Annotated in this window: 208 protein-coding genes, 2 tRNA genes, 2 pseudogenes and 1 CRISPR repeat array (1 of these 213 cut by a window edge); of the genes and pseudogenes, 81 read left to right on the forward strand and 131 right to left on the reverse strand. The window is 44.1% G+C overall.

The window, feature by feature from the left end; genetic code table 11:
* On the reverse strand, positions 1 to 791 hold the 5' portion of the coding sequence (locus H9W84_RS08335) for an ABC transporter ATP-binding protein (protein WP_186303395.1). It extends 4 nt beyond the left edge of the window; the window shows 791 of its 795 coding nt (coding positions 1-791); it begins with the start codon at positions 789 to 791; its stop codon lies off the left edge, out of view.
* Positions 792 to 1,022: 231 nt separating this feature from the next.
* Between H9W84_RS08335 and H9W84_RS08340 the strand changes: the two genes are divergently transcribed.
* Positions 1,023 to 2,318, forward strand: a complete 1,296-nt coding sequence (locus H9W84_RS08340; protein ID WP_420846655.1) for a glutamate-5-semialdehyde dehydrogenase — start codon at positions 1,023 to 1,025, stop codon at positions 2,316 to 2,318.
* 77 nt (positions 2,319 to 2,395) lie between these two features.
* Here the strand turns inward: H9W84_RS08340 and H9W84_RS08345 are convergent, their stop codons facing one another.
* The 3 genes from H9W84_RS08345 to H9W84_RS08355 all read right to left on the reverse strand — a co-directional run bounded on the left by H9W84_RS08345 (position 2,396) and on the right by H9W84_RS08355 (position 4,865).
* A complete protein-coding gene (locus H9W84_RS08345) occupies positions 2,396 to 3,499 on the reverse strand; it encodes an RNA-guided endonuclease InsQ/TnpB family protein (RefSeq protein WP_050324743.1) in 1,104 nt (367 codons plus the stop codon).
* Positions 3,500 to 3,615: 116 nt separating this feature from the next.
* Positions 3,616 to 4,140 (reverse strand): META domain-containing protein, encoded by a 525-nt coding sequence (locus tag H9W84_RS08350; protein ID WP_239742982.1) that lies wholly within the window; start codon positions 4,138 to 4,140, stop codon positions 3,616 to 3,618.
* A gap of 98 nt (positions 4,141 to 4,238) precedes the next feature.
* Positions 4,239 to 4,865, reverse strand: a complete 627-nt coding sequence (locus tag H9W84_RS08355; protein ID WP_239742983.1) for a GNAT family N-acetyltransferase — start codon at positions 4,863 to 4,865, stop codon at positions 4,239 to 4,241.
* Positions 4,866 to 5,202: 337 nt separating this feature from the next.
* On the opposite strand from H9W84_RS08355, the gene truD reads away from it, so the two are divergent.
* The gene (truD, locus tag H9W84_RS08360) at positions 5,203 to 6,291 is read left to right on the forward strand and encodes a tRNA pseudouridine(13) synthase TruD (protein ID WP_239742986.1); all 1,089 of its coding nucleotides are present in this window, start codon (positions 5,203 to 5,205) and stop codon (positions 6,289 to 6,291) included.
* 36 nt (positions 6,292 to 6,327) lie between these two features.
* Here the strand turns inward: truD and H9W84_RS08365 are convergent, their stop codons facing one another.
* The 3 genes from H9W84_RS08365 to H9W84_RS08375 all read right to left on the reverse strand — a co-directional run bounded on the left by H9W84_RS08365 (position 6,328) and on the right by H9W84_RS08375 (position 9,704).
* Complete coding sequence (locus H9W84_RS08365) at positions 6,328 to 7,677, reverse strand: GGDEF domain-containing protein (RefSeq protein WP_239742988.1); 1,350 nt, start codon at positions 7,675 to 7,677, stop codon at positions 6,328 to 6,330.
* A gap of 351 nt (positions 7,678 to 8,028) precedes the next feature.
* The gene (locus tag H9W84_RS08370; RefSeq protein WP_007117192.1) at positions 8,029 to 8,553 is read right to left on the reverse strand and encodes a C40 family peptidase; all 525 of its coding nucleotides are present in this window, start codon (positions 8,551 to 8,553) and stop codon (positions 8,029 to 8,031) included.
* A 425-nt stretch (positions 8,554 to 8,978) separates the two neighbouring features.
* Positions 8,979 to 9,704 carry a YggS family pyridoxal phosphate-dependent enzyme gene (locus H9W84_RS08375; RefSeq protein ID WP_239742989.1) on the reverse strand — a complete coding sequence of 242 codons (726 nt, stop codon included), beginning with the start codon at positions 9,702 to 9,704 and terminating at the stop codon, positions 8,979 to 8,981.
* Positions 9,705 to 9,957: 253 nt separating this feature from the next.
* Here H9W84_RS08375 and H9W84_RS08380 point away from each other — a divergent pair, with 253 nt between their 5' ends.
* Positions 9,958 to 11,007 (forward strand): type IV pilus twitching motility protein PilT, encoded by a 1,050-nt coding sequence (locus H9W84_RS08380; RefSeq protein ID WP_007117194.1) that lies wholly within the window; start codon positions 9,958 to 9,960, stop codon positions 11,005 to 11,007.
* 49 nt (positions 11,008 to 11,056) lie between these two features.
* The gene (locus H9W84_RS08385) at positions 11,057 to 12,208 is read left to right on the forward strand and encodes a PilT/PilU family type 4a pilus ATPase (protein ID WP_239742992.1); all 1,152 of its coding nucleotides are present in this window, start codon (positions 11,057 to 11,059) and stop codon (positions 12,206 to 12,208) included.
* Positions 12,209 to 12,278: 70 nt separating this feature from the next.
* Here H9W84_RS08385 and H9W84_RS08390 read toward each other — a convergent pair whose 3' ends face one another.
* Entirely contained in the window at positions 12,279 to 12,803 is a 525-nt protein-coding gene (locus tag H9W84_RS08390) for a GNAT family N-acetyltransferase (protein WP_239742993.1), read from the reverse strand.
* A 125-nt stretch (positions 12,804 to 12,928) separates the two neighbouring features.
* Here H9W84_RS08390 and ribF point away from each other — a divergent pair, with 125 nt between their 5' ends.
* From ribF to fkpB, 4 genes are all read left to right on the forward strand, one after another.
* Positions 12,929 to 13,942: a riboflavin biosynthesis protein RibF gene (ribF, locus tag H9W84_RS08395; protein WP_239742995.1), complete on the forward strand. Its 1,014-nt coding sequence runs from the start codon at positions 12,929 to 12,931 to the stop codon at positions 13,940 to 13,942.
* 438 nt (positions 13,943 to 14,380) lie between these two features.
* Positions 14,381 to 17,710 carry an isoleucine--tRNA ligase, N-acetyltransferase domain-containing gene (gene ileS / locus H9W84_RS08400; RefSeq protein ID WP_338106479.1) on the forward strand — a complete coding sequence of 1,110 codons (3,330 nt, stop codon included), beginning with the start codon at positions 14,381 to 14,383 and terminating at the stop codon, positions 17,708 to 17,710.
* Positions 17,703 to 18,251, forward strand: a complete 549-nt coding sequence (lspA, locus tag H9W84_RS08405; RefSeq protein WP_007117199.1) for a signal peptidase II — start codon at positions 17,703 to 17,705, stop codon at positions 18,249 to 18,251. The genes ileS and lspA overlap by 8 nt, the downstream gene beginning before the upstream one ends.
* A 23-nt stretch (positions 18,252 to 18,274) precedes the next feature.
* A complete protein-coding gene (fkpB, locus tag H9W84_RS08410) occupies positions 18,275 to 18,769 on the forward strand; it encodes an FKBP-type peptidyl-prolyl cis-trans isomerase (protein WP_065253310.1) in 495 nt (164 codons plus the stop codon).
* Positions 18,770 to 18,863: 94 nt separating this feature from the next.
* On the opposite strand, the gene H9W84_RS08415 is transcribed toward fkpB, so the two are convergent.
* The 7 genes from H9W84_RS08415 to H9W84_RS08445 all read right to left on the reverse strand — a co-directional run bounded on the left by H9W84_RS08415 (position 18,864) and on the right by H9W84_RS08445 (position 24,682).
* The gene (locus tag H9W84_RS08415) at positions 18,864 to 19,541 is read right to left on the reverse strand and encodes a hypothetical protein (RefSeq protein ID WP_239743000.1); all 678 of its coding nucleotides are present in this window, start codon (positions 19,539 to 19,541) and stop codon (positions 18,864 to 18,866) included.
* A gap of 95 nt (positions 19,542 to 19,636) precedes the next feature.
* On the reverse strand, positions 19,637 to 20,269 hold the full coding sequence (locus H9W84_RS08420) for a hypothetical protein (RefSeq protein WP_188874772.1): 633 nt from the start codon (positions 20,267 to 20,269) through the stop codon (positions 19,637 to 19,639).
* 206 nt (positions 20,270 to 20,475) lie between these two features.
* Positions 20,476 to 21,222: a phosphate/phosphite/phosphonate ABC transporter substrate-binding protein gene (locus H9W84_RS08425; RefSeq protein ID WP_239743002.1), complete on the reverse strand. Its 747-nt coding sequence runs from the start codon at positions 21,220 to 21,222 to the stop codon at positions 20,476 to 20,478.
* Complete coding sequence (locus H9W84_RS08430; protein ID WP_076776317.1) at positions 21,222 to 21,716, reverse strand: PAS domain-containing protein; 495 nt, start codon at positions 21,714 to 21,716, stop codon at positions 21,222 to 21,224. The genes H9W84_RS08425 and H9W84_RS08430 overlap by 1 nt, the downstream gene beginning before the upstream one ends.
* Before the next feature lie 96 nt (positions 21,717 to 21,812).
* Positions 21,813 to 22,175, reverse strand: a complete 363-nt coding sequence (locus H9W84_RS08435) for a roadblock/LC7 domain-containing protein (RefSeq protein ID WP_007117205.1) — start codon at positions 22,173 to 22,175, stop codon at positions 21,813 to 21,815.
* Between the two features lie 427 nt (positions 22,176 to 22,602).
* Positions 22,603 to 23,481, reverse strand: a complete 879-nt coding sequence (locus H9W84_RS08440) for a lysophospholipid acyltransferase family protein (RefSeq protein WP_239743004.1) — start codon at positions 23,479 to 23,481, stop codon at positions 22,603 to 22,605.
* A gap of 202 nt (positions 23,482 to 23,683) precedes the next feature.
* Entirely contained in the window at positions 23,684 to 24,682 is a 999-nt protein-coding gene (locus H9W84_RS08445) for a GNAT family N-acetyltransferase (RefSeq protein ID WP_239743007.1), read from the reverse strand.
* Positions 24,683 to 25,090: 408 nt separating this feature from the next.
* On the opposite strand from H9W84_RS08445, the gene hflX reads away from it, so the two are divergent.
* The 3 genes from hflX to htpX all read left to right on the forward strand — a co-directional run bounded on the left by hflX (position 25,091) and on the right by htpX (position 29,054).
* A complete protein-coding gene (gene hflX, locus H9W84_RS08450) occupies positions 25,091 to 26,461 on the forward strand; it encodes a ribosome rescue GTPase HflX (RefSeq protein WP_239743009.1) in 1,371 nt (456 codons plus the stop codon).
* Positions 26,462 to 27,220: 759 nt separating this feature from the next.
* Entirely contained in the window at positions 27,221 to 27,979 is a 759-nt protein-coding gene (locus H9W84_RS08455) for a lytic transglycosylase domain-containing protein (RefSeq protein ID WP_420846669.1), read from the forward strand.
* A gap of 184 nt (positions 27,980 to 28,163) precedes the next feature.
* Positions 28,164 to 29,054 carry a protease HtpX gene (htpX, locus tag H9W84_RS08460; protein WP_239743013.1) on the forward strand — a complete coding sequence of 297 codons (891 nt, stop codon included), beginning with the start codon at positions 28,164 to 28,166 and terminating at the stop codon, positions 29,052 to 29,054.
* A 91-nt stretch (positions 29,055 to 29,145) separates the two neighbouring features.
* Here the strand turns inward: htpX and H9W84_RS08465 are convergent, their stop codons facing one another.
* The 4 genes from H9W84_RS08465 to H9W84_RS08480 form a co-directional block, all read right to left on the reverse strand.
* On the reverse strand, positions 29,146 to 29,409 hold the full coding sequence (locus tag H9W84_RS08465; protein WP_239743015.1) for a DUF2789 family protein: 264 nt from the start codon (positions 29,407 to 29,409) through the stop codon (positions 29,146 to 29,148).
* A gap of 231 nt (positions 29,410 to 29,640) precedes the next feature.
* A complete protein-coding gene (locus H9W84_RS08470) occupies positions 29,641 to 30,627 on the reverse strand; it encodes a malate dehydrogenase (RefSeq protein ID WP_007116966.1) in 987 nt (328 codons plus the stop codon).
* Between the two features lie 227 nt (positions 30,628 to 30,854).
* The gene (locus tag H9W84_RS08475) at positions 30,855 to 31,631 is read right to left on the reverse strand and encodes a T2 family ribonuclease (protein ID WP_239743017.1); all 777 of its coding nucleotides are present in this window, start codon (positions 31,629 to 31,631) and stop codon (positions 30,855 to 30,857) included.
* A gap of 304 nt (positions 31,632 to 31,935) precedes the next feature.
* Entirely contained in the window at positions 31,936 to 33,921 is a 1,986-nt protein-coding gene (locus tag H9W84_RS08480; protein ID WP_239743019.1) for a lytic transglycosylase domain-containing protein, read from the reverse strand.
* 270 nt (positions 33,922 to 34,191) lie between these two features.
* Between H9W84_RS08480 and H9W84_RS08485 the strand changes: the two genes are divergently transcribed.
* From H9W84_RS08485 to H9W84_RS08495, 3 genes are all read left to right on the forward strand, one after another.
* Positions 34,192 to 34,953 carry a class I SAM-dependent methyltransferase gene (locus H9W84_RS08485; protein ID WP_239743021.1) on the forward strand — a complete coding sequence of 254 codons (762 nt, stop codon included), beginning with the start codon at positions 34,192 to 34,194 and terminating at the stop codon, positions 34,951 to 34,953.
* 73 nt (positions 34,954 to 35,026) lie between these two features.
* Positions 35,027 to 36,493: a tRNA (N6-isopentenyl adenosine(37)-C2)-methylthiotransferase MiaB gene (miaB, locus tag H9W84_RS08490; RefSeq protein WP_239743023.1), complete on the forward strand. Its 1,467-nt coding sequence runs from the start codon at positions 35,027 to 35,029 to the stop codon at positions 36,491 to 36,493.
* Between the two features lie 4 nt (positions 36,494 to 36,497).
* The gene (locus H9W84_RS08495; protein WP_219333418.1) at positions 36,498 to 36,812 is read left to right on the forward strand and encodes a hypothetical protein; all 315 of its coding nucleotides are present in this window, start codon (positions 36,498 to 36,500) and stop codon (positions 36,810 to 36,812) included.
* 10 nt (positions 36,813 to 36,822) lie between these two features.
* Here the strand turns inward: H9W84_RS08495 and H9W84_RS08500 are convergent, their stop codons facing one another.
* From H9W84_RS08500 to gspE, 3 genes are read right to left on the reverse strand one after another with little or no spacing between them, the layout of a single operon-like run.
* A complete protein-coding gene (locus H9W84_RS08500) occupies positions 36,823 to 37,023 on the reverse strand; it encodes a hypothetical protein (RefSeq protein ID WP_050324717.1) in 201 nt (66 codons plus the stop codon).
* On the reverse strand, positions 37,013 to 37,279 hold the full coding sequence (locus H9W84_RS08505; RefSeq protein ID WP_050324716.1) for a BrnT family toxin: 267 nt from the start codon (positions 37,277 to 37,279) through the stop codon (positions 37,013 to 37,015). The genes H9W84_RS08500 and H9W84_RS08505 overlap by 11 nt, the downstream gene beginning before the upstream one ends.
* Positions 37,280 to 37,324: 45 nt before the next feature.
* Entirely contained in the window at positions 37,325 to 38,830 is a 1,506-nt protein-coding gene (gene gspE / locus H9W84_RS08510) for a type II secretion system ATPase GspE (protein WP_239743025.1), read from the reverse strand.
* A gap of 173 nt (positions 38,831 to 39,003) precedes the next feature.
* On the opposite strand from gspE, the gene H9W84_RS08515 reads away from it, so the two are divergent.
* On the forward strand, positions 39,004 to 39,855 hold the full coding sequence (locus tag H9W84_RS08515; RefSeq protein ID WP_239743027.1) for a thiazole synthase: 852 nt from the start codon (positions 39,004 to 39,006) through the stop codon (positions 39,853 to 39,855).
* Between the two features lie 28 nt (positions 39,856 to 39,883).
* Positions 39,884 to 41,242 carry a WS/DGAT/MGAT family O-acyltransferase gene (locus tag H9W84_RS08520; RefSeq protein WP_239743029.1) on the forward strand — a complete coding sequence of 453 codons (1,359 nt, stop codon included), beginning with the start codon at positions 39,884 to 39,886 and terminating at the stop codon, positions 41,240 to 41,242.
* A gap of 72 nt (positions 41,243 to 41,314) precedes the next feature.
* On the opposite strand, the gene H9W84_RS08525 is transcribed toward H9W84_RS08520, so the two are convergent.
* The 4 genes from H9W84_RS08525 to H9W84_RS08540 all read right to left on the reverse strand — a co-directional run bounded on the left by H9W84_RS08525 (position 41,315) and on the right by H9W84_RS08540 (position 44,789).
* Positions 41,315 to 42,043, reverse strand: a complete 729-nt coding sequence (locus tag H9W84_RS08525) for an amino acid ABC transporter ATP-binding protein (protein ID WP_138019449.1) — start codon at positions 42,041 to 42,043, stop codon at positions 41,315 to 41,317.
* 115 nt (positions 42,044 to 42,158) lie between these two features.
* Complete coding sequence (locus tag H9W84_RS08530; protein ID WP_050324714.1) at positions 42,159 to 42,830, reverse strand: ABC transporter permease subunit; 672 nt, start codon at positions 42,828 to 42,830, stop codon at positions 42,159 to 42,161.
* Positions 42,827 to 43,573, reverse strand: a complete 747-nt coding sequence (locus tag H9W84_RS08535; protein ID WP_040404072.1) for an amino acid ABC transporter permease — start codon at positions 43,571 to 43,573, stop codon at positions 42,827 to 42,829. Before H9W84_RS08535 ends, H9W84_RS08530 begins: the two co-directional genes overlap by 4 nt.
* A 136-nt stretch (positions 43,574 to 43,709) precedes the next feature.
* Positions 43,710 to 44,789 carry a glutamate/aspartate ABC transporter substrate-binding protein gene (locus H9W84_RS08540; RefSeq protein ID WP_128680003.1) on the reverse strand — a complete coding sequence of 360 codons (1,080 nt, stop codon included), beginning with the start codon at positions 44,787 to 44,789 and terminating at the stop codon, positions 43,710 to 43,712.
* A gap of 368 nt (positions 44,790 to 45,157) precedes the next feature.
* Here H9W84_RS08540 and hslO point away from each other — a divergent pair, with 368 nt between their 5' ends.
* Entirely contained in the window at positions 45,158 to 46,093 is a 936-nt protein-coding gene (gene hslO, locus H9W84_RS08545; protein ID WP_007116981.1) for an Hsp33 family molecular chaperone HslO, read from the forward strand.
* Between the two features lie 322 nt (positions 46,094 to 46,415).
* On the opposite strand, the pseudogene H9W84_RS08550 reads toward hslO, so the two are convergent.
* From H9W84_RS08550 to H9W84_RS08565, 4 genes and pseudogenes are all read right to left on the reverse strand, one after another.
* Positions 46,416 to 47,225 (reverse strand): annotated as a pseudogene (locus H9W84_RS08550) (NYN domain-containing protein); the annotation flags it as partial.
* Positions 47,210 to 49,978: a type I DNA topoisomerase gene (topA, locus tag H9W84_RS08555; RefSeq protein ID WP_239743031.1), complete on the reverse strand. Its 2,769-nt coding sequence runs from the start codon at positions 49,976 to 49,978 to the stop codon at positions 47,210 to 47,212. The pseudogene H9W84_RS08550 and the gene topA, both read right to left, overlap by 16 nt.
* Positions 49,979 to 50,025: 47 nt before the next feature.
* Positions 50,026 to 50,526: a hypothetical protein gene (locus tag H9W84_RS08560; RefSeq protein ID WP_095355881.1), complete on the reverse strand. Its 501-nt coding sequence runs from the start codon at positions 50,524 to 50,526 to the stop codon at positions 50,026 to 50,028.
* An 8-nt stretch (positions 50,527 to 50,534) separates the two neighbouring features.
* Positions 50,535 to 51,290 (reverse strand): ParA family protein, encoded by a 756-nt coding sequence (locus H9W84_RS08565; RefSeq protein ID WP_239743033.1) that lies wholly within the window; start codon positions 51,288 to 51,290, stop codon positions 50,535 to 50,537.
* Positions 51,291 to 51,531: 241 nt separating this feature from the next.
* Here H9W84_RS08565 and H9W84_RS08570 point away from each other — a divergent pair, with 241 nt between their 5' ends.
* A complete protein-coding gene (locus H9W84_RS08570) occupies positions 51,532 to 52,170 on the forward strand; it encodes a DUF2799 domain-containing protein (RefSeq protein ID WP_239743035.1) in 639 nt (212 codons plus the stop codon).
* Between the two features lie 255 nt (positions 52,171 to 52,425).
* On the opposite strand, the gene ttcA is transcribed toward H9W84_RS08570, so the two are convergent.
* Together ttcA and H9W84_RS08580 are read right to left on the reverse strand one after the other, a co-directional pair.
* Positions 52,426 to 53,622: a tRNA 2-thiocytidine(32) synthetase TtcA gene (ttcA, locus tag H9W84_RS08575; protein ID WP_239743739.1), complete on the reverse strand. Its 1,197-nt coding sequence runs from the start codon at positions 53,620 to 53,622 to the stop codon at positions 52,426 to 52,428.
* A gap of 286 nt (positions 53,623 to 53,908) precedes the next feature.
* Positions 53,909 to 55,135: an AI-2E family transporter gene (locus tag H9W84_RS08580; RefSeq protein ID WP_239743038.1), complete on the reverse strand. Its 1,227-nt coding sequence runs from the start codon at positions 55,133 to 55,135 to the stop codon at positions 53,909 to 53,911.
* A gap of 315 nt (positions 55,136 to 55,450) precedes the next feature.
* Between H9W84_RS08580 and purM the strand changes: the two genes are divergently transcribed.
* Positions 55,451 to 56,497 (forward strand): phosphoribosylformylglycinamidine cyclo-ligase, encoded by a 1,047-nt coding sequence (purM, locus tag H9W84_RS08585; protein WP_099808423.1) that lies wholly within the window; start codon positions 55,451 to 55,453, stop codon positions 56,495 to 56,497.
* 170 nt (positions 56,498 to 56,667) lie between these two features.
* Positions 56,668 to 57,360 (forward strand): phosphoribosylglycinamide formyltransferase, encoded by a 693-nt coding sequence (gene purN / locus H9W84_RS08590; RefSeq protein WP_099808424.1) that lies wholly within the window; start codon positions 56,668 to 56,670, stop codon positions 57,358 to 57,360.
* Positions 57,361 to 57,429: 69 nt separating this feature from the next.
* Here purN and ubiA read toward each other — a convergent pair whose 3' ends face one another.
* The 3 genes from ubiA to H9W84_RS08605 all read right to left on the reverse strand — a co-directional run bounded on the left by ubiA (position 57,430) and on the right by H9W84_RS08605 (position 60,084).
* Positions 57,430 to 58,341 carry a 4-hydroxybenzoate octaprenyltransferase gene (gene ubiA / locus H9W84_RS08595; protein ID WP_239743040.1) on the reverse strand — a complete coding sequence of 304 codons (912 nt, stop codon included), beginning with the start codon at positions 58,339 to 58,341 and terminating at the stop codon, positions 57,430 to 57,432.
* A 92-nt stretch (positions 58,342 to 58,433) separates the two neighbouring features.
* Positions 58,434 to 59,252, reverse strand: coding sequence for a methyltransferase domain-containing protein (locus H9W84_RS08600; protein WP_239743042.1), 819 nt, complete (start codon positions 59,250 to 59,252; stop codon positions 58,434 to 58,436).
* A gap of 16 nt (positions 59,253 to 59,268) precedes the next feature.
* Positions 59,269 to 60,084, reverse strand: a complete 816-nt coding sequence (locus tag H9W84_RS08605) for an oxygen-binding di-iron domain-containing protein (RefSeq protein WP_159676627.1) — start codon at positions 60,082 to 60,084, stop codon at positions 59,269 to 59,271.
* 345 nt (positions 60,085 to 60,429) lie between these two features.
* Between H9W84_RS08605 and tsaB the strand changes: the two genes are divergently transcribed.
* The 3 genes from tsaB to H9W84_RS08620 all read left to right on the forward strand — a co-directional run bounded on the left by tsaB (position 60,430) and on the right by H9W84_RS08620 (position 62,858).
* The gene (tsaB, locus tag H9W84_RS08610; protein ID WP_239743044.1) at positions 60,430 to 61,101 is read left to right on the forward strand and encodes a tRNA (adenosine(37)-N6)-threonylcarbamoyltransferase complex dimerization subunit type 1 TsaB; all 672 of its coding nucleotides are present in this window, start codon (positions 60,430 to 60,432) and stop codon (positions 61,099 to 61,101) included.
* A gap of 113 nt (positions 61,102 to 61,214) precedes the next feature.
* Positions 61,215 to 62,051, forward strand: a complete 837-nt coding sequence (locus H9W84_RS08615; RefSeq protein WP_239743045.1) for an undecaprenyl-diphosphate phosphatase — start codon at positions 61,215 to 61,217, stop codon at positions 62,049 to 62,051.
* A 6-nt stretch (positions 62,052 to 62,057) separates the two neighbouring features.
* Positions 62,058 to 62,858 (forward strand): class I SAM-dependent methyltransferase, encoded by an 801-nt coding sequence (locus H9W84_RS08620; protein WP_239743047.1) that lies wholly within the window; start codon positions 62,058 to 62,060, stop codon positions 62,856 to 62,858.
* Between the two features lie 69 nt (positions 62,859 to 62,927).
* Here H9W84_RS08620 and H9W84_RS08625 read toward each other — a convergent pair whose 3' ends face one another.
* Complete coding sequence (locus H9W84_RS08625; protein ID WP_239743049.1) at positions 62,928 to 63,350, reverse strand: hypothetical protein; 423 nt, start codon at positions 63,348 to 63,350, stop codon at positions 62,928 to 62,930.
* A 115-nt stretch (positions 63,351 to 63,465) separates the two neighbouring features.
* A complete protein-coding gene (gene secA, locus H9W84_RS08630) occupies positions 63,466 to 66,276 on the reverse strand; it encodes a preprotein translocase subunit SecA (RefSeq protein WP_239743052.1) in 2,811 nt (936 codons plus the stop codon).
* A 454-nt stretch (positions 66,277 to 66,730) separates the two neighbouring features.
* Here secA and H9W84_RS08635 point away from each other — a divergent pair, with 454 nt between their 5' ends.
* From H9W84_RS08635 to fdxA, 3 genes are all read left to right on the forward strand, one after another.
* A complete protein-coding gene (locus H9W84_RS08635; protein ID WP_420846656.1) occupies positions 66,731 to 67,741 on the forward strand; it encodes an adenosine deaminase in 1,011 nt (336 codons plus the stop codon).
* Between the two features lie 149 nt (positions 67,742 to 67,890).
* Complete coding sequence (gene mutS, locus H9W84_RS08640; protein ID WP_239743054.1) at positions 67,891 to 70,806, forward strand: DNA mismatch repair protein MutS; 2,916 nt, start codon at positions 67,891 to 67,893, stop codon at positions 70,804 to 70,806.
* A 72-nt stretch (positions 70,807 to 70,878) separates the two neighbouring features.
* Positions 70,879 to 71,202 (forward strand): ferredoxin FdxA, encoded by a 324-nt coding sequence (gene fdxA / locus H9W84_RS08645; RefSeq protein WP_007115596.1) that lies wholly within the window; start codon positions 70,879 to 70,881, stop codon positions 71,200 to 71,202.
* Between the two features lie 266 nt (positions 71,203 to 71,468).
* On the opposite strand, the gene H9W84_RS08650 is transcribed toward fdxA, so the two are convergent.
* Positions 71,469 to 72,302, reverse strand: coding sequence for an inositol monophosphatase family protein (locus H9W84_RS08650; RefSeq protein ID WP_239743056.1), 834 nt, complete (start codon positions 72,300 to 72,302; stop codon positions 71,469 to 71,471).
* A 35-nt stretch (positions 72,303 to 72,337) separates the two neighbouring features.
* Positions 72,338 to 74,479, reverse strand: a complete 2,142-nt coding sequence (locus tag H9W84_RS08655) for a 1-deoxy-D-xylulose-5-phosphate synthase (RefSeq protein ID WP_239743058.1) — start codon at positions 74,477 to 74,479, stop codon at positions 72,338 to 72,340.
* A gap of 521 nt (positions 74,480 to 75,000) precedes the next feature.
* Between H9W84_RS08655 and ribA the strand changes: the two genes are divergently transcribed.
* The gene (gene ribA / locus H9W84_RS08660; protein WP_239743060.1) at positions 75,001 to 75,642 is read left to right on the forward strand and encodes a GTP cyclohydrolase II; all 642 of its coding nucleotides are present in this window, start codon (positions 75,001 to 75,003) and stop codon (positions 75,640 to 75,642) included.
* Positions 75,643 to 75,683: 41 nt separating this feature from the next.
* On the opposite strand, the gene H9W84_RS08665 is transcribed toward ribA, so the two are convergent.
* Positions 75,684 to 76,496: a sulfite exporter TauE/SafE family protein gene (locus tag H9W84_RS08665; protein WP_007115592.1), complete on the reverse strand. Its 813-nt coding sequence runs from the start codon at positions 76,494 to 76,496 to the stop codon at positions 75,684 to 75,686.
* Between the two features lie 109 nt (positions 76,497 to 76,605).
* Here H9W84_RS08665 and H9W84_RS08670 point away from each other — a divergent pair, with 109 nt between their 5' ends.
* The 3 genes from H9W84_RS08670 (at position 76,606) to H9W84_RS08680 (ending at position 78,843) form a co-directional block, all read left to right on the forward strand.
* The gene (locus tag H9W84_RS08670) at positions 76,606 to 77,517 is read left to right on the forward strand and encodes a biotin--[acetyl-CoA-carboxylase] ligase (protein ID WP_239743062.1); all 912 of its coding nucleotides are present in this window, start codon (positions 76,606 to 76,608) and stop codon (positions 77,515 to 77,517) included.
* 44 nt (positions 77,518 to 77,561) lie between these two features.
* Complete coding sequence (locus H9W84_RS08675; protein WP_219299085.1) at positions 77,562 to 78,290, forward strand: pantothenate kinase; 729 nt, start codon at positions 77,562 to 77,564, stop codon at positions 78,288 to 78,290.
* A gap of 79 nt (positions 78,291 to 78,369) precedes the next feature.
* Positions 78,370 to 78,843 (forward strand): hypothetical protein, encoded by a 474-nt coding sequence (locus tag H9W84_RS08680; protein WP_239743064.1) that lies wholly within the window; start codon positions 78,370 to 78,372, stop codon positions 78,841 to 78,843.
* A gap of 70 nt (positions 78,844 to 78,913) precedes the next feature.
* Here the strand turns inward: H9W84_RS08680 and H9W84_RS08685 are convergent, their stop codons facing one another.
* Entirely contained in the window at positions 78,914 to 80,482 is a 1,569-nt protein-coding gene (locus H9W84_RS08685; RefSeq protein WP_239743066.1) for a TerC family protein, read from the reverse strand.
* Between the two features lie 315 nt (positions 80,483 to 80,797).
* Here H9W84_RS08685 and H9W84_RS08690 point away from each other — a divergent pair, with 315 nt between their 5' ends.
* Together H9W84_RS08690 and H9W84_RS08695 are read left to right on the forward strand one after the other, a co-directional pair.
* A complete protein-coding gene (locus H9W84_RS08690) occupies positions 80,798 to 81,847 on the forward strand; it encodes an esterase/lipase family protein (RefSeq protein ID WP_239743068.1) in 1,050 nt (349 codons plus the stop codon).
* Between the two features lie 10 nt (positions 81,848 to 81,857).
* Positions 81,858 to 82,958, forward strand: coding sequence for a lipase secretion chaperone (locus tag H9W84_RS08695; protein WP_239743070.1), 1,101 nt, complete (start codon positions 81,858 to 81,860; stop codon positions 82,956 to 82,958).
* A gap of 83 nt (positions 82,959 to 83,041) precedes the next feature.
* Here H9W84_RS08695 and hisD read toward each other — a convergent pair whose 3' ends face one another.
* From hisD to H9W84_RS08730, 7 genes are all read right to left on the reverse strand, one after another.
* On the reverse strand, positions 83,042 to 84,337 hold the full coding sequence (hisD, locus tag H9W84_RS08700; protein ID WP_239743071.1) for a histidinol dehydrogenase: 1,296 nt from the start codon (positions 84,335 to 84,337) through the stop codon (positions 83,042 to 83,044).
* Positions 84,338 to 84,607: 270 nt separating this feature from the next.
* Entirely contained in the window at positions 84,608 to 84,955 is a 348-nt protein-coding gene (locus H9W84_RS08705; RefSeq protein ID WP_338106463.1) for a gamma-glutamylcyclotransferase family protein, read from the reverse strand.
* A 16-nt stretch (positions 84,956 to 84,971) separates the two neighbouring features.
* Positions 84,972 to 85,634, reverse strand: coding sequence for an ATP phosphoribosyltransferase (hisG, locus tag H9W84_RS08710; RefSeq protein ID WP_007115580.1), 663 nt, complete (start codon positions 85,632 to 85,634; stop codon positions 84,972 to 84,974).
* Positions 85,635 to 85,647: 13 nt separating this feature from the next.
* Positions 85,648 to 86,913, reverse strand: a complete 1,266-nt coding sequence (gene murA, locus H9W84_RS08715; protein ID WP_239743073.1) for a UDP-N-acetylglucosamine 1-carboxyvinyltransferase — start codon at positions 86,911 to 86,913, stop codon at positions 85,648 to 85,650.
* Between the two features lie 20 nt (positions 86,914 to 86,933).
* Complete coding sequence (locus H9W84_RS08720; protein WP_036594190.1) at positions 86,934 to 87,191, reverse strand: BolA/IbaG family iron-sulfur metabolism protein; 258 nt, start codon at positions 87,189 to 87,191, stop codon at positions 86,934 to 86,936.
* 92 nt (positions 87,192 to 87,283) lie between these two features.
* Positions 87,284 to 87,688 (reverse strand): YraN family protein, encoded by a 405-nt coding sequence (locus H9W84_RS08725; RefSeq protein ID WP_239743075.1) that lies wholly within the window; start codon positions 87,686 to 87,688, stop codon positions 87,284 to 87,286.
* 7 nt (positions 87,689 to 87,695) lie between these two features.
* A complete protein-coding gene (locus tag H9W84_RS08730; RefSeq protein WP_239743076.1) occupies positions 87,696 to 88,253 on the reverse strand; it encodes a hypothetical protein in 558 nt (185 codons plus the stop codon).
* Positions 88,254 to 88,319: 66 nt separating this feature from the next.
* Here H9W84_RS08730 and rsmI point away from each other — a divergent pair, with 66 nt between their 5' ends.
* A complete protein-coding gene (gene rsmI, locus H9W84_RS08735) occupies positions 88,320 to 89,165 on the forward strand; it encodes a 16S rRNA (cytidine(1402)-2'-O)-methyltransferase (protein WP_239743077.1) in 846 nt (281 codons plus the stop codon).
* 182 nt (positions 89,166 to 89,347) lie between these two features.
* On the opposite strand, the gene coaBC is transcribed toward rsmI, so the two are convergent.
* Positions 89,348 to 90,670 carry a bifunctional phosphopantothenoylcysteine decarboxylase/phosphopantothenate--cysteine ligase CoaBC gene (gene coaBC / locus H9W84_RS08740; protein WP_239743079.1) on the reverse strand — a complete coding sequence of 441 codons (1,323 nt, stop codon included), beginning with the start codon at positions 90,668 to 90,670 and terminating at the stop codon, positions 89,348 to 89,350.
* Positions 90,671 to 90,757: 87 nt separating this feature from the next.
* Between coaBC and radC the strand changes: the two genes are divergently transcribed.
* Positions 90,758 to 91,435 carry a RadC family protein gene (gene radC, locus H9W84_RS08745; protein ID WP_007115573.1) on the forward strand — a complete coding sequence of 226 codons (678 nt, stop codon included), beginning with the start codon at positions 90,758 to 90,760 and terminating at the stop codon, positions 91,433 to 91,435.
* Here radC and H9W84_RS08750 read toward each other — a convergent pair.
* From H9W84_RS08750 to H9W84_RS08920, 35 genes are all read right to left on the reverse strand, one after another.
* Positions 91,432 to 92,001: a DUF4126 domain-containing protein gene (locus tag H9W84_RS08750; RefSeq protein WP_050324676.1), complete on the reverse strand. Its 570-nt coding sequence runs from the start codon at positions 91,999 to 92,001 to the stop codon at positions 91,432 to 91,434. The two genes, radC and H9W84_RS08750, sit on opposite strands and share 4 nt — an antisense overlap.
* A 53-nt stretch (positions 92,002 to 92,054) precedes the next feature.
* Entirely contained in the window at positions 92,055 to 92,807 is a 753-nt protein-coding gene (locus H9W84_RS08755; RefSeq protein WP_201666358.1) for a TSUP family transporter, read from the reverse strand.
* An 89-nt stretch (positions 92,808 to 92,896) separates the two neighbouring features.
* A complete protein-coding gene (gene rplQ, locus H9W84_RS08760; RefSeq protein ID WP_036593417.1) occupies positions 92,897 to 93,256 on the reverse strand; it encodes a 50S ribosomal protein L17 in 360 nt (119 codons plus the stop codon).
* A 20-nt stretch (positions 93,257 to 93,276) separates the two neighbouring features.
* Positions 93,277 to 94,284: a DNA-directed RNA polymerase subunit alpha gene (locus tag H9W84_RS08765; RefSeq protein ID WP_007115569.1), complete on the reverse strand. Its 1,008-nt coding sequence runs from the start codon at positions 94,282 to 94,284 to the stop codon at positions 93,277 to 93,279.
* 29 nt (positions 94,285 to 94,313) lie between these two features.
* Positions 94,314 to 94,955, reverse strand: coding sequence for a 30S ribosomal protein S4 (rpsD, locus tag H9W84_RS08770; RefSeq protein WP_099808446.1), 642 nt, complete (start codon positions 94,953 to 94,955; stop codon positions 94,314 to 94,316).
* A gap of 10 nt (positions 94,956 to 94,965) precedes the next feature.
* A complete protein-coding gene (rpsK, locus tag H9W84_RS08775; protein ID WP_007115567.1) occupies positions 94,966 to 95,355 on the reverse strand; it encodes a 30S ribosomal protein S11 in 390 nt (129 codons plus the stop codon).
* Positions 95,356 to 95,375: 20 nt separating this feature from the next.
* Complete coding sequence (rpsM, locus tag H9W84_RS08780) at positions 95,376 to 95,732, reverse strand: 30S ribosomal protein S13 (RefSeq protein ID WP_007115566.1); 357 nt, start codon at positions 95,730 to 95,732, stop codon at positions 95,376 to 95,378.
* Positions 95,733 to 95,887: 155 nt separating this feature from the next.
* Entirely contained in the window at positions 95,888 to 96,004 is a 117-nt protein-coding gene (gene rpmJ / locus H9W84_RS08785; RefSeq protein WP_040403280.1) for a 50S ribosomal protein L36, read from the reverse strand.
* Between the two features lie 19 nt (positions 96,005 to 96,023).
* Positions 96,024 to 97,361 (reverse strand): preprotein translocase subunit SecY, encoded by a 1,338-nt coding sequence (gene secY / locus H9W84_RS08790; RefSeq protein WP_007115565.1) that lies wholly within the window; start codon positions 97,359 to 97,361, stop codon positions 96,024 to 96,026.
* 6 nt (positions 97,362 to 97,367) lie between these two features.
* Complete coding sequence (gene rplO, locus H9W84_RS08795) at positions 97,368 to 97,808, reverse strand: 50S ribosomal protein L15 (protein WP_007115564.1); 441 nt, start codon at positions 97,806 to 97,808, stop codon at positions 97,368 to 97,370.
* The gene (gene rpmD, locus H9W84_RS08800; protein ID WP_007115563.1) at positions 97,808 to 97,987 is read right to left on the reverse strand and encodes a 50S ribosomal protein L30; all 180 of its coding nucleotides are present in this window, start codon (positions 97,985 to 97,987) and stop codon (positions 97,808 to 97,810) included. Before rpmD ends, rplO begins: the two co-directional genes overlap by 1 nt.
* A gap of 16 nt (positions 97,988 to 98,003) precedes the next feature.
* Positions 98,004 to 98,501, reverse strand: coding sequence for a 30S ribosomal protein S5 (rpsE, locus tag H9W84_RS08805; RefSeq protein ID WP_007115562.1), 498 nt, complete (start codon positions 98,499 to 98,501; stop codon positions 98,004 to 98,006).
* A 2-nt stretch (positions 98,502 to 98,503) separates the two neighbouring features.
* The gene (gene rplR / locus H9W84_RS08810; RefSeq protein ID WP_007115561.1) at positions 98,504 to 98,854 is read right to left on the reverse strand and encodes a 50S ribosomal protein L18; all 351 of its coding nucleotides are present in this window, start codon (positions 98,852 to 98,854) and stop codon (positions 98,504 to 98,506) included.
* A gap of 11 nt (positions 98,855 to 98,865) precedes the next feature.
* Positions 98,866 to 99,399 carry a 50S ribosomal protein L6 gene (gene rplF, locus H9W84_RS08815; protein WP_007115560.1) on the reverse strand — a complete coding sequence of 178 codons (534 nt, stop codon included), beginning with the start codon at positions 99,397 to 99,399 and terminating at the stop codon, positions 98,866 to 98,868.
* 73 nt (positions 99,400 to 99,472) lie between these two features.
* A complete protein-coding gene (gene rpsH / locus H9W84_RS08820) occupies positions 99,473 to 99,871 on the reverse strand; it encodes a 30S ribosomal protein S8 (RefSeq protein WP_239743081.1) in 399 nt (132 codons plus the stop codon).
* Positions 99,872 to 99,882: 11 nt separating this feature from the next.
* On the reverse strand, positions 99,883 to 100,188 hold the full coding sequence (gene rpsN / locus H9W84_RS08825) for a 30S ribosomal protein S14 (protein ID WP_036593424.1): 306 nt from the start codon (positions 100,186 to 100,188) through the stop codon (positions 99,883 to 99,885).
* 18 nt (positions 100,189 to 100,206) lie between these two features.
* Positions 100,207 to 100,746, reverse strand: coding sequence for a 50S ribosomal protein L5 (gene rplE / locus H9W84_RS08830; RefSeq protein ID WP_007115557.1), 540 nt, complete (start codon positions 100,744 to 100,746; stop codon positions 100,207 to 100,209).
* Between the two features lie 19 nt (positions 100,747 to 100,765).
* Positions 100,766 to 101,083, reverse strand: coding sequence for a 50S ribosomal protein L24 (rplX, locus tag H9W84_RS08835; protein WP_036593426.1), 318 nt, complete (start codon positions 101,081 to 101,083; stop codon positions 100,766 to 100,768).
* A gap of 7 nt (positions 101,084 to 101,090) precedes the next feature.
* Entirely contained in the window at positions 101,091 to 101,459 is a 369-nt protein-coding gene (gene rplN, locus H9W84_RS08840; protein WP_007115555.1) for a 50S ribosomal protein L14, read from the reverse strand.
* Positions 101,460 to 101,575: 116 nt separating this feature from the next.
* Entirely contained in the window at positions 101,576 to 101,860 is a 285-nt protein-coding gene (rpsQ, locus tag H9W84_RS08845; protein ID WP_007115554.1) for a 30S ribosomal protein S17, read from the reverse strand.
* A gap of 2 nt (positions 101,861 to 101,862) precedes the next feature.
* Positions 101,863 to 102,069 carry a 50S ribosomal protein L29 gene (gene rpmC, locus H9W84_RS08850; protein ID WP_007115553.1) on the reverse strand — a complete coding sequence of 69 codons (207 nt, stop codon included), beginning with the start codon at positions 102,067 to 102,069 and terminating at the stop codon, positions 101,863 to 101,865.
* Entirely contained in the window at positions 102,069 to 102,482 is a 414-nt protein-coding gene (gene rplP, locus H9W84_RS08855; protein ID WP_007115552.1) for a 50S ribosomal protein L16, read from the reverse strand. The genes rpmC and rplP overlap by 1 nt, the downstream gene beginning before the upstream one ends.
* 5 nt (positions 102,483 to 102,487) lie before the next feature.
* Positions 102,488 to 103,240, reverse strand: coding sequence for a 30S ribosomal protein S3 (gene rpsC / locus H9W84_RS08860; protein WP_007115551.1), 753 nt, complete (start codon positions 103,238 to 103,240; stop codon positions 102,488 to 102,490).
* 1 nt (position 103,241) lies between these two features.
* A complete protein-coding gene (rplV, locus tag H9W84_RS08865) occupies positions 103,242 to 103,571 on the reverse strand; it encodes a 50S ribosomal protein L22 (RefSeq protein ID WP_007115550.1) in 330 nt (109 codons plus the stop codon).
* A gap of 10 nt (positions 103,572 to 103,581) precedes the next feature.
* Complete coding sequence (gene rpsS, locus H9W84_RS08870) at positions 103,582 to 103,857, reverse strand: 30S ribosomal protein S19 (protein WP_007115549.1); 276 nt, start codon at positions 103,855 to 103,857, stop codon at positions 103,582 to 103,584.
* A gap of 11 nt (positions 103,858 to 103,868) precedes the next feature.
* Positions 103,869 to 104,699, reverse strand: coding sequence for a 50S ribosomal protein L2 (rplB, locus tag H9W84_RS08875; RefSeq protein ID WP_007115548.1), 831 nt, complete (start codon positions 104,697 to 104,699; stop codon positions 103,869 to 103,871).
* 10 nt (positions 104,700 to 104,709) lie between these two features.
* Positions 104,710 to 105,033, reverse strand: coding sequence for a 50S ribosomal protein L23 (gene rplW, locus H9W84_RS08880; RefSeq protein WP_007115547.1), 324 nt, complete (start codon positions 105,031 to 105,033; stop codon positions 104,710 to 104,712).
* Positions 105,030 to 105,632: a 50S ribosomal protein L4 gene (gene rplD / locus H9W84_RS08885; RefSeq protein ID WP_007115546.1), complete on the reverse strand. Its 603-nt coding sequence runs from the start codon at positions 105,630 to 105,632 to the stop codon at positions 105,030 to 105,032. Before rplD ends, rplW begins: the two co-directional genes overlap by 4 nt.
* 14 nt (positions 105,633 to 105,646) lie before the next feature.
* Positions 105,647 to 106,285: a 50S ribosomal protein L3 gene (gene rplC, locus H9W84_RS08890; protein WP_239743083.1), complete on the reverse strand. Its 639-nt coding sequence runs from the start codon at positions 106,283 to 106,285 to the stop codon at positions 105,647 to 105,649.
* A 54-nt stretch (positions 106,286 to 106,339) separates the two neighbouring features.
* Positions 106,340 to 106,651 (reverse strand): 30S ribosomal protein S10, encoded by a 312-nt coding sequence (rpsJ, locus tag H9W84_RS08895; protein ID WP_007115544.1) that lies wholly within the window; start codon positions 106,649 to 106,651, stop codon positions 106,340 to 106,342.
* Between the two features lie 334 nt (positions 106,652 to 106,985).
* The gene (locus H9W84_RS08900) at positions 106,986 to 108,551 is read right to left on the reverse strand and encodes an Rne/Rng family ribonuclease (RefSeq protein WP_050324672.1); all 1,566 of its coding nucleotides are present in this window, start codon (positions 108,549 to 108,551) and stop codon (positions 106,986 to 106,988) included.
* 87 nt (positions 108,552 to 108,638) lie between these two features.
* The gene (locus tag H9W84_RS08905; RefSeq protein ID WP_095355843.1) at positions 108,639 to 109,016 is read right to left on the reverse strand and encodes a DUF5376 family protein; all 378 of its coding nucleotides are present in this window, start codon (positions 109,014 to 109,016) and stop codon (positions 108,639 to 108,641) included.
* Positions 109,016 to 109,663 (reverse strand): HAD family hydrolase, encoded by a 648-nt coding sequence (locus H9W84_RS08910; protein WP_239743086.1) that lies wholly within the window; start codon positions 109,661 to 109,663, stop codon positions 109,016 to 109,018. Before H9W84_RS08910 ends, H9W84_RS08905 begins: the two co-directional genes overlap by 1 nt.
* The gene (locus tag H9W84_RS08915) at positions 109,660 to 110,211 is read right to left on the reverse strand and encodes a hypothetical protein (RefSeq protein ID WP_239743088.1); all 552 of its coding nucleotides are present in this window, start codon (positions 110,209 to 110,211) and stop codon (positions 109,660 to 109,662) included. The genes H9W84_RS08910 and H9W84_RS08915 overlap by 4 nt, the downstream gene beginning before the upstream one ends.
* A gap of 6 nt (positions 110,212 to 110,217) precedes the next feature.
* A complete protein-coding gene (locus tag H9W84_RS08920) occupies positions 110,218 to 111,288 on the reverse strand; it encodes an RluA family pseudouridine synthase (protein ID WP_239743090.1) in 1,071 nt (356 codons plus the stop codon).
* An 847-nt stretch (positions 111,289 to 112,135) separates the two neighbouring features.
* Here H9W84_RS08920 and H9W84_RS08925 point away from each other — a divergent pair.
* A complete protein-coding gene (locus H9W84_RS08925; RefSeq protein ID WP_239743092.1) occupies positions 112,136 to 115,939 on the forward strand; it encodes an Rne/Rng family ribonuclease in 3,804 nt (1,267 codons plus the stop codon).
* Between the two features lie 105 nt (positions 115,940 to 116,044).
* Here H9W84_RS08925 and H9W84_RS08930 read toward each other — a convergent pair whose 3' ends face one another.
* Positions 116,045 to 116,962 carry a DUF808 domain-containing protein gene (locus H9W84_RS08930; protein WP_239743095.1) on the reverse strand — a complete coding sequence of 306 codons (918 nt, stop codon included), beginning with the start codon at positions 116,960 to 116,962 and terminating at the stop codon, positions 116,045 to 116,047.
* Positions 116,963 to 117,364: 402 nt separating this feature from the next.
* Here H9W84_RS08930 and H9W84_RS08935 point away from each other — a divergent pair, with 402 nt between their 5' ends.
* From H9W84_RS08935 to H9W84_RS08945, 3 genes are all read left to right on the forward strand, one after another.
* Positions 117,365 to 118,207, forward strand: a complete 843-nt coding sequence (locus H9W84_RS08935) for a DsbC family protein (RefSeq protein ID WP_239743097.1) — start codon at positions 117,365 to 117,367, stop codon at positions 118,205 to 118,207.
* A 173-nt stretch (positions 118,208 to 118,380) separates the two neighbouring features.
* Entirely contained in the window at positions 118,381 to 119,718 is a 1,338-nt protein-coding gene (locus H9W84_RS08940; RefSeq protein ID WP_239743099.1) for a homoserine dehydrogenase, read from the forward strand.
* Between the two features lie 214 nt (positions 119,719 to 119,932).
* Positions 119,933 to 121,111 carry a thiolase family protein gene (locus H9W84_RS08945; protein ID WP_050324664.1) on the forward strand — a complete coding sequence of 393 codons (1,179 nt, stop codon included), beginning with the start codon at positions 119,933 to 119,935 and terminating at the stop codon, positions 121,109 to 121,111.
* 68 nt (positions 121,112 to 121,179) lie between these two features.
* Here H9W84_RS08945 and H9W84_RS08950 read toward each other — a convergent pair whose 3' ends face one another.
* Complete coding sequence (locus H9W84_RS08950; protein ID WP_239743101.1) at positions 121,180 to 121,821, reverse strand: DUF1294 domain-containing protein; 642 nt, start codon at positions 121,819 to 121,821, stop codon at positions 121,180 to 121,182.
* 497 nt (positions 121,822 to 122,318) lie between these two features.
* Between H9W84_RS08950 and H9W84_RS08955 the strand changes: the two genes are divergently transcribed.
* Positions 122,319 to 123,152, forward strand: coding sequence for a DUF2382 domain-containing protein (locus H9W84_RS08955; RefSeq protein WP_007115532.1), 834 nt, complete (start codon positions 122,319 to 122,321; stop codon positions 123,150 to 123,152).
* Positions 123,153 to 123,324: 172 nt separating this feature from the next.
* A complete protein-coding gene (locus H9W84_RS08960; protein ID WP_239743104.1) occupies positions 123,325 to 123,888 on the forward strand; it encodes a DUF2382 domain-containing protein in 564 nt (187 codons plus the stop codon).
* A gap of 147 nt (positions 123,889 to 124,035) precedes the next feature.
* Here H9W84_RS08960 and H9W84_RS08965 read toward each other — a convergent pair whose 3' ends face one another.
* From H9W84_RS08965 to H9W84_RS08995, 7 genes are all read right to left on the reverse strand, one after another.
* On the reverse strand, positions 124,036 to 124,953 hold the full coding sequence (locus H9W84_RS08965; RefSeq protein WP_007115530.1) for a LysR family transcriptional regulator: 918 nt from the start codon (positions 124,951 to 124,953) through the stop codon (positions 124,036 to 124,038).
* Between the two features lie 136 nt (positions 124,954 to 125,089).
* Positions 125,090 to 126,412 carry a polyamine export protein PaeA gene (paeA, locus tag H9W84_RS08970; protein WP_239743106.1) on the reverse strand — a complete coding sequence of 441 codons (1,323 nt, stop codon included), beginning with the start codon at positions 126,410 to 126,412 and terminating at the stop codon, positions 125,090 to 125,092.
* 166 nt (positions 126,413 to 126,578) lie between these two features.
* Positions 126,579 to 127,751 (reverse strand): acetyl-CoA C-acyltransferase FadA, encoded by a 1,173-nt coding sequence (fadA, locus tag H9W84_RS08975; RefSeq protein WP_007115528.1) that lies wholly within the window; start codon positions 127,749 to 127,751, stop codon positions 126,579 to 126,581.
* A 30-nt stretch (positions 127,752 to 127,781) separates the two neighbouring features.
* On the reverse strand, positions 127,782 to 129,938 hold the full coding sequence (gene fadB / locus H9W84_RS08980) for a fatty acid oxidation complex subunit alpha FadB (RefSeq protein WP_239743108.1): 2,157 nt from the start codon (positions 129,936 to 129,938) through the stop codon (positions 127,782 to 127,784).
* A gap of 319 nt (positions 129,939 to 130,257) precedes the next feature.
* Complete coding sequence (locus tag H9W84_RS08985; RefSeq protein WP_239743110.1) at positions 130,258 to 130,638, reverse strand: 5-carboxymethyl-2-hydroxymuconate Delta-isomerase; 381 nt, start codon at positions 130,636 to 130,638, stop codon at positions 130,258 to 130,260.
* 11 nt (positions 130,639 to 130,649) lie between these two features.
* Positions 130,650 to 131,120 carry a Cys-tRNA(Pro) deacylase gene (ybaK, locus tag H9W84_RS08990; protein WP_239743112.1) on the reverse strand — a complete coding sequence of 157 codons (471 nt, stop codon included), beginning with the start codon at positions 131,118 to 131,120 and terminating at the stop codon, positions 130,650 to 130,652.
* A gap of 207 nt (positions 131,121 to 131,327) precedes the next feature.
* On the reverse strand, positions 131,328 to 131,828 hold the full coding sequence (locus tag H9W84_RS08995) for a c-type cytochrome (protein ID WP_239743114.1): 501 nt from the start codon (positions 131,826 to 131,828) through the stop codon (positions 131,328 to 131,330).
* A gap of 538 nt (positions 131,829 to 132,366) precedes the next feature.
* Between H9W84_RS08995 and rpsU the strand changes: the two genes are divergently transcribed.
* Positions 132,367 to 132,582, forward strand: a complete 216-nt coding sequence (gene rpsU, locus H9W84_RS09000; RefSeq protein ID WP_007115522.1) for a 30S ribosomal protein S21 — start codon at positions 132,367 to 132,369, stop codon at positions 132,580 to 132,582.
* Between the two features lie 131 nt (positions 132,583 to 132,713).
* Positions 132,714 to 133,160, forward strand: coding sequence for a GatB/YqeY domain-containing protein (locus H9W84_RS09005; RefSeq protein WP_239743116.1), 447 nt, complete (start codon positions 132,714 to 132,716; stop codon positions 133,158 to 133,160).
* Positions 133,161 to 133,225: 65 nt separating this feature from the next.
* Here H9W84_RS09005 and H9W84_RS09010 read toward each other — a convergent pair whose 3' ends face one another.
* The 4 genes from H9W84_RS09010 to H9W84_RS09025 form a co-directional block, all read right to left on the reverse strand.
* On the reverse strand, positions 133,226 to 133,852 hold the full coding sequence (locus tag H9W84_RS09010) for a Maf family protein (RefSeq protein WP_239743118.1): 627 nt from the start codon (positions 133,850 to 133,852) through the stop codon (positions 133,226 to 133,228).
* 18 nt (positions 133,853 to 133,870) lie between these two features.
* Positions 133,871 to 134,356 carry a rod shape-determining protein MreD gene (gene mreD / locus H9W84_RS09015; protein WP_239743120.1) on the reverse strand — a complete coding sequence of 162 codons (486 nt, stop codon included), beginning with the start codon at positions 134,354 to 134,356 and terminating at the stop codon, positions 133,871 to 133,873.
* A gap of 11 nt (positions 134,357 to 134,367) precedes the next feature.
* On the reverse strand, positions 134,368 to 135,195 hold the full coding sequence (mreC, locus tag H9W84_RS09020; RefSeq protein WP_239743122.1) for a rod shape-determining protein MreC: 828 nt from the start codon (positions 135,193 to 135,195) through the stop codon (positions 134,368 to 134,370).
* A 164-nt stretch (positions 135,196 to 135,359) separates the two neighbouring features.
* Positions 135,360 to 136,391: a rod shape-determining protein gene (locus H9W84_RS09025; protein WP_239743124.1), complete on the reverse strand. Its 1,032-nt coding sequence runs from the start codon at positions 136,389 to 136,391 to the stop codon at positions 135,360 to 135,362.
* A gap of 617 nt (positions 136,392 to 137,008) precedes the next feature.
* Here H9W84_RS09025 and gatC point away from each other — a divergent pair.
* From gatC to H9W84_RS09060, 7 genes are all read left to right on the forward strand, one after another.
* A complete protein-coding gene (gatC, locus tag H9W84_RS09030) occupies positions 137,009 to 137,311 on the forward strand; it encodes an Asp-tRNA(Asn)/Glu-tRNA(Gln) amidotransferase subunit GatC (protein WP_036598404.1) in 303 nt (100 codons plus the stop codon).
* Between the two features lie 57 nt (positions 137,312 to 137,368).
* Complete coding sequence (gatA, locus tag H9W84_RS09035) at positions 137,369 to 138,865, forward strand: Asp-tRNA(Asn)/Glu-tRNA(Gln) amidotransferase subunit GatA (RefSeq protein WP_239743126.1); 1,497 nt, start codon at positions 137,369 to 137,371, stop codon at positions 138,863 to 138,865.
* 11 nt (positions 138,866 to 138,876) lie between these two features.
* On the forward strand, positions 138,877 to 140,373 hold the full coding sequence (gatB, locus tag H9W84_RS09040; RefSeq protein WP_239743128.1) for an Asp-tRNA(Asn)/Glu-tRNA(Gln) amidotransferase subunit GatB: 1,497 nt from the start codon (positions 138,877 to 138,879) through the stop codon (positions 140,371 to 140,373).
* 46 nt (positions 140,374 to 140,419) lie between these two features.
* Positions 140,420 to 140,496, forward strand: a tRNA-Pro gene (locus H9W84_RS09045).
* Between the two features lie 173 nt (positions 140,497 to 140,669).
* On the forward strand, positions 140,670 to 140,945 hold the full coding sequence (locus tag H9W84_RS09050) for a hypothetical protein (RefSeq protein WP_076775191.1): 276 nt from the start codon (positions 140,670 to 140,672) through the stop codon (positions 140,943 to 140,945).
* Positions 140,946 to 141,043: 98 nt separating this feature from the next.
* On the forward strand, positions 141,044 to 141,541 hold the full coding sequence (locus tag H9W84_RS09055) for a L,D-transpeptidase (protein WP_050324647.1): 498 nt from the start codon (positions 141,044 to 141,046) through the stop codon (positions 141,539 to 141,541).
* A 189-nt stretch (positions 141,542 to 141,730) separates the two neighbouring features.
* Positions 141,731 to 142,339 carry a nitroreductase family protein gene (locus H9W84_RS09060; protein WP_050324646.1) on the forward strand — a complete coding sequence of 203 codons (609 nt, stop codon included), beginning with the start codon at positions 141,731 to 141,733 and terminating at the stop codon, positions 142,337 to 142,339.
* Positions 142,340 to 142,628: 289 nt separating this feature from the next.
* Here the strand turns inward: H9W84_RS09060 and H9W84_RS09065 are convergent, their stop codons facing one another.
* Positions 142,629 to 144,176 (reverse strand): CYTH and CHAD domain-containing protein, encoded by a 1,548-nt coding sequence (locus H9W84_RS09065; RefSeq protein WP_239743130.1) that lies wholly within the window; start codon positions 144,174 to 144,176, stop codon positions 142,629 to 142,631.
* 297 nt (positions 144,177 to 144,473) lie between these two features.
* On the opposite strand from H9W84_RS09065, the gene rlmD reads away from it, so the two are divergent.
* Positions 144,474 to 145,985 (forward strand): 23S rRNA (uracil(1939)-C(5))-methyltransferase RlmD, encoded by a 1,512-nt coding sequence (gene rlmD, locus H9W84_RS09070; RefSeq protein ID WP_239743132.1) that lies wholly within the window; start codon positions 144,474 to 144,476, stop codon positions 145,983 to 145,985.
* Here the strand turns inward: rlmD and H9W84_RS09075 are convergent.
* Positions 145,982 to 147,166: a DUF1615 family protein gene (locus tag H9W84_RS09075; protein ID WP_239743745.1), complete on the reverse strand. Its 1,185-nt coding sequence runs from the start codon at positions 147,164 to 147,166 to the stop codon at positions 145,982 to 145,984. The genes rlmD and H9W84_RS09075 overlap by 4 nt on opposite strands.
* Positions 147,167 to 147,717: 551 nt before the next feature.
* Between H9W84_RS09075 and H9W84_RS09080 the strand changes: the two genes are divergently transcribed.
* The 4 genes from H9W84_RS09080 (at position 147,718) to H9W84_RS09095 (ending at position 152,828) form a co-directional block, all read left to right on the forward strand.
* The gene (locus tag H9W84_RS09080) at positions 147,718 to 150,132 is read left to right on the forward strand and encodes a RelA/SpoT family protein (protein WP_239743134.1); all 2,415 of its coding nucleotides are present in this window, start codon (positions 147,718 to 147,720) and stop codon (positions 150,130 to 150,132) included.
* A 26-nt stretch (positions 150,133 to 150,158) separates the two neighbouring features.
* Entirely contained in the window at positions 150,159 to 151,061 is a 903-nt protein-coding gene (gene mutM, locus H9W84_RS09085; RefSeq protein WP_239743136.1) for a bifunctional DNA-formamidopyrimidine glycosylase/DNA-(apurinic or apyrimidinic site) lyase, read from the forward strand.
* 239 nt (positions 151,062 to 151,300) lie between these two features.
* Positions 151,301 to 151,711, forward strand: a complete 411-nt coding sequence (locus H9W84_RS09090; RefSeq protein WP_239743138.1) for a hypothetical protein — start codon at positions 151,301 to 151,303, stop codon at positions 151,709 to 151,711.
* A gap of 217 nt (positions 151,712 to 151,928) precedes the next feature.
* A complete protein-coding gene (locus tag H9W84_RS09095; RefSeq protein ID WP_239743140.1) occupies positions 151,929 to 152,828 on the forward strand; it encodes an alpha/beta hydrolase family protein in 900 nt (299 codons plus the stop codon).
* 110 nt (positions 152,829 to 152,938) lie between these two features.
* On the opposite strand, the gene H9W84_RS09100 is transcribed toward H9W84_RS09095, so the two are convergent.
* A complete protein-coding gene (locus H9W84_RS09100) occupies positions 152,939 to 153,655 on the reverse strand; it encodes an RluA family pseudouridine synthase (RefSeq protein WP_239743143.1) in 717 nt (238 codons plus the stop codon).
* Positions 153,656 to 153,724: 69 nt separating this feature from the next.
* Here H9W84_RS09100 and H9W84_RS09105 point away from each other — a divergent pair, with 69 nt between their 5' ends.
* Positions 153,725 to 153,907 (forward strand): hypothetical protein, encoded by a 183-nt coding sequence (locus H9W84_RS09105; RefSeq protein ID WP_096489333.1) that lies wholly within the window; start codon positions 153,725 to 153,727, stop codon positions 153,905 to 153,907.
* Positions 153,908 to 153,964: 57 nt separating this feature from the next.
* On the opposite strand, the gene hemL is transcribed toward H9W84_RS09105, so the two are convergent.
* From hemL to H9W84_RS09120, 3 genes are all read right to left on the reverse strand, one after another.
* Positions 153,965 to 155,293: a glutamate-1-semialdehyde 2,1-aminomutase gene (gene hemL / locus H9W84_RS09110; RefSeq protein ID WP_239743147.1), complete on the reverse strand. Its 1,329-nt coding sequence runs from the start codon at positions 155,291 to 155,293 to the stop codon at positions 153,965 to 153,967.
* A 290-nt stretch (positions 155,294 to 155,583) separates the two neighbouring features.
* Complete coding sequence (gene ppk2, locus H9W84_RS09115; RefSeq protein WP_409519524.1) at positions 155,584 to 156,510, reverse strand: polyphosphate kinase 2; 927 nt, start codon at positions 156,508 to 156,510, stop codon at positions 155,584 to 155,586.
* Between the two features lie 567 nt (positions 156,511 to 157,077).
* Entirely contained in the window at positions 157,078 to 157,389 is a 312-nt protein-coding gene (locus H9W84_RS09120) for a YqfO family protein (protein WP_095355941.1), read from the reverse strand.
* A 197-nt stretch (positions 157,390 to 157,586) separates the two neighbouring features.
* Between H9W84_RS09120 and H9W84_RS09125 the strand changes: the two genes are divergently transcribed.
* Positions 157,587 to 158,021 (forward strand): YeeE/YedE family protein, encoded by a 435-nt coding sequence (locus H9W84_RS09125; protein ID WP_239743149.1) that lies wholly within the window; start codon positions 157,587 to 157,589, stop codon positions 158,019 to 158,021.
* Positions 158,022 to 158,044: 23 nt separating this feature from the next.
* A complete protein-coding gene (locus H9W84_RS09130) occupies positions 158,045 to 158,473 on the forward strand; it encodes a DUF6691 family protein (protein ID WP_239743151.1) in 429 nt (142 codons plus the stop codon).
* 6 nt (positions 158,474 to 158,479) lie between these two features.
* On the opposite strand, the gene H9W84_RS09135 is transcribed toward H9W84_RS09130, so the two are convergent.
* Complete coding sequence (locus H9W84_RS09135) at positions 158,480 to 159,142, reverse strand: TetR/AcrR family transcriptional regulator (RefSeq protein WP_239743153.1); 663 nt, start codon at positions 159,140 to 159,142, stop codon at positions 158,480 to 158,482.
* A gap of 262 nt (positions 159,143 to 159,404) precedes the next feature.
* Between H9W84_RS09135 and H9W84_RS09140 the strand changes: the two genes are divergently transcribed.
* Both H9W84_RS09140 and H9W84_RS09145 read left to right on the forward strand, forming a co-directional pair.
* The gene (locus H9W84_RS09140; protein ID WP_239743155.1) at positions 159,405 to 161,132 is read left to right on the forward strand and encodes a GMC oxidoreductase; all 1,728 of its coding nucleotides are present in this window, start codon (positions 159,405 to 159,407) and stop codon (positions 161,130 to 161,132) included.
* 44 nt (positions 161,133 to 161,176) lie between these two features.
* On the forward strand, positions 161,177 to 162,619 hold the full coding sequence (locus H9W84_RS09145) for a coniferyl aldehyde dehydrogenase (RefSeq protein ID WP_239743158.1): 1,443 nt from the start codon (positions 161,177 to 161,179) through the stop codon (positions 162,617 to 162,619).
* A gap of 111 nt (positions 162,620 to 162,730) precedes the next feature.
* On the opposite strand, the gene H9W84_RS09150 is transcribed toward H9W84_RS09145, so the two are convergent.
* The gene (locus tag H9W84_RS09150) at positions 162,731 to 163,975 is read right to left on the reverse strand and encodes an oxygenase MpaB family protein (protein WP_239743160.1); all 1,245 of its coding nucleotides are present in this window, start codon (positions 163,973 to 163,975) and stop codon (positions 162,731 to 162,733) included.
* A gap of 355 nt (positions 163,976 to 164,330) precedes the next feature.
* Between H9W84_RS09150 and H9W84_RS09155 the strand changes: the two genes are divergently transcribed.
* Together H9W84_RS09155 and H9W84_RS09160 are read left to right on the forward strand one after the other, a co-directional pair.
* Positions 164,331 to 165,983 carry an MFS transporter gene (locus H9W84_RS09155; RefSeq protein WP_239743162.1) on the forward strand — a complete coding sequence of 551 codons (1,653 nt, stop codon included), beginning with the start codon at positions 164,331 to 164,333 and terminating at the stop codon, positions 165,981 to 165,983.
* Positions 165,984 to 166,128: 145 nt separating this feature from the next.
* Positions 166,129 to 167,241, forward strand: a complete 1,113-nt coding sequence (locus H9W84_RS09160) for an HlyD family secretion protein (protein WP_239743163.1) — start codon at positions 166,129 to 166,131, stop codon at positions 167,239 to 167,241.
* A gap of 39 nt (positions 167,242 to 167,280) precedes the next feature.
* Here the strand turns inward: H9W84_RS09160 and H9W84_RS09165 are convergent, their stop codons facing one another.
* The 20 genes from H9W84_RS09165 to H9W84_RS09260 form a co-directional block, all read right to left on the reverse strand.
* Entirely contained in the window at positions 167,281 to 169,116 is a 1,836-nt protein-coding gene (locus tag H9W84_RS09165) for a 3-hydroxyacyl-CoA dehydrogenase (protein WP_239743165.1), read from the reverse strand.
* Positions 169,117 to 169,367: 251 nt separating this feature from the next.
* Positions 169,368 to 170,522 (reverse strand): catalase family protein, encoded by a 1,155-nt coding sequence (locus tag H9W84_RS09170; RefSeq protein ID WP_239743167.1) that lies wholly within the window; start codon positions 170,520 to 170,522, stop codon positions 169,368 to 169,370.
* Positions 170,523 to 170,596: 74 nt separating this feature from the next.
* On the reverse strand, positions 170,597 to 172,186 hold the full coding sequence (locus H9W84_RS09175; RefSeq protein ID WP_239743169.1) for a Dyp-type peroxidase: 1,590 nt from the start codon (positions 172,184 to 172,186) through the stop codon (positions 170,597 to 170,599).
* Between the two features lie 213 nt (positions 172,187 to 172,399).
* A complete protein-coding gene (locus H9W84_RS09180; protein ID WP_239743171.1) occupies positions 172,400 to 172,969 on the reverse strand; it encodes a hypothetical protein in 570 nt (189 codons plus the stop codon).
* Positions 172,970 to 173,548: 579 nt separating this feature from the next.
* Entirely contained in the window at positions 173,549 to 174,757 is a 1,209-nt protein-coding gene (ssuD, locus tag H9W84_RS09185; RefSeq protein WP_239743173.1) for an FMNH2-dependent alkanesulfonate monooxygenase, read from the reverse strand.
* 376 nt (positions 174,758 to 175,133) lie between these two features.
* Complete coding sequence (locus H9W84_RS09190; RefSeq protein ID WP_239743175.1) at positions 175,134 to 176,060, reverse strand: CysB family HTH-type transcriptional regulator; 927 nt, start codon at positions 176,058 to 176,060, stop codon at positions 175,134 to 175,136.
* Between the two features lie 217 nt (positions 176,061 to 176,277).
* A complete protein-coding gene (gene msuE, locus H9W84_RS09195) occupies positions 176,278 to 177,048 on the reverse strand; it encodes an FMN reductase (protein ID WP_076775241.1) in 771 nt (256 codons plus the stop codon).
* A 144-nt stretch (positions 177,049 to 177,192) separates the two neighbouring features.
* Positions 177,193 to 177,840, reverse strand: a complete 648-nt coding sequence (locus tag H9W84_RS09200) for a methionine ABC transporter permease (protein WP_065253422.1) — start codon at positions 177,838 to 177,840, stop codon at positions 177,193 to 177,195.
* Complete coding sequence (locus H9W84_RS09205; RefSeq protein WP_239743177.1) at positions 177,833 to 178,906, reverse strand: methionine ABC transporter ATP-binding protein; 1,074 nt, start codon at positions 178,904 to 178,906, stop codon at positions 177,833 to 177,835. Before H9W84_RS09205 ends, H9W84_RS09200 begins: the two co-directional genes overlap by 8 nt.
* A 44-nt stretch (positions 178,907 to 178,950) precedes the next feature.
* On the reverse strand, positions 178,951 to 179,817 hold the full coding sequence (locus H9W84_RS09210) for a MetQ/NlpA family ABC transporter substrate-binding protein (RefSeq protein ID WP_239743179.1): 867 nt from the start codon (positions 179,815 to 179,817) through the stop codon (positions 178,951 to 178,953).
* Between the two features lie 101 nt (positions 179,818 to 179,918).
* Positions 179,919 to 181,298, reverse strand: coding sequence for an LLM class flavin-dependent oxidoreductase (locus H9W84_RS09215; protein WP_239743181.1), 1,380 nt, complete (start codon positions 181,296 to 181,298; stop codon positions 179,919 to 179,921).
* A complete protein-coding gene (locus H9W84_RS09220) occupies positions 181,298 to 182,536 on the reverse strand; it encodes an SfnB family sulfur acquisition oxidoreductase (RefSeq protein WP_239743183.1) in 1,239 nt (412 codons plus the stop codon). The genes H9W84_RS09215 and H9W84_RS09220 overlap by 1 nt, the downstream gene beginning before the upstream one ends.
* A gap of 17 nt (positions 182,537 to 182,553) precedes the next feature.
* Positions 182,554 to 183,771, reverse strand: a complete 1,218-nt coding sequence (locus H9W84_RS09225; protein WP_239743185.1) for an SfnB family sulfur acquisition oxidoreductase — start codon at positions 183,769 to 183,771, stop codon at positions 182,554 to 182,556.
* 256 nt (positions 183,772 to 184,027) lie between these two features.
* Positions 184,028 to 184,225 (reverse strand): hypothetical protein, encoded by a 198-nt coding sequence (locus tag H9W84_RS09230; RefSeq protein WP_239743187.1) that lies wholly within the window; start codon positions 184,223 to 184,225, stop codon positions 184,028 to 184,030.
* A complete protein-coding gene (locus tag H9W84_RS09235) occupies positions 184,222 to 184,533 on the reverse strand; it encodes a putative sulfate exporter family transporter (protein WP_239743189.1) in 312 nt (103 codons plus the stop codon). Before H9W84_RS09235 ends, H9W84_RS09230 begins: the two co-directional genes overlap by 4 nt.
* Positions 184,508 to 185,161, reverse strand: coding sequence for a putative sulfate exporter family transporter (locus H9W84_RS09240; protein ID WP_239743191.1), 654 nt, complete (start codon positions 185,159 to 185,161; stop codon positions 184,508 to 184,510). Before H9W84_RS09240 ends, H9W84_RS09235 begins: the two co-directional genes overlap by 26 nt.
* 356 nt (positions 185,162 to 185,517) lie before the next feature.
* Positions 185,518 to 186,309 (reverse strand): ATP-binding cassette domain-containing protein, encoded by a 792-nt coding sequence (locus H9W84_RS09245; RefSeq protein WP_338106466.1) that lies wholly within the window; start codon positions 186,307 to 186,309, stop codon positions 185,518 to 185,520.
* The gene (locus tag H9W84_RS09250; RefSeq protein ID WP_239743193.1) at positions 186,309 to 187,205 is read right to left on the reverse strand and encodes an ABC transporter permease subunit; all 897 of its coding nucleotides are present in this window, start codon (positions 187,203 to 187,205) and stop codon (positions 186,309 to 186,311) included. Before H9W84_RS09250 ends, H9W84_RS09245 begins: the two co-directional genes overlap by 1 nt.
* Before the next feature lie 152 nt (positions 187,206 to 187,357).
* The gene (locus H9W84_RS09255) at positions 187,358 to 188,374 is read right to left on the reverse strand and encodes an aliphatic sulfonate ABC transporter substrate-binding protein (RefSeq protein WP_239743195.1); all 1,017 of its coding nucleotides are present in this window, start codon (positions 188,372 to 188,374) and stop codon (positions 187,358 to 187,360) included.
* Between the two features lie 359 nt (positions 188,375 to 188,733).
* Complete coding sequence (locus H9W84_RS09260; protein WP_227715569.1) at positions 188,734 to 189,396, reverse strand: TetR/AcrR family transcriptional regulator; 663 nt, start codon at positions 189,394 to 189,396, stop codon at positions 188,734 to 188,736.
* 282 nt (positions 189,397 to 189,678) lie between these two features.
* On the opposite strand from H9W84_RS09260, the gene H9W84_RS09265 reads away from it, so the two are divergent.
* The 5 genes from H9W84_RS09265 (at position 189,679) to H9W84_RS09285 (ending at position 197,254) form a co-directional block, all read left to right on the forward strand.
* The gene (locus H9W84_RS09265) at positions 189,679 to 190,827 is read left to right on the forward strand and encodes an acyl-CoA dehydrogenase family protein (protein WP_050324617.1); all 1,149 of its coding nucleotides are present in this window, start codon (positions 189,679 to 189,681) and stop codon (positions 190,825 to 190,827) included.
* A gap of 112 nt (positions 190,828 to 190,939) precedes the next feature.
* Positions 190,940 to 192,148, forward strand: coding sequence for an acetyl-CoA C-acetyltransferase (locus tag H9W84_RS09270; RefSeq protein WP_239743197.1), 1,209 nt, complete (start codon positions 190,940 to 190,942; stop codon positions 192,146 to 192,148).
* A gap of 48 nt (positions 192,149 to 192,196) precedes the next feature.
* Entirely contained in the window at positions 192,197 to 194,365 is a 2,169-nt protein-coding gene (locus H9W84_RS09275; RefSeq protein WP_239743199.1) for a 3-hydroxyacyl-CoA dehydrogenase NAD-binding domain-containing protein, read from the forward strand.
* Entirely contained in the window at positions 194,358 to 195,419 is a 1,062-nt protein-coding gene (locus H9W84_RS09280; RefSeq protein ID WP_239743201.1) for a CaiB/BaiF CoA transferase family protein, read from the forward strand. Before H9W84_RS09275 ends, H9W84_RS09280 begins: the two co-directional genes overlap by 8 nt.
* Positions 195,420 to 195,568: 149 nt before the next feature.
* Entirely contained in the window at positions 195,569 to 197,254 is a 1,686-nt protein-coding gene (locus H9W84_RS09285) for an AMP-binding protein (RefSeq protein ID WP_239743203.1), read from the forward strand.
* Positions 197,255 to 197,605: 351 nt separating this feature from the next.
* Here H9W84_RS09285 and arsC read toward each other — a convergent pair whose 3' ends face one another.
* Entirely contained in the window at positions 197,606 to 198,016 is a 411-nt protein-coding gene (gene arsC, locus H9W84_RS09290; RefSeq protein WP_239743205.1) for an arsenate reductase (glutaredoxin), read from the reverse strand.
* A gap of 25 nt (positions 198,017 to 198,041) precedes the next feature.
* Complete coding sequence (locus tag H9W84_RS09295) at positions 198,042 to 199,334, reverse strand: arsenic transporter (protein ID WP_239743207.1); 1,293 nt, start codon at positions 199,332 to 199,334, stop codon at positions 198,042 to 198,044.
* Between the two features lie 67 nt (positions 199,335 to 199,401).
* On the opposite strand from H9W84_RS09295, the gene H9W84_RS09300 reads away from it, so the two are divergent.
* Entirely contained in the window at positions 199,402 to 199,668 is a 267-nt protein-coding gene (locus H9W84_RS09300) for an ArsR/SmtB family transcription factor (RefSeq protein WP_065253432.1), read from the forward strand.
* On the opposite strand, the pseudogene H9W84_RS09305 reads toward H9W84_RS09300, so the two are convergent.
* A pseudogene (locus H9W84_RS09305) lies at positions 199,669 to 199,962 on the reverse strand (integrase core domain-containing protein); the annotation flags it as partial.
* 275 nt (positions 199,963 to 200,237) lie between these two features.
* On the opposite strand from H9W84_RS09305, the gene cas1f reads away from it, so the two are divergent.
* From cas1f to cas6f, 5 genes are all read left to right on the forward strand, one after another.
* The gene (gene cas1f, locus H9W84_RS09310) at positions 200,238 to 201,212 is read left to right on the forward strand and encodes a type I-F CRISPR-associated endonuclease Cas1f (RefSeq protein WP_065253433.1); all 975 of its coding nucleotides are present in this window, start codon (positions 200,238 to 200,240) and stop codon (positions 201,210 to 201,212) included.
* A gap of 44 nt (positions 201,213 to 201,256) precedes the next feature.
* Positions 201,257 to 204,343 carry a CRISPR-associated endonuclease Cas3'' gene (locus tag H9W84_RS09315; protein WP_239743209.1) on the forward strand — a complete coding sequence of 1,029 codons (3,087 nt, stop codon included), beginning with the start codon at positions 201,257 to 201,259 and terminating at the stop codon, positions 204,341 to 204,343.
* A 71-nt stretch (positions 204,344 to 204,414) separates the two neighbouring features.
* The gene (gene cas7fv / locus H9W84_RS09320; protein WP_096489357.1) at positions 204,415 to 205,368 is read left to right on the forward strand and encodes a type I-Fv CRISPR-associated protein Cas7fv; all 954 of its coding nucleotides are present in this window, start codon (positions 204,415 to 204,417) and stop codon (positions 205,366 to 205,368) included.
* A 9-nt stretch (positions 205,369 to 205,377) separates the two neighbouring features.
* Complete coding sequence (gene cas5fv, locus H9W84_RS09325) at positions 205,378 to 206,400, forward strand: type I-Fv CRISPR-associated protein Cas5fv (RefSeq protein WP_239743211.1); 1,023 nt, start codon at positions 205,378 to 205,380, stop codon at positions 206,398 to 206,400.
* A gap of 9 nt (positions 206,401 to 206,409) precedes the next feature.
* A complete protein-coding gene (cas6f, locus tag H9W84_RS09330; protein WP_239743213.1) occupies positions 206,410 to 207,006 on the forward strand; it encodes a type I-F CRISPR-associated endoribonuclease Cas6/Csy4 in 597 nt (198 codons plus the stop codon).
* A 164-nt stretch (positions 207,007 to 207,170) separates the two neighbouring features.
* Positions 207,171 to 213,262: a CRISPR direct-repeat array (repeat unit 28 nt; unit sequence ATTCACCGCCACACAGGCGGCTTAGAAA).
* A 311-nt stretch (positions 213,263 to 213,573) separates the two neighbouring features.
* Here the strand turns inward: cas6f and H9W84_RS09335 are convergent.
* A tRNA-Val gene (locus tag H9W84_RS09335) sits at positions 213,574 to 213,650 on the reverse strand.
* Positions 213,651 to 213,873: 223 nt separating this feature from the next.
* On the opposite strand from H9W84_RS09335, the gene H9W84_RS09340 reads away from it, so the two are divergent.
* The 4 genes from H9W84_RS09340 to H9W84_RS09355 all read left to right on the forward strand — a co-directional run bounded on the left by H9W84_RS09340 (position 213,874) and on the right by H9W84_RS09355 (position 216,999).
* Complete coding sequence (locus H9W84_RS09340; RefSeq protein ID WP_050324602.1) at positions 213,874 to 214,149, forward strand: PepSY domain-containing protein; 276 nt, start codon at positions 213,874 to 213,876, stop codon at positions 214,147 to 214,149.
* Positions 214,150 to 214,261: 112 nt separating this feature from the next.
* Positions 214,262 to 214,801, forward strand: a complete 540-nt coding sequence (locus H9W84_RS09345) for a cytochrome b/b6 domain-containing protein (RefSeq protein ID WP_239743215.1) — start codon at positions 214,262 to 214,264, stop codon at positions 214,799 to 214,801.
* A 43-nt stretch (positions 214,802 to 214,844) separates the two neighbouring features.
* Positions 214,845 to 215,522, forward strand: a complete 678-nt coding sequence (locus tag H9W84_RS09350; RefSeq protein WP_007117116.1) for a response regulator — start codon at positions 214,845 to 214,847, stop codon at positions 215,520 to 215,522.
* Positions 215,523 to 215,556: 34 nt separating this feature from the next.
* Positions 215,557 to 216,999, forward strand: coding sequence for an ATP-binding protein (locus H9W84_RS09355; protein ID WP_239743217.1), 1,443 nt, complete (start codon positions 215,557 to 215,559; stop codon positions 216,997 to 216,999).
* A 91-nt stretch (positions 217,000 to 217,090) separates the two neighbouring features.
* Here the strand turns inward: H9W84_RS09355 and ppk2 (H9W84_RS09360) are convergent, their stop codons facing one another.
* Positions 217,091 to 218,104: a polyphosphate kinase 2 gene (gene ppk2, locus H9W84_RS09360; protein WP_420846657.1), complete on the reverse strand. Its 1,014-nt coding sequence runs from the start codon at positions 218,102 to 218,104 to the stop codon at positions 217,091 to 217,093.
* A gap of 220 nt (positions 218,105 to 218,324) precedes the next feature.
* Between ppk2 (H9W84_RS09360) and H9W84_RS09365 the strand changes: the two genes are divergently transcribed.
* The 5 genes from H9W84_RS09365 to H9W84_RS09385 all read left to right on the forward strand — a co-directional run bounded on the left by H9W84_RS09365 (position 218,325) and on the right by H9W84_RS09385 (position 229,665).
* Entirely contained in the window at positions 218,325 to 220,247 is a 1,923-nt protein-coding gene (locus H9W84_RS09365; protein ID WP_239743219.1) for a hypothetical protein, read from the forward strand.
* A gap of 579 nt (positions 220,248 to 220,826) precedes the next feature.
* The gene (locus H9W84_RS09370) at positions 220,827 to 221,300 is read left to right on the forward strand and encodes a hypothetical protein (protein ID WP_239743221.1); all 474 of its coding nucleotides are present in this window, start codon (positions 220,827 to 220,829) and stop codon (positions 221,298 to 221,300) included.
* A gap of 103 nt (positions 221,301 to 221,403) precedes the next feature.
* Entirely contained in the window at positions 221,404 to 223,410 is a 2,007-nt protein-coding gene (locus H9W84_RS09375; protein ID WP_239743223.1) for a beta strand repeat-containing protein, read from the forward strand.
* Positions 223,411 to 223,513: 103 nt separating this feature from the next.
* Positions 223,514 to 228,793 (forward strand): hypothetical protein, encoded by a 5,280-nt coding sequence (locus H9W84_RS09380; protein WP_239743225.1) that lies wholly within the window; start codon positions 223,514 to 223,516, stop codon positions 228,791 to 228,793.
* Positions 228,790 to 229,665 (forward strand): hypothetical protein, encoded by an 876-nt coding sequence (locus tag H9W84_RS09385; RefSeq protein ID WP_239743227.1) that lies wholly within the window; start codon positions 228,790 to 228,792, stop codon positions 229,663 to 229,665. Before H9W84_RS09380 ends, H9W84_RS09385 begins: the two co-directional genes overlap by 4 nt.
* A 180-nt stretch (positions 229,666 to 229,845) precedes the next feature.
* On the opposite strand, the gene H9W84_RS09390 is transcribed toward H9W84_RS09385, so the two are convergent.
* Positions 229,846 to 230,532 (reverse strand): hypothetical protein, encoded by a 687-nt coding sequence (locus tag H9W84_RS09390; RefSeq protein ID WP_239743229.1) that lies wholly within the window; start codon positions 230,530 to 230,532, stop codon positions 229,846 to 229,848.
* Positions 230,533 to 230,686: the final 154 nt, after the last annotated feature.

Below are 230,686 nucleotides of genomic sequence, written 5' to 3' on the forward strand. Positions count from 1 at the left end.
TTTTGATGGCTTGCCATAAAGTCTTTTACCCGCGCTGATTGCGGGTTGTCAAATACCTGCTCGGGTGTGCCTATTTCTTCGATACGTCCCTCATGCAAGAACACCACTTGGCTTGATACATCGCGCGCAAAACGCATTTCATGGGTGACAATCAGCATGGTGCGACCTTCTTCAGCAAGCGATTTCATCACCGCTAATACTTCATTGACCAATTCTGGGTCGAGCGCAGAGGTTGGCTCATCAAATAGCAATACTTGGGGCTTCATCGCTAACGCACGAGCGATGGCGATACGCTGGCGTTGCCCACCCGATAAGTTTTCTGGGTAAGCGTCTTTTTTGTCCAGTAGTCCTACGCGTTTTAGTAGCACTTCGGCTTCACTGATGGCTTGGTCTTTGGCGATTTTTAGGACTTGGGTCGGCCCCTCAATGATGTTTTGCAAAATAGTCCGATGAGGCCATAGGTTAAAGTTTTGGAACACAAAGCCCATTTTTGAGCGAAACTGCTCAAGCTGACGTTGATTAGCGGCAACCAAATCCCCTGATTTATTCGGTTTTAATACCAATGCTTCACTGCCCAAGAAAACCTCCCCTTGTGAGGGGTTTTCAAGCAAATTTATACAGCGTAGCAAGGTGGATTTGCCCGAACCGCTGGAGCCCAGAATTGAGATGACATCGCCATCATAAGCGGTCAACGATACACCTTTTAATACTTCAAGCGATCCAAAGTTTTTGTGGATATTGTTAAGTTGCAAGGCTACAGGACGCTGTAAGTTTGGCATAGCATCTGACATGATATTCAATCCAAAATTTGACGATAGGTGGAAAAAAACTGTCTATTTTCGCTTAAAACGCTACTAAAACGCAACTTTTTCTCTCATTTAACTTTATTTTATGGCGCCGGTCTTTAGCGCTTGTTTTTAGATTGAGTCATAACCATTAATTTTTGTCTGTCAAAACTTTCTAAATTCCATTTTTGGATTGAAGTTGTTATGATGAAGCGATGATTATATTAGGGACTGACTATGCAAACCATGACTGATACCAAACATTATATGCAAACCGTGGGACGGCAAGCGCGCGCTGCTTCAGCAATTTTGGCAAAAGCAGACACCGCGCTCAAAAATAGCGCCCTACTCGCTATCTATGACGCCCTGCAACAAGCCAAATCACAGGTGTTGGCGGCCAATGCCACCGATATTCAAAACGGTCAACAAAAAGGACTGGATGACGCACTACTTGACCGATTGGCGCTCACCGATGCGCGTTTTGAAGGCATGTTACAAGGGCTAAAAGATGTCGCCATGTTACCTGACCCAATTGGCGAGGTCACGGATATGACCTTTCGTCCATCGGGTATTCAGCTAGGTAAAATGCGCGTGCCGCTGGGTGTGGTCGGGATGATTTATGAATCTCGCCCCAATGTGACCATTGAAGCTGCGTCTTTGGCATTAAAATCTGGCAATGCGATTATCCTACGTGGGGGGTCAGAAGCGTTTTATTCTAACCAAGCATTGGCTGCGTGTGTCAAACAAGGTTTACAAGCAGTTGGTTTGCCAGAGGCCGCAGTGCAAGTGGTCGAAACCACCGACCGCGCGGCAGTGGGGGAACTCATTACCATGAATCGCTATGTCGATGTGATTGTGCCGCGAGGTGGTAAAAGCCTAATTGAGCGTATCAGTAATGAAGCGCGCGTCCCTGTCATCAAGCATCTAGATGGTAACTGCCATACCTTTGTCGATCGCGATGCAAACTTGAGTATGGCAACCGATATTTGCGTCAATGCCAAAACTCACCGCTACGGCACTTGTAATACTATGGAAACGCTGCTGATTGATAGCCAAATCGCTGCGCAAGCCTTGCCGCCAATCGCCAGCGCCATTGTCGCTGCAGACAGTGCCATGCAATTACGCGGCTGTCCAAAAACCTTAGCCATCTTGAGCGATACCGCTGAATTAACCGCTCATCTGTCAGCGGCGAGTGAAGCAGATTGGGATACCGAATATTTGGCACCGATTTTGGCGATTAAAGTAGTCGCCGATATCGACGAAGCCATTGCCCATATCAATACCCATGGCTCACACCATACCGATGCGATTATCACCGAAAACTACTCAAAATCGTTAACATTCATGCGTGAAGTTGATTCTAGTAGCGTGATGGTCAATGCATCAACCCGCTTTGCCGATGGATTTGAATATGGTTTGGGTGCAGAGATTGGTATCTCTACCGATAAAATCCATGCGCGCGGCCCTGTGGGTCTTGAAGGTTTAACATCGCAAAAATGGATTGTGTTTGGGCATGGGGAAATCAGACAGTGACAGCTAAAACTTTTGGTAATCAAATGAATTGTTTTCACAAACCCACTTTAATTATTGGTATTGACTTCCTCCCCTCCCTAAAGTGAGGGGATTCCTGCTCCCAGACGGTCAAGCCCGACCGCAAGAATGTTCTTACTGGCATTAATATCTCTATCATGCCGTGTGTCACACTTTACACAAGTCCATTCTCTTATTCGCAAACCTGCTCTACCGCTCAAGCTACTGGACATATCGCCACAGCACGAGCAAGTTTGGGTAGTGTATCGTTCATTCACGATTTCAAAACGGCAACCTGCGTTCTCGCATTTATAGGTCAGTTGCCTTTTGAGTTCAAACCAACCTGCATCGTAAACCGACTTGGCTAGTTTGCCTTTTTTACTGTTAAACTGGGTGGTTTTAACGTCACCAACCACGATTAGGGCATTGTCCTTGACTAATTGGGTGGTGAATTTATGTATCAGGTCTTGGCGTGTGTTTTTGATTTTGGCATGGATTGCCTTTACATGCTGTTTGTTTTTGGCACGTTGGGCGGTGGCTAAATCTTTGGCATATTTTAACGTTTGCTTAATGGTGAGTTTGTCACCGCTTGAGGTAGTGGCACTGTCTTTTAAACCTAAATCTATGCCTACACTACCAGTTCCACAAGTGGTTTTAGGGTAGTCTTTAACGGTGATACACGCATACCAACGGTTACGGCTGTCTTGCACAATCTCGCAGGTGTTGATTTGGTAAAGCGATAGGTTGTAGCTGTCCCATAGGTCGATGATGAGTTTCTGCCCTTTGGCTAGACTTAGTTGCAGGGTTGATTTTAAGCCCTTTTTGCCTGTTTGGTGAGTGGCAATATGCTTAATAGCCGATTGTTTAAACGGTAGCCAGCCAAGCGATTTACGCTTGGCATTGGGGTTATTGGTTCGCCAGTTGAGTTTAGCCTTTTTGAATTGCTTACGGCTTTTAGCATGGGTTTCATTGATGGCTTGAATGGTTTGAGAGTGCAAGCCCAGTAATTCACCGCTACCTTTGGTGTATTCGTTCAAATCATAAGCTGAAAAGAATTTGCCTGTTTTTTGTAGATGTTTGTAACTCAAGTCATTGACGTAGTTCCATACGAAATTGACTGAACCGCTTAACTTATTAAGCTTTGCTGTATGTTTATCTCGTATGCGTAGCTTGAGTGTTTTCATGGGGTTATTTTAGCAAAATTTATGCAAGTATTATAGCGTGTAAGCATAGTTGCTTAAGTTGCCTTATATCCATTGCCTGAGGTCGGTGGTTTTACGGCAACGGAGGATAAAAACCATTATTTGGCAATCGCTTTATTGGCAATCGCTTTAAATAGACTGATTTGGCTCTTATCCGTCACCGTCAACATCAGTTCGCCTTTGCTATCTTGGGTCAGTTTAAATTGCCCTTGTAGTGTGGATGGCGCAGCGGCATCAAATGCCATGCGCGATTCTGGCAGACACATCATGCGCGTGGAAACGATATTTTTTATCAATACATTGTCATGGGTCAGGCTATAATTGCCCCACATGCGATTACAGGTATTGTCAAAGCTGACACGACCTTTATCAAAGCTGACCAATAGCGGCTTGGCTTGGTTAAATAATTCAAGTTTAGTGGGTTTACCCGACAAATCAGTCACCGAGACCAATTGCCAGCGATAATTTTGCAACGTGGCATCGGCTAACGGTAAGGTGACCGCTTGGGTCGGGTTCACGATCCCTAACTTACTATCCGCTATGGTTTGACAGCCTGTCATTGCCAGCGTTCCTGCTATCAAGCAACCTAGCGCTAGTGAATAGGTTTTGGCACATTTTTTCATCATAATTTCCTTTTTGTTTAAAATTATTGTGTAAAAAATTATTGCAACCATTATATAAAATGCCCTTAAGACTTTATTGCTAAGCATGACGATTATTGTTATTCAATTGTATTACTAGATTTGACGGACGCTTCATTTGCTTGAATGGGTTTTTGCAAAAACTCTAAAAATACATCATCGCGCTTGGGGTCGCCATTGTTGCCGTCTCTTGGAAATGCCATCTTCTCCCCTGTCAGTAGATAACCCCGGCGCTGATAATAACTTAACAGCTCTGGTCTATGGCTTAAAATCGACATGGACAAATGGGTTAAAGGTAAATAGGTTAAGTTTTTGGCGTGAGCGTGTCTGATAGCAAACGTTTCTACCGCAGACAACATCGTGTCACCAATGCCTCTACCTTGCACAGCAGGATGAACCGCAAAAGTGCCAATATACGCCGCTGGCTGATGGTTAATGGGTGAGAAATCCACAGAAATACACCCGAGCAAATCATCGCTATCGTGCGGATTTTCAAACACAAACAGATAAATGTTCGGGTTTTCTATCAGGGCTGTCATTTCCTCAGTCGTGGTACGAATCCCACCAATTAAAGCAGCTTCATTGGTCCAACCTTCATCTGAGCGGTAACAGCGATTGAGCAAAGTTACCAAATTTTCGACGTCTTGTTGCGTGGCAACGCGTAATTGCACGGCGTTTTTATCGATATCGCTATCAGGGTTTTTCATGTTTTTTCTCTTTTTATGCTCACATTGGCTAAACATAGGATGCGTTAAACATTTTGCCAAGTCAGCTGACCGATTTTGCCACCCAATGCACCCAACCCACCTAAAATAAGCACTGTTACTTTATTGAAGATCACTTGATTGAATGTTACTTTATTGGCAATTGCTTTGGCATTCAAGCCGTATTTGACGTCATTGTTGTTGCCGTCATATTTTTAACCTATTAGCTTAAGACAATAAAGCATGGTTATAATAAAGCGCTGCTGTAATCGAATCTGTAATCGAGATGGTTTATCAATCATCCGTTTGTTAAAATAAACCTTTTACAAGTAATACTAGCATGCCAAAACTGCCTTCACCCTATACCCCTACGATTCAATCGGCGATTTATAAACAACAACCCACTGATTTTATTGTCCATGAAAAACTTGGCATTGAATGCAGACATACAGGCGAACATCTTTGGCTTCATATTCAAAAAACCCGTATGAATACCAATTTTGTGGCAAAGTTGCTGTCACAATGGGCAGGCATCCCACTCAAGGATGTGGGATACTCGGGGCTCAAAGATCGTCATGCGCTGACGACGCAGTGGTTTAGTCTTCGCTTGCCAAAAAAAATTGCCCCTGAACAAAACTTTGAGCAATTTGTCCAGACCAAATCAGCTAGCGATGAAACGCTAGAAATACTGGCACAGCATTGGCATCATAAAAAACTGGGTCGCGGTACTCATGAGGCCAATCAGTTTATCATCACCTTACGCAATGTGGTAGGTGAGAAAGCCGCCATCGAGCAACAACTTGCGACTATCAAAACACAAGGTGTTCCCAATTATTTTGGCGAGCAGCGCTTTGGGCAAGATGCCAATAATATTGACGCCGCTATCGAACTATTTACCCATCATACAATTAGGGGTAAAAAAATTCATCGCAAATTTGACCAAGATAAAATCAGTCTGTATCTGTCGGCAGCGCGTAGTGAATTATTCAATGCCATCTTGGCAAAACGTATCGCATTGGGCATCTGGAACCAACCGCTTGATGGTGATGTGATGAATTTGGCGGGTTCGAACAGTATTTTTGTGGCACAGCATATAGATGATACCATGCTATCAAGGCTACAAAGTGGCGATATTAATTTGACTGCACCGATGTGGGGCGCAGGTGAGCTAAAAAGTAGTGGTAAGGTTAACGCATTAGAACTATCAGTCATCACTGACAATCCCATTTATCAGCAGCTAAGTCAAGGTCTGATTGAGTTTGGTTTAAAGCAGCAGCGCCGCTCCCTGCGTATGCTGCCCAGTAACTTACAATGGGTTTGGCAAGACGGTGAGACATTGGTGTTAGATTTTGAATTACCGGCAGGCAGTTTTGCAACGACCATTATTGACACGCTTGTTGCAAGCTCGGTACTCACCACTGAATTATGAAGGCTGGGTTATAGAAGCTAAATTATAAAGGCTAAGTTATGAAGGCTGATTGCTTTGCGTCATCAATAAATAACATTGACCTTTGACCACACAGTTGCGACCATTGGCTTTGGCTTGCTGCATTGCCAAATCGGAGAATTTGATAATGCGCTCAAGGGCGGGCGGCAGTGCAGGCATGGTTGGTAAACTATGCATATACTCGCGCATATATTCGATAAAACCGCGATTATCAATCGCACGCTCGCTATCTCCCCTATGATTTTGATAAAGGCTGGCAATACCTAGGCTTGCGGTAAATTGAATTTCTGTATCAAAGATGCCATATCTCACCACTTGCTTTTCAAAAGCCTGGCGCAGCTGCTCTGCCATATCGTAGGCTTGCTCAATCCCCATATTTGGCAAGATGATGCAAAATTCTTCCCCACCCACGCGTCCAAACATCGTCCCTGTCGGTAAGAAGTTTTTTAAGGTATTCGCGGTACAAATCAACGTCGCATCACCCGCATCATGACCATATTTGTCATTGATATGTTTAAATTTGTCCAAATCAATATAAATCACACTAAGCGTATGCCAATCGCTTTTACGTTGCCATAAATAACTCAAAAAACTATAAATGGTACGCCGATTGGCAATATTGGTGAGCGCATCAGCTTCTAGCAAATCATAAATCTTGCGGCGCTGAAAGTTCATGACTTTCATGCCCTGCAAAATACAATACAGCGTGACTGTTGCCTTGGCGGTTACCAAAAAGCTAAAAGACAATCCCCAAAGCCAATGACTACGCGCTGCTAAACTTGGATACAACCTAGGCAGCAATTGCCACCAATTCATGCTATTACTCATATTAAAAATAAATAACGCAACAATACAACTGACAAATGACACCCAGACCAGTCGCCATCTTAATAGCACCATCCCAAGACCGGTGGCACTAATCAGCATTACACCTTCAAGCGCACTGTTGTTGCCAATCCAGACGATAAAAAGATTTTCATAAATCAAATAGATGATTACAAAAAAGATTTGGTACTCTCGCCAAAGTCTTGACTGTTCAGGAATGCGGGTAATGACCCATAGTGAATACCCGCAAAACAACACCATCGCCAGTCCCAAATAGGTGATATTTATCATCAAGCTGCGATTAAAAATTTGATTGAACGTCTGAGCAAAAGGAAAGATATCTATGGGCAATGTGATGACAAGAACTGTCGCATACCAAATTAAATGAAAAAATGTCTCAACCAACGCCAATATAATAAACAGCATGAATTTATTGGTATCGTTGACTCTTGGCGAATTGATATATAGCGAAGGTTTAAAGCTAAAAAATTTTAGCGTTTGCTGCAATTGTTCTTTAAAGCTTGGCAAGGCGGTTTGGGTCATAGGATTATTGCAAAATCAATAAATCTATTAAAAAAGGGCGTCACGCATTAAACAAATCAACAGCGATGTCAGTCATTGTCGTTCATTGATTAGTTTTAGTCGTTTGCAGTTAACTTACCCTAAAGATTATATAAGGTATTGTTGCTTCATTCTAATACTTTATTAATAACCAAAGGGTAAATGTTTAATTTTTTTTAATGAGTCTTGACTTATCTATTTTTATCAAAATTTCCTCGACCAAATAAAAAAGGTAAGCCTAAGCTTACCTTAATCTACAGTTTACAGCATTTTAACTTGATTGGTTGATTTAACCTGATTGTTTAACATTCATCGTGACGTTGTCAATTGAACTTAAGCGTCCAAGACACGACGTGCTGTCACGAATTTGTTTGCCCAATAGCCAGAATCTAAACTTGTAATAGAAATGCTTTTGCCGGTTGATGGGGAATGAATAAAACGACCTTCACCGATATACATGCCCACATGAGAGATACGACCACCACCCTGAGAGAAAAACACCATATCGCCTGGCTTTAACTCATTACGGCTAATACGTTCACCCACTTGCGCCATGCTGCTTGAGGTACGTGGCAGATTGATGTTAGCGGTTTGTTTATAAACATATTGCATAAAGCCGCTACAGTCAAAACCACTCGTTGGGCTGGTACCACCAAAACGATATGGCAAGCCGATAAAGTTTTTGGCTTTTGCAATGAGACTATCTACTTTTGAGCCACCCTCTGGGTTTTCAGAAACGCTTGAGTTAAAGCTACCAAAATATTCTGTGATACCATTGTCGGCATTGGCAGCGGTTGGGGCTACGCTTAACAAGACACAAGGTAGAGCGGTTAATAAAGTTTTTTGAAGAAAGTTCATAGGGCTTTAATCCGTTCAGAACTTTTATCCGTATATGGGCTATATCACAATTGATTGCTAGAAGCTAAAAAGTTGATATACGGATAAAAATTACATAACTATTGTACTGGTTACATTCTGTAAAACAACGCCATCATACCAATAAAGTTTTTTGAATGTAGATATCTTTTTTCCATAAAATGTTAAAAAATATTACAATGTAAGCTAATTTGCTTACAGAAAGCCTATAGAAAGTATACAGCAATAATTGTGTAAGAAAATCGTTGATTTAACACACCATTGGGTTAAATCAACGCCTATTACTCTGTATTTATTTTGGTGTCATGTAAAAAAAGCAGGGTCAATATGTAACTGACCCTGCTTCATTGTTGAGTAAAAAATGATAAAAATCGTTAAATTGCTGTCTTTTTACCCCATCATTCGCACTAATCTCTCGCCCCAAAAATGGCGGTGCCAATACGAACGATGGTGGCGCCCGCGGCAATGGCTTGTTCAATATCGCCGCTCATGCCCATTGACAAAGTATCCCACTGCTCAGGATGTGCATGATATCGCTTGTTTTGCTCAAATAATTGCTGGATTTTGACAAAGGCAGCGGCTGAATTTTTGGCAGGGATAATCATCAGTCCGCGTAATTGCAAGTTGGGCAGTTGACTAATATGTGTCACCAATTCGGGTAACTGGTCTGGCTGGCAGCCTGATTTACTGGCTTCATCGTCAATATTGACTTCGATACAGATATTGAGTGGCGGAAGGTGTTCACCCCTTTGCCCATTGAGACGCTGGGCAATAATTAAGCGATCGACCCCATGCACCCAATCAAAATGCGCTGCCAACTCTTTGGTCTTGTTACGCTGGATATGACCGATATAATGCCACACCAATGGCTGCTCGTTGGCAGTAACGTCTTTGAGTGCGGCAATTTTTGCCACCGCTTCTTGCACATAGTTTTCACCAAAATCTTGCTGACCTTGCTGCGCTAAGGTGCGAATCATCCAGCTGGGTTTGGTTTTGGATACCGCAAGCAGTTTGACAGTTGGATTGAGTCTAGCAACGTCAGTTTTCACCTGTTGCCAACGCGCTATCAAGGCTTGGTTTTCAGCATCTGTTGCGATTGTCGCCGATGGCTGCTGTGCGTCGAATGTTTGCATGGTTAACTTTTCCTGTTGATAGTGGACTGGCTTGATGGCTACCGGGTTAAGGTAACGTTTTTTTTGCACTTGTGTGCCCAATTTTCCAATTGAGTTTAACATAAGCTAAAATCAACAAAAAACTATGACCCCTAGTCAGTTTTTTCTGTTTTTTTTGTGGACGTATGATTATAGTATAGCTATCTTTTTTTCCCGCGGCTTTTTTCTATTGCTGCTTTTGTATTTTCATTACCCACCTGTAGGATTCGCTATCATGGCAAAGGAATTATCGATTGACGATTTGTTGCGTTTTGCATTCAAAAATAAAGCCTCTGACTTACACATTTCAGCAGGCTTACCGCCGATGATTCGGGTAGATGGTGAAATCACCAAAATCAATATGCCACCGCTTGATCACCAAAAAGTGCATAGTTTGATTTATGACATCATGAACGACAAACAACGTGCCGATTATGAAGAGTTTTTTGAAACCGATTTTTCGTTTGAAATCCCCAATGTGGCGCGCTTTCGTGTCAATGCCTTTAACCAAAACCGGGGCGCAGGTGCGGTATTTCGTACCATTCCATCTGAGGTATTGACGATGGAACAGCTTGGTATGGGACCGATTTTTGAGAAAATCTCTAACTACAAACGCGGCGTGGTACTGGTCACAGGTCCAACGGGTTCGGGTAAGTCAACAACCCTTGCGGCGATGATTAACTATATCAATGAAACCCGTAAAGAACATATCTTAACCATCGAAGACCCGATTGAATTTGTGCATCAATCAAAAAAATCCCTCATCAACCAACGTGAAGTCCACCGTGATACCTTAAGCTTTGATGCTGCGCTGCGCTCTGCCCTACGTGAAGACCCTGATGTTATTCTTGTCGGTGAGATGCGTGACCTTGAGACCATCCGCTTGGCATTGACGGCTGCTGAAACAGGACACTTGGTATTTGGGACATTGCATACCTCATCTGCTGCCAAAACCATTGACCGTGTGGTCGACGTGTTCCCCGCCGCCGAAAAAGACATGATTCGAGCGATGTTATCTGAGTCGCTGCAAGCGGTTATCTCGCAGTCGCTACTCAAACGCCAAGCGGGTGGTCGTGTCGCCGCGCATGAAATTATGATTGGTACGCCTGCGATTCGTAACTTGATTCGTGAAAACAAAGTCGCCCAAATGTACTCTGCCATCCAAACCAGTGCAGGCGATGGTATGACCACACTCGATCAAAGCCTTCGCGAGTTGGTCAATAAGGGCGTGATTAGCAAAGAATCGGCGCGCCAATATGCCAAACAACCTGAAAATTTTATGTGATAACTGTTTGATAGAAACAATCTTATAAAACCAATGCGAGAGACGCGTTATGGATCTTGATAAATTACTGCAGCTAATGATACAAAAAAACGGCTCCGACCTTTTTATCACCGCCGATGCGCCCATATCAATGAAAGTCAATGGTACTATCGCGCCAGTCACCAAGTCAGCGCTGACCCCAGAGCAGTCGATGACGTTGGTCAAAAGCGTGATGACGCCTGCTCAAAGCAAAGAGTTTGACGACACCCTAGAATGCCAGTTTGCCATTGTTGACAAAAACCAAACCGCACGCTTTCGTGTTTCTGCCTTTGTCCAAAAAGACTGTGCGGGCATGGTGCTACGTAAAATTGAAACCAAAATCCCAACGGTAGAACAACTCAATCTACCACCGATTTTGAATGAAATTGCCATGAAAAAACGCGGTATCGTGCTACTAGTCGGCGCGACAGGTACAGGTAAATCTACCACACTGGCAGCTATGATGGGGTATCGCAACGAGAATTCGCGCGGTCATATCATTACTATCGAAGACCCGATTGAATACCTGCATGAACATAAAGGCTGTATCATCACCCAACGCGAAGTTGGCATTGATACCAAGTCATTTGAAGCAGGATTAAAAAACGCCCTACGTCAAGCACCTGATGTGATTTTGATTGGCGAGATTCGTACCCGCGAAACCATGGATTATGCCATTCAATATGCTGAAACAGGACACTTGGTGTTTGCCACCCTACACGCCACCAATGCCAACCAAGCGCTTGAGCGTATTATTCACTTCTTTGAAGCAAAACATCACGAGCAGATTTTGATGGATTTGTCATTGAACCTTCGAGCCATTGTGGCGCAGCAACTGATTACTACCCCTGATGGCAAAAGTCGCCGCCCTGCGATTGAAATTTTGCTCAATTCGCAACTGATTGGTGATTACATCCGTAAAGGGGAAATCCACGAAATTAAGCCTGTCATGAAACGTTCCCGTGAAATTGGGATGCAAACCTTTGACCAAGCGTTGTTTGATTTGTATGAAAATGGCGACATCACTTACCGCGATGCCATCCAACACGCTGATTCACCCAACGATTTACGCCTACTTATTAAGCTAGAGAGTAAATCGGCCAATAAAACTGAGGAAAGTGAGCTGGAGCTCTCACTGCAATCTGATGATAATAGCGCAGCCAATGACAACGCAATATCCTAATAATATGTAATCGTCTGCTAGTAACAATAATTTTGTAACACAAACAAGGCTCAACATGCGCCTTGTTTATCTAAGCTACACTTTTCCCCAAAATCACCACATCAGCAATAAATCCGTTCATATCACAAACTTGCTTAAACTTGCCCCATGGCTCAAATCCTAGCTTACCAAACATCGTAAGGCTCGGTGTATTATGCGCAAAAATCAGCGCAACAACTTGCTGCACCCCACAACTTGGCGCAACTTCGATTAGATAATTGACCAACGCCTTGCCCACGCCTTGCCCCTTGGCTTCCTCTGCCACATAGATACTGATTTCAGTACTGATATGATAGGCAGGACGCGCGTATAAATCAGATAAACTGCCCCAACCGATGATTTCACCTAAACTAGTTTGGGAGCTAGTTTGGGCAACCGCCAACGGACGATTACCCGTATGAGCGTCAAACCACGCTTGCCTATCTGCCACGCTCACAGGCTGTAAATCTGCCGTGGCTTGCTTACTTGCGATACTTTGGTTATAAATTTCAACGATGCGCGGTAAATCATCAATCGCAGCTAGGCGAATACTAAGGTTGTGATGCGCTGCAGACATGGGCACTCCAAAATTGAACTAAAAAATGCGGCTAAAATTTGCCGAAAAATCTTATTAGCGCGTATGTTAACAACATTTTTACTTTATAATAAGCGATTTCATAAAATTGATAGTTTGCGATGCTCATGAACGTGATTGACTTATCTGACTGGCTAAAAAGTCCAACCCTATTACCTGATTCGGTACTGACGATTGGTAATTTTGATGGGGTACATTTGGGTCACCAAGCGATGCTGGATAAAGCCAAATCTTTGGCAAAATCTCAGCAACTTGCCAGTATGGTGATGATATTTGAACCACAGCCGCGTGAGTTTTTTAGCCCGCAAACCGCCCCCGCAAGACTCACCAATTTGGCAGAAAAAACCCAATTGATTGCTGAACATCGTATTGATAGCTTGATTGTGGCAAATTTTGATAATGACTTTCGGAATTTATCGGCACACGATTTTGCCAAAATGTTGGTCGAATTAAACGTAAAGCATTTGGTATTGGGCGATGATTTTCGCTTTGGGCATGACCGTACTGGCGATAGTGAGTTTTTGCGTGCGTTTGGCTTGCCTGTACAAATTTTACATACCGTGACCGACCATGCGCATCAAGATGAGCGTGTCAGCTCAACCCGCATTCGAGACTGTTTGCAACAAGGGGACTTGGCAACCGCAAAGCATCTGCTAGGGCGAGATTATGCGATTACTGGCATGGTGGAACATGGCGATAAAATCGGTCGCACACTTGATTTTCCCACCGCCAATATTGCCCTAAACCGCATCAAGCCTGCCCTGCATGGGATTTTTGCGGTATCGGTGACCGCTACCGATGGCACGGATTTATCAACACTGGGGAAAAATAGTCAGACAGGCGTGCAAGGACTCACCCCAGGCAGTTTGTTTGGCGCTTGCAATGTGGGTACTCGCCCTGCACTAAAAAATAAGTATGGGGTAGAATGGCGACTGGAAGTCAATTTTCCAAAGTTTGACGGGGATTTGTACGGCAGAGAACTGACGGTAACGTTTTTGCATTTTTTACATGGGGAAAAAAATTATGCTGGGCTTGACGCATTAAAACAAGGCATTGCCCAAGACGTGGTGGATTTACTTGACTGGCGCGAGCAGCAAGCTTTTGCGAAATCAATCCCTTAATGACTTTGGCGTGTCAGTCTCCACCATGCTGCCGCCAAGCAACATATTAGGCTTACCCGAGCTAGCCAAATTCACTGAGTCGGTAGGGTTAAAAATAACTTACATACACTTCCTTATACCCTGCGCTGCCATTTGCCATTAACAGTAGGTAGGGCAACCCTTGCAGGCTGGCGGAAAATTGTATTCTTCAGCAACTATCTTTAGCGTTTATAGCTACTTGGTGAGTGAGATTTTTTTATGACAAACTTACCAAAATCAAGCATGAGATAAGCCAAACCACGCTTTGTCAATCTGCCAATTTTAACATATAATACCCTGTTATCAATTTTTTACCTTTTGCACTTTTTATAGAATACCGAGAGTTACATGACCGACAACACTGACAATCAGTCAATCGACTATAAAGACACCCTAAACCTTGCCGATACCGTATTTCCCATGCGTGGCGACCTTGCCAAACGCGAACCTAAATGGCTAGAACAATGGTTTGCCGACGATGTGTATGCCCAAATTCGTAGCGCTCGCCAAGGTCGTGAAAAGTATGTATTGCATGATGGCCCACCCTATGCCAACGGTCAGATTCACTTGGGTCACGTGGTGAATAAAGTGCTTAAAGACATGATTGTCAAATACAAGACGCTTGACGGTTATGATGCGCCGTATGTACCGGGTTGGGATTGTCATGGATTGCCGATTGAGCAAAAGGTAGAAGGCATTATCGGTAAAGTGGGTCAACCCCATAAAGACAAAAGTAAAAACGGTGCCATCGTGACGTCAACCGAGTTTCGCGGCGCTTGCCGTGATTATGCCAAAAGCCAAATTGACCTGCAAATGGTTGACTTTAAACGCTTGGGCGTACTGGGTGACTGGGAAAATCCTTATCTGACCATGAACTTCAAGCAAGAAGCTGATACCGTCCGCGCATTGGCAGAAATCTACAAAAAAGGGCATATCACTCGTGGTATGAAGCCGGTGAATTGGTGTTTGGATTGTGGTTCGGCGCTCGCAGAAGCAGAAGTGGAATATGAAGATAAAAAATCCGATGCGATTTATGTCGGTTTTGATGTCGTCAACCGTGAGGCGTTAGCGGCGACTAAAGCGGTTGATGGCGCTTTGCAGGCGGTGATTTGGACCACCACGCCTTGGACATTGCCTGCCAATCAGGCGATTACCGCAAGCGCTGAGCTAGAATACTCCGTGGTAAAAGTGACGTTTAACAAACAAGCCTTTGCTATTCCTACCACCCTAGACACGCCTAATTATTTACTTCGCCGTTTAACCAAAGACGATAAAACCGCTTTACAGGCAAGTGCATCTGACCCTTTGATTTGGGAAGCGTTACCGGAAAAACGCCATGAACCTGCCGTATTTGAGCCGTATTTCAAAAAAGCCCTTGAACAAAAAGCCTTTGCGATTGTCGATAAAAAAACCAATAACATTATTGGCACAACCCGTTTTTATGATGATAATGTTGAAGAAAATTCGATTGCAATTGGCTATACCTTTTTGACCCGTGAGTATTGGGGATCAGGGGCCAATGCTGAAATTAAATCGGCTATGCTAAGTCATGCCCAACCGCAGCGAGAAACGATTTGGTTTCATGTTGCCCCCGATAATCAGCGTTCTGCCAAAGCGTTAGAAAAAATTGGCGCAACTTATCAAAAAACCGCTGACAACGGTTTAGGCGAGCGCTTGTTTTATCAAATGGCAGGCGAAAAACCACAGCCGAAAATCAGCCATTTGATTGTCGCTTATAATTTAGTTGCGCATTTAATGAGTGTGTTTAACGCCAAAGAATACAGCGTTGTTGCCACTGTGAAAGGCGATGCATTAACTGTACTTAAAGCCCAGCATCCACTGATTGCCGAGCGCCAAGTGCCAATCATTACAGGCGACCACGTGACGGCAGATAGCGGTACGGGTTTGGTACACACTGCGCCCGCGCACGGCGTCGATGACTATATGGTCGGGCAAAAATTTCACTTGCCTACCGAAAACCCAGTCGCAGGTAATGGCGTGTATTTGCCTGAAGCCAAAGTTTTTGTCGGCGAGCATATTTATAAAGCGCAACCAAAAATTATCGAAACGCTCAAAACCAGTGGGCATTTGCTCAAGCATGACGTGATTACTCACAGCTATCCGCATTGCTGGCGACACAAAACGCCGATTATTTTCCGTTCAACGCCACAATGGTTTATCAACATGGAAAGCCAAGGTCTGCGTGAACAGGCGTTGACCGATATTCCAAAAGTGGTATGGACACCCAGTTGGGGACAAAATCGTATCGAATCGATGATGCATGGTCGCCCAGATTGGTGTATCAGCCGCCAACGTACTTGGGGTGTGCCGATTGCCTTTTTCATTCATAAAGACACGGGCAATTTGCACCCAAATACGGCTGAGCTGATGGAAAAAGTCGCGCAAGTGATTGAGCAAGGTGGTGTAGAAGCGTGGTTTGATGCCGCGGCTGAAGACTTTATCGGAGATGATGCTAAAGAGTACCAAAAATCGACCGATACGCTAGACGTGTGGTTTGACTCAGGGTCAACCAATTTTGCCGTGCTCGCCAATCGTCCTGACTTAGCCAATCCTGCGGATTTATACCTTGAAGGCTCTGACCAACATCGGGGTTGGTTTCAGTCGTCGCTTTTGGTGAGTGAAGCGATTTATGGTCGTCCACCGTACAAGCAAGTGTTGACGCACGGATTTACCGTAGATGCCAAGGGCTATAAACTATCAAAATCCAAAGGCAATACCAAAGGCTTTGAGCCGCAAGAACTTGCCAATAAATATGGTATTGATATCGTGCGTCTATGGGTCGGTTCAAGTGACTACCGTTACGAGATGGCGGTATCGACTGAAGGCTTTGCGCGCACCACTGATATGTATCGCCGTATTCGTAACACCATTCGTTTTTTACTGGCGAATACAGACGACTTTGACCCAGCCACCGACATGGTGGATGCTAGTAATATGGTCAGCCTTGACAAGTACATTTTAAAACGCGCTGAAGCGGTACAAGCTGACATTCGTCAATCTTATACCAACATGGATTTTCACCAAGTGTGTCAAGCGGTAGTGGGTTTTTGTTCACAAGATTTGGGCGGTTTTTATTTAGACATCATCAAAGACCGTCAATACACTACCAAAGCCAATGGTGAAGCGCGCCGCTCAGCACAAACCGCGATTTATCATATTGCCCATGCGTTACTGCGCTGGATTGCACCGATTTTGTCGTTTACCGCACAAGAAGCCTGGGAAATCTTAAAAGGGACGCATACAAGCCATGGCAATGGTTACATCTTTACCGAAGAGTGGTATGAATTCCCACCAGTGGTATTGGATGACGTGAGCGAATCGGATTGGCAAGCGATTTTGAATGTCAAAGAAACCGTTAACAAAGCCTATGAAATTGCACGCACCGATAAAGTGATTAACGCCAATTTATCGGCCAATGTCACCGTGTATGCACCAGATACTACCATGGCGTCACTCAATCGATTAGGCGATGAACTCAAATTTGTGTTTATCTCAAGTCAAGCAAGCGTAAAACCATTCGCTGAAAAACCAAGCGATGTGACCTTTACCGATGAAGCCACTGATTCGAATAACCAAGTTGCGGTAGTGGTCAAGCCTGCCACGGGTGAAAAATGTATCCGCTGTTGGCACATTCGCGAGGATATCGGCATCAATCCTGCCCATCCAGAAATCTGTGGTCGCTGCGTCGAGAATGTCGAAGGTCAAGGCGAGGTGCGTCATTATGCCTAATACACAGGCAACGACTACTGCCACTCATTCATCCACTACCCTACCCATCAACGGCAACAAAGCTATGATGTGGTATGCTATTGCGGTTTTGGCAATGATTATTGATCAACTGACCAAGTTGTACTTTGAGCACAACTACCAGCTATATCAAACCACGCCGATTATTGAGCCGATTTTTAACTTTACCCTTGCTCACAACTATGGCGCGGCGTTTAGTTTTTTGGCAGATAAAGGCGGCTGGCAAAAATGGCTATTTAGCGGACTGGCACTGGCTGTTTCCCTTGGCATCATGGCGTATCTACGCAAAATACCCCAACAAGCCAAATTATTGGCTTTGGGCTTGTCATTGGTGATGGCGGGCGCTTTGGGCAATTTGATTGATCGGGTACGTTTGGGCTATGTGATTGACTTCTTGCATGTGCACTATGGCAATGCGTGGCATTTCCCGATTTTTAATATAGCTGATGTGGCGATTAATATTGGCGTTGTGTTGATTTTAATCGATGCGTTTTTATTAGAATCCAAACGTAAAACCCTTTAATTTTTAGATGGATGAACAACCGCATGAATCATGACATTATTACGCCAAACGAACAAACCCGCATCACTCAAGACTCAACTGTTGATTTGCATTTTGAGGTCAGCTTAGAAAATGGCACCGTCATCGACTCAACCTTTGAGCGTGGCGAACCTGTTCGCTTGGTGGTGGGTGATGGTAGTCTGCTTGAAGGGTTTGAGAAGGTACTTATCAACTTGACAGCCGGTGACACGCGCACCGCATCGCTGTCGCCTGACGAAGCCTTTGGTGAGTGGAACCCTGATAACGTACAGACTTTTAGTCATGCGCAGTTTGCAGTGACGGGCAATTTGCCTGAAGTCGGTACCATGATGGAATTTGAAGACAAAGGCAAAACCACGCTCGTGGGTGTGGTCAGTGACGTCACTGAAGACGCCATCAAAGTGGATTTTAACCATCCATTGGCAGGTCAAAATATACTATTTAAAGTGCAGATTTTTAGAGTGACGCCAAAAGACAGTAAAGGTATCACACTAAGCTGACATTCATCTGGCATTCAGCTGAATGGAAGCTTTCAATAAGAATCACTGACAATAAAAAACCGCTGATTAACTCTCAGCGGTTTTTTACAGTCTATCAGTTAACCGTTTGGGTGTCATCGTCTGCCGCATCACCTTCTTTAGCGTCTGATTGTTCTGCCAGTCTTGCACGTTGCTCAAACCGTTCGCCCGTCGCTTTAATACCCCACACCAATTCCACAAAAGCGCGGTTATTGATGAGCGGCTCATCTTCAATAATCAAGAAATAGCCCGTTTTGTTGATCCATAAAAACACAATACTGGTATTGGGCATCAACATATCAATACTGGTAAAAAATGACACCCCATAGCCATGTACCGCCCAACCGCGCTGCTGTTGGCGTTCTAAAAAGCCATAAAAATCGGCAGCGGCTACCGACAGCGTCTCTGCTTCTTGCTGAGTAAAGCCCATTTTTGCTAGACAAAAACCTTCATCGGATGCAATTACGACTCGGCGACTACCTGACAGACTTGCTGCTACATATTTTAAGAAATTATCCAGCTGCACGTGCGGAGCGATCACCCGTTTTTCAAGGGTCTCAATCCAACCTTCTTCGATAAACATATCTAGCCAAGTGTCACTATAACGCTCACCCCATTCCCGTGCCGTCATACTTTCTTCAGGTGCGAGCACCGCTTGTAAGGCTAGTTGCTGCTCTGAGGGATTGGCGCTTGAAAAACTATGCAATACCCCGGCAGGCGTTAAAATCACATAGGTGTCGTTTTGTTCTGGCATGGTGTTTTCCTTAAATTTTGATAGACGGCAAAGGTCATGTTGTCAATCACTGTGATAGGCTTGGTAAATTCAAAAGCTAATTCATTCGGCTATAATTAAGCGGCTTGCTTGGCAAAATATTCTTTGGTTTCAAGCCATTTGTCATTAAAATCCCATTTGTTTTTTGACATTTCCCACCAAACCATACTAAATGCCAATCGGTCATGACAAACAAGGCAATGGTTAAAGAATTCTTCTTCGATTTCGGCAATTTGCTCAGCTTGGTCTTCTGGATCGTCTTCTTCTTCCATGATATCTAATAGCGAAGCAATCGTCATTTGTGCCACTACTTTTGAGTCATCAGTGGACACACGTAGTTGGTGTTGATAAGTGTTCATTGAAGGCGATACCAATACGCTCCAGCGTGTGGCAAGATGGCTTACTTTAAACACATACTCACCATGATTGATGCATTGATCAAACCCTTGTAGCAGTGTTGGCGTTAGTTTTTCTCTGACTTGGTTGAGGATACGGTCACCAAAATAGGGCACGTCAAACCAACAACCATAAAACATATCGGCTAACGCACCTTGCAACGGCTCTTTTTCATCAAGCTCCATCGCTGCCATGATGCGGCTGGTATGGATATCCATATTCATCGGTTGGTCAATCACTTGGCGACTATAGAGACGAAAATTAAGCCAATGTTTTTGAAATTTTCTACGATTACGATTCGACAATGAATACATGCTGATTCCTCAAAAAATTAGCCTAATTATATAAAAAGTTATGTGACAAGGGTGAGGTATTAGTGACTGACGCTGTGAAAAATCCACGCATTTATCCCCTACTATACTATTAAACCCGATTGCAATCAAAACGCTTCAGCATAAAAAAAGCGCAACTTCATCTAAACATGAATTGCGCTATTGGGCAAGATGACAAGCTTGACCGATTAATCCAATAAGGTATCCATCAAATCAATCATAAACTCGCCGTCTTCTTGGGTCATCGGCTCAAAACCGTCGCTCATCCCCAGTTCTTGTAATACTTGTTCGCCCTCTGCGGTGTCTTTTAAGCTTAATAAGGCATCGATAAATGGCTCACTGTCGGCAAAACTCTCTTTAACCAGCAACACATGGCTGATATCGCTCAAATCACTTTCAACCAATACCTGCATTTGCGATAAGGTCAAGCGTGACAAGCTATGATAGACATCTGATAAAAAGAATGCCGCATCGGCTTCGCCTTTAATCAAATTACGCGCAGCGGCTTGGTAAGTTTCGGTAACTTTCCAAGTAATGTCAGCTTCTAACAAATCCACGGCTTCTAGCAAACGAAGCCCAATCAATTTGACATCACGGTTGTCTGCCATGACAATGGTGCAGCCTGCTTTTAAATCCTCAAGTGCTGCAATGCCACTGCCGGCTTTTGCAGCAATCACCATTTCATCAGATTTGCCCAGCGGACGAGCCACGGCGCGATAACCCTGCTCCCGAATCATGGTCGCTGCGTCAAAGGGATTGGCATAGATAATATCCACGTTTTGCGCTTGGATTAAGTCGTTTTGTTCATGCGCAGACGCGGGTGTCAGTAAGTGAATGTGAATGCCGGATTTTTTTTGTAGCAGTGTATTGAGCATATGCCACCCTGCAAAACGCTCAGGTGCGAAGTCAGGCGCAATGAGTAAATTAATTGTCATTAGGCTTGCTCCTCTAGCATTTTGCGATACAGTGCTTCAGCTTGCGCGATTTTGCTGCGTGATGGTTTGCGTCGTACCGAGGTATAGCCAACCGTTTCGCCATGGCGGATATTGGGCACAGCTGTCGCATACACCCAGTAGTAGCTACCATCTTTGCACAAGTTTTTGACATAGCCATGCCATTTTTTGCCCGCCTCGACTGTTTGCCACAGGTCTTTGAAGGCGGCTTTTGGCATTTGTGGATGTCGCAAAATATGATGCGGCGCACCAATTAATTCATCACGGCTATAGCCACTGATATCTACAAAGGCGTCATTGGCGTGGGTGATAATGCCATCTAAATCCACGCGTGACACGATAAGTTTGCCATCGGGATAAGGTAGCTCGTTTTCGGTGGTATAAACGATACGACTTGAGCCATCTGAGTAAGTCAGACGATGCGCTGTAGCATCGCTAGCAGGTTGGTCCATATCGGGTAATTGTACAGATTTCATTACCTCTCCTTATAAATTTTTGATGGATAAATTTTTGATTGAGTCACGGTTGCGAATATTAGTGAAAGGCTGACAAAGTTAAACTATTTGTAAGTTTTAGATAAGTTTTGATAAGGCTTCAGCCGCACGCTTCATATCCAAGAACACCAGACCCAATTTGGCATTTGGTTTGGTCAAAATGGTCAATACCGCTTCTGTACCCGATGCCGACATAATCACATAGCCTTTTTCGCCTTGTACCATGACGCGCTCGATACTGCCACGCGCTAGTTCTCGACCTGCACGGTCACCGAGTGATAGTAGCGCCGCTGACATCGCACCGACACGGTCTTCATCAATGCCCGCTGGCAATGCTGACGCAATCATCAAACCATCGGTCGAAATCAACGCCGAGGCTTCTACATCCGCTGAAGAGCTGTTTAGGTCGTTTAAGATTTGTTGAAACATATCGGTACGCATATCAAGAACCTTTTTAGTAAACAAAATTAGGGGTTAGTGGGCAAATTTAGTGGGCAAAATAAAAATAAACTTGCACCCATGCAATCCGTATTAAAATCATTCTTAATTATGGCTGGCATCGTGCAAAAATAATAGGGCAAAAATAGAAGGGAAATGTTGTTAAGTGAGGGGCTGATTAAGCGGCGCTCATCGGTGGTTTATGGAGGTTAACGGTTCAACCCCCGTATCCAATCTATAATCGCAACTGAGTGTCACATAACGTTTTGCTGGGTAGTATGATAACATAATTTAATAAAATTTTTACATTTTATTACAATACAAAGAGACTGAAAAATTTTAGTGAGCGTCTGTGCTATTCATAGGATAAAAAAAGCCAAGACAGTAAGCGCTTGGCTTTTAATAATTAACTATAAGAAAACCGTAACTATTAAGGCTGTTTAGCGTGAACCACTTGTTGGTGCAAACGCGCCAATCCATCCACCATGCGCTGCTGCAAGATAGCGGTAATTTCATTTCGGGTTTTACCCGCAGGGTCAATGGCTTGTAGAGGCAACACATACGCTTTGGTAGGACGATTATCAAGGATACGTTTGACGCTATCTATCAACCCAATATCGCCATAATACGGAATGTTTTGGTCAAGCTCGCCATCTTGGTTGACATAGCAAATCACAATCGGTTGAATGAGCACTTGGCTGTCCATCGCAGACTGCAATAAGTTACCATATATACGTTTAATCGCTGTGCCGTCTGTGGTCGTCGCTTCTGGGAAGAAAACCACGGGTGAGCCTTGCGATAAAAACTCACTCATTTGCTCACTGATTTTACTGGTATCGCCCGAACCGCGCTTGATAAATAAGGTATTGGCGGTGGACGCCATCCATCCAATCACTGGCCAATGCGCAATTTCGGCTTTGGACAAAAAGAAAGTCGGTATAATACTACCCACCACGGGGATATCGAGCCAAGAGATATGGTTGCTCGCCCATAGCGCGTGATGTGTCGGTATTGGCTCAAGTGCAGTCACCTCAATGCCTAACGATTTGAGCGATTTTTTACAGAATTTTTGAATCAATTGGATGATTTGCTGATTATCGGGATTTGGTGTGCGGCTAATTTGCCAAGCATAGCCGATACCTGTTTGAATCGCTGCCATTAAGCTCACAACACGCTTGCTGCGTTGCCACTGGGTCGCCAAATTCTTTTTACTGTAGGTAGCAGGTTGTCGCAGTTGTTTTGCTGTTTCGCTAAGTAGGCTAGTAATCGTCAGCACAGATGGGGCGAGGTTAGAGTCAGATTTTTGCATAAGGTAAATATGTGAGTGAAAAATTGTGGATGTAGTATAGCAAATTATTGGGCACACGGCTTACTAGGTCTGTTTGAGTTTTAGCAATAACCCAATAGCAATCCCTAAGTAACAATTATTAAGTATCAATCACTCAATAACAGTAACCAAACCCGGTTTATATTGGTCAAGATTAGCATCTTTGCCTCTATCAATAAACAAGTTAGTGCAAATAGTGCTGATAGCGCGGTTTGACCTGTTCAAATGGCAACCAAACAAACACATCGGCACAATCAAACTCAGAGTCATAACAAGCCGTTGCGCCAAGACTACAGCCCATTTTGACATACATTTTCAATAGCGCTGGCAAAGCGAAATTTTGCGGATTTGCCAAGTCCACATCAGCCACTTGCGCCAAATCGATAGCGGATAGTTTGTGCTCTGGCAATTTACGGGTCACTTTGACATCTAGCTTGGTGCTATCAAGCTGATGATCTAACCAGTTTTGCACATTGCCCTCTTCCATCGGAACTGAGGCACAGCCCATAAATGCATTGACATTGTAAGCTTTGGCAACTGCCGCGATGGATTCCCACAAATGATTAATCGTGGTAATACCGCGATAATCCGGGTGCACACAAGTGCGACCGATTTCTAGTACATTATACGGGTAATCATCGAGCAAGCGACCTAATCTAAACTCATGCTCGCTATAAAATTGCCCAGCTTTTATCGCGCCGTTTTTATCCAATAATCGGGTGGTTGCCACCGCGAGTGGTTGCCCAAAGCTATCTTGTTTGGTTTCGTCATACACCACCACATGGGTGCAATAATTATCAAAATCATCCCGATCTAGCGGCTGCTCCGAGCTTGGATGAAACCCCGCAAAACTTACAGAAAACGCTTGGGTAAAGGTCAAAGTACGTAGGCGCTGGGCATTGAGTAAATGCTGCTGGGTTTGTAGCGAAAACTTATCCTCACTCACGTTAATAATCACTGACTTAAATAACGGGCGTTGGCGGGTACTTGGGCGGCTAATCGTTGGATTCACCAGCGGGGCTAGGGTCTCTACCACTGCCATATCAGCAAAATTATGTGCCAGCAACTGCGCAACAAACTGGGTATTAAAAAGACTATCAACAGGATAAGTGGCAATATCTTCGTATAATTTGGCGCCGTTATTTTGTTCTACAAAATTAGTTTGTTCTACAAAATCAGTCATCTTACTGTTACCTATGGTGATTTTTGCTATGGCATTGGCCAGCTGCTGAGCGAAAAATGCCTTAGCTTGTCATTGACTCATTGTCAAAGCTACAAAGCCCCCATCATCTAATTGGATGGTTAGTCAGTCTGGATGAATTCAGTATGCGTGACACCAGTGTCGTTTCAATGACGTTTTCATGGCAAAACCATGACCAAACCTGCACCTTTACCCCCGTTTTAAGTTACTAATTGTAAATTTGACTAAAAGTTCTGCAAAAAAACCTTATATTGATATACATAATCCATCTATCGTGTCTAGCGCTTTTCTAACGCGGCTATCGACTATTTAAGCGAATGTTTAACATAGACTTAGATAATACATTTGGATATCGACACATTTTTACACTCACAACGAAAGGATAAATCATTGGAGTATTTTGAGCGTTATGAAGGTGGTGAAAAAGCCATCTTAGTCCATTTAAATATTACCCATCTCAATGACCCAGACGATTTGGAAGAATTTGAATTGCTGGTGGATTCGGCAGGGGCGCAAAAACAAGCCTTGGTCACAGGTACGCGGTCTAAGCCTGACGCCAAATACTTTGTGGGTACGGGTAAAGCTGAAGAAATCGGGGAACTTGTCAAGCAATACGAGGCAGATATTGTCATTTTTAACCATAGTTTGACCCCATCGCAGGAACGCAATATTGAGCGCTTGGTACAGTGCCGTGTGCTTGATAGAACGGGGCTTATCTTGGATATTTTTGCCCAGCGGGCGCGAACCTACGAAGGTAAACTGCAAGTTGAGCTTGCCCAGCTTAATCACTTAGCGACTCGCTTGGTACGCGGCTGGACGCACTTGGAGCGCCAAAAAGGCGGTATTGGTCTGCGCGGTCCAGGTGAAACCCAGCTTGAAACCGATAGACGCTTGTTACAAGTGCGTGTCGGGCAGCTCAAAGCCAAGCTTGATAAGGTCAAACAAACCCGCGCACAAGGTCGTGCCAAACGCCAAAAATCCTCGGTGCCGACAATTTCACTGGTCGGTTATACCAATGCGGGTAAGTCTACCTTGTTTAATACCCTGACCCATGAAAACATCTATGCCGCCAATCAGCTATTTGCGACGCTTGACCCGACGCTACGGAGTGTGTCATGGTCGGGCGTGGGTAAGGTGGTACTTGTCGACACGGTCGGTTTTGTCCGCCATTTGCCGCATGAGCTAGTGGAAGCCTTTCATGCCACGCTAGAAGAAACCTTAGAGGCAGATTTGTTGCTGCATGTCATTGATAGTCACCGTGAAGACATGCATGAGCAAATCGCTGCAGTACAATCTGTGTTAGCGGAAATTGACAATCAAGTGCCTGTGCTAAATGTGTTTAATAAAATTGACCTCACAGGTGAGCCGCCGCACATCGGTTATAGTGATAAAGCCAAGCCCAATCGGGTGTATGTCTCTGCCCATGAGGGGTTAGGTATCGAGCAACTCACCCTTGCCGTGCAGCAGTTATTGGTAGGTCAATTACAGCGGTTTGAATTAACCTTACCGGCCAATTTTGGACAATTGCAACACGAATTGCATAAGTTAGAAGTGATTGAAGACCTCAGCTACGATGAAACAGGTCAAACTAAACTGACTACCATGATGTCGGTGGATAAGCTTAAGCAGTTGTTGGGTGAATTTGGTATCGCACCTGAGGAAGTATTGTCGCAAGCACAAGCCAAATTGCTTGCGCCAGTGCTTGAGCCATTTGAACAACTATTACAGCAGCAATCATTGGATACCGCCGACGAGACATAATTTTATAGCCATTGGCACCATTAGACCTGCATCAATCTTAAGTCGGTGCAGGTTTTTTTGGTTTAATAAACGACCTTACGACTCGATAAAATAAGCTGACGGGCTATGCGTTAATTAAATCTTAAAAATATATTCAACACTTTGTCATTTTTTTGTCATGTAGCAAATGGGCTGTGAGATTTTTTTCGGTTTTATTGGTGTTTATTTTGTTTTATTTGTTATAAATATCAACTATTTAGGTCATTTTCCCCAATTTATGTGGATAACCATGTGGATAACTTATGACTTGACAACAATAAACCGCATATCACTACAGGCTATCTCTAAATTGGTTATTTTTTAACCAATTATTTTAGTTATATAAATCATATAGTTATAGTTTTTTGCAAAGTGCAAGCAAAAAATTTTACTTTTTTTTTTAGATTTTGGCCTTGCAAATTTGATAGTTAATTTGGCTAAAAATTCCAACCCATATATTGTTGAGTCCATGGCATGAAACCCAACAGGCTGACAAGTTTTTTGGCCATTTTTCCTCTTTTTCCCCCTTATCTGATTTTTTGTAAACTTTAACCAGTTTTTGATAGATTTATGGTATATTTCATGCCAATTCTTTTATAATATTGTTATCAAATGTCATTGAAACATAACGAATTTTATCTTCTTATGTCCGTTTAAAGCCTCACGCTAACTTCAAATTTTATAGTCATGGGCTTCACCGTGACGTATTGTCAAAAATTTTACATAGGTATATTTATGGGATTGTTTGCAAAAAAACCTCGCCTAGCCTATTTGCTATCGGCTTCCCTATTGTCATTGGGTTGCTTGGCAAGTATGGATGCAGCGAACGCTGGCAATATGTATGTGTTTAAAGACAGCAATGGTCAGGTGCTATTGACCAATGTAGTCAGCAACAACCGCCCTGCAGGGAATAACTTCCAAAATTTTACCAAAAAAGTCAAAGTGACTTATTACGCGGATACCAATGTGCATAGTTATAGCAATTGGGGCGCCAATGAAGCTGCAGTACCTGCCAGTGCACGTGGCAACAAAAATAGCTACGATAGCATGATTTTGGCTTCGGCGCTGCGTCATGGGGTCGATCCTGCATTGATGAAAGCCATGATGCATACTGAATCAGGTTTTAATCCCAATGCGCGCTCACCTGTTGGGGCACAGGGGTTAATGCAATTAATGCCTGCGACAGCTAGACGGTTTGGTGTGTATAACGCTTGGAACCCTGCCGAGAACATCGAAGGCGCGGCAAAGTATTTGAAATTTTTACAAAACCGTTTTGGTAATGTTCAGCATGTGATAGCGAGCTATAATGCGGGTGAAGGCAACGTCAGTAAATACGGCGGTATTCCCCCCTTTCGTGAAACCCGTGACTACGTACAACGTGTGTTAAGCCGCTACAACAACTTATATCGCAATGACCCCAATCTGCGCTCTAGTACTAGCAGCAATGGCTTTCAAAATGTTAGCTATAATTCATCAAATCCTTATACGATTATCCGCTAACAACCATGTCTATAAGCCCAAAACCAGAAGCCTAAAGCCAGTTTAATACTGGCTTTTTTTATGTTACAAATTTATGCTACTTTTCCCTTTAATTTGTTGCATTAAACGCTATTATACTAAATATCATAGTCAACTTATTGTTGATAAGTATATTTAATCGTTTGATTGTCTTTAGGAAACCGTCATGTTACGAATTGGCTTATTTCTTTTAACTAACCTAGCAGTGATGGTGGTGTTTGGTATCGTCATGAACTTCATCGCCCCAATGCTAGGGTTCAATTTGGGCGGCACAGGCACGACTAGCCTGCTGGTGATGTGTTTCATCTATGGTATGATAGGGTCTTTTGTATCGCTGTTGATGTCAAAATGGCTCGCCAAACGCTCCACAGGTACGCAAGTCATTGAACAGCCTGCTACTCAGTTGGAAGTTTGGCTGGTCGAAACGGTTCGCCGTTTAGCGCAAAACGTCAATATTGATATGCCAGAAGTGGGTATCTTTGATAATCCATCGCCCAATGCGTTTGCGACAGGTTGGAACAAAAACAAAGCTCTGGTTGCGGTATCGACTGGACTACTACAATCGATGAACCAAGAAGAAGTCGAAGCGGTACTTGCTCACGAGATTGGTCACGTTGCCAATGGTGATATGGTGACCTTAGCGCTTGTGCAAGGAGTGGTTAACAGCTTTGTGATGTTCTTTGCGCGCATTGTGGGTTTATTTGTAGATCAGGCGGTATTTAAAAATGACAGCAATTCACCTGGCATGGGCTATTACATTACCAGTATGGTGTTAGATATTGTGTTTGGTATTGCCGCACAAGCAGTGGTTATGTGGTTCTCTCGTTACCGTGAATACCGTGCGGATGAAGCAGGCGCACGTTTGGCGGGTAAATACAACATGATTGCTGCCTTAGAAGCGTTAAAACCTGCCAGCCAGCATCCTGACTATATGCCGCAAGGCATGAAAGCCTTTGCCATTAATGAAGGTAAAGGGGGATTTAGTTTTGCCCAGTTATTTGCTAGCCACCCCTCCCTTGATGACCGTATTGCCCATTTACAAAAATTGGCTAACTAAACATTTGAGTATTTGAGCACTAAAAAACCCAATCAAATGATTGGGTTTTTTAGTGCTGATCTTGTATCAAAAAATTAACTGACTAAGTCAATTATTTGGTTAGATTCGTCGCATCCATGGCATCTTTATGCAGACGGGTATTTAATTCATCGATAATCTCAATCCAACCTGCATCTGCATGATATTCTTCTTTTAAAAATTTGCGTTGGTTATCAGTCCAAACCGTCGCATCACTAAGCTTTACTGACTGTGGCAGTTGGTTATTTTGGATAAAAGCTTCAATGGATGCATCATCGCTGTCCATGCCCATTTGCTCAAACAACATATTAATGTTTCTTTCGCCATCTATCATCATTGTGGTTCTCCTAGTACTCTTAAAAGTATCAATGGTTATTGCAATATCATTATTTTTGAGCACTCGTTTTATTTAAAAATAATCAAAAAAGTGCCATGGGTTATTGTTACCGTTAGCATTGTAGCCAAAATTGGGTAAAAAAAATGTGATTTGATTGTATAGAGTGGTTATTTCATGTAAAAAGACCAGCCTTATGAGGCTGGTTTTTTTGGTTAAAACATTCTAACCTAATTAGTTAGGTAATAAGTGGCTTACCGCATCACGCTCTTCAGCGAGCTCAGTTTCGGTGGCTTTCATTTTTTCTTGTGAGAAAGCCGATGAAACATCTAGCCCTTCAACAATTTTCCAATCGCCATTTTGGCAAGTACATGGGAATGAATAGATAAGACCTTTTTGGATACCGTATTCACCATTTGAGTAAACACCCATAGATACCCAATCATTCTCGTCAGTGCCTAGTGCCCATGAACGAATGTGCGCAATCGCAGCATTTGCAGCAGATGCCGCTGATGAGGCACCACGTGCTTTAATGATGGCAGCACCACGCTGTTGTACGTTAGGGATATAAGTACCTTCGTACCAATCACGTTGTACTTGCTCTAGGGCAGGTTGACCTTTTACCGTAGTGAAAGTCAAATCTGGGTACTGGGTTGAAGAGTGGTTACCCCAAATGATCATTTTTTTGATGTCATTCACGGTGGTTTCAGTTTCTTCAGCCAGTTGCGCCATACCACGGTTGTGGTCAAGACGTGTCATCGCTGTAAAGTTACGTGGGTCTAGGTCTGGGGCATTGCGCTGTGCGATTAAGGCATTGGTGTTAGCTGGATTGCCCACAACCAATACTTTGACATTACGGCTAGCGTTGTCATTTAACGCTTTACCTTGTGCAGAGAAGATGGCGGCGTTAGCTTCGAGCAAATCTTTACGCTCCATGCCAGGACCACGAGGACGGGCACCCACAAGTAGTGCATAGTCCGCATCTTTGAACGCAACATTAGCGTCGTCAGTTTGTACGACGCCCGCTAGCAATGGGAATGCACAATCTTCAAGTTCCATTACCACACCTTTTAAAGCTTCTAAGGCCGGCGTGATTTCTAATAATTGTAAAATGACAGGTTGGTCTTTACCTAACATATCACCAGATGCGATACGAAATAATAATGAATAACTGATTTGACCAGCAGCACCAGTCACCGCAACACGAACAGGCTGTTTCATTGAAAGCTCCTATTATGATAAGTACAAGATCCTTTGCAAAAGCAAGGCAGTGAAAAAAGCAGAAAAAGTTGTCTAAAAAAGCTTGCCTAGTTTATCACTTGTCACCATCAAAGACCATAAATTTATGGGGTCAATTGTCGGGTGAGCTTGACAATTATGGGTTGAAGTGAGGCAAAGAACAAAATAAAAAATGCTTAAACCTAAGCAAAAATTGATACTACTATCCTTCAATAATTGCCATCAATCAGAAACTGACTGGCACAGGCGTAAGAGCGGGTGGCACATTGGGCAAAACGTCCATTGTTGTCATAGCACACGTTGATATAGGTCAATACAGATTGACCTGCACTATTTTTTTGACAGAAAAAATTAAACGAGTTTGGCTTCATGCCGGGGTTTAAAGATAACAATTGGCGGCTAAAACCACTGGACGCGAATCGATAACTGCGACCGCTACTGAGTTCTTTTGGGAGTTTTAATTGACTGGCAAGCGAGTTAATGGTACGAAAATAATTAGGGGTACTTAGGCCACTACAGCGGCCATACTGCTGCCAGATATTTTTGCGAATATTACCATCTGGAATGACTTTTGAGGTGATCTTTTCTTGCAGTGGCGACATGCTGTAGCGGCTATTGCTACAAGACTGGTTCGCCACCCGATAAAAATTCACCGTCATCGGGTTGCCTTCGATACATTGGCGAAGATTACCCATGTATGGGTTGAGCTTGCAGACAGCAGGGGATAATTCCACCCCTAAAACACTGTCGGCATGGGCAGCTGGGGTCGCTATAGTACCCATCACCGCCAAGCAGCTGAGTGACAAGTAACCGCTAAACTTTGCCCTTTTTTGATGACTTGAGTTGATAACTAAACTAGCTAAATTTGCCGCCGCCTTATCATCTTTAAACTGTAATGGAAACTGTAACGATGCCCATTTGACGGCGTGTGATGCCGCGTGCAAGTTGGTAAAATCGAGTAACGTTTTTAGACAAGATGACAGCATAACAATTAAACCAAATAGTTGGTGATTAAAAACAAGCAGGTTGTTTTAACGTTTACAGTGAGCTTTTAAAATAGAAGTGACAGCAGGGGTTGTTGACCTATCAATTTTTTGCTTGAAAAAACTTAATTTTTTCCCATTGCAACTAACCTTAATGAGTCATGTCAATTTTTTGAAATCATACTGATTAGGTCAGAATTTGTAAACCCTGTATATACTAAAAAACAACAGTAATTTATTGACTGTTATCAATCAATTAGCTGTTGTTTTTTAGCGGATTTAGCAGGTTTATTTAATTCAGATTAATTTAATATTTAGCAGCAATGGTACCCATACGCTGACTAATCGGTTGGTTGCTGCCGCCAAGGAGCACATCATAATTGGTCGCATTTTCCATCACGGCTTTGACATAATTGCGCGTTTCTGCATAAGGAATAGTCTCAACATACTGATCGGCCGCTAGGCTACCGTTCTCAGGTTGCCAAGTTTTGGCCTTACCTGGTCCTGCATTGTAGCCTGCGGTGGCTAGTACAGGCTGACCGCCCAATTTATTTAAAATATCGCCCATATAATACGTACCATAGCGGATATTGGTATCGCCCCCTGCGACGCGAGATGGCTCATACGGTTCGCCCAATTTACGTGCGATATAGCGCGCGGTGTCTGGCATGATTTGCATCAACCCACCTGCCCCGACACCCGAACGCGCGCCGATATTAAAACGGCTTTCTTGACGCATGATGCCATACGCCCACGCAGGATCGATTCCTGCTTGGCGGCTGTATTGCACGACACTAGACTGATGGGGCATCGGGAATGCCAGTGCCGAATTTGGAATTGTTTTGGTGGATTCCAACGCATAGATAGCACGGTCGTACCATCCCATGTCCGATGCGGTTTGCGCTGCTGCCAAAATCATCGTCTCATCACCACGGTCACGTGCTTTTTTTACTGCCCAGTTCCATTCACGGTTGGTATAGCTGGGATTGGCGGCAAGTTTATAGAGGGTAAATGCGCGATTAAAGAAACTATCGTTTGCGAGGCGTGAGTAATCACTATTACTCACCGGTGGATTGGTCGGTAAGCGGTCAAAACGCTGCCCCAGTTGGTCTTTGGAGAGCAGTCCATAATAGTCATTGGTTTGCGCCAATTGACTAAATAGCTGATTGGCTTGTTGACGCTGCTGGTTAGTGCCACCCAATTTGTAGGCTTTGGCAAGCCAATATTGCCATATCGGTTGCTGCTGATTTTTATAGTCCATTGCGCCAATGGCTTGTGCCAAATCTGACCATCGACTGTAGCGTATCGCTGCTTGGGCATAGTTTTCGGCTTCTTCATTGTTAAATGGTACGCCTAAACTTTTTTGCATCCAATCCACCGCGTCACTACTAAACCCTTGATCGGTATTGACGCCCATCCTTGCCACACCCAAGGTACGGTAGGCATATTGACGGGTTTTGGCATCAAAAAACTGCGGGTTTCGCCCCAAATCATAGTTAAGCTGCATCGCCGCTTCACTGACAGATTTTTTGGCAAGTTGCCCTAAACCGTATAGATATAAATATCGATTGCTGGCGGTTGCTGGCATACTACCGAGTTGTGAGAAAAATGCATTGGGACTGCTACTGATGCTCATGAGCTGATTGTAGCTCATCTGCACGCCCAATCGGCTGGCAAGCTGCACGATATCACCATTGTTGCCCGTACGTAGCATACGATACAGTCGCTGCTCACGGTCATCATTGCTAACCATGCGATTGCCATTGAGCTCTGTCGCCAACTGTTGGCAAAGCTGTGGCAGTTTTTTATCCGTGCTGAGCCAAACATTACCTTTTTCGGTATAAGCGCGCATGCTATCGCCACCGTGATTGAAACCTAACGCAATGGCACAAGCTTCACTGGCATCAGGATTGGTTACATAGCTTGCCACTTGTCTAACCGCATCATAATCACCCATCCGCGCTTTGGTTTCCGCATAATCTGCCGCCAATTTTTCTGCCATCGCAGTTTGTGGATAACGGTTAGCAAAACTCACAATCGCTGATGCAGGCTGAGCGTCTAAGTCTTTATTAAGCTGCCAATACTCTGGATACATGGCTAGACTGCCACCCGCCATCATTTGCTGATAGTTGCCCATTTGCGATAAGTTGCCGCGGCTAGCTTCACGTTCGGCTTGGTTAAAATAACTATCCGCCGTGCTAGGCGTCCCTACAGAATAGCTACTTGCGCAAGCAGATTCTGCAAAAACAGCAATCACACCGCATGAAATCATCGAAAGCTTGAGATTTTTCATAATAATTGGTAAGACCTTTAACTAGGATAAATAAATAGGATAAATAGGCAAAAAATGACAAAAGTAATGTAAAAATGGTTAACCTTGCTGAAGCGATTATAACGATTGTCGACTAAAAAAAATTTACCCAAATATCAACTAATTGTATAAAAATGTTGCAGCTTATTTTATATAAATAATAGTTTTTAATCTTTAAATTTAATTAACTATAAATTATCAATTATTTGGATTATGATAAGTCTATTATTAGCCAACTAAATGCGATAAGCCATGACCCATACCCAGCACGCCCTAAATATTCAGCAATACCAAGACAAATCCCACAACTACCTTAATAGCGCTGTCCATGCGCAAGGCGCTGAGTTCGACAAAATAAAGCAGTTGATAGAGGCGCACAAGCTTGCGCATATATTGGATTTGGGCTGTGGCGGTGGGCACGTCAGTTATCAAGTGGCACCTGTGGCCACATCAGTGATTGCTTATGATATTACCCCTACGATGATTGAAGTTGTCGCCAGCCAAGCCAAAACACGCGGCCTAACCAATATTACCACGCAAATCGGTACAGCAGAAAAATTACCCTTTGCCGACCACCAATTTGATGCCATTATCACGCGCTATTCTGCGCACCATTGGCAGAATGTACCACAAGCGCTGTTTGAAATGCATCGCGCCCTAGCTCACGATGGCAAAGTGGTGATTGTCGATGTGTTGGGCAATAGCAACCCTGTGCTCAATAATTTTTTACAAACCATTGAAACCATCCGCGATCCCAGTCATGTCAAAGATTATAGTCTTGCCGAGTGGTTGTATTTTGCAGAAATCACCGGCTTTTGCGTGACGACTGTCGAGATGCAAAAACTGGCATTAAATTTTGACAGTTGGGTCGCCCGTATGCATACAGCTGATACCAGCATACAAGTGATTCGAGCCTTACAAAAAAATTGTGCCGCGCCTGTTAGACAATATTTTGAGATAGATGAGGCTGGCAATTTTAGCACCGATGTCATTTATTTAGTGCTGTCAAAATAATCACTACCGCATCTTACCAAAAAAATCTGTTATAATTGAGGGTTTATTTTAGGCGAAACATTTAGGTGTAGTCATGACAGTTGCTACTTTTGACCCAAAAGCACAGATTTCCAAAACTCAAAATTTGGTAACGCCAACGCTAGCGGTGAGTGTTGAACCCACCATGCCACCAGCGGATACTCGTGTCAAACGCGTGTTTATCGAGACCCAAGGCTGTCAGATGAATGTGTATGACTCTGAAAAAATGGCAGATGTGCTAGGCGACTCCCATGGCATGGTACTGACGGACAATCCTGAAGAAGCCGATGTGCTGCTGATGAATACCTGCTCGATTCGTGAAAAAGCGCAAGAAAAAGTATTTTCTGAGCTCGGACGCTGGAAAAAGCTTAAAGAGAAAAACCCGAATCTGGTCATCGGTGTGGGTGGCTGCGTGGCGTCACAAGAAGGCGATAAAATCCAAAGCCGTGCCCCGCATGTCGATATGGTGTTTGGACCGCAAACCCTGCATCGCCTGCCAGAACTTTATGACCAATCTACCAAACAACTGAATGTCAAACCCAAAAACCGCATCGGCGTCGTCGATGTGTCTTTCCCTAGCATTGAAAAATTTGACTTTTTACCCGAGCCCAAAGTAGAAGGGTTTAAGGCGTTTGTATCTATCATGGAAGGCTGCTCAAAATACTGCTCATTTTGCGTGGTGCCCTACACCCGCGGGGAAGAAATCTCGCGCCCACTCGATGATGTACTTGCCGAGATTGACAGCCTTGCCAGCCAAGGGGTACGTGAAGTAACACTATTGGGGCAAAACGTCAATGGCTATCGGGGCGAAAAACACGATGGTACGATTTGCCGTTTTAGTGAGTTATTGCATTACGTGGCACACGTTGACGGCATTGAGCGCATTCGCTATACCACCAGCCATCCACTGGAATTTAGCGATGATATCATTGAAGCGTATGCCAAAATACCAAAACTGGTATCCCACCTGCACCTACCTGTGCAAAGTGGCTCCAACGCTATCCTAGCTGCCATGAAGCGTAACCACACCATTGATATCTACATTGAGCAAATCCGCAAACTGCGCGCGGTGCGCCCTGATATGTATTTATCAAGCGATTTTATTATTGGTTTTCCCAATGAAACCGACAAAGATTTCCAAGATACGCTCAATCTTGCCAAAGATTTGGATTTTGACCATTCGTATAGCTTTATTTACTCCAAGCGCCCAGGCACCCCTGCGTCAGACTTGCCCGACAATATCGACATAGCAACCAAAAAAGCCCGTTTGGCTGAGTTTCAAAAGGTAATTGTCGATTCGACTTGGGCAAAAACCCAAGGCATGGTGGGTCAAACCGTGCGTGTGCTAGTGGAGCAACATGGCGACCGCAATCCTGAATTTTTGATGGGAACGGCAGATAATACGCGAACGGTATTGTTCAAAGGCGATGATGCGTTGATTGGTAAACTGGTGATGGTGAAAGTCACGCGTGCCATGAGTCCGCATTTGGTGGAAGGTGAGTTGGTGGAGGTTTTAGGTTAAGATAATGGCATTTGACATGTGGTTTGATTGTGACAATGAGAAAATTAATTGTCAAATTTCGCATGAGGACGAACGTATTTTACGTTTAGCCGAAGGTAACACTAACTTTTCAACGCTTACTTGGCTACTAGATAACTTCTATAATGACCCAGTGATTTATCCGAATGTTGCTAAATCACTGGTCGTTGAATTAAATAATTTGGCAGACTATTTTGCGAAAAATAACCATAAGCAATCTATCACTCACTGTCAGAAAATCGAAAACTTTATCCGTTTGTCAATTGAAAAAATGCAAGTTATTCATTGCATCAGTGACTAAAACACATAATTTAAACAGTAGATTGTGTGTGAATTTTCATCGCCATTACTTGGCGAATCATTTCACTGATATGTTTTTTAGTATCATCATCTTGGGTTACAAGCCAATCACTCACATCTTTATCCAGCAAATGCTGTTGTTCTCGCAACCGATTAAGATGGGAAATTTGTGTCGCTCTTTGAGCATTTGAGAAATCGTATTCAGTTTGCATATTGTTTTTCCTCGTTTTTGGTTGCTTTTCGTGCAGATATTAACCGAATCATATCATCATTATCCACATAGCAATAGACAACAACTAATAAGCGATTTGCCATTCCTAATAATACAAATCTTGGTTCATCTTGGTCAAAATCTTCACGTACTAGCGCATTCGGGTCAAGTAATGCAATTTTTGCTTCATCAAAACTTACACCATGTTTGATTTTATTACTCTCAGCTTTATTTTGGTCAAAAGTTATTTGTATCAATTTAGCGACCTATATTCATTTTTTCATTAACACTAGAAAAATATATCACATCTCTTTTTCTTTCGTCACCCTTAACACTTCTTCCAGCGTGGTTTTCCCTGCCAATACTTTTTTGAGTCCATCGGCACGAATTGACGGTGTTTTGCTGCGCGCATAGGCTTCTAACTCAAACTCGGCTGTTTGGCTATGAATCAGTTGTCGCAGTTTGTCATCGACAGGCACCACTTCATAAATCGCAGTACGTCCCCGAAACCCTGATTGATTGCACTTCTCGCAGCCCACAGGTTTTGGCAGTTTAATCTCTCCGACTTCGTCTATTTCAGTAAAAATCTGCGTTTGATAGGCATCGGCAAGTGCCCATGTATGGCAATGCGGACACAAGGTACGCACTAGTCGCTGTGCCACCACGCCAATGAGGCTCGATGACAACAAAAACGGCTCAACCCCCATATCTTGTAGTCGCGTCACCGCACCAATCGCGGTGTTGGTATGCAGGGTCGAGAGTACCAAGTGACCTGTGAGTGACGCTTGCACTGCAATTTCTGCGGTCTCTAAATCGCGAATCTCCCCCACCATCACCACATCAGGGTCTTGGCGTAGCATGGCTCGCAAACTACGCGCAAAGGTCATATCCACTTTATTATTGACTTGGGTTTGCCCAATACCATCTAGCTGAAATTCAATCGGGTCTTCAGCGGTCAAAATATTACGGGTGTTATCGTTCAAATCCGTTAAAGCCGCGTATAGCGTCGTGGTTTTGCCCGAACCTGTCGGACCTGTGACAAGAATAATGCCATGCGGGCGATGGATTAAGCGTTTAAGCTCGCTATAATCATTGTCTGACAAACCCAAATAGGTCATATTTAATCGACCCGCCTGTTTATCCAAAAGCCGCATCACCACACGCTCACCAAAATTTGATGGCAAGGTCGATACCCGCACATCCACTTCTCGCCCAGCCAGACGTAGTGAGATTCGTCCATCTTGCGGTACCCGTTTTTCAGCGATATCGAGTTTTGCCATCACCTTGATACGCGACACCAGTAGCGGTGACAGTTCCCGTTTTGGACTGACGATTTCTTTAAGCACCCCATCCACCCGAAAGCGCACCGATAGGCGTTTTTCAAAGGTTTCGATGTGAATATCTGAGGCGTTTAGGCGGATGGCTTCAGACAGTAGCGCATTGATTAGTCGAATAATCGGTGCGTCATCTTCTTGGTCCATCAAGTCTTCCGTCTCAGGGACACTGTCAGCAAGACTCATCAAATCAGGATGGTCTTCAAGCCCAGCGGCAATATGCTGAGATTCCCCTGTGTTACCTGCATAGACAGCGGCTAACTGCTTTTCAAAATCGTCACTTTGCGCCATGGCAAAATTCAATGGCAGCGGCACCCCTGCTTGACTGGCAAAACGGTTAGCTTCGTTGATGGCTTCCATAGGGGTATCAGCCGTCATCAACAACGTCGGCGGGGCAGTCAAATCTTGCGAGTATTGCAACAGCAGTTGATGACGTTTGGCAAAACTATAGGGCAAGGCAATCGGATTTAGCATAGGGATTATCAAATGAAATAAGCCAAGAAAAGATGCGTTCCATTGTAGCTTATCAACAGGACAAATCCTACCAAGGCGCACAAAAAGACCCTGAGACAAGCTATATTTTGTTATACTAAAGCATTTTTTACTGATTGATAACCATGACAATCAAAATCTAAAAAGGGATGACAATGACCCAAACCACTTCAACTCAAAATCCTGAAACCCAAAATTCTTCAAGCCAAAATACGCTGACCGCCCCAAATGACCGCCTACACATTGGTTCGCGCACGTTTAACTCTCGTTTGCTCGTCGGTACTGGCAAATATACAGATTTGGCACAAACAGGCGAAGCCATCGCTGCCAGCGGCGCGCAAATCGTCACTGTCGCCATTCGGCGCGTAAATATCGGGCAGAAGAAAGATGAACCCAATCTACTCGATGTGATTTCTCCCGAAAAATACACCATTTTACCTAACACCGCGGGCTGTTTTGACGCGGCTAGCGCCGTTCGTACCTGTCAGTTAGCGCGTGAATTGTTGGATGGGCACAACCTTGTCAAACTTGAAGTATTGGGCGATGAAAAAAATCTGTATCCCAACGTCATCGAAACCGTCAAAGCCGCTAAAACGTTGATTGATGATGGCTTTGATGTGATGGTGTACACCTCAGATGACCCGATTGTTGCTAAAGAACTTGAGAGCATGGGCTGTGTGGCGATTATGCCATTGGGCAGTTTGATTGGCTCAGGTCTAGGATTGCTCAATCGCCATACTTTAAGTCTCATCATTGAGCAAACCCAAGTGCCGGTCTTGGTGGATGCAGGCGTGGGTACCGCCAGTGATGCTGCCATTGCGTTGGAATTAGGCTGTGATGGTGTGCTGATGAACACCGCGATTGCCCATGCGCAAAACCCTGTGTTGATGGCGTCTGCCATGAAACATGCGGTGATGGCTGGACGTGAAGCCTTCTTGGCGGGTCGTATGCCAGCACGTTATATGGCACAAGCTAGCTCGCCACAGACTGGCTATTTTTTCCGCTAATTTATTATTTCATACTTAAGGACATCGCATGCGTCTGCTCACCGCCATTGACCAGTTATTTATCTTACTTGAAAATCGCAATCAGCCGATGCACATTGGTGGGCTGTTCTTGTTTGAGATTCCCGATGGCGCAAGCGATACCTTTGTCAGTGATTTGGTGCAGCAGATGGTCACGCAAAAGACGCCGCCGAGTTTTCCGTTTAACCAAGTGTTGTATCACCTAGCATGGTGGAAAACCGATGAAAACTTTGAAGTCGACCATCATTTTCGCCATATCGCCCTGCCCAAACCGGCACGCATCCGTGAGCTATTGACCTATGTATCTCAAGAGCACAGCAAATTACTCAACCGTGCCAAACCGATGTGGGAATGTCACATCATCGAGGGGATTGAAGGCAATCGTTTTGCGTTGTATTTTAAGATTCATCATTCTATGGTCGATGGGATAGCGGCGATTCGTTTGGTGAAAAAATCGCTATCAGAATCGCCAACCGAGCGTATTAGCCTGCCAATTTGGTCGCTAATGACCCGTCATCGTCACCAACTTGATGCTTTGATACCAGAAGATAAATCCCTTCTGCGTGTCGTCAAAGAGCAAGCGCTGGCTATCCCACCCGCCATCAAAGCCTTAGGTAAAAATGTGGTAGAGCGATTTCACAAAGACTACATTACCACTACCCAAGCGCCAGATAGCCCCCTCAACCAACCAGTATCAAGCTCACGGCGTATCTCTGCGCAATCTTATGAGCTTATTCGGTTTCAAACCATCGCCAAACATTACGCTGTGACCGTCAATGATGTGATTTTGGCGATTTGTTCGGGCGCGTTACGCCGTTATTTGCTCGATATCAATGGCTTACCCAAAAAACCCTTGATTGCTTTTGTACCCTTATCCCTGCGCGGTGACAACGATAGCGCAAGCCAACACGTTGGCAATCAAATTACCTTTATTTTAGCCAATCTTGCCACCCACCTTGCCGACCCTGTTGCCCGGTTAAAGACGATTAATGGCAGCACCAAAAATAGTAAAAAACGCTTTTCACGGATGAAGCAAGCGTCGTCGATTATTTATAGTGGGGTTGCTTATAGCCGTTCAGGATTGCAGGTACTTACCGGTCTGTTTCCCGATTATCGCGGTTTTAACTTGATTATCTCAAATGTACCAGGTTCTCATCAGCCATTGTATTGGCAAGGGGCAAAACTGCAGGCGCTGTATCCTGCCTCGATCGTGCTCAATGACCAAGCGATGAATATCACCTTGTGTACTTACGTGGATAAAATCGAGTTTTGTATCGTCACCTGTAGCCAAATATTGCCCCATAGCCAACGATTACTCACCTATATGGAAGAGGAACTCAAAGAATTTGAATCACTCATGAGCAATTAGGCTAATGCAAACTTTGACAATAAAAAACGGCAGTGACTGCCGTTTTTTAATGAAATAAACTTTATCTTATATTTAGTGATTTAAGATTTTTGACAAAAAATCTTTCGCACGCTCGCTACGCGCACCGGCAAAGAATTCTTCACGGCTACAGTTTTCAACGATATGACCTTGATCCATAAAGATGATACGGCTGGCGACTTGGCGCGCAAAGCCCATTTCGTGGGTCACACACATCATAGTCATGCCCTCATTAGCAAGCTCAATCATCACCTCAAGTACCTCTTGAATCATCTCAGGGTCAAGCGCGGAAGTTGGCTCATCAAACAGCATTGCAATCGGGTCCATACTAAGCGCGCGTGCAATTGCTACCCGTTGCTGCTGACCGCCTGACAACTCGGCAGGGTATTTTTTGGCATGCGCTGACAAGCCCACGCGGTCAAGATAACCTAAGCCTTTTTTCTGCGCTTCAGACTGACTACGACCCAATACTTTGATTTGTGCCAAGGTCAAATTTTCTAAGATGGATAAATGCGGAAACAGTTCAAAATGCTGAAATACCATCCCTACCCGGCTACGTAGTTTTGGCAAGTCGGTTGCTTTGGCGCCGACCGACATGCCATCAATCAAGATTTCACCTTGTTGAAAGGCTTCAAGCCCATTGACGGTTTTGATTAAAGTTGATTTACCACTACCTGATGGACCACAGATGACGGTCACATCGCCTTTATGCACATGCGCGGTACAGTCGGTCAATACTTGAAAGTCGCCATACCATTTACTGATTTTGTTGACATTAATCATGATATCGGGACTGGCGTGTCCACTGTTTGATACCAAGCCACCAAATTCGTTGAGCCAGGTGGTTTCATCAATTTTAGTAACTACTGACATGTTATTTTCCTTTATTCAATATTGATTAAGCCATGCGAAAGCGTTTGCGTAGGTGGTTGACAGCGGTCGATGCGGTTAGACTGACCACAAAATAAAACGCCCCTGCCAGCAAGATATAGGGGGTCAATAACCCCATCAAGTCACCGCGCACGTATGAGGCTCGGAAGAAATCCACCAAGCCAATCGCAAACACCAACGTCGTATCTTGGAACAAAATAATCGACTGTTGTAGAAGTAGCGGAAACATCTTGCGAAACGCTTGTGGCAAAATAATAAAGCGCATGGTCTGACCATACGTCATACCCAAGGCTTTAGCAGCATTGACCTGTCCTTTGCCAATTGACTGGATACCCGCACGTACAATTTCAGAAAAATATGCGGCTTCAAACACCATAAATGCCACCACGCACGAAGTAAACGCGGTATCCAACGTCAAATACGTGCCCGTCACCAAGTTGTACACCATCGGTACAGCAAAATAAAACCAAAGCAATACCAACAGCAGCGGCACTGAACGGAAAAAGTTGACATACAGCTTGGCAGGCACGGCTAAAATTTTTATCCCTGATAACCGCATCAAGGCTAGAATCGTACCCAGCGCTAAACCGCCAATGATAGCTAAAAATAACACTTTGAAAGTGATCCATAAGCCACCCATCAACCCGGGCATTGCGGCTTGTAATTCCATCATATTCATGCGCCACCCCCATCGATTTGACCTTTGATGCGTAATTTTTTCTCAAGCCAAGTCATAAAATAAATCAACACCAAATTAAACAATAAATAAATAATCGTGGTAAAGGTATACACTTCGATATTGTTCTGGGTATATTCACTGATAGTTTTGGTTTGACTAATCAGCTCAGTAACCCCGACCAATGAAGCGACCGAGGCATTCTTAAAACAGTTGGTAAGCTCAGAGCTCATCGGTGGTAAAATCACCCGAAACGCCTGTGGCAAGACGATATGGCGATACGTCTGGGGCAAGGTGAACCCAAGCGCATAGGCAGCATTGGTCTGCCCTTTTGGCAATGATTCAATGCCCGTACGCACTTGCTCAACGATACGCGCCGCAGTAAATAACCCAAGACCAATACTTGCCGAAATCACCGCCGAGGTATTTGGGTCTAACTCCTGAAACCACCATTTTTGTAAGGCAGGTGTCAGCCAAGTAGGTGCCACATAAAACCAGAAGAATAACTGTATTAATAGCGGAATGTTACGAAAAAAACTCACATAAGCCGTACCAATCGCTCTAGCAGTTTTATTTGGTAAAGTACGCATAATACCTAAAATCGTACCGATAATTAAGGCAATCAGCCAGCCACTCCCACCAATGACCAACAGCCATTTAAAGCCTGTTAATAGCCACTGCCAGTAGACTTCGTTGCCTACGCCTGTTGGTTGCAGCAACACGCCCCAATTCCAACTATAATTCATTGCCACCCCCAAAATCCTGTCTAGCAAATTGATTTACCCAAAAACTAAAACTGACGTAACCACAATTGATAGGTGATGACGTCAGTTTTATGTTGGATAGCAACCTTCCTAACCTAGTTTGTTGTTATCCCATCAACTAAGGTTTTGTTGCACTTGCAATTGCATTGCTTGCAGATGCCACAGCGGTTGCCACATTACTAGCGCCCGTTGCTACTGCATTGACTGTAGCAGATGCGGCTGCATTAGCGACGTCTTTTGGTTGCGCGCCGTCATGTGGGTTTGCTAACAAGGCTTTTAAGTTGTCAGACATTTGGAAGTTCATATTGATGTTTTTTGGTGGAATCGGTGACATGAACCATTTTTTGTAGATGTCGTTGATTTCACCTGATGAATAAGTCGCAACCAACGCATCATCGACTACTTTTTTAAATTCACTATCGTCTTTACGCATCATACAGCCGTAAATTTCATACGATTGTGGGGTACCAACAATGACCCATTTGTTTGGATCTTTGGCTTTGGCTTTTTCACCCGCAAGCAGTACGTCATCCATCATAAAGGCTGCCGCACGACCGCTTTCTAACATCAAGAAAGATTCGCCGTGGTCTTTGGCAGAAACGATGTTAATGCCCATTTTTTTGTCATCGTTGAGTTTTTTGATAAAACGCTCAGAGGTGGTACCTGCGGTAGTCACTAAGGTTTTGCCTTTTAAATCCGCAAAATCTTTGATGCCTGAATCTTTAGCCGTTAATAAGCGAGTACCAATCTCAAAGAAACCGTTTGAGAAAGCCACTTGTTTTTGGCGTTCTTCATTGTTGGTGGTTGAACCACACTCTAAGTCAACCGTACCATTTTGTACCAATGGGATACGAGTTTGTGAGGTTACTAGGTTGTAACGCACTTTAAGGTCTGGCATATTCAATTGTTTTTTGACTGCGTCAACAATTTTTAATTGGAGGTCATGGGCATAACCCACAGGTTGGTTTGGCGTACCTGCGATATAAGAAAATGGAATTGAGGAGTCACGGTAACCCAGTACGATTTCCCCTGATTTTTTAATTTTATCGAGCGTTTTTTCACCAGTAGCCGCTGCCGCTGGTTGGCTACCTTCAGTCCCTGCCGCTTTGTTGTCGCTGGCTTTGTTACAACCTGCAAGACCTAATGCCATAATAGCAACGGTTGCTAAGGCTATTGGCTTTTTAGAGATTAAAATCATCCTATGATCCTTGTCGTATGATACGTTCTTAGTTAATCTTTTCGCTGTGTGGCTGTCAATGCCAAATCTAGTGAAAAGACTCCCCCCATCTCTTTATGCTTATCCTTCCCTGTCCTTCATCATCCCTCATTGCACCCATTAAAATCTGGCAAAACCTTGCACAATGACTGATAAAAAATAGTTAAGGATATTCAAAAGATTTCAAATGTGAGTTTATAGTAATTTACTTTTCTGTGTTGTGACAATAGATTTACAAAAAATATTTTTTTCATCATCGACAATTTTTTTACCATTTTTTTGCTATTTTGTATTTTATCCCCATTTATAGCTCAATAAATTGATTAAAACTCACTTAACATAGGTTATTTATGACAACAGCGACTCAAGCACTTCACGATTTTGATATGCGCCAACGTTTTTATTTTGAGCAAAGCCCTGTACGCGGTGACGTGGTACGAATCAACGACAGCCTACAGACGATATTGCAGCAAAAAGATTACCCAGTTGCCCTGCAAAAACTACTTGGGGAAATGTTGGTCGCGGCAAGCTTGCTGATTGGCACCTTAAAAATTGAAGGTCGTCTATCCATTCAATTGCAAAATTCAGGCGCAGCCACTGACCCTGAACAGGACAGCTTAACTTGGGCGATGGCAGAGTGCGACCACCAAGGTCACATTCGCGGTCTTGCAGAGTGGACAGGCGAATGGCAATCCGCACAAACGGCAAATGATGCCTTTGCCAAACTTGGTAAAGTCGGTGAAGGGGTGTTATTTATTAATATCCAACCTGATGCCACGTATGGCACACAAGCAGAAGGTTATCAAGGCATTGTTGAGCGTGTGGCAGATAACTTGGCGGATTGTTTGGCACATTACCAACAGCAATCCGTGCAGATTCCTACCTTAATCAACTTGGCTTGTGATGGTGAGCAAGCGGGCGGTATCGTGCTACAGTTGCTACCACGTACCACAGAAGAAGAGCATGAGACGGTGGATAATGACTTGTTCCCGCGCTTAAAAATCTTAACCAAAACGCTAAAAGCTGAAGAATTAACCACCTTACCAGCCGATGAGATTTTATATCGATTGTATCATGAAGAAGACGTGGTGACGGCTGAGCCTATGCCGTTGACCTTTGCTTGTACTTGCTCACAGCAGAAAAGTGAATCGGCAATTTTTCAGTTGGGCAAACCAGCTGCATTAGAAATTGCTAATGAGCATGGGGATGAATTGGCGCTAGATTGTGGTTTCTGCGGACATGTTTACCGTTTTGATCACAAAGATATTGAGATGATTTTTGCTTAAAAATTAATAATAGCTCAACCATAGCCACGCTAATAACTCTACTAAAAAAGCCCGAATTTGGGCTTTTTTAGTAGAGATTTTATGAGTTTTTTGATTGTAATAGCTGAAGTTTTCTTTTATCGTCCGAAAACTCAAAATATTTACTTTCAATCTTCAATAAGGCTTGATAAATACTTTTACAGTCGTATTCAGAAACATCCAAATTTGGATAAGATTTATTAATTTCTATCGCTAAGGGATTCAAATAAACCCATTGATTGATACCGTATTTAGCTATAATCGTGTCTTGCACGGCTTTCAAAAATTTTGAAAAACTGGCTTTTTTTCTCACAAAAATCTGTGAGCCTCTTCTTTGGAAAGTAAATAATCCTAATTTTTCGAGTAATTCAGAAAGCTTATTACAGCCAAACGTTCTCACATCGAAGTCAGGTTTCAACATGACTAAATATTTGCCTAAATTCCCTAAATATGCCCAACCATCATCATCAGCCGTATCTTTAATTGCTTTATAAATTAATTGTAGTGTTGCACTATCAATGGTAAGTTGCGTTGAGACACTATCTAGTTGTAGCTTTTCAAAGTTTTTCACTTCTGTAACCTGAGTAGGATTTACCACTTGGTTATTGTCATTATTCGTTGAAGTAATTAGTTGAATAGAGGTATCTGTTTTATTAATATCTTCCAAGTTTTCAATATAAATAAACTTATCACAGGCATTAATAAAGGCTTCAGGTGTTTTTGACTTTTCACCAAAACCATAAACGACTAACCCACTTTCTCGTATCCGAGAAGCAAGTGGGGTAAAATCACTGTCGCTAGAAACGATACAAAATCCATCTAACGCTTTGCTATAAAGTAAGTCCATTGCATTGATGATTAACATCATATCGGTAGCGTCTTTACCGCTCGTATAGGCAAACTGTTGTACAGGTGTAATCGCATGAGGCAAAAGTACGTCACGCCAATTTTTTAGATTTTCACTACTCCAATCACCATATACTCTTTTAACGCTAGCAACACCATATTTTGCCACTTCCTGCAAAATCAACGGAATTTTTTTGGCAGAAGAATTATCGGCATCAATTAAAACCGCTAATTTTGCTGAATTATCTTTCGTCACTCTTCCACCCATTTACCTTTACGATAAACCAAGGCAAATTTAGTCGCTTTGCCGTCTTTTTCTGAGCCGATATATTGCTCTGCATTTTTACGACTCCAACGCAAAATTGTTGGATTGCCCTCATTGTCGGTATCTGGCGCGGTAAATAAATACTGGAATTTATCTTCCAACTGATCTTGTATCTCGCGTAACTCTGACAGTTTTGGTGGGCGCGTCTCGCGCACTTTAGGAAATTTTGACGCTGCCAAGAATAACCCTGCTGCCCCTTCACGCAAAATATAATGGTCATCAAATTTTTGTGATTTGAGTTCTGGCATAGGGATTGCGGTCATGCGTGGCGGCGCTGCATCGCCATTTTTGAGCACTTTACGGGTGTTATTGCACTGCTGACAGGCAAAATAGGCACCAAAACGCCCAGTTTTAAGCACCATTTGCCCATCGCATTTATCACAAGGTATGGTAGGCACATCGTCATTGCCTGCGGTTTCAAAGACGCCTTTTTCTAATAGATAGCCATCACAGTCAGGATTGTTACCACAGACATGGAGTTTTAACCCGCCATCGACGATATACCCATCCATCGCGGTATGGCATTTCGGGCAGCGTTTTTTCTCAAGTAGCGCTTGTATCTCGTCGTTGTTGTCCGCGTCGTCCTCACCGAGATTTTGGCTCTCTTTACTGGTTTGGCTATGAAAGGCTTCCACAGGCATCAAATTTTTGGTGCCTTTACAACGCTCTTTGGGGGGTAAATTATAGCCGGTACAACCCAAAAACACCCCTGTAGAGCCTGTACGGATCTGCATTGGGCGCTGACATAAGTCACAATGAATATCTGGGACATCGGTTGGGTCATTAGGCTTCATGCCGTCTTCGTCTTTGGCACGCTCTAACTTGCCTTTAAAATCGCCATAAAAATCATCCAGCACTTTTTTCCAGTTTTGCTGACCTTCAGCGACTTCATCTAGGTTTTCTTCAAGCCCAGCGGTAAAAGTATAGTCCATCAAATGCGGAAAGCTGTTAACCAATCTGTCAGTGACAATATCACCCATTTTTTCGGCGAATAAACGTTTGTTTTCTACCTTGACATAACCACGTTCTTGAATGGTTGAGATGATAGCGGCATACGTGGACGGACGACCAATCCCACGTTTTTCCAGTTCTTTGACTAGGCTTGCTTCAGTATAGCGTGCCGGTGGCTTGGTAAAATGTTGGGTAGGCTCGATACTATCGACCACCAATTTTTCCCCAATTTTTACATCAGGTAATAGATTGTCTTCATTTTTGGCCGGGGGCTGTACTTTGGTATACCCATCAAAGGTCATCACCCGACCTTTGGCTCTAAGCTCAACCTCACCAGCATTGACAATCAACGTCATGGATTGGTACTGCGCAGGTGGCATCTGACACGCCACAAACTGGCGCCAAATCAGCTCATATAAACGCTGGGCATCGCGCTCCATGTCTTTTAGCGAGGCAGATTGTACAAGTACGTCTGAGGGGCGAATCGCTTCGTGCGCTTCTTGGGCGTTTTGCTTGTTGCCATACACATTGGGCGATTTTGGGACATATTTTGTGCCGTATTGTTTGTCGATAAAGCCGCGCACACTGGTGAGTGCATCCGCTGACAAAAAAGTACTGTCGGTTCGCATATAGGTGATATGACCTGCTTCATACAGGCGCTGAGCTAGCATCATGGTTTTTTTGACAGGGAAACCAAGGCGGGTACTGGCGGCTTGTTGCAGTGTCGAGGTGATAAAGGGTGCAGCGGGTTTTGACTGGGTGGGTTTTTCTTCCCGATCTGCTACGATAAAATCGGATGTTTCAAGCAATGCGACAACGGCATGGGTCTGTGCTTCGTTTTCTAGCGACAGGGGTTTACCCGATTTTTTTACCGCTTCTAGGCGAATGGTCTCTTGTTTGGCTTGCTGGCTGTGGGTATTGCTGTGGATTTCCCAATATTCCACTGGGGTAAAAGCGCGAATTTCACGTTCACGCTCGACCACTAGACGCGTGGCGACAGATTGTACTCGCCCTGCCGACAGTCCGCGCGCTACTTTTTGCCATAGCAATGGCGATACCATGAAACCAACGACACGGTCTAAAAATCGTCTGGCTTGCTGCGCGTTGACACGGTCATAGTTTAGCTTGGTGGGGCTTTTAAAGGCATTTTGAATCGCGTTTTTGGTGATTTCGTTAAATACCACGCGGCTGTATTTGTCATCACTGCCACCGATAACTTCTTTGAGATGCCAAGCAATCGCTTCCCCTTCTCTATCCAAGTCGGTTGCAAGATAAATTTCTTTGGCGTCTTTGGCAAGGGATTTTAATTCTTTAATGACTTTAACTTTGCTGGGTAGAATTTCATAATGTGCCACCCAGTCGTGCTCGGGGTCAATGCCCATACGCCGTACCAAGGCTTGCTGCGCTTTTTGCTCTTTGGTGAGCTTGGTATCCGACTTCTCATCGGTTTTTGCTGCGCCAGAACCCGACACAGGTAAATCACGCACGTGCCCCACACTAGAGCGGACGATAAAATCATCTCCCAGATACTTATTGATGGTTTTGGCTTTGGCAGGGGATTCAACAATCACCAAGGCTTTGCCTTGCCCCGACGTTTTAGGCGTTGTTTTTGATGCTTTTGATACGGCTGTTGATTTGGGCGCGGCGGCTTTGGTTGCGGCTTTTTGGGCGGCTTTCGTGTCTGCTTTTGTATCAGCCGTATCCGTGGTTTTGGTTGATTTTCTCGCTGTCGGTGTTTTACTCATGTTGGGTTCACAAAATCATTAAAAAGGGTAAGTTAAAATACGAAAAGTTAGTTATTCTGCACCAATTTGGCATAATCATGCAATTTACTTTTTAACATGATTAGGTCTTTTTCGGTGGTTTCAAGTTCTGATTTCATGCCCAGTTGGCTATTTTCTTGCCAATAAATACACACAAAATTGGCTTTACAGCTTAAACCTTTAACAGTTGTTGCGATGGATGCCGGTAAATCCACCTCCCGATTATCAAGCGCAAAATTAGCGGGATAATGCCCGGTAAAGGGTCGCCATTTGCCCTCAATCACCTGATAATCACAGGGGCGCATCTTCGCGTCCTCAATCACCACGCCGTACTGCGCCATCATGCCTTTACCGCGTTCGCCTGTATCGCCGATAATCCAATCGGGGCATGCGACCAGTTTTGGCTGCACGCCTACGCGTCTGGCTGCCATGCGTAGATTATCACGCATGGTCTCGCGAGCAGAGGGTTTTAACCCCATGATACTACCGACAATAAACACCCCGATGGCGATGGCTATCCATATTCCCATTGATTATATTACTCGTACCAGCTACTATTTTTGGATTTTTTAGATGATGTTTTTGCTTCAGTTTTGGTGTCAGCTTTGTTTTCGGCTTTGGCGTCAACTTTGTCAGTCGGCTGCGGCTCGGAAGCTAACATATCCATAATTGGCTGCCACTGGGCTTGAATGTCGCGGTACGGTTTTTGGCTTTTATCAAAAATCGTCAAGCCGCGCTCTGCCAAGGCTTGATAAATACTACGCTCAGATAGCCAAGCCAGTGGCTGCTGCCCAATATCAGCAAAATACGTCATCAGTTTTTCGGTCGGTTCATTGTCCTGCATCAATTGACTACGCACGCGATTGGCAACCAGATAAATATCGACTTTGCCTTTGCGAATACGTTTGATGTCTTCTAGGCTTTTTAAAAAGCGTTTGGTACTGTCAATATCAAAAAAAGCGGGTAAAACAGGAATTAAAATCGCCTTGCATTCGGCAATCAGCTGCTCGGCTTTAGTGCCTGATAACGCACCTGGGGCATCAATAATCAGCCAGTCGTTTTTACCCAAGCTTTTTGGGATATCACCGATATCATTGCTATCGCGCCAGTCAATACCGATAATAGCAGGTACGTCCGTTGGGCGCATTTTTAGCCACTGTAGGCTTGATTTTTGGGGGTCTGCATCTGCCAATGCCACTGTTTTGCCTTGGTTTGCCAATGCCGCCGCTAGACTCACCGCAATCGAGGTTTTACCACAGCCCCCTTTTTGATTGGCGATTAAAATTTTTTGCATGACCCTCACCCTGTTGATAAAAAATTAATGCATTATCACCACATTAACTCAAAAATTTGACCCTGTTAATTTGACGCTATTCATTTGGTTGTATTAAGTAGCCTAACAAAATTTTAACCATTGATAAATGCTTTTATATAAATAATCTGCTAAATTAAAAAATATCAATTCATTAACGGTTTGATCGGTTTAGCCAGTTTTTGACTGGCTAATAGCGACTTTAAACTTCAAAGGTACCACCATGACGATGCTTTCATTCATAGAGACCTATCACCCAGCAACCACCTCAAAAAAAATGCTTGGACTGTTTGCTGTCACTGCCTCGATGACAGGTTGTGCTACCTTGGGCGGCGGATTAACACCCACTCAGTGCCAACAAAGCAATTGGCAAACCATTGGTTATCAAGATGGTTTACTGGGTCGCAGTCAAGATTATATTCAAAAGCATATCAAGCAATGCGCTAAAGCCAATGCTGTACCCAACCAGCAACAGTGGCGACAAGGTCGTGAAGAAGGATTAAAACGTTATTGCACACCGCTACGCGCTTACCAGTTGGGACGTGAGGGCTATGACTACAATGATGTATGCCCACAATCGATGACGCTTGATTTGTTAAAAGCGCATGACGAAGGTTATCTCAACTACCAACGTGAGCAAAGGCTAAATCAACTGTGGTACAACACCGACCCATTTTGGGGCTCACCATTTTATGGAAGGCTCGGCGGTTTTGGCGGCTGGTCACGTCCGTATTATCCTCGCATCACACCTAACAACCGCCACCCAAAATACATTAATACCCATCAGCCTAAATCAAGCCAACCTGTAGCGCCTCGCCCCGTTACCCCTAGCAATGATGCAACCATAGGGTCAAAAAAATAATCGCGGCTAAGATAAAAATAACGCGACAATTCGTTGTGAAATTTTGTTTTGAAATCTCGTTGCGCAATCTCGTTTAGCGATACGGCTCGTTGCGTGATGGCAACAATTTACAAATTAAAACTAAAAAAGAAGTTCGGGTTTATTTAATCGAACTTTCTTATTAAACCAGTAGCTTATCGAATCAACCGCTTATCACCTCAATAGCTTAACCCATTACAGTAACCAAAATAGTCGTGTGCTTGACCCGCTTGGTTATCAAATCAAAGGATTGATTGTCGGTATTTTTTGGCTCTCAGCGTTTTGGCTGGCGTTGGATTTTTGAGGCGCTTTGGTTTTTTGATATTTGGTAGGGTCAAAGGTTTGCACATCAGGTGCAGTTGGTACCCCTTTTTGCTGAAGCTGCTCATCAATCTGCCCCGCTTGGATGTTTTCCCCTTCAAATACACGGATATGCTCATCACGCTTTAACTGCAAATTTTCAAAGTCAAACAACTCACGGTCAGCGAGCTGTGACGGTGCGACATTTTGCATCGCGCCGAATATCGAATCCAAGCGATTCGGGTATTGTTGATCCCATGCGCGCAGCATGTCATTAATCATTGCCCGTTGCAGGTTTTCTTGGCTGCCGCACAGGTTACAAGGAATAATCGGAAACTGCTTGTAATTGGCATATTTGATAATGTCTTTTTCTTCCACATACGCAAGCGGACGAATCAAAATATTTTGCCCATCATCCGATAGCAGTTTTGGTGGCATGGCTTTGAGACTACCGCCGTGAAATAAATTTAAGAAAAACGTCGCCATGATATCATCACGGTGATGACCGAGTGCCACTTTGGTTGCGCCGATTTGTTTGGCAAAACCATATAACGACCCACGGCGCAGACGTGAACACGCCGAACAGTAAGTTTTACCTTCTGGTACGATTTGCTTGACCACGCTATAGGTGTCTTTTTCTAAAATATAATACGGAATGCCATGCTCGGTCAGATAGTTGGGCAAAATATCTTCAGGATAGTCAGGTTGCTTTTGGTCAAGATTAACGGCAATCACATCAAACTGAATCGGCGCTATTTTCTTTAAGAACAACAAAATATCCAGTAAGGTAAAACTGTCTTTACCGCCTGAAATACACACCATGACCACATCACCGTCTTCAATCATGTTGTAGTCACGAATCGCCCAAGAGACCAGCTTACGTAATTTTTTTTGTAGCTTGCGAAAACGCGCGGATTTGATGTCATCGCCTTGGCTGTCACCTTTAGCATCGCCCAAGGATTGCTGCGCTTCATTGTTTAACGCTTCGTTTAACGCTTCATTGTCTAAAGCATCACTGTCTGACGCCTCACCACCCCAATCATTATCATCAAGCCCATCTATGTCACTATCTAAGTCTACGTCACTCTCTAATAGTTGGGCTGATAATTGGGGATTTAATTCAACAGCAGGCATGGTTGCTGCTGGGCTTACAGAATTGTTTGATTGCATAAGATACCTAACTGATGATAAACCGATAAATAAACCTATGATGACGCTATCGCCTATCAACGACGCGTCATTTATTGGAAAAATTGCAAATAAAAAAAAGCATTTAACGCAAGGCTGACCAATCCCTCACAACAAATGCTTGATTGAGCGTATCTATAGCCGCCTATCAGATAGAAAACGCCTATCACATAGTCGGCTATTATACGGCAAAATTACGCGCTTGTAGTCATTTGAATGACATCTTGCTGTTTTAGAAGATATTTTTTATCCGCGTCATCCAACTGGTATTTTCTTTCTTCATTTGCGCCTCGATTTGTTTTTGTTGCTGCTCAAGCTTGATATCCATCAGATTTTTTTCTTTAAATAGACTATATTGGGCATCGCCTTTATAAAACTCAGTTTCACGGTAACTGTCATACGCATGTTTGAATAGCACATTGAGCACAGCGGCGAGCGGCAAAGCAATCAGCATACCGGCAATGCCTGCCAGTGCCGCCCCGGCAAGTACCGCAAATATCACCCACAATGGTGATAAACCAATTTTATCACCCAACAATAACGGCTGCAAAACATAACCTTCCACCGCCTGCCCTACCATAAAGGCACCGACAATTAGCACTAAATGTACCCAGTCCACGCCAAATTGAAACAGCCCTGCAATAATCGCCGCAATAAAGCCAAGGGTAAAGCCAAGATACGGCACAAAACTTGCGATACCCGCCATCATACCGATGATAAGACCGACTTTAAGTCCAATGAGTTGTAATTGCACCGCGTACACCATACCGAGCAACACCATCACCAGTAGCTGACCTTTGATAAATGACATTAACGCTTCATCACTTTCTTTGGCGATACGATAGACCGATGGAATATAACGGTTGGGAATCATATGACGCATTTTTACCAAGCGCTCATCCCAATTATATAGAAAATAAAACATCAAAATCGGCACCAGCACCACAATGCCCGCCACGTTGATTACATTCATGCCTGATAACATTAAATTGGTAAAAAATGAGCGCGCATCGGTGATATTGTAGTTTTCTTTGAGATAATCCACCAAGCCTTTGGACATATCACGCACTTGCATGGCAGGCAAGCGTATGGGGGTGTGAGAACGCACCCAGCCTCGAAGCGTATTGTTATAATAGTCAATTGCCGTTGGTACATACTTCCATGCCGATTGTAACTGCTCCCACACCAGCGGAATGAGCCACCAAAGTATCAATCCAATCATCAGCCCAGTGGACAAATATACCAGCAAAATCGCCACCCAGCGGCGAATGTGTGCCTTGTCCTGTAATTTTTGTACGAGCGGATTAATCGCATACGACAAAATAAATGCTACCAAAAATGGTAAAATTACCGATTGTAATTGATAAATGATATAGCCTATTGCAACCAAAAATAGCGATATAAATACCCGTTTGAAAAACACATCTTTCGTAAATCGATAAGGGAATGGGTTGTACATAGGTTCCTCAAAAAAGCCAAATACGCCAAAAATATAAGGGTAATGTCAAATAAAAGACGGTCACTGCCATCGTTGTATTTTCGACTAATTTTAGGTAATTTGACAAAAATAGATAGCGCAAACTGCACAACTCATACAAATATTCAAAGCTATGTTATAAAGCCATATCACATTTATGGTATTAGAAGGCGTTATGAACGATAAACAGCCTAATATCAGCCAAGTAGCAAAGCGATGGATTATTTTTCTTTTTGATGGGAATTTGGGTATAATGCGCGTATTACTTTTCCCAATGATTCTGGCGATAGGAAGACCATGACTACACAACCCACTTCGTTAAGTTATAAAGATGCTGGCGTCGATATCGATGCTGGCGAAGCGTTAGTTCAGCGCATTAAATCAGTTGCCAAAGCAACTAGCCGCTCTGAAGTAGTCGGTGGTTTGGGTGGATTTGGCGCCTTGTGCCGTATTCCGCAAGGCTATAAATCCCCTTTATTGGTCTCAGGGACTGATGGTGTCGGTACCAAACTCAAACTGGCTTTACAACTGCAGCAGCACGACACCATTGGTCAAGACTTGGTCGCGATGTGTGTCAATGACCTGCTAGTCTGTGGCGCCGAGCCGTTATTTTTCTTGGATTATTATGCCACAGGAAAACTGGACGTCGATACCGCAGCAACGGTTATCACCGGTATCGGTGACGGCTGTAAATTGGCAAATTGTGCGCTCATCGGTGGCGAGACGGCTGAAATGCCGGGTATGTATCAAGATGACGACTATGATTTGGCAGGTTTTTGTGTGGGCGTCGTCGAAGAGTCGGAAGTTATCACGGGTAAAAACGTTGCCAACAGTGATGTGTTAATCGGTATCGCCTCTAGCGGCGTGCATTCAAATGGTTATTCATTGGTGCGTAAAGTCATTGAAGTCAGCGGTGCCGATGTTGCCACTGAACAATTAGACGGCAAAGCATTAAAAGACGTGTTGATGGCACCGACAAAAATCTATGTCAAAGCCATTGGACAACTGCAAAAAACCTTGGGCAACGCAAGCTTGCATGCGATGGCACATATCACCGGCGGCGGCTTGACGGAGAACCTACCACGCGTATTGCCCGACCATTTGGCGGCGCAAATTGATGTGAAATCTTGGACATTCCCGCCTGTATTTGCTTGGTTGCAAGAAAAAGGCAATATTGCGCAAATGGAAATGTACCGCACTTTTAACTGCGGTGTGGGTTTTGTCGTCGTGGTACCGGCAGATAAAGCAGACCAAGCCATTGAATTACTCAATGAACAAGGCGAAACCGCATGGAAATTGGGTGAAATCGTTGAAAGAACAGGCGATGCGGTAACCTATCGCTAATGTTATCCGCGACTCAATCGGTTACTTTACTATTGGGCTATTTTACCCTTAATTTACCCTTAAGCTAATTTATCCTTGAGCTAGTTTATCCTTGAGTTAATTTAAAAGGTGCGTTTTTACGCACCTTAGTTTTTCCAACCTATTGCTTTGCTATCCTTATGAAGTTGAACATGACAAACCCTACCCCGTTAAAAATTGCCGTCCTCGTCTCTGGCAGTGGCAGTAACCTGCAAGTATTAATTGATAAGCAGCTGCAGCAATTATTAAACATTCAAATCGTGGGCGTGATTAGTAATAAAGCCGATGCCTATGCACTTGAGCGCATCCGCCTTGCCAATGAGCAGCAAGCTAATATTGCAACCGCAGTGATTGCGCGTGACGATAATGGCAAAAAATATACCCGTGTCGGTTTTGAACAACGGGCACTGCAAGAATTGCGCGCGTGGCAACCTGATTTGGTGGTGTTGGCAGGATTTATGCGGATTTTAACGCCGCTGTTTATTGATGGTGTCACCAGCAAGGATGGATTAAACGTGCCCATGATAAATCTGCACCCGTCACTGCTACCCAATTATAAAGGCTTAGATACCCATACCCGTGTGCTACAATCTGGCGAGCGCTATCATGGTTGCAGCGTGCATTTGGTAACGAGCGAACTCGATGCGGGGGAAGTCATCGCCCAAGCGGTGACCTGCGTCAACGCGGCTGAAAATGCTAGCCAATTACAGCAGCGCGTTCATGCGATGGAACACCAACTGCTGCCTATGGTGGTGGGGTTATTTGCTGAGCGGATTGTTTCGCTTAACAATAACCAACTCACCAACCGCCTTGGACTCAATTTGCCTATCAAGTTATGGTTATAGTTAAATTATGGCTATTATCAAAAAAAACGCCTACAATCAAATTTAGGCGTTTTTTATGTTTATCACAGTTTATCCTCGAAGTGCCGATACACTCAGTATCACGATTAGCAAAAATACATAGCGCCCTACCCACACGTTGTCTAAAAATGCGTTAAAGCAAAGCTTACGATCGTAGGTCAGACATTGTTTATTTTGTCGGTAAAACATGGCAACGATAGGTAGCAGCGCCAATACTGAAAGCGCGCCAAAATAATGCCAAAACACGCCCGCCAAACTGAGCAAAAATATCCCTTGCAGTAGGCTAATTATCAGCACATCATATTTACCAAATAAAATCGCGGTGGATTTGACCCCAATTTTTAAATCATCCTCACGATCTGCCATCGCATATTGGGTATCATACGCCACCGTCCAGCACATATAGCCGACAAACAGCAGCCAACACCAAATATCAACCTCTGTCTGCCCCGTTAATACTTGCGATACCGCAACATACGCCATCGGAATCGCCCAGCCAAAAGCCGCTGCCAAAAACAGTTGCGGCAAATGGGTAAAGCGTTTCATAAACGGATAGATAAACGCCAGCGCCACCGCACCAAATGACCAAATAAAAACCTGCACGGGCAAAAATACTAATAGCGCTGCACTCACCCAAGATAAAATTAAAAACGTCCAAACCGCTTCTTTACCCGTCAAGCGACCATCCGCCAGCGGCCTACCTTTGGTTCGCGACACATGGCCATCGACTTTTCTATCAGCAAAGTCATTGATGGCACAGCCTGCCGCTCGCATCAACACCGCACCCACCGCAAAGATTGCCACCACATGCCAAGGGGGGAGTTGCTCAAATCCTTTTGCCGCCAAAAACACCGCCCATAAAGTCGACCAAAACACCAGTTCAATGCCCACAGGCTTATCAAAGCGGGTCAAGTGAATATAGGCTTGTAGCTTATCTTTAAAAGATAGAGTGTGTGTAGTCATAGAGTTGTTAATTAAAATAATCAAAAAGAGGTATAAAGTTGATGCTAGTGTAACGCTAAATGTTAGCCAAATCGTCGATAAATTTGTTACCCTTACAGCTGTAAGCCAATCATCAGCAGCTCATAATCCAGACCAATCGGCGATTGGTCTTGCAGATAGCGTCTAAATGTCGCCGTATCGATGCGGTCTTTGCCAGAGACGGCGCCGCCCATTTGCTTGAGATTTTTTAACAGACTTTTTAAATTGTCATAAGAAAAAGCAAACGATTGCTCGGTGTGATACATTAGCGTGCCTTGACGCTGTTGCCGCAAGGTCTCTATCGCCGCTAGCCAAGCTTGACTGGATAAAAAATCAAAAACAGGTAACTTGGGAAAGCGCTGACTGACTTGATGAAAAGAGCCTGCCACCGGAATTGCCAGATGCAGTTGACCTTTGGTTTTGACAATACGCCCAAGCTCTGCGATAACGCTTGGCGATGTCCAATGAAGGGCAAAACTACTCATCACCAAATCGGCTGATTGATTCGCCAATGCCATATCTGCCATATTGGCGCAAAGCGCTTGGCTGTGCAGCGTCATTGGAGAAGTTGGTGAGGATGAGGTAGATGACAGCGGCATCGACAAAAGATGCGCGACTCGCTGTTGCCAAATTGCAAGCATACTGGCAGCAGTATCGACGCCATATAACTGAGCGGAAGCTAACGCTGCATTTTGTAAAAACTTTGACATCACCGCCTGCGTCAATTTTCCTGTGCCACAGCCCACATCAACCACGCACATATCGGTTACGCCGGTATGGTAACGCACAATGAGCTGCGCCAAATGCTCTGCCACCTGCGATTGAATCGGCGTGGCGGCATCGTATGAGTTGGCAAATTGTTCAAAAACAGGGGTAACAGTACAAGACATCATCGACTAAAACAACAAATCAGTCAACTTTAACACTATTAATCAGCCTTGCATAGTCATAATCGTCTTGTGTGAGCAAATCAACCCCACAAGGCAAATTGCCTATCCAATCCAAAAAGCGATTAATCATGGCTTTGCCAACAAAAGATTTGCCATGCTGCGGCACAATCATCTCGACATCTAACTGCCGAACCGCATCTGCCCAAAAACGGGTGACTTTATTACTGACCATGTAGCGCTGATGAAACCCTCGCATGGTCGGAATATGCGCGTCAAAATCTTCCACTGGCACATTCGCATCACCGAGCAACGAAGCCCCCATATCGCCTGAAAATAAAATTTTGCTGATGGGGTCATAAAACTGAAAATTACCTTCTGAATGCAGAAAGTGCGCAGGCAAAGCAAATAACTGGCTTTTCCCCAAAGGCAACACCGCGCCTTCATCTGGCAGCGCAATCAAGCGCTTAAGATACCCTTCTTGCAGACGGTCAGTGGTAAACGCGGAGTTAAGATGCGGTAAAAAACGCTCCCACAATCTTGAGATGACGATATTGGCTTGGGTATGCAATAACCAACGCGGCAATGACGCAATGATATCGGGGTCTTGATGTGAGCCAATCACATAGCGGATATGCCTTATATCCGTATGTTTGAGTAGTGCTAGGGTTAGCGGCGTATAGGTCAAATCCCCACCTGGGTCAATAACCGCGCCGACAGTTTCTTCATCTGAGTGCAAAATTAAAAATTGATTGGACTGAATACCGTCACCTTTTACCAAATCACTAAACATAATGCACTGATGCTTGCCATTATCAAAAATTATTTTACCGCTCATAACCTATCTACCCATTTAACCGACAAATAAAACTTAGACCACTAATAAAACATGCTATAACATACGCTATAAAATTGCGCAGCAAAGTGACTTTGAATAACTCTGAGTGACTTTGCAAACCATTGTTAACCGTTAGCTATCAACTTTAATACATTGGCTTTAAATCCCTAAAAATAGTAAGGATTATAGCATTTTATTGACGGGATTGAGGGCATTTTTGCTTAAATCCATGTTAACTAAATTATGCTCAAATTTGTTTTTAGTGGTATTATACCAAGCAATTTTTTAGGCAAAATTTGTGTGCTTTAAGCGCATGATTGCTGCTAACGGTAAAGGCAATTTGTTATGATTTTGGCACTTGAAAGTGTGTTTGACCAATGCTCAGTGGCATTCGTGGATTTAGCAGGTAATGTCATCGCTGAACAGACCCTGACGGGAAATCGTCTGCAAACCCAGCAAATTTTGCCGATGATACACGCGCTGATGACAGCATCATCGATTGATTGGTCACAACTGACTGCGATTGCTTTTAATCGAGGTCCCGGGGCTTTTAGTGGCATACGCATTAATACGGCGGTAGCGCAAGCCATCGCTTTTGCCCATGATTTGCCTTGTTTGCCGGTATCAAGCCTGCAAGCTATCGCCCAATCGGCATTTGAACGACACCAAAGCCCCCACGTATTGGCGCTGACAGATGCGCGCATGAACCAAGTATACGTCGGTGAATACGCCGTGAGCGATGGTATCATGCAGCTTGTGGCAGGCGCTACTGAGCATTTGCTTGATTATGACAGTGTGATAGACAAAGACTTAGCCTTAGTAGGCAATGGCGCAACCTTGGTCAATGCGCAGCTAGGTCAAGCCATCTTTGCCGATATTCGCCCCTCAGCGATTATCATTGCCAAACTTGGGCTAACCTTGTACCAGCAGCACCAATCCGTCCCTGCTGAGCTGGCACTGCCGGTTTATTTAAGAAATAATGCGTGGAAAACCCTAGCCGAACAACAAAAGGCTTAATTTATCGGCTGATTACTCATGTTGTGTTAAGTTTGACTCGCTACCCTTTACCTTGTTATAAGCGCAAAAATTGTTAGCTTTGACTGTTAATAACTAACATAGTTGGATACGTTATGGATCTTATTTTGATTTTTAAAGCCATCATCATGGGCATGGTTGAGGGCATTACCGAATTTTTACCGATTTCAAGTACCGGGCATTTAATTCTTGCCGACTCCCTGTTAAATTTTTGGACCAAAGATAAAGCCGACTTGTTTATCGTCGTCATTCAGCTGGGTGCGATTTCAGCGGTAATTTATTTGTACTGGGGGCGGCTATGGCGCGCCTTGATGGGACTTATTACGGGTAAAGACCCTAAACGTAACAACCCGCGTCAATTGGGTATCTCGCTGATTATTTCCACCATTCCGATTATGCTGATAGGTTTGCTGTTTGATAAAGCGTTAAAAGCGGCGTTATTTAACCCAACCGTAGTGGCGATCTCATTGATTGTCGGTGGTTTGATTATCTTTTGGGCAGAGCGCCAACAACACAAACATACGGTCAAATATGCCGAAGCAGAAGATATTGATATTAAAACGGCGATTATCATTGGCTTGATTCAATGTCTTGCCTTGATTCCTGGTACTTCTCGCTCAGGGTCTACCATTATCGGCTCGCTATTTTTGGGGGTATCACGTAAGGCGTCTGCGGAGTATTCTTTCTTTTTAGGGATTCCTGTATTGGTGGGTGCTGGGCTACTAGATCTGACCAAAAACCATCATATTTTAACCACCACTGAAGACTGGACCATCATGGCAGTGGGTGTGGTGGTATCATTTATTTTTGCCATGATTTTCATCAAATGGTTGGTTAACTGGGTCAGTACCCGCGATTTTACGATTTTTGCTTGGTGGCGCATCGTGGTAGGCGTACTGGTACTCATCGCTGGTATGCTGGGCTATATTTAAATCCCTATGCTATCTCATCAATCAATCCAACTGTATTATGTTGACACTTTGCCAAGCGAACAGCGTTTGGCAAACGTTGAAACCATACTCGCCCCTTTATCCGTCAATTTACAACCACAAAAGATTACTAGCAAAGTAACTCAAAAATGGCTGAAATCCGTCGATGATAGCAGTGTGCTGATTGATGAGATAGGCGATGTTTTTGTCATCGCAGCGGGCATGAAAGTCAGCCCAAATTGGCAAAGCCTACAACAGCGTGTGGTCAAAGCGGGCAAAAAAACTGAACTACTACTCAAAGCCATGCAGCTACAAGCTAACATGACTGTCATTGATGCAACCGCAGGATTTGGGCATGATAGCCTAATCTTGGCAAGTACCGGTGCCAGTGTGACGTTGCTTGAACAGCAGCCAATCATGTTTTTGCTACTGCAACTGGAACAGCAAAAAATGGCGCAGCAGCGCAACTGGCAAAAATTAATGAGTCGATTAACGATTTATCATGGCGATGCAATAGCGTTGCTGGCTAAGTTGCCAAAAGTCGACCGTGTCTATCTAGATCCGATGTTTCCTGCTGATAGCTACAAATCAGCGGTTAATAAACATATGCAGATGTTGCATACTGTGACGACCCCGCCGTCGATTGCGCAAGCCCAACAAATATTGTCGGCAGCGTTGGCGCAAATAACCCCACAGGGTATGGTGGTAGTCAAACGACCTAAATCAGCGCCTTTTCTTGCGGACCAATCGCCCAACCTAAGCCTATCAAATGATATCGTGCGTTTTGATAATTATTTGAACCGCATTTAGTTTGAACAACGTTTAGATGAAGTGTTAAAAAAGCTGATGGGTATCAGCTTTTTTTTGTGAGTGCAGTTGTTATTGACCAACCTTTTGGTTACCGACTGCAGGCGCTGCATCATCGCTGGCTTTTGGTGCGTTGGGCGAGGCAGGCGCATTGTCAATGACGGTATCATTTTCCGTAATCTTATCCATGGCTGAATTATCCGCGCCGCCGTCATCTGCAGCGTCTGCCTCGGTACTCGCTGGCATCGCATCTACAGTGGTCGCCGCGCCACTGGCGTTGGTAGCGTCAGGACCGGCATCTACGGTGGCATTGGCTTCGGTCACAGCGGCGCTATTTTTTTCATCGGCAGGCGCAGCGGACATTGGTACGGCTTGTGATTCTGCCGCTGACGCTGCGGCGGCGTTGTCTGTGCTGTCAGTCTTTTTATCACAAGCTGTCAACGTAAGCGCCGATACTAAACTCAGCATGGTGATTTTTGCTAGTGTGTTTTGCATGGGTATTCCTCTACTATCAATAAATCGCTCAACCCGACAACGTAATTGATAGCCTATATAGTAAAAATTGCTCAATCAACGAGTTTGCTAATTCAAAGATGATAATGATATCACCTTAAATTTTACCATGGCATTGCTTGTATTTTAAACCCGAACCACATGGACAAGGGGCATTTCGGCTAATCGCTAAGTTGGCATACGGATTGTCACCATTTTCTGCCATCTCTGGACTCGCGGTTGCTGCTGCTGAGCCACTTAGACCAAATGAATACGTGGCTCGCGTGCGTTGCTGGCTGTTACGCGCAATCATGTCTTCATCGTCACTCAGCTCACCGGTCACGCCATTCATTTCTTGGTGCTCAAAATGCAGACGCATCATCTCGGCTTGTTCACGTTGCTGGCGCTCAAGCTCAGCGATTTCTTCTGGCGTTGGGATATGAACACGCGCTAAATCTTGCACGGTTTCAGACTTGATAGCACCAAGCATACTTTGGAACAATGAGAAAGACTCAGATTTATATTCTTGCTCAGGATTTTTTTGCGCATAGCCTCGTAGATGGATACCTTTACGCAGTTGATCCATTTGGTTTAGATGTTCTTTCCAATGCTTATCTAGGCTAGATAGCATAAAGTGACGCTCAAGCTGGGCGGCATTTTCCTCGCCCATTTGCTCACGGCGAGCGCGGTAGTTGAGTAGCGCAGCCTCAATGATTTTTTGGCGTAAACCTTCTTCATCCAAACGACGATCGGCATCTAGCCAGTCATTGATTGGCATATAAATACGAAACTCATTTTCAAGCTCGTCTTCAAGCCCATCAATGTCCCATTGGTCATCAATCGAGCCTGGTGGCACGAACTGGTCAATCAAGGCATTGTACACATCGTAGTGCATCGCTTCGATAGCTGCTTGTAGATTACTTTCGGCAAGCAGTTCATCGCGCTGTTTATAGATAACCTTACGTTGTTCGTTGGCAACGTCATCGTATTTGAGTAGACTCTTACGGGCATCAAAGTCGCGGTTTTCCACTTTCCTTTGGGCGTTTTCAATCGAGCGTGATACCATTTTGTGCTCAATGGCTTCGTCTTCTTTTAGCCCCATGGCGCGCATCATATTCACCACGCGATCGCCAGCGAAAATCCGCATCAAGTCATCTTCAAGCGACAAGAAAAACCGTGACTCCCCCGGGTCACCTTGACGACCCGCACGGCCGCGCAATTGGTTATCAATACGGCGCGATTCGTGACGCTCAGAACCGATGATATGTAAACCACCCGCCTCTAGCACTTGTTGGTTTCGCACTTGCCATTCGGCATGGGCTTGCTCTTTCATTTCAGGGGTAACGTTGTCGATTTTGGCGAGCTCGGCTTGCCAGTTACCCCCCAAGATAATATCGGTACCGCGACCTGCCATGTTGGTGGCAATAGTGACCGCATTGGGGCTACCTGCTTGCGCGATAATATCGGCTTCACGCTCATGCTGTTTGGCATTGAGGACGTTATGTTGAATACCTTCTTGCGTCAATAACTCTGAAAGCACTTCACTGGCTTCAATGGTTGCCGTCCCCACCAAAATCGGTGCTTGTTTTTCTTGAATACGTTTGATTTCGCGGATGATGCCTTGATACTTGCCCATTTTACTTAGGAAAATTTGGTCATCAAGGTCAATACGCTGAATCGGTTTGTGGGTTGGGATAATCACCACATCTAGATCGTAAGTTTGTTTAAACTCCGCGGCTTCGGTATCGGCTGTACCGGTCATGCCTGAGAGTTTGTCATACAGACGGAAATAATTTTGGAATGTCGTGGTGGCGAGCGTTTGGTTTTCGGCTTGGATTTCGACCTGTTCTTTGGCTTCAACCGCTTGGTGCAAACCTTCCGACCAGCGGCGACCGGGCATGGTACGCCCTGTGTTTTCATCGACAATGATGACTTCGCCTTCATGCACGATATAGTGAATGTTTTTAACAAATAAATGGTGCGCACGAATCGCAGCTTGAACGTGGGCTAATAGTGGCAAGCGCGTTGGGCTATATAGACTCTCGTTTTCGCCAAGCTCGCCTTTTTCCACCAAGAATTTTTCGATTTTCTCGTAGCCTTTTTCGCTGATTTCGATTTGACGATTTTTTTCATCAATCCAAAAATCCTGCTCACGGTTTTCGCGGTTGCCTTCTTCGGTTTCTGAGCGTTTAAGGCGCGGGATGATGGTGTCAATCAGCCTGTACATAGCCGATGAGTCTTCGGCTTGACCCGAAATAATAAGCGGCGTACGCGCTTCATCAATCAAAATCGAGTCAATCTCATCGATAATACAATAGTTGAGTCCGCGCTGTTTTTTCTCATCTAGGCGAAACACCATATTGTCGCGCAGGTAGTCAAAGCCGTATTCATTGTTGGTACCATAGGTAATATCTGCGGCATAGGCCTCAAATTTTTCCATCGGGTCTTGCTGTGAGTAAATCACGCCGACAGTCAAACCCAAAAAGTCAAACAACGGGCGGTTTAGTTCGGCATCGCGGCTTGCCAAGTAATCATTGACGGTAACCACATGCACGCCTTTACCGCTAATCGCGTTGAGATATATCGCAAGCGTTGCCATCAAGGTTTTACCTTCACCCGTGCGCATCTCGGCGATTTTACCTTCGTGCAGGGTGATACCCCCGATGAGCTGTACATCGTAGTGACGCATGCCAAGGACACGGCTTGAGGCTTCACGACAGACCGCAAAGGCTTCAGGTAAAATCGTATCTAGGCTAGTACCCTGCTCAAACTGGGTTTTAAATTCCGCAGTTTTCTGTTTTAATGCTTCGTCAGAGAGGGGCTGGATTTTGGGTTCTAAGGCGTTGATTTTGTCGACCAACTTACGCATTCGCTTAAGCTCACGGTCGTTTTTGGTGCCGATAACCTTGCCTATCATTTTGCCTAACATACGAGGGTTTTCCTAAAGTGCTCAAATCAATAAGTGCGATGACTTTTAATACGATGACGGTTAATAAAGGTGTTCAAAATAAATTTTGCTATTATATATGGGTTTGCTTTTTTTAGATACAAGGTTATGAGAGCCTGTAAGTTTGAACCGCTCGCCTCATGCGCCTGTTAACTCTTAGGCGATTAATTTCCAATCATTAATTTACGCGCAATACCATCAAGCTTTAGAACGAGACCTGTTAAATAATAAGTTCAATAACCAATTAAATAGGAATCATTGTAAAATGATACGATAAAGCGACTGGATGTTTGCACCTTTTTTGCAGCCTGATTTTTATTACCTTTATCTTTATGAATCCATCCCCATAATTGAGCTTTATTTTCGAGATTTTCATTGTTGAAATTTTCTTGGAAGATTTTAACGTCATCTTTGCCATTATGCTATCGAGTTTGCTATGACTGCCACATTGACGCCACAACAACTGATTCATCAATTACCCAAAGCCGAACTACACGTGCATATCGAAGGCACGTTTGAGCCGGAGCTGATGTTTGCCATCGCTAAACGCAACCAAATTGATATACCCTACCAAACCATTGAAGATGTCAAAAATGCCTACAATTTCCATAATTTACAATCGTTTTTGGATATTTACTATGCCGGCGCAAACGTTTTAGTCAAACAGCAGGATTTTTATGATTTAGCGTGGGCGTATTTTGAAAAATGCCAGGCTGATAATGTGGTGCATACGGAGATTTTCTTTGACCCGCAGACCCATACTGAGCGGGGGGTGGATTTTGCCACCTGTTTTCAAGGGCTTTATCAAGCCAGCTTAGATGCCAAAGCAAAAATGGGTATCACCTCGCATTGGATTTTGTGTTTTTTGCGTCATTTGAGCGAAGACAGCGCGTTTGCCACCCTTGAGCAGGCCTTGCCATTTAAGGATACTATCATTGGCGTGGGGCTTGACTCTAGCGAAGTGGGCAATCCACCCGCCAAGTTTGAACGGGTATTTGCCAAGGCGCGAGCGCTTGGGTTTTTGACGGTTGCGCATGCGGGCGAAGAAGGCGATCCCGCGTATGTTTGGCAAGCATTGGATTTGTTAAAGGTCAATCGTATCGATCACGGTGTGCGCTCGGCAGAAGATGATAAACTCATGCAACGCTTGATAGCGGAGCAAATGCCGTTGACGGTGTGTCCGTTAAGTAATCTTAAACTAAAAGTGGTGCAAGACATGGGTGAGCACAATATCAAAACCATGCTGCACCAAGGCGTGTGCGTGACGGTGAACTCAGATGACCCAGCGTATTTTGGTGGCTATATGAATGACAACTTTGTCGCCATTGAGCAAGCGCTAGCGCTATCAAATGACGATATCAAACAATTAGCCATCAACAGCTTTAAGGCGTCTTTTATAGGGGATGCTGAAAAACAGCATTGGATCTCCAAAATCGCATCGCTTTAAGCTTTTAAATAAGTTTGTAAATAAGCTCGAAAAAATAGGCTTGAAGAAATAAGCTACAAGTAACGTGCATGCCAGCCTTAACCAACCTCACACACCCAACATGGTGCGACAAACGCACCTGTTGCTTAATTTCATAACGTTTAACTATTATGCCCCAGACCATGCCTCACAATCTTGACCATCACACCCCCATGATGCAGCAATATCTTACGCTAAAAGCGGATTATCCGCATGCCTTGGTGCTGTACCGGATGGGCGATTTCTATGAGCTGTTTTTCGATGATGCCAAGCTTGCTGCCGATATTTTGGGCATCACCTTGACCCGACGTGGCAAAGATAAACAGGGCAATATCATCCCGATGGCAGGTGTGCCATTTCATTCGGCAGACGGCTATATTGCTCGGCTGATTAATGCCGGGCAAACCGTGGTGGTCTGTGAACAAGTCGAAGAAGAAAAGCCAGAAGACGGCTCAGAAGACAATCTAGAACACAATCTTGAAGACAACATTGTAGCAAAAGACACTGCAGCCAAAAGCATAGCAAAAAAAACCAGCAAAACAAAAGCCAATGCCGCTAAGATTATGGAACGTAAAGTCGTCCGTACCTTAACCGCAGGAACGCTGACTGATGATAACCTCATCACCCAAGGGCAGACGCCAACCGTCGTCGCGATTAGCTTTGCCAAACAGCAAATGTCGGTGGGATTGGCACAGCTGGATTTGGCACAAGGGCAAATTCGCGTCACTGAGCTTAACTGCGACAGTCATGCCCAGCTACAAAGCGAGCTTGCTAACGCGCTCACCCGCTTTGATCCTAGTGAAGTGCTGATAGATGAGCAGCTGTCTGAGGCGTGGCAACATTTTTTGCAGGACTGTTTGAGGGCAAATAGCCCAACAGCTACCCTGCCGCCGATTTTGTCACAGCCGCACAGCTATTTTCTGCCCAATAACGCGCTTGAACATCTGACCCAGCATCTAAGCGTCACCACGCTGGCAGGATTTGGCATTGAGCAAAAACCGCTTGCCATCTCATCGGCATCGGTTGTGCTGCATTACGGCAAACAGACCCAGCAAGCTGACTTACGCCATATTCGCAGCCTGCAGCTCGAGCATAACGGCGATTTTTTGCAGCTTGATACCATCAGTCAGCAAAATTTGGAAATTTTTAAACCCGTGTTGGCATCGGGTATTTCGCTGTTATCGGTGATTGATCATTGCCAAACGCCGATGGGCAAACGCGCTTTAGTGCATCATTTGCGCCGACCGCTACGCAATGTCACCCTGATTAACCGCAGGCTTGATGCGGTTGAACAACTGATGGCATTACCGATAGCAGCGTTTGAATTGCTTAAACAAACCTTAAGCGAAATCAGCGATATCGAACGGATTGGGGGACGCATTGGCTTGGGTTCAGCAAAACCGACCGATTTGCTCAAATTGCGTCTAAGTCTGGCACAAGCGTTAGCGTTGTCAAAGCAGTTGCAGCAACATTTTGATTTTGCCACCATAACGACGCTAACTGCTGAGACGCCTTTGCTTGCCATGCTTAGCAAACAACTACCTGACTTAGCCTTAACTGATAGCTTTGCCAATATCCATGCCTTACTAGAGCAAGCGATTGTCGATGAGCCACCCGCCCACATCCGTGATGGCGGCATGATAAAAAAGGGCTATGACCCACAGCTTGATGAATTACAAAATCTGCATGGCAATATCGAGCAAACTTTGGAAGCATTGGCGGCGCAAGAGCGGCAAAAAAACAACCTGCCCATGCTTAAAGTGGGCTTTAATAAAGTGAGCGGATTTTATTTTGAACTTAGCGCCCTACAAGCCAAGAACGCGCCTGAGTATTTTACTCGCCGTCAAACGCTCAAAAATGCCGAACGCTTTATCACGCCAGCGCTCAAAACCATTGAAGAATCCTATTTATCAGCTCAAGGGCAAGCGTTGACCCTTGAGAAGCGTATCTATGAAAACCTGCTGGGTCAGCTTAAGTCTCAGCTTGGCGAGGTGCAGCGCCTTGCCAAAGCGATTGGGTACTTGGACGTACTCGCCAACTGGGTCAGCCTAACGCGTTTGCAGAATCGTTCTCATCATAGTAAAAACTGGTGCCGCCCGTTGTTTAATACCACTGATGATAGCGCAAGCCTCAATATCCAAGGCGGACGCCATATCGTGGTTGAAGCAGGTCAACAGCGCCAAGCTCACCATCAGACGGCATCGCTTTACCCATTTGTCGCCAATGACTGTGTCATGGGAACAGCCACCCAACTTGAACGCTTAATGCTCATCACAGGCCCCAATATGGGCGGTAAATCGACCTACATGCGTCAAACCGCGCTTATCGTACTACTTGCTTGTTGTGGCGCGTATGTCCCTGCGCAGTCGGTGACACTCGGTCGTATTGAGCGGATTTTTACCCGCATTGGCTCAGCAGATGACTTGGCAAGTGGTAAATCAACCTTTATGGTCGAGATGATTGAAACCGCCAATATCATGAACCAAGCCAATGCCAACTCATTGGTACTCATGGATGAAGTCGGTCGTGGCACCAGTACCCAAGATGGTCTAGCAATTGCGCATGCGTGCGTGAATTATTTAGCAGAACAAATCGGCTGTTTGACCCTATTTGCCACCCATTATTTTGAGCTCACTGAATTGGCTGAGCGCCACCCCAAAATGTTTAATCAGCACCTTGTCACCCAAGAAATCAACGGGCAGTTACTACTACTGCATAAAATCGCACCCGGGGCAACGCATCGCAGTTTTGGATTGCATGTCGCCAAAATGGCAGGTTTGCCGCAAGCCTTATTAGCCCAAGCGCAATATTATTTAGATAACCAAAGTGAACAAAAAAGCTTGCCAAACAATCCTTTACCCTATCCACCAAAAGATGAGCAGCAAATGGGGCTAGATTTGCAAAGTGCCGCGGCTGACTATCAAACGTTGAAAACTGATGAATATAAACTTACTCAGCAACTAACAGCCCTAAACCCTGACGAGCTGACGCCGAAACAGGCGTTAGAATTTATTTATTCATTAAAGGAATTGTTAAAAAAAGCGTAACGCGCTAAAATAATACGATTGTATTTTTTATGCTTTTAACATTTGTGCAACTAAAAAAAGGTAGCCACCGCCATGACTTTCGTCGTTACTGATAACTGTGTTCGTTGTAAATATACTGACTGCGTTGAAGTCTGTCCTGTGGACTGTTTCTATGAAGGTCCGAATTTTTTGGTCATCCATCCTGATGAGTGTATTGACTGTGCGCTGTGTGAGCCAGAATGCCCTGCCAATGCGATTTTTTCTGAAGATGAAGTGCCAAAAGGTCAAGAAATATACATCGAACTGAATGCAGAACTCGCTGAAAAATGGCCAAACATCTCAGCCATGCACGACCCACTACCCGATGCCAAAGAATGGGATGGCGTACCTAATAAATTACAGTATATTGAAAGATAGCCTTTCTAACATACGCCATTTAGGTGATTTTTAGCAAGATGCTATAAACAAGATTCCATAAAACAGCATATAGAACGAGGACGGCAATCAGTGAATATTGATTGCCGTTTTTATATTGTCATTTCTTATTATGCCAGCCTTGGTATTATGCCAACGTTGTTTTCTATCTGCTTAACTTAACCTCTTTAACTTAGCCTATTTTTTTGCAAATTGATTATGAAAAAAAACGCGCTATGGATTAGCGCGTTTTTAGTGTCACAACAACATCAGCCTTTTACGGCACTGCCCCAAACTGGCACCACAGTTTGCATCAATGGTTTTAACAGTTTGATATTTGCCGCAAAGATAGAACCTGTTTGCATCGCATTGTGTGCGCCTGTATGGTCAACCACAGTACCGCGCGCTTCAGTGACAATCAATTCACCGGCACAGATATCCCAAGGTTTGATAGACATTTCAAAATAACCATCAAACCGTCCCGCTGCTACATATGCCAAATCTAACGCGGCTGAACCAACACGGCGCACTTGACCGCCTTGTTCGCAGATTTTTTGTAAGCTTTCAAAATGCTCTTTGGCATACGATACTTTACCTTCCGCGCGGTTACGCTCAAGCGGATGACCTGTGGTAAAAAAGCCGCCATCAATGGTTTTATGCTCACTGACGCTGATACGGCGTTGGTTGAGGCGCGCGCCTTTACCACGACTGGCTGAGAACATCTCATCACGCACTGGGTCATAGATGATGCCATGTTCGGTGACGCCATTTTTTTGCACCCCGATTGAGACACAAAAATGCGGTAAGCCATGAATAAAGTTGTGGGTACCATCTAATGGATCAATGACCCAGCACCAGTCTTTATCATTGCCCTTGCCTTCTTGTAGCCCAAACTCTTCACCCAAAAATGAGTGGGTTGGGTAGCTTTCTTTGAGCATCGCGATCAATAATTCTTCGCTGTAACGGTCGATTTCGGTCACCAAACCATCTAAGCCTTTGCTTTCAATCGTGAAATCTAGCTTGTGGCGATTGTTGTGTGCATTTAAAATCTCTTGACCTACTTTTTGTGCAGCGCGGGCTGCCATGACGACCATCGGTTCCATAATTGACCTTTTGTTGAAGGATAAAAATCTAAAATTTATGACAAAATCGTTTGCATCTGTTTGACCACACCCGCGACATCTAGCCCACAATCGGCTAATTGCTGCTCAGGGCTGCCATGCGCGATATATTTATCGGGGATACCGATATTAAGTAGCGTTGGCAAGGTTTGGCTTGTTTTTGCTGCTTGGGCAACGAGGTATTCATTGATCGCACTACCGGCACCGCCCATGATTTGGTGTTCTTCAAGGGTAACAATGGAGCAGTTTTGCGCCAATAGAGTATCCAGTAATTCGCTGTCTAACGGTTTAACGAACCGCATATTATAAACAAAAAACATCGTTGTTGGGTAAGTTTCGGCTAAGTTTTGACACGCCGTGACCGCCGTCTTTACCATGGTACCAAAAGCAAGCACTGCAACTTTTTTCGTCACGTTGCTCGTACCTGCTGCAGTGGCATCAATAGTCTGCTCTAGCTCTGCCTTACCGATTGGGTACATCGCTTGGTTTTTATCAATCTCTGCCCCAATGCCATTACCGCGTGGATAACGCACCGCAGAGGGTCCCATATGCTTATAACAGGTATTAAGTAAGTTATAGCACTCATTTTCATCTTTTGGACAAGCAATCACCATATTAGGCACAGTTCGCATAAAGGCGATATCAAACACCCCCGCATGAGTCGCACCGTCTTCACCGACCAAGCCTGCACGGTCAATGGCGAACATCACGTTGAGATTTTGCAAAGCCACATCGTGAATCAGTTGGTCATAGCCACGTTGTAAAAATGTGGAATAAATCGCGACAATCGGCTTGACGCCTTGGGTTGCCATACCACCCGCTAGGGTCACTGCATGTTGCTCGGCAATCGCCACATCAAAGAATTGACTTGAAAAGCGCTTGGCAAATTCGGTCATGCCTGAGCCTTCAGCCATCGCAGGGGTGATTGCCATCAGTTGTTTGTCAGTGGCGGCTTTATCGCAGATAAACTCACCAAACACTTGCGAGTATTTTTTGGCGGGAGTAGCTACGGGCTTTTGGCTGTCAACTGGCACAGATTTTTCTTGCGCTGGGTTGATTTTTTTGAGTTTGGTAATGGCATGATAAGTAATCGGGTCGCATTCTGCCGGTAAAAAGCCTTTACCTTTGACCGTATGCACATGAACGAGTACCGCACCTTGTAACTGCTTCACCCGTTCAAATACCTGCGTCAATTTGGCAACATCATGCCCATCAAACGGTCCAAAATACTGAAAACCGATGGCTTTAAATAAGTTTTCAGGGAACACTTCATCAATGAGTTTATTGGCGATTTTCTCAGGTAATGTCTCTAACTGAGAGGGTTTAGGAATACCTTTTTCTGCCAATTTTTCGACAATTTTATTGGGCAGGCGCGAGGTCCAATCATCTAAGGCTTCATTTGCCATGTGCAAATAATGACGAATACGGCGGTCTTCACTGGAGATGACGCGCTTGGTAAAAATCGCATCACCGTTTTTATCGATATCGACTGCCAAACCACGCTGCCAGAGGGTGGCTAAATGTTTAGAAAATCCGCCCGTTGCCTGTGAGATTGACATGTCATTATCGTTGAGCACCACAATCAAATCGGCATTTTGCTGCACCGCGTCATTCATCGCTTCAAACGCCATGCCGCCTGTCATAGCACCATCACCGACGATGCTAACCACTTTGTCATGTTTGCCTAAATAGCGCATAGCAAGCGACATGCCTAGCCCTGCAGAAATCGCCGTCGATGAATGCCCAACGCCAAAAGTATCATACTCAGACTCATGACGCTCAGGGAAAGCAGTCAGCCCATGTTGGCTACGAATGGTGGTGAGCTTGTCACGGCGACCTGTTAAAATTTTGTGGGGATAGGCTTGGTGCCCTACGTCCCAGACAATTTGGTCTTTGGGTGAGTTAAAGACATAATGTAGTGCAATGGTCAGCTCAACGACGCCAAGGTTAGAACCAAAATGCCCGCCACTGACGCCCGTTGTATACAACAAAAACTCGCGCAGCTCATTGGCTAATTGCTGTAATTGCGCGATACTCATTTTTTTTAGGTCATCAGGACTGTCCACCCCATCGAGCAGCGGCGTATGCGGCTTTAGCATAGGAATGGTATCAAAGGTTTTTAATGGGTATTTTTGGTTAGCTATTTTAGTTTTTGACATATCTTGGCTGACACTTTTCATTGCTTACAGGCACTCGATGAGCCCTGTTGACACAGGTGAAAAAAATAAATGGTAAAACGCACAATGACTATTAACACCTTATTGTTGGCACAAAATTGGCACAAGATACGGGCACAAAGTTGACAGACTGCCAAAGCGTTGGGCGCTTGAAAATCGAGGTGACTAAGCTAGCATTACCAGCTTTGAATTGCCAATGTGGCGCATGAATGTGGCATAATAGCATTTTTTTGTTGATTAAACATCAAACCTCGCTATTTTAGATTGTATCTTATAGCTTCTATAAAGTTTAGCTTAGCGCCTTGAATTTTTGATAAATTTTGACAAAAAAGTTACCTCAGATAGGATGCGAGCCTAGCTTGCGGCTTATTGATAAGATGCGTAATGACGCTATCCTTCTTGATATTTTAATCAATGCCTTCATGTAAAGGGCACTTTTATTTTTGGGTTTACCGACTTGGTTCAGTTGTTTGGGTCAGTGGGTCATTTTTTTGGAGTAGTGGGTGTCGTATCAATTTATCACGCAAGCAACCTTACCAACAGCGCATGGGCTATTTGATATTCATGTGTTTGAAGATACGGACGACACGGCACGCGATGCGTTTGGCAATCGCAAGCATGAACACGTCATGCTGACGGCAGGCTTACCCATGGCCGATAAATCCAAAATCCCATTGGTACGCATTCATAGCGAATGTTTGACAGGGGATGCCTTTAGTTCGCTTAAATGCGACTGTGGCCCCCAGCTCAATGCCACCATGCAGATGATTCAAGCTTATGCTAAAGATGGCGGCTGCGGGGCGATTTTATATTTGCGCCAAGAAGGACGCGGGATTGGACTGACCAACAAAATCCGAGCTTACGCATTGCAAGACCAAGGACATGATACGCTTGATGCCAATTTGCTGCTCGATTTACCTGCCGATGCTCGCACCTATGAAATGTGCAAGCCGATGCTTGAGCATGTCGGTGTGGACAAGGTAAAGCTGATAACCAACAACCCCAACAAAATTGACTATCTCAATGATATTGGTATTGAAGTGGTAGCGCGCGTACCGCTGTTGGTGGGTGTTAACCCCCACAATGAAGCCTACCTCAATACCAAAAAAGCGCGCATGGGGCATATGATTGAGAATGGATTATAGAATTCACTCTCATGACATAACATAAAACCCATTGTTTATTTTTACCATAAATTAATCCCTAGCGCGCCCAGCATCATTTTTGCTCCCACAATCAGCAGCAGACCACCAAACATGCGCTTTAAGGTATTAGCAGGCAATTGGTGCGCCAATTTTGCCCCCACTTTGGCAAATAGATAACTCATCACTGAAATACACAAAAACGCGGTGATGTGTACAAAGCCAATCGCCTCAGCGGGCAATCCTTGTACATCTTTACCAAAGAACATAAACCCGAGCGCCCCTGCAATGGCAATCGGTAAGCCACAGGCTGCAGACGTACCCACCGCTTGTTGCATGGTTAAACCAAACCGGCTCAAAAACGGCACGGTAAAACTGCCACCGCCAATACCAAAAATCGCCGATGCTGCGCCAATCAAGCCCCCGACCCCTGTTTGCACAGGCGCAGATGGCAAGTGAGTGGTCGCGACAACTTCCGATTTTTTAGCCAAAAGCATTTTTAGCCCCATAAATAGCGCCATGCCAGCAATCAAAAACGCCAAGACCTTACCATGCAATAAATCTGCGATATAAGCACCAACAAAACTACCAACCACCAAGCCAATTGACATGTTGCGCCATACATCCCAGCGCACGCCACCGCGCTTATTGTGCGATTGCATGGAGCTTATCGATGTCACCACAATCGTGGCAAGCGATGTCCCTACCGCCAAATGGGTAATGACATCGCTTGGATAGCCATACGCTTTAAAAATCGCCATCAGCACAGGTACGATAATCAATCCGCCACCGACACCAAACAGACCCGCACAAGTGCCAGCAAATGCCCCCGCCAGCAAAAACCACAGATACATCATTTTTTGCATTTCCTTTGATTAAAAATAGCGTTAGTATAGCAAACTTATCTTTTTGTCGTTTGTAACATTGTGCCTAAGCTTATGAACCCAACCCTATGTAACCATCCCCATGAGAATTGATTCGCTTTGCCATACCCATTTAGCCAGCACCCACTCAACCAACAGCCAGCTGATTGAGTGGATGGTGCTAAGCTATCAAGCGCAGTCGCCCACCGACCATAACCGACCGCATTTTAGCCGACCCCATTTGTTGACTGCCGATACCCAATCAGGCGGACGTGGTCAACATGGCAGAACATGGCAATCACCGCTAGGCAATGTTTATTTATCGCTGTATGTGCCGACACAAGCCTATGCTTGGCAGCAAAATCTTTGCTTATCTTATCGATTAGATGGTCGCTTGTCACTGTGCGTGGGTTATCAGCTCAGTCAAATCCCTATCATAGAACACATCAACCAAACAAGACTGGCAAAGCATTTGCCCACCATTGGCGTCAAATGGGTGAACGATGTGGGTTTTTATCAACCACAAGACAACCTACCTGACCAATTTCAAAAACTCTCGGGTATTTTGATAGAGCCTGTCAATGTCGCAGGTCACATGCTAGGGGTCGTCATCGGTGTGGGGGTCAATATTGCCCATGCCCCTGTGCTGACCGAGCAAACCCAAGAAGGCTTAAACTACCAAGCGATAAGCCTGCAAGATTTGACAGCGCAGCGCTTACAGCCCCGTGAATTTTATCAGCCCATTACCGATGCCATAGCTAATGCGATTGGGCAATTTAATCAGCTGCAAGCGACTGAAGCAAGTCAACAATTTATCCATGATTTTGCCCAAAAAGACGTATTAAAAAACAAGCATTTGCAAATTCATAACGCCTTATCTGAGCAATCAATAACAGGCATTGCAACAGGTATCGATGCGCAAGGCTGTCTACTGATTGAGCAAGCAGATGGCAGCACACAAACGATTTGGACAGGCACCATTCAAGTTTTGGATTCAGCCGTTTCATCATTGTAAATAAATAAACACAAATAAAGCATCCCATTCAAAGGTTCTCACTTATGACAAAACTTTGGCTAGACTTGGGTAATACCCGCTTAAAATATTGGCTCACGGACGATAGCGGTCAAGTGCTGGATCATGCGGCTGAGCAGCATTTGCAAGCCCCTGCCGAATTGCTCAAGGGGTTGACCTTTCGGCTTGAACGACTCAATCCTGACTTTATCGGGGTATCATCCGTGCTTGGACAAGCCGTCAATAATCACGTCGCAGAAAGCCTAGAGCGATTGCAAAAACCGTTTGAATTTGCCCAAGTCCATGCCAAGCATGCGCTGATGTCGAGCGATTATAACCCTGCCCAACTTGGCGTTGACCGCTGGCTACAAATGCTCGGTATCATCGAGCCTAGCAAAAAACAATGCGTGATTGGCTGCGGCACTGCCGTTACCATTGATTTGGTCGATCAGGGTCATCACTTGGGGGGCTATATTTTTCCCAGTATCTATTTGCAGCGCGAGTCGCTATTCTCAGGAACGCGCCAGATTAGTATTATTGATGGCACTTTTGATAGTATAGATTCAGGCACCAATACCCAAGACGCAGTGCATCATGGTATTATGTTATCTATTGTCGGGGCCATTAATGAAACAATTCATCGCTACCCTCAATTTGAAATCACCATGACAGGCGGTGATGCCCATACTTTTGAGCCGCACCTATCAGCCAGCGTGGAAATTCGGCAAGACTTGGTATTGGCGGGACTACAGCGTTTTTTTGCCGCTAAAAAATAACACTAAAAATCAAAACTAAAAACTAAAAACTAAAAATCAGAAATAAAATTAACCGTTAAGAAAAAAAAGGAAATCACCGATGAAAAAAATCATTCAAACCACAAGCATCGCCTTACTCACTACGAGCCTATTGACCGCCTGTATGACTGCGCCCACCTTGCCCGCCAAACCAACGCCTTCAACAGTCAACCAGCCCGCCAATGCCACTCGCACGGTCACGCTTGCGCTGGGTCAAAACATCTTTGTTAAAGAACACCAGCTAAATCTGACTTTTGATAAAGTGCTCAATGATAGCCGCTGTGCCACAGGCGTACAGTGTATTTGGGCAGGCAATGCTACAGTAGCGGTTACGGCTATGACAACCACCTCTCGCCCACAAACCCTCAACCTATCGATTGGGGATTTGCGCGGTGACTTGCGTCAAACACAGCGTTTTGCCAATATGGATATTACCTTGACTGCGCTATCATCCACGCCTGTGTCCAGTCAATCTGCTGCCACGTCAATGAGCAATCTGCCTACTATCACCTTGACGATTAAGCAAATTCCTTAATTGTTATATCCCTAAAAAAGTCATAAAAAAAAGGGGTTAATTGCCCCTTTTTTTATACCCAATCAGTGATTTAAACCGTTGCCACCATCGGGGCTTCACGTTCAACTTTTAATTTCAAAATGCGCGATGTTGAAGTTTCCAGAATGGTAAACTTATAGGCACCGATATCAATGGTTTGATTGACTTCTGGGACATCGGTCAACTGCGAAATCAAATACCCGCCAATGGTGAACTGATCGGCATCGAGTAGCAAATCCGGATCGTCAAGCTCCAAACGTAGTTGGTGCAAACTTGCTGTGCCATTCACAATCCAATAATCGTCATAAGGGATAATTTCTAAGGTTTCATCTTCATCAGGGAACTCACCTGCAATCGCCTCTAGCACATCAAGCGGTGTCACTAATCCTGCGACTTGACCGTATTCATCAATCACCATTGCCAAATTACCTTTGGCTTTTTTGAGCATATTGAGCAGTTTTAGATTGTCAATGCTCTCTGACACAAACACAGGCTGCTGCTTGTTAAGTAAGGGTTTAATGGCGGTTTCAATATCTGCGACATTGTTATCGAGCAAATCCAAAAAGTCTTTGGCGCGTACTACCCCAAGCACTTTATCAATGGTATCTCGGCACACAGGGAACAAACTATGCGGCGTATCAAGCAATTGCGCGCGCATTTCTTCGCGGCTACCGTTGATATTGACCCAAGAGATATCATTGCGCGGCGTCATGATGGTATGTACATCGCGCTCATTGAGCGCTAATACGCCACTAATCATATAACGCTCTTCTTGCGCAAAGGGCATACTATCAAAATCAAAATGCTCTGAATTATTCTCTGGGGTAACCGCTTCTTCGGTTTTACCACCCATTAAACGTAAAATCGCATCCGCGGTACGGTCACGAATCGGAATTTGATTTTCATATTTGGTTTTATTGCGTTTGGCTACTTGGTTAAACGCTTCAATCAAAATTGAGAACGCAATCGCCGCGTACAAGTAACCTTTTGGCATATGAAAGCCCAGTCCTTCGACAATCAAGCTAAAGCCAATCATCAGTAGGAAACTTAAGCATAAAATCACCACGGTCGGGTGACGACCGACAAACTCCGTCAAGGCTTTGGAAGCAGCCACCATCAATATCATGGCAATGATCACTGCCGCCATCATAATTTCAAGGTGTTTTGCCATACCTACGGCAGTAATCACCGCGTCAAACGAGAACACCGCATCTAAAATCACAATCTGTGCAACAACCGCCATAAACCCAGCTTGCACTTTGCTTTGGTTGGTATGTTCAGGTTTTCCTTCTAGCCGCTCATGCAGCTCTGTCGTTGCCTTAAACAGCAAGAACACCCCGCCTACCAATAAAATAATATCGCGAACCGATAAATCAAAACTTCCCAAGGTGAGCACAGGATCGGTTAAGGTAATGAGCCATGAAATCATGGATAAGAGCACCAATCGCATGAGTAATGCTAGACCTAGACCTAAATTTCGGGCTTTAGCGCGCTGATGCGGCGGGAGTTTATTGGCTAAGATGGCAATAAAGACAAGATTATCAATACCTAAAACAATCTCAAGAATGACAAGCGTCGCAAGGCTTAGCCACGCTGACGGGTCAGATAGTAGTTCTAACATAGTGGGTCAGTTATTCTCTTGTTATGAGGGTCAAAAAATCAACAAACAGCAAAAACGAAAAATCAGCCGTTACCTTAGCAAATCATAGCAAAAAATCAATGACAATTTGTGTCTGCTTTTGTAGATGGCACGCCAATTGTGCCAATACATCACTTGATATTTAACCTTACCCAAACCCTACATAGCTACTGCATCAACTGACTTTGCCAAAAAATATACTGATAAGTCATTTTATTTGATTCACAAATTGTTGATTTAGGTTAAATTAATCCATAGGACAGCGAAACTTCATTATGACTTTACAAGGATCAGTATATGTCAAATCATCGCTTTATGCGCCGTGCCGCCAAAGGATTGCTTTTTTCTTCCATCGCATTTTCTGCATCTTCTTATGCCTCAAGCTATTACAACTGTGCCAATGCCACTGGCTGTGTCGCAGTCACTACCCTCACCGCCACCTCAGATTATGCAAAAACCAAATACCCTATCGTACTTGCTCACGGGCTTGGTGGCTGGAGCAAAATGTTTGGTTTGGTCGATTATTTTAATGGCATCCCTCAAGATCTCACCAAAAATGGCGCAAGTGTGTATGTGACCAAGACATCAAGTGTCAATGACACCGAAGTGCGCGGTGAGCAGCTACTCCAACAAGTCAAAACCATCATTGCCATCACCGGCAGCCCAAAGGTTAACTTAATCGGTCATAGCCAAGGTGGGATTGATATTCGCTATGTCGCGGGTGTGGCGCCATCGCTAGTCTCGTCTGTGACAGCGATTTCCAGCCCTGAGCAAGGCTCAAAAATGGCGGATTGGACAGTCAAGATGGTGACTGAAGGCAGTGCGGCTGATGGCTTACCCGCTGGCGAATTTAATACCGCCTCTTTAATGGCAATCAAGTTTTTTGAATTGGTGGGCGGTGCGATGGATATCGGATCTGGCGTGCCACTCAATCAACTGCAGCAGCAAGATGGCTGGGCAGCCGTCAATGCACTCACCACCAATTATGCGGCCAAATTTAACCAAAAATTCCCTGCAGCCATGCCGACCAGTTATTGTGGATACCCAAAAGACACGGTGGTCAATAATGTACGTTATTACTCATTTAGTGGCGACCAAACTATGACCATGCTTGTCGATCCCTCTGATACGGTGTTGGGGTTAACGGGTTTGTCATTCAATGGCGAAGCCAATGATGGTCTTGTCTCACCCTGTTCAAGTCGTCTGGGTGCAGTGATTCGTGATAACTATAAAATGAATCATATGGATTCAGTCAATCAGGTATTTGGCATTGTCAGTTTGCTAGAAACCAATCCATTGACTGTCTATCGCAACCAAGTCAATCGCTTAAAACGTCAATCGTTGTAAGCTTATGCCTATGGTTCCTTCAAACAACCCTGACACAAACCAACGAACGATAAACTGGCTAATAATCGTATTAGCCAGTAGCATCATCGCATTATTGATAGCCTGCATCCTGTGGTTAAAACCTAAGGACGCTGTCAAAACAGCCAATCCTTTGCAGCATGATGCCGCTAGTACGATGCCATCTGGTGGATTGCCGTCCCATCAAACCGTAACGCTCGCCAACGCATCCTCCGTCACCGCGAACACTGCCCCCTTGCCCACATCGCTGCCCAAATCGCTACAAGGCACCCAAGTCGATGGCGAAATTATCATCGATGAAAATAAGCAATTGGTGGTGACCGCGGGTTTGCGCCGACTGTTTGATTATTTTTTGTCCGCACAAGGGGAAGAGCCGTTAACCCAGATTGAACAACGGGTGATTGCCTATATTCGTGAACATACGCCTGAGCCTGCCGCAAGCCAAGCGGTTAACATTTTTCAAAATTATCTCACCTATTTGACTGCGGTCAGCCAGCTAGATAAGCCTAAAGCACAGTCCAATCCCAACGTCAGCGCATTAGATTTATCTGCGATTAAGAACCAACTACGCGCAGTACAACAGCTGCAAGCCCGCTATTTTGACGCCAAAACCCGTGAAGCCTTTTTTGGCGATGAACAAGCCCTCAATGACTACAACATGACGGTCGTCGAAGCCAACCAAAACGCGCAACTGAGCAATGACCAGCGCCAAGCCATCATTGATAAGGCACAAACTGCCTATATCGCCAGTGTTAAAGACCCAAATCTACAGACAAAGCTAACCGAGCAGCGCAATATTGACAAGTTATTGGCGCAAACGCAGCAAATGCAGCAGCAAGGGGCAACGCAAAGCCAAATCAATGCCTTGCGTAGTCAATACGTCTCGCCTGAAGCGGTCAAACGGCTTGAGCAGCTTGACCAGTCCGAAGCGCAATTTGCGCAGCGTGTGGCAACTTATCAGACACAGTCTAACCAAATACTGAGCAAATTGGGTAATGTGCCGCAAGCACAGCAACAAATTGTGGCGTTACAGCAGACGATGTTTACGCCTGAAGAACGGCTACGCCTAGATGTATTGACAAAGCAGCGTTAACTTCCCCGTTAAAATGAGTTAAAGGAGTTAAATGCCCTGTTGAATTGCCATAAGCTGTTGAATTACCACAGGCGCGTTTGAGCCTATTTTACCCGGTAGCGGGCTGAACGTGCGTGGGCATCCAAATTTTCTTCCACCGCCAATATATCGGCGGTTTTTGCCAGCATTTGGCTACCTTGCTCGCTACAATAAATAATCGAAGATTTCTTTTGAAAATCATACACGCCAAGCGGTGAACTAAAGCGTGCGGTACCTGACGTTGGCAACACGTGATTAGGGCCAGCGCAATAATCGCCAATCGCTTCAGGGGTATAGCGCCCCATAAAGATAGCACCCGCATGACGGACATCTTTGAGCATTGCCTCTGGGTCATCTACCGATAATTCCAAATGCTCAGGCGCAATGCGGTTAATCACCTCAATACCCTCTGCGCGGTCTTTCACCAAAATCAGCGCGCCACGGTTGGCAATCGCTGCTTTAGCGATGTCAGCTTTTGGCAAATCTACTAAGGCTTTTTCGATTTCCTGCGCAACTTTTTTAAGTAACGGCTCAGATGGGGTGACAAAAATCGCTTGCGCGACAGTATCATGCTCAGCTTGCGACAATAAATCCATGGCTAACCAGTCGGCTTTATCATTTGCCACACCTTCGGCATATACCAGTACTTCCGAGGGGCCTGCAATCATGTCAATGCCCACTTGCCCAAACACGGCGCGTTTGGCGGCTGCCACGTATTTGTTGCCAGGTCCTGTGATTTTATCGACTTGTGGGATGGTGTTAGTACCATAAGCCAACGCTGCCACCGCTTGCGCGCCCCCAATGGTAAAGACTTTATCCACACCCGCCAAATAAGCGGCCGCCAATACCAAGGGATTTAGTTCACCATGCGGGGCAGGCACCACCATGATAATTTGTCCGACCCCTGCCACTTTGGCGGGTAACGCATTCATCAAGACGCTAGATGGATAACTTGCCAGCCCACCTGGCACATAAATACCCACTTTATCGAGTGGCGTAACTTGTTGTCCAAGCGTATTACCTAGCGCATCTTGATACGTCCAGCTTTCTTGCCGTTGGCGCTCGTGAAAAGATGTGACGCGCTGTGCCGCCAGTTCAAGCGCTTGCTTGATTGTAGGATTTAACCCATCAAATGCTTGTTTGAGCTTTTCTTGTGAAATCTCTAGCTCAGCAAAGGTTTTGGCAGGATGGTTGTCAAATTGTTGGGTCAACTTTAACACCACCTTATCCCCACCCTGACGCACTTGCGCGATAATATCATCGACCGTAGCCAGTAGCGCTGGATCATTTACCGTTTCAAAAGCAAGCAGCTCTGTCAATTCCTGCTCAAAACTGGCTTGTTGGCTATTTAACAATCGCATGGTATTCCCCTAAGAATAAAAAATGACTAACCCATAGCATAACAAATTTTTCATGGATGAAAGCGGCTTTTTAGCCTGCACAGCTTCGTCAACCCATCAAAATTCGCGCATCAAAATCGACGCATCAAAATCAGCTAAACTGAGCCAACCCGTCACCGCTTTTAGTTTTCGCCCAGTTAAAAAAGACGTCTTAATAACGTCTTTTTTTAATCTTCAATGTTTTAATTTTCAATGTTTTCATCTTCCATGTTTTAATCGGCATAGCCAGCTTCAATAATGCTGTAGATTGTCGAGTGCATACACAAAGGTTTGGATTTTTGCACCATTATCAAGCGTGGCGGTTACTTCGATGCGCTGATAGGCTTCACCTTCAAACTCATCTAGCCGCGCCCAATGATTGACCAAATCATCCGACGAAAACACCCATCCCGCTACCATGTCGCCTTGTTCATCTGGGATGACTGCAGGAAAACCGAGCGCCGAGCCCCAACCGCCATCTGGCATCAACTGCCCACGAATAGTCGCGGGCTGCCAACTGCCGTTGTTGATGGGTGTCATGATACTGTGGTTGTCGCGATTGGGCGCTAGCGTGCCATACACAAAAAGATGCTGCATCATGGTGATTTTTGAACCGTTACTGGGTGTTATCAGCGATGCTTTGCTTGAAACTTTCAATGATTGGCTCAAGCAGGGCAAATTTGCGTTTATAACTGACTTGATTGACAATCAAACGCGAAGAGACTTGGCAAATCTCTTGGCGCGGCTCTAGACCATTGGCTCTTAAGGTATTACCGGTATCGACCACATCCACAATCAAATCACCCAAGCCCACCAATGGCGCAAGTTCCATGGAACCATAGAGTTTAATCACATCCACTTGTTCACCACGACTGGCAAAAAACGCGCGCGTCACATTGACATATTTGGTAGCAATTCGAAGACGACGACTGGGTAATTGTAGCCCCACTTTACCTGCCGTCATCAAACGGCATTTGGCAATTTGTAGGTCGAGCAATTCATATAAATTGCTTGAGCCATGCTCCATCAGCACGTCTTTACCCGCTACACCAAAATCTGCCGCCCCATGCTCCACATAGGTTGGCACGTCACTGGCGCGTAAAATCAAGATTCGCACGTCAGCATGCGTGGTCGGAAAAATAAGTTTACGTGATTCTTCTGGGTCTTCAAGTAGTTCGATACCTGCCTTTTTTAGTAGGGGTAAGGTATCTTTTAAGATTCGCCCTTTGGATAACGCTAAGGTAAGACCGTTATAATTGGCATCATTTGCTTGTGTCATTGTCTTATACCTGTTATTCGCCTTTTACCCGCTCAATGGTGATGCCCAAGCCGCGCAGTTTATCTTCCACATACTCATAACCACGGTCAATGTGGTAAATGCGCTCGATACAGGTCTCGCCTTGGGCTGCCACCGCTGCCATTACCAGTGACATAGAGGCGCGTAAATCGGTTGCAATGACAGGCGCGGCATTGAGCTTATCGACGCCTTGAACAACGGCAGTATGGCCATCGACTTTGATATTTGCCCCCATACGTTGCAGCTCAGGCACATGCATGTAACGATTTTCAAAAATATTTTCAATAATGGTACTGGTGCCTTCTGCAATACAGCAAACTGTCATGAGCTGCGCTTGCATATCAGTTGGAAACGCCGGGTGTGGTAATGTGCGGATATCAACCGCTTTTGGACGACCTGCCATTTTGACATTAATCCAGTCGCTGCCAACAGTGACTTGGGCGCCCATTTCTTCAAATTTTTTAAGCACCGATTGCATCAAGCTTGCTTCGGTTTTTTTGGCAGTCACTTCCCCGCCTGTCATCATGGCAAGCGCAAGATATGAGCCGGTTTCGATACGGTCTGGTACGACTGAGTACTCACAGCCATTTAATTTGTCAACGCCTTCAATGGTCATATAAGCGGTGCCAATGCCTTCAATTTTTGCGCCCATTTTGACAAGCATATTAGCCAGATCAACCACTTCTGGTTCACGCGCACAGTTTTCTAAGTGCGTGGTTCCTTCTGCCAATGCCGCTGCCATGATGGTGTTTTCAGTACCGCCAACCGTGACCACATCAAAGGTAAAATGACAACCTTTTAGCCGACCGCTAGCGGGTGCTTTGGCTTTGACATAGCCATTTTCAACGGTAATGGTCGCTCCCATCGCTTCCAAGGCTTTTAGATGTTGGTCGACAGGGCGTGAGCCAATTGCGCAGCCACCGGGCAGCGACACTTCAGCCTGCCCAAAGCGCGCAAGCAGCGGTCCCAATACCAAAATCGATGCACGCATGGTTTTGACTAGCTCATACGGGGCATAGTAGCTATTGATGGTACTGGTATCGCAGGTCACCGTATCGCCGTTCTTTTCAATGGTAATACCCGTGCCCGCAATCAATTTGACCAAGGTATTGACGTCTTTGAGTGTCGGTACATTGTGCAGGGTGACTGGGGTTTCTGCCAAAATCATTGCCGCAAGCAAGGGCAATGCCGCATTTTTTGCGCCAGAGATGACCACTTCCCCTTTGACTTGAGTGCCACCCGTGATTAAAAATTTATCCATGTGTTTCTCCTAAAAATGGCTTATTGCGCAGCTTGTTTGGCTTGCATCTCATGCCACTGGGCATAGGTCAACGCTTGGATATTGAGTGCATGGATTTCACCTGACGCAAATTTATCCGAGACCAACCCCAACACGGCTTGTTGACGTGCGACAGCACGTTTACCCTCAAAGCTGTCATCCACCACGCGCACATCAAATTTGTTGCCTTGATTGGCGGCTTCGATTTTGCCACTCGGAAAATGGGGTTGTAGTAAAGTAATTAAATCTTGTGCGTTCATGGGAAATACCTAATAAAAGAGGGGTAAAATTATACTATTTTGCTGCGTAGCATAGCATAATTTTTGCTAAGTTTATACGTTATACAAAATGCTTAATTTACGCTAAAAGCGTCCTTAATCCATGTAGGCATGGGCATAACAGCCTGCCCTGCAACTTGAACGCCTTCATAACTTACCACATCAAAGCGAATATCAAAGTTATCAAATTGTGGATGCGCTTGTAAAAAAGCTGCGGTAGTTTTAATGATTTTACGTTGTTTGGCGGGGGTGATACTGTCTAAACTTGTGCCAAATTGGCTGGCTTTTCGTTGACGCACTTCGACAATGACTAAGCAAGGGATTTTTTGCGTCGGCTCAAGCATCACCAAATCAAGCTCGCCCAAGTTTTTGTAGTGCCAGTTTTTGGCAAAAAACGTTAAACCTTGCGCTTCAAGGTAGCCTTTAGCGAGGGTTTCATAATAGTCGCCTTGGCGCTGTTTTGGGGCGGTGAGTTTCATTGCTGCGTTATTTTACTGTTGCAAAGGCTTTTTCTAAAGCGGCACAAGTTAGGTATTTTTGCTGTAATTTTGCCAAATAATACGCTTGATTATTATCGATAAAGCCATCCAAAATCCCTGAGTAATTTTGACCAATCCCACATCGTTTCTGTTGTCGATTCCAACTGACCGGTATTACCAACGGTTTTTTTAAAATCAGCTTGTTGTTTTGACAAGTCAGCTTTGCCACACTATCAATGCGATAATTATGCGGTTTACCCCCATCATAATTACTGGCTAATGCCACAACGATATCGTTGGGTTTTAGTGAGCTAATGGCAAAAACACCTTCAAAACGCTGCGCCGATGGCAAAATAAGCCGTTGTCGCCACGTACGAAATGCCCAGTGATAATCAGTGAATTTTAAGCCAAAACCTTGCTTTGCTTGGCTTTCACGTTGCAATTCACCGCCTTTTTCGATACTGGCAATTCTTCCGACCAACACATCAGCCGGGGATAAAGGTAAACAAGCCTTTGCGGTTGAAATTAAACTTACACTTAAAATAGCAAAGCAAATTGTTTTCATCACAAATCCTTTTTTCCGCAGAAAACCTTATAATATCACCAATATTTAGCAAAATTTGAGAAAATCATGCAACAAAATGGCACACTGTACATCGTCGCCACCCCAATTGGTAATTTATCCGATATCACCGCCCACGCCATCGACTGCCTAAAAAGTGTGGCTATCATCGCCTGTGAGGACACCCGCACCTCGGGCAAACTGCTCAATCACTTTAACATCCCTACCAAAACTTGGGCTTATCACGACCACAATGCCGAAGTACAGACCCCTAAACTGATTGAGATATTACAGTCAGGGCAAAGTATCGCGCTTATCAGTGATGCCGGTACCCCACTCATTAGCGACCCTGGTTTTCGACTGGTGCGCGCCTGTCACCAAGCCGGTATCAAAGTCTCGCCGGTTGTCGGCGCCAGTGCTGCCATAGCCGCCTTATCGGTCGCAGGATTACCTTCAGACAAGTTTTATTTTTATGGCTTTTTGCCTGCCAAAACCGCAGGACGCCAAAGCGAACTTGCCAAAATCAAGGATGTAACCGCCACGCTGATTTTTTATGAAGCGCCGCATCGTATTGTTGAGTGTATTGATGACATGATTACGGTGCTTGGCGACAATCGACAAGTGACGTTTTGCCGTGAGATAACCAAAACGTTTGAAACCATTTATCCATCAACGCTTGGTGAACTAAAGCAGTTTGTTGCAAGCGATGCCAATCAGCAAAAAGGGGAAATGGTACTGGTGGTCGCTGGGGCAAGTGAATTACAGAATCATGATAATCAGCACGATGAATTGCTAAAACGACTATTGCAAGATTTGTCAGTGAAAAAAGCCGCACAGCTCGCGAGCGATATCACAGGGACGAAAAAAAATGCCTTATATGACAGAGCTTTACGACTACAACGGATAGTAGAATAAACGCTGATACTTTTCATCAGCGCTACCCCGTCAAGTGATGAAATATATTAACCATCGCTAAAATCGCAACTATCACTAATCATTAACACCAAACTAATTAGCGGCTAAAAGCTAAAACAACCTAAGACACACTTTAGTTAATGCAAAAAAGTTGGGTGCAATCACGCAGCTTTTTTGGGTGGTTAATGCAAATTTTCCCCAATTAAAGCAACCAATTGTTCCGCGATTTTATCTTTACTGGCTTTTTCTAGTGTCACCCCTGCTGCTTTATCCCTAAAAAACACCGTCATGGCATTGTCATCACTGCCAAAACCAATATCGTTGCGTGACACATCGTTACAAGCAATCATATCGAGATTTTTCGCTTCGAGTTTGCCACGAGCATATTTTTCGATATCTTGGGTTTCTGCCGCAAATCCTACCACAAAAACCTCAGGGAATTCTTCGGCAATGGTCGCCAAAATATCAGGATTTTTCACCAAATCCAGTGCCATCTGATCTTGCGTTTTTTTAATCTTTTGCGGCACGACATCACGCGTGCGGTAATCAGCAACCGCAGCCGTGGCAATAAAAATATCGGTCGCTGTGCAGCTAGGTTCGACTTCAATATCATTGCCGAATTCATCATGGTCATGATGGTGGTGATGATCATGGTCATGATGAGGGTGGTCATGGTCGTGATGGTCATGGCATTCACATATATCGTCACTGGCGCATTGGCGAGCGGTCATTAGCATTTCTTCAGCCGATAACACATCGATACGATTGACCAGTAGTGGCGTTGGCAGCGGTACTTTACCCCCAACGATCAAGGTCACCCTCGCGCCTGCATTACGGCACGCTTTTGCCAGCGCAAAACCCATTTTGCCCGTGGAATGATTGGATAGATAGCGCACAGGGTCTATGGCTTCAATCGTCGGACCTGCGGTGATTGTCACATTTTTACCCACCAATACTTGGGGGGTGATTTGTCTTGCAATGAAATATTGCACGTATTCAAGCAACTGCTCTGGCTCTGGCAATCTTCCCTCACCGATATCACCACAGGCTTGCTCACCGCTGGCTGGTTGGATGATTTCATAATCATAATCGGTTAACGTCTGCAAATTAAGTTTGACCGATGGATGTTGCCACATTTGCTGATTCATAGCAGGTGCCACCAAAATCGGTGCCGTGGTGGCAAGACAAACGGTAGTGAGTAAATCATCCGCTATTCCCATGGCTAGTTTAGCAATCGTATTCGCGGTAGCAGGCGCGATAATCAGTAAATCTGCCCATTTTGCCAGTTCAATATGCCCCATTCCCAGCTCAGCGCTCTCATCCAATAAGTCGATATGCACTGGGTTACCCGTTAAGGCCTGCAGCGTTAACGGTGTGATAAAGGCTTGCGCGCTTGCCGTCATAATAACACGGACGTCATAGCCACTTTTAATCAATAGTCGGGCAAACGAGGCAGATTTATAGGCAGCAATACCGCCTGTGATACCAAGAAGGATATTTTTCATAAGATAAAAGCACTAAAAAATTTCGCCTATAGTAACAATTTTCTGCCATTTTAGGTATGATTAATCATCATTTATTAGGAAATGCCTATGGCAATCAAAGACTGGCACCAAGACGAGCGCCCCAGAGAAAAGCTACTGCAAAAAGGCGCTGAGAGTCTATCCGATAGCGAGATTTTGGCAATATTCTTACGCACAGGCACCAAAGACCAATCCGCTATCGAACTGGCTCGTGGCTTGATTGAAAAATTTGGTAGTCTAGCTCAGTTACTAGCTGCGCCGAGTGAAGCAGTCATGGCATGTCATGGTATCGGCATGGCAAAATACGCGCAGATTTTGGCAAGCCTTGAGATGGGCAAACGCTACCTTGCCAGCCAAGTCAAACAAGCCCCTACCCTTAACGCCAGCCAATTGGTCAAAGACTATCTGACTACGCAGCTGCGACCGCTCAATCGCGAGGTGTTTGCGGTGCTGTTTTTGACCAATCAGCTCACCTTAATCCAGTATGAGGTGTTGTTCACAGGTGGTATTTCATCGTGCTCGGTGTGTGTACGGGAAGTGTTGCGCTGTGCGTTAAAATACGGGGCAAGTCAGCTTATTATCGCCCACAATCACCCAAGCACCTCTGCCACAGCGTCACAAGCAGATCTAGAAATTACCCGCAGTTTGGCAAAAGCGTGTCAGCTTGTCGATATGACTTTGATTGACCATATTATCGTGGGTCAAGATGGCACGCTTTCTTTACAAGAAACAGGCAAGATGCCTTAGCGTTTGACGCGGTTTTTAACCATTATTACCACCCAAATCATCATCAATAAACCAATGATTAACGCAATCATTGCAAAAATGGGTGAAAAAATCGACAAAGCCGACAGCCCTATCGCTGTCCCGGTTTCTGCCACTGAAACAGCGGGATTTGCCAAACCGCCCGTCGTCGCAGTTGAAGCCACGCGCGTGGTGGCAGCTGTACCTTTTATCGTAGCCGCAGCGCCGCCGCCAGCAATGATCGCTAGCGCCCAAGTCATGGCAGGACTCATATCGGTCAATGTCGAAGCCATGACCAATGTTCCTGCAATCCCTGCGAGCGGTACAGCAACCGTATCTAACAGATGATCAACCAACGGGATTAAATAACTGATCGACTCTGCAATACTGGCTACACCCAAAATAATTAACGCAGGCGTAGAAGCCACCCACTGCCAGCTATCATTAAGGGGAATAATATGAAAATATGCGGCACAACTGAGCGCAAACAGCGGTACAAACACACGAAACCCGCTACTTGCCGCCAAGCCAATCCCAAGAAAAATACTTAAAATCATTTCAGTTGTCATATGTTCTATAGTCTAAGTATGAATAATTTTACCGCTATCATAAATAAAAATTATTAAGAAAAAAACACATATTTAATTAGCATCGCAAAACACATCACCACAATGACCGGTCGAATAAACTTGGTACCGCCTTTGACTGCCATCCTTGCACCCAATGAAGCACCAATAAACTGCCCCACCATCATAGCAACTCCCACTGACCAAAGCACTTTTCCACCCAACACAAAGAACATCAATGATGCGGCATTGCTGGTAAAGTTGAGTAATTTGGCATTGGCAGTCGCGGTAATCATATCCAAGCCCCGCATGGTGATACCGCCTAGCGCAAAAAACATCCCTGTACCAGGGCCCAAATAGCCATCATAAAAACCAATTAAGGGTGACATCCCATATTGCCATTTATTTTTGCTGATTCGTGGTGCAGATTTGACCTCACCGATAGTGGGTGCAAACAGATAATAAATACCAATAAGTGCGATTAAAAAAGGAATGCCTTTGGCTAATAGCACTGGCGGAGAAAGCTGCACAGCCATGGCGCCTAGCACAGCGCCCACAAAACAGGCGATAAGCGAACGCCAAATTTGCTTGGGGTGAATTTTGCCTTTGCGTATCATGGTAATAGAAGCAGAAAGCGAACCTGCCGTCGCTTGCAGCTTATTGGTGCCCAAGGTATAAAGCGTAGGAACATTTGCCATTAACAGAGCAGGAATGGTCAATAAGCCGCCACCCCCTGCCATGGCATCTAAAAATCCTGCAATCCCCGCGACCAACGTTAACATCACTAGCATATCAAAACTCAGCTGCATCATATTTCCAAAGGTTAATTGAGGAGTTATCACTATAAACAAAAAAACCCCATAAGCGCGAACCTATGGGGTTTTTTTAATCAGGATGATTAGTCACGGTCTACTAATTCGACGTATGCCATCGGCGCAGCATCGCCATCGCGATAACCACATTTGATGATACGTAAATAACCACCTGGACGCGCTTTGTAGCGTGGGCCTAGTGTCGTGAATAATTTACCTACAGTCGCTTTATTACGTAAGCGGTTAAACGCTAGACGACGGTTAGCAACTGAATCTTCTTTTGCCAAAGTAATTAGCGGCTCTGCCACACGGCGAAGCTCTTTAGCTTTAGGAAGAGTAGTTTTGATGAGTTCATGTTCAAATAGTGAGTTGGTCATATTTTGGAACATGGCCTTACGATGGCTGCTGGTACGACCCAACTTAACTCCACTGTTACGATGTCGCATGGTCAAACTTCCTTTAAATTTTAACGGCTACGGTAAGAGAAGCGGTCATCAACACGTAAATCAGCAGGTGGCCAATTTTCAAGGCGCATACCAAGTTCTAAGTCTTTAGAAGCAAGGACGTCTTTGATTTCAGTTAATGATTTCTTACCGAGATTTGGGGTTTTTAACAACTCAGTTTCGGTGCGTTGTACCAAATCGCCAATGTAATAGATATTTTCCGCCTTCAAGCAATTTGCTGAGCGAACCGTTAATTCTAAGTCATCCACTGGGCGAAGTAGCACAGGGTCAACTTCTTCTTTTTCCTTAACAGGTTCTGGGGTAGCTTCCGCTTCAAGGTCAACAAATACGGCAATTTGCTGCTGCAAAATCGTTGCTGCTTTGCGAATCGCTTCTTCTGGATCGATAGTACCATTGGTTTCAAGTTCGATAACCAAACGGTCTAAGTCAGTACGTTGTTCAACACGGGCATTTTCAACTTGGTATGCCACGCGTAAGATTGGGCTATAGCTAGCGTCCAATTTTAAACGACCAATAACTTTGTTATCACCAGAATCTTTACGTACATTGGCAGGCTCATAACCACGACCTACTGCTACACGCAAACGCATTTTTAAATGACCACGATCACTTAATGTACCTAAAACTAAATCAGGATTGATAATCTCTACATTGTGAGGTAACTCAATATCTGATGCTAGTACAGTGCCAGGACCTTGTTTGTCAAGGGTCAAGAATACTTCATTTTGATCATGCAATTGGATCGCTAAACCTTTTAAATTTAATAATAGATCTAGCACATCTTCTTGCAACCCTTCAAGGGTTGAATACTCATGATCAACGCCTTCGATTTCAGCTTCGATTACAGCTGCACCAGGCAATGAAGATAATAGAATACGACGTAGGGCATTACCTAAGGTATGCCCAAAACCTCGTTCTAACGGTTCGAGCGTGACTTTGGCGTGTGTTTCATTGACCGTGTCCACATGAATGGCATTCGGTGTAAGAAACTCAGTAGCATTTAGCATCATTTGTCACCTCGACTTTATAGTAAAATTAATTATTTAGAGTACAACTCAACGATTAAGCTTTCGTTGATTTCGCTTGGTAAATCAGCACGCTCTGGCGCTTGTTTAAAAGTACCTTGCAATTTGCTGTGATCAACTTCCAACCATACAGGTGTGCCACGTTGACCCGCCAATTCAATTGCGTTTTTGATACGTAATTGTTCTTTGGCTTTTTCGTGTACGGCAATCACATCACCATCTTGTAATTGGATTGAAGGAATGTTCACACGAACAAACTCATCACGACCCGCTTTTTTTACTAGAATAGCACGATGGCTAACTAATTGGCGAGCTTCTGCGCGAGTTGCACCAAAACCCATACGATAAACAACGTTATCGAGGCGACGTTCTAACATTTGAAGCAAGTTTTCGCCAGTTGCGCCTTTCATACGCGCAGCTTCTTTATAGTAGTTTGAGAATTGACGCTCTAACACACCATAAATGCGTTTTACTTTTTGTTTTTCACGAAGCTGTGCAGAATACTCTGACGTTTTGCTACGTGGATTACCATGTTGACCAGGGGCACGGTCAGCTTTTTTGGTTTTTTCTTCGTACGCTTTTACGCCTGATTTTAATTGTAAATCAGTACCTTCACGACGAGAAAGTTTTAATTTTGGACCTAGATAACGGGCCATGAAAGTCTCCTTATACGCGACGTTTTTTCGGTGGACGAGTTCCGTTATGAGGAATCGGGGTTATATCGCTAATGCTGTTTATTTTATAACCCAATGCACCTAAGGCTCTTACCGCAGACTCACGACCAGGTCCTGGACCTTTAACCAAGACATCAACATTCTTGACACCATATTCTTGTGCTGCTTTACCAGCAACTTCAGCCGCAACCTGTGCAGCAAATGGTGTAGATTTACGTGAACCACGGAAGCCTTGTCCACCAGCGGTGGCCCAAGCCAAAGCATTACCTTGACGATCGGTAATCGTTACAATGGTGTTATTAAAAGACGCATGGATGTGCGCTACGCCCTCAGCTACCGAGCGGCGAGTCACTTTTTTGCGACTACGAGTGTCTTTTGCCATCTTTTAGCTTCCTAAGTTAATTATTTTCTGATTGCTTTACGTGGACCCTTACGAGTACGCGCATTTGTTTTTGTGCGTTGACCATTTACTGGTAAACCGCGACGATGACGCAAGCCACGATAGCAACCTAAGTCTACTAAACGTTTAATATTCATCGAGATTTCACGACGCAAGTCACCTTCAGTCGCATACTCTGCAACTTGGGTACGGACAGCATCAAGCTGAGTATCATTTAGTTCACTGATTTTAGTAGTTGGTGCAATGTTTACCGCTTCTAAAATTTTAGCAGCAGTGGTACGACCAATACCAAAAATATAAGTGAGTGAAATGATAGCGTGCTTGTTGTCCGGAATGTTTACACCGGCAATACGAGCCATTGACATTTCTCCAATTATAAGGAAAAGATGAGTTAATCATCTACTGATGTAGCATTTTGAAACACTTGGTTATCTACAAATGTGTCAAAATAACGACAAGTAGCGGATAATACAGTATCCGCTACCTGATTTCAAGTCCAATCTAACAATTTAGATTAACCTTGACGTTGTTTATGACGCGGTTCTGCACTACAAATAACGCGAACAACGCCTTTGCGGCGTACAATTTTGCAGCTACCGCAGATTCTTTTTACAGATGCTTGAACTTTCATTTTCAGCTCCTAGTAGTAGTTATGAATGCTTGACTTCCATGGTTTGCATCAGCGAATAATCATGGTATTGGTGAGTCATTAAGTGCGCTTTAACTTGGGCAATAAAGTCCATAATCACGACCACACTAATCAGTACTGAGGTACCGCCTAAATGAAACGGAATACCAAACGCAGATTGCAATATCATCGGCATCAAACAAATAATTGTCATATAAATCGCACCAATAAAGGTTAAGCGATTTAATACATGATCTAAATAACGTTGAGTTTGTAAACCTGGACGAATACCTGGAATATACGCCCCACTTCGTTTCAAATTCTCTGATACTTCTTTTGGACTAAACACCAACGCGGTATAAAAATAACAAAAGAAAATAATCAAGGCTGCAAAAATTACCAAATACAGCGGCTGACCCGGTGATAACACTAATGCCATATTCTGCAAGAAGCTTTGAAAAATATTGGGATTGGGTGATTGACCTACCCACTGTCCCAAACTCGCTGGGAATAATAACAATGAACTGGCAAAAATCGCTGGAATAACCCCTGCCATATTAATTTTTAATGGCAAATGCGATTGCTGCTGTGCATATATTTTTCGTTCTTGCGATTGCTTTTGGGCATAGTTGACGGGGATACGGCGCTGTGCACGCTCAATAAACACAATCCCTGCCACCACCGCTAACGCCAATAAACTAAATATCAACAAGGCAATCATATTCATTTGACCTTGCTGAACAGAGTTAATTGACTGTGTGACCACCTGTGGAAAAGTCGCTACGATACCCGCTAAAATTAGCATTGAAATACCGTTACCAATACCACGTTCAGTAATCTGTTCACCTAACCACATCAAAAACATTGACCCTGCAACCAACGAGGTTACTGCAGGAATATAAAAACCAAGACCACTGGTCAATGTTAAATTCTGACTAATCAAACCTGTGCACATACCAATTGATTGAACCAAAGCTAAGGCAAGGGTTAATTGGCGTGTATACTTGTTGATTTGGCGTTGACCGGCTTGGCCTTCTTTTTTTAATGCATCCAATGATGGTATAACCGCCGTCATCATCTGGACAATGATTGAAGCAGAAATATAAGGCATAATCCCGAGTGCCATGACTGACATCCGCTCTAATGCCCCACCAGAAAACATATTAAACAAACCTAAAATAGTATTTTCATTGGTTTGAAAAAATTTCGATAAGCTTTCTGGATCCATACCAGGAATAGGTACGTGTGAACCGAAACGATAGACGACTAAAGCACCCAACAAAAATAGTAAACGATTAAATAATTCATCGTACTTACGAATAAATGCTAGAGGATTCATCGATGTTGAATGCTTAGTCATGTAGGATTACTCCTCAACAGTACCACCAGCTGCTTCAATAGCCGCTTTAGCACCTTTAGTCACTTTAACACCTTTAAAAGTATATGCTTTGGTTACGTCACCTGAAAGGATGATACGAACACGTTGCATATCGTGGCGAATGATATTCGCTGCTTTTAAAGACTCAACGCTTACCACGTCACCATCAACTTGGTTCAATTCTGATAAACGCACTTCTGCCGTTACCATTGCAAGTTTACTGGTGAAACCAAATTTTGGCAAACGACGGTATAAAGGCATCTGACCGCCTTCAAAACCTGAGCGAATACCAGAACCTGTACGTGAGGTTTGACCTTTGACACCACGACCACCGGTTTTACCGATACCAGAACCGATACCACGACCACGGCGAAGTTTATTTTTTCTTGAACCTTCAGCTGGGCTCAATTCATTTAAACGTAGACCCATTATACTTCCTCCACTTTAACTAAGTAGTTAACGCGGTTTACCATACCACGGGTCGAAGGGGTATCTTCAACTTCGACAGTATGTCCAATACGACGTAACCCTAAACCTTTCAAACAAGCTTTATGGCTTGCTAGGCGATGGGCACTCGATTTTACTTGAGTAACTTTCATTTTTTTCATGTTAGCTCACCTTAGCTTAGCCCAAGATTTCTTCAACTGATTTGCCGCGTTTTGCCGCAACTTTTTCAGGAGAAGACATTTCTTTTAACCCGTTGAAAGTTGCACGTACAACGTTAGCGGCATTGGTTGAACCATAGCATTTTGCTAATACGTTTTCTACGCCTGCAACTTCTAATACTGCACGCATTGCACCACCCGCGATAACACCGGTACCTTCAGAGGCTGGTTGCATATACACGCGGCTTGCACCGTGGCTAGCAGTAATAGGATGTTGAAGGGTTGTACCTGCTAAATCAACGGTAATCATATTACGTTTGGCAGCTTCTAGTGCTTTTTGAATCGCTGCAGGCACTTCACGCGCTTTACCACGACCAAAACCAACACGACCATTACCATCACCTACCACTGTGAGTGCGGTGAAAGAAAAGATACGACCACCTTTTACAACTTTAGATACACGGCCAACTGTGACTAAGCGCTCTACTAAACCGTCTGTTTGTTCAACTTTTGCCATGATTAGAACTCCAATCCATTTTCACGAGCGGCTTCAGCTAATGCTTTAACACGACCATGATATTTAAAACCGCTACGATCAAACGCAACTTTAGTAATACCGGCAGCTTTAGCGCGTTCTGCAATTAATTTACCAACGGCAGTTGCAGCTTCGATGTTGCTAGTTTGACCAGCACGTAAAGTAGTATCTAACGTTGAAGCTTGGGCTAATACTTCACCACCCGTTGGTGAGATAACTTGTGCATAGATGTGGGTGTTAGTACGATTAACAGATAGACGATTTACGCCTAAACCACGGATATGTGCACGGGTTTTTTTCGCTCTGCGAAGGCGAGCAGCTTTTTTATCAAACATGTCATTTCACCTTATTTTTTCTTAGCTTCTTTACGAGCGACATACTCATCGCTATAACGAACGCCTTTACCTTTGTAAGGCTCAGGTGGGCGATAGCCACGAATGTTTGCTGCTGCTTGACCTAGCTTTTGTTTGTCGCTAGATTTTAACACGATTTCAGTCGCAGTTGGAGTTTCAGCAGTAACACCTTCAGGTAGTACATATTCGATTGGGTGTGAGTAACCTAAGTTTAGGTTAACTTTATTGCCAGCAACAGCGGCTTTATAACCAACACCAATCAATTGTAGACGACGTTCGAAGCCTTCAGTAACACCTTTAACCATGTTGCTTAATAATGCACGAACTGTACCAGTGTGCATCCAACCGTCTTTGGTGTCAGATTTTGGTGAAAGAATAATTTGATTATCTTCCTGTTTTAGCTCGACCAAATCATGCAGGCGTAAAGTTAGCGTACCTTTGCTACCTTTAACTTCAACCTGCTGACCGTTCAAAGTAACACTTGTACCATTTGGTAGTGCTACAGGGGCTTTAGCCACACGAGACATACGGGTAATTCCTATAAAAGTGATAAAAAAACGAACAGGCACAACAAACTATGCCTGTCCCTCTTAATGTTGATTAAGCTACGAACGCAATAACTTCGCCGCCTAATCTAGCTGCACGAGCTTCACGGTCGCTCATGATGCCTTTACTGGTAGAGATGATTGCTACACCTAGACCTTTTTGGACACTTGGTAGTGCATCTTTACCACGGTATTGACGTAAACCTGGACGACTATAACGTTTAATCGTCTCAATAACTGGCTTACCTTCAAAATATTTTAACTCGATAGTTAATTCAGTTTTACCTGTACCAACTTCTTGAGTTTCTGCGGTTGCAACATAACCTTCTTTCACTAGCAAATCAGCAATTGATTTACGTAGTTTTGAGTTTGGCATAGTCACAGACGCTTTTTGAGCCATTTGTGCATTACGGATACGAGTCAACATATCAGCAACGGTATCTTGCATACTCATATTGTTTCCCCTTACCAGCTTGCTTTATGAACGCCAGGTACATCACCTTGCATTACTTTTTCACGAATCATGTTACGTGAAAGACCAAATTTACGGAAATACCCATGTGGACGACCTGTCAATGCACAACGGTTACGTAAACGTACTGGTGAAGCGTCACGTGGTAGTGCTTGTAACGTAAGCATTGCGTCCATACGCTCTTCGTCAGTTGCGTTGATGTCGCTGATAATTGCCTTAAGCTTTGCACGCTTCTCAGCATATTTAGCAACAGTCGCTTCGCGTTTAAATTCGCGATTAATCATACTTTTCTTTGCCATATTGCCTTATCCTTGCTGTTAGCCCTTGAATGGGAAGCCGAATGCTTTAAGCAATGCACGACCTTGATCATCAGTTTTTGCGGTAGTCGTAATGGTAATATCTAAACCACGAATACGGTCGATTTTGTCAAAGTCAACTTCAGGGAAAACGATTTGCTCTTTGATACCTAATGAATAGTTACCACGGCCATCAAATGCTTTATCTGTAAAACCGCGGAAGTCACGGATACGTGGAATAGCAATTGAGATTAAACGATCTAAAAATTCGTACATCTGTTCGCCACGTAACGTCACTTTACAGCCGATTGGCCATTCTTCACGGATTTTAAAGCCTGCAACTGATTTGCGAGCTTTGGTTACTACAGGTTTTTGACCGGCAATTGCCGTCATATCCGCTAATGCGCCTTCAAGAACTTTTTTGTCTTGCGCCGCATCACCCACACCCATGTTTAGGGTGATTTTGGTGATTTTAGGGATTTCCATAACGTTGGCTAAACCAAGCTCTTGCTGAATTTTTTGCTTAAGCTGTTCGTTATATTGTGTTTTAAGTCTTGCCATTACTGATACCCTTAGATGGTTATGCAGTCGCCACAACTTCACCAGATGAACGATAAACGCGTTGTTTTTTGCCTTCGTCATTCAATTGGTAAGAAATACGATCTGCCTTTTGGGTTGCTGCATTATAAATTGCAACATTTGAAATGTGTAAAAATGCTTCTTTCTCGATAATACCACCTTCAACGCCAGTCTGTTGGTTTGGCTTTTGGTGTTTTTTAACGATGTTGATGCCTTCAACTTTTACACGGTCTTCTTTTACTGCTAGTACTGTACCTTGCTTGCCTTTGTCTTTGCCAGCAATTACAATCACTTGGTCGCCTTTACGTAATTTTGCCATGTTTTCCTCACAATACTTCTGGGGCTAATGAAACAATTTTCATAAATTGTTCGCCACGTAGTTCGCGGGTTACTGGTCCAAAAATACGTGTTGCAATTGGTGCTTTATTGTTGTTCAACAACACAGCTGCATTATCATCAAAACGTAGTACTGAACCGTCAGGACGACGTACACCAAACTTCGTGCGTACGACTACCGCGTTCATTACATCACCTTTCTTGACACGACCGCGTGGAATTGCTTCTTTCACAGTCACTTTAATGATGTCGCCTACTGATGCATAACGACGATGTGAGCCACCTAGCACTTTAATGCACATAACTCGTTTTGCACCACTGTTGTCTGCAACTTCCAGCATTGTTTCAGTCTGAATCATCGCGTTACTCCATAAATTGGCAAAACAAGTCTTTGCCACAATAAGCCATTTTTAAGGTGGCGTATTGTAGCAGTTACTGACTTGCTTTGCAATTATAACTATCTATTTAAGTTAAATTAAATATTAACTGCTTTTTCTACGACGTCTACTAATACCCAAGATTTGGTTTTTGATAGTGGACGTGTTGATTTGATACGAACTGTATCACCAACGCCACACTCATTGTTTTCATCATGAGCATGTAGTTTGGTCGAACGGCGAATCATTTTGCCATATTTGGCATGACGAATACGACGTTCAACAAGTACAGTAATGGTTTTATCCATTTTGTCACTGACAACTTTACCAGTGACTGTACTTTGTTCAGTAGCGTTAGCTTGGTTGGTATTTTGCTCACTCATGATTAAGCCCCTTGGTTTTCGGTGTTCTGTTTTTCAGAGATAAGAGTCTTGATTTGAGCAATCGTACGACGATTTGCTTTAATCTCATGGGTGTTGCCTAACTGACCAGTGGCTTTTGCCATACGAAGACGAAATGTTTCTAACTGTTTTTCGTCTAGTAATTGGGTCAGCTCTTCGACTGATTTGTCTTTAAGTTCACTGATCTTCATTACATTATCGTCCGTTTAACAATGGTGGTTTTGAAAGGCAACTTGGCAGCTGCAAGCGTGAACGCTTCAGTTGCTAGCTCGTCAGAAACCCCTTCGATTTCATAAAGCATTTTGCCTGGTTTGATTTCGCATACCCAGTATTCTACTGGACCTTTACCTTTACCCATACGAACTTCTAATGGTTTTTCGGTAATTGGTTTGTCTGGGAATACACGAATCCAAATTTTACCACCGCGCTTGATACGACGTGAAATCGTACGACGAGCAGCTTCGATTTGACGTGCAGTCATACGACCACGTTCTACTGATTTAAGTCCGATTGTACCAAAAGATACGCTACTACCACGGTGAGCTAACCCCGTATTACGTCCTTTTTGTACTTTACGAAACTTGGTACGTTTTGGTTGTAACATATCGATTAACCTCTGTCTTTAGCTGGGCGCTCACTACGTGGGCGGTCGCTACGATCATTACGAGCACGACGTTTTTGAGGTGCACGTGCTTGTTTTTCTTCTTTGACTGGATTATATACACGGTTCATGCCGTCAAGCACTTCACCACGGAAAATCCAAACTTTTACACCGATAGTACCGTAAGTGGTTTCTGCGCGTACATTTGAATAGTCAATATCTGCACGTAATGTATGCAAAGGTACACGACCTTCACGATACCACTCTGAGCGAGCAATCTCAGCGCCGCCAAGACGACCTGATAGCTCAACTTTGATACCTTGTGCGCCAGCTTTCATACTGTTTTGAACAGCACGTTTCATAGCACGGCGGAACATGACACGACGTTCAAGTTGTGAAGCAATACCATCAGCCACTAGACGTGCGTCTAAGTCTGGTTGGGTGATTTCTTCAATGCTAACTTGTGCTGGTACGCCCATTAATTTGGTAAGTTCTTTTTGTAGGCTTTCGATATCTTCGCCTTTTTTACCAATGATGATACCAGGACGTGCAGTAGCAATAGTGATTTTAGCCGCGCCCGTAGGACGTTCAATGCTAATACCGCTAATCATCGCTGCTTTAAGCTTTTTCTCTAAATATTTACGAACTTGTAAGTCGTTGATTAAGTATTCAGAGTATTTTTTTGGATCTGCATACCAGTTAGCGTTTGATTTACGGATTACGCCAAGACGGATGCCGATTGGATGAACTTTCTGTCCCATATTATGCTCCTACCTTAACTGTGATGTGGCAAGTACGTTTGCTAATACGGTCAGCACGACCTTTGGCACGTGGTAAAACACGTTTTAACGTAATGCCTTCATCCACATAAATGGTAGAAACACGCAATGTATCGATGTCTAAACCATTGTTATGCTCAGCGTTAGCAATTGCAGATTCTAAGCATTTTTTAACCAATTTAGCGGCTTTTTTGTTGCTAAAGGTTAAGATATCTAATGCACGCTCGATTGATTTGCCGCGAACTTCGTCAGCAACTAAGCGTACTTTTTGTGCCGAAATGGCGGCACCGCGTAATTTTGCAGTTACTTCCATGATGAGCACCTTATTTCTTAGATTTCTTGTCAACGCCATGACCACGATATGTACGGGTTGGGGCGAATTCACCAAGTTTATGACCAACCATTTGCTCGTTTACGATAACAGGTACATGTGTACGACCGTTATGAACAGAAATAGTTAAGCCGACCATTTGTGGCAAAATCATTGAGCGACGTGACCAAGTTTTGATTGGTTTGCGTGAGTTAGTTTCTAACGCATTCTCAACTTTGGCAAACAAGTGCGCATCGATGAATGGACCTTTTTTCAATGAACGAGGCATGAAATTATTCCTTATTTCTTATTGACGCGACGACGGCGGATAATCATGTGGTCAGTACGTTTGTTAGAACGTGTTTTAAGGCCTTTAGCCTTTTGACCCCATGGGCTGGTTGGGTGTTTACCGAAGTTACGACCTTCACCACCACCGTGTGGATGGTCAACTGGGTTCATTGCAGTACCACGAACGGTGGGACGAACGCCACGCCAGCGGTTTGCACCTGCTTTACCCAATGATTTAAGGTTATTTTCAGTGTTTGATACTTCACCGATAACCGCACGACAATTTACGTGGATACGACGAGTTTCGCCTGAACGTAAACGAACGATTGCATAGATACCATCACGACCCAATAATTGAACCGCAGCACCTGCTGAACGAGCGATCTGTGCACCTTTACCGATTTTAAGTTCGATATTGTGAATCACTGTACCCACTGGAATGCTACGTAGTGGCAAGCAGTTACCTGGGCGAATTGGTGCAGTTTCACCAGAAATAACGGTATCGCCTTGTTGCAATTTTTTTGGTGCGATGATGTAACGACGCTCACCGTCTGCATATTTAAGTAGTGCGATGTGTGCAGTACGGTTTGGATCGTACTCAATACGCTCTACAACAGCAGGAATATTGTCTTTGTTACGTTTGAAGTCAACAACACGGTAATGCTGTTTATGACCACCACCGATATGACGGGTAGTGATACGACCGTTGTTGTTACGACCACCAGTTTTGCCTTTTGACTCTACTAATGCTGCATAAGGACGACCTTTATGAAGGTGTGGATGCACCACTTTCTCGACAAATCGGCGACCTGGTGATGTCGGTTTGGCTTTTACGATAGGCATTGTGTAATCCTTATTCGTTGTCAGCAGCAGGTTGTTCTGCTACGTCGGCTACTTGAACATCTTGACCAGCTTTTAAGGTCACATAGGCTTTTTTGAAGTCTTGACGACGACCTACCGTGCGACCAAATCGCTTTGTCTTACCTTTAACATTTAAAGTGTTAACTTTAACTACTTCAACACCTTCAAACATTAATTCTACGGCTTTTTTAATCTCTTTTTTTGTCGCGTTGGTGTCAACTTTGAACACTTGCACACCTAAAGTATCGCCCAAGATTTGAGATTTTTCTGAAAATACAGGTGCTTTTAGTACCTGATATAGTCTTGCGTTATTCATGCTAACACTCCCTCAATTTCTTTGGCGGCTGCGACAGACATGATGACTTTGTCAAACGCAATTAGGCTAACTGGATCAACTTCAGTGCTACCTAGTACGCTGACGTATGGAATATTACGAGCAGCTAAGTAAAGATTTTCGTCAACTTCATTGGTAACGATTAATGCTTTAGGGGCATTTAAGTCTTTAAGTTTAGCAATAAGCTCTTTAGTTTTTGGTGCTGAAATGCTGATGTCATCAACCAATACCAAACGGTCTTGACGAATCAATTCAGCAAGAATGCATTGCATGGCACCACGGTACATTTTACGGTTCACTTTTTGTGACCAATCTTGTGGTTTGGCTGCAAATGCGCGGCCACCACCGACCCAAATTGGGCTACGGATGGAACCTGCACGTGCACGGCCAGTACCTTTTTGACGCCATGGTTTTTTACCACCGCCAGATACTTCACCACGTGTTTTTTGAGCACGGCTACCTTGACGACCACCCGCTAAATAAGCGGTAACTACTTGGTGTACAAGTGCTTCGTTGAATTCACGACCAAATGCTACGTCTGATAGCTCAACCGCCGAACCTGTTACTGTATTTAGATTCACGTTAATCCCCTTGATTAAGCTTTAACTGATGGACGTACGATAACGTCGCCACCGTTGGCACCAGGAATTGCACCCTTGATAACTAGGACACCTTTTTCGGCATCAACTGAAATCACTTCTAAGCCTTGTACGGTCACACGTTTGTTACCCATTTGACCTGGCATTTTTTTGCCTTTAAATACACGACCCGGTGTTTGGTTTTGACCTGTAGAACCCACAACGCGGTGAGATACTGAGTTACCATGTGTCCAATCTTGTGAACGGAAGTTGTGGCGTTTGATACCACCTTGGAAACCTTTACCTTTGCTGGTACCAATTACGTCAACGATTTGACCTACTTGGAACAAGTCAGCAGCGATTTCACTACCTGCTTCGCGGCCTTCAAGTTCGCTGTCTTCGACGCGAAATTCCCAAGTGCCACGACCTGCAGCAACGCCAGCTTTTGCAAAGTGACCTTTTTGAGCTGCATTAACACGAGAATCACGACGTTCACCAGTTGTTACTTGGATAGCTTGGTAGCCGTCTGTGTCTTGTGTTTTGATTTGAGAGATACGGTTGGCAGTAACTTCAACAACAGTTACAGGAATTGAAACACCTGCTTCTGTGAAGATACGAGTCATGCCGCATTTTTTTCCGACTAAACCGATCGCCATGTTGTTAACCTCTTAATTTTTACTGTTATTCAATATAGGTGTTACCCTAAGGGGTTAGCCTAATGCGATTTGTACATCAACACCCGCCGCCAAATCCAACTTCATCAGTGCATCGACTGTTTTGTCAGTAGGCTGAACGATATCTACCATACGTTTAAATGTGCGGATTTCGTATTGGTCACGGGCATCTTTGTTCACGTGTGGTGAGGTTAAGATGTTAAAGCGTTCAATGCGAGTTGGTAGCGGTACTGGACCACGAACTTGTGCACCTGTGCGTTTTGCGGTATCAACAATCTCTTGAGCTGATTGGTCAATCAGACGATGGTCAAAAGATTTAAGTCTGATACGGATTTTCTGGTTAGCCATGCCAGTAAGCTCCTAATATAAAGTTTGATATGGGTTAATTTGCGTTGGGTGTTAAGCTGTTATTGAGTAAACACCTAACTTGCATTTTTTACCTGTTTTTGACAGGCACTTTTTGAAAATAAAAAAATTTCAGTCCCACTCAAACTATTAACTTACAATACATAGATAGCATTATTAATAGTCGGTGAAACTGTATTCTTTAATTTCGTGTCGCAAACAATGGAGCGACTGTATTAAAGGGCTTATTCTTTTATGAATTGACGAATCATCTTCGTCGCCCTGCAATAAGTTAAGTGGGCTGTATTATACCGATTTTTTGGGTAAAAGCAATAGGCTAATCTAGCAAAATATCATATTGTTCTTGATTAAAACGGTTATCACTCTCCAAATTAATCGGACGACCTAGCAGATATTCCATCTCTGCCACTGTATCCGCTTCAATGGTTTCAAGTAAATCAATCACGCCGCTATTTGCGACCACGGTAAATTTCTTAGGAGCGTTGTAGGTTCTGGCGCAGCGCATCAATTCGCGGAAAATCTCCAGACACACGGTTTCGGCGCTTTTGACAAAGCCTTTACCGCCACAGGTTGGACACGGCTCGCAAAGCTGTTGTTGTAGGCTCTCGCGCGTGCGCTTGCGAGTCATCTCTATCAGCCCAAGCGCTGAGACTTCGCTGATGTTGGTTTTGGCATAATCGCGTTTGAGCTGTTCTTGCAGGCTTGCTAGCACTTCATCGCGGTGTTGTTGCTCTTGCATATCGATAAAGTCAAGAATGATAATCCCGCCCAAATTACGCAGTCGCAGCTGACGGGCGATAGCATGGGTGGCCTCTAAATTAGTTTTATACACTGTATCTTCAAGAGAACGCCCTCCGACAAATGAGCCTGTATTGACATCGATGGTCGTCATGGCTTCGGTTTGGTCAATGATGAGATAACCGCCTGATTTGAGATTGACACGGCGATTGAGCGCGTCTTTTAAATCCTCTTCAACGCGGTGAACATCAAATAACGCCTGCTCGCCTTCATACAATTGAATACGTGGATAAATGAGTGGGACAAATTCTTTGGCAAAATGACGAATAGCATCAAACACTCGGGCGTTATCGACCGTCACCCTTTCAGTCTGCTCACCAATCAAATCTCGAATCGCGCGCAAAGGTAGCGACAAATCTTGATAAATTAGCTCAAAACGGCGATGGGTCGGCGTTTGCTCACGGCGGGCTTGTACCATCCGCCAAAGCTGCAGTAGATAATAAATATCTTCTTCAAGTTTGGATTGCGGGATATTTTCGGCAGCGGTACGGGCAATCAATCCGCCTTGCAGATTGACTTGGTGCATCAGCTCGCCAAGCTGAGTTTTTAACCGTTCTCGCTCATCGCCATCAATCCGCTGTGAAATCCCGATATGTTCACCATACGGCAAGTACACCAAATAACGCGAAGGCAATGACACATCCGTCGTCAGTCGTGCGCCTTTACTGCCTAATTGGTCTTTAATCACTTGCACCAAGATACGCTGTCCTTCATACAAGCGGTTTTCTATCAACTCGCTAGGCGGTGGCTGATAGGTGGTTGTGGTCATCGCAAGCGTAGTGGTGTCAGGGTCTAAGGTGTTGTCAATCGCGGGGTTTTGTGGTTTGGGCGGTTCAATGGCTGAGAGCTTAGGACGCAGGGTCTGCATATCATTGACGTGCAAAAACGCGGTACGCGATTGCCCAATGTCGATAAACGCTGCCTGCATGCCTGGCAATACGCGCACCACTGTGCCAAGGTAGATATTGCCCACTGATCCAAGTTTGCTATGGCGTTCGATAAAGATTTCGTTGAGTATCCCATCTTCGAGCACGGCGACTCGGCTCTCAGATGGGCTGATGTTGATGAGTAGTTCTTCGGTCATTGTAAACAGCTTTTTAAAATTTTTAGTTGCCGTTATTCTACTAGAGTTTTAGTAGTTTCAACAAATTTATAAAATTAGATAATTAGGCTAGTTCATGCTGACTAACTTCTCATACCCTTCATTTGGTGGATTTTTTAAAAACGCTATCCATTCAAAAATAACAGTTCTAAACTCGTGCTTTGTTAATGTTGTTTGATTTTCAGTATCATTTTCATCCATTAAAGAGTAAATCTTAAATTTATCATCTGTAATATCAACACCCCAATAGCTTGAACTAAAATCAATATCAAAAAGCTTATTGGAATCTAGTTGTGATAATATCTCTTTTGCAAACTCTAAATTATAGCTAAGCTCTCTTAAATAACAGTACAAAGCATTGATTGGTTCAGTATTATATTCAAACTCAATATCATGTATTCGTTTATGCCAAACTTCCACAAACCTTGTTGTAAATTTAATTTCCACTAAAACAAACTCAATTTTAATTGCTCAACTGAATCTACAATGAGAGTGGGATTTTCTTTAGCCAAAACATCGGCTTTTTCACAGCCGTAACTTACAGCAATGCTATCCATGTTGATATTTTTTGCCATTCGCATATCGTGAATACTATCGCCTATCATCACCGCATCTTCAAGGGTTTTGTCTGTTTCGGCTAAAATTTGTTCCAGCATGAGCGGATTGGGCTTGCCTGCGGTTTCGTCAGCGGTTTTGGTAGTTGTGAAAAAGGCTTCAATTCCAGAGTTTGGCAATACTCGCTCCAGACCTTTACGTTTCTTGCCTGTGGCAATGGCTAAGGTTTTGCCTTGCGCGTGTAAATCTTGAATCAATTCTTTAATACCATCAAACAGTTTGTCGTTGTCGCAATGTTTAACGTAATATTCTGAGTAAGTCGCTAAAAGTTCATCATATTTATCGCTGTCATTGGGAAACAGCATGGGAAACGCATCGACTAACGCAATACCAATAATAGATTTGGTGGCGTCATCAGTGACGGTTAAACCGTGCTTTTCAGCAGCATAGCGCATGGCATCGACGATTAAGCCCACCGAATCCATCAACGTGCCATCCCAATCGAAAATGATTAGCGATTTTTGGTTAAAATTATTCATAAGTTGTTGTATTCACTTGGTTGTAAAAATTGATTAATTCGACTGACAATCTCGGGGTAAAAATCTTTTCGATGAAAGCGAGTTTCCCAAACCCATAATAAGTAATGCACTATATTGATAAAATCCTCAGCAGTTAGCGCATTTTTAGTTAATAAGATTTGTAATGCCTTTGAAAAATCGGCAATATACTCAAGATTATCCTCATACCCCACATCATAGTTACCCAAAATACCCATTTGGTTAAACATCATGGCTTTTTCAAACGTGATGCCTTTGCTATTCACCTCAATCTTTTTATCAATCGGGAATTCTTGACTGGTTGTCTGAATGCTTGATTGCTTCGAAATAGCCACAGGCTGTTGACCTACTAAGTAAGCCAATGGCATAAAAACAATGCAATCATCGGTATTTGCGGATGTTTCAAGGGCAAGCGATAGCAAAAACGCCCGCACTTGAGTTGGTGAAAATTGCTTAAACTGCTCAGTAATTTGCGTGATGAGCGAAGGCTCTAGCTTTGCCCATCTATCATCTTTATAGACTATTGCCACCGCTTATTACCCTACTAATGATTGCATATCATCGGGTAAATCTGCTGTTATCACCTCATATTCTGGAATAGCAAGCTGATAAGCATGCAAGCACAAACGGCGCACGCTTTTATCGCCTTTAGCTACATTCGGATTATATTTATCATCACCCAATAATGGATGCCCGATACTCGCCAAATGCACCCGAATTTGGTGGGTACGCCCTGTCAGCGGTTTGGCTTCAATTAAGCTGACTTTTTGACCATTTAACTCAAATTTTTGCAACACTTTAATTTGGGTTTGGCTTGGCTTACTGTCTTCGGATTTTACATCTACTTTGACACGGCGTTCACCGCTTTTGCCTTCTTGTGTGGCAGGCAACGTGTATTTTAGTAGCGGTTTATCAATGGTTTGTGTTTCGCTACTTATCCAACCTACCACCAAACACAGATAGGTTTTTTGCAAGGTTTTTTCTCGCAAATGCTCTTGTAAAGTTTTAAGGGTTGAGCGCTTTTTGGCAATCATCAGCAAGCCAGAGGTATCTTTGTCAATGCGGTGTACCAACTCAAGGTATTTTTTACCCGTTGCTTCTCGCATCGCTTCAATCACGCCAAAACTCTCGCCACTGCCGCCATGCACCGCCATACCCGATGGTTTATTGAGCACGATTAAACCCTCATCTTCATACACAATGCGCTCAAGCAAGCTCTGGGCAAAGTCAGGACTAATCACGGGTTTTTCACGCGTGGCAAGCTTGATGGGTGCAATGCGCACCACGTCATTACGCTGCAGTTTATCGTGGGGTTTACAGCGTTTGCCATTGACACGGATTTCGTCAGAACGAATCATGTTATAGACATGTGAGCGCGGCAGTCCTTTAAGACGACCCAACAAAAAGTTATCAACACGTTGGTCATGCTGCTGGCGCGTGACGGTCAGGTAATTGACTTTAGCAAAATCTAAAATATCGTCATCTGCAGACTGCGGTTGTTTGCTAGGCGTGCGTTTTGGGGTTTGATGAGCCGATTGCTGCGATGGGGTGTCGCGTTTTTTGCTAGGATGGGCAGGAGGTTTGGGAGACTGCGAGTGCTCTGTCATATTTTAATAGCCGTTTACATAAAAATTTGCTATAGTTTAGCAGTTTAGTGCCTGTGCCGCTATGAATTCGCGCCATCAATTCGACTTAAACCCTGTTAAGCTTCATTTCAAAGTAGTGTATGCGGGATAATTAAACTGTCGCTTTTGCTGTCGCCCATACCGCCGAAATTTATTCATGGCAGTATGACTTATGATAGGGCGCACTAGACTGCCAATATTTATAGATTTTAAGACTGATTTTAATCAATATCAGCACACGACATACGAGTAACGAAGATAATTGTCATTTGGAAACATGTTCAAATAGTTTGTAAAGATTAGTGATATATAGAGATAACAGATAAATGGTGGGTTTTGTGCCTTACAACCACAAAACTGCTGGTAACGATTAGCGTATTATGCGCCTAGGTAAATGAACTCAGTAGTTGCGATTTTGAGATAAACGTTTACGGTTTTGGACGATTTACCATTTTAAATTGCCCACGCCTTTGTAAAACCTAACTTATCAGGCTTGCCATTTAAAGCGAAAACTAACGCTAACACTTTTTGACCAATAGAGAAACAGGGTTCATTCATTTGTCCTAAAACAGACATTGTTTTGGTCAACAACCCCAATCCAGCATGACGGTAGCGTTTACCTAGCAGGCTTACAACCTCGCTATGGCAATAATCCAACTTAATCATGCAATTTTTGATGAACAACAAACCTTGTTATCAAGCCGCTTAAGCTTGGTATCAGCGAGTCTAATCAAGACTGTTTGACGTTGTTTCATCTAATATTTGATAGTAATGTTTGATAGCAACATTTATCTACGCTCGTATGTTTTGTGTGTTTAGGAGAAAACACATGAAACGCATCCTTATCAATGCTACCCACGCCGAAGAAATCCGTGTTGCCCTGTGCAATGGCAATCACTTATATGATTTCGATTTAGAAAACCGTACCCGCGAGCAAAAAAAAGCCAATATTTATAAAGGTAATGTGACCCGTGTCGAGCCATCGCTTGAAGCCGTATTTGTGGAATACGGTTCACAACGTCAAGGTTTTTTACCGATTCGTGAAATCGCGCCAGAGTATCTAGCAGGTGACCCTCGCTCTACCACTAACATCAAACAACTGATTAAAGAAGGCGATGAACTCATCGTTCAGGTGGAAAAAGAAGAACGCGGTAATAAAGGTGCGGCTTTATCTACTTTGATTTCATTGGCGGGTCGTTATTTGGTATTGATGCCCAACAATGCGCGTGGCGGCGGTATCTCTCGCCAAATCTCTGGCAAGTTGCGCGACGAGATGAAGCAAGCGTTAAGTGATCTAAGACTACCCAAAGGCATGAGCGTTATCATCCGTACCGCAGGGATTGGTAAAACTACGGATGAATTGCAACAAGACCTTGACCATTTATTAAACATCTGGAAAGGCATCCAACAACAAAGCCAAAAATTCCCCTCACCTCGCCTGTTGCACCAAGAAGCGGGCGTAGTCACCCGTGCAGTACGCGATTACCTGCGTGATGATATCACGGAAATTTGGGTCGACAATGAATACGCCTATAATGAAGCGGCGAATTTTATTGAAGCGGTGATGCCGCAGCAAGCGAATAAACTGCGCAAATACACTGACTATGAGCCGATGTTTGCCCGTTTTGGGATTGAAAAACAAATCGAAACCGCCTACCAACGTGAAGTACGTTTGCCAAGCGGCGGTTCAATTGTAATTGACCAAACTGAAGCCCTCGTATCAATCGATATTAACTCATCAAAAGCCACCAAAGGCGCGGATGTCTCAGAAACGGCGTTTAATACCAATTTAGAAGCAGCAGATGAAATCGCCCGTCAATTACGCCTGCGTGATATGGGTGGTTTGATTGTTATTGACTTTATTGACATGGCAACCGATGACCACCAAAAACAAGTGGAAAATCGTCTCAAAGAAGCCACTAAAAACGACCGCGCGCGTATCCAATTCGCTGAAATTTCACGTTTTGGACTACTTGAAATGAGTCGTCAACGCTTGCGTCCGTCACTTGAAGAAGCGACAGGTTACCTCTGTCCCCGTTGTCACGGTACCGGTATGATTCGTGACTTGCGTTCACTTGCCTTATCAATCATGCGTCAAATCGAACAACGGGCGCTACAAGAGCGTCATGGCGAAATACAAGCCGAAGTGCCAACCGATATCGCGGCATTTTTACTCAACGAAAAACGTGAAACGCTGGTGTGTCTTGAGCAAGAAAGTGGCACGCGCATTACTATCTTGCCACATGCCCATCTTGAATCCCCCGAGTTTAATATCACTTATAACAGTGACGGGTTTGCGCCATCGAGCTATGAGCGTGTCGCCGAAAGCCAACAACAAGAATATAAAGACCGTGGCTACGATACTAGCAACTGGCACACGGATGACAATGAAGTCAGCCGTGTAGCACCGACAGGTAATCATAATGCCTGGAGCAATGCTAGCAACGCCGCCAACACCACGCCTAGCCCTGCAACGCCATCCAACAAGCCTCAGCAAACTGCTAACAATACGACTGCCGCCAAAGCTGCCGCGCCACAACCCGTGCAGCCGGCCGCAACTGTGCCTGCAACTTCTGCAGTCGCTTGGCTATCGAACTTGTTTGCCCCTACCCAGCAAGCCCAAGTCACCCCACACTTTAGCGGTCAAGATGCCGCTTCGGCGATTGAAAGTCTCGTCAATACCGGCGCGCAAAGTTTGGGTGTGCAAGGTCAAATCAATTACGCGGCATTGACGGCAAGCATCCCTGCGGCGAGCGCAAACACCAGTGAAACTAGTGCCAATCCTTATCAAGAAGCGTCTCAACAACCTTCAGCCACGGCTGAATCAAGCGATAAAGATGCCGAGCGCCGTAAACGTGGTAACCGCAAACCAAAGGCTAAAAAACCAAACCGTTATCAATCTGAAACGAGTGAAGCAGAAGTTTCATCACAGGACACTGACAGCAATAAAGACAAGTCAAATGATGCGTCAAAAACTGCCAAAACTAGTGAGCTGCCAAAACGCGAGCCGAATAGTCGCCGTGACAGCCGCGGGGTCAAAGAACGTCGTGCTACACTAGCGAACGATGATAGTAACGCGTTTGTAGTCAATGATGTAACAGAGACTGATACCGCTGTTGCCCCTGTCGATGGTAGAAAAAATAACCAATCCAAAGCAGAAAAACCGAAAGGCGCAAAACAACGTGACCCCAACAGCGTGCAAGTTCAAGTATTTAAAACTGAACAACAGCAACCTATAACTGCGGTTGAAACAACGCACCTCTCGCTAGATGCCAGCAAAGGGGAAATTGCAAAACCTGAGGTGCAGTCAATAGCATCGGCTACGATGCCCGAACCCACAACACCCGAACAGGAAACTCAGACGCCAGTTACCCCTAGCAGCGTTACAGTGTACAATGACGAGGTAGCAGAGCTTTCTACAGCATCCACACCATCTGTGCCATCAGCTGAGCCAGCCACTGCACAGCTGGCAGTGACACCGAGCCAAGGTCGTGCCAAAAATGACCCGCGTGAAGTGTATAAGGCGTATCAAGCGCAATTTAGCCCAGTTGCCTCTGTAGTGACCCCTTCGGTTGCAAAAATTTCAGGTACGGTGAGTCAGTTTATTAACCAGTACTTAGATAATGCTGCTGAAAAAATGGCAACCGACAGCATGGTTAGCTGCTTTATCCAAGCCATCGATGCTTTTAATCATCAAGCTGCTACCACCACTTCATCAAAAGATAATATCGTAGTGGCTGAACAACAGCGTTTTGGGCAGTACTTTAGAAATTATGGCTATGCCAGCCTATCCGCGCAAAACTTGGATGATTATCATACGGCCATTTTGCCAGCCAGTCAGTTCCAACGCCAAGCAGGCAAAACTGACGCTGCGCTGCCAACAGTGACTAAACGCGCCATCAATGATCCACGCGGTTCATTGGTTAATACCGCTGTCGCTCAAGCGCCGACTGACTCAAACCCGTCAGTTACTGAGCCTGCCTCCAATGCAACTGACAGTGGCACAGGTCAATTAGAAGCAGCCTCAACTCAATCAGCGTCGCCTAGCCACAGTCACCTGTCATATCAAGCAGGTAGCGTAGGCGCATGGATTGTGGCGCGCTTAGGCGAGCAAGGTCATGCGTTGATTGAGCAAGGTAAATTGGTCGAAGCTTACTTACAAGCGCACAATGCGCCAGTCGCTAACCAACCTACCGAGCCAGTCTCTGCGACAACAATAGCGGATGATGCTATAGTGAATCAGGACGTTGACTTAGTGCTAACAGCTGATGAACCCGCATTAGACCATAACACTGACAGCGAAGGTGTTGAAGCAACGGACGTAGAAGATAGCGCAGAAGCAGCGGCGCAAAAACGTAAAACCACACCCGTAAGTTATAAGAACATGATTGAAAGTGTGGCAGAACAAATGAAACCGGCAACCGTTGGTATGCTGACCTTGGCAACCCCAAAAGCACCAAAAACCCGTACGCGTAAAGCTAAGGCGAGCGAAAAACCAGCAGCCAAACCCAAAACGCGTACCAGTAAAAAGGTGGAAAATGCCGTGGTTGTCACTAAAAAATCGACGACCACCGCCGAAACTGACGTAGCGCCCTCTCACGATGAGTCGGTAACGCCGCAGCACAATCAGTAATTCAATCGTGTTTGCGTGCCTGTATAGCAATAAAAAAGCAGTTCAACATGAACTGCTTTTTTATTTTAGCTACAAATTTTACATACAATGAATGAACAGGCTTTCCTAATGGGCAGGTTTATTACGAATTTTTGAGATGACTGTCATGATCGCAACCACCACTAAACCTGCTACCAAACCAACCAGTGCATTTAATAGGTTGGTGGTTAAGCCTGAAAACGCCCCTGACAAGTCACCTAAATGTTCAATCCCATGATGTAATGCACCAACGCCATGGGCCAAAATACCACCACCGACCAAGAACATCGCCAAAGTACCGGCGATTGATAGCACTTTCATCAAAATAGGCGCAAAGGCTAATAAGGCTTTACCTATACTTTGTGCCGCTGATGACGACTTTTGCTGCAAGTGCAGCCCTAAATCATCTATCTTGACAATCATGGCGACAAAGCCATACACACCCACTGTCATGAGGAGTGAAATTACTACCAGTGTTACTGCCTTATCCAGTAAAGGCACCGTTGCCGCAATGGTACCAAGTGAAATCACAATGATTTCAGCCGATAAAATAAAGTCCGTCCGCACTGCCCCTTTAATCTTTTCTTTTTCATGCGCCACCAAATCTACGCTTTCATCGGCATTGGCTGCTACCCGCTCGGCTTGCTCAGGGTCGTTACTCGCAGGGTGTGGCCAAAATTTGTGCACCACTTTTTCTGCCCCTTCATAACACAGATATAAACCACCAATCATCAATAACCCGGTCACCAAGGCTTGCGAAATCGCACTAATAATTAAAGCCAGTGGCACCAAAATCGCTTTATTGACTAAAGAGCCTTTGGCGACACTCCACACCACAGGCAACTCGCGATCGGCTTTTACCCCTGATACTTGATTGGCGTTGAGTGCCAAATCATCGCCCAACACGCCCGCCGTTTTTTTGGCAGCGACTTTTGTCATCACCGATACATCATCTAGGATGACACTAATATCATCGAGTAAGGTTAACAAACTAGCAATTGCCATGATAAATTCCTAAAAAATAGTAAAAGATGAAAAAATAATAATAGTTATTAAACTGGCTGACGATTTGTTAGTTTACAAATTTGTCATTCAAACACAATGTTTAAATTGTATCGCAACTTATCAATAGTTATTTGCCTAAACGTTGAATTTTTTTAAAAAACCTAGTTAAACAAACTCTCAGTTATACAACCTTTCAATCCATTAATAGAACTTGGCTTCGAGCTGATTACTTTTAGCGCACTAAAAGATTGAGACAAGCATAAAGATTGAAACGGGCAAAAATGTGAGCCCCGACCTAGTAGACCTGGTAGATTGTTAACAATAAGTTGACAGGGGTAGCGCTCATACACCATCACAATATGGTAAAATAAAAACCTATATTAACGTTCTGTGGGTTTTCTCATGCTCATTCGTTTTGCAACTTATCCTGCTAAAACCTCATTAGCCACCCGTTTAATTACCAGTGTCATCGCCGTGGCTGGCATGGTTGGTTTGGCAGGCTGTGATAATGCCCAATCGCGCACACCTGCCAAGTCTGAAAGTCAGAAACATGAAGCAACTAGCAGCTCAGCCCCCTTGGCAAAAAATGAATCACAGCTACAGCAAATGCTGGCGGCAAATTTAGCCAAATCAGGTATCACCGCCAAAATCACCTCGGTGACAGCGACCAGTATGCCAAATATCTATTGGGTCAAAGCCGAAGGTTTACCGGCGTTTTTTACCGATGCGACAGGACAATATGTGGTACAAGGCGATATCATCAAAGTCGGTGGTACCAAACCTGAGCATATCTCAGCGAACTTGCAAGCGCAAGATGCGAAAGCCAGCCTTGCCACCATTGATAAAAAAGACATGATTATCTTCCCCGCTAAGGGGCAGACGAAAGCCGCAATCTATGTGTTTACCGATGCAGATTGTGGTTATTGCCGTAAATTCCACAGTGAAATTGATGAAGTAAATGCACTGGGTATCGAAGTGCGCTATCTACCTTGGCCACGTAGTGAACAGACCATGCCAATCATGGAAAAAATCTGGTGTAGCAGTGACCGCAAAAAAGCCTTAACCGATGCCAAATTGGGCATGCCTATCAACGCACCGACTTGCAGTAACCCCGTACGTAAAATTTATGAGTTAGGCGCAAATTTGGGTATCAATGGCACCCCAGCCGTGTTTGACACAGAAGGTCATCAACTTGGCGGTTATGTGCCACCTGCTGAATTGGCACAGGCGCTCAACCTCAAATAAGTTCACCCCTGATGGAATACAAACCAGCTAGTACTCATTAGCTGGTTTTTTTATTTTAATTTTTTTGGGCAATTGGATTTTATACCTTACCAATCACAAGTTAGCATGGTATATTTAGCTAGCCAATTTTTAAACTTTTATTTTTATATTTTTGACATTTGAGAATTTTTTTTATGAATAATCGACCTATTCAATTAGCGATTTTAGGGCTTGGTACTGTGGGTACTGGGGTGGTTGAACTACTACAAAACAACCTTGATGAAATGACGCGTCGCACAGGACGTGAGATTAAAATTACCCACGTAGGCACGCGTCGCAACCGTACCGATATCCCAACAGACATCAAACAATCTGCCGATTTGCTTGATATCGTTCAGCAAGATGATGTGGATATTGTGGTGGAATTAATGGGCGGTACGACCACAGCTAAAGAGGTGATTTTAGCGGCAATCGAGCATGGCAAACATATTGTGACTGCCAACAAAGCCTTACTAGCAGAACATGGCAATGAGATTTTTGCCAAAGCGGAGGCCAAGGGCGTCAAAGTGGCGTATGAAGCCGCGGTTGCCGGCGGTATTCCGATTATCAAAATCTTACGTGAAGGCTTAGCTGCCAACAAAATCGATTGGCTTGCCGGTATCATCAATGGTACAGGCAACTTTATCATGACTGAAATGCGCGATAAAAAGCGGGACTTTGCAGATGTCCTCGCTGAAGCCCAAGCGCTGGGTTATGCCGAAGCCGATCCGACATTTGATGTCGAAGGGATTGATGCTGCGCATAAATTGACGCTGCTTGCGTCAATTGCATTTGGTATTCCATTGCAATTTGACAAAGTTTACTGTGAAGGTATTACCAAAATCACCAAGCAAGATGTGCGTTATGCCAACGAGCTTGGCTACCGTATCAAGCATTTAGGGTTTGCTAAACGTCGTATTCTAGACAATGGCGAAGAAGGTATTGAATTACGTGTACATCCGACTTTGATTCCAAAACAGGTGTTACTTGCCAATGTGAATGGGGTAAAAAATGCCATCATGGTTGACGCAGAGCCTGTCGGACAAACCTTGTATTACGGTTCGGGTGCCGGGGCGGGGGCAACTGCATCCGCTGTGATGGCAGATGTGGTGGACATGGTACGCGCCCTTGCAGAGACCAATGATTCAACCGCAAATTTGGTGCCGCATCTGGCATTCCAGCCTGAGACACTAAATAACACACGCATCTTATCAAGCGATGAAATGATCACAGGCTACTATCTGCGCGTACAGGTCAAAGATGATTTAGGTGTACTAGCAGAAGTCACCCGCATTTTAAGTGAGTCTAAAATTAGTATTGATGCAATTTTGCAACAGCCAGCACATGATGATACTAGCACTGATTTGCCTGTCATTATTATGGTTGACCCCGTTGTTGAGCGCAATATGAATGAAGCGATTGCCAAAATTGAAGCGTTAGATACCGTGACAGATAAGGTGGTGCGCATTCGGTTGGATGAGTTGATGCAGTAAGATTTGGGTAGACTCGACTGGTATATTTTACAGTGTTTTCAGTAGTTTAATTTACATTTTAACTATGATAATATGAAATGTATCGCATTAGCAAAACTTAAAACATCTATTGTGATTGGCATGGTTGGCGTTTACAGCCTTGTTTATAGACCCTAATGATTTATGTTGTAGTTTGCTTGTCACCACAAAAACCATAACGCAAAGGAAATTTAATATGGAAAATTCAGTCGTAATCGTAGATGGCGTTCGCACCCCAATGGGTGGATTCCAAGGTGATTTGAACGAAGTATCAATGCCAGAGCTTGGTGCAACCGTCATTAAAGAAGCCGTCAACCGTGCTGGCGTAAAACCAGAAGAGATTGACGAAGTTATCATGGGTTGTATCTTAACCGCAGGTGCAGGTCAAAGCCCAGCGCGTCAAGCGATGCGTAAAGCAGGTATCCCAGATGCCACAGGCGCAGTCAATGTCAACAAACTTTGTGGTTCTGGTATGAAAGCTATCATGCTAGGTGCCAACTCAATTCGTAGTGGTGAGTTTGATATCGTGGTAGCAGGTGGTATGGAATCAATGACCAACGCACCTTATGTACTACCAAAGGCACGTGGTGGTTATCGCATGGGAGATGGCGAGATCAAAGACACCATGTTCTTAGATGGTCTCAAAGATGCTGATACCGGCAAGTTAATGGGTGCATTTGCGCAAGAAATGGCAGATAAACGGGGTATCACACGTGAGGCGATGGATGCATTTGCTATTGAATCGCTAAAACGCGCCAACACCGCCATCAATGAAGGTCACTTCAAAAACGAAATCGTTCCGGTTACTGTCAAAACTCGTAAAGGCGATGTAGTCATTGACACGGATGAACAACCCGGTAAAGCCAATGTAGACAAAATCCCAACCTTAAAACCCGCGTTTTCAAAAGATGGTACAGTCACTGCCGCTAACTCAAGCTCAATCTCTGATGGGGCAGCCGCCGTTGTATTGATGTCAGAAGACAAAGCTAAGGAAAAAGGCTTAAAACCACTTGCCCGTATCGTTGCCCAAGCCACCCACTCACAACACCCAAGCGAATTTACCATCGCGCCCATCGAGTGTGTGAAAAAAGTTTTAGCAAAAGCTGGCTGGAGCAAAGAAGACGTTGATCTTTGGGAAATCAATGAAGCATTCGCTATGGTAACCATGCTTGCTATGCAAGAAAATGACCTTGATCATGCTAAGGTTAATATCGAAGGCGGTGCTTGTGCATTGGGTCATCCCGTGGGGGCATCGGGTGCGCGTATCGTAGTCACACTCATCAACTCACTCAAACGCACAGGCGGTAAAAAAGGCATTGCTAGCCTATGTATCGGTGGCGGTGAAGCGGTTGCCTTAGCGATTGAGTTAATCTAATTGTCTTATGCAAAAAAAATCCCTAATCTGTATTAGGGATTTTTTTTGCGAATCAATCAATCAAGCAATCATCTGATTTTCATGTTGATATAACTTATGATTGCCAAAGCTAAAAGATTCCCTATCACTGTCAAGTAAAAAGCCCTACGAAATTCTGGCTTGGTTGATTTATGGCGCAATAACCAATGGGCAAACACCGCCCCTACCCAGCCCCCAGCAAAAGCTAATTTATGGAGTGACGCTTCTTGCACGCGCCAATCACCATTTTGCGCAGCTTTTTTATCATGCGCGTACAGCAGATAGGTCGCCAAACTTATCGCAAAATACCAACCAATAATCCATAAGGGTAAGTGCTTAACCAGTACAACAGCGGTCAGTAACACAAAAAACAGCACCCCAATAGCCACCCACGTGAGTAATGTTTGATTTTTAAGGCCGTTTTGAGCTTGACGAACTTGGCGGGCATTTTGTTGGGCAACTTTTTGTCTGACAAACGTCTGTTGCTGCACGTTGATAGCACAGGGTTTGCCATCTCTACCTTGCCCTATTTCAAAAACTACCGCTTCATTAAGCACAGGACGTTGATTTGCTCGGTATTCACTGATATGAAAAAAGATGGCTGAGTCTTGTAAATTGTTATCCGTTCGTTCAATGAACCCAAAGCCTTTGTCATCTTGCCAGCGGATTATTTTGCCCTGATATTTTGTCATTGAAAATCACCTAATATATATGTTGATAACTCATTATTTTTTATTACTTATCTTTTATAACGCCTTATTGGGTGGGCAATGGTGTTTCGCGCTAAGTGCTCTACCCAACTTTTTTTATATGTTTTTAATTTATTGCTAAAAGCCAATTTTTTTTACGCTTGGTTGCAAAAGTTACTTAAGACAACTGCCAATTACACCCTCTAAACAAAAATTTATCAAATCCTACTACTTAATGGGAGCTTTTTTCAGTAATCTTGTTTGCAAGTCGAACGATTAAGCGTATGGCATTTTTCATCGTTTTTATCATCGGCGATTTCAACAATCAAGCATCTGTTGCAACAACCAAGTAGCTGTGAAACATCTAATTTGTTGAATTTTAAAAATTTTATTATAACAATTTTCATTTAACTATAAAAAACTATCTTATATTTATTTAGTTTTTAACTTAACTACCTTAATAAAAAATAAACAATAAGATATCTAAAGGAGATTTTTCCATGGCAAGTTTAATACGTTTACGCGATATCCAAGACACCCACGTTGACCTTTTAGGTAACGATTATTTTGATCCAACTGGTAAAAACGCTTATGGCGCCAATGGCGACAAAGTGGGTAGTATTCAAGGTGCTTTAGTTGATGAGAGCACAGGCCGTATTCGCTATTTCATTGTTGATGTAGGTGGCTGGTTTAGCTCGAAAGAAGTTTTAGTACCAGCGGGTCTAGCTCGTATTCAAGATGACAATGTATACTTTGATTCGCTCAGCCGAGATACTGTTGAAACAATGGATAGCTACGATCCTGACTACAACTACAGTATTGAAGAACAAACGGTTCGTGACCGTCACGTATTTGACCGTGCTGCCACACCTGTTAAGCTTACTGATAACGATTACCAATCACCTAATACATTACAGTTACTTGAAGAACGCATTTCAGTCAATAAAGACAAAATCGTAGCGGGTTTACTAAAAGTTGGTAAACATGTTGTGTCTGAGCCACGCACTGTCAACGTTGAATTAACTGAAGAACAAGCGCATATCCAGCGTACACCAGTTAATAAACCTACTGATCGCAGCATTGGTGATAATGACAATGCTACTATTGAGGTTGAACTTGAAGCAGAACGTGCAAATGTTAACAAACAAACTTATGTCACTGAAGAAGTTAACGTAGATAAAGTGGCACAAACTCGCACTGAGACCTTTAATGAAACCGTTCGCCGTGAAGAGTTAGATGTACAAAAAGATGGCGTTGAGCGTGTAACGGGTGTTGATACCGTCGATGGTAATGTATCACCTGCAATTGATCCAAATGCGCCCCGTAAACTTTAATAATTAATATCATTAGATAATTGATTACTATAGATTTTAACTTCTGCCAACGGTGTTGCCATTGGCTTGAAAAAGGCAGATGATTTCATCTGCCTTTTTTGTGGTTGTTATATATTATTACAGGATTTTGGAACAATAACTTTGCAATGGAAAACACTTTATGAAAAACCCGATGACAAATACTACTGAACTAGACACTAATGATACCCATACTCATGATAACATTGTTAAAACCGTCGATCTTCGTGAAGATACCACTAACACCTTAGAGCTATTAGCTGAACGCCCCCAAGTGCAAATTGAGCGATTTATCAAAGACAATATTAAATTATCAAAAAAAATTATTAGCCAAACAGTTAACGTTCCTGTGACACTCAATCAAGAAGTCTTAGTGATTGAACATGTGTTTACGCAGCCTAGTGCCTCTCATGATAATTTAGTTAGTGTGGTTACTAATAACGTCAATGTGCCACAGTTGATGGTGAATGGGCAAGCGATTACTTTAGGCGATACCCCGATTGAGATTCCTCTACTTCAACAAACAGCGAAAGTGAATATTGAAACCATTGTGGCGGAAAAAGTACAGTTAATGACCCAGAATGTCAGTCATGAAACGCAAATTCCTGTGACATTGCGTCATGAAGAATTGGTGACTGAAAAAGTTGAATATGATGAGTCTACGGTATTAGCGACAACGCATATCGCCCCTGAAGAGGTTAACCTAGTTTCAAAGTAATCCCATTCTACTTTGGGTGAGCTCGCTTTGGCTTCTGTTGGTGTGTCTTTTGTTGGCGTGTGTTGGTATGTAATTTGGCTGTGGCATACATCAACATAAGTGTTGTAATGTCACACCCAGCATTTTTAATTGATTAGGTTTAATCAATTAGGCTCGATGATGGGCGGGTAATGTTGATTTATGGCTAATCTCTGGCAGTAAATCCAAAAACCCTTGGATATAAGCCACCTCTTTACTTGTGGTACGGGTCGCCGCATAAAGCTGGCAAAACACGCCTTCCCCCAATGCCCTTGATATGACCCAGCCTTTTTTTTCGTATTCATTGACCACCCAATTCGGTAACGAGGCAACCCCTCGTTCACTCGCAACCAGCTGAATTAACATCGCGGTCAATTCTGTGGTTCTTAGTTTCTTGGGCGCAAGTCCTGCAGGGGCAAAAAAATGCGCGATGATATCAAGGCGCTTGGCCTCCACAGGATAGACGATGAGCGTTTCATCAATCAAATCTTCTGGCAAAATCGGCGATTTTTTATCGACCAATGGGTGCGTCGGTGACAACACCAAGCGACTTTCATATTGGAATAACGGCAGATAGCTGATTCCCTCCAAGGGTAAGCGACTGGCTGTGATAAGCACATCAATTTCTTCATCGAGTAGCATTTGGTGTGGCTCAGGTTCAAAGCCTGAGCTAAAGTCCAGCTCAACATCTTGCCATTCCCTGCGATAACGATTAAGGATAGGCATCAACCAATCAAAACAGCTATGACATTCCGAGGCCAAACGCAATTGTCCCGTTTGACCACGACCCAGTCTTTTAAGGTTGGCGGTGGTACGATTAAATTGCGGTAGCACACTGTCCGCAAGTTTGAGTACTTCTTTGCCTGCTGGGGTAAAGCTTAGCGGTCTTGAGCGGCGATTGACAAGGCTAACACCATAATAATTTTCGATTTCTTTGAGCTGATGGGACACCGCTGATGCCGTGACATACAAGTCCTCAGCCGCGGCAGCAAGCGAGCCTTGCTCACGTAGTGCGGTCAATAATTGAAGGTGGCGGATTTCAAGCATAAAATAATTTTACCGTTTGCCAAGCCCAAAAGAAAAAAGTTCACGATTTGGTGAAACCATGAACTACTTTAACAAGAAACGTGAAAAAAGTTAATCAATTTCAAGTCAAAGCGGCCGTATTACTCAATCACTTTGACTAACTATCACTGATAATGTGCTCTTCTTCATCTTTGAAATTACGCGTCACAAGTAACTGGTCAATTTTATGATGATCAATATCGACTACTTCAAATTTATAACCTTGATATTCAACAAAATCCGCAGGGCGAGGAATTTTGCGCAGTTTGTACATCATAAAACCTGCTAAAGTTTCATAATTGTCCCAATCGGGAAAATCTTCGATACCGAGCGCATGTTTGACGTTTTCAATCGGCGTGGTACCTTCAATCAGCCATGAAAATTCATCACGCTGGATAATCTGCTGCTCATCTTCAATCGGTGCGACCCAATCCCCCATCACTGTCATCATGATATCAGAGAGGGTAATGACACCGACAATGAGCGCATACTCATTCATCACCACGGCAAATTTTTCTTTACTGGAGCGAAAACGGTCTAGCAGCTCGGATAAAGTTAATGTATCGGGAATGATTAATACATTACGAATCGTAGTTTCATTGAGCAAAATTTGCGACTGGTTACTAAGAAGTTTTACCAAGATATCCTTGGTATCGACATACCCAATCACTTCATCAATATGGTCTTTACATACCAAAAATTTTGAATACGGGTAATTGGCGATTTTTTGGCGAATACTTTGCTCAGACTCGCCAAGGGTGAAATAAACCACGTTCTCACGGGTGGTCATGCTAGAGGGCACGTTACGTTCTTCAAGCTCAAAAACGTTTTCGATAAAGTGATGTTCTTGCTTGAGCAACACCCCCGCTTGCGCTCCTGCATCCACCACGGCAGAAACATCATCAAAGGTGATATTTTCTTCTCTTACCATGTTGATTTTGAAAATTCTAAAAATCAGATTTGCCAGCCCGTTGATAATCCATGCCAGCGGCTTAAATACTTTGATTGACAACAGTACAGGTTCAATCACCGCTAACGCCACGCGTTCTGGGTTAATCATGCCAATGCGCTTGGGAATCAAATCAGCAAACAAAATAAACAACAAAGTGACTAGCAAAAATGACATCATAAAACCGATATTATCGAGCATTTTGCCTTGATAAAATGGCGAAATAAGGTCAATAAAGTAGGGACGAAGCGCAGACTCACCGACAATACCGCCCAAAATTGCCACGGCATTTAGCCCAATTTGTGAGGTGGCAAAAAATTCGGCAGAATTTTCTTGTAAATGTAAAATTTTATTGGCGCGATTGTCACCCGATTCTGCCAACAACTTTAGCTTGATGCGTCTAGCACCTGCCAAGGCAATTTCGGAAATGGAGAAAAAACTGGAAATCAACACTAATATACAAATAATTAGTAGATTTTGGAATAAACTCACAATACACCTATATTTATCTATTTTTATCTAGACAACATAACAGATTTGGTAAAAAATTTCTTAGACTTTATAGTAAAGCAATATTAGTAAAAAACATGGGTGAAGAAAACTGGCCGCGTAAAAAAACCCTTGATTGAAATCAAGGGTTTTTGTTAGAACAAACTGCTTATACACGTTCAATAATGGTGGCAATCCCTTGACCCAGACCAATACACATGGTGGCAAGACCGAGTTGGGTGTCTTGTTGCTCCATCACATTTAGAAGTGTGGTGGTGATACGCGCACCAGAACAGCCTAGTGGGTGACCTAACGCAATAGCACCACCATTTAGGTTAACGATGTCTAGTTTGTCTTGTAGGTTTAAGCCCTTAAGAACCGATAAGCCTTGTGCGGCAAATGCTTCGTTAAGCTCGATGGTTTGCATATCGTCAATGCTCATGCCAGCGCGTTTTAAGGCTTTTTTGGTGGCAGGCACTGGCCCATAACCCATGATAGCCGCATCACAGCCTGCAACTGCCATACCGCGAATACGGGCACGCGGTGTTAGACCTAAATCTTTGGCTTTTTGTGCAGACATGATAAGCATCGCAGATGCACCATCAGATAAGGCTGATGACGTGGCAGCTGTTACGGTACCGCCTTTAGGATCAAATACGGGGCGTAATGCCGCAAATGATTGCATGTTGGCATCGGGACGAATCACTTCATCGATAGTGCAAAGTTGTAGGTTACCGTTTTCGTCATGACCTTCAATGCCGATGATTTCGTTCTTGAAACGACCTTGCTGTGTCGCTTCCCACGCACGGCGATGTGATTCTACACCAAACGCATCTTGTTCTTGACGGCTGATGTTATTCATACGTCCAAGCATTTCAGCGGTTAAACCCATCATGTTAGAGGCTTTTGCATAGTATTTTGAAGCCTCTGGGTTGATGTCAATACCGTGCATCATGCCCACGTGACCCATATGCTCAACACCGCCAATAATAAACACATCACCTTGACCGGTCATGATTTGTGCCGCTGCGGTGTGAAGCGCTTGCATGGATGAACCGCATAAACGGTTGACCGTTTGACCTGCTGTGGTACGTGGTAATTCAGCCAATAAACCGATGTTACGACCAATGTTCATACCTTGCTCTAGGGTTTGGTTGACACAGCCCCAGATGACATCTTCTACAAGTTTGGTATCAAACGGGTTACGTGCTACCAAAGCTTTAACAAGCTCCGCAGACATGCTGTCAGCGCGTACATTGCGGAACATACCATTTTTTGATTTGCCCATTGCGGTACGAACGCCATCGACAATCACGACATCTTTTGGACTTAATGTAGTCATTTTATTCTCCTTAAAATTTATAATCGTCGATTACGCTTGTGGGTAAAAAGTTTTACCATTTGCCGCCATATCACGAATCATTTGTGGCGCTTCATAGGCTTTACCTAAGCTTGCGTATTTGTCGCAAAGGGCTAGGTAATTTTGTAGACCGATTTGGTCGATGTAACGACATGGGCCACCACGGAATGGCGGGAAACCAATACCCATAATCATCGCCATGTCTGCCTCTGCAGGCGTCGATACGATGTTGTCCTCTAAACAGCGAACCGTTTCATTACATAATGCAATCATCAAACGATCGATGATTTCCTGGTCTTCAAACTGTTTTGGCGCATCGATAAATGGTTTTAATAATTCAACGGTTTGTGGATCGGCAGTTTTAACTGGCTTGCCTTTTTTATCCGTTTCGTATTTGTAGAAACCAACGCCATTTTTTTGACCTAAGCGATTGGCTTCAAACAATATCTGACCGCTCACTTTGTAGTCTGGTTTCATACGGTCTGGGAAGCCTTCCGCCATCACTTCTGCCCCATGAACCCCTGTGTCGATACCCACAACGTCCATCAAGTAAGCAGGCCCCATTGGCCAACCAAATTTTTCCATGACTTTGTCGATTTGAACAAAGTCAGCGCCTTGTTTGATCAATAAGTCAAACGCACCGAAGTAAGGGAATAATACACGGTTAACTAAGAAGCCTGGGCAATCATTTACCACCACTGGCACTTTACCCATTTTTTCTGCTAACGCTACCGTAGTCGCTACTGCTTCTTCGCTTGATTTTTCACCACGAATTACTTCAACTAGGGGCATACGATGGACTGGGTTAAAGAAGTGCATGCCCACGAAGTTTTCTGGGCGCTCAAGTACCGATGCAAGATAAGTAATTGAAATGGTAGAAGTGTTAGATGCCAAGATTGCATCTTTTTTCACCAAACCTTCAACTTCTTTTAATACCGCGTGTTTAACTTTTGGATTTTCAACAACCGCTTCAATCACGATGTCAGTCTCACCAAAATCACCGTAGTTGAGCGTAGGACGGATACGGCTTAAGGTTTCGCCCATTTGTGCTGGGGTTACTTTACCGCGTGCCATACCGCTTGATAGGTGTTTGCTGGCCTCGCGCATACCTAAGTCAAGTTGCTCTGCCTTGATGTCTTTCATGATGATTGGCAAGCCTTTTGAGGCGGCTTGGTAAGCGATACCACCACCCATGATACCTGCGCCCAATACAGCAGCTTCTTTAATATCATGCGCTTTGGCGCTGTGAGTTTTAGCAAGTTTACGAACGGCTTGGTCGTTTAAGAATAGACCGACTAGGCTTTCTGCTTGTGGGGTTTTTGCTGCTTTTGCAAAACCTGCAGATTCAATTTCTAACGCTTTGTCACGTGGTAGGTTCACCTGTCTTTCGATGGACTCTAAGGCAATTTTTGGTGCTGGGTACTGGGCTGGATTGGCTTTTGAGAACAGTACACCTTTGGCTGAGTTAAATGCCATGGTTTGTTCTAGGGCATTTAATTTGACTGGATTGATTTTTTCGTCATGGCGTGCTTTCCAATCTAGATCGCCTGCGATACATTTTTTGACTAAATCAATCGCTGAAGCTTCTAACTGGTCAGCGGCAACAACCGCATCCACCATACCGACTTTCAATGCAGCGGCTGGTTTTTGTGCTTCGCCAGTTGCGATGATTTCTAAAGCGTTATCGATACCGATGATACGTGGCAAACGCACTGAACCACCAAAGCCTGGGAAGATGCCCAATTTAACTTCGGGTAAACCGATGCTCGCTTTGTCACTCATGACACGGTAGTCACACACCAACGTCATCTCTGTACCGCCGCCCATGGATGCGCCATTGATTGCCGCAACTTTTGGAAAAGGCAAATCTTCAAAACGGTTGAACGTTTTGTTGATGTCAAATACCCACGAAGCAATCTCGCCTTCTGGTTTTTTGAAATTACCAACAAATTCAGTGATGTCCGCACCAGCTATGAAAACTTTTTTTCCTGAAGTAACGATGAGACCTTTAACGTCTGAAGATTGTTCTAATGCCGTGACTGCTTCGCCAAATTCTTTGATGGTGGCTTGGTCAAATTTATTAACGCTCTCAGTTTGATTATCGTAGTTTAATTTAGCAATACCGTCTTCGAGTAGCGATACCGAGATGCTATTTCCTTGATAAATCATTGCTAACTCCTTGAGTTATGTTGAAATCAACGGGGAAAACCGAAAAAATGATGTTTTGCACGATGTCTTTATATGATGTCTTTAAAAGATGCTTGTGAAAAGATGCTTGTTAAAATTTTTACATACCGCAGACAAAACAAAATCTTGACTAGTTTACTATGTTTGCGATAAGTTGAGAATAACGCAAATGACTGTTTAGTCATTGGCTAGCAACGGGGCCGCTGCTACTGCAGGTTTTGTTGCCAAACCTACTATCTTACCAGTTGGCAAAAGTCAGCAAAAATGTGCTTAAAGTAGTCAATTTTTATCACTAACCCCTCTATTTGAATTCGACATACTGCTTGACATAATTGGCGCTTAGCGTGGTGGAGTTGACGCAAATCTGTAAACTGCCAACAGGTACCTCACTTTTAAATTCCTGCAGATGCGCTTTGATAGCATCGGCAATCCGCTGCGCCAATGATTGAATGGTAGCGTCATCACGCCCTGGCATCAGATAAAAATGCGCCATAACAAAAGCTTCATCTCTGCTATCGCTCAGTCCCACCAATACGTGGTTTGGGTAGTAGATACGTGATTTGATATCACTTTGTAGCTTAAAATTGCCAGACTGCCATAGCGTATCATTGACCCGCGCTAGCAGGTTATCAGGCTGACTAATAAGATGGTCGTGACTCACTTCAATAATGACATTGGGCATGGTGTTATCCTTTATTCTTGAATTAAATCTGCAAACTTGGCGTTTACTGCGCCTGCTAAATCTGACGGTGACAACTCAATCTCTAAGCCGCGTCTACCGCCACTACAATAAATGGTCGCAAAGTGTTGTGCCGACTGATCGATGACCGTGGGCAGGCGTTTTTTTTGACCGAGCGGGCTTACCCCACCTAGCACATAGCCTGTGGTACGTTCTACCAATTTGGGGTCTGCCATTTGTGCTTTTTTACTGCCAATGGCCTTGGCGATTTTTTTTAGGTTTAATAAATGCTCAACAGGCAGTATCGCAACAGCGAGTTTGTCATTGTCATCTTGCACCACCAAAGTTTTAAATACCCGCTTAGCTTCAACTTGTAGTTTTTCTGCTGCTTCAAGCCCATAGCTTTCACTATTAGCGTCATGATGGTATTCATGTAATTGGAAGTTGATTTTTAGTTTTTTGGCAAGATTAACGGCAGGTGTCATGGCGGTTTCTTAACAGGGTTTGGTGATTGAACATAGTCATTCATCATAACCAAACTGCGGGTTAAAACAAAGCACATTGGGTATAAAAAACGTATAAAAAAACCAGCCAACTATTTTACTAGTGACTGGATTTAGTAAAGTGCTAGATACTAGTTGTTGCATAGGCTTTAATGTATAGCCTTTATTTTATAAATGGCGCATTACCCATTAGCTTGCTTTTGAGACCATATAATCAACGGCAGCTTTTACTTCATCATCAGAGGCTTGACTACCGCCTTTGGCTGGCATTACACCGGATTTTCCTTGATAGCCGCCGATGGCGTGTTTATACAGCGTGTCTTTACCTTGCGCAATGCGAGGTGCCCAAGCGGCTTTATCAGCAAGTTTTGGTGCACCCATCAAGCCTGCTGTGTGGCAAGTGGTACATACACTACCAAACAATTTTTCGCCAGCATCAGCAGAAACTTGGGTAGCGGTTGCTGTAGTCGTGGTGGCAGCGGCTGAGGCAGCTGTCGGTGGCACAAATGAAGCAGGCTGTGAAGCCACTGGCATAGGATGGTTTGCACGAGCGATTTCACCTTGCTGTGCAGCAATTTCTTCGGTTGGTTTGCTTTCGGCTGACTCATGCTTACTACATGCGCTCATGGTAAGACCCAAGGCAATCATAAGACTGGCTAGCGTGGCATTGCGTGTTGATATCGGTAGCATAACCTTTTCCTTTCAAATAAGGTGAAATCTAATTTCACATCAATGTATAAATTTTTAATAGCCCTACAAACTGTTTTTGCATGGTAATGTTTTACGTGGTAATGTCGACTGGCAAATGGCTAGTACGACATTTAGCGGTATGTTGTTATCACATGAGAATTAGTGACTATATTAGCATTACTGCGGTATGAATAAAATAACATTTTAAAGCCACCTTGCTAAATCATTACTATCGTTGTGTATTTTGTTACGCTAACGAGCAAAAAATTTTTATCGGCTAGATAAAACAGGGCAATTGGCTAAGAGAAGGATTTTCTAATTTAACAGGTTATTAAAAAGCTAAAATTTACATTGACTTACATTCAATATTTAGTTAAAATTCGCACCTATTTTTATCCTAATCTGAGCTGATGCCAAACCATGGGTAGGTTGGCTAATAATCACCTATACAGCCGGATTAATGTTCCTGACCCACTAACCCCGCTTTGTTGATAGCACATTCATTGTCTATCAATCAGCCTAGACTTAAGGAGTCTACATGCCAGCAGTAAAGGTAAAAGAGAACGAACCTGTAGATATCGCAATTCGCCGCTTTAAACGTGCTTGTGAGAAAGCCGGTATTTTAGCAGATGTACGTAAACATGAGTTCTATGAAAAACCAACTCAAGAACGTAAACGTAAAAAAGCAGCTGCGGTAAAACGTTACAAAAAGAAAATGTCACGTGAATCAGTACGCACGACTCGTCTTTACTAAGGTAATTTGTCGACAGACAACCCAATACCAGTAAATGATAAAATCCACTTTGTTAAGTGGATTTTTTTATGCTATGTTGCTAACCACAATTTTAAAAACGCCATTAGCTAACATTAAGGAGCGTTAAAACCATGAGTACCATAAAAGACACCCTGACCGATGTGGTCAAAACTGCCATGAAAGCGCGTGAGCTTGAAAAAGTTAAAGTGCTACGCAGCGTACAAGCGGTGATAAAACAAATCGAAATTGACCGCCAAATAACGCTCGATGATGCAGGTGTACTAGACATCTTACAAAAGCAAACCAAGCAGCGCCAAGAGTCGCTCGCGATTTTTGCCGCCAATGGGCGGGAAGATTTGGCACAAAAAGAACAATTTGAGATTGATGTGATTAGTCAATTCTTGCCACAACCCATGAGTGAAGCAGAAATTGCCAATCTGGTAGCCACTGAAATTGCTGAGCAAGGTGCCACTTCGATGCAGCAAATGGGCGCTGTGATGAATGCGTTAAAAGTCAAGACCGCAGGTCGCGCTGACCCCGCTTTGATCTCAAAGTTGGTCAAAGCGACATTGGGTTAACCCTTTAAAACATGATAAAAAAGCCATAAGATTTGCACTTATGGCTTTTTTTAAGTTTATTTTTACTAATGGGCTTGCATCACCTGAGAAAGCAAGTCTAAAGTTTCTACCAGTGGCAGTCCAACCACATTGCTATAGCTACCGTCAATCGCTTTGACCCACGCAGCGCCCAGCCCTTGAATGGCATAACCGCCAGCTTTGTCTCGTGGTTCACCCGTATGCCAATAATGCGTCATCATGCTGTCAGTGAGTGCGATAAATTTGACATCGGTTCTCACCACAGTACGCTCAGCATAATCTATCTGCCATTGACCGTCACGCTGCGCCAGTCGGCTCACTTGCACTGCAGTCCATACTTGGTGCGAGGCATTGCTCATTTGCCGCCACATCGCACAAGCATCGGCAAAATCGCTAGGTTTTTGTAGCACTGACCCATCCGGCAGTACGCCAATGGTATCGGCGGTAATCACCACACACTCGGTCATAGCGTTTGGCAAAACTTGTAAAGCGGCTTGCGCTTTTTGACTCACCATACGCCCAATATAGTCAATCGCCGACTCTTCTGCTAGCCGTGTTTCATCAATATTGACTGCCGCGCAAGTATGTGGCACCAAAACTTGATCTAACAACTCACGCCGCCTCGGTGATGTGGACGCCAAGATAATCGGTATAGTGGCCTTAAATTGATACATAATAACTTCTCAATACGCTTATCGCGTATAACGCAGCATGACAGCAACTAACAGTGGCCAAATTAAGGTACTGACGGCAACGGTATAAAGTAATTGGGGTGCAAACACCCCTTGGGTAAATAAATGCAGAAAAATTAACCCAAGTTGATAAATCAGCAAACAGGCGCCCGCAAGCAGCCATACCAAGTTTGAGGACAGTTGGCGTAAATAACCACTGACAAACTTGATAAAAAATGCTACCAGCACCGCACACAAGGCTTGCTGACCGATTCGGCTGTCCGTCAGTAAATCAGCAAACAGACCAACCACAAACGCCAATCCCACCCCAATTAAAGTCGGTTGAAATATCAGCCAAAAAATCAGCATCATGATCATCCACATCGGACGAAATAGCGCAATCTCTGCCGACAGCGGATACACACTAAGTACCGATGCGATGATAAAACTGATTGCCATCACAATATATAAATGCTGTTTGGTTTTTTTGCGCTGAACGACGACCATAATCAGTGATTTTAAACCTTTTGCTGAAGCAATAAAACATAAGACGTATTGATAAAATTGGCAGCGGGTTTCACCATAATCTTGGCATAGCCGCCAGCTTGCTCGGCTTCTACTTTTGCCACGCGCCCAACAGGAAATCCGGCAGGAATACGACCACCAAGCCCCGATGAAATCAGCTCATCACCAATGCGTACATCCGATGCCTTAAAGATATAATCTAGCACCAAATACTGCGGATTACCTTTACCCGATACGATGGCTTTTTGCCCGGTACGTTTGATAGTCACTGCAACCGATTGTTGGTCATCGCTGATTAACACCACACGGCAGGTATCGGGATAAACATTAACGACTTGTCCAAGAATGCCGTTTTCATCAATCACCGTTTGCCCGACAATCACTCCGTCTTTGCTACCTTTATTGATGACCACCATTTGCCGCAGTGGATTGCTATCGGTACCAATGACATGCGACAACAGCAAATTAAACTGGTCTGGCGTGGTAGCGGATAAAATCCCTTGCAGGCGGGCATTTTGCGCGACAAGATAGTCTTGCTGCTGCAACTGCGCTTTAGCATGGACAAGCTCAGCTTTTAACTGGACATTCTCACGGCGTAACGCTTCTTTTTCGGTCATGGTACTATCAAGCCAGCCTGCAAAAAAACTTGGATAAGCCGATACTTGATAGATGGGCTGCATGGCGGCATGGGTCGCGGTACGTATTGGCTGAAACCAACTGCTATTTTTACTATCCAATAACATCAGCACAATCGCCGCAAACACCACAATAAGGGTTTTGCGAATGGCGAGCGGTTGTTGGGTAAAAATGGTAAGTGACATAAGTAACATCCAAGCAAAATCCGTGACGGTCAATACAGCGCGCGATAACAAGCCATCAGGATAGCAAAAATCTTTTAAACAAAGCTATCGTAAAATCATCTTGTCAATAAAGCAATAAAACCGCTATTAAAAAATAGCGGTTAACGGTAACACATCAGTTAACATCAGACAAAAATCATATTCAATGCTTTGTTATTGATAAAATCTAGCGCTTTACCACCCCCACGGCTGACACAAGTCAAGGGGTCTTCGGCTACCGTGACAGGCAAGCCTGTCTCGCGCGAAATCAGCTCATCAAGATTGCGTAATAGTGCACCACCACCGGTTAATACAATACCACGCTCTGCGATATCGGCTGATAATTCAGGCGGGGTTTGCTCAAGCGCCGCTTTGACACCTGAGATAATACCAGCAATAGGGTCGCTTAAGGCTTTTTGGATTTCGGCAGATGTCACCACAAATGATTTAGGCACCCCTTCTGCCATACTACGACCACGCACTTCCACTTCCAAGGGGTTTTCAGGATCTTCAATTGCCGTCCCTACTTCAGTTTTGATGCGTTCAGCCGTGGTTTCACCAATCACACAGCCATGGGTACGGCGGACATGAGTAATAATCGCTTCATCGAACACATCACCGCCGATACGGATGGAGTCGGCATACACACAGCCTGATAGTGCAATCACCGCAATCTCTGTGGTACCACCCCCAATATCCACCACCATCGAACCACTGGCTTCATGCACGGGTAATCCTGCGCCAATCGCAGCTGCCATAGGCTCTTCAAGCAATAAGGCTTTGTTTGCGCCTGCCGATTCAACCGCTTCACGAATCGCACGACGTTCTACCAAAGTAGATTTACAAGGCACACAAACAATCACGTTTGGATTGGCCAAAAAACGTTTCACTTTCACTTTGTTGATAAAATGCTTGAGCATTTTTTGGGTCACTTCAAAATCGGCAATCACACCGTCTTTGAGTGGACGAATCGCAGTGATATTATCTGGGGTACGACCTAGCATTTGTTTGGCATCAATACCGACTGCTGCAACGGTAGGATTTTGGGTACGGTTACTACGAAGCGCAACAACCGTTGGTTCATTGAGGACCACACCTTTACCTGGGGTGAAAATTAACGTGTTGGCAGTGCCAAGGTCGATGGCGATATTACTTGATAAAAATCCGAAAAGGCTCATGTATCATTTCCCAGTGATAACAAAACTACACTGCAAGCAAAGCAGAAATTAGCGGGGTGTTTAATCGCACATCGAGTCAACGACGCATTTTTTAAAAGCGTTCATTTAAAAGCTTTTAATACCGATGTTTCTAATGCCCGTGTTTCAAAACCACCCTATTGTGCCCACTAGCAAAAAATCTGAAGCAAGCTGCTTACCGCTGCTGTATTTTACATAAAAAATAGCAAGAAACTCTTAACGCTTAACAGTTAAAAGGCTATTTTTTTAGATAAAAAAGGTGACGATGATTTTAAAGCGGTTTAGGCGATAGTGACTTTAATGCGATTAATTTGCGTTTAGTAAGAATAGTGCTAGATTATAGCGGTAAAATATCGCAAAATATAGTGATTTAATCACATTCTATCTTTATTCACGAATTTTTTGTGACAAATTATTTAGGTCACATCACCCTATTTTTCAAATTTGTTATTAAAAGCAACTAAACTTATGCAACTGTTTTTTATCAGGTTTTATCCTCTTTTATTATAGCCTGTTGCTATAATTGGCTGGTGTAAAATCGCATCAAACATTTGCCTTGTTTGTCCGTTTTATTTTTGTTTGTACTTAAGGAACTCATCATGTCGCAGACGCTTTCAACTGATGAAATTATGAACATCGCCAAACTTGCTCGACTTGGCGTGACCGCTGAGCAGGCAGATAGTTATGCCAATGACCTAAGCAAAATTCTATCGATGATGGATATTTTGGCAGAGGTCAATACTGACAATATCGCACCGCTTACCAATGTCCATGATATGACCCAGCCACTGCGAGAAGATGTTGTTGGCGGTAATGGGGTCGAAGTCAATCGTGAGCTAAATCAGTCCATTGCGCCAAGTGTCGCTGATGGCTTATACCTTGTGCCACAGGTCATTGAATAAGCCACAGCTCATCGAATAACTTGTCAAATTTTTGTTAATTAATTATAAGTGAAAATTATGTCTGAACTACATACGTTTTCGGTTGCCCAATTGGCGGCAGGTCTAAAAAATAAAGACTTTAGCAGTACCGAACTTACCCAACATTTTCTTAATCGGATTGCCCAGCATGATAAAGCCATTAATAGCTTTATCACAGTCACGCCTGAACAAGCATTAGCGCAAGCTGCCGCCGCCGATAAATTATTGGCAGAGGGCAAAGGCGCAGACTTGACGGGCGTACCACTGGCTCATAAAGACATTTTTTGTACCCAAGGCGTTTTAACCACTTGTGGCTCAAAAATGCTAGAAAACTTTGTGGCGCCTTACAACGCCACCATCGTTGAAAACTGCCAAAATGCAGGCTTAGTCATGCTTGGCAAAACCAGCATGGATGAGTTCGCGATGGGCTCGGACAATGAGTCATCTTACTTTGGCGCCGTGCACAACCCTTGGGATATCAGCCGTGTACCAGGCGGTTCATCGGGCGGTAGCGCGGCAGCGGTTGCGGCAGGTTTTGCGCCCCTTGCCACAGGCTCAGATACCGGCGGCTCAATTCGCCAACCTGCGTCATTTTGTGGTTTGACAGGGATTAAGCCAACTTACGGACGTGTCTCACGTTATGGCATGGTGGCGTATGCGTCAAGTTTTGACCAAGCTGGCAGTTTTGGTAAAACCGCAGAAGACTGCGCTTATTTGCTCAACGTGTTATCAGGTCATGACAGCAAAGACTCAACATCCGCCAACAAAGATGTGCCGGATTTTGTCGCTAGTTTGACTAGCAAACGCCAAGCCAATGCCAGCCATGATAAACCGCTTCAAGGGTTACGCATCGGTATTCCAACCGAATACTTTGCCGATGGCTTAAATAGCGAGGTTAAAGCCAGTGTAGAAGCGGCATTAAAACAATACCAGGCCTTGGGTGCAAGCTTGGTGGATGTGAATTTGACCAAACCTGAAATCACCCTTGCCACTTATTATTTGCTCGCCCCAGCTGAAGCTTCATCTAACTTATCGCGTTATGATGGGGTGCGTTATGGCTACCGCTGTGACAGCCCAAAAAACTTGGAAGATTTATACACCCGCTCACGTTCTGAAGGCTTTGGTGCCGAAGTACAGCGCCGTATTTTGATGGGTACCTATGCGCTATCAGCGGGTTATTTTGATGCCTATTATGTCAAAGCGCAAAAAGTGCGCCGCCTCATCAGCCAAGATTTTGCCAAAGCCTTTGAAAGCTGTGATGTCATTGCCACCCCAACTGCGCCAACGACGGCTTATAAAATCGGTGCAAGCCTTAGCCCTGCCGAAATTTATATGGGGGATGTTTATACCATTGGCGTGAATTTAGCCGGTTTACCTTCATTAAGCCATCCGGTGGGTTTTGATGGTGACAATCTGCCTGTGGGCTTACAGCTGATTGCAAAAGCATGGGACGAAGAGACGCTACTGCAGACTGCTGATGCGTATCAGCAAGTCACTGATTTTCACCAACAACTATCACCCATCGCCAAAGCCTAAGGAGCCTTGTTATGACAAACGAAAATAAACTGCAAGCGCCTTTAGTGGATGGCTATGAAGTGGTTATCGGTATCGAAATCCACTGCCAACTCAACACCAACACCAAAATTTTCTCATCGGCTTCCACCCTATTTGGGCAAGAGCCCAACACCCAAGCCAATATTGTTGACCTAGCCATGCCAGGGGCGCTGCCTGTACTCAACAAAGATGTGGTAGAAAAAGCGGTGATGTTTGGGCTTGGCGTCAATGCTGAAATTGGCATGATGAACGCCTTTGACCGTAAGAATTATTTTTATCCCGACTTGCCAAAAGGCTACCAAATCAGCCAAATGGCGCACCCGATTGTCGGTACAGGCTATATCGACATCGTGGTCAATGAAGGTGAAAAAAACGAATATCCCAAACGTATTCACATTACCCGTGCCCACTTAGAAGAAGATGCGGGCAAATCGGTGCATGATGCGGTGCCACAAATGACAGGCGTGGATTTAAACCGTGCCGGTACGCCGCTGATTGAAATCGTCTCAGAGCCTGATATGCGCTCAGCTGCCGAGGCGGTTGCCTATGTCAAAGCCATTCACCAGTTGGTCACTTGGCTCGGTATTTCTGATGCCATTATGGCGGAAGGTTCATTTCGTGCCGACTGTAACGTCTCCGTGCGAAAACCCGGCGCTGACTTAGGTACTCGCTGTGAGATTAAGAACCTTAACTCGTTTCGCTTTATTGAGCGTGCCATCACGGTGGAAATCGAGCGTCAAATTGACTTGATTGAAGACGGGGGCAAAGTCATACAAGCCACTCGCCTGTACGATCCCGACAAAGACGAAACGCGCTCAATGCGTACCAAGGAAGAAGCCAATGACTACCGCTACTTCCCAGACCCTGACCTTTTACCTGTGCATATTGATACTGCAACTTTTGAACAAATCAAAAACGCCATGCCAGAGTTGCCAGTGGCACGTCGTGAGCGTTTTCAATCGGCGCTTGGCTTACCTGAATACGATAGCCGTATTTTAACCGCTAGCCGTTCGCTCGCTGATTACTTTGAGCAAGTAGTGGCAAAAATCGGTCATGATAACGCCAAACTGGCTGCTAACTGGATAATGGGTGACCTGCTCGGCGCGCTCAATAAAGATGAAAAAACCATTGAGCAAAGCCCGATTTCTGTCGCCCAATTTGCCAAACTGCTAGAGCGTATCAAAGACAATACGCTATCAGGCAAGCTGGCTAAGCAAGCCTTTATCGCCCTATTCGCTGGCGAAGGCGGTGACGATGAAACAGCCGTGGATAAAGTCATTGCCGATAAAGGTTTAAAACAAGAAACCGATACAGGCGCGATTAAAGCGATTGTCGAAGACGTGTTGAAAAACAACCAAGCGATGGTCGATGAGTACAAGTCAGGTAAAGAAAAAGCCTTTAACGGTCTTGTCGGTCAAGTGATGAAAGCCTCTAAAGGTAAAGCCAACCCGGCTCAAGTTAATCAGCTGTTAAAAGAACTAATTGGATAAGTTGGTATTGCAAATTCTGTCATTTTTGGTAGAATAGTACACCTTTCGGGGCGTAGCGCAGTCTGGTAGCGCACTTGCATGGGGTGCAAGGGGTCGCGAGTTCGAATCCCGCCGTTCCGACCAAATTAAAAAGGCTTACGTTTTCGTAGGCCTTTTTCTTTTTGAGTTTTTTTATACCTATTGTCACAGTATTTTTACGTGAATATGACAATAGTTTTTTTGTTTTGATAGATAATTTTTTGATAAAATTTTCTCACTATTTGGCTGTATTTATTTGACTGTATTTTTGAAAAATCATGAGTTCGAGCATTAAATCATTCCTTGCTAAGTATAAACTGACAAATTTGGCTGCGGCTTTGGTATGGGTGGTTTTACCACTCACTGCGCAAGCCGATAGCGTTCATCGAGCACAAACCAACAAAGATGCGATTGTACGTTCTTGTCCCAATCGTCTATGCCCCGTGGTGCAGACCCTGCCCAAAGGCGTCAAGTTTAGCTGGGTATTAGCCAAAAATGGCTTTGTGAACATTGCCGATTCTACCTTGTGGGTATCCACTGCTGACATCAAATAACTGGTTGTATGTTTTCAAATTTTTCTTAAAAAGCCTGTCATGAATATGATGGGCTTTTTTGTTATGATAGTCTAAGCTTAATGTTAAACGAGTCGATTATGTGTTACCCAAGAATCATTATTTCAATAAAAAAACAACAACTTACTTTACATCTGAGCCCCACCCAATCACAAACTTACCCCGTCTCTACTGCCAAAAATGGTATTGGACAACTACAGGATACTGGCTGTACACCGCTCGGTGCGCACCTGATTAGCGAAAAATTTGGTGATAATTTACCTATCAACAGTGTTTTTGTGGCACGTCAATTTACCGGCGAAATTTATGACGATCATTTGGCAACTACATTCCCCAATCGAGACTGGATTTTGACACGGATTTTGTGGTTAGAGGGAAATGAAACGGGCTTTAATAAAGGCGCCAATGAGCAAGGGGTGTGTGATACCAAGGCGCGTTACATTTACATTCATGGGACGCCCAATACCGAGCCGATGGGCATTCCGCTTTCTCATGGCTGTATCCGCATGCGCAATCAAGACATTATCACACTGTATGACCAAGTGGATATTGGTACAGCGGTCGAAATTTTGCCGTAAATTTATCAAAATTAACCTTAATAATATATTAGATAAAATTAATAAATACAATTAATGGTTAAAAAAAATTACAAAATAGTTTTTATTTATTAGTATTTTAGGCATATAATAGCCGTGTCACATCAATCGGCTTTAACTTTAATTAATAAGGTAGATTGATTATCAAATAACAATGAAAAGGAGCTGATTATGTCAGTCGAAACATTACACAATATTGCAGAAACTCGCCGTTCTATCTATATGCTCAATGACCAATTACCTGTCTCAAAAGATGAGGTAGTTAAACTGGTTGAACATGCCGTGTTACATACCCCCTCTTCATTCAACTCACAATCAAGCCGCTTGGTGGTATTGTTTGGTGAAGACCATCAAAAACTTTGGCAAATCACCGAAGATTTGCTACGTGCGATGGTGAATGATGATGAAAAATTCAAATCAACTGCCGATAAAATGGCCATGTTTAAAGCCGGTGCAGGGACTATCTTGTATTTTGAAGACCAATCAGTGGTCAAAGGCTTACAAGAACAATTCCCGCTGTATGCGCATAATTTCCCAGTATGGGCAGAACACACCAGTGCCATGCACCAATATGCGATTTGGAACGCCTTAGCCGCGCTCAACATCGGTGCAAACTTACAGCATTACAATGGCGTGATTGATGAAAAAGTGGCAGAAACATGGAACATCGATAGCAACTGGAAACTTATTGCGCAGATGGTATTTGGTGGTATCGCCGCCCCAGCAGGTGAAAAAACCTTTGAACCTATTGAAAAACGCTTAAAAGTTTACGGAAAATAATTTTTTAATGTGCACTACAATGCATGTGCTAGTGCTAGTGCTAGTGACAGCAAAAAGCCAATATCTGACGGTATTGGCTTTTTTATATAAATTTGATTGCCATTAACTAAAAAATTAGCTCAGTAAAAACCCGACAATATACCGCATATTATCTACTGTCGGTATCGAAATTAGCGGCTAAATGCTGTCATCCATGACTGACCTAACTAGTCATACAATGATTGACTGATTAGTGCTTTCTGCAGAGGCAATTTTCTTTAATTCACATGTCTACAATCAAGCCAAACTACTACCAAAACTTTGGCGCATTTTTAACCGTTTTTAGACTCACCGCGCATTGCTCGGCACTCGCTTGCTCACGCCCGCTAAACCAACCCACCGCAAATAGTGCATTTGGGTCGGTTTTGGCTTTTTCCAAATAATTGGCATGACCGACCACATTGTCATTGTATTCACCGAGTACGTCTTGTGCAGGCTCTAAGTATTGCAAGAAAGCATTGAGCTCAGCTGCTTTTTTCCCTTTTTTGCCATTGGTTTGGCTGGCAAAAAGCGGCGCAGCAAACTCACTGACATAACGCAGGCTTTTTAGGTCTTTACGGACACCATGCTGGCTTTCTGTATCGAGACTGGCAAATTTATCACTTGCTACAGCAATCGCGGTAAATAGTTTTTCCAACTTTTTGGCAACAGTGGCTTTGGCTTTTGGGTTGTCCGCAGGTACGGCTAAATGGGTAAAACCAATCAGCTCTAACAACAGAATTTGAAAATCATTGGCTCTGACGGCATCAATCGGCATGATATCGACTGCCGTTGACCACTCGACATGCGGTGCACCGACTGACTCTAGCAGGGGCTGGGTTTTTATTTGCAAGATTTCTTTATCACGATACTCCCCTAGCAGGCTAAAGGTTTGTTTGAGTACCATCAGCCAATTTGGGTCGATATAATCTTGGGCAAATTTGAAATGTTTGAGAGCAGTACGTAAACGCCGAATACCGACACGCAGTTGGTGCACTAAGTTACCATCAGGACTGCCTTCAGCAATTGCAGAGGCGTTGGGCAAAATCTGCACGAGGCAGTTATTGACCACTGCCTGCAAAAACGCAAATTGGCTGATACCTTTGTGTAATTGCAGCACAGCCAAATCCGCTTTGACAGGCTGGGCATATTGCTTATTCGCGAGTAGCAAACTACCCCGCTGGGCTTTGGTAACGGTTGATAAATATAATTTGTATTTTTTGCACCAAGTTTTTGCAATGTCAATCAAATCCCTTGGGTCACCCTCAAGGAGTTCAAATTCAATTTCATGAATATCCGATTGGGTTAACCCATGATTATTGGCGGGTTTTTGTGAGTTTAGGCGACCTATGCCAACCTTGCCGATATCATAAGCGATTTCGATGCGGCTGTTATTTTTCTTAATTTGACGAGAAGTGCGTTGGACATCGGTAAAATATTGCACGGTTAAGGCTTGAGCGAGCTGGTCGAGCGGCATGATGCTAGTCAGCTGCGCTACGACTGTTGGCTCTGTAATCAGTGAAACATCGGGCACAAGGCTGCTAACATCAAGGGTATCTGGCGTACCCGTCAGGCTCAGCACGGTATTGAGCTCAACGCGTTTGGCAACGCCGTCACCCGCTGTTTTGAGGGTTTGTACCCATTGATTGTCTTCAAAACGAATACGCAGGGCGATGCCTTGTTTGGCAAGATGTTGATTGGGGGTATCAAAATAATACGCCGATAGCCGCTGTTGCCGCGCAGTTTTGGTGTCGATGTTTTTTCTTAAGACGCCTTGTTGATAGCTTGGGACAGCAAACTTGAGTTCTAGTTCGTGCATGATGGTGTCGATTAACCTATATAGCTAACGGATAAAACACCATCATAGCACAACTTTGCTTTTTAAAAATAACCACTTGGCTCATTTGTTGTTGGTAAAATTTTAAAGCATTTAAAAAATGACCTATGATAAGTGATGACCAGTTATGCAATCACATCCAAACCTTCTTCTTTTAGCGATGTAAAGTCAGGTATTGATATAAAAAAAATCCATTTTAAGCTATCATAACCGCAAAATTTTGATGAATTTTGTAATAAATATTTACACTGACCCTCGATTAAATAGGTTTTTTAATAAATGTCAAACGCTACCGCTGACCAAACCCATTCTTCCCAACTCACCAAAAACCCAAGCAAAAAAATCAAACCCACCGCGCGGGTGCGTAAACGTTTGCAAGACGCCCCACCCGTGACCCTAACAGTGACCAACCTTGCTCATGATGGACGTGGCGTGGCAAGTTACGGTGACCAGCCCGACCATCACCTCGATAAACATGGCAAAAAAGTATTCGTTAGCTTTGCGCTGCCCAACGAGACCGTGAGCGTCAAAATCACAGGCTCACGTAAAAGCATGGAAGAAGGGGACGCGGCTCTCGTACTGGCAAACCCAAACCCTGAACGCACGACCCCGCCTTGCCCGCATTTTGGGGTGTGTGGTGGCTGTAGCTTACAGCACTGGCAACCCGATGGGCAGATTCAATTTAAGCAATCTGTACTGGCAGAGCTGCTCGAACACCAAGCCCATATCCAGCCTGAACACTGGCTTCCCCCATTGGTTGCTGACCGTTTGGGCTACCGTACCAAGGCACGTATGGGCGTGCGCTATGTCGAGAAAAAAGGCACAGCATTGGTCGGTTTTCGTGAGCGCGCCAGCAATTTTTTGGCAAATTTAAATGAATGCCATGTGCTTGACCCGCGTGTCGGCTTTGAAATTGAACCGCTAAAAGCGCTTATCAGTTCGCTTGACGCCCGTGACCATATTCCACAGCTTGAGTTAGCGATGGGTGAAACACTTGATGATGTTATTGACAGCAAAAAATCAATTGCCGTCATTGTCCGTCACATGGTGGATTTAGGCGAGCATGATATCGCAAAACTGCAAGCTTTTTTTGCAGAGCGTAACTGGCAGTTATTTTTACAGCCCAAAGGCAGCGACACGGTACATCGTATTGACCCATTGTATGAAAATACTGACCATGCGCGCCCATCAAGCCTGACTGTGCCACCGACGGGCGGTTTGTTTTATCGCTTGCCCGAGTTTGATGTGACGTTTGAATTCTCGCCACTGGATTTTACCCAAGTGAATTTGTCAGTCAATCGTAAAATGACCAAGCTGGCGATTGATTTGTTAGAATTGAAGCCAGGCGAGCGAGTGCTTGATTTATTTTGCGGTTTGGGCAATTTTAGTCTACCACTGGCGCGTCAAGTGGGTGATACAGGCTTTGTGATTGGGGTGGAAGGCAGCAGTGAGATGACACAGCGTGCCAAAATGAATGCCATCGCCAACGGCTTGCACCATACCGACTTTTTTGCCCAAGATTTGACCAAAGATTTTTCTGCTGAGCCTTGGGTTGGGCAAGTCGATGCACTGCTGATTGACCCACCCCGCTCAGGCGCCTTAGAAGTCATGCAGTATCTAGATAAATTCAATGCCAAACGCATTGTGTATGTGTCGTGCAATCCGATTACGCTTGCCCGCGATACCGCCGTGCTGCTTGACAAAGGCTACAAGCTCACCCACGCGGGCGTGATGGATATGTTCCCGCACACAGGGCATGTGGAAAGTATTGCACGCTTTGAGAAACGCTAAAATTTGGCTTTATTCATACAATTCATATAGCGTACGTTGACTTTATCAGCGTACCATTTGGTATTGTAATCGCGGCTGAGTTTTGCCCCAGAGATGACCACCTGTGGCATGATGGCGGCAGGGGCATTTTTGCCAGTTTTCATTTTGTAAAGACTACCGATGGTGCGATAGGTTTCGGTATTTTCAAAATCTTGGCTTTTTTCTTTTGCCAAGTCCATACGCACTTGTCGCTCTGTCAGGCTAATCATGCCTTGTTGTATCATCGATATCAGCGCCTGCTCACTTTGGCTGATATTGGCACTGATTTTATTGCCTTTTTCATAAATCAATAAATCGCCATCATAGTCTATTTCGGCTTTGGATAACTCTTTTAGCATTTTTTGGAAAGCCGCATTACGGCTTGAATACATCCCTGAGTTGTAGTCAGCGAAGCGATAAATCGGGTCTTGATAATTGGCTTTATACAGTAACAAGCGATGGATACCATAGTACAATCCGCCATATTGGCTATATAGGTCTTTACGCAGTTCAAGGTTATTGCCACTCATACGGCGATGGTCACGCGCATAACTTACTTGCACCTGCATTGAGCCTAAGGTGGTAATTGGGTCTAATTTTTCTTCAATATCCCCGCCTACCAGTTTGGTGACGCTGTTCAGCTTGCTGGCATAATATTTGCTTGAAAAATACGCAAACATCTGATGATAAATATCGTCAAGTTCTTCTTCGGTTTTGACTTTAGCGATTTGTTTTTCAAAGCTGTTGTCAGGCGTGGGCTCAGTTTTTAGCATGGTGCGAAAATACGGGGCTAGCGTTGTGCCCAATTTTTCTTCCAACTCCTCATTCATCGCTTTTAGGCTTGATTGCCCCAAATTCGGGACGGGCGGATTGGCTTTAAAATTAGACTCTTGGTCGATAATGGCGACCGCGGTACAAATATTTTGCGCGTTTTTTTCTATTTTTAGCGTATCAAATATTTGGTTGATGTCTTGTGCCCAGCTTTTGCTATCTTGTCCACGTTTGGGAATCAGTTTGGCAATTTGTTTGGCACCAATGGGCGAGTTAACGTCGGTTTGCGTTTGAAAATAATCACACCCTGTCAGCCCAAGCGATAAAGTCAGCGTTATCGCCAACGTTGACAGGGTTTTACCAAAGTTTGCAAGGCTTTTTGAGCGGGTCATGGTAAAATCTGACGCTACAGTAGTCGCATTTGTAACAAAATGAGATGGTAATTTCATTAAACTCACCTATACTGAACAAGATAGTTTTATCTTAATTTGGATTGAGATTCACTCAACTCACTGATTGGATCGTTGCCTAACACTCATTTGAGTGATACAAAAAATTTATCGACGTGTTGACTTGCAATTGTTTGCTAATAGACACATCTTAATAAAATTAACACATGAGTAAGCGTAATAAAGTTAGTGTTAAATGGCTAAACATGGGTAACCCTAAAACGGTTAAGATATATAAAGTGAGTATGGCATTTACTTTATTTTAACCTTTAACATTTATTTCGAGGGTTAACACGCCCAAAACCAACGCACTATCATAGCTAAAACGCGCTGCTATAGCGACTACTCTGTCATATTTTATTATTGCTAGCGCAGTATCAAATCAAACTTAATCACACAAAAATTCACAGGGAAAGTGAGTTGATAATTTTAAATGAACAAGGTTAGTTTTTTTGCTCTTTGAGGAAATCTGGTAAGTAAGGTGTAGAATTGACATGGTAAAAATACGAGAAAGTTTGCCGCTCTTGGATGGAAAAGACGTTGATCATGATAGTACCACGATGATTGCGAGTATCACTGCCAGCCAGCGTCATTTCACCCATACTGACTTGCCCATTCTCTCTGAGCCTGCCAGTCACATCATCGATGAGCATACCATTGATACCGAAGCTTGGCTGGCATCGATGGCAAAACGCGCTCATCTCACTGAGCTGCCTGAGCTGACCAAAGCCTGTCAACTACTCAAAAATCAAGATTTAAGTACCGAAAGCAACCGCTCTAATGCGTTTTTGACTGGGATTGGGATTGCGGATATTTTGGGTTATCTGTACCAAGATGAAGATACACTCGTTGCTGCGATGTTATACCGTGCTGCGCGTATCCAAATTTTTACCCCCAAACAAATCCAAGCCACCTTTGGCGATGAAGTCGCAGAGCTGGTTAAAGAAACCCTAGCGCTGGGGCGACTGTCCGATTTGATAGAGAACAACAAGCGCTTAGAAGACCACTTTAACAACAACCAGCGCGAGCAGTTATCGGGCATTTATAACATGCTCATCTCGATGACCAACGATGTGCGCGTGGTGCTCATAAAATTGGCTGAGCGTACTTTTGCGATGCGAGAGCTGTCGTATGCCAGTCCTGAGCGTCAGCAACGGGTCGCCCGTGAGGTTATGACAATTTACGCGCCGCTAGCGCATCGTATGGGTATTGCCCAGCTTAAATGGGAGCTTGAGGACTTATCATTTCGTTATCTTGCGCCTGACCGCTACAAAGAAATCGCCAAATTACTCTCTGAAAAACGTAGCGAGCGCGAAACCTATATCGACCGGGTTGCCCAACAACTGCGCGAGGCGTTAGCTGCCCAAGGGATTGACGGGGAAATCACCGGTCGTGTCAAACACATCTATTCGATTTATCGTAAGATGAAACTCAAATCATTGTCGTTTGACCAGTTATATGACATCCGCGCACTGCGGGTACTGGTGCATAACAATGCCGATTGTTATCACGTATTGGGGCTGGTGCATGGTTTATGGCGCTATATCCCCGAACAGTTTGATGACTATATCACCAACCCAAAAACCAATGGCTATCGCTCGCTACATACCGCGGTGATTGCTGAGAACAAATCGCTGGAAGTACAAATTCGTACCTTTGACATGCACTATGAAGCTGAACTTGGCATGTGTGCACACGTCAACTACAAAGAAGGCACCAAAAACAAAAAAGACGACTATCTGACCAAAAAAATCAGCTCACTGCGTCAGTTATTGCTCAATCAAGAAAATGCTGACAATCATGACCCGTTAAAATTTGTATTAGATAAACATGTTGAGCATGAACATGGCGAGCTCGATGAAGAAGAACAAGTCGTTGATTTTGGGGAATTTGAGCGGATTTATGTGTTTAGTCGTGATGGCGATATCATCGAATTGCCCAAAGGCTCAACTGTGCTTGATTTTGCCTATCATGTGCATACCCATGTCGGCAATCGCGCCCAAGCCGCTCGCGTCAATAAACGCTATGTGCCGCTCACCTATCAGCTCAAAACAGGCGAACAAGTTGAGATTATTACCAAGCAATCACGCGAGCCAAACCGTGATTGGCTAGTGGCATCCTTAGGTTATATCAATACCAGTCGCGCTCGCAGCAAACTGCGCCAATGGTTTAACAAGCAAGACCGTGATAAAAATATTGAAACAGGTAAGCACATATTAACCAAAGAATTGGCGCGTATGTCGGTACACCCTAACAGTATCGATTTAAACGACTACGTCAAATTTTTTAATGCCAAAAACAGTGATGATATTTTGGTAGGGCTAGTCAATGGCAACGTTGAATTACATAATTTGACCGGTCATATCAGTCGTCATCTAGATTTAGAGCCGGAAGTCACTGATACTGAGCTTATCCCCAGCATTCACCCCAAAGCCACAGGCAAGCTAGATGCGTATAAAATCGAAGTCGATGGCTTGGATAACATCGCTATTCACTTGGCAAATTGCTGCTCGCCTGTGCAAGGTGAGCCAATTGCAGGGTATATTACCCAGTCCAATGGCGTATCCGTCCACCGTAGTGATTGCGTCGAATATGAGCGACTGGTGGAGCGTGAGCCTGATCGCGCTATTAGTGCCGCTTGGTATGGCAATAAAGGCAAAAGCCAATTGGTAAAAATATACCTTGAATCGTATGACAGGCGTGGCTTGCTCAAAGACCTAACCCACATCATCGACCAAGAAAACGTCAATATCCGCCAAGTCGACACCCTAAGCGGGGATGATGATATCGCGCGGTTGAATTTTACCATAGAAGTGACGGGGTTAAGTCAGTTGTCCAAGCTTTTGGCAAAACTAGAGCAGCAACATGGTATTATCTTGGCGCGTCGTATCGTCAATAACAAGTCTTAATGCTTTAAATAGGAGTCACACGGCACATGCCAGAATTGCCCGAAGTGCAGACGACAGCGACGAGTCTGCAACCTTTGCTCAATCAAACCGTTGAAAAAGTTAGCGTCTTTCAGCCCAAATTGCGTTGGGCAGTGCCTGATGACTTGGTGAGTTTGAGAGATTATCAACTTATCGACATTGAGCGCCGAGCCAAATACCTGATTCTCACCTTTAAAGGCGGCGCGGCGCAAAAAAAACTGCTCATCCACTTGGGGATGTCGGGTAGCTTACAGCAGCATCCTGTGGGGTTTGACAAGCGTAAACACGATCACGTGATTTTGACATTTAATAATGGCAAAAAACTCACCCAACTGCATTATCATGACCCACGGCGGTTTGGCATGTTACTGTGGCTGGATGACTATGAAGACAAACTGATTACCCATTTGGGTGTAGAGCCGCTCTCAGACGATTTTAGCGCTGACTATCTATATCACCATATCCACAATCGCAAAAAACCGATTGAGCGCCCCATCAAATCGGTGATTATGGCGCAAGAGATTGTGGTCGGTGTGGGCAATATCTATGCAACCGAAAGCCTATTTTTATCAAAAATTCATCCGTTGACCCCTGCCTATCTCATCAGCCATGAACAGCTCATCACCTTGGTCGCCCATATTCGACAAGTCCTACAAACATCGATTGAAAAAGGCGGCTCAACGTTAAAAGATTTTACCGTAGCCGATGGACAAACGGGGTATTTTCAGCAGACGTTATTGGTGTATGGGCATAAAGGCGTTGATTGCCCAAGCTGTGGCACTACCATCGAAAACGTCAAAATCAATCAGCGGGCGAGCACATTCTGTCCCACTTGCCAGCCGCTGATAACCCACAAAAAAACAGTGAACAAACCCCTCAAAAAAACGTTCAAAAAACTGCTCAAGAAATAGCGGCTCTCCATTAACGTAAAAAAAACTGCGGCAAAGACAATTTTACTTGATAATTCTTGGCAAAATTGATGTAATGTTCCTGAACTATTCAGCAACAACCTAGCAAAACTTGTTAGGTACAACCTGTCAGTCAACCCCAGTTATTTGGTTATCTAGTTGCCTAAATATTTATTCATTTAATTTAGTTAGTTAACTAGTCACCTTGTTAATAGTGGCTTGCTGTCAGTTAGGAACCTGCTATGAAACGATTAAATACGATTGCATCAGCCGTAGCCTTGATGGTTGCAACGACGACTTGCAGCTTTGCCGCTACCGAAATTGATGAAAAAGATTTTGGTCCAACCTATGGCTCCATGGTCGCTGATACCATTGTGGGTAAGCCATTGGGCGCATTGGCAGTGGTGGGCGGCGTGATGACGGCGATTGCCAGTATGCCATTTACCATCTATAACGATGAAATCGATCAGGTAGAACGCAAGCTGATTCTTGAGCCACTGGCGGCACTCGATCGCTGCTTGGGCTGTACCCCTGCTGAAGACCAATATTTTCGCTCACAGCGCCCTAATAATAACCAAGTGCGCGTCACCGTTGATGGACCTTCTGAGATTTTAATCAACACCAACCAAAAAGTTGTCGTTAAAACCCCTTAGCTTTTTCGTCAACGATTCAAACAAGCAATTAGCCGCCGCTGATTGCTTTTTTTATGACTGTTATGTTCATGATAACTTTTTTGCACCCATAAATTGTTTGCTATAGTCGCTTTTAAACGAGTCTGCTCATCATTTGTCAAAATTTGGCTTACTGCTCGTATAAAAAGCGCTCGTATAAGCTTGTATAAAAAGTTGATTGCCAAGGAAGATAACAGTCATGTCGAACCTAAATCTAAAAACACCGTCACAACTCACCTCAACCTCTACGCAGCAAACCATTCAAATAGCCACCAAACACCCTGCCACACTTGCGGCGACTGTGTTTCGACCCGATACGGTTAAAGCCGCCGTGATGATTGCGCCCGCAACAGGTATAAAACGCCAGTTTTATCAAAATTTTGCGCAGTATTTAATGGAGCATGGCTATGGCGTCATCAGCTATGACAATGAAGATATTGGCGAGTCGATGCAAGGTGACCTCAAGCACTCTAATGCATCATTGATTAGCTGGGGACGCTACGATATGACTGCGGTGCTTGATAGGCTGATTCAAGAGTTTCCCAATACCAGCTATCATCTGGTCGGTCATAGCGCAGGCGGTCAATTATTTGGTTTGATGCCCAATTATCACAAGTTCACATCCGTGTTTAACGTTGCCTGTTCATCTGGGCAAATCCGTAATATGGCGATGCCCTATCGTGCCAAAGCCATGTGGTTTATGGATGTATTTATTCCCGTGTCCAATGTGTTGTTTGGCTATACCCAATCAAGCAAAATTGGCATGGGCGAAGACTTGCCCAAAAACGTCGCCAAACAGTGGCGAGATTGGTGCAATGGCGCAGGCTATATCAAAACCGCTTTCGGTAAAACAGTGAAAACCCACTATTACAATGAGGTTAACTTGCCTGCTATGTGGGTGAATGCCCCAGATGATGATATCGCCAATGATAAGAATGTCGCCGATATGATTCGGGTGTTTCCCAACATGCAAGCCACCACCCAAACGCTAAAACCCAAAGATTATGGCTTACAGCATATCGGTCATATGAAGTTCTTTAGCCGACAAAACCAACTGCTCTGGCAGCAAACCCTGGATTGGTTGCACCAACATGGGTAATTAAACAAGGGGCATGGTGATTATGCCCCTTGTTTGCTGCTAACAGTCGGATGAAAACAGCACGCTAAACCCTATCAATTTAAAAGCTAGCTTGTTAATAACCCACGCAGTTAAAACGGCACGGGGCTTTCCCATTCCATCCATACACCCGTATTGGGATGCTTTAAACGCAATTTGCGTGCATGCAAGCAAAGCCTAGGCGATAAATCAAACGCTTGACCGTCCAATACATCTTGCGCGTAGATGGGGTCGCCAAGCATCACATGTCCGATATGCAGCATATGCACGCGTAGTTGATGACTGCGCCCTGTTACAGGATACAAGGCGACACGGCTAACCGCCTTACCCTCACGCAGTTCGTGGTGCAAGGTTTCATATTTCGTATAAGCGCGTTTATCCCAATTCATATCGACGATATGCTTAGGTTTTTGTGATGGATCGTAACGCACCGGCACATCGATCTCGCCTTGCTGCGGCGGCGTTCCCCAGACCAGCGCTTGGTATTCTTTGCTCGGAATACGCTCGATAAATTGTTTGCTGATATGGGTTTGTGCCTCGCTATGGCGCGCAAAAATAATAATCCCTGAGGTGTCCATATCAAGTCTGTGAATAAGTTTGACGTTGGGGTCGGCTTTGAGCAAACGCGATTGCAAGCTTACTTTGAGTTCTTTACCATCCACGGATAACAGCCCGTGCGGTTTGTCGATGACCCAAATGTCGTCATCACGATATAGGGTAACAGATTTGGCAAACTCATCAAAAAAGCTTTGCGGTTTTAGCTTCTCTTCTTCGTTATATCGAGCAATTTTTTCTGCAGTTAAAGCCATATTACTTCGTCATGATTCATTGAAGAGTGCTATATTAGCATAACATTTGATGGATTTAGGCATGATAAAGTGAATAATGAAAAACTCAAAAAAATAACGCTATGGTGTATGGCAATCTCAGCTTTACTGTTGACACTTAGTTCTTTAATAAATTATCTTCAAAGAAAAGATATGGCTGAGCAACGACAAAATATCGACCAAGCGACTGAATTTCTCAAGCAAATCCCACAAAACGCCAGTGCGCCAAATTAGTAGCCAATAAAAAAGGCTACGTTAAACAATAGCCTTTTTTAAACCTAAATAATTAAGTTAAGCTTTATTTGCCATATCTTTAAACACGTCTTTTGCCGCTTGCAAGGTCGCATCCAAGTCTTCTTGCGAATGCTCACTACTCATAAAGGCTGCCTCAAAGGCGGATGGCGCAAGATACACACCGCGATCGAGCATACCGTGGAAGAATGTCGCAAATTTTTGCGCATCGCATTGGCACACCTCTTCAAAGTTTTGTGGTAGCTGGTTGTCAAAAGCGCCATCGGTAAAGAACAGCCCAAACATACCGCCACAGCGCGTGGTTTTAAAGCCAATACCCGCCTCCTTCGCCAACTGTTCAAGATTATCCGTCAAGTAAACGACTTTTTCGCTTAATGCTTCATAAAAACCTTCAGCCGTGAGCAAATCAAACATGGCAATACCGGCACGCATCGCCAGTGGATTGCCCGATAAGGTGCCTGCTTGATACACGCCGCCTAACGGTGCGATACATTCCATAATCTCACGTTTACCACCAAACGCCCCGACTGGCAGACCTGCACCGATGATTTTACCAAACGTGGTCAAATCGGGGGTAATGCCAAAATGGGCTTGCGCTGATTGTAAGCCAACCCTAAACCCAGTCATCACTTCATCAAAAATTAGCACAGCGCCATGCGCGGTACACTCGGCACGCAAAGTATCGTGAAATTCTTGCGTGGGTACAATCATGTTCATGTTGCCGGCGATAGGCTCGACAATCACACAAGCGATGTCATTGCCAAATTGCGCAAAGCAGTCCTTAATGGCTTGTGGGTCGTTGTAACGAATCGTGATAGTATGTTTGGCAAAATCGGCAGGGACGCCTTTTGAGCTTGGTTCACCGATATCTAGCATGCCCGAACCCGCTTTGACCAGTAGACTGTCGCTATGACCGTGATAACAGCCTTCAAATTTGACAATTTTGTCGCGCCCTGTATAGCCACGTGCTAGACGAATGGCGGACATGGTGGCTTCAGTGCCTGAGCTGGTCATACGGATTAATTCAACACTAGGAATCAATTCGCAGATTTTGTCCGCCACCGTAGTCTCAAACGTGGTGGGGGCACCAAAGCTTAACCCGTCATCTGCCGCATTTTTGACCGCTTCGATAATATGGGGGTGCGCATGACCCAAAATCATCGGTCCCCATGAGCCCACATAATCTATGTAGGGTTTGCCTTCGGTATCATACATTTTGCTGCCACGGGCACGGCTGATAAAGACAGGTGTACCCCCCACGCCTGCAAATGCCCGCACAGGTGAATTCACCCCACCAGGGATATGGGCTTTGGCTTGTCTAAACAGTAATTGGTTGGTTGTCGAGTTGTTTGAGTTATTTGAATTCATGGGGCCCTCAGCTGAATAAATTTTTGCCTATTTTAACAAAATTCGGGGGTATTGAATACGCTTGCCGTCTATCTTGAATTTGGCTGGCTTGACTTTGGCTGACGAAAAATAGGCGATTGTCGATAAAAAAATATGGTTTTGGCTTGTTTGATATGTCCCCACCTTTTGGCAGCAATGTTTTGGTAGCAATGGTAGCGATCTACTTGCTGCTATCTTTATATTTAAAAACCCCAATGCCATGCACTGGGGTTGTTGTGTTGTGATGTTTATTGCATCAGTTTGCTGAGCAATTATTTGTGGTGATTGAATGAGATATTTGGTACTGCCAATTCGTTATATTCGCCTTTTTCATATAAAGCCCCTGCACGACCCACAATCAATGGGTCAACTGTCCCCACCACTTTCGGGTCCTTATTGTCGTAAGGTAGTTTGCTTAATACATAGCGCATCGCATTCAAACGCGCGCGTTTTTTATCGGTTGACTTGATGACAATCCAAGGCGATTCTGCACTGTCGGTGTTAAAGAACATGGTTTCTTTGGCAAGGGTGTAATCATCCCATTTGTCAAGTGACGCTTTATCAATGGGTGAGAGTTTCCATTGTTTGAGCGGATGGGCTTCACGCTCGGCAAAACGGCGACGCTGCTCTTCACGACTGACTGAGAACCAAAATTTGATTAAATGAATACCTGAGCTAATCAGATGTTTTTCAAACTCTGGGACTTGGCGCATAAAGTCATTGTATTGGTCTTCGGTACAAAAACCCATGACACGCTCGACGCCAGCACGGTTATACCATGAACGGTCAAATAGCACGATTTCGCCCTTGGTCGGTAGATGCTGGACATAACGCTGGAAGTACCATTGACCCGCTTCTTGCTCGGTGGGTTTTTCCAGGGCAACGACTTTGGCACCGCGCGGATTTAAGTGTTCCATAAAGCGTTTGATGGTACCGCCTTTACCTGCGGCATCACGACCTTCAAAGATGATGACGATTTTTTGCCCGCTATCTTTGACCCATTTTTGCAGTTTTAATAGTTCAACTTGTAGCTCGTATTTTTGGGCTTCATAGTTTTTGCGTGACATACGGTTTTTGTAGGGATAACCGCCTTCACGCCAGTTGTCAGCCAATTCGTCGTCTTTGTTGATTTTGCTTTGCACGCTAGTGGTTTGGCTGCCAAATAGTTTTTTGACTTCGTTGATTTCATCGTTGGACATGCCATTGATCAGCGCTTGTAAGTGCTCTGCCATTTTTTCGACATTGCCTGTTGTCAGGTCTTTATTCATGATGCTTTCGATGGCGCGTTTTTTGGCATTGGCTTTTTCACTCACCCCTGCTTGCTGCGACTGCTCAAGCAACACTGTGGGGTCGGTCTCATAAGGCTGGTCAATGCGCTCGGTCGCTGGTGTTTTAGTACTGCGGCGCGCTGGGGTGTTGGTAGCTAGGTTTTTGGTAGGCTGCGACTTTTGGGGCTTCGCTTTATCCGTTTTGGCATTGTCAGTTTTTGTACTGTCAGTTTTGGCGCTATTTGCCGCTGTGCTATTGGGGGGATTTGCCATGTCTCGCTCCTTAAATTCAATGGTCGGCTGATGGGTTGAAATAAAGTGTAACAAATTATTTACTATTGACTATAGACCATTTAAAACCAAGCCACAATCGCTTTTTGCCCTATATTCTGGTCATACTTTTTACTTGTAGTCGAGCCAAAAAAGGCGTTTAATAACCTTAGGCATGTAAGTATATAGGTAAGCGAATCAGTCATCGGGTGAGGATAAACTGGATGACTAAATGTCTTCAAGCTTTAGCACATCATAAGCGGGGGTTTCATACGGGTGTGCCTGTTTTAAGGCTTGCACCACCGCTTTGATGCGCTCATCTACAACCACCATCTCGACTCGCCATTCTTCGATTGTTTGTAATTGATTGGTGGTACCAATAAAGGCCTGATTGCCTGCCAATGGCATAAACTGTCCTGTGCCCAACACCTGCCAACAGCAATACTGATAATTGCCAATCTGCCCTGCCCCTGCGTCAAACAAAGCTTGCTTTACAGCGTCTAGATAATCGGTCGGTATGTATGTGGTGAGTTTATACATGATTGGTTTTTTCATCCCTGTCATTATTAGGTACTTGCCTTAATCTAGCATATTTTTTTTGCAAAAAGCCATTTAGTAATCCGTTTTGTCCCCCTATCGTTAAATCCATCCGTTTACCAAAGAAATTATCCGTTAAACTAGCTATACATTATATAATATTGTATAATGTATATTATTACAAAAATCTCAGGTGTTTTATGCTGTTATTTTCTATGGCAGATTATAGTCATCCATTGGTGGGTGGTATGTTGATTGGGCTCTCTGCGGTTATGCTGTGGTGGAGTATTGCCAAGATTGCTGGCATCAGTGGCATTGTCGCCAGTCTTTGGCAGCCAAACTCACCTGATTTTGCTTGGCAATTGGCGTTTTTTGTTGGCTTACTGGTATCGCCTTGGGTGGTTGGTTGGTTATTTGGTTTGCCAACCATCGAGGTAACCTCATCGCCTTGGCTGTATGTCATCGCAGGGTTATTGGTCGGTGTGGGTACGCGGATGGGCTCAGGGTGTACCAGTGGTCATGGTATCTGTGGCAATGCACGTTTTTCACCCCGTTCATTGGTGGCAACCATTGTCTTTATGTCCGCTGGGTTTGTGACGGTGTTTATCGGTCGTCATTTGTTGTCATTGATTTAATTGAGACGTTAGGGGCATCTATCATGCGAAAAGAAATTGTGTTATTGATTAGTGGTATCTGTGGGTTGTTTTTTGGTACAGGCTTGATTGTCAGTGATATGGCAAACCCAAAAACCGTGCAAAGCTTTCTTGACCTCGCAGGCGATTGGAATCCTGCGTTGATGTTTGTGATGGTTGGCGCGCTCATTGTCGCGACCATCGGTTTTAACTTAAGTCGCTTAAAAAAGACCAGTCTATCGGGTGCGCCGTTTCCACCGATTCGCCGCGGTATTGACAAGCGCTTGGCGATTGGGTCGATGATATTTGGTGTTGGTTGGGGCATCGCTGGTATCTGCCCTGCCCCTGCGGTGGTACTCATGGGCATGGGTATCTGGCAGGGGGTGGTGTTTTTTATCGCCATGCTAGTGGGTATGGGGATGGTGATAGCGTTTGATAAAGCCCAATCTGCTTAATCATCATTAGTCATCAGTAGGGTGAAATAACCGATAAAACCCAGACGCCATGAGCCAGCTTGCTAGTTGCTGTGGCGTTTCTGTTTGCCCTTGCCGCACCCAATGAATATAGGTGTGATACAGCATTCCTGAGGCAAATACCAGATTGTACTCCCCGCTTTTATCCTGATGTGGCGCGGTCATAGCTTGGCAAGTCAATGACTGCTTTTTGCGGTATTCGACAAAAATTTTGCTATTAAGTAGCGTATCTAAAATCAGCCCTTCAAAGCCTTGATTGAGCAAAATCTTGGTCGATAATTCAAACTTGCTCAGATAGTCAAACACTTGTCGCAAAAACGCATAAAACTCGGACTCGCTTGCCGCCGTCAAGTCGATAAAAGGAAAATCATGCTCAATCTGCGCCAAATAGTCTTTGAGTAGCGCAAGTTTGCTATCGTAATTGCGGTAATACCCCATGCGACTCACGCCCGCCTTTTGGGTCAGCTCGGTGACGCTGATATCAGCAAATGGCGTGGATTCCATAAATTTGAGCAGCGCTATGGCGAGCGAACGTCTGACCACGGTGTTGGCATTGCCCATGATATGCGCCTGCTGTCCAAAATCACTCAAGCTCGACTCAATACTCGTACCCGTGGGCGATGGAAGCGGTGTGAAGGTTGGCTTTGGCACGCGTTAATCCTTTCAACTCAATCCTTTACTTAATTTATCAAAACAAAACAAACCCAAATGTCACAGTTGCAGCAGCCTGCTGAAAAATTAGTATACCCTAATCAGGTAGCGGGTTGAACTGTTTAGCGGTAAACCCCTGTTATACAAAAACAGATATAGCCAAAAAGCCACTGCAAAGTAGCCCGCGGCGGGTCAGCTATAAGGACAACTATTCAAGATAACTATTAAGGACAACTATTAAGGAAAATAAGGAAAGCGATACATGGAAGGTCAATCATTTGATACGGATTTTTTGGTCATAGGCTCAGGCTTTGGCGGTAGCGTCTCAGCGATGCGACTGACCGAAAAAGGCTATCGCGTGATTATCGCGGAGCAAGGCAAGCATATTTCTCCCGAGACCATGCCCAAAACCGTGCGCGATATCAAGCAGTTTTTGTGGTTGCCTGCGCTCAAGTACAAAGGTTTTTTTTCGCTTCAGCTATTTAAGCATGTCATGGTGTTGCATGGTAATGCGGTGGGTGGTGGCTCAATCACTTATGCCAATACCTTATTACAACCAGAAGACAAAATCTGGCAACAAGGTAGCTGGGCAGGGCTTCACGATTGGCAAGCGGTGATGCCACAGCATTATGAGACCGCCAAACGCATGCTAGGCGTGAGCCAAAATAAAAAAGTCGGCAATGCAGATTTGATGCTACAAAAAATGGCGAACCTGAGTGGCGTGGGTGATAGTTTTTATCTCACCGATGTGGGCGCCTACTTTAGTGAACATGACAAGTATGCTCACCCTTCTGTCAATGGTGACCCGTATTTTGGCGGCGCAGGTCCTAAGCGCAGTCCCTGTATAGGCTGTGGTGGCTGTATGGTGGGCTGCCGTTATGGCGCCAAAAACACCCTAGATAAAAACTACCTGTATTTTGCCCAAAAAAATGGCGCTACCTTGCTCGCTGAAACCAAAGTCACGGATATAGTACCGATAGCAGATGATAGCAAATCGCCAAGCGACCTTGCCTATCAAAACGGCTCGCAAGGCTATCGGGTGACGCTGCAATCAGCGGATAAAGGGGAGTATCAAATCACCACCCAACAAATTGTGCTGTCAGCCTCTAGCCTCGGTAGCCAAAAACTGCTGTTTGAGCAGCGCCATAAAGGCAATATGCCCCATATTTCCCCTTATCTTGGCAAGCGTATCTATACCAATGCTGAATCTTTGCTAGGCGTGCGATTTTTGGATGAGCAACATGGCGCCATGAGCGATGGCGTGGCTATCGGCTCTGGGATTTATTTGGGTGATGGCACACATATTGAGGCGACGCGTTATCCTGAAGGTTTTAATATTGCGTCCTTTTTGGCGACGTTAAGCAATTATAAAAACGGCAAAAAAATACCGCTACTGGCTTGGTTATGGTGTTTTATAACGCAGTTTATCGTCAAGCCCCGTCAGGCGTGGCGTGCATTTCGACCGCATAATATGGCAAAACAAAGCCTTATTTTGCTATGTATGCAAAGCACGCCGTATGCGCTTGAAATGCGCTATCAAAAAAGCCCGTGGTGGCGGGCTTGGTTGGGTAGTCGCTACCAGATGCAAACCTATGGGCCTGCGATCCCCGCCTTTATCCCAGAAGCGAGCGCGTTTGCCGAGCAGATGGCAACCCAAATGGGAGGAATCGGTTATGGCGTGTTGTCGGAAGTATTTTTGAACATCCCAACCACCGCGCATTGTATGGGTGGGATTTCGCTAGGCAACTCCGCATCAGATGGCGTGGTCGATAAGTACCACCGATTGTTTAATTATCAAGGGTTTTATGTCTGTGATGGCGGCAATATCTCGACCAACTTGGGCGTTAACCCAAGTCTCACCATAACGGCGTTGACAGAGCATGCCATGAGCCATATTCCGCACAAAGCAACCCAGTTACCGCATGCTGCGGATACCACGAGGCAAAACGTGACGCTGGTTCAAAAAGATGCTAGCAAGATACCGGCTTAACTGCTATGTTGAGTTAAAATTTAACTAAATGATTGGGATAATACATGACACCTCAAGACAACTCAGATGCAACTAATTCGGATGCAACTATCAATGCCATGCAGCAGCAGTTCGACATCATGCGGACGGCTAGCCGCCAAGACCAATATGTCGATTGGTCAATTCGTAGTGCGCGGCTAAAAAAATTAGAACAGCTGGTGATGGACAACCAAAGCGAGATTATCACCGCTATTCATGCCGACTTTGGACAACGCCCAGCGGCTGAAACCACCATGCTTGAACTATTCCCAACGCTTGAAGCCATTCGTTATACACAAAAGCACGGCAAGGCTTGGTCTGCCAAACAGCCCGTCAAAACTGGGATTTGGTTTTTGCCCGCTCGCAGCTATATCCAGCCGCAGCCGTTAGGACTCGTAGGCATTATCGCACCTTGGAATTATCCGTTGTATTTGGTGATTGCGCCACTGGCTGCCGCATTGGTGGCAGGCAATCGTGCGATGCTCAAAGTCTCAGAAGCATCGCCGAACTTTGAGCGGTGGCTGGCTAATGCGTTACCCAAGTATTTTGCCGCAGACGAAGTGACCTTGATTACAGGGGGTGTCGAAGTCGCACAAGCCTTTAGCCAATTACCGTTTGACCATTTATTTTTTACCGGCTCTACCGCAGTGGGCAAACATATCATGAAAGCTGCGGCACAGAATTTGACCCCTGTCACCCTTGAGCTGGGCGGCAAATCCCCTGTCGTGGTGACGCCAAGCGCTGATGTGGCAAAGACTGTCAACCGCGTATGGACAGGCAAAACCATGAACGCAGGACAAACCTGTATTGCGCCTGATTATGTGTTGATGCAGGGGGATAAGAAAAACGCCTTTATCGAACAATCAACCGCATGGCTTGACGCCCACTACCCCAATCTTGCAGACAACCCCGACTATACTTTTGTCATCAACCCCAAACAAGCCAGCCGCGTGCAAGGTTATCTCGATGAAGCCAAACAGCGCGGTGCCACCCTCATTCCACTGACCGATTATGAAGTGAATATCGAGACTGGATTTTTCCCACCGATGATTGTCACCGATTTACCAAGCGATGCTAAGTTGCTGACAGAGGAGATTTTTGCCCCCGTATTGCCATTGGTGTCCTACCAAGACTTGACGCAGGCAGTGGCGTATGTGAATGAGCGTGACCGCCCACTTGCGCTGTATGTGTTTGGCGAGGACAAAGCCGACACCGACTACGTACTTGCGCATACGGTGAGTGGCGGCGCGTGTATCAACGAAACGATTTTTCACATCGCCCAGCAAAATCTGCCGTTTGGCGGTGTCGGGGCATCAGGGATGGGGCGTTACCACGGCAAATATAGCTTTGACACCTTCTCTCATCCAAAAGCGGTTTTTAAACAAAGTCACCTTAACTTCGCGCATTTGCTTCAACCACCGTATGGCAAGACCTTTTGGAACATGATGAAGGTGATATTAAAAGCCTAGTGCTTGCAATGCTTAGAGAAGCTTGTATTGATAATCTTGCCTAGATAACCGTTACTGTCACTCTTGTAAATTGGTAACATCATATGAGCTAGCTCATTGGTACGTGCTAGCTCATTGATAATAGTTGTCGTGCTTTTTGAGCCACCAGTTCATATTATCTTGGCGTTTGGCGCGAAATTGCTCCAATCTTTTGGCAATAGCCGCATTGTGCGCTCGTGCGGTATCAAGCCCAAACAGAATCGGCACACTGACAAGCACACCATAGCGCCATTTTGGGCTAGGCAGTCCCAAGCCATCACCAATATCATCACCCACTAAAGTCCGTGTGACACTGGCATTGACCCGCTCAACCAGCTGTCCACGTTTGTTATCCTCACCCATAATTTGCGAGGGTAAATCATGCAGCGCTTTGGCGAGCGGTTTACCAAATTCAAAATCTAATTGCTGGGTTGCCAAATAGCTATAAAGCCATGCCCACGCCTCGGTTTCATCTTCAGGAATGCGCCCCAGCTCAATCCCCATCCACCAACTTGCCAGTTGCCATAAGTGCATGATGCCTTGGGATTCTTCGGCGCTGATTCTTGCCCCCAGTAATTTTAGTCCGCGCATAATGAGTAGCGAAAACTGCAAGTGGGTTGCCACCATATCGGTTTGGTTAATGGGTACCCCCCAGTAGTCACTGTCCCAATCATGACTGCATAAGTGTTGTCGTACCAGACCGTGTGTCTGACGCACTTGCAGACTTTGTCGCCAGCCTTCTGTGCCAATTGCCAATGGTGGTTGCTGGTTGCGGCTAATCGCTGGATACTCAGACACTGCCAAAATATATGCATAGGTTCGCATGAGCCTTGGCAATGCATCATGCACTAACGCCCCTGTTTTGATGAGTGGCAATGACAGCGCAGGGATACTATACCCTGCCATTAGCGCGACATTACGCAGTAACCAAATCAGCATCAACGGATAGCGCCGATAGGCAATTGCACCAATCTCGGCAAGCTTGGCATCATACCAACTTGGATATTGGCAAAACTGCTGATAAAGCGTCTCAAACGCTGGCTGTTGCAATAACGCTTTGGCTGCCGATACGTTACTCGTTTGCGCTATCCCTTGCTCATGCAAAATCAATTGCTGCAGAGGTTTGGCAAATTTGATACCGCTGGATAACAGCGTATCGACAGGCTGATCTGCGATACCGTACCCCTGCTGCATCTGTTGCAATAAATCCTTTGACACCTCAAAATCACGGGGCAATAAAAATCGTTTGATACGCTGCAACACTTGTAAATCAGCATGGTGGTCAATGTCAGTATTGCGCCCCAGTGTCGGCAAATCGGTTTGATAAAGCGGGTTCATAGCAGTGATAAATCAGTAATGAATGAATAGATAGCCTAGCGTATTTTGGCAACTAAAAAACATCTATGCAGCAAAAAAATTGATTTTTTTTGTTTGAAGATGTTCGCCCTTAATCGATTGGGTATATTTACTGGATGGATTTGACCATAGCTTGTCTGATGGGTTTTAATGACCTGTGGAATAATGATTGGTTGGATAACGAAGAGTTGGGTAATGATGACTAGCATAGCGCTAGTCCATTTTACATGTATCATGTCACATTTATAGAACTATTTTGTCGCTGACGCTAAGCCTATTTTTGATTACACTATAGCCAACCTCTCTTGTCTTAACAGTATCAAAATCGAGCTACCCTTTGAAATCACCTAGAATCTTAGAAACGCCACCCAATTGGACCGAGGATGAAAAACCCGCGTTACCCGGTTCCCCGCCGAGTATTGCTCACTCTCGATCAAAAAGCATTGTGTACTTTGTCATCGGCGTTTTTATTGCAATTTGTGGTGGCTTGGGCAATGGCATTATTACCGCCAATTTACCGCAAATCCAAGGCGAATATGCGCTGACACCCTCACAAGTGGTTTGGATACCTGCTGTGTATGTGATGGCAAATGTCAGCGCCAACCTGCTACTGTTTAAAGCGCGTCAACAATTTGGGTTACGCTGGTTTTCTGAAATATCGCTGCTGATGTTTATGCTAGTGATGTTTATTCATATATTTGTGCAAAACTACCCGATGGCTTTACTGGTCAGGGCGATGGGAGGCTTTGTCGCGGCGCCGTTATCCTCACTCGGGCTTTATTATGTGATGCAAGCCTTTAGTAGTCAGTATCGCCTGCAAGGTTTGTATATTGGCTTTGGGGTCAGTGCGCTGGCGATTCCGTTGGCTTGGATAATGTCCCCTTATTTGGTCAATGTGAACGACTGGACTCGGCTTTATACCTTTGAGTTTGGTTTGGCGCTGTGTTGTTTTGCGATGGTGGTCGCCGTCAAGTTGCCACGAAGTTTACGTATTGAAGTGTATGAAAAGAAAGACATTCTCACCTTTTTGTTATTGGCGCCCGGTTTTGGGTTACTGTGTGGGGTGTTGGTACAAGGGTCGATTTTGTGGTGGGAAAACTCACCCTTATTGGCGTATATGCTCATTGGCGCGTTGGCGCTGTTGATGTCAGGCTTTTTCTTTGAGCATTACCGCAAAAATCCTTTGATTATGACCCGCTGGCTGGGGAGTTTTGCGTTATGGCGTTTTGTGGTCGGTGCTTTTTTATTGCGTTTGATTATGTCTGAGCAAAGTTACGCGGTGGTGAATTTTTTAAAATCCCAAGGTCTAACGTCCGACCAGTTTGTGGGTTTTTATACGGTCATATTTTTTGGTATGTTGGCAGGTTTGATAGTCAGCGCACTGACCTTTTCACGGGATCGTTTGATTCCGCCAATGGTGGTGGCGACTTTGCTCGTAGCGGTTGCCGGTGTGTATGATGCCAATATGCTCACCAGTGACGTACGACCCCAAAATTTTTATCTCAGTCAATTTGCAGTCGCGTTTGCAGGCTCACTGTTTATGGGTCCATTGGTATTGATGGGATTTGGGCTGACGCTGCGACAAAGCGTCAATCATGTCATCACCTTTATCATATTGTTTGGGGCGACCCAAAACTTTGGTGGGTTGGTAGGCTCGGCTTTTTATAGCACCCTGCAACAGCAGCGCACCCAGTATCATAAACAAAGTATTTTACAGCAAATGCAATCGACAGATGCCACGGTAACCCAGCGCCTTCAACAATACCAAGCAGGGTTTAAACCCGTCATCACCGACAGCAATTTGTCGCAGCAACAAGCCCAACAATCCCTCAACCAAATTGTCACGCGAGAAGCGCAGATTAAAGCGTATGGCGATATCATTACTGTGAACAGTTACATTGCCACGTTTTTATTTGCTTGGGGTATGATTAATATCGCCCGCAAAAAATACATTGAAAATCGGCAAAAAGTAGCAATTAAGCAAACATAGACTGGATACGCTAGAGGGTCTAACAAGGCGACCCAATTAGATAATTGTTTTTAGATAACTGTTTTTTTTAGATAACAGTTTAATGATAAATTGAATGATCAATAAAATTTAATGCTAAATAAAATGCTTACGGAAAACCCAACTCATGAGTAGTGAAGCAAAAAACCAGAATGATGCGCCAGCTGATGACAGTGATAATAAACCCACACAGGCGCCTGAAAAGATTATTAACCCTAGACCGCTTACCTTAATTATCATGTTGGTGGTTTTTTTGCTCGGTGTTGCGGTGATTTTATGGGCATGGCATTTGGGTCCGTTTAATACGCCACTGCAACAAACCGAAAACAGTTATGTCAAAGGCAATATCACCCTATTGTCGGCACAAATTAATGGTTATATCGAAAAAGTCTACGTCACCGATTTTGAGGACGTCAAACAAGGTCAGCCGTTAGTTAAAGTCAGCAGTGCTAACTACTCACAGCAAGTGGTACAAGCCGAATCAGGGTTGGAACAAGCGACGACTAATTTAGCCAACCAGCAACAAATCATCGAGCAGCGCAAAGCCGATGTCAAAGCCGCGCAGGCAAAAGTAGCACAAGTTAAAACCCAGCTAGAATTGTCTATCCAACAGCTAAAACGACTAGAATCCTTGGTCGGCGTTGGCGCCGTGTCACAAAATGAAGTCGATACTGCCAAAGCGGCGGTTAAAAACAATGAAGCACTGATGAGCCAAGCAATAGCCAGTGTCGATGTCGCCCGCGAAGGTCAAAAGACCGCAGAAGTAGCAAAGATTGGTTTGGTGGCACAGATTAAAAGCGCCAATGCACAGCTAAATCAAGCCAATACCAACCAAGAGTATGGCTTAATCACCGCCCCGACCTCAGGTAAATTAGGGCAAATCAATATCCGTACCGGTCAGCTGGTGACGCAAGGCACACAGTTGGTTTACCTCATCCCAAAATCGATGTGGGTCATTGCCAATTTTAAAGAAACCCAAATTGATAAAATGAAAATCGGGCAAAAAGCGTGGTTTACTGTGGATGCCCTAGGCAAACAAAAATTTACGGGGGTAGTCAAAAGCATCTCCCCCGCAACAGGGTCAGAATTTAGTGTCATTAAAACCGACAATGCCACCGGGAATTTTACCAAAGTGGTACAGCGCATTTCTGTACGCATTGACATCGATGGCAACCAAAGTCGTCTGAATGAATTGATGCCAGGCATGTCGGTAGTGGCAACGGTAGATACGTCAAGTTAGCAAATTAACCCTTGTTTATTCTCCTCTACCAAACGCAATTTAGTCAGATAGGCTTAAAAAATCTTTCGCTAAATAAGCTGGGTTAGGATATTGATAGAACCCCTCACCCGTGGCTTCACCCAGTTTGTTAGTATCGACCAGTTCTGCTTTGAGCTTTTCAGCGGGCTGCTGCAAAGAGGGGTCCATTTTTGCCAGTTCATTAAAGATGTTGTAGTTGGTTTTCATGCCATTTTTATCCAAAATCGCCATCGGTCCAAAGGGTGAACCCGTGGCTATCATCCACGTTTTATCAATGGTTGCGGCATCGGCAACGCCGTTTGCCCACAGTTTTAACCCCGCTACCAATAACGGAATCAATAAGCTATCAAGCACATAGCCCGATTGTTCTTTTTTTACCGCTATCGGTAACATGGCAATGGCTTTGGCAAATTCGATGACGTCAGCATAGACTTGTGGGTCGCAGCTTGCTGCCGCCATCAACTCCACCGTATTACGGATATGGATGTGATTGGCAAAATGCAGCATCAAGAATTTTTCTGGACGGTTAGTAAAGGTCGATAACACGCTTGGCAATAGCGTCGATGAGTTACTGGCAAACACGGTTTTGGCAGGGGCGGCGGCTGAGGCTTTGCTATAAAAATCTTTTTTGATGTCTAAGCTTTCTGGCACCGCTTCAATCAATAGGTCTGCATCTTTTAACGCCTCATGCAAGTCCGTGGTGTAAGCCAAATTTTTGCTAGCTGCTGTCACTTGGGCATCGGTTTCACCTAGGTCATGCTGATGCTGATTGGCAAGGTCGGTAAAGCGAGCTTTCGCCTTAGCAATCGCGTCATCGTTAATGTCATAAATAGTCACGTTAAACCCATGAAACGCACATTGCACCGCAATTTGGTTGCCCAATACGCCACTACCTGCCACGGTAATATTTTTATAGGGTACTTTGGATAAATCCGCTTTAGGTGGTTTTAAAAAGTCAGGATTTTTAAAGGCGGGATTGGGGTATTGATAAAATCCTTCGCCCGTTGGCACACCCAGTTTATGTTGCTCGATATACTCTTTTTTAAGCATATCGACGACCGCTTGGTCCTGTTGTTTGCCCTTAGCTACAGCAAGCTTGTAAATATTGTAAGGGGTAGTCAGCCCCAGCATATCATAAAAAGCAAATGGTCCCATCGGCGAGCCTGTGCCAAGCATCCAAGTTTTGTCGATGGTTTGAATGTCAGCAATACCTTGGATATACAGCTGCATCCCTGCATTTAACCAAGGATTGAGTAGTGAATTTAGTACATAGCCCGAGGTTTCTTTGTTGACGATAATAGGCAACATACCGATTTGTTTGGCAAACGCAGTCACCGCATCAAATACATTAGGGTCAGTATCGGCATGCGACATAATTTCGGCAAGATTGCGCTTCCAAATCTCATTGGCAAAGTGCATCATTAAAAACTTAGCAGGACGGTCGGTAAATTTGACCAAATCACTGGGCAACATGGTAGATGAGTTACTGACAAATACGGTTTTCTCGGGTGCGGCTGCTGAGGCTTTGCTATAAAAATCTTTTTTGATGGCGACATCTTCGGGCACCGCTTCAATCAACAAATCGGCGTCTTTTAAGGCGGCGCTTAAGTCTGAGCTATAACGCAAGTTTTGCTCAGCGTATTTGGCTTGTTCGCTTGTTTCACTTAAATCATCCTGATGACGTTTGGCGATATTGGCAAATTTGGTTTTGGCTTTATTGAGCACCTCGTCATTGATATCATACACAACGACTTTAAAACCATGAAACGCCGCTTGTACGGCGATTTGATAGCCCAAAACACCACTGCCTGCGACTGTGATATGGGTAAAATTAACAAGAGGATTCGACTCTGACATACAATACTCCTAGATTGATTGGCAAATACGCAACTTTATTTTTGGTATTATCGTATTTGCTAATCACTATGTTTAATAGCTTAAGTTTAATGAAATAAGTTTAATGGCGTAAAAAGGTAAAAAACCGTTAGCCCAGTCACAGGCTAACGGTTTTTGAATGATTAAAGGCGATGTAGTTTTTTACCCAATGGGTGAAATTTTACCCCAAACAATGCCCCCATAACCGCCCCGCTACTGGTTTTTTGCCAAATTTAAAGGTTATAAAAATCTTTATCAAATGCCTGTTTTAGATTGATTGGCTCGGCACGTTTTTTATGATTTAAACGATGGCGAGTGGTCGAGGCGGTCTGATAGGCACGCAGTCGCGCATGTTGCAAATTACCAATCGGACGGTTGGCTTCAATACAGCGAAACGGGGTAAATGACAAGTGTTCCATAATGTCAAAATTACCGTCATCCAGCACATCTTGGCAAGGGATGGTCAGTTTTGCCACTGTCACAAACGGGGCGTCTTTTTCATCCCATTCTTTGGTCAAGTCATTAATGGGTTGGTCTTTTAAGTTACGGCACAGCTGGATTTGCACATCAAACTCATAATCGTGCTGACGGATTTCTTGTAAAATCAGAGGACGAATCGCCTCGCTGGTGGCACTGACATCGAGATCTCGGCGTTTGATTTTGGCTTGTGACGCTTTGGTCGGGGCGACACGGATTTTCGCCATATAGTCGCCATGACGCACCGCCCCTTGTGAGTAAAAACTGTATAACAAGGTATTTTGCGGTTTGATGGTTTTAAACTTACTAAAAGCCCTAAAAGTCTTGAGGGATTCTTTGGATGGCAGTTTTTTGCCATATTGGGTAATCCAGTCAAAGGCAAATTTGGCTTGCCCTTTCGCGCCTTTGGCAAAATAATCATTTAATTGTAAAAATAGCCGTGAAATATAACTATAGTCTTGGATAGTATTACAAAAGAAAATAGGAAAATTAATCAGATTGTAGTCAAAGTTTGGGCTATCTGGCTCATCTGGCAGTAATTTGTCGCCTTTGACACCAAAGACTTTAATCGCCAACCCTTGAGAAAGCCCCAACTTGTTGTCGGCAGCCACACGAGATGAGCCGTTAGAAAAACGAATCACTGCTTCATGACGAGCGGGTTTGGCATAGATACCTTGGGCATATTCTTTGGGCAGTTTTGGTAAAATCTCAAAGTTGGCTTTTAATGCACAGTAGCCTTTAGCGTGGGCATCTCGGGTGTGATAATTGATTTTGCTAACCGTGTCTGATTTGCCGATATAGTCACGAATATCTGCGGTGATTTGGTCGATGGCTTTTTCATCGTCGCTAGTAAGCTGGTCGATGGCTGGGTCAAACTTGGCATAACGACGACCGAATAATTTATTTAACATGATGATTGTCCTTTGTTATTTTTATCAGGTTAGGTTTACTAAACCCACCTAACCTTTTTTTATTTAGATTTACTCTAATATGAATTTTCGTTCAGCTCACTAATCCATTTGAGTGCCGACAAGCTTGGTACAAAAAGATATTCACCGCCTTGTAGGGTATTAAATTGCAAAATATTGGTATGACGCTTACGAATTGGCTCATCGGGTACGGTGAACACATCGCTATCAGCGTCACTACCTGCGTGTACGCCTAGCATTGGGTCACGTTCTTCCCCAAGGTTCATAAAGTTGCCGTCATTAATCCATTGGCTTTGCAAAAACTCAAGCGTGTCCATGGCATGGGCGTTGATACCGATAAAAAATAACCCCCGCTCTTGACCATCGTCTTGGGTCACGTTGGGCGGCACGATATCGCCATACGATACACTACGGCGGATGATACGGTGAAGACGCACATCGCTTAGAATAAAATCTTTGGTATTGCGGGGGTTCATACGGCGAGCATGGGCACCAAACGGGCAGCCTTTGCCATAGGGATCGTCCGTGTAGTCAAATTTATTGTTTGCTACATTGTCTTTGCCGAGGGCTTCATCATCATGGTCTGGGCTTAGGGTGATGGGGGCACCCGAACGCCAGCGACCAAACATTTTTGCCCCCAATTTATCGGCTTTAGCTGGGTCATTGTCGCTTTGTTCAAGGCAATAGCGGTGAAAGTCAGCGACATTACTGCGGTATTTTCGCAGTACCATAAACGAACCGTTTTTTCCCAATACTTCAGGCTGTGGCATGGGAGGTACCACGCCCGCTTCACCTTTATAACCTAACACAAATTCACCCGCCGCAATCGGACGTTCGGTGTTATTTTCAAGGGTGATACCACTGCCATCAACTTCTGGGTTACTGATGCCATCGCGATAACCAAACACGTTTTTGACGTCACCATCTACGCCAAAATCATGTTCCACTAAGATTTCGATCGCGTTACGGCTGGTATCTAGATAAGGGGCAAACGCCTGTTTAAGTTCGTCAAGTTTGGCTTGCCATTTTTCTTGGCTATCGGCAATTACCGCGCCACAAATATGAATATCGCCTTTATCACCAAATGGCGCAAGCCAGTTACTAGGGTCATTATCGCCTTTGTCACCCAAGATATCGGAGCGGCCTGCCATACCTGCTTTGAAATTTTCTGGGAAAGAATCAAGCGAGCTTTGCGGTAAGCCTAAAGCTTTTAGCCCCTTATACGTCATCACAATGGTCAAATTGGCATCCATATCTTTTTGGAAATTTTTTGAGCCTGTGACGTTTGGTAATACCGCTTTTAGTAATTCACGACCCGCGTTGCTGTCATTGACTTTTAGCGCGACAAGCGTGCCGTAGTAAGGCGCAGGGCGGTCATGCAAAATAATAGCTTGAATATCCTCAAGCTCCATCGTGGCGATATTGGGATAGATAGCGTTCGTTGCACGTGTCATGACGCTGTGCAGCTGCGTGCTGATTTTTTGTTTGGCTTCGTGTACCCGTTCTTTGACACTGCCTTTTTCAGTGGGTGTATCGCTGTGTTCAAATTTGTCTTTAACGGCCTCTATGCCATGCTCGATACCATCTTGTAGATGGGTTTTTAATTTGCCAAGTAGGCTTTCATTCGCTGGGTTGTCGTTATTCATGGTCGTTCCTAGCAGGGAATTTCAAAAATTTGATACTAAGAACCTGTTCACATACACCACGCTAAATATCGCTTATGGTAAAAATCACGCAACAAATGGCTTTTGTATCGAAATTTTAACCTAAAGCTTGCCCGTTCAGAGTACGCTTAGAATAGTACCCTTATAATAGTACGCTGATAAACGTGATATGGTGAATACAAGTTCTAAGTCAGCTTATTGGGCTTGTTCAATGGCTTTATTGATGCCACGCACGATTTTGTCATTACGCGCAATATCACGAACCGTCAGATGCGGTACACCCACATACCAACCGGTAGCGGTAATCTGATGGTCAAGGATGAATTGCTTAACCGTCGGGCTCTTAATCCCAGGCCAACCTTCTACATTGCCAAAAATTAAGTCCATGAGTTCTGGAATTTTGGTAGCAAAGTCATTAATGTAAGCATCCCAATCGCCATCATAGGCGGTACAAAACAGTAGCTTGGTGTCATTGTCTAAAAACACCAACCGCAAATCATGCAAGGTGCCTACATTGGTCGCCCCTGCAAGATTGCCTTTGGTGATTTCTAAAATTCGCTTGATACGAGCTGCCCCATCTTTGGTTAAGGGAGCGATGGCGGTGAGTTCAGACACTTTGCCTGATTTTAAGCCCTTTTTACCGGCACTGGTGACAGAATGGTCATAGCCATCATTAGCGCCCTCTTTGAAGTTTGCCATGAGCATTTGTGCTTTCAATGCCACATCATCTAATAAAGAAAGTTTTTCGTTGTTTTCAGTTGTCATGTTTTATTGCCCTTATAGTTAGTTGATCATTAATTGATGTGCTTGATTTAAATTTATTTATCTCATAGTTTTATTATTTAAAATTTAAATCCTTTTTATTATATAAGCCGCAAAAAGCAAAAAGCGTTAAAATAACTTTTATCACCCATAAAATTACAAAACTAAACTATTGATTAAAAAATGACATACTAGAAACCATAAAACCGAAGCATTAATTTAAAAAATTCTCATTACAATCAATAGATTATTTAACTTTTAAATATAAAATCTGTGTAGAAAAATCACTTTTCCTGCTATGTGGGACCTCAAAAAATTTGGGACCTTGGACTTTGATGATTAACTTTAGCAAAGTAGCTTGCTGGTCTAATCTCACCCTATAACTGGCTACCACTTTTAAAAAAAGTGTTTATCAGTTAAAAGGTCTATCAGTTAAAAGATGCTTATCATGGCTAGGGTGGATTCCGCGTACTCTGTCGGATAATAGATATAGATAGGTATAGACGAGACGCAAAACGTGCCTTAGTTAGCACGTTTTATCACAAGTATTTAAGACGCCTTTAATATGTCTTTAAGATAAATTTAAGAGGCGATGGCGTGTTTGGGTGCGGTAGTGGTAGGTGTTTTTGAGGCTGCAATGCCGCTAGTTTGTTGCGGCGGTGCATAGTTATTAGCGACAATTTCACCAAACGGTCCTGTCAAATTTGGCTTGACCAAGGTGTTTTGGGTGTCAATCGGTAATAATGGGAAAACCAATTCAGCAAACCGATAGGCTTCTTCCAAGTGTGGATAGCCTGAGAAAATAAAGTTATCAATGCCCAAATCGGCATACTCTTGAATACGTGCGGCAACGGTTTGTGGGTCGCCCACCAGTGCGGTGCCTGCGCCACCTCGTACCAGTCCAATCCCTGCCCATAAGTTGGGCGAAATTTCTAAGTTATCACGGCGACCGCCATGCAAGGCTGCCATACGCTGTTGTCCCACCGAGTCCATTTGGGCGAATTTGGCTTGGGCAGCGGCAATGGTGTCGTCAGTGACATGACTTAATAATTCATCAGCGGCTTGCCAAGCGGCTTCATTGGTTTCACGCACAATCACGTGCAGACGAATCCCATAGCTTAACGTGCGACCTTTGGCAGCGGCTTTGGTTTTAAGCTGCTCAATCTTCTCTTTGACGGCAGCAGGCGGCTCACCCCAGGTCAAATAACTGTCAACCTGTTCGGCAGCCAGTGTTTGCGCCGCCTCAGATGAACCGCCAAACCACAAGGGCGGATACGGCTGTTGTAGAGGGGGATATAGCAATTTGGCATCTTCGACTTGCAAGCGTTCACCGTTAAAGGTAAAGGATTCACCTGTGTGCGAGCGGGTTAAAATCTCTCGCCAAATCGTGGTGTATTCACTGGCTGTCTGATAACGCGTCGCGTGGTCTTCAAAGATGCCATCGCCTTTAAGCTCTTGTTCATCGCCGCCTGTGACCAGATTAAGCAGTAATCGACCATTTGATAAACGATCAAAGGTGCCTGTCATACGAGCAGCAAGCGCGGGTGTCGTCACCCCAGGGCGTAATGCCACCAAAAACTTTAAGCGAGTGGTCGCATCAATGAGACTAGCAGCGACCAGCCAAGGGTCTTCACATGAGCGACCTGTCGGAATCAACACGCCTTCATAGCCGAGGTTATCGGCTGCCACTGCAATTTGCTTCATATAGGCATGGTCAACGGTTCTTGCCCCTTTACTTGTACCTAAATAACGACTGTCGCCATGTGTCGGTATAAACCAAAAAATTTTCATCGTAACCCCTGCTTGTAAGCTCAAAAATTGATTAAGATAACTCGCCTTTTGTCATGGGCGGTTTATCGGTAGCCATAAGCTTAAAGCAAATATCGCTCAATAAAAAATAACAAAAACTGCTTTGGTTAGCACAAAAAATACTTAATAATTTTGCTGCTAACCCTATCAATTTAATCGCTAAAGCAGTGACATAAAAAAAGCTTTACAGTTTTCACCATAAAGCGTTTTATCGTCAAATGAATTGATATCAACAGCAGATAAACAAGCCCAAATCTTAAAAATAGCACAGCAAGCGAGACAGCAAGCGAATTTGATGCGTATTACATCGGATGTAGCAGACGATAAGTTTTTCAAACTTGCTTATCAGGATTTAGCGTTAGCTGCTAGGTTGTATGGCATCATGCATTGTTGCTTGGGTTAACGTGGGATTACACAAGGCTAAAAACTGATAGCCAAATCCTCGTAAGAAATGCCCTTGGCGCACCGCTAGCAAGGTGGTATTTTGATGAAATAGCGGCTCGCAACTGAGTAATGTTAACTGGGTGTCTTTATTGGGATTAAACGCCATATCGGCGATAATACCAATGCCCATACCAAATTCCACATAGGTTTTTATTACATCAGAATCCAAGGCCGTCATCACGATATCAGGCTGTAATTCTGCTTTGGCGAACGCCTCATCAATCATCGTTCGCCCGGTATGACCACTAATGTAAGTGATAATCGGATAATGGGCAATGTCGGCAAGCGTTACCTGTTCAAGCTGGGTCAGCGGATGGTTTGGCGGCACCACAATCGCATGATACCAGTGATAATAAGAAAAAGTCACAAGCTCGCTATAGCTTGACAAGGCTTCGGTGGCAATGCCAATATCCGCTCGTCCATCAAGTAGCATTGCCGCAATTTCTGGCGGTGCGGCTTGTAGCAATCGCAAATGCACTTTAGGAAAAAGCTGTTTAAACGCTTGCACAACGGGCGGCAAAATATAACGAGACTGGGTATGGGTGGCTGCGATGGTCAATTCGCCTTTATCTTGGCTGGTATATTGTTCAGCCAAGGTTTTGATATTGTTGGCATCATGTAGCATCCGCTCTACAATGACCAACAATTCTTTACCCGGCTCGGTCAAACCTAAGAGCCGTTTGCCCTTACGCACAAACAGCCCGACGCCAAGCTCATCTTCTAAGTCTTTGATATGTTTGGACACACCCGATTGTGAGGTAAATAATGCATTGCCTACTTCCGTCAAGTTATAGTCACAGCGCACCGTTTCTCGAATAATACGAAGTTGTTGAAAGTTCATAGTCTGTTGCCCCAAATAATCCGATAATGAATAAAATTAGTGTAAGCCGAGCGGCCTAGGACAACAAACGCCTATCAAACAAATTAATATTCCAAAATTACATATATCAATCACACAAAAAACAAAATTTGAATAACCCAAGCAGTTTGTTGCTCGGGTTGTATTTACTCATACTGAGCTGGTGATGTCAGCTAATACACACTAAGGCATGCGCCCTTTAGGCGACGGATGGATGGTTTTTAGGGGATGATTGAGTAGTTTGCGGGTGTAGTCTGGCTTCGGCACTCGATAAATCTGGCACTGCCACAGAGGGTAATATTTCGGCTTGTTCGACTTGTTTATTAATGCCTAACTGCTGATTGGCTTGCGCTGATTTTTCTTTAATGGCTTGGGCGCGTCGGCCTTTGGCGGGTGCCCACTCAAGTATCGGTAACGCGCGCGCCACCGCTAACACAATACGGTCACGCAACTGTTGGCTTGAGACGGTGTATTCTGGGGTAAAGTCTTTATCCGTCGCATACACGCCTATTGGTAATGTTTGGGCTTGGAAAAAACTAAACAATGGGCGAAGCTGGTGCTCTAGTACCAGTGCATGACGATCGCTACCGCCAGAGGCAGCCAACAATACCGGCACATCCACGAGCGCGGTTTGCTCCACAAAGTCAAATAAGTGTTTAAACAATCCGGTAAAAGACGCGCGATACACCGGCGTTCCTACAATCAAGGCGTCCGCCGCCTCAATCGCTGCCAAGTCGTTTTGTACTCGCTCTGGCAGTTGGTTACGATAAATCGCCCCACTGAGTAAAGGCCCGATTTCACTCAGCTTGATAAAATGCACGTTGATGGGCGTGGCTTGTGCCAATTCATCTACAATATTTTGTACCAGACTTTCGGTTTTTGATGGTGTGTTGAGCCCACCCGATACCGCAACGATATTGAGTGGAATGGCTGGATTTGGTTGATTGGTGAAATTTTGAGTGATAGACATCTTTATTCCTTAATTTAGTGTAATCAGATAAATCGATGACATTTCGATAAGCCCATTAAACGAAAAATTAAGCCGTTTGTGAAACAACAATATCTGCATTATTTAGCTGATTTTTTGCTATATCAAAGTGGTAAATCTGCAGAGCTACAATTGGCGTTTATCGACCCATTGAGCCAAACTATCGCCTGTGGCTTGCACCAACATCACCAATGCCACCAAAACCACAATGACTGATACCATCATTTGCACATCAAAGCGCTGATAGCCATAACGATAGGCAATATCGCCCAAGCCCCCCGCCCCAATCGCGCCAGCAATGGCAGACGAATTAATCATGGTGACAATCGTCACGGTAAACCCGGCAATAATGCCAGGCAATGCTTCGGGCAATAAGACATACCGAATAATCTGTGTACGGTTGCAGCCAATCGCTTGTGCCGCTTCTATGAGCCCTGGGTCAACTTCACGCAGACTCACTTCGGCAATTCGAGCAAAAAAAGGGGTCGCTGCTAAGGTTAACGGCACCACGGCTGCCCACACACCATAGCTTGTACCGACAATCATTCGAGTGGCTGGAATAATAGCCACCATCAATATCAAAAAGGGAATAGCACGCACTATGTTCACCGACCAACCCAAACTTAGATTGGTCAAAAATGACGGGGCAATGCCTTGCTCGCTTGAATTGACCAATACCAATGCAATCGGTAGTCCCAATAAAAACGCTAAAATCGCTGATACGCCAACCATAATCAGGGTATCAATCAACCCCGTCAGTAACAACTCAAGCATAACCGATTAACTCCACATGCAAAATTTGATTTCCCAAGCGATGCGCCAACTGGGCGACATCCAACCCAGTGGTTGCGACGCCAACGACGATATTGCCTACCAAATAGCCTTGAATGGTATCCACTTGACTTTGATACAAAGAGACGGGCGCTTCAAATTGCGCAAAAATTGCTTTTAAATCAGGGGCAGATTTTACTGGGGCAACGTATCTTAGGTTGAGCAAGGTATGAGTGGCATTGTGCTTGTCGGTGAGTTTATCCTCACCCAAATCAATGGATGACTGATTATAGCCTAGTAATTCTTGGGTCATGGTGTGCATGGGTGAGGCAAATACTTTCCACACTGGTCCTGTTTCAACGATTTGCCCTTGGTTAATGACAATCACTTGGTCACAAATATCTCGAATGACTTGCATTTCATGGGTAATGAGCACAATGGTAATGCCAAGTTTTTTATTAATTTGCTTGAGTAACTGCAAAATTAACTGGGTACTTTCTGGGTCTAGTGCTGATGTGGCTTCATCACACAATAAAATTTTGGGTTCATTCACGAGCGCCCGCGCAATGCCCACCCGCTGTTTTTGACCGCCTGATAGCTGGGACGGATACATCAATGCTTTATCACTGAGCCTCACCATCTCTAGCACTTGCGCCACACGTTTATTGATATCAGCCTGACTTACCTTGGCGACTTTTAATGGCAAGGCGACGTTGTCTTGTACCGTTTTACTCGACAGCAGATTAAAATGCTGAAAAATCATACCAATACCTTGTCGCAGCTGTCGTAGCTGTGCTTGGTTGAGTGAGGCCACATTGTTATCATCAATATAAACATGGCCATCATTAATCGACTCCAAGCCGTTGATAATGCGTAATAAAGATGATTTGCCTGCCCCGCTTTTACCGATAATACCCAGAATTTTGCCTGTTGGCACCTCAAGCGAAATATCTTTTAGCGCATGAATCGCTTGCGCCTGTCCTTGATAAAACTTATTGACCTTATCGATTTGGATATAGGGAGGTGATGAATGACTGTCATCTTGGGTAATATGAGTAAATGATTGCATAGCATGATCCTTTGTAATTGTTATGGCTAAAACTTGTTAACGCATTACGAGGTCCAACCTGGAAACCACAGTTTTTCCCCGATTTCTTTGTTTAGCACTTGTTTTACGTTAGGGGAAGTTTGATAAATGTGAATAAATTTTTTCAGCTGTTCGGCGTGTTCAGGATTTTTTTGGGCAAAATCATCCCGAGTGACAAATAAAATCGCATAGCGGTTGTTGGTGGTATCATCAAGGATTAAGGCTTGATTGGGGTCAATGGTTTTGGCTAAGCGCAAATAATGCGGGTAGCTAAACACCAAATCAGCATCATCAACCGCTCTTGCGGTCTGCGGGCCTTCGACTTCAACAAATTGCAATTGTTTTGGATTGCTGCTGATATCGTTTAAGTTAGAGAGAAAATTATTTGGGTCTTTTAGCCCAATTAATTTTGCCTGTTGCAGCAGTAGTAGCGCTCGCCCTTGATTAACAGGGTCATTTGGCACCACCACACGGGCACGCGTCGGCAATGCTGCTAGGCTTTGGTATTTTTTAGAATACAAACCGACATGGGTGGCAACCCCTTTATCCAAAGCCGATAGCTTATACTCTGGATGCTGTTTGAGTGCATTGGTTAAAAACGGCTGATGTTGAAAATAATTGGCATCGATGTCGCCACTGTTAAGTGTTACATTTGGGGTATTCCAATCCGTAAACTCGACCAATTTGACGTTGATACCTTGCTGTTTTGCCGCCGCGACTGCTTCTTTAAGTGGATTGGCAAAAGGCGGGCTAATACCGATGGTTAACGGATTGTCTTTGGTGACGTTTGATGCTTGGCTTTTATTGTAAAATGCCCAGCCGCTCAGTAACACCAAGACAGCAATGATAGTTACCCCTAAAACAGTAGCACGATGTTTTGCTGCGATTGCCATAATAGCTCCTTAAAAATGATGGTTTAAAAATAGCTGCTTAGAAATAGCTGCTTAAAACATAAAAAACTGATAGCACTAAAAAATGTCCTCTAAACAAGCCCTTAACATCGAAAGCTTTGCACTGGGTGTGAACTGGGTAATCGCTCACCTTTGCCAATGAGCTTGTGGCGTAGACTGCCTTGTTTGTATTCGGTTTTGAAGCGTCCACGACGTTGTAGCTCAGGAATGACATACTGGATAAAGTCCTCGTAAGACTCAGGCGTGACCGTGCGAGTGACGTTAAAACCGTCAATTCCTGTCTCGTCCACCCAGGTTATCAATGCCTCAGCCACCTCGCGCCCATCACCCACGATTAGCGGATAGCGTCCCCCTAACCGATGCTCGGCTATCAGCTGCGCTTTGGTAACCTGCTGCTGCCGAAAGCGCTGGTTCACCGACGCAATGCTATTGGTTTGTTGGTAAGCAATCACCTCATCATCGGCATATTGTGATAAGTCAATCCCCACCGAACTTGAGTAATGTGCCAATCCTGCCTCGCTACTGGCATAGCCTTCATACTCCGCCAGCTTTGCTTGGGCAAGGTCGTGACGCTTGTCAGTCACTACTGTGATTCCCATCAGCACTTTGATGTCATTGGGCTCGCGACCCTGTGCTTCTGCCAACTGGCGAATCGTCTCCACCTGCCGTTTAATCGCTGATTTTTCGCCACCCCCAATAAAAATCGCCTCCGCGTGCTGGGTGGCAAATGCCAAACCTTTGGCTGATGCCCCTGCTTGAAATAACACAGGCGTGCGCTGAATAGACGGCATCACTTGAAAAACGCCGTCACTTTGGTAAAAACGCCCTTGATGGTGAATCGCTTTTACCTTGGCAGGGTCAGTAAAAATGCGCGCCTGTTTGTCTATTTTGACTGCATCGTTTTGCCATGAGCCTTCCCAAAACTGGTAGCACAACTGCAAAAACTCGTCCGCTTGCTCATAGCGTAAATCATGCGCCTTTAGCCCTTGATTACCAATCAATCGCTCAGCACTGTCCAAATACCCTGTCACGATATTCCATCCCAAACGACCTTGGGTTAAGTGATCTAGACTCGCCATACGTCTAGCAAATTGATAAGGCGTCTCATAACTTAAATTTACAGTGATACCAAAGCCCAAATGCTCGGTCACCGACGCCATGGCAGACACCAAGGTGGTCGGGTCATGGCTTGGCAATTGCACCGACTCTTTAAGGGTCACATCAATGTTATGTTGATAAACGTCATAACAGCCTGTGATATCCGCCAAAAACAACCCATCAAACAGCCCTTGCTCCAAGGTTTTTGCCAAGCCTGTCCAATAGCTAAGCTCATTGAATCGATAAGATTCATCCCTTGGGTGCGTCCACAAACCATGATTGATATGCCCAGCGCAATTCATATCAAAGGCGTTGAGAATAATCGGCTTTGGCGGGTTATTTTCTTTTTTTACCGTCTCACCCATCACAGCGTCCCTCGTCGTGGCGGCAATACCCCATTGAGTGCATAGTTGGCAATAAAGTAGTATTTCCACCGTGCCGCATCGTGCAAGGTATGCACCCGTGCGTTTCGCCAATACAGGTCTAGCCCTTTGTCACGTTGGCTACCGCGACTGCCTGCCAACTCAATGAGTTGTGAGGAGGTTTTTAGTGCCACTTCGGTGCTTAATGCGCGCACTGCCGCGACCGCCAATGACGCTTGGGCAATATTTTGCTCATTGGGCGTTGGACGAGCGGCATCGATGGTTTGGGCAGCGTGTTTGAGCAACACCTCCACCGCTCGCACATCTGCCGCACTGCGCCCAATTTGCAATAGCGTGAGTGGGTCATCGGTCGCTTTATCCACGCCCGAATCAATCCAAGGACGAGCTTGCCGCACTTGTACCAAGGTTTCTTCAAACGCCCCACGTGCAATACCTGTTTCAATGGCGGCGTGCAACAGCTGGGCAAACGGCCCGCAAACCGTTGGATTTTGATAGGCTGTATCCAAAGCAATGACATCGTCTTTATCCACAAAAACTTGGTCAAATAAGACCGTACCTGAGCCTGTGGTACGTTGACCAAAACTTTGCCAATCATCAATCAGCGTGAGACCTTTGGCGTCTCGCTGCACAAATGCCAAAAATTCGCGCTCATTGTCATCTTTTACCAAAGTCGGAATACGGTGCGCAAACAGACTGCCTGTGCAGTAAAATTTTTCGCCATTGATTAGATAACCGCCTAGCGTTGAGGTGAGTTTGGTGGTTTTATCAACGGCATTTTTGGGCTTAAACTCAGCCAACGCATTGCCTAGCCGCGCCCCTTGTAATACCTCAGCAAAAATGCGTTGCTGCTGGGCTTCTGTCCCCGTGTTTTTTAATACTTCTAACGCATAGTAATGATTTTGCGGAATTTGCCCAATCGCCCCATCTGCACCACTCAATAGCGCAATGATTTGAGCGACGGTCCAACTTGATACATCAGCGCCGCCAAAGCGTTTTGGCACGGTGATTGCCCATAACCCTAATTGGCTCAAGCTTTCAATTTCTGCAAAGGGTAATAGCCGTTCGCGGTCTCGTTTTATACGCGCTTGTTTAAACGATTGGGCAAGCTGATAGGCGATTTCTAATGCTTCGTTGTCCGACTTGATGATATGGGCGACAGGCGCAGGTTTGACTAGCGAGGCTTGAGCGTCCGTTACTGGACGGGTGATGGTATCTGACATGGTGTTTTCCTTACTTTCTAAATCCAAGCATGACGGTTGGGCAATTTGTGATTTAAGTAATAATCGCCCAATGCGTGTAACTTCCAGCGCACTGGGTCATGCAAAGTATGCACGCGGGCATTTCGCCAATGCTGATCCAAGCCATGCTCGCTAAGTGATGAACGACTACCGCCAATTTCAAACAGTTTTTCAGAAATCGTGAGAGCGGCGTCATTGGCATATACTTTGGCTTCTGCTACTTTGATAGACGCGAGTGCTGCCTCTTCTGCGGTGACAAAATCCAATCTATCCAGCGCATCCAAATAATCAGCCGCTTCTTGCAGTAATAGGGTAGCCGCATCCAAGCGTACTTTTAACTTTCCCACTACTTGTAGCAAATACGGCTCAAAGCGCGCAGCTTCGACATTGGCATCGACAATGGGACGGGCTTTTTTTGCCACAGCTAAGGTGTCTTCAAACGCCCCTTCTGCAATTCCGACATCAATCGCCGCTTGTATCAGCTGAGAATAAGCCCCTCGATAGGTCGGTGCATCGCTAAGCAAGCGCTCATCAAAAATTAGCTCAGGTAGGACTTTGACTTGGTTAAGTTTGACCGTGCCGCTTGAGGTGGTACGCAGTCCAAAACCATCCCAATCATCTACTACCTCAACGCCCGTTGCGGCTTTATCAATAATGGTAAGTACCACATGACCCTCAGGGTGTAAGGCTTTAATCGCCAAGTAATCGGCAAAACTGCTGCCTGTTGAATAGAATTTTTCCCCGTTAACATAGTAACCATTGTTGGCAATGGTCAATGTCGTTGCCAAGGTTTTGCTGTCTTTGGTGTCACGTTCTGGCCCGCCATTGGCTAAGCGACTGCCTGACAAAATCTCGCCAAAAATAAAACGTTTTTGACTGTCATTGCCGATGATATTGATGATATTAAGTAGACTGATTTGATTTTGTGGAATCAATCCAATATTGGCATCGGCTTTGCTCAAAATGCGAAAGACGTCTGCTAAGGTGCGATTTGACACTTCGGCGCCACCATATTGTTTGGGAATACGTATGCCGCCAAGCCCGGTTTGGCTAAATAGGTCCATCACTGCAAAAGGTAATTGTCGCTGTTGGTCGCGCTCGTCGCGATTGATTAGGGCAAAAGCCGCCACTTGCTTGGCAGCTTGAATGGCTTGCTCATCAGTGACAATGCGTTGCGCTGGGGCATATTTATCAAGTGGCTGATTAAAATCCGTCATGCTAATTCCTTACCGCTAAATGCTTGAATAAGGCACCATGGTAAAGATTTTTTTTTGCAAAGATAACCAAGATATTTTGCTATCTATAGCAAGAAATGTGATGAACAGCATGTCATTTAATTGATTGAGTAAACATAAAAAAAGCCCATTAATTTTTTAATGGGCTTATATCAGGGCTTATACCAACAGGTAAATTGTTGGATGAATTTCAAATTAATAACAAAGCTAATTTATCGCCATAGGTTTTTTCAAACCATCAAAAATATCCCCACTGTCGGTGATAATTTACTGTCAGCTGATATTGATTTTCATCGATACCCGCTGCTTTGAGGGCTTTTTTTAACTCCCACGTATCAAAGATGGCTTGGGAGCAATGATTGCTAAAGCCAAATTGCGCTAACACCGTCTTTGGCAATGGGATTTGACTTTTGATAGTGGTTAATTGGGTAATCATAAATTTATCCAATAGTTTGCAAACACATGATTAGAGAGCCAATAGCCCAGCGGTAGATTGACCAAAACACCCGCTGTAAACGCAAGTACAGGTTTAATGCCCACGCTTGCCAATGCTTTAAATCGCGTTGTCATACCAATTGATAAAAACGTTAAGGTAAAAAACCAACCGCGATAGTCTTTGATAAGACCTAATGCTTGTTTATTAAAGGCTTCAGCGTTGGGTGCAATCAGTACAAATAAGGTCGTGATGATTGAGGCAATAAAAAAACCGATAATAAATTTAGGAAATCGACGCTGATACCCCACATACCGAGCCACCTGCCCCAAGGGTCGCTGCAAATCGGTTATCAAGCTTGAATACTTTTGTTGCTACGAAATAAATGGTAGAAAAAGTCACAACCGAAACAATTAAGGCTTGCACAATGGCGGCCGGACCCGCTTTTAAAATCGTAGTGAAGGGTAAGGTTGCCCCCATTAAAATAATACCAATTTTGACATAGTATTCGGTTCTCAGCACTTCCTTTAATTTATCAGCAATTGAGGTAAAATTGCCAAGTAACAGACCTATGAACAAGGCTACTAAAGGACTTTCTAGTTGCCATGCTTTGACAGTCTTATTACTGCTTAAAATCAAAATGCCCGCCGCCATCAAAAACAATAAGATAAATTTGGCTAAAAATGGGGGTAACTTTATGTCTGGTTGCGCTGATTTGGCACCCAAAAATAGCAGTAATCCAAAACCAATCGCTAAGCTTAGCAGTCCTAGGATTGAATGGCTAACTAGGTTAAATAGCTCACTAAAATCTGACCAAGGTTTTATTTTGACATTTAAGTTGGCGATAGGTATCTGCAATATATACAAGGTGCAAATCACCACCACAATAAATAGTCCCAGCACAACCGACCAATTATCCTCATTTTTTAAAAATTTCATGACCGCACGCTCCTTTCTCCCAGTATTGATATAGCACTTGTATCAAATGAAAAAGGCATTATTCCATAAATTATTGATTATACTTAATAACCATAACTGATATGAATATAATAAATTCTACTAACAGGCGCTACTGTGAGCGCATAATTTTTGGGTGGATTTTACTTACTGACCTAGCGCCAATAAAAGCGCTGAGCAAAGCTTTGACTAGCCCAGACAGAAAAATCAAATCGATTAAATTTGTCATTAAAAAAGCCCATTAATTTTTTAATAGGCTTTTGCTAAATAAGGGGTACCAAAGGGTGGTAAAGAGTGCCAAAAGGTGTCAGTGGCTTGCCATTGACCGATAGGCGTGCTCAATGCACCGCTAAAATCTTATCCAGCACAATTTGCTCCAGTGGCGCAGTTTTAGTCATATTATTACGGGGATGGGGCAATAAGATTGGCAAATCCAGTCCAATTTTGCCTTGTTCAATTAAAATCACCCTATCAGCAGTGATGACCGCTTCACTGACATCATGGGTCACTAAAATCACCGTAAATCGATGTTCTTGCCATAATTTGACCAATAGTTGTTGCATATCAAGACGGGTTAACGCATCGAGCGCACCCAATGGCTCATCAAGTAGCAACAGCTGGGGACGATGAATAATCGCTCTAGCCAAAGCCACTCGCTGCTTTTGCCCCCCTGACAATGCCGATGGCCAATCATCAGCTCGCTCTGCCAAGCCGACCTCTGCCAACGCTTTCAACGCTTGCGCTTTCCAGTCTGGCGTTTTTAGCCCAAGCCCCACATTTTCCAGTACTGTTTTCCAAGGTAATAATCGGTCATCTTGGAACATCAGCCGCGTAGATTGTCGCCATGCCTGAGGCGACATTGCTTGATTGGCAATTGACATGGCTGTCAACTCCCCACTACTCGCCGTTTCTAACTGCGCAAGTAAACGCAGCAATGTTGATTTGCCACAGCCACTGTGCCCGACAATAGCAATAAAATCCCCACTTTGAATGTGCAAATCTAGGTTTTTAATGACTTCTCGATTGTCAAATTTTTTGACCACATTGGTTAAGCTTAAAGCCAATCCTGCTGAGGTTTTTAATGGCGTTCTGGATGGCGCTGCCAATGGTGCTAACAATTGCGTTGACATTAGTGTGCTCCTTGTTGGTAAGCGGGGTGCCATTTGAGCCAAACAAACTCAAGCTTTTTGGCAATAAAATCGGCTAAAAACCCTAATAATGCATAAACCAAGATTGAAAACATAATGATATCAATCTGAAAAAACTCGCGAGCGTGCATGGCTAAATACCCAATGCCTGTGGTGGCGGAAATGGTTTCCGCCACAATCAGCGTCAGCCACATAATGCCCAATGAAAAACGCACCCCCACCAAAATACTCGGCAATGCCCCAGGTAAAATCACTTCTTTAAACAATGCCCAACCTGTTAAATCATAGCTTTTTGCCATCTCGACCAGATGTTTATCCACATTACGAACGCCATGATAGGTGTTCAAATAAATCGGAAAAAATGTGCCAACTGCCACCAAAAAAACCTTTGCCGCCTCATCAATCCCAAACCACACGATGACGAGGGGAATTAATGCCAAATGTGGAATGTTTCTTAGCATTTGAAAGGTGGTATCCAATAACGTGCGAAATACAGGCAAGGTACTGGTCAATAGCCCAAACCCCAACCCAAACAACCCGCCAATCAACAGCCCAGCAAACGCTCGCAGCGCACTAATGCCGAGATGCTGCCAAAGCTCACCACTTTTTATGAGTTCATAGCCCGCTTGAACAACGGCACTGGGTGACGAAATATTTTTAAGGTAAGCCTCAGGCAGTAATTGAAAACTTGCTACCAGTTGCCAACCCGCCAACATGAGTAACGGCAACCACCAACCCCCTGTACGCCCAAATAGGGTTTTAATAACCTTACGGGTTGACAATGTCTTGACTGGCGTATTCACCCTTATCGGTTTCGTCGGTAGCGGCTTTGATGCCGCTACCACTGAATTATCCGCAACAAAACTTGACGTTTTCATAAACAACCTCTCACTGCAAATTTATCAATGCAACTTTATTAATGACTGTTAAAAGCTTAACTGTCGGCTGTATCGCTTCAAAGTAGTAAGCGCAAGCTAGCGTCATAAAGATTACCTATTCTTTTTTTACTAGCTTTTTACTAGCCATAGTTTTACTTGGGTGGATACCAAACAATATCTTTTACCTGTATTTGTTTTGGCAGCAATTTATTTTTATAAAAAGTATCCGCTTCTTGCTGCTGCGCTTGAATAATGTCATCGGTGATATAGTTGACACCGTAATTTCTTGATTTCACCGAGGCTAACGCCACGTCAGGTTTTAGATTGGTGATTTTTTGGATCATTTTGCTAAAAGTTACCGGGTCAGCGGTAATGGCTTTATCCGCTTCATCAATGGCTTTGACAATGTCTTTAATCACATTGGGGTGTTTTTGAGCAAAATCCGTTGATGCCAAATAAAACGATGTATTATTGGGCTTAAGACCTGTAGCGTCGGTCAAAACTCGCGCTTTTAGCTCAATTTTGGCACTCGATAAATAAGGCTCCCAAACGGTCCAAGCATCCAGTTTCCCCGACTCAAAGGCAGCACGGGCATCAGATGGCTGTAAATACTTGACATCTATGTCAGCAAAACTCAATTTGTCACGTTCCAATGCTTTTAGTAACGTATAGTTAGCACTAGAGCCTTTAGTCACCGCCACAGATTTACCTTTTAATTCAGCCACTGACTTTAAGGTTGAATTCGCGGGGACAATGACGGCTTCAGACTGTGGTGAAGGTTTTTCATAGGCCACATACACCAAATTACTACCCGCGGCTTGGGCAAAAATAGGTGGCGTGTCTCCTGTGGTGCCAAAGTCAATATTGTTGGTATTTAGCGCTTCTAGCATCGGCGGTCCCGATTGAAACTGCACCCAATTGACTTTGATGCCGGATTTTTCGAGCGACTTTTCAAGCAGCTTACTTTCACGCAAATACACCAAAGCCCCTGAGCTTTGTAATCCGATACGCACTTCTTCAAGTGGTTTTGCATCACCGCTCTTAGTGTCATTGGTCTGTGCTTCATTGGTGGTTGCCGCATTGGCAGATTTGGTGGTATTTTGCTGGCAACCTGATACTAGCAAGCTAATACTAAACCCCGAAATAAGTACAGCAGAAACTTTTTTCATTACAACACCTTATGCAATATTTAGGACAATTTGTCCTTATCCTCAAAATTTTTCATTTTTTCGATATGAAATGCTATCAAGCGCTATCAAACATCATCGAATGGCGCTATTATTCCACAGAATAATAACAAAGCTTAATAATTATAATTGATAAGAATATAGCGGAATTTGCTAACCGCTTTAATTTTTGTTTATTGATAGCGGAAGGGTATGTGGACAGATAAATGCTATTCTGCGTAGAGAAAAACATAGGGCGCAATCGCTACAGCCAGTGCTGGACCGTTCATTTATTCAGGGTAATAATAGCGGACAAACATTCCTAGATTGTTGTTCGTGTATTTGTAAAATGCGTTATTCTCTTAGTCATGCCGTGAAATAGCTTGCCATAGGATATCAAACAAAGGATCAAAGTCAGCTGTCATCGGTTTGGCAGCGTTTCTTAACACGTGCATCAGCCCCAATCGGGTGATAAACCCCATAAACACATCTAATAAGGTTTTAAGCGAGACATTTTGATTAAGCTCCCCACGCTGCTGCCCATCCGACAACACTTGCAAAAAAGCTTCCATCAAATCCTTGTTTTCATAAATGGCAATATGTTGATAGTGGGAGACAGGAATCGCTGTAGAAAAAAACAATACCGCATCAGGATTGTGGTCAACAAAATCAAACATCACCCATAGCGTCTTACGCAGCCGGTCTTTGACACTATCAATACCGCTCAAATGGTCAATCATTCGAGCGGCTAGGCGACTAAGCACTCGATCTAAAATCACATAAATCAGCGTGTTTTTATCGCCAAAATATTTATACAAGGTCTGCAGTGACACGTTCGCGTGTTTTGCAATTGACTGCATAGTCACACTATCCGCAGCGACCTCGCTCTCACCACTGGCATACAGTGTAATCACACTTTTTTCGATTTTATCTAAGGTTGCAGGTCGTATCTGCGCAAGTAAGGTTAAATCACCCATTGTATTACTAGGACGTCCAAGCGTCATTGGCTTTTTCAACGCAGTCATAACATTCTCTATTTAGATATTTAAAAAATAGTAATATAGGTTACCATATCTGCAGACAATATTGTTCTCATTTTTTATCTTTGTTATGATGGCGGCATTATTTGGCTATTTAATCATAATCTTAGGGTTTTTATTTAGTATTACATTGGTAATATAAATTACCTTTATAATATAATTTAAGGATAAATAACTATAAATAGCCGAGCAATTTTTTAAGGTAGTAATTAATATTACTATTATAACGGTTTAATTAATCTCTCAATAACGAACGAGGAATCAAGGATGATCAACCATTTTGAATCAAGCTGGATGAACGAAGAAGTCGCCATGCTAGAAGATACTGCCAAGAAGTTTTTTCAAACTTGGATCGATAAAGACATCGAGTGGCGAAAAAACGGCATGATGGATAAAGAAGCATGGCTTGAAGCAGGCTCGATGGGCTTTTTATGTGCATCGATGCCTGAAGAGTATGGCGGTGCCGGTGGCGACTTTCGTCATGAAGCGGCATTGATTTATGCCCAAGCCGATGCGGCCTTGAGCGGATTTGGTGGCTTTTTGCATTCAGGTATTGTGGCACCTTATATCTTGCATCATGGCAGTGAACAGCAAAAACAGCGTTGGTTACCAAAAATGGCAACGGGCGAATTGGTTGGTGCGATTGCGATGACCGAGCCAGGGACGGGGTCAGATTTACAAGCTATCAAAACCTATGCCGTTAAAGACGGTGATGACTACATTTTAAATGGTTCTAAAACTTTTATCACCAATGGCCAGTTAGCCAACCTAATTATCGTCGCTTGTAAAACCGACCGCGAAAAAGGCGCTCAAGGGGTATCTCTCTTGGTGTTAGAAACCGATGGTTTAGCAGGCTTTGAGCGGGGTCGCAACTTAGAGAAAATCGGTTTATCATCACAAGATACCTCAGAGTTGTTCTTCAATAATGTGCGTGTCCCACAGAAAAACTTATTGGGCAGTGTGGAGGGCATGGGTTTTATTCAGTTGATGCAAGAGTTGCCACAAGAACGCTTAATCATTGCTTTGGCGGCGGCGGGGGCGATTAAGAAATCAATTGAACTTACCATCGAATATACCAAAGAACGCCACGCCTTTAATAAGCCTGTGTGGTCATTTCAAAATACCCGATTTAAACTTGCCGAATGTAATGCGGACTACCTTGCCGTCAGGGCGATGTGTGATGCGGCACTCGAGGCCCATCTTAACAAAAAACTGACCGTACAACATGCCGCTCTATTAAAAGCGTTTACCACGGATAAACAAGCCAAAGTCACGGATGAATGTTTACAGCTATTTGGTGGCTATGGTTATATGCTGGAGTATCCGATTGCCCGATTATACGCCGATGCCCGAGTGCAAAAAATCTATGGCGGTACCAATGAAATCATGAAAGAGTTGGCGTCTCGTTTTATGTAACTCATCGTTTTATATGGCTGCGCCACTTTTTAGCTAGCCTAGATATTAGTATCAGATTTTAGGATTAGCCATTAGGAATTGACAAATTTTAACCATGATTAAGGAAAATCAAATGAGTAATACCGCTTATATTTATGATGCTATCCGCACGCCGCGTGGCAAAGGCAAATCCGATGGCAGCTTGCACCAAGTCGCTCCAATTTGGTTAATCAGAGAACTACTGACAAATTTACAGTCGCGCAATCAGTTGGACACACAGTTGGTGGATGATGTGGTAATAGGTTGTGTCACCCCTGTTGGTGAGCAAGGCTCGGATATCGCCCGAATTGCGGTAATTGATGCCGGTTGGGCAGAATCGGTGGCAGGCGTTACCCTATCACGGTTTTGTGCATCAGGGCTAGAGTCGATTAATTTAGCCGCAAGCAAAATCATGTCGGGCATGGAAGATATGGTGGTGGCAGGTGGCGTGGAGTCTATGAGCCGTGTCAAAATGGGGTTAGACGGCGGTGCTTGGTACATGGACCCACGCGTCAATACCGCCACCGGCTTTGCCCCACAAGGCATTGGCGCTGATACGATTGCGACATTAGAAGGCTTTAGTCGCAGTGATGTTGATGCATATGCCACCGAGTCTCATGGCAGAGCCCAGCAGGCTTCTGAGCAAGGGTATTTTGCTAAATCGATTATTCCTGTTAAAGATATCAATGGTCTGATGATTTTAGACCATGACGAAACCATTCGCGCTGATACCAGCGTTGAACGCTTGGCAGAATTAAAGCCCTCGTTTGCCATGCCAGGAAAAATGGGCTTTGATAAAGTAGTCTTAGATAAGTATGCCACGATTGAAAAAATTAACCATGTGCACCATGCCGGTAACTCATCAGGTATCGTTGACGGGGCCGCGTTATGTCTGCTTGGTAGTCAATCAGCGGGACAAGCGGCGAATTTAAAACCCCGTGCCAAAGTCACGATGGCGGCAGTGGTGGGGTCAGAACCGACGATAATGCTAACAGGTCCGACACTGGCCGCAAGAAAAGCCTTAGCCCGGGCGAATATGCAGGTGTCTGATATTGACCTATGGGAAATTAACGAAGCGTTTGCAGCGGTGCCAATGAAAACGGCAAAAGACCTAGGGCTTAATATGGATATCGTGAATGTCAACGGTGGTGCGATTGCTATGGGACATCCATTAGGGGCAACAGGGGCAATTTTAATTAACACCTTGTTAGATGAATTGGAGCGTCGTGATTTGACCACTGGACTTGCGACCTTATGTGTCGGTGGCGGTATGGGTATTGCCACGATTATTGAACGTGTTTAAGTCGCCTATTTAATTGAATTAAAAAACTGAAGAAAAAAGGATGTTTCTATGACCAGTCTTACCAGCCAAGCGGCGAATCAATTGGCCAATTTTTCTGCCACTGACGACGATAATATTGTCATTTTGACCATTCAACAATCTCGCAAAATGAATGTGCTTGATGAGCATTTTAGCAATGATTTAGAAAAAATCGCTCAAAGTTTTATTGAAGACAAAGACAGCAAAGGGCTTATCATCACCAGCGATAAAGATAGCTTTATCGTGGGTGCCGATATCGACCAATTTGCCAATATCCAATCCCCTAAGCAAGCTTTTGATTTTGTTGAACATTTCAAAAAGGTGTTACGCAGCCTTGAAACCTGCGGTAAACCTGTCGTCGCTGCATTAACCGGCACTGCCTTAGGTGGCGGGCTTGAAGTGGCGTTGGGCTGTCATTATCGCATTGCCGTTGACCAACCGAATGCCAAATATGGCCTGCCTGAAGTCAAATTGGGCTTATTACCTGGGGGCGGTGGTACACAGCGTCTAATGCGTCTTGTCGGTATGCAAAAAGCGTTAGAGTTGATGACCCAAGGCACTAAGCTTACCACCCAAGCCGCTCATCAGCTTGGCATTATCGATGCGGTAGTTACTGATAAAACATCACTGATTGAACAAGCCAAACAGTGGATTCATGAGCATCCAACCGCTCAGCAGCCTTGGGATGCCAAAGGCTTTAAAATCCCTCAAGGTAACGCCTTAACCCCGCAAAATGCCCAAATGCTGAGCATTGCCCCTGCGATGGCAAATCAAAAATCGCATGGCAACTACCCTGCCATTACCCATATTTTATCCTGTGTGTTTGAAGGTAGCTTAGTGGACATCGATACTGGTCTGGCGCTTGAGTCGCGCTATTTTGTCGCCTGTGCCATGTCACAAGTGTCAAAAAATATGATTGGCACGCTTTGGCACCAACTCAACAGCATCAACAAGGGCCAATCTCGTCCAAAATCTATCCCGCCATACCAAACCAAAAAAGTCGGTGTGTTGGGCGCAGGGATGATGGGTGCAGGTATTGCCTATGTCTCTGCCAAGGCAGGCATTGACGTGGTATTGCTAGATACCACGATGGAAAATGCGGATAAAGGCAAAACGTATTCAGAAAACTTGCTGAATAAAGCGATTGCCAAAGGCAGAAGCAATGATAGCAAAAAACAATCCTTACTGGATAAAATTCAAACCACCACGGATTATGCAGATTTAGCGGATTGTGACTTGGTGATTGAAGCGGTGTTTGAAGACCGTGATATTAAAGCCAAGTGTACCCAGCAAGCAGAAGCAGTCACCGCTAGCGATGCGATTTTTGCGTCAAATACCTCAACCTTGCCAATTACCGGTTTAGCCAAAGCGAGTGGCCGTCCTAAGCAATTTATCGGCTTACACTTTTTCTCACCTGTCGATAAAATGCCGCTTGTGGAAATCATTATGGGCGAGCAAACCGATGAAACTACGTTAGCCAAAGCCTTTGACTATGTATTACAAATTGGCAAAACGCCGATTGTGGTCAATGATAGCCGTGGTTTTTATACCTCTCGCGTATTTGCCACCTATATCACCGAAGGCTCTGCCATGCTCTCTGAGGGCGTCCATCCTCGATTGATTGAGGTAGCTGGTATCAAATCGGGTATGCCAGTCGGACCGCTGGCACTGCAAGACGAGGTGTCTTTAGGTCTGATGCTGCATATTAATGAGCAAACCAAAAAAGACTTACAAAAAGAAGGCAAAGAAATGCCCCATCACCCCGCCGATAGCGTGGTCGAGCTGATGGGCAAAACCCACGGGCGTTTGGGTAAAAAAGTCGGCAAAGGGTTTTATGACTACCCAGAGGGAGGTGAAAAACAACTGTGGCCCGGGCTCTCAAACTTATTCCCTGTCGCAGACACGCAGCCTACTCAGCAAGAGCTTATTGACCGCTTTATGTTTATCCAAGCCAATGAGACCGCCCGTTGTTATGAAGAAAACGTGATTAATTCAATCGCAGATGCCAATATCGGCTCTATCTTTGGCTGGGGATTTGCCCCGCATCATGGGGGTACTTTGCAGTTTATTAATGCCTATGGCGTTGATAATTTTGTCGCACGCAGTCAACAACTTGCCGAGCGTTATGGTGAGCGCTTTGCCCCTGCCCAAGTTTTAGTAGCTATGGCAAAGGCGCATAAGGAGTTTGTTAATGAATGACGCCATAGCTGCACTGGGTATAGCTGACTGCTTAACAGGGCTAAAAGTTATTGACTTATCACGCAACTTGCCGGGTCCATTTGCCACAAGACTGCTCGCTGATTTGGGGGCAGATGTGACCAAATATGAACCCAAGTCAGGTGACCCTGCCCGGGCGTTGGGCAATTTATTTGATGCTTTAAATCATGGTAAAGCTTGTCACAAAATGGACTTTAAAAACCCCGATGACATTGCTAAGCTTAAAAGCGACATTGCCACTGCTGATGTGATGATTGATAGTTTCCGCCCCAACGTATTAGAAGGCATGGGACTTTCGCCACAGGCACTGCTTGCGGACAACCCAAAGCTGGTGATTGTTTCCATCACTGGCTATGGTACGACGCCCAACTGGGCGGATAAAGCCGGGCACGATATCAACTTTATGGCAATGAGTGGCGTACTTGACCAACTCAAAACCGCATCGGGTGAACAAGCCATGCCCAATGTTCAATTTGCCGACTTGGCTGGCGGGAGTGACACGGCGGTCATCGCTTTATTAGCGGCCGTTGTCAATGCCAAGCTAACTGGCAAAGGTCGCCATATCATCATCAGCATGACCCATAGTTTATACAACCATTTGGTGATGCCAAAAGCGACGGGGAAATTTGTCAAAGCATTAACCCAGGTAACACCGACGCCTGAGCAGGATTTTTTAGGCGGCGTGCTGCCATGTTACCGGCTATATCAGACACAAGACGGTCGTTATATGGCAGTCGGCTCGCTTGAGCTAAAGTTTTGGCAAGGCTTGTGTCAAGCGTTAGACGTTAATGAACATGCGGCTAGCCATTGGCAAATGGGCGTACTGCCTACTCATCCGCAGAGCCAAGCCGCTGCCAAGGCTATCGCCCAAAAATTTGCATCGCAGCCACTTAGCCACTGGCAGCACTACTTTACCCAATTTGATGTGTGTGTGACGCCTATTTTAACCTTGGCAGAAGCCGCCTGTCATGAACTATTTGCTAATCAAGATGAGTATGGTAATGTTAAGCCTTGGTGTGATAATGATTGCAACTAGGCTATTCATTTGCGTCACTATCAACTCAAGGCACAGTAATTGATAGTAATCAAAAAGCGCGGCAATACGCGCACCCTAATAGGCCCATGGAAAAAACCTTTTCAAGGGCCTATTAGCCTATTTTCTAAGGACAGAAAAAGGATAACAACATGGAAAATTTTTGGACAAAATTTTATGACCCTGCCACCGCCGCACACATTCCCGCTTTAACAGATCAATCGTTAATAGAATTTTTTGATGATCGTTTAACGGCCTTTGCCTCACGAGAATTCACCAGCAATATGGAGAGAGCTATCAGCTATCAACAGGCGGATAACGTCGCACGCCTTGTCAGCCGCTGGCTACAAGCCCAATCCTTGGGCCCAAATGCCAGTGTCGCTATCATGCTGCCTAATGTACAAGCGTATTTACCGGTCATGATAGGTGCGATTCGCTCAGGGTATGTTTTGACGCCGATTAATCCGCTACATACAGCTCGTGAATTAGAGTTTCAGTTGATTGATGCCAATACTGAAGTTATTTTTATTTTAGAAAATTTTGCTCACACTTTACAAAAAATCATTGACAAAACCCCAGTGAAAAAAGTCGTGATTATCCGTTTAGGGGACTTGTTAGGATTAAAGGGTAAAATAGTCGATATCGCTGTAAAATATGTCAAGAAAATGGTAGCGCCTTACCAAATTGACAAAAAGTATCAGCCATTACGATTGGGTCAAGTGATGAAAACCGCTAAATCCATGCCTTACCAACAGCCATCCAAATCACTTGATGATGTTGCCTTTATCCAATACACCGGCGGCACCACTGGCAGACCCAAAGGCATCTTGCTGACCCATCGAAATATTTTGACAGCAGTTGAGCAATACTATCAGTGGTTTTTGCCGGTACTCAACCAACAAAAAAATGTCGAACAAGTATTCCATAGTATCCTAGCGTTGCCGCTATATCATATCTTTGCCTTTATCTTTTCCATGTTAGGCATGAAATCTGGCATGCGCATGACCTTGGTGACCAACCCTAAAGACATTGCCAGTTTTATCAAAATATTATCTGCTAAGCCGTTTCACATTCTTCCTGGGGTTAATACCTTGTTTCAGGCATTAGTTAACCACCCCGATTTTAAAAGTGTCGATACCCGTGAACTAAAATTATCAATCGCCGGCGGTATGGCAGCCACCCCCGCCGCGGCCAAAGCTTGGCTTGAGCTCACTGGCTGCCCATTAATAGAAGGATGGGGCATGTCCGAAACTATCGGTGCAGGCACGTGTAACCCCCTCACCAATCATGAGTACACTGGCGATATTGGCCTACCTTTACCGAGTATCGATATCAAAATCTGTGATGATGTGGGAAATGAAGTGGCGTTAGGCGAAGTGGGTGAAATCTGTATCAAAGGTGATAATGTGACTATAGGTTATCATAACATTGACAACACCGATTATTTCTTACCTGAAGGCCATTTAAAGACAGGCGACATTGGGATGATGATGCAAAACGGGCATATCAAATTAATGGATCGCAAAAAAGATATGCTGATCGTCAGTGGCTTTAATGTCTATCCAACCGAAATTGAAGCGGTGCTGTTAAATCACCCGAAAGTCCAAGAATGTGCCGTGATTGGCGTTGAAGATGCGCTTCAAGGGCAATCGGTTAAAGCCTATATTGTCAAATCAGATGACAGTTTGACGATAGATGAGCTTAAAGCCTTTAGTCATGAGCAATTAACCGGGTATAAACGGCCACGTCAATATACGTTTATTGAGCAATTACCCAAAACCGCGGTTGGCAAAATTCAAAAAACTGAACTGCGGTTACTTGAGAAAAATAGTAAATAATGGTGTCAGCCCAAAGAATGGTCAGATGTTTACCTTTCAACCCTCGAAAAATCACGTAACCCCTTGATATCACTGCAATAAAAAAGCCCCAATCAATCGACTGGGGCTTTTGGAATATGGTAGGCATAATCTGACTCGAACAGACGAAAACCTTTAAGTTAAATTACCCTAAATTGCATGTTAGCAAAATCCATTAGATATAGGACTTACGCAAAAGCAAAATTTTTTGCGTAAGTCCTAATATACAAGTTATAGTTCAAATCAATACGATAGTTTATTGCTGAAATGAGAAAGCCGTTAATGGGGAGTCCCAGTAACGGCTTACAAGTTCAATAAAAACAGGTGTTTTGACTAAATTGTCGGCTCAATCTTTTCCCCATCTTCTTTGATAAAGGTTTTGGTTAAGGGTGTATCAATCAAATCTAGTACAACTTCGGAAGGACGGCACAGCTTAACGCCTTTATCACTCACAACGATTGGACGATTGATTAGAAGTGGGTCAGCTAACATAGCTTCAATAAGGTCATCATCAGTCAAACTAAGGTTATCTAGCCTATGTTCAGCGTAAGGCGGCACATTTACACGCAGTAATTGTCTTGGGGTAATACCCATTTTGGTAATTAAATCACGCAGGGTTGTTTCATCAGGTGGGTTATCCAAATAGTGAATAACAGAAGGCTCAATGCCTTGATGTTTGATAAGAGCAAGCGTGTTGCGTGATGTGCCACAGTTAGGGTTGTGGTAAATTGTGATATTTTGCATACTTGTTCCTTTTTAAGTTTTAAAATTATTGAATTATTGGCAACCAAATTGCCAATGCAACCAATGTAGCCACCAATACAGGCAAGGTTAAAATAATACCGACTTTAATATAATAGCCCCAACTCACCGTAATATTTTTACTGGCTAAAACGTGCAACCATAATAAAGTAGCGAGTGAGCCAATCGGGGTAATTTTCGTGCCTAAATCACAGCCTATTACATTGGCATAAATCATGGCTTGCTTTATCATGGGGTCATGGATAATCGCCTCATCAATCGCTAAAGCTTGAATTAGCACCGTTGGCATATTATTCATGACAGATGAAAGTCCTGCCGATAATAACCCTGTTCCTACTGTAGCTGTCATCATGCCATGATTAGCGAGTTGGCTTAACTCATGAGCTAAATAATCGGTCAGCCCTGCATTTTTTAAACCATACACCACCAAATACATACCCAATGAAAATATCACCACTTGCCACGGGGCATTTTTGACAATCGGCAGCACCGTTATTTTTTTACCCATTTTCGCTACCACAAGCAACACCAACGCGCCAACCCCTGCAATGAAGCTAATGGGTACACCTATAGGCTCAAGCACAAAAAAACCCAACAAAAGTAACGCCAATACCACCCAACCCATGATAAAGGTATTTTTATCCACGATAGCCGATTGTGAGTTTTCGATTAAATCCAACGCATAAACCGTAGGAATGTCTTTATGATAAAACCCATACAGTACCAATAATGAGGTGACAACCGCTACCACGTTTACTGGTATCATCACTTTGGCATAATCGGTAAAAGGGATTTTAAAAAAGTCAGCCGACACAATATTTACCAAATTAGACACCACGAGCGGAATACTGGCGGTATCAGCGATAAACCCTGCTGTCATAATAAAAGCAAGGGTAGTCGCAGGGGAAAAGCGTAACGTGGTTAAAATCGCAATCACAATGGGTGTTAATATCAAAGCCACACCATCATTGGCAAACAATGCCGATACCACCGCCCCAAGTAGCACAATAAACGCAAACAACCGATTACCGCTACCTTTTGCTAATCTTGCAACGTGCAGGGCGATATAGCGGAAAAAGCCTGCTTCATCAAGTAACAGACTAATAATGATAATAGCAATAAAGGCAAAGGTAGCGTTCCAAACAATATTCCACACTACAGGAATATCGGCAACCGTTATTACCCCTAATAGCAAAGCTATCCCAGCCCCGATACTGGCAGTCCAGCCGATGCCCAAGCCTTTAGGTTGCCATATTACAAATATCAAAGTCACTAGAAAAATGAGTAATGCAGTAATCATTGACTGCCTATAGAAACCTGTTAAAATTGAGCTATACTATAATCTATATATTTGGATATGTAAATATATGAATAAAACAGACTTTCTCAAGGCGTTAAGCGACCCCACCAGATTAAAAATTGTGCAACTACTTAATCAGAAGCAAGCGTTATGCGTGTGTGACATCATCAGCGAGTTAGACCAACCACAGCCAACTATCTCACGGCATTTAAACCAATTAAAGCAAATCGGTATTTTAGAAAGTGAGCGTAAAGGCACTTGGATTTGGTATTCGATTAGTAAAGAGTTACCAAATTGGGGCAAAGCGGTAATTGGTGCATTGGAATTAAATTAACGGCGTTTCCTCGCTTAATTCAAAATACCTCTCGATGGGTGTTTTTCCCTTCAAAGCTGAATGTGGTCTTAGCCAATTATAGTAATGCTGCCATTCAGCCAATTGGTCCTGAAGGTTTTCGGACGTGATATCTACGCTTGCATAGAATTCAGTTGTATCAGTCTTTTGAGAAGGCTCAACTTTACCATTGAGATGTGGCGACCCTGGTTTATTGGGTCTAAATTTGATGCCATACTCAATCATTTTCTTCTGAACCTTTTCAGCAAAGAATTCAAGTCCACGATCGGTTTCTAAATAAGGCTATGTCTGAGCTGTTTTATTTTAGGGAGAGTTACAAGTGAATTATCTATAACTCTTATAATATTGATAACTCTTAAATCAAGATTTTTTTGATAATTAAAATCCATAACAACCAAATTTTAACAATTGACTAAATAAACACCTCAATATAAGTTATAAGATTAAATTTTTCTAAACGTCACTATTTGTCGTTTTACTATAAATACCCTATTGCATTCATGAACATGGTTTGACAGACTAAAGAAAAATCAACTTATGTCATCTCTATCATGTCAAACGCCAATCCCTATACCGACAATAGCTTTACGTCTTCTGACTTAAAGACCATCCTGCACTCCAAACGTGCCAATATCTACTACCTACAATACTGCCGCGTCATGCAAAAAGATGGGCGTGTATTGTATCTTACTGAAGCCGAAAAAGAGAATCTTTATTACAACATTCCGATTGCCAACACCACTTGTATATTATTGGGCACAGGGACATCAATTACCCAAGCTGCCATGCGGATGCTGTCGCAAGCGGGGGTATTGGTCGGGTTTTGCGGCGGCGGTGGTACGCCTTTGTTTATGGGAACCGAAATCGAATGGATGACGCCGCAGTCAGAATATCGCCCGACTGAATATGTACAAGGCTGGCTATCGTGGTGGTGGGAGGATGGCAAACGCTTGCAAGCCGCCAAACACATTCAATTTGCGCGATTGGCATTTTTGCAAAACATTTGGAGTCGCGATCAAGATTTTCGGCAAATGGGTTTTGACAGTAGAAGTGACGCTGTGACGAACTTAATTGAACGCTATCGCGCTGATATTCCTAAGCAAACTGAAGTTATGCACTTATTACAGCTTGAAGCCCGTATGACTAAAGAATTGTATAAGTTAGCGTCAATTCATACCGATCATGCAGGCTTTAGCCGTGAGCATGACGGGATGGATAAAGCCAATGGTTTCTTGAATCACGGCAATTATTTAGCCTACGGACTCGGGGCAACCACTGCTTGGGTGCTTGGCATTCCGCATGGTTTTGCGGTCATGCACGGTAAGACACGGCGCGGGGCATTGGTGTTTGATATTGCCGATATTGTCAAAGATGCAATTGTGCTACCGCTTGCCTTTATTTGTGCTAAAGAAAATACCAGTGAGCAGGAATTCCGCCAAGAATGTCTGAATTATTTTACCACTTATAAAGCGTTGGATGTGATGTTCGATACGGTGAAAGATTTGGCATTAAAAAAGGACTTTTAAAAATTATAAACTTATGAAAATCAATGGATTGGAAAAATTAATTTATGCTAGTGACGTTTATTTCGCAATGTGAAAAAAAGGCGTTAAACCGTACTCGCCGTATTTTGGATGCGTTTGCCAATCGTATTGGCGATAACGTATGGCAAACCGCCATTACCGAAGATGGGCTAGACACTGTCAAAAAGTTACTACGTCAATCGGCAACCAAATCTACCGCCGTGAGTTGCCATCGGGTAAGGACACGGCAACGCAGTGAACTGGTGTGGGTGGTGGGGCGTAAAGACGCATTCAACAACTTAGGCTTTGTGCCTGTCAACTGGACAACAAAGGAAGTATTTATGGATTTGCCAATCGAAACAAAAAACATTCTAGCCAACACGCATGGTCAGCCACTAAGTCACCATTTATTTGCGGTAGGTTATTTGGCATACCAAATTATAAACAAACTAAAAATAGACAGTCCAAATTTGGCAAAATCAGCTTTTATCGCTGGCATTTTGCACGATTTGGGCAAAATTGACCCACAATTTCAACAATGGATAACCAAAAAATCTGCCAGTCCAAAATTTAAAGTCGCCAACGAAGATGAACCAGAAGATATCAAATTGCTTGATGATGGGGTACATATCGATAGCACGGTAAAAGGCTTGGGAAAATTTACCTTTGAAACCCATCCAAGGCATCATGAATTATCTTGGTTATTGGCTGCTTCCTTGCTAAAAGATGAAAAAAATTTGAACACCACTCAGCTAGCCCAAATCTATCACGGTATCTACTGGCATCACACGCGGCCTTACCGAAAAGAAGATAAATACTTCAGTAAAGCAGAAGGTATTGATAAGCTCTTTATCAAGTCATTAACGAATACGCATATTGATAAAGTAATTAACCAACTCGTAGCCGTTCTCAAAGATTTTAAAGTAATTGCTAAAAATTTTCAGTCAGAAGATTTTGATTTTGCCAATTTATTGCCAACTTTGTCATATCCTTACCAATTAACTAAAAATGATTTGCCATTGTATAAGAATTATAATGATTTATCCGATGAAGTGGCGGAATTTGTCAAAGATATCAAACCCAATGCATTACACAATTTGGTACGAATGGCAGTGATTAATGCTGACCGTATCGTCTCAAAAATACCGAGCGAAGATTTAGCCGAATATCTAGCAGAAGGTTCACTGGTGCATGCCTTAAACAATATTCTGCAAGAAGATACCAATTTAAAAATAGAAATTGACCGCTGTATTCAAGGCTTTAATCAAAGTTATCCTAATAGTGAACGTAATCAAAGCCAAAATGCTGCTTCAAGTCAATTAGCTGAACTGACAGAAATTGCTGAATTTGATGGTCGCGATAATGTTGCCGTATTACAAGGTCCTGCTGGCTGCGGTAAAACCAAAATCGCCCTTCAATGGGCAGCCAAAACCAATGTCCAAAAAATCGTGTGGGTATGCCCACGCGTGCAAGTATGTTTGGGTATTTTGCAAGATTTAACCCAAGCAGACTATTTACCAAACAGCAAAATCGAAATTTTCACAGGCGAATACAAGAAAATTTTGACGAATGGACAGCGTTTTGAAGATATCGAAGAAACGGCTGTTGATGATTATTTTAGTGGCGATATTGTGATTACCACGATTGACCAAGTAGTGAATAACATTATTTCCCATCAAAAAATTGACGGCATGATGAGATTTATGCAGGCTCATGTGGTTTTCGATGAATTTCATGAATTAATTCCAATGGCTGCATTTAATTTGCTTTTTGCCGAACTTATCGAAGCCAAAAAAATGCGAAAACACCAAGCTAATACCCTGCTTGTCTCAGCAACACCCCATGATTTTTACGTCAAAAATGTGCTACAACTTGATGAGAGCGATATTGTCCGAGTGGATAGTTTCAATAACGCAGATTATCAAATCGAGTTTAAAAATTATGATGATCAAAATGGTGAAGTCAGTCCTTTAATTATCGATAAAGTGACTGATAATAAAGTAACCTTCGTCATTACCAATACCGCCCAAGAAGCCCAACTTGGCTTTTTACTCAATCAAAATGATGAGCATGCTATTTTGTTGCATTCAAAATACACCAAACAGGACAAAGCTGAATGGTTTGATAGGGTGTATAAGTGCTTTAAGCAAAATGGCAGCGGCAACTTCCAAATACTACGCAGCGGACCGATTGTGCAAGCATCGCTCAATATTAGCTGTGAGCGAATGTTTACCGATATGACCAGTCCCGAGAACTGGCTACAACGTCTGGGGCGACTTGACCGTTTTGACAGCAATAATTCTTTAAATATTTATACCACTGTATTACCAAAATCAGCTGAAACAGGCAAACAATCGAGTAGTAAAGCCAAATTCTTGGCAAATATGAATGTTTGGCACAGTAGCGTGGCATGGCTTAATTTTGTCAAAGATTATATTGCAGACAAGGGCGATACCGTCAAAATTAATGATTTATACCAAATTTATCAAGCCTTTTATGCCGATGAAAAATGCCAAGAAAAAGTTAGAGAAGACTTGAATAAATCGCTCAAAGAAAGTGTCAAATTGATTAATGACAAAATCATCGACCCTATCAGTATGCCGAGCCGTAAAAAACAAAAAGATGGTGTTGCCAAAATCGCCAATGTGTCGTTGCGTGGCGATAACCGCTTTGTGCAAATGGCGGTGTGTGAAGTGGATAATCAATTAACACCGACTTTTATTGAAGAATATGCCTATCCAGAAGATACAGACCATAGCAAAATCACGGTTGGATTGACTGAAAGTACCAACCGTATTCAAGGCGGGCGATTTGAGATGCGTGATAGTAACAAAGACTTGGTAACTTTCATGCATAAAAAACATCACAACATCATGGCAGGCAAATATCCAAATGAGACTTTCAAAGCCACGCGCTTTGATTGGGAGTTATTAAAACTGGCTCGCTCACCCGAGTTTCCAATTTATCTAAGTTACACCACCAAAGATTTAGAGCCGATTGGCGGTGAACGTGAACGTCATGGATATGCGATGTATTATGTTAAAACGGCAAAACAGCCAGTCGGTATGATGTCGATTGATAAATTGAAAAACCCACAATCGATAGAAAGTGGGCTTGAAGAAGAGAGTAATTAGTTTTTTAATGTGATTGGGATAGCACAATAAATTTATCCTAATTTTAACTAACAAAATCGTAGGAGAAAATCATGGAAAAAGTAACAGGTATTAAAAGTGTGGATTTTAAAATCAAAGCATTCGGACACGGCGTAGTCAACTGGAATGGTCCAACTACTTTGAGTAGCGAAGGTCGTACTGTTGATAATCATACTTTGCCAAAATTGCGTGGCTATACCAATTTAACAGGCAAAATCAAAGACGAAACAGGCTATAAATATAAAAAAGAAGCGACCGATATCAATTTTAAAGAAACACCACTTTATATTAGCCAAAACTGTATTCGTCATCATTTATTCCGTGAGCAAGCTTTCGATTTACATTTTGCAGGTGAAAAATCGCTTGATAAAGTACTGGCTTCTATCACAGGCTTGGTGCGTGGGTACGTTGTTCCAGCTAGCCAATGCAAACGCACTAGCCCTCTATTAATTGAAGATTTTGTAGACCAACTTGGCAATGGAAACTTTGAGCAATTTGGTCAAGCAGGCGAACGTGATAGCTCATCATTCTTTTCAAAAACTACATTTGGTGACACTGAATATATCTCTTATGGATCGATTAGCATTGAGCAGCTTGAATTTATTTCTTTGGATAACAAGTTTGACCGTTGTGCAATGGTGATTAAAGATAATCAAGGTGAGGCAGTCGCCCAACAAGTACAAAGTTTTATCCAGTCACTTGCCCCAAATCGTAATCCTAAAGCTACTTTCCACTCAAATTATGTGCGTAAAGGTACAATTTATGAACAAGGGGAAGTCGGTATTTTGCTTGACCAAGACGCCATTGATATTTTGGTGCAAACCACTTTAGAAATGATTCATAATTTGTCAATCCGCCAAGCCAAAGGTTATATGTATGTGGATAGCTTGGAAGTGGATTACAACGACAGTAATAAGATGATGCGCATCAAACGTAACCCAGATGAAGTTTCTAGCCAACCAAATGGCAATTATGCGGTGTATTTTGAAGCCAAATCTACTCAATAAGGAGGCGCTATGCGTATTATTATTGAATACGAATCATCATGGCGAAATTCCTTTTTGGACGGTAGTAATGATGAAAAATTACCGAATAAAGGGCGTAACTTTGTTGCGTCCATGACTGAACTCAAAAAGCCCGAAAACTATTTTCAACGTGAAGTGACCAAAAATACCGTGATGGGTATTTTAAGCCGTCTGATTGGCGACCAACGTAAACTTTACCAAGCCCGTGCAAGTGAGGATTATTACTTTGCAGACAAAGAAGAATTGATTGCATTTGAAGATAAGCCTAAAGTCATTAATCGTGAAATTGCTTATATTCGCAATATGAAAGGCAGCACTGACCAAAATTCTTTTACAGGTATGATTAAGGTCAATGACCCAATTTTTTTATCGAATTATTCTAAAGAATTTTGGGGTGTATTGGCACTCGATATCGAACAGCTTTGTGAGCTTATCCTTAGCGATAAATTGATTAAAGAATTTGAAATTGATGCACCTATTTCACTTGACCCAGTATCGATTTTAAATCGTCTTGAAATTATTGGCAAATCCAAGCCTGTCGAGGCTGACGGTGTTCTTAAACAAGCATCAGATAAACTAGCCAGTTTGTTTGATAAATATAAACCACTTAACACCAAAGGTTTACAGTTGATTTTGCCAATGTACTGCTCTGCTTTGTATTTGCAAATGCAACGCCTTGAGCAACGTTATGACATGACCACTGCCAAATCAAAAATGGGGGGTATTAGTGGAATTTCTAATAACGGCTTTACCCCAAAAGACTTTATGAGAGCCTATACAACAGGTAAAAGTAAATTAATTTATGGCAACCCCTATGTCCGTGAAGAATTTGTCAAAGGTGAAGGTAAGATTAACCATAATCTGACCAAAGCCAATGGTCAACTTGAAATCACATTGGATATTAATATTGAGCAAGCCAAAGAATTAAAGCAGATGATTGATAACGCAGGCGTTTCTAGCTTTTATTTAGGTAAAAAAGGCTTGGCTTATGTATCCGATATTCGTTTACGCTAAGGAAATATCATGAAGTACTATCAAGAACTCACGCTAATCGCTGATGATATGCCTTTTTTTGAACTATGGAGTAAGATTTTCACCCAACTCCACATCGCACTTGCCGATGTCAAAAACAGTCACGGTATTGAAACCATTGGGGTCAATTTTCCCAATTATCAATATACCGAAAAACAGGGGAAAACCTTCGCCACTTTAGGCCACAAATTACGCATTTTTGCCCCAAGTGAGCAGGCGTTGCAAACGCTAAATTTGGATAAATGGCTAGCGCGTTTGATAGATTATGTACATATTAAACGTATCCAGCCTGTACCCGAAGTGCATGGGCATGTGGTGGTGAAACGTTACCGTTACAAGAATTTTGACAAAAAAGTGGCGGAGTTTGCCAACTTTAAGGGCATCAATGACCAAGAAGCATTGGCGCATTGTCTTGCCCATAAGCGTGCTATCAAACACTACCCTTTTATCACCCTAAAAAGTCAAACCACCCAAAATGACTACAAACTGTCAATTTGGCAAGAAGTGGCGAAGGATGAAAAAAGTGGCAGCTTGAATACCTATGGGATGAATAATCAATTAGATGCGGTAACCGTTCCCCACTGGTAATCAACCTTGCCGACAAACTATAAGGGTGAATAACCCTTATTTTTGACTCAATAAAAATAGGTATAAATTTCAATCAGTTATATCCAGGCAAAAAATGTAGGGTAAAAAGGGTATTTTTACTTGGTAAGCCTTGCTATAACTGCTTTTTTTGGGATAAAATTCTTATTCACCGCCACACAGGCGGCTTAGAAAATCTTAGTGGCATAAGTACCGAGTTTGTTTGATATTCACCGCCACACAGGCGGCTTAGAAATGTATGGGTGATTTTCGACAGCGACAACAAACATTCACCGCCACACAGGCGGCTTAGAAAAAATCCATACATCTGTGTCTTTACAAGGTCATATTCACCGCCACACAGGCGGCTTAGAAAATAATAAGGCTGATATTGCCGCCTTGTGCCGCATTCACCGCCACACAGGCGGCTTAGAAAAATAATCAATGCTTTGTTATCATTAGCGGTTGATTCACCGCCACACAGGCGGCTTAGAAATTGTGAGCCGATTTTAGCCCCATTACTTGTAAATTCACCGCCACACAGGCGGCTTAGAAATGGCGACACCATTGGGCGCTTTCCCACTAGAAATTCACCGCCACACAGGCGGCTTAGAAAAACGGTAACGTACTTGTTGCAGTTGTCTATGAATTCACCGCCACACAGGCGGCTTAGAAAGCTTGAAACTTGAATATCTGGTTATCAATGGCATTCACCGCCACACAGGCGGCTTAGAAAAGCTGCCCACTCATCATAAAACGATTCCCAACATTCACCGCCACACAGGCGGCTTAGAAAATTTCGATACGCAATTTTTTCTTGGGGTCAGTATTCACCGCCACACAGGCGGCTTAGAAAAATGCTAACGCCTCAGCCACCGTACAACTTCGATTCACCGCCACACAGGCGGCTTAGAAATAACAAATTCTCTTTACACTGATTTATTTTTGATTCACCGCCACACAGGCGGCTTAGAAAAAAGCAGTGGAGCTGTCTGACAAAGAAGCGTTATTCACCGCCACACAGGCGGCTTAGAAAATTTTGAAATGTGGAATAACGGTAAAGGTCGTATTCACCGCCACACAGGCGGCTTAGAAAAGACCGATTTGATAATCTGTTTATGTGCGTGTATTCACCGCCACACAGGCGGCTTAGAAATCTCTAACAGTGCTGATTTGAGTATCGGTGGCATTCACCGCCACACAGGCGGCTTAGAAAGCTCAATCAAAGTTTGTTGACGAGCAGGTTGCATTCACCGCCACACAGGCGGCTTAGAAATTGCAAATGCGCCTTGATGATTTGTAGTTGTGATTCACCGCCACACAGGCGGCTTAGAAAATCAGTGTTTCTAGATGTTGGATTGTTTCATCATTCACCGCCACACAGGCGGCTTAGAAAAAACGCAGCGAACTGGCATTTAAGAGTGTCAGATTCACCGCCACACAGGCGGCTTAGAAAATTTTCACTGTGTAGAACACCGTTGCTATAGCATTCACCGCCACACAGGCGGCTTAGAAATTTTAACGTCAGCCATTGCGGACTCAAACTTAATTCACCGCCACACAGGCGGCTTAGAAATTCATAAAATTGAATTACCGCTAGACCTTGCTATTCACCGCCACACAGGCGGCTTAGAAATTTTAGGTGTTGACGATATTTCACCTTTTAAGATTCACCGCCACACAGGCGGCTTAGAAAACCATTACGACCTTTACCGTTATTCCACATTTATTCACCGCCACACAGGCGGCTTAGAAAATCTTCCAAGATGGTGGCGTGTTTGTTTCAACATTCACCGCCACACAGGCGGCTTAGAAAATGAAATTACTTCATTAGAGAATCAAGCGAACATTCACCGCCACACAGGCGGCTTAGAAATGTGACTTTTAAGCCCGTGTCATCTTCTTCGAATTCACCGCCACACAGGCGGCTTAGAAAAACACCAACACTTGATAATCAAGACCGAGACGATTCACCGCCACACAGGCGGCTTAGAAATAAAGCCTTTCAAGATGATGCGCTAGGCAAGAATTCACCGCCACACAGGCGGCTTAGAAAATCAAGATTAAAGCCCGCGGTAGTAATGGCAAATTCACCGCCACACAGGCGGCTTAGAAAGTTTAATGCGGTGTATTTTGCGATGCGTGCCAATTCACCGCCACACAGGCGGCTTAGAAATTTACATGGGATATTGACACAAGCAGTGGCGAATTCACCGCCACACAGGCGGCTTAGAAAAGTAGTAGAAAAACAAGCGGCTGAAATTGATGATTCACCGCCACACAGGCGGCTTAGAAAAATGTAAGTAAATGTTGAGCTGTGTAAGCTAGATTCACCGCCACACAGGCGGCTTAGAAAAAGTTTGCAACGGATAATGCTGAAAAAATCAAATTCACCGCCACACAGGCAGCTTAGAAAAGCAAATCATCAGGCATGACTAAAGATGAGCAATTCACCGCCACACAGGCGGCTTAGAAAAATCTTAGCGATAGGTTTCATGCCCCAATATGATTCACCGCCACACAGGCGGCTTAGAAAGTGAGTATGGCAGTTTGATTCCGTTTTTGATTATTCACCGCCACACAGGCGGCTTAGAAATGTATTTTCAGCGAAACGACGTTACAGACGAAATTCACCGCCACACAGGCGGCTTAGAAAAGCGCAATCTCAGCAAGGCATTGGAAAGTTTAATTCACCGCCACACAGGCGGCTTAGAAAGCTGACGAACTGCAAGAAGCCTATGCCAATGCATTCACCGCCACACAGGCGGCTTAGAAAATTGAGATGCCATACGCAGGGCAAAGCCATCAATTCACCGCCACACAGGCGGCTTAGAAATATCAGCGTACATCAGGTGCCTATATCCCAGTATTCACCGCCACACAGGCGGCTTAGAAATAATTCAAACGTAGCCACTCGCAAACAACTATATTCACCGCCACACAGGCGGCTTAGAAAACATACGAGATACTTCGCCAGACAATGCTACGATTCACCGCCACACAGGCGGCTTAGAAATGCGCTGCCTGTTTGCGCTGCCGCATTTTGCCATTCACCGCCACACAGGCGGCTTAGAAAAATATATTGTTTTATGTTCGCCAAGTAACACAATTCACCGCCACACAGGCGGCTTAGAAATTTATCGACTATAGATAACGTACCAAACTTAAATTCACCGCCACACAGGCGGCTTAGAAATCGAGTGGAATATGTCGAACAAAGACAGCCCAATTCACCGCCACACAGGCGGCTTAGAAAATAATGACATTCCCACAATCCGGTGCCTTTGTATTCACCGCCACACAGGCGGCTTAGAAAAAAAATGCAGCTACCGCGGCGAGCTCGATACCATTCACCGCCACACAGGCGGCTTAGAAATGTTGTTTAGTGCCACAAGCTATAAATAGCTTATTCACCGCCACACAGGCGGCTTAGAAATTGACCTGTTGCCCCTACGCCACTTGCTTTAGATTCACCGCCACACAGGCGGCTTAGAAAGCCATCGGTCAAGCGCATGACGGCATCATGTCATTCACCGCCACACAGGCGGCTTAGAAAATGATTACTCCTAAATAAAGGCTTGCTCAAGAATTCACCGCCACACAGGCGGCTTAGAAATTAATATGTACTTTAGTTTGCTCTTTGCCTGTATTCACCGCCACACAGGCGGCTTAGAAATTGTGCCGCTTGGATAATATCTACACGCTGAGATTCACCGCCACACAGGCGGCTTAGAAAGCCACGCAGCCAAGCGCATAGAGGCAGCACAAATTCACCGCCACACAGGCGGCTTAGAAAGTGATATCAATGTCAGCAAAGTCACCGCTAAAATTCACCGCCACACAGGCGGCTTAGAAATGTAGCGACGACCCCCGCTTTGCCTTTGAGACATTCACCGCCACACAGGCGGCTTAGAAAGAACTGACTAAACAGCTAGAAAATTCTGCTGAATTCACCGCCACACAGGCGGCTTAGAAAGATGCCTACCTGAAAGAAGGCAGAGGCTTGGAATTCACCGCCACACAGGCGGCTTAGAAAAGATTTAGCAGGTCAACGCACAATTAAACGTTATTCACCGCCACACAGGCGGCTTAGAAAAAAGTATGCAAGTTATCAAAAGGCTAAACGGTATTCACCGCCACACAGGCGGCTTAGAAAGCTACACCATTGAAGTGTTTGATAACACTGGCATTCACCGCCACATAGGCGGCTTAGAAAACAAAATAACTACCATTAAACACCGAGCCACTCTTCACCGCCACATAGGCGGCTTAGAAAGCTAAAGTCAAAAGGCACAAGCAATTCAGTCGCTTCACCGCCACATAGGCGGCTTAGAAAGCGAATGATTTGCCAGCCACGCTTAAACACTTCTTCACCGCCACATAGGCGGCTTAGAAATGCCTGTGCGCCACTGGCTGCCATGACCGTTTCTTCACCGCCACATAAGCGGCTTAGAAATAAGGGGAATGTCCGACAGTTGCCAGTCTTAACTTCACCGCCACATAGGCGGCTTAGAAAACCTTATTTAATGGTGGACTTATGCGAAAAGTATTCACCGCCACAGAGGCGGCTTAGAAAATTGGTTAGTTTTTGGGCTTTACGAGCGTTAAATTCACCGCCACAGAGGCGGCTTAGAAAAACTTACAGCCCAAATCACCAACAACCTGTCAAATTCACCGCCACAGAGGCGGCTTAGAAAAATTCCCTTATCAAGGCGAATCACACTTGCATATTCACCGCCACAGAGGCGGCTTAGAAATTAATGAATGGCGTCTCTAAAGGACCGTTTGAATTCACCGCCACAGAGGCGGCTTAGAAAGCTATACGCCGATGACGCAGTTATTTTTGTACATTCACCGCCACACAGGCGGCTTAGAAAGCGTGAATGTTGCGGCTTGATTGTCGGTGGTAATTCACCGCCACACAGGCGGCTTAGAAAACATCGTCAACAAGGCAAGCGGCGGCACCGATATTCACCGCCACACAGGCGGCTTAGAAAAAACCAATCTCGCATCTGCTTTTCTTGCCTAGATTCACCGCCACATAGGCGGCTTAGAAATAACCGCTTTTTACAGGATATACCCAGCTTAATATTCACCGCCACATAGGCGGCTTAGAAATACGTATCGCATCTCAGGTGGGTTCCAACGTAATTCACCGCCACATAGGCGGCTTAGAAAAGCTCGGTGGTGTCTTATCTTTCGGTGTTGGTATTCACCGCCACATAGGCGGCTTAGAAAAGTAACCAAGACTACATTACTCATAAGCCACCATTCAACGCCACATAGGCGGCTTAGAAACATACAAATTGCCAGGCGCTCACAAATGCGAAATTCACCGCCACATAGGCGGCTTAGAAAATTATCCAGACGTACCAAACTTGGGTGATGTGATTCACCGCCACATAGGCGGCTTAGAAAGCCAAGGAGATATTGCGCTGGTCAAACTTAAGATTCACCGCCACATAGGCGGCTTAGAAAAAATACAAAGCCCTTATCAACGGTGTAAACCTATTCACCGCCACATAGGCGGCTTAGAAAAGAGATAATGCTAGTTACATCAAGCGCAAATGATTCACCGCCACATAGGCGGCTTAGAAATGTGTCCTTCACGCTCAATTTGCGAGCCAACGATTCACCGCCACATAGGCGGCTTAGAAAAATCAATAGGCGTCAGTCCACCAATTTCTAAAATTCACCGCCACATAGGCGGCTTAGAAAAAATACAAAGCCCTTATCAACGGTGTAAACCTATTCACCGCCACATAGGCGGCTTAGAAAAAGCGCAGTAGATAGCCAATAATTAAGCGTAAATTCACCGCCACATAGGCGGCTTAGAAAAGTATGGTGAGCGTTTGGAAGTTCCCCAGCGCATTCACCGCCACATAGGCGGCTTAGAAATGTTCGCGCTCACTAGCACCAGGCGCAATGCCATTCACCGCCACATAGGCGGCTTAGAAAATAAAAAAAGCTACCGGGAGGATGCGGTAGCTTATTCACCGCCACATAGGCGGCTTAGAAACAAAGGTTGCCCCTACTCTATCGACGAGATGGATTCACCGCCACACAGGCGGCTTAGAAAAAGCAATCGCACGATCTAGTTTATCGCCTTGAATTCACCGCCACACAGGCGGCTTAGAAAAAACACAAAGATGCTTGGTCAAAAAGTCGGTGATTCACCGCCACACAGGCGGCTTAGAAATGCAACCTTAACCCTTGGGGCTATGTCTGCTCATTCACCGCCACACAGGCGGCTTAGAAATTAATAGCCGCCATTTGCTCCTCGTGCTTTGCATTCACCGCCACATAGGCGGCTGATTCTTAATTAGTAAAACAGTGAAGTTTATTTATTTTTACTAAAGTGACCAAAAACAAGTGGGTGTGAAATTAAAAGTCTTAAAAAAATGCGTGGTCACCAAATGGTCACCTTTTGGTCACCATTCAATTTCTGTAGTAAAAAAGGTGTCCAAAATCACAAAAGTGGTCAAATTATTTACTTCGCAAAAACCGCCCAAGCCCTTGATATCACTGCAATAAAAAAGCCCCAATCAATCGACTGGGGCTTTTGGAATATGGTAGGCATAATCTGACTCGAACAGACGACCCCCACCATGTCAAGGTGGTGCTCTAACCAACTGAGCTATATGCCTAAAAGGGTCTAACAATCTACTTGCGTAAGTAGGAGTGCCATTTTACCAAAAAATTTTGCTTTTGCAAGTGGTTTTAATTTTTCGCTTCAATTTTTATTGCGCCATCTTCAGCTAAGTTTTCGTTAAGGTTATGTTGTTTTAATACACTCAGCCACTTGGATATACCTCAGTATCGACCTTATCCCGTGACCTGACAACTTTATCAAAAACTTAGGATGGCATTATGAAAAAATCATTAATCACCTCAGGCTTATTGGCACTCACTATGTTATCAGCCAGCAGCGCATTTGCCGAAGCCAACTGCCAAGCGCACCCAAAAAACGAACAAATCCCGCAAGCCGATTTTCAAAAAGCACTAGAAAAACATGGCTTTACTATCAAAAAATTCAAAACTGATGGCAACTGCTATGAAATGTATGGCAAAAGCAAAGGTGGTAAAAAAGTCGAAATGTACTTTGATACCAAAGACGGCAAAATCGTTAAATCAGAAATCGACTAATAATAGGACAAGCAAACCATCCAACCAACGCAATTTGAGGTAGGTTTGCCAATGTTATGCCTTGACACGGCTAACTTAGCCGTGTTGATATTTTAGACAATGGAAAATAGCAATGTTACCACAACCACAATCTGCACAAACCGTCAAAGTCTGGGATATTTGGGTGCGCATCACTCATTGGGCAGTCGCTGCGGGTATTTTTGCCAACCTTATCGTCACTGAAGGTGGTAGTGATGTGCATGAGTACATGGGTTATGCCGTCGTGGCGCTGGTAGTGTCTCGTTTGATTTGGGGATTGGTGGGTAGCCAATACGCCAGATTTAGTAATTTTTTCCCTACCCCAAACCGCATTCGCGAGCATATGACCGACATCAAGCAGCATAAGTTTCACGGTCATCTGGGTCATAATCCGTTGGGTGCGCTGATGATGTTTGCGCTATGGGGCATTATTATCGCGCTGGGTATCACAGGCTATTTGCAAACCACCGACCAATTTTTGGGAGACGATAGCATCCAAGCGATTCACGAATTTTTAGCCAACAGTCTTTGGGTGCTAGTCCCTTTACATGTGGCAGCCGCGATTATAATGGGAAGACTACAACAGCAAAACTTGGTAAAATCGATGATAACGGGTGAAAAAACCGTTCAATAAATACCTTTGCTAAAAAATAAGATAAAACCCACGGAATACCCTCATGACCCGAATTTTACTGATTGAAGATGATGCCACCATTGCCGATGGTATTGTCAAAGGCTTGAGCCAACAAAACATGATGGTGGATTGGTTTGCTGATGCCAAACTCGGTGAAATGGCCATTCATGAAGGGGTGTTTGATGCCGTGTTATTGGATTTGACCTTGCCGCGTGGCGATGGGATGACTATTTTGGCCAATTGGCGACAACAAAAGATTGACACGCCTGTACTGATTATTACGGCGCGCGATGCCATTGCCAACCGCGTGGCAGGTCTCAATGCTGGGGCAGACGATTATTTGGTCAAACCGTTTGCTTTAGATGAAGTGGTTGCCCGTTTGCAGGCTTTGATTCGCCGCAGCCAAGGGCGCAGTCAAACTGAAATCCGTTATGGGGATGTCAGCTACTTGCCACAGCAGCAGCAAGTTTTTTATCAAGGAAAATGGGTGGATTTGACTGCCAAAGAAATCACCGTCCTTGAGCAGTTTATCAGCTATCCCAATTTGGTGCATAGCCGCGCCAGCCTTGAGGATAAGCTATACGGTTGGCAGCAAGATATCGAAAGCAACGCGATTGAAGTACATATTCACAACCTGCGAAAAAAACTCGGTAATGATTTTATCCTCACTCGGCGTGGTATTGGCTATTATCTCAATCCTGCGTTGCAGCGCCCTGAATGATTCGCCCGATATCCCGCTTTAAGCGGTTACCATTATGACCCCTACCACCCAAAAACCTTATAGTATCCAAAGGCAGCTACTCAACTCCCTGCTCATCGGACTACCGATTATTTGGCTATCGATTACCCTCATATCGGTATGGCGGCTTTCGCACGAAATCAACGAAATCAATGACACCCAAATCACCCAATTAGCCCGCTATCTGATTGGTATTTCTCAAGATGTTAAACTTCATCTCACCAACCCTGCCAATGTGCCTAAAATTTTAAATCTTGAAAATGGCTTGCTATCAGGCGATTTAGGGGATGCTGAAGAAGACTATATGGGTTTTGCGATTTGGGATCAAAACGGTAAATTACTGATGGCTGATAAAGACGGTCAGCATTTTACTTTTTTGCCCAAACAACACGGTTTTTTGGAAAACAACAGTGCCTATCAAGAGCTCAATCCCTTTAGTCACTCGTGGCGCCTGTTTTATGCGCATGACGACGCTACCAACCATCTCATCGCTATCGGGCAAAACCTTAATTCGCGTCAAGAGATTATCTATAAATCATTAACCATTCAACTCGTTCCCTCGCTGATTGGGGTGATGCTATTGATTATGCTGACATGGCTGTCAGTGCGGCGTGGCTTTGTTCCGCTCAAACGGATTAGTGACTTGTTGAGCACTCGCAGCCCTGAAGATAAAACCCCATTATCGGTCGATACACCATTAGAAATTCAACCCTTGCTAAACGCGCTTAATGAGTTATTTGATAAAGTCGCGGATACCCTTGAGCGTGAAAAACGCTTTACCGCAGATGCCTCTCATGAATTACGCAGCCCGCTCACTGCCATCAAACTACAGACCGATGTACTACAACAAACCATTTTGCAAGCCAATTTAACCGATAGTCAAACCGATGCACTCCTGAGTCACTGCCGACAAATCAGTCATAGTAATGAGCGCGCCAATCGACTGGTCGAACAATTGCTGATTTTGGCAAAACTGGCGCCACAGCAAGGGCTCGACCCGCAGACCTTTGCACCGATTGATTGGATAGCCCTATCCAATGATATCCTCTCAGAAGTCAACCGTCGTGCCCGCGAAAAAAACAGCCAATTACGCCGTGATGTGTTAGTGGATGCCAAAGCTATTTTGCCTTTGACAGGTAACGCCACTTTAATCGGCATTTTGCTGCGCAACTTATTGGACAATGCCATTCGCTATAGCCCTGACCATACCACGATTCGGTTAGTATTAGATAGTGAGGTGATTACAGTTATTGACAATGGCAACGGGGTTGCACCTATCGACCTTGCTCGGCTATCAGAGCGGTTTTTTCGTCCCGCAGGTCAAGCTGAGATTGGTAGCGGCTTGGGTCTGTCGATTGTGCGCCGTATCGCTGAGCTGCATGGTTTGCAAATTACCATGCAGAACCTAGAACAAAATGGGCAGATTTGCGGTTTTCAAGTTAGTCTCTTTAAGCGCTGACGTGCCAATTGCTGAAGTTTAACTCACCAACAGCAGCAGGCGTTTAAAAAAGCATACATAGCGTATCCTTTTTGTGCGAGTAAACTAAAAATTAGTACACGTTAGGCACATACATATCTTCAGCGATTGGCTCACGTTGGTAATTGTCGTGATGCTCGCGTTCTGGCAATACCACATTATCCCGTTGTATTTCTTGGTAGGGAATTTGTGAGAGCAGATGGTTGATGCAGTTTAGCCGCGCCTTTTTCTTATCATCACCCTCAACCACCCACCAACGGGCTTCTGGAATATGGGTGCGTTCAAACATCACTTCCTTGGCTTTGGTATAATCTTCCCAGCGGCGACGCGATTCTAAATCCATCGGTGAGAGTTTCCACTGTTTGAGCGGGTCATAAATACGGCTCATAAAGCGTGACTCTTGCTCGTCATCTGAAATAGAAAACCAATATTTGATTAAGCGAATCCCTGAGCGCACCAACATACGCTCAAATTCTGGCACTGACTCAAAAAACTCTTCGTATTGCGCGTCAGTACAAAATCCCATCACTCGCTCAACCCCAGCACGGTTGTACCAACTGCGATCAAATAGCACAATCTCGCCCGCGGCTGGCAGGTGCGCGACATAGCGCTGAAAATACCATTGGGTCTTTTCGCGGTCATTGGGTGCAGGTAGGGCGGCCACACGGCAGACGCGCGGATTGAGCCGTTGGGTGATACGTTTGATAGCACCGCCTTTACCCGCTGAGTCGCGACCTTCAAAGATGACAACGATGCGCTCACCCGTTGCCACTACCCAATCTTGCAATTTAATGAGTTCTTTTTGCAGACGAATCAATTCATTAAAATAAATATGGCGAGCGATTTTTTGGCTGTCGGTTAACGGCTGCCCGTCATACCGTAAATCTTGGATGTAGTCGTCCATTTCGGATTCAATCTCTTCATCATAGCTGTCAATTAAGTCTTCATGCATTTGTTGGCGCAGTCTATCATTGTTTTTGAGGGTTTCATCATTTAAAAACTGTGATTGGGGTAAGTCATCAAGCATATCAGTAATATGATTGCTGATAATAAGGTTGCTGTGTGCAGTGGGCTGATTATTTGGCATATTGAGACTCTCTAATGAGCGTTAAAAATGCTGATAATATGACAAAATTATGAAGGTATGATGATAGAGAATGTTAAAAAAATAGGCTTATCGGAAAAAAACAACGTTCTGACATAAGTTTGTTGTTTTTGGTTTTATTTTAATTTAATTGTCGTTAAAATTATACCAATGCTTACTTATGTTTAAGATAATTAAATAATTGTTACATTAGGATAACTCTATGCAATATGCTAAGCCCAAAGTCTATTGGCTGATGCTGATAGGTGTAATATTTTCAATATTAAATATCAGCACTTCTTATGCTGCTCCGGTTTGTCCTAGCGGTGATAAAATGTATTATGTCGGGGCAAATGCTCCCTCTGGGTCTACCCGTTTAGCATTGTCATGGACGGCTGGCAGTACCAGTAGAACTTTTAACTTTAATGATGGTACAGGTACGACCATGACCATCAATTTTCCATTATTAGTTGACCCAAATTCGAATAATGGCGGAACGCCTCCCTTTTATGGCAGTATTACTAATGCAACGCAAAATGCCCTAAATTTAGTGCATAATTCACCCGGTGTTAAAGATAATCATACAATGAATATTTCAGTGAATCGTGCCGTTACTAAATTAAGCTTTGTCGTTCAAGATTTGGATTCTGCTGCCAATAATAGCGGTCAAGTCGCTTATCAGGAGCAAGTCGATGTTTCTAGCACTAGCGGACAGTTAACTTATAATACTTATTACCATACAATTAATAATCCGAATAATAATATTGTCACGGCTATCATAGGTCGAAACTGTGACCTTAATGGTTGTAATATCGATGCGACTTGGGGGGCTAAGCCTGCAAACAGTATCTTCAGTATCACACATAGTAATCGATATACACAATTTAATGCAGCTCATGCAGTGGGTTACTCAGACTTTTATTTCTGCGTTACCCCGCCCAAGCTGACAACTAGAAAAGTTCTAACAGGCAACCGTGTCGAAACAAATGACCAATTTACCATTGCCACTACCACAGGTACAACGCCTGTTAGTAGCTTTACCACCACAGGCACGGGTAGTAGCTTAACCACCAATAGCATAACCGCTACGGGACTATCCACTACCGCGACCTACACAATCGCTGAAACCATCGCTAATACGGACGGTAAAGGAAATTTAGCCAATTATAACACCAATTATGCCTGTACCAATGCTAACTCATCTTCGACGACCACCATGCCGAGTGGTTCAACCACTAGCTTTAATCTACCGACTTTGACCTATGGAGACGATATTACCTGTACCATTACTAATACGCCCAGTGCTTATATTTTCTCTGGCATCATATTTAACGATAACGGTGGTATAGCAAGCGATTTGAACAATCCTGCAACTAATACCTATCCCACAACTGCTCCCAATGCCAATTACTTCAATGGCAAATATGACCCAACTGCAAACGAAAAGGGGATTTATCAAACAGGACTACAAGTACAACTAGCAAAGAACTGTAATACCACATCTCCTACCCCTATTAAAACGGTTCCTGTGAATGCAGATGGTACTTACAGCATCACTGCGACCCAAACTGAAATGTCAGGTGCAACCAATGTCTGCTTGATTGAAAAAGAACCAGGTGGTAACTTAACAACATACCCTGTGGATACCACCAACAACCAACTCAATGTAAACTATATCGCTACGACCTATAACTATCCCAATCTCAACTTTGGTGAAGTCAGCCAAAATAACGCAGGCTTAGTATTGGTCAAAGAGCAAGCTACCAATGATTGTAATATCACCAATACCGCTATGTTAGGCTTGACTTATAACGCTGTCACTCAGTCAGGTATCGATGCGCGTAAGTGCGTGGCGTACAAAATCACCGCTTATAACCGCACTAATTTGACCAAACCATTAACCAATGTGCGAATCACAGACGCGCTGCCCAAAAAAGGGGTAAACACCTCAACAGTCACATCAACCCTCGTTGGGCCAACAGATACCACGTCTAATAACTTTAATATTAATTTTAATAGTGGGGTGACAGGTGCAGTTACTGCCTTTGGGCAAAATGGTACGGTAGTCAGTAATGTTAAATCATTGGATAAAGGTGCTAGTATGTCACTGTATTTTAATACGAAGTATGATAGTAGTTTGCCTTAAGCTTAATTTATGATTAAAAAAGACCACCCAAGCGTGGTCTTTTTTAGCGCAAATATTTTTTACTGAGTGTTAGCATGGAGGTATAGTCCACTATTTAACTCTCTACTCCCTTTAGTCAAAACTTGTATTTCCCATCCCTAATCGTCATAACCTCAGTTTTTATAGGCTTAACAAATTTATCAATAGGATGGATTAGATTAATGGTTACGTTAGCCGATAAATGGTTAAATTTCTAATAAAAATGCTGATTTATAGCCTAAATTATAATTTTATAAAATTAAATAGAATTATTAGGGTAAATAAATTAACAAACATAAAATAAATCAACGACTTTTTTTTCGGTCTTAACAATGGGTGTTTTTCTTAACCACCTCTCATCGAATGCCAACTCACCCTATCCTTGTTGACGATAGAATCAATACAAACCTTAACGATATAACTTTTTTAAAACTTCAAACGATTAGGCTATTTGCAGAATTTTACAGCTTATCGACTTTTTAGGACGTTTGACGAATTTCGATTATTTGTCGTATTATTCACTAAGATATAATATACACAAGTTAACAAAGAGGTATTTAAATGAAATACAATCTATACAATTCAAAATTTTTAAAGACCTTTGCCTTATCAACTGTTCTAGGCTTAAGCCTGTCAAATATTGCCCATGCCGCAGAGGCATTATCGGTCAATTTACAAGCCAAACAAATCGTCACAGAAAATGGTAAGCAAGTGCTAAAAACGGTCAATCGCGCCAACAGTGGTGATGTCATCCAATATCAAGCGATTTACCGTAATAACATCCAAAAACCTATGACGGATCTGGCTTTGACCCTTCCTGTGCCAGCGAATATGGTCTATGTCAGCTCAAGCTCCCCTGCGCCTACACAAGCCAGTCTAGATGGCAAAAAATTTGAGAATTTGCCAATCATGCGTAAGGTCAATGGCAAAATGGTTGAAGTGCCCGTATCACAGTATCGTGCGCTACGCTGGATTGTTAAAACCTTACCTGCTCAGCAGAGTACCACTGTTAGTTTGAATGCAAAAGTGCAATAACTGGGTAATTTTTTATTTTTAATGTTTTGCTGTTACCTATAACGTCTTATTTTAATAGGGCGTTTTCCCAAGTCTTATTTTTTTCCTATTTTCGGAGTTATGAATGAAAAAATTCAATTTTAATCCTAATGTGCTAACGGCTGGGGTGGCGTTAGCTCTGGGTTTTGGTATTGCTAATGGTGTATCAGCAAGCACATCATCGGGCTCAGCTTCCCTATCTGGTGGTTTTTCGATAACCAATGAGGCGACAGCGAGCTATTCTGTTGACGGTATAGCACAGCCTACTGTCACTTCAAATGCAGTCATTGTTAACGTGAGTGAAGTTGGTAGTTTTACCCTTTTCGGTACACAAGGTACTTCATCGACGGATGATAAAAATGAATCACAAGCAGCTGTTCCGGGTGGCACTACTACGTTTACCAATAAATTAAAAAATACTGGTAATGTGACCGATACTTATACATTAAATCTAACGACCAATAACGATCCTAACATCACAACGGGTAACCAAGATTACACTTATACCAACCCTACTACTATTAGCTATGCTATTTTTAATGCTGATGGCACCACTGCGACAACATTGGCGACGAGTCAAGCACAAACAGGTACCGTATCTGCGACTGCTGGCACTATTAAGTTATTACCAGATCAATATGCTACATTGACTTATAATGTCACTAGCCCTACTACAGCTACAGGCGGTCAAAGTGCGGTTGGTACGCTGACTGCGACTAGTACTTATATCACCAATAATGCGACCACAGGTACTTCTGCTACCTTAATCAATGAAAACCAAGCGATTATTAAATTGCCCGTATTTGCTATTCAAAAAACGGCAACTAACACCAACATTGACTTAAATGCTGACTCACCAACAGTTGACTATACAATTAGGGTAAAAAATGATGGTAGTGCCACTTATGCAGCAGATGCGGTAGGTGTTTTGATTCAAGATAAACTACCAACTGGATTGACGGTATCAGGCGGTCTTAGTGCTATTAACGTAACTTCTACTGATAGTAGTACGATTAATGGCACTACCCCTACGCTAACAACGTCAACCGTTGATGGTCGTCAAATTATTGCTATTAATGGCGTTGCCTTAAAAGTCAATGAAACCCTGACCATCACCTTTACAGCAGCAATTGATAAAACCAAAGTCAATAAAGCAGGCGTTACCAATACTGCTGAAGTATATGATAACTATAACGATACAGCAGTAACTCCAGGTGACAACCCAACGTCTGATATTAAAGATAGCTCAGGTACTAGCAACCCAACTGATGCAAAAGTACCCAATGATCCAACGGGTCCAGGTACGGGCGGTGATACTAGCACGGCAATTACATTTAGTGATCGTAGTTTGACACTCACAGGTAGTACCAGTGCTGAGTTACCACCAACGAGCACATCGACTGGCGTGACCTATACTGAAACTATTACCAACACAGGTAACAATCCTGAAACTGGCTTGACCTTTACTATTAGTAACCCAAGCACGACTGATAATATTACCCCACAAAATGTTATCTATACCCCACAAGGGGGTACCGCTGTGACGTTGACGCCAGATGCTAATGGGGTATATACCATTCCTGGTTCATTGGCGTCAGGTGCGACAGGTACTATTAAGTATGACGTTGTGACCAAAGGAGCAACCATTGACACAAGCGAAACCAATACGATTACTCTAATCCCAGCAGAGGTAACAGGTACAACCAAACCCACTGTAGCCCCTGTTACTAATACCACTACTGTACAAGGTATGACATTGGTAAAAGAGCAGGCGCTAGATGCTACCTGTGATAAAACCCCGGATACAGCTTTTGCCCAAACTTCCGTTACTGCCACACCAGGTCAATGTATTGTCTATAAAATCACCGCAACCAATACAATGAAAACCAAACAGTTAACCAATGTTGTGATTAAAGACGAAGCATCACAATGGAATACCAAAGCGACTTATGTTGCGGGTAGTATCTTTGATAGTGCTAATGGCGCTACCGTTGTCCCAGGTTCCTCAGCCCAGTCTTCAAGCTTGACACTGGCAGCAAATGGTGGGACTGGTTATCTACAATTTGTCGTAAAAATTAACGGCGCCAATTAATTGTTTTAATCTAAATTGTTAAGTGGTAACAGTTAGGTGTGATTAAGTCACACCTAACCCACCCATCTTTTATAAATTTATTTTGATAAGTGAGAAACTATTAATGACAAATAATCGTCATAATTCGACTAGATATCACAGCTTGGGTAAGCTTGGCTTGCTTGCGAGCAGTATCTTGCTTATCCAAATGAATCCTGCGCTGGCAGCAAACGGTCGTAATATTATCCAAATCGATAATACCGCAGATGCCAACTATGTGGTTGATAGCCATGAAGGCATTGTTAATGCAATAAAATCAAACACGACTCGTGTTCAAGCTTTTTCTTTGCCCAAATACGACATTACTCTCACTCAGCCACTCACTATTACCATCAAACCTGGTAATGAAGTCCAGTGGCAAAACACCTTAGAAAACACAGGGACTTTTGATGCCAATGTTGCGGTTAACTTTAACACGCCCAACACGCTTTCAAACTTCCAAGTATATATTGATGCCAATAACAATGGCATTATTGATAGCAATGAAACCGAGCTGCAGCCTACGATAAGTATCGCGGCAGGTGAGCAAATTCATCTGATTGTCAAAGCATTGACCAGCACCGAGCTTAAAGATGGCGACACAGTCGATGTACCCATCACCGCGGTAGTGCAAGAGGATAACACAGTACAAGCTAGCGCAACTGATAGCTTAGTGGCTATCGCGCCAAGCATTGTATATAAAGACCCAACTTACCAAAACAACCTGAGTCAAACCTCTGCTGGACAGCCTGTCTATATTGAAGTCGGTCTTGCCTATTGTAATGCCAATCCAACACAGGTTGACAATGTATGGCTCAATGTTACTTCTAGCAAAACAGGCGATACCCTTCGTTTAAAAGCCGTTGAAACAGGGGTCAATACAGGTAAATACCGTATCTCAGCCCCTACCGAGCTCAATGCCAATGCCATTGCCGATGCCATTATTCAGACATTGGATGATGATACTTTAACAGCCCAAGCCGATAAGTGCGAAAGTGCCGATGGTAGCACGACTGGGGTGATTTCAGACAAAATCTTAACATCAATCAATGTTAATAACGACCAGACTGCGTTAAGCATTAGCAAAGAAGCGAATGTCACATCTGCCGAAATTGGCGATTTTGTCGACTATACTATTAAAGTCACAAATGTAAGTAAAACCGATGCGGCAGACGTGGTAGTCAAAGACGATTTACCCTTAGGTTTTACCTATGTCAAAAACTCGGTCAGAGTGGATGGTCAAAAATACACGCAAGATTTTGCCCAGTCTGGCAAGTACATGACATTGGGTTTAAACAGCCTAAAAGCCAATGAAACCAAAAAAGTCACCTATCGCGTTGCTTTGGGCTCTAATGCTGCCTCAGGTACAGGCACCAACATCGCATTTGCAGAAGGTAAAGACTCATTAACTGGCAGTGTCGTTCAATCGCCCTTAGGTGAAGCGCATGTTGACGTAACAGCTGGCGTATTAAACACCGATGGTATTATTATTGGTAAAGTCTATGCTGACCTGAACCGAGATGGCATTCAACAAAAAGCGCAAAATGAACTGGGTGTTGCAGGTGTTCGTTTGTATCTAGAAGATGGTACCTTTGTGGTCACAGATAGCGAAGGTAAATACAGCGTGTATGGCATGAAAGCCAAAACCCATGTTATCAAACTTGACCGTACCACGCTACCGCGCGGTGTTGAACTTATCGAACAAAGCAATCGTAATGCAGGCGATCCAGGGAGCCGCTTTGTTGACTTAAAATTTGGTGAATTGCATCGGGCAGATTTTGCAATAACCGATGGGATCGACAGCAATGATAACCAAGGTCATGCTGCATTAATTAGCGATTTGCAAAAACGCGCCAAACAAATTGCGATTAAAAACGATGCGTTAGAGCAAGCCATCAAAACAGATCTGGCTTTAGAGCCTACTTACACGGTTGATAACGACACCAATATTGAAGCCGCTGGGTGTAAAAATCCCAATATCGCTGATGGTCAAATTAATTGTGAATCGGTAATTTCTGATAATACTGTAGCTACCAAAAAAACTGGTCAGCTTGAAGTTCATCCGATTGCCCCTGTCAAAGCGCCTGAGATTGAAAAAGCCTTGTCTACAGCCGATGACAAGCGTATTGAAGGCGTGACAGCCGATGCAGATTTCTTAAATTTGACCAATAACCAACGTGTCGATAGTACAAAAATCCGTGTTCAAATTAAAGCACCCAAAGGTGCAACCACACAATTATTGGTTAACAACCACCTCGTTGATGCAAGCTTGATGGGTAAAGAAGTCGCTTGGGATAAAGAAGGCATCTCAGGGTTTGATTATTTTGCAGTACCGTTACAACGTGGCAATAATACCCTTTCGATTCGCGCAACAGATAGCACAGGCAAAGTCGTTTCTAGCAAATCTATCAACGTATATGCACCCAACCAAATTGCAGATATTACTACCGTTAATCAATCAAACACCGCAGAAGCGGATGGTATTAGTGAATATCAAGTGGTAATTCGCCTAAGTGATACCGATCACGGTCAGTATGCTGCGCCTGCCACGGTATCACTTGATACTGATATCGGTACTATTGTCAGTAATCAGCCAGATCACAGTAAAGACCAAGCTGGCATTCAGATGATGGCTGAAGGTGGTGAACTGCTCGTGAGCGTCCGTGCTCCCACCAATCCAGGCAAAGGCAACTTGGTGGTCAAAGCCGGTAATTTACAAAAAATTATCCCTATCCAATTCGTGCCACAACTACGCCCGATGATCGCAGCAGGTATTGTTGAAGGGGTGATTTCCTTTAACAACCTTGGCTCAACTATTGAATCTGTCAGCAACAATGACGGCTTTGAACAAGAATTACGCAGTCTATCAGGCAATGATAGCGATAACACCAGCACACAGGGTCGTGCGGCATTTTTCTTAAAAGGCAAAGTGCGCGGCAATATGCTATTGACCATGGCGTATGATTCCGATAAAGACAAAAAAGATCGTCTATTTCGTGATATTGACCCAGATCAATACTATCCTGTCTATGGTGATGCCTCTGCCAAAGGTTTTGATGCCCAGTCTAGCGAAAAATTCTACGTACGTTTAGACAAAGGCCGCTCATTCGTGATGTATGGCGATATCAAAACCCATATCGACAACGAAGAAGGCTTATCATTGGGTCAATATGACCGTACCCTAACAGGTGCAAAAGCACACTACGAATCCGATAAAGCCAAAGTCACTGCCTTTGCGGCACAAACAAGCTCAAGCCAACACGTCACAGAAACTCGTGGTTTGGGTATCTCAGGTCCCTATCCGACTGGCGTTAAAGATTTTGCGGACATCCTACTCAACAGCGAAACGGTTGAAGTACTGGTTCGTGACCGCAACAATCCAGGGACCATTATCTCTCGTCAAGCGCTCAATCGTTATAGTGACTACGATTTTGATAGTGTTAGCCGTGCTATTTATCTACGCGCACCGATTGCTAGCACGGATATTGATGGCAACCCCATTTATTTGCGTGTGACCGTTGAAGCGGATGATGTTGGTGAAGACTATACCATTGTCGGTACCGCTGGTAACTATCAGCTCACCAAACGAGTGAATATTGGCGCAAGTTATGCCCAAAGTGACGACCCCACCAATAACGAAAAACTCTCAGGGGTGAATAGCGTTGTTAAATTTAACGACAAATTAAAACTTATCGCCGAGGTTGCCCATTATGATTCGGATAAAATCAATGACTCACTTGCATCAGCCATTAATGTTCAAAGCTTAAATTCACAGACATCCGGTGATGCAGCACGCGTTGAATTGACTTATAAAGACAAAGCGCGTGATGCCAAATTGTATTACAACCAAGCCGATGAAGGCTTTACGCCTGCAACTTCACCCATTACTGCTGGGCGTACTGAAACTGGCTTGACGGTCAATAGCCGTATTAATGATAAAACCTTGCTAAAAGCTGAAGCCATTCAAACCAAAGACCACACCAATGACAGCCAACGTCAAGGTGCGACGGTCAGTATTGAGCGTAAACTCAGCAACATCTTGACAGGTGAGTTAGGCATACGTTACTACGAAAAAGATGCCAAAGCGGCTTCCACCAATTATCAAGAAGTGGTCAATACCGATGACCTTAATCAATCATTGACTTCAAGCGTGACTAACAATGACAGCAATTATCAAGGTACCACGCTTCGTGGTAAATTGACTGCGGATTTACCAAGATTGAATAAATCAAAAGTGTTTGTCGAATACGAGCAGGATATTGATGATGCTAGCCGTAATGCGTGGAGTGTTGGTGGTGAAACGAGCTTATGGAATAAAGGTCGCCTATATGCGCGTCACGAATTGGCTTCAACCTTAACCGGTGATTATGGTCTAGATAGTACAGATGAACACCAATCAACCATCATCGGGGTAGATGCCAACTACATGAAAGACGGTCAAGTCTTTAGTGAATACCGTGTCAAAGATGGCATATCTTCACGCGAATCCGAAGCGGCGATTGGCTTACGCAATAAATGGAAAGTGCAAGATGGCGTCTACGTCAATACATCATTTGAACACCTTGAATCTATGCAAGGTGAGAGCGACAACACAGCAACAGCAGCAACGGTAGGTATTGACTACTTAGCCAGTGACAAATATAAAGTGAGTGGGCGTGTTGAAAAACGTTGGGGCGTACAAACCGACACCTTGCTGACTAGTTTTGGTTATGCCAACAAAATCAATGATGACGTCACCTTGCTAGCCAAAAATATCTATTCGCTGCAACAAGATAATGAGCAAAATAAAGATCGCACCATTGATCGGTTTCAGTTGGGTGTGGCTTATCGTGACTATGATAACAACATCAGCGACCATCTAGCAAAAATTGAATATCGCTATGACAATAACGGTCTAGACGCAGATAGCCCTTACAAAAAAGAAACCTATATTGCTTCTTTACATAGTAATTATCATCCTGTACGCCGCTTGACTTTATCGGGTCATTACGCGGGTAAATACAATGAATTGACGATGGATGGCATCACCAGTGATAGCACCTCTCAAGTATTATCTGCTCGCGCCATGTATGACATCAACGAACGTTGGGATGCGGGTATCCAAGCGGGTACCATGTGGAGCGATAATGACTCACGTAATTATTTAATCGGCGCCGAGGTGGGTTATACACCCATGGCAAATCTGTGGGTTTCTGCAGGTTACAACTTCAAAGGCTATCATGACGATGATATCGCCAGTGGCAGCGACAACCAACAAGGTGCGTATGTCCGCTTACGTTATAAATTTGACGAAGATTTATTTAACAAAAAACGCCCTACCGTCAATAGCCGTATGATGGCAGATGATGAGGTTGCTAAAAAATGAAATTAAACCCAATTCAGGCTTGTGTCTCGGCTGCGTCTTTATTCGCCCATCCATCGTTATCCATTTGCTCTTTTGCAATCATGATAGGTATCATGGCAAGTCCTGCTCATGCTGAACTAGCGAGCCAAGCCGTGCCTACCCAATATAAACCAGGCGCTTATTGTTCAAGTGATACAAAAGCCGTTATAGCTAAAGGCACCCAAAATAAAGCCTTTGTCGCAGATGTTTTTTGTATTCGTGAGCAGCTACAGCCCTATCAAGCTGAGCACCAACCAATCAATACTCGTTTTCAGGCTTATAAAGCCGATGCATGGCTAAGTTATGTGGCACATGAAAGAAATGAAGCCAGCCTCACCAAAGCAAGTCGTTATGCGCTGGCTGAAGCGTTAAGTATTGTTGAGGCGTTAAAAACCAACCAAGTTGACAAACTGCCTTTGACAGCAGACATTCCGCCTACATCAGGTTTACAGCGTCCCGATCTTTGGGCAAGTCTGTTGACCATTAAACAAACGCCTGCGTTTACACCGCTCGTCAAAACGGTAGCCGATAGTGAAGTCAAACTTATTTGGGCAGAAGCAGAATTTTGTGAGTTTGGTTGGCGCCATTCTCGCGAGCACTATAATACTGTTGACCGCTGGGTCGCTACGGCTGAATTAACCGCCTTAAATGCATCGGGCGTAGATAAACAAAGCTTTAATGCGTTAAAAACCCAGTATTTGGCGCGCTTAAAGCCGCTTGCTGCCACTAAAAATAGTAAAGAAAGTTGCCGTGGCGCTGTGTTACCTTATATCGAGCCACCCAAAGTTGGCATAGCTGAGCCCAGCCCGCAACCTCTACCAACGCCTGTTGTAGCTGTCGCATCCCCTCATTGAACTCAACACCGTGTTCAAACCTGCCATTGTAGGATAAAGTGCCCAACACAAAGCGGACAACGATGATACGTTGTCCGTTTTACATTTGCCCTAGCGTTGGTTTTTGTATTTTTAGGCCTAGTTCGCTTATTGATTATGGATTGCTGCATCTACCAGTATCAATGAGTGTTTGACTGGTGACTAGCCCGCGCTTGATTTATGCTTTATTAATCTATTTATTTTGTTTAATAAATACATGATAACAGCGGGTAACACAAACAGAATTAATAACCATTGATCACCTTTGCGACGCCTGGCCGCGATGGCTTGAACGCCTTTATCATAATCAGCAATGCTATAAAGCGCTTGGTCGGCCACCCTCATCTCATAGACGATAAACCCATACGGGTAATCCTCAGCATAGTGAATGCTGGCCGTATGCTCAGCCAACGGGTAGGCTTTTGGGCAACTTGAATGATAACCGTCGGTTTCCAAACAGCGAAAGCGCTTGCCATTTAACACCAAAAACTCATCACGGCTGCTGCTCGATTTGCCTTGGGCAAATACCAATTCGGTCGGTTGTTTGGGCAGTGTAGCGGTGATGGTTTGCCAGTCTTTTTGTTCAAGTGGCGTGTCAGTGATGGAGAAAAAATGGGCAATAGCGATGGCCATCAAGGCAATAACGGCATAGCTGGTGAAAAACACCCTTAAGCTTGGCAGGTCTTTGGGCGATTTTGCAACATAGCCAACCACCATAGAAAATGTGATTACGGCAATGATACCCACGGCCAATAAGTAATTGGGCGCAACATAAAAAGCGATAATGACGGCTGCGACATTATAAAGCTTGGCAATCGTGACCAGTATTGGGTATAAGTTATTGGACATATTACTGACTAAATTTGGGTTTGCTTTATCCTTCCACAATAGGCCTTCCGGCTCAAGTTAAATTTTTTGTAAACTTTCACTTGAGCCGCTTATTCCACAAATCTAACGATTGAGCCGCGACAAAATGTTATAATCGACTTATTAACAGATACCT

It is taken from the genome of Moraxella tetraodonis, from assembly GCF_022359095.1.
Taxonomy (GTDB): domain Bacteria; phylum Pseudomonadota; class Gammaproteobacteria; order Pseudomonadales; family Moraxellaceae; genus Faucicola; species Faucicola tetraodonis.

Bases quoted from the DNA above. Each gene is read 5' to 3' on its own strand.
- H9W84_RS09065 (WP_239743130.1), bottom strand. From the start codon at position 144,176: ATGCACGAACTAGAACTCAAGTTTGCTGTCCCAAGCTATCAACAAGGC.
- H9W84_RS08960 (WP_239743104.1), top strand. From the start codon at position 123,325: ATGACAAATACTACTGAACTAGACACTAATGATACCCATACTCATGAT.
- rplE (WP_007115557.1), bottom strand. From the start codon at position 100,746: ATGGCAAGACTTAAAACACAATATAACGAACAGCTTAAGCAAAAAATT.
- H9W84_RS08485 (WP_239743021.1), top strand. From the start codon at position 34,192: ATGACCCATACCCAGCACGCCCTAAATATTCAGCAATACCAAGACAAA.
- ppk2 (WP_420846657.1), bottom strand. From the start codon at position 218,104: ATGCCAAATAATCAGCCCACTGCACACAGCAACCTTATTATCAGCAAT.
- H9W84_RS09350 (WP_007117116.1), top strand. From the start codon at position 214,845: ATGACCCGAATTTTACTGATTGAAGATGATGCCACCATTGCCGATGGT.
- secY (WP_007115565.1), bottom strand. From the start codon at position 97,361: ATGACTAAGCATTCAACATCGATGAATCCTCTAGCATTTATTCGTAAG.
- ubiA (WP_239743040.1), bottom strand. From the start codon at position 58,341: ATGACTACACACACTCTATCTTTTAAAGATAAGCTACAAGCCTATATT.
- rpsE (WP_007115562.1), bottom strand. From the start codon at position 98,501: ATGGCAAAAGTTGAACAAACAGACGGTTTAGTAGAGCGCTTAGTCACA.
- mutS (WP_239743054.1), top strand. From the start codon at position 67,891: ATGCCCCAGACCATGCCTCACAATCTTGACCATCACACCCCCATGATG.
- rpsC (WP_007115551.1), bottom strand. From the start codon at position 103,240: ATGGGACAGAAAGTTCATCCAATCGGCATCCGTCTTGGCGTAATCCGT.
- H9W84_RS09100 (WP_239743143.1), bottom strand. From the start codon at position 153,655: ATGGCTTTAACTGCAGAAAAAATTGCTCGATATAACGAAGAAGAGAAG.
- H9W84_RS08605 (WP_159676627.1), bottom strand. From the start codon at position 60,084: ATGAGCGGTAAAATAATTTTTGATAATGGCAAGCATCAGTGCATTATG.
- H9W84_RS09160 (WP_239743163.1), top strand. From the start codon at position 166,129: ATGAGTAGTGAAGCAAAAAACCAGAATGATGCGCCAGCTGATGACAGT.
- H9W84_RS08730 (WP_239743076.1), bottom strand. From the start codon at position 88,253: ATGAAAACAATTTGCTTTGCTATTTTAAGTGTAAGTTTAATTTCAACC.
- H9W84_RS08655 (WP_239743058.1), bottom strand. From the start codon at position 74,479: ATGTCAAAAACTAAAATAGCTAACCAAAAATACCCATTAAAAACCTTT.
- H9W84_RS09170 (WP_239743167.1), bottom strand. From the start codon at position 170,522: ATGTTAAATAAATTATTCGGTCGTCGTTATGCCAAGTTTGACCCAGCC.
- H9W84_RS09245 (WP_338106466.1), bottom strand. From the start codon at position 186,309: ATGTCAACGCAATTGTTAGCACCATTGGCAGCGCCATCCAGAACGCCA.
- H9W84_RS08365 (WP_239742988.1), bottom strand. From the start codon at position 7,677: ATGACCCAAACCGCCTTGCCAAGCTTTAAAGAACAATTGCAGCAAACG.
- H9W84_RS08535 (WP_040404072.1), bottom strand. From the start codon at position 43,573: ATGAATTATAGTTGGAATTGGGGCGTGTTGCTGCAACCAACAGGCGTA.
- H9W84_RS09075 (WP_239743745.1), bottom strand. From the start codon at position 147,166: ATGACCCGCTCAAAAAGCCTTGCAAACTTTGGTAAAACCCTGTCAACG.
- htpX (WP_239743013.1), top strand. From the start codon at position 28,164: ATGTTACGAATTGGCTTATTTCTTTTAACTAACCTAGCAGTGATGGTG.
- gspE (WP_239743025.1), bottom strand. From the start codon at position 38,830: ATGCTAAATCCGATTGCCTTGCCCTATAGTTTTGCCAAACGTCATCAA.
- rpsS (WP_007115549.1), bottom strand. From the start codon at position 103,857: ATGCCTCGTTCATTGAAAAAAGGTCCATTCATCGATGCGCACTTGTTT.
- rlmD (WP_239743132.1), top strand. From the start codon at position 144,474: ATGTCAAACGCTACCGCTGACCAAACCCATTCTTCCCAACTCACCAAA.
- H9W84_RS09280 (WP_239743201.1), top strand. From the start codon at position 194,358: ATGAATGACGCCATAGCTGCACTGGGTATAGCTGACTGCTTAACAGGG.
- H9W84_RS08665 (WP_007115592.1), bottom strand. From the start codon at position 76,496: ATGATGTATCTGTGGTTTTTGCTGGCGGGGGCATTTGCTGGCACTTGT.
- H9W84_RS08390 (WP_239742993.1), bottom strand. From the start codon at position 12,803: ATGTCTGCAGCGCATCACAACCTTAGTATTCGCCTAGCTGCGATTGAT.
- purM (WP_099808423.1), top strand. From the start codon at position 55,451: ATGACTACACAACCCACTTCGTTAAGTTATAAAGATGCTGGCGTCGAT.
- rplB (WP_007115548.1), bottom strand. From the start codon at position 104,699: ATGCCTATCGTAAAAGCCAAACCGACATCACCAGGTCGCCGATTTGTC.
- H9W84_RS09225 (WP_239743185.1), bottom strand. From the start codon at position 183,771: ATGACGGATTTTAATCAGCCACTTGATAAATATGCCCCAGCGCAACGC.
- H9W84_RS08475 (WP_239743017.1), bottom strand. From the start codon at position 31,631: ATGCTGTCATCTTGTCTAAAAACGTTACTCGATTTTACCAACTTGCAC.
- H9W84_RS09205 (WP_239743177.1), bottom strand. From the start codon at position 178,906: ATGCAATCATTTACTCATATTACCCAAGATGACAGTCATTCATCACCT.
- H9W84_RS09145 (WP_239743158.1), top strand. From the start codon at position 161,177: ATGACACCTCAAGACAACTCAGATGCAACTAATTCGGATGCAACTATC.
- rpsU (WP_007115522.1), top strand. From the start codon at position 132,367: ATGCCAGCAGTAAAGGTAAAAGAGAACGAACCTGTAGATATCGCAATT.
- rpmD (WP_007115563.1), bottom strand. From the start codon at position 97,987: ATGAAAAAAATGAAAGTTACTCAAGTAAAATCGAGTGCCCATCGCCTA.
- murA (WP_239743073.1), bottom strand. From the start codon at position 86,913: ATGGATAAATTTTTAATCACGGGTGGCACTCAAGTCAAAGGGGAAGTG.
- H9W84_RS08925 (WP_239743092.1), top strand. From the start codon at position 112,136: ATGAAACGCATCCTTATCAATGCTACCCACGCCGAAGAAATCCGTGTT.
- H9W84_RS08670 (WP_239743062.1), top strand. From the start codon at position 76,606: ATGAGAATTGATTCGCTTTGCCATACCCATTTAGCCAGCACCCACTCA.
- topA (WP_239743031.1), bottom strand. From the start codon at position 49,978: ATGAGTAAAACACCGACAGCGAGAAAATCAACCAAAACCACGGATACG.
- rplN (WP_007115555.1), bottom strand. From the start codon at position 101,459: ATGATTCAGACTGAAACAATGCTGGAAGTTGCAGACAACAGTGGTGCA.
- H9W84_RS08580 (WP_239743038.1), bottom strand. From the start codon at position 55,135: ATGTACAACCCATTCCCTTATCGATTTACGAAAGATGTGTTTTTCAAA.
- rpmJ (WP_040403280.1), bottom strand. From the start codon at position 96,004: ATGAAAGTTCAAGCATCTGTAAAAAGAATCTGCGGTAGCTGCAAAATT.
- gatB (WP_239743128.1), top strand. From the start codon at position 138,877: ATGACAAACGAAAATAAACTGCAAGCGCCTTTAGTGGATGGCTATGAA.
- H9W84_RS08935 (WP_239743097.1), top strand. From the start codon at position 117,365: ATGCTCATTCGTTTTGCAACTTATCCTGCTAAAACCTCATTAGCCACC.
- hemL (WP_239743147.1), bottom strand. From the start codon at position 155,293: ATGAATTCAAATAACTCAAACAACTCGACAACCAACCAATTACTGTTT.
- H9W84_RS08725 (WP_239743075.1), bottom strand. From the start codon at position 87,688: ATGAAACTCACCGCCCCAAAACAGCGCCAAGGCGACTATTATGAAACC.
- H9W84_RS09365 (WP_239743219.1), top strand. From the start codon at position 218,325: ATGCAATATGCTAAGCCCAAAGTCTATTGGCTGATGCTGATAGGTGTA.
- H9W84_RS09060 (WP_050324646.1), top strand. From the start codon at position 141,731: ATGTCAGTCGAAACATTACACAATATTGCAGAAACTCGCCGTTCTATC.
- H9W84_RS09250 (WP_239743193.1), bottom strand. From the start codon at position 187,205: ATGAAAACGTCAAGTTTTGTTGCGGATAATTCAGTGGTAGCGGCATCA.
- H9W84_RS09150 (WP_239743160.1), bottom strand. From the start codon at position 163,975: ATGAACCCGCTTTATCAAACCGATTTGCCGACACTGGGGCGCAATACT.
- H9W84_RS09080 (WP_239743134.1), top strand. From the start codon at position 147,718: ATGGTAAAAATACGAGAAAGTTTGCCGCTCTTGGATGGAAAAGACGTT.
- H9W84_RS08415 (WP_239743000.1), bottom strand. From the start codon at position 19,541: ATGCCAGAACAAAACGACACCTATGTGATTTTAACGCCTGCCGGGGTA.
- H9W84_RS09220 (WP_239743183.1), bottom strand. From the start codon at position 182,536: ATGTCAGATACCATCACCCGTCCAGTAACGGACGCTCAAGCCTCGCTA.
- miaB (WP_239743023.1), top strand. From the start codon at position 35,027: ATGACAGTTGCTACTTTTGACCCAAAAGCACAGATTTCCAAAACTCAA.
- H9W84_RS08375 (WP_239742989.1), bottom strand. From the start codon at position 9,704: ATGCAAACATTCGACGCACAGCAGCCATCGGCGACAATCGCAACAGAT.
- H9W84_RS08985 (WP_239743110.1), bottom strand. From the start codon at position 130,638: ATGCCCAATGTCATTATTGAAGTGAGTCACGACCATCTTATTAGTCAG.
- rpsN (WP_036593424.1), bottom strand. From the start codon at position 100,188: ATGGCAAAGAAAAGTATGATTAATCGCGAATTTAAACGCGAAGCGACT.
- H9W84_RS09165 (WP_239743165.1), bottom strand. From the start codon at position 169,116: ATGTCAGAGTCGAATCCTCTTGTTAATTTTACCCATATCACAGTCGCA.
- H9W84_RS08695 (WP_239743070.1), top strand. From the start codon at position 81,858: ATGGTTCCTTCAAACAACCCTGACACAAACCAACGAACGATAAACTGG.
- H9W84_RS08430 (WP_076776317.1), bottom strand. From the start codon at position 21,716: ATGAAATCTGTACAATTACCCGATATGGACCAACCTGCTAGCGATGCT.
- H9W84_RS08690 (WP_239743068.1), top strand. From the start codon at position 80,798: ATGTCAAATCATCGCTTTATGCGCCGTGCCGCCAAAGGATTGCTTTTT.
- cas1f (WP_065253433.1), top strand. From the start codon at position 200,238: ATGTCAAACGCCAATCCCTATACCGACAATAGCTTTACGTCTTCTGAC.
- H9W84_RS09380 (WP_239743225.1), top strand. From the start codon at position 223,514: ATGACAAATAATCGTCATAATTCGACTAGATATCACAGCTTGGGTAAG.
- rplW (WP_007115547.1), bottom strand. From the start codon at position 105,033: ATGAATAACGCAAGACTATATCAGGTACTAAAAGCACCTGTATTTTCA.
- H9W84_RS09140 (WP_239743155.1), top strand. From the start codon at position 159,405: ATGGAAGGTCAATCATTTGATACGGATTTTTTGGTCATAGGCTCAGGC.
- mutM (WP_239743136.1), top strand. From the start codon at position 150,159: ATGCCAGAATTGCCCGAAGTGCAGACGACAGCGACGAGTCTGCAACCT.
- H9W84_RS09390 (WP_239743229.1), bottom strand. From the start codon at position 230,532: ATGTCCAATAACTTATACCCAATACTGGTCACGATTGCCAAGCTTTAT.
- H9W84_RS09355 (WP_239743217.1), top strand. From the start codon at position 215,557: ATGACCCCTACCACCCAAAAACCTTATAGTATCCAAAGGCAGCTACTC.
- H9W84_RS08650 (WP_239743056.1), bottom strand. From the start codon at position 72,302: ATGGAACCGATGGTCGTCATGGCAGCCCGCGCTGCACAAAAAGTAGGT.
- H9W84_RS09275 (WP_239743199.1), top strand. From the start codon at position 192,197: ATGACCAGTCTTACCAGCCAAGCGGCGAATCAATTGGCCAATTTTTCT.
- H9W84_RS08955 (WP_007115532.1), top strand. From the start codon at position 122,319: ATGGCAAGTTTAATACGTTTACGCGATATCCAAGACACCCACGTTGAC.
- H9W84_RS09090 (WP_239743138.1), top strand. From the start codon at position 151,301: ATGAAACGATTAAATACGATTGCATCAGCCGTAGCCTTGATGGTTGCA.
- mreC (WP_239743122.1), bottom strand. From the start codon at position 135,195: ATGTCACTTACCATTTTTACCCAACAACCGCTCGCCATTCGCAAAACC.
- H9W84_RS08750 (WP_050324676.1), bottom strand. From the start codon at position 92,001: ATGACAACTGAAATGATTTTAAGTATTTTTCTTGGGATTGGCTTGGCG.
- H9W84_RS08540 (WP_128680003.1), bottom strand. From the start codon at position 44,789: ATGATTTTAATCTCTAAAAAGCCAATAGCCTTAGCAACCGTTGCTATT.
- H9W84_RS09370 (WP_239743221.1), top strand. From the start codon at position 220,827: ATGAAATACAATCTATACAATTCAAAATTTTTAAAGACCTTTGCCTTA.
- H9W84_RS08920 (WP_239743090.1), bottom strand. From the start codon at position 111,288: ATGACAGAGCACTCGCAGTCTCCCAAACCTCCTGCCCATCCTAGCAAA.
- rplF (WP_007115560.1), bottom strand. From the start codon at position 99,399: ATGTCTCGTGTGGCTAAAGCCCCTGTAGCACTACCAAATGGTACAAGT.
- ttcA (WP_239743739.1), bottom strand. From the start codon at position 53,622: ATGCCTGCTGTTGAATTAAATCCCCAATTATCAGCCCAACTATTAGAG.
- H9W84_RS09050 (WP_076775191.1), top strand. From the start codon at position 140,670: ATGAGTTCGAGCATTAAATCATTCCTTGCTAAGTATAAACTGACAAAT.
- H9W84_RS08445 (WP_239743007.1), bottom strand. From the start codon at position 24,682: ATGACTGATTTTGTAGAACAAACTAATTTTGTAGAACAAAATAACGGC.
- H9W84_RS09190 (WP_239743175.1), bottom strand. From the start codon at position 176,060: ATGAACTTTCAACAACTTCGTATTATTCGAGAAACGGTGCGCTGTGAC.
- ppk2 (WP_409519524.1), bottom strand. From the start codon at position 156,510: ATGTCCAACGATGAAATCAACGAAGTCAAAAAACTATTTGGCAGCCAA.
- H9W84_RS09340 (WP_050324602.1), top strand. From the start codon at position 213,874: ATGAAAAAATCATTAATCACCTCAGGCTTATTGGCACTCACTATGTTA.
- H9W84_RS08440 (WP_239743004.1), bottom strand. From the start codon at position 23,481: ATGCAAAAATCTGACTCTAACCTCGCCCCATCTGTGCTGACGATTACT.
- rplC (WP_239743083.1), bottom strand. From the start codon at position 106,285: ATGGCGATCGGTTTAGTCGGAAAAAAATGCGGCATGACTCGTATCTTC.
- fdxA (WP_007115596.1), top strand. From the start codon at position 70,879: ATGACTTTCGTCGTTACTGATAACTGTGTTCGTTGTAAATATACTGAC.
- H9W84_RS08340 (WP_420846655.1), top strand. From the start codon at position 1,023: ATGCAAACCATGACTGATACCAAACATTATATGCAAACCGTGGGACGG.
- H9W84_RS08370 (WP_007117192.1), bottom strand. From the start codon at position 8,553: ATGAACTTTCTTCAAAAAACTTTATTAACCGCTCTACCTTGTGTCTTG.
- H9W84_RS08470 (WP_007116966.1), bottom strand. From the start codon at position 30,627: ATGAAACAGCCTGTTCGTGTTGCGGTGACTGGTGCTGCTGGTCAAATC.
- H9W84_RS09240 (WP_239743191.1), bottom strand. From the start codon at position 185,161: ATGAAATTTTTAAAAAATGAGGATAATTGGTCGGTTGTGCTGGGACTA.
- H9W84_RS08755 (WP_201666358.1), bottom strand. From the start codon at position 92,807: ATGCAGCTGAGTTTTGATATGCTAGTGATGTTAACGTTGGTCGCGGGG.
- ribF (WP_239742995.1), top strand. From the start codon at position 12,929: ATGAACGTGATTGACTTATCTGACTGGCTAAAAAGTCCAACCCTATTA.
- H9W84_RS08995 (WP_239743114.1), bottom strand. From the start codon at position 131,828: ATGCTACCGATATCAACACGCAATGCCACGCTAGCCAGTCTTATGATT.
- rpsD (WP_099808446.1), bottom strand. From the start codon at position 94,955: ATGGCCCGTTATCTAGGTCCAAAATTAAAACTTTCTCGTCGTGAAGGT.
- H9W84_RS08680 (WP_239743064.1), top strand. From the start codon at position 78,370: ATGAAAAAAATCATTCAAACCACAAGCATCGCCTTACTCACTACGAGC.
- H9W84_RS08765 (WP_007115569.1), bottom strand. From the start codon at position 94,284: ATGATGCTAAATGCTACTGAGTTTCTTACACCGAATGCCATTCATGTG.
- cas6f (WP_239743213.1), top strand. From the start codon at position 206,410: ATGAAGTACTATCAAGAACTCACGCTAATCGCTGATGATATGCCTTTT.
- H9W84_RS09025 (WP_239743124.1), bottom strand. From the start codon at position 136,391: ATGAGCCTTTTCGGATTTTTATCAAGTAATATCGCCATCGACCTTGGC.
- ileS (WP_338106479.1), top strand. From the start codon at position 14,381: ATGCGTGGCGACCTTGCCAAACGCGAACCTAAATGGCTAGAACAATGG.
- H9W84_RS08945 (WP_050324664.1), top strand. From the start codon at position 119,933: ATGGAAAATTCAGTCGTAATCGTAGATGGCGTTCGCACCCCAATGGGT.
- H9W84_RS08940 (WP_239743099.1), top strand. From the start codon at position 118,381: ATGAATAATCGACCTATTCAATTAGCGATTTTAGGGCTTGGTACTGTG.
- H9W84_RS08350 (WP_239742982.1), bottom strand. From the start codon at position 4,140: ATGAAAAAATGTGCCAAAACCTATTCACTAGCGCTAGGTTGCTTGATA.
- H9W84_RS08685 (WP_239743066.1), bottom strand. From the start codon at position 80,482: ATGTTAGAACTACTATCTGACCCGTCAGCGTGGCTAAGCCTTGCGACG.
- H9W84_RS08625 (WP_239743049.1), bottom strand. From the start codon at position 63,350: ATGCAAAACACACTAGCAAAAATCACCATGCTGAGTTTAGTATCGGCG.
- H9W84_RS09300 (WP_065253432.1), top strand. From the start codon at position 199,402: ATGAATAAAACAGACTTTCTCAAGGCGTTAAGCGACCCCACCAGATTA.
- H9W84_RS09260 (WP_227715569.1), bottom strand. From the start codon at position 189,396: ATGACTGCGTTGAAAAAGCCAATGACGCTTGGACGTCCTAGTAATACA.
- H9W84_RS09210 (WP_239743179.1), bottom strand. From the start codon at position 179,817: ATGGCAATCGCAGCAAAACATCGTGCTACTGTTTTAGGGGTAACTATC.
- H9W84_RS08900 (WP_050324672.1), bottom strand. From the start codon at position 108,551: ATGACCGAAGAACTACTCATCAACATCAGCCCATCTGAGAGCCGAGTC.
- msuE (WP_076775241.1), bottom strand. From the start codon at position 177,048: ATGTCTATCACTCAAAATTTCACCAATCAACCAAATCCAGCCATTCCA.
- H9W84_RS09345 (WP_239743215.1), top strand. From the start codon at position 214,262: ATGTTACCACAACCACAATCTGCACAAACCGTCAAAGTCTGGGATATT.
- H9W84_RS08500 (WP_050324717.1), bottom strand. From the start codon at position 37,023: ATGCAAACTGAATACGATTTCTCAAATGCTCAAAGAGCGACACAAATT.
- purN (WP_099808424.1), top strand. From the start codon at position 56,668: ATGACAAACCCTACCCCGTTAAAAATTGCCGTCCTCGTCTCTGGCAGT.
- H9W84_RS08620 (WP_239743047.1), top strand. From the start codon at position 62,058: ATGCTATCTCATCAATCAATCCAACTGTATTATGTTGACACTTTGCCA.
- H9W84_RS08635 (WP_420846656.1), top strand. From the start codon at position 66,731: ATGACTGCCACATTGACGCCACAACAACTGATTCATCAATTACCCAAA.
- H9W84_RS08615 (WP_239743045.1), top strand. From the start codon at position 61,215: ATGGATCTTATTTTGATTTTTAAAGCCATCATCATGGGCATGGTTGAG.
- H9W84_RS09230 (WP_239743187.1), bottom strand. From the start codon at position 184,225: ATGATTACCCAATTAACCACTATCAAAAGTCAAATCCCATTGCCAAAG.
- H9W84_RS08530 (WP_050324714.1), bottom strand. From the start codon at position 42,830: ATGAATATGATGGAATTACAAGCCGCAATGCCCGGGTTGATGGGTGGC.
- H9W84_RS08570 (WP_239743035.1), top strand. From the start codon at position 51,532: ATGACGATGCTTTCATTCATAGAGACCTATCACCCAGCAACCACCTCA.
- H9W84_RS08705 (WP_338106463.1), bottom strand. From the start codon at position 84,955: ATGATGCAGCATCTTTTTGTGTATGGCACGCTAGCGCCCAATCGCGAC.
- H9W84_RS09375 (WP_239743223.1), top strand. From the start codon at position 221,404: ATGAAAAAATTCAATTTTAATCCTAATGTGCTAACGGCTGGGGTGGCG.
- H9W84_RS08420 (WP_188874772.1), bottom strand. From the start codon at position 20,269: ATGTATTCATTGTCGAATCGTAATCGTAGAAAATTTCAAAAACATTGG.
- H9W84_RS08930 (WP_239743095.1), bottom strand. From the start codon at position 116,962: ATGGCAATTGCTAGTTTGTTAACCTTACTCGATGATATTAGTGTCATC.
- gatC (WP_036598404.1), top strand. From the start codon at position 137,009: ATGTCGCAGACGCTTTCAACTGATGAAATTATGAACATCGCCAAACTT.
- H9W84_RS08950 (WP_239743101.1), bottom strand. From the start codon at position 121,821: ATGACAAAATATCAGGGCAAAATAATCCGCTGGCAAGATGACAAAGGC.
- rplQ (WP_036593417.1), bottom strand. From the start codon at position 93,256: ATGCGACATCGTAACAGTGGAGTTAAGTTGGGTCGTACCAGCAGCCAT.
- H9W84_RS08355 (WP_239742983.1), bottom strand. From the start codon at position 4,865: ATGAAAAACCCTGATAGCGATATCGATAAAAACGCCGTGCAATTACGC.
- H9W84_RS08465 (WP_239743015.1), bottom strand. From the start codon at position 29,409: ATGATGATAGATGGCGAAAGAAACATTAATATGTTGTTTGAGCAAATG.
- H9W84_RS09095 (WP_239743140.1), top strand. From the start codon at position 151,929: ATGTCGAACCTAAATCTAAAAACACCGTCACAACTCACCTCAACCTCT.
- cas7fv (WP_096489357.1), top strand. From the start codon at position 204,415: ATGGAAAAAGTAACAGGTATTAAAAGTGTGGATTTTAAAATCAAAGCA.
- mreD (WP_239743120.1), bottom strand. From the start codon at position 134,356: ATGGTCGTCGTTCAGCGCAAAAAAACCAAACAGCATTTATATATTGTG.
- rplR (WP_007115561.1), bottom strand. From the start codon at position 98,854: ATGTTTGATAAAAAAGCTGCTCGCCTTCGCAGAGCGAAAAAAACCCGT.
- ybaK (WP_239743112.1), bottom strand. From the start codon at position 131,120: ATGACACCTGCCGTTAATCTTGCCAAAAAACTAAAAATCAACTTCCAA.
- H9W84_RS09130 (WP_239743151.1), top strand. From the start codon at position 158,045: ATGCGAAAAGAAATTGTGTTATTGATTAGTGGTATCTGTGGGTTGTTT.
- H9W84_RS09125 (WP_239743149.1), top strand. From the start codon at position 157,587: ATGCTGTTATTTTCTATGGCAGATTATAGTCATCCATTGGTGGGTGGT.
- rpsM (WP_007115566.1), bottom strand. From the start codon at position 95,732: ATGGCTCGTATTGCCGGTGTAAACATTCCGGACAACAAGCACGCTATC.
- secA (WP_239743052.1), bottom strand. From the start codon at position 66,276: ATGTTAGGCAAAATGATAGGCAAGGTTATCGGCACCAAAAACGACCGT.
- H9W84_RS09200 (WP_065253422.1), bottom strand. From the start codon at position 177,840: ATGCTTGAGTTGTTACTGACGGGGTTGATTGATACCCTGATTATGGTT.
- hisG (WP_007115580.1), bottom strand. From the start codon at position 85,634: ATGACACAAGCAAATGATGCCAATTATAACGGTCTTACCTTAGCGTTA.
- H9W84_RS08345 (WP_050324743.1), bottom strand. From the start codon at position 3,499: ATGAAAACACTCAAGCTACGCATACGAGATAAACATACAGCAAAGCTT.
- coaBC (WP_239743079.1), bottom strand. From the start codon at position 90,670: ATGAAAAATATCCTTCTTGGTATCACAGGCGGTATTGCTGCCTATAAA.
- rpsQ (WP_007115554.1), bottom strand. From the start codon at position 101,860: ATGAGTGAGCAAAATACCAACCAAGCTAACGCTACTGAACAAAGTACA.
- radC (WP_007115573.1), top strand. From the start codon at position 90,758: ATGGCAATCAAAGACTGGCACCAAGACGAGCGCCCCAGAGAAAAGCTA.
- H9W84_RS09385 (WP_239743227.1), top strand. From the start codon at position 228,790: ATGAAATTAAACCCAATTCAGGCTTGTGTCTCGGCTGCGTCTTTATTC.
- H9W84_RS08675 (WP_219299085.1), top strand. From the start codon at position 77,562: ATGACAAAACTTTGGCTAGACTTGGGTAATACCCGCTTAAAATATTGG.
- H9W84_RS08910 (WP_239743086.1), bottom strand. From the start codon at position 109,663: ATGAATAATTTTAACCAAAAATCGCTAATCATTTTCGATTGGGATGGC.
- H9W84_RS08425 (WP_239743002.1), bottom strand. From the start codon at position 21,222: ATGACAATTAATTTACTCATTGCGCCTGACTTCGCACCTGAGCGTTTT.
- fkpB (WP_065253310.1), top strand. From the start codon at position 18,275: ATGAATCATGACATTATTACGCCAAACGAACAAACCCGCATCACTCAA.
- H9W84_RS09005 (WP_239743116.1), top strand. From the start codon at position 132,714: ATGAGTACCATAAAAGACACCCTGACCGATGTGGTCAAAACTGCCATG.
- H9W84_RS09175 (WP_239743169.1), bottom strand. From the start codon at position 172,186: ATGAATAACGACAACCCAGCGAATGAAAGCCTACTTGGCAAATTAAAA.
- hisD (WP_239743071.1), bottom strand. From the start codon at position 84,337: ATGCGATTGTTAAATAGCCAACAAGCCAGTTTTGAGCAGGAATTGACA.
- arsC (WP_239743205.1), bottom strand. From the start codon at position 198,016: ATGCAAAATATCACAATTTACCACAACCCTAACTGTGGCACATCACGC.
- H9W84_RS08380 (WP_007117194.1), top strand. From the start codon at position 9,958: ATGGCAAAGGAATTATCGATTGACGATTTGTTGCGTTTTGCATTCAAA.
- H9W84_RS08525 (WP_138019449.1), bottom strand. From the start codon at position 42,043: ATGATTAATGTCAACAAAATCAGTAAATGGTATGGCGACTTTCAAGTA.
- H9W84_RS08965 (WP_007115530.1), bottom strand. From the start codon at position 124,953: ATGCTTGAAATCCGCCACCTTCAATTATTGACCGCACTACGTGAGCAA.
- H9W84_RS08600 (WP_239743042.1), bottom strand. From the start codon at position 59,252: ATGATGTCTTGTACTGTTACCCCTGTTTTTGAACAATTTGCCAACTCA.
- H9W84_RS08480 (WP_239743019.1), bottom strand. From the start codon at position 33,921: ATGAAAAATCTCAAGCTTTCGATGATTTCATGCGGTGTGATTGCTGTT.
- gatA (WP_239743126.1), top strand. From the start codon at position 137,369: ATGTCTGAACTACATACGTTTTCGGTTGCCCAATTGGCGGCAGGTCTA.
- fadA (WP_007115528.1), bottom strand. From the start codon at position 127,751: ATGACTACATTAAGTCCAAAAGATGTCGTGATTGTCGATGGCGTTCGT.
- rpsK (WP_007115567.1), bottom strand. From the start codon at position 95,355: ATGGCAAAAGACACTCGTAGTCGCAAAAAAGTGACTCGCCGCTCGGTA.
- truD (WP_239742986.1), top strand. From the start codon at position 5,203: ATGCCAAAACTGCCTTCACCCTATACCCCTACGATTCAATCGGCGATT.
- H9W84_RS09120 (WP_095355941.1), bottom strand. From the start codon at position 157,389: ATGTATAAACTCACCACATACATACCGACCGATTATCTAGACGCTGTA.
- lspA (WP_007117199.1), top strand. From the start codon at position 17,703: ATGCCTAATACACAGGCAACGACTACTGCCACTCATTCATCCACTACC.
- H9W84_RS09295 (WP_239743207.1), bottom strand. From the start codon at position 199,334: ATGATTACTGCATTACTCATTTTTCTAGTGACTTTGATATTTGTAATA.
- H9W84_RS08515 (WP_239743027.1), top strand. From the start codon at position 39,004: ATGACCCAAACCACTTCAACTCAAAATCCTGAAACCCAAAATTCTTCA.
- H9W84_RS09315 (WP_239743209.1), top strand. From the start codon at position 201,257: ATGCTAGTGACGTTTATTTCGCAATGTGAAAAAAAGGCGTTAAACCGT.
- rplO (WP_007115564.1), bottom strand. From the start codon at position 97,808: ATGGGTCTACGTTTAAATGAATTGAGCCCAGCTGAAGGTTCAAGAAAA.
- H9W84_RS09270 (WP_239743197.1), top strand. From the start codon at position 190,940: ATGAGTAATACCGCTTATATTTATGATGCTATCCGCACGCCGCGTGGC.
- H9W84_RS09265 (WP_050324617.1), top strand. From the start codon at position 189,679: ATGATCAACCATTTTGAATCAAGCTGGATGAACGAAGAAGTCGCCATG.
- hslO (WP_007116981.1), top strand. From the start codon at position 45,158: ATGACAACAGCGACTCAAGCACTTCACGATTTTGATATGCGCCAACGT.
- rplV (WP_007115550.1), bottom strand. From the start codon at position 103,571: ATGGAAGTAACTGCAAAATTACGCGGTGCCGCCATTTCGGCACAAAAA.
- rplX (WP_036593426.1), bottom strand. From the start codon at position 101,083: ATGGCAAAATTACGTAAAGGCGACCAAGTGATTGTAATTGCTGGCAAA.
- H9W84_RS08720 (WP_036594190.1), bottom strand. From the start codon at position 87,191: ATGAACGCACAAGATTTAATTACTTTACTACAACCCCATTTTCCGAGT.
- rplP (WP_007115552.1), bottom strand. From the start codon at position 102,482: ATGTTACAACCAAAACGTACCAAGTTTCGTAAAGTACAAAAAGGACGT.
- H9W84_RS09055 (WP_050324647.1), top strand. From the start codon at position 141,044: ATGTGTTACCCAAGAATCATTATTTCAATAAAAAAACAACAACTTACT.
- H9W84_RS09010 (WP_239743118.1), bottom strand. From the start codon at position 133,852: ATGTATCAATTTAAGGCCACTATACCGATTATCTTGGCGTCCACATCA.
- ssuD (WP_239743173.1), bottom strand. From the start codon at position 174,757: ATGAAAATTTTTTGGTTTATACCGACACATGGCGACAGTCGTTATTTA.
- H9W84_RS08435 (WP_007117205.1), bottom strand. From the start codon at position 22,175: ATGCGTACCGATATGTTTCAACAAATCTTAAACGACCTAAACAGCTCT.
- cas5fv (WP_239743211.1), top strand. From the start codon at position 205,378: ATGCGTATTATTATTGAATACGAATCATCATGGCGAAATTCCTTTTTG.
- H9W84_RS09285 (WP_239743203.1), top strand. From the start codon at position 195,569: ATGGAAAATTTTTGGACAAAATTTTATGACCCTGCCACCGCCGCACAC.
- H9W84_RS08495 (WP_219333418.1), top strand. From the start codon at position 36,498: ATGGCATTTGACATGTGGTTTGATTGTGACAATGAGAAAATTAATTGT.
- H9W84_RS08565 (WP_239743033.1), bottom strand. From the start codon at position 51,290: ATGCAAAAAATTTTAATCGCCAATCAAAAAGGGGGCTGTGGTAAAACC.
- H9W84_RS09180 (WP_239743171.1), bottom strand. From the start codon at position 172,969: ATGACAACTGAAAACAACGAAAAACTTTCTTTATTAGATGATGTGGCA.
- H9W84_RS09255 (WP_239743195.1), bottom strand. From the start codon at position 188,374: ATGAAAAAAGTTTCTGCTGTACTTATTTCGGGGTTTAGTATTAGCTTG.
- rpsH (WP_239743081.1), bottom strand. From the start codon at position 99,871: ATGAGTATGCAAGATACCGTTGCTGATATGTTGACTCGTATCCGTAAT.
- tsaB (WP_239743044.1), top strand. From the start codon at position 60,430: ATGATTTTGGCACTTGAAAGTGTGTTTGACCAATGCTCAGTGGCATTC.
- rsmI (WP_239743077.1), top strand. From the start codon at position 88,320: ATGCAACAAAATGGCACACTGTACATCGTCGCCACCCCAATTGGTAAT.
- rpmC (WP_007115553.1), bottom strand. From the start codon at position 102,069: ATGAAGATCAGTGAACTTAAAGACAAATCAGTCGAAGAGCTGACCCAA.
- rpsJ (WP_007115544.1), bottom strand. From the start codon at position 106,651: ATGGCTAACCAGAAAATCCGTATCAGACTTAAATCTTTTGACCATCGT.
- fadB (WP_239743108.1), bottom strand. From the start codon at position 129,938: ATGATTTATCAAGGAAATAGCATCTCGGTATCGCTACTCGAAGACGGT.
- H9W84_RS09215 (WP_239743181.1), bottom strand. From the start codon at position 181,298: ATGGGTGAGACGGTAAAAAAAGAAAATAACCCGCCAAAGCCGATTATT.
- H9W84_RS08560 (WP_095355881.1), bottom strand. From the start codon at position 50,526: ATGGGAATATGGATAGCCATCGCCATCGGGGTGTTTATTGTCGGTAGT.
- H9W84_RS08385 (WP_239742992.1), top strand. From the start codon at position 11,057: ATGGATCTTGATAAATTACTGCAGCTAATGATACAAAAAAACGGCTCC.
- H9W84_RS08520 (WP_239743029.1), top strand. From the start codon at position 39,884: ATGCGTCTGCTCACCGCCATTGACCAGTTATTTATCTTACTTGAAAAT.